This window comes from Microbacterium sp. GCS4 (assembly GCF_001262495.1).
GTDB lineage: Bacteria > Actinomycetota > Actinomycetes > Actinomycetales > Microbacteriaceae > Microbacterium.
This window is the reverse complement of the sequence record NZ_LGYE01000004.1, coordinates 1-224,939: the sequence shown is the minus strand read 5'-3', so window position 1 is coordinate 224,939 and position 224,939 is coordinate 1. Positions and strand designations below refer to the sequence as shown.

Genomic DNA, 224,939 nt, shown 5'->3' with positions numbered 1-224,939 from the left:
CGGCGCCTCCGACCTCTGGCGGAGTCGCGCCACCAGCATCTCCGACTCGACGGCCCGCGCGGTGGCGTCGACCAGGAGCCGGGCCTGCGTCGTGACGACCTCCTCGCCGCCGGTGATGTCGATCACTCCGACGACGCGCTGGGTCTCGGGATCCCGCACCGGGGCGGCGGTGCACGACCAGGGATGCACGAGCCGGTTGTAGTGCTCCGCGCCGCGGATCTGCACCGACTGCCCGAGGGTCAGCGCGGTGCCGGGAGCGCTCGTACCGACGGCATCCTCGGCCCAGTTCGCCCCCGCGATGAAGCCCATCCCCTCGGTGAGGGACTGGAGCTGGCGGTCGCCCTCGATCCACAGCAGCCGTCCGGCCTGGTCGCCGACCGCGATGACGACTCCGGATTCCTCCGGCGACCCGGGCAGCAGGAGCGCCCGGATCATGTCCATCGCCGAGGCGAGCGGATGCGTGCGGCGGTACTCCTCGAGCTCCTCGCTCATGAGGTCGATCGGCGGCGCGCCCTCGGGGCCGACCCGTCCCCGCCAGGACCGCACCCACGACTCGCGCACGAGCGGTCGCACGGACTGCAGCCGCTTGTCGTCGAGATTGCCGGCGAGGAGCTCCTCGTGCGCGCGCTCGATGAGGAGTCGGGAGGCTTCAGGACCCTCGCGCGACACCTGCCACGACGCGACCACGGCGTCTCCGATCGTCGTTGGTGGAGCGTGTCCCCAGTGTAGGAGCCGGATACCGTTCGCGATAGGCGCTGCGAGCGGATGTCGGCGACTCAGGCGCGCGCGGCCCACCAGTCGCGGAGGCGCTGCTCGGCGGCATCCGTGCCGATGACGCCCTCGTCGAGGCGCAGGTCGAGCAGGAAGCGGTATGCCTCGCCGACCTCGCGGCCGGGGGCGATGCCGAGCACCTGCTGGATGCGGTTGCCGTCGAGCTCCGGGCGGATCGAGTCGAGTTCCTCCTTCTCGCGCAGGGCGGTGATGCGCGACTCGATGTCGTCGTAGGCGGCGGCCAACCGCTGCGCCTTGCGCTTGTTGCGCGTGGTCACGTCGGCGCGGGTGAGGATGTGCAGCCGCTCGAGCTCGTCTCCGGCATCCCGCACATAACGGCGCACCGCCGAATCGGTCCACGCGCCCTCGCTGTAGCCGAAGAACCGCAGATGCAGCTCGATCAGCGTCGCGACCGCATCCGTCGTGGCGGTGTCGAAGCGCAGCGCCTGCATCCGCTTGCGAGCCATGCGGCAGCCGACCACGTCGTGATGGTGGAAAGTGACGGCCCCGCCGTCCTCGAGCTTGCGGGTGCGCGGCTTGCCGATGTCGTGCAGCAGCGCGGCCAGGCGCAGGGCGACGTCGGGCTTCTCGCCGGGATGCCGCGACCGCTCGAGCTCGATGGCCTGGCGCAGCACGGTCAGCGAGTGCTCGTAGACGTCTTTGTGATGGTGGTGCTCGTCGACCTCGAGGCGCAACGCGCTGACCTCGGGCAGGAACTCGTCGATCAGGCCGGTGTCGACCAGCACACGGATGCCGCGCACCGGGTCGTCGGTCTGCAGGAGCCGCACCAGCTCGGACTGCACGCGCTCCGGACTCACGATCCCGAGGGTCTCCCGCAGCTGTGCGATCGCGTCGGTCGTGGCGTCCTCGATGCGGAACCCGAGCTGCGCGCTGAAGCGCGCGGCGCGCAGCATCCGCAGCGGATCGTCGCCGAATGACACCGCAGGATCGGCCGGGGTCTGCAGCACGCCCGCGACGAGGTCCTCCACGCCGCCGGTCGGGTCGATGAGCTTCACCGCGGGCACCTGCAGCGCCATCGCGTTCACCCGGAAGTCGCGGCGCACGAGGTCGGCGTCGATCGTGTCGCCGAACTCGACCGTGGGCTTGCGCGTCACACCGTCGTAGCTGTCGGCCCGGTAGGTCGTGATCTCGACCTGCTCGCCCTGCACCCGCGCGCCGATCGTGCCGAACGCGCGGCCGATGTCCCACTGCGCAGTCGACACCGGCTTCACGATGCGCAGGATGTCGTCGGGCAGCGCGTTCGTGGTGAAGTCGAGGTCGTTCGTGGCGCGGCCGAGCAGGGCGTCGCGCACGGGACCGCCGACGACGGCGAGGTCGAACCCCGCGGCCTGGAAGGCGTCGGCGAGGGTGCGGACGACCGGATTCTCGGCGAGCGCGCCGAGTCGGGCGAGGCCGTCGGCCATGTTGAGCATGGGTTCCAGCGTACCCGGGGGCGTGTTCGCTTCCGATCTCCGGGCACAGTTTCGGATGCCGGGGGCGGCGCGCCGCGGCATCCATCTCCCCGCCCCGCGTGTCGGGTGCGACCTCCGAAGCTATGCCCGTCAGTGGCCGCCCCACAGGGGTGCGACCACGGCACGACCGTCCTAGGATCGGGCACGTGACGGCAGACGACGAGAAGGCCCCCCGCGACACCTCACGGCGCGGCTTCCTGAAGATGGGCGGCGCTGCGCTCGCGGGCGCCGTCGTGGGCGGGGCAGGCGGCGCGGCGATCGGCGCCTCGGTCGCCGGGAACCAGCGGGACGGGTTCGCCGCCGAGCCCGATCCGTTCTCGGCACTCACTCCGCGCAGCGAACCCGGCTTCGACCATCTCGTCGTCGTGATGGGCGAGAACCGGTCATTCGACAACCTGCTCGGCTACCTCTACACGCCGGAGACGCTGCCCAAAGGCGAGACCTTCGAAGGTCTGGCGTTCGGGGCCCACAGCAACACGGCGTCCGACGGCACCGTGGTCGACGCGCACGTGTACACGGGCGACACCGACCGCATCATGAGCTACCCCGACCCCGACCCGGGTGAGGAGTACCCGCACGTCAACACGCAGATCTTCGGGACGGTCGACCCGAAGGGCAACGCCGACCTGTTCGCCGAGCAGATGACCGCGCCGTTCAACGCGCCGACGCACGGTGAGAAGGCGACGATGTCGGGGTTCCTCGAGGACTACATCATCAACTTCCGCCGGCTGCGCAAAGGCGAGCCGCCGGCCGCCGCGGAAGCCGCGCACATCATGGGCTCCTTCTCGCCCGAGATGCTGCCCGTGCTGTCGACCCTCGCCTCGGAGTTCGCGGTGTTCGACCACTGGTTCGCCGGCGTCCCCTCCCAGACCTTCTGCAACCGTTCGTTCTTCCACGCCTCGACCTCGCACGGCTTCGTGACCAACCAGGGGGGTGCCGGCTTCGGCAAGTGGCTCTCGGCCCCCGCCGCGCCGACGGTGTTCAACCGGCTCGAAGACAAGAAGGTCAGTTGGAAGATCTACATCGACAAGCTCCAGCTCGTGTCCTACACCGGGATGCTGCACACAGCCGTGCTGGAGAAGTACTGGCGCACCGAGCACTTCGGCTTCATGGAGGACTTCTACGCCGAGGCGAAGGCCGGCACCCTGCCCGCCTACGCGTTCATCGAGCCGCGGATGGTCTACGACCACAACGACTTCCACCCGCCGTTCGGGTCGCCGCGGGAGGGCGAGGTCGACGGTCGCGAGGTGTTCGACAGTGCGATCTCCGACGTCCGCGCGGGCGACCGGCTGATCCACGACGTGTACGAGGCGGTGCGCACGAGCGCCTCGCCGAAGGGATCGAACGCGGTCAATACGCTGCTGCTCATCACGTTCGACGAGCACGGCGGCACCTACGACCACGTGCCCCCACCCGCCGCGACCAAGCCCACCAAGGACACGGGTCCGGGCGAGATGGACTTCACATTCGACCGGCTCGGATGCCGCGTGCCGGCCATCGCGGTATCGGCCTACACGCGGCGCAACACGATCATCCACGACGAGATGCACCACGGCTCGGTCATCGCGACGCTCTCCCGACTGCACGGTCTGCAGCCGCTGAACGACCGGGACCAGTCCGCGAACACGCTCGACAACGTCGTGAACCTCGACAAGCCCCGGCATCCGGCCGACTGGCCTGTCACGACCCCGGCCTACACTCCCCCGAACCCCGAGGAGCAGAAGCCGCAGGACGGCGTCGAGGCGCAGATGAAGCCGCTCACGCCGCCCGCCCGCGGGCTCCTCGGCCTGCTGATCGCGAAGTACGGACGACCCGACGAGCCCGAGCCGCAGACGTTCGCCGACGCCTACCGTCTGCTGCACGAGCACGGGGAGGAGCTGTTCGGTCCTCCGAAGGGCTCCTGACGACGCCCGGGCACGATTTCGGATGGCGGGGGCGACACGCCGCCCAGCATCCGTTCGTCGCGGCGTGTCGGGCGCGTGCTCCGAAGTTGTGCTCGCGGATGCCAGAGCGAGATGCAGTGAGCTGAGTCAGTCGTCCTCGCGGCGAGCGCGGCGTCGCGACACCGCGAAGAGGATCGCGCCGAGCACGAGCACACCCGCACCGGCGCCGGCCCACACGAACGTGTCGGGGCTGAGACCCGTCGCCGGGAGCCGTCCGCCGTTCGCGCCGCCGGTTCCCGACCCGCCGCCGGTTCCGGGAGTCCCGGGAGTGCCCGGCGTGCCCGGATCGACCGGCGGGACCTCGTCGACCGCGAGGGTGAAGTCCTGTTCAACGACGACCTCGCCCGCGGCCGTGATCACGACCGTGCGGGTGGCCGAGCCCACGATCGTCGTCCCCGCGGGAGGCGTGATCGTGAGCGTGTACGTGCCGGGTGCCAGGTCGCCGAGACTGTAACCCCCACCGGCATCCGTCGTGAGCTGCTGAGTGCCCGCGCCCGTATCGACCGTGATGACCGCCCCGCTGACGGGGTCGCCGTCGTCGGTGAGGACGGTGCCGGAGAACGCGCCGAAACGCGCGAGTTCGAAGTCGACATCGGCCACATCGACCGTCGAGACGGTCTCGCTGCGCGTGGTCGCATCCACGGCGGAGTAGCCGGCCGGGATGCTCATGGTGATCTCGTAGGCCCCCGACGGCAGCCGCGGGAACGAGTAGTCGCCGTTCGCGTCGGTGACGGCCGTGAGAGCGGGCTCACCCGGGGCGGTCGCCGTGACGGTGACCCCGGACACGCCGCCGCCGTTCGCGAGCACCGTTCCGCTCAGGGTCGGGTTCTCGACGAGCGTGAAGCCGACGTCTTCGATCGGATCCTCGCTGCCCGGAGGCACGACGACAGGCTGGAGCGGGCTCGTGGTCGAGTACCCCGGCGGAGGCGTGACGACGACGCTGTGCGGACCGACCGCGACGGTGTCGAAGATGTAGAAGCCGTTCGCGTCGGTCGTCGTGGTCTGCGTCCCGTCGACGGAGACCGTGACACCCGCGATCGGGTTCCCGTCGCCGTCGACCACCTGTCCCGACACCGCGACGGGCACGATCGGCCGCACCTGGAAGTCGGCAACCGCGTCATCGGTCGTGAGGTCGACCTCCTGCGTCGGCGATCCGACCGCGATCGTGCCGTCCGGTGGCGTCACGCGGGCCGTGTAGCCGGGTGCGGCGACGACGCCGGGGAACGTATACGTCCCGTCGGGGAGGGTCGTCGTGGTCGCGACGACCGCGCCGTTCGCGTCGGTGAGGGTGACCGTCACGCCCGCCTGCGGCACCGCGCCGGGGTCGGTCACGATGCCCGTGACGTCGCGCGCGATCGAGGCGAACCAGGTCTGGTAGACGGGGAATCCCGCACGACGCGTGAAGACGAACGACAGTGAGCTGATCGATGCGTTCGGCTCGAACCAGGCCGAGGACCCGTTCGTGTCGGCCGCCGCCGCGTTGCCGGTGAGGGTCAGGGTCGCGGGATCCCAGGCGGGGACGTCGGCCGCGTCTCCCGTGCACGAGGGCTTTCCGGTCACCCCGGGCGCGCAGTAGTTGAAGCCGCCCTGGAACCCGAGCTCCGCGGCGGTGAGCGCCTGGCCGTTCGGCCCGACCGCCTGGATGCGCACGGAGTCGGCGTCGATGTCGCCGAGCACGAAGGCCCACCCGGCGCTCGGCGTTGCCGTGGCGAAGGAGTAGGTCGTGGTCGAGGGACTCGTCGCGTTGTCGGCTCGTGGTCGGAGGTTGAGGTACGACTGCCCGACGCTCGACCCGTACTTCGCGCCGACGGGCGTTCCCTCGGCCAGCCACACCGATGCGCCCGAGATCACGCCGACCTGGCCGGCACGGGAGTCGCTGGTCACGGAGGCGGTGAGGTCGGGCGTCGAGGCGGTCCGCACCGACGACGTGTAGGCGCCGCCCGTGCCGACGAGCGGCTGCCATGTGGCCCACGTCGTGGTCGTGGCTGCGGCCGCCGGGATCGCCCCGACGAGCACCAGCCCGAGGGCGACGGCTCCCGCCAGGATCCCGCGCGTTCTCGATCCTGTCGCTGTTGCTCGTGTCTTCGGTGCTGCTGTCCTCGACGCACGCATGCAGCCAGAGTACCGGCATACCGGTTGAGTGGGGAGGGGTGGGCGGAGCCGACGTCGTCCGCGCTGCTCGTGTCAGGTGCGAGCGAGAGCCGTGATGTCCGCGCCGAACTCCGCGATCATCGCGCTCGACGTGGACGGAGTCGTCTCAGCGATCGCGTGGCGGTAGAGATCCCGATCGAGCACCTCGGGCGCTCGCCGACCATCGCGCGATCGCACCGCCGTCTCGAATGCCGCCTGCGATGCACGGCGCGCGGCGAACTCGATGTCGGCGGGTGAGAAGCCCTCCGACATGTCGGCGAGCTCCCTCGCATCGACGGGTACACCAGGCGGGAGATAGCGCGCCCAGATCGCGCATCGCGCATCGGCGTCGGGCAGTCCGATGGGGATGATGTAGTCGAATCGGCCATGGCGGAGGAAAGCGCGATCGAGCGAACGGATGAAGTTGGTGGCGCAGAGCAGCAGCCGGCCGTCACGCTGCTTGAACGCCGGGATGCATTTCAGGAGCTCGTTGGTCACCGCCTGGTTCGGTGAGGGCGGATCGCCACTGCGGTGCGAGGCGATCTCCTCGACCTCGTCGATGAAGACCACCGCATGCGCCATCTCTCCGATGTCGACGAACGCCTGCCGCAGAGACGCCGCGAGTCCCGCGGGCTCGGCTGCGAGTCGGGAGGGCCGGAGCTCGATGAACGGCCACCCCAGTTGCGAGGCGATCGCGCGCGCGAAGGTCGTCTTGCCCGTGCCCGGCGGACCGAAGAGAACCGCCGCACGCGGTGCGACCACCCCGAACTCCGAGGCGAGGCCAGCCTGCGCGAGGGGCAGCACCAGCCGCGTATCGATCAGCTCTTTCTCCCGGTGCATCCCCGCGAGCGCGTCCCAGAGGCCGTGATCGAGCATCTGCCCGCCGAGCCTGTTGAGGATGTCGAGCTCGTGCGGATTGACCGTGAGGTGCCGTTCGAGATGCACCATCTCGGTCGCGTTCGTGAACCCGCTGTTGTGGAACGCCAGCAACCGATCCTCTGTCGCAGGGACGAGCACCGTGATCGTGGTGGCCCCGCGTTCGAGCGCGCGCTTCTCGAGGGCCGCCAGTAGAGCGCTGCCCACTCCACGGTGACGGTGATCCTTGTCCTGGGCGAAGAGCAGCACCTCCGCTGTATCGCGTTCCACGCGAGCGACCACGGCGCCGATCACCCGGCCCGACGCCACCGCCACGACACCGAGCCCGGACTCGCACGCCGCGACCACGTCGGCGAGCCGATGCACCGTGTCCTGGTGCGGAGCGGTCCACTCGTTCCAGAGCTGGACGATGCGGTCCAGATCCTCCGGTCGGTAGTTTCGCGTCCGCGGTGCACCGGCGTCCGGCTCCGTCGTCGCGGCGTCCATGATGCGCCCCGTCACGCCGTGCGGATGAGCTTCTTGTTGACGAACTCGTCGGCTCCGAGGAAGCCGAGCTCACGGCCGATCCCGCTGCGCTTCACACCGCCGAACGGCAGCTCGGGGCTGTCCGCGAGCACCAGGTTGACGTAGACCATGCCCGCGTCGATCCGATCGGCCACGCGTGCCGCCTGCTCCGGGTCGGTCGTGAAGAGGTAGGAGCCGAGACCGAACGGGGTGCCGTTGGCGATGCGGATCGCATCCTCCTCGTCCACCGCGCGATGCACGACAGCGACGGGACCGAAGAACTCCTCGCTCCACGCCGCCATGCCCTCGGTCACCCCGGTCAGGACGGTGGGGGCGAAGAACGCGCCGTCACGACCGCCGCCGAGCACCACCTGCGCCCCCTGCTCCTTCGCCGCGACGACCTGACGTTCGAGCGCCTCGGCCGCCTCGACCGACGACAGCGGCCCGAGCACGGCATCCTCCGACCTCGGGTCGACGGCCGGGTGCGCGGCCATCCCCGCGACGAACTTCTCGAGGAACTCGTCGTACAGGTCCGCGGCGACGATGAAACGCTTAGCGCCGTTGCAGGACTGACCGCTGTTGTCGAGTCGCGCGTCGACTGCGGACTGCACGGTCGCGTCGAGGTCGGTCGTCGAGAGCAGGATGAACGGGTCGGACCCGCCGAGCTCGAGCACCACCTTCTTGAGATGGCGGCCGGCCACCTCGGCCACGCTCGCGCCGGCACGCTCGGATCCCGTGAGGGAGACGCCCTGGACGCGGGGGTCCGCAATGATCGCCGCGGCCTGATCGTTCGAGATGTACAGGTTGGTGTACGCGCCGTCCGGGTGTGCGCTGTGCGCGGGTGTCGTCGGTGGTCATGTCGTACACGTTAGCACACTGTACTAGCACAGTGTGCGGGCACGGTGTACCAGTACGCTGTGCCGAGCCTCTAGACTCGTTCCGGGAGGTCGGACATGGGCACACGCGAGCGCATCCTCGAGGCGACGACGGAGATGATCCGCGAGGGAGCCGAACGATTGAGCGTGCGTGCGGTCGCGGCCCGCGCGGGGATCGGCGCGAGCACGCTGCGCCACTACTTCCCCACGCAACGCGACCTGCTGAACGCCTCCCTGACCGCGACCTACGACGAGGCGATGCCCGACGAGCGGATCCGAGACACCTCGGTGCCGCCGCGCGAGCGCCTGCGTGAATGCCTGCAGCGTCTGCTCGAGCCCTTCGGTGGTCCCGACGCCGCGCGCGACGTCTGGCTCAGCATCTTCGAGGCGTTCGCCGGCCCCGACGCCACCCCCGAGGCTCGCGCCGGCTACGAGGTGCTCGAGGCGCAGGCGGCCCGCCGCGTCGGCGCGTGGCTCGCGATCCTCGAGGACGAGGGGGTGCTCGCGCCGGGCGACACGGATCGCCGCACGCACCTGCTGCTCACCGTCGTCGACGGTCTCTCGATCGCACGGGCTCTGCCCCGACGTAGCACGCACCTGGAGGACGAGGCCGCAACCCTCGCCCGGACGGTCGACGCCGTGTTCGACGTGCCGTTCCCCGCACGCGCGACCCCCTGACCCGGGGTTCACCGGAGACGACGAAGGGGCGGATGCCGCGGCATCCGCCCCTTCTGTCCGTCCGCTAGACCGGGTCGCCCTGCACGGGCCCCTCGGTGTTGGGCTTCCAGCCGAGAGCCGGCGCGACGTGCTCGGCGAAGGCCTCCAGCACGTGAAGGTTGTACTCCGGGCCGAGCTGGTTCGGGATCGTGAGCAGCAGCGTGTCGGCGGCCATGACGGCCTCGTCGGCGCGCAGCTGCTGGATCAGCACGTCGGGCTCGGCCGCGTAGGTCTTGCCGAACGTCGAACGGAATCCGTCGATCACGCCGACCTGGTCGGCGTTCTCCTCGCTGCGCAGCCCGAAGTAGGCGCGGTCCATGTCGGACACGAGCGGGAAGACGCTGCGGCTGACCGAGACGCGCGGGCGGCCGGTGTGACCGGCCTCCTTGTATGCCGAGCGGAACAGCTCGATCTGCTCGCGCTGCAGCTCGTGGAACGGCTGACCCGTCGCCTCGGTGACGAGCGTCGAGCTCATCATGTTGAGCCCCTTGCGCCCGGTCTCCTCGGCCGTCGCACGCGACCCCGATCCCCACCAGATGTGGTCGCGCAGGGTCGGCGACTGCGGCTCGATCTGCAGGTAGCGTCCCGCACCGACCATGCGGGGGTCTCCGGGGGCGAGCCCCTCGCCGTCGATCGCACGCAGGAACAGGTCGAACTTCTCGCGGGCGAGCACGCTGCCCCGCTCCGGGTCCTCCTCGTCGCGGAAGCCGAAGGTCTCGTAGCCGCGCAGAGCCGTCTCGGGTGAACCACGGCTCACGCCCAGAGCGATGCGACCGTCGGCGATGAGGTCGAGCGCCGCGGCCTCTTCGGCGAACTGGAACGGGTTCTCGTAGCGCATGTCGATCACGCCGGTGCCGACCTCGATGCGCTCGGTGCGTGCGGCCATGGCCGACAGCAGCGGCATCGGCGACGCCGCCTGGCGCGCCCAGTGGTGCACCCGCACGGAGGCGCCGTTCACGCCGAGCTCGTCTGCACCTTCGGCGATCTCGATGGTCTGCTTCAGCATGTCGCCCGCGGTGCGGGTCGCCGAGCCGGGCACGTCTGCGTAGTGCCCGAAGGAGAGGAATCCGAAAGCCTTCATGATGTATGCGAACGCATGGATGCCGTCGGCTATTCCGCCGGCAGGAGGAACCCGTCCACGACGAGCGCTCGGATCCGCGGCTCCAGGTCTGCCCAGAGGTCGGCGAACGGCACCTCGAACAGGTCGGCGAGCGCCGCCGCGATCTGCATCACCGTGAGCTCCCCGTCGCACGCGCCCACGAACGCGGCGAGCGCGGAGTCCACCGAGACCGTGCGAGCGAATCCGCCTCCCTGACGCAGCTCGATGATGCTGGGGTCGTCGTTTCCGGGAAGCAGATGCCGCGCCTCGGTCACGTCGGCGGACGTCACGAGCGAGATCGGGAGCCCGTCCGCGAGGAGGTCGTGCGACGCGAGGCCGGCGCGCAGCGCCCCGCCGACGTTCGACACCGGCTGGGTCACCGATTCCAGGCGCCGCAACGATGCCGCACCGATCGGGCGCCGGATGAGGATGTACCCGAACCCGATGGCCGTCACGCCACGGTCGGCGAAATCGTCGAGCCAGGCCGTGAGCAACGGAGTGAACGCCGCGTCGCGCGGAGTCGTGCCGCCGTCGCGGATCCACAGCTCCGCGTAGCCGAGAGGGGTGAGCTCCTCGCGCTGCACGACCCAGAGGTCGAGATCGGCCGGCACCCACGACGCCAGCCGATCGAGACCCGCCCGTAGCGCGAGCTCCGCCTGACCCCCGCGCGACTCCCAGTTGCCCAGCAGCTGTGCCACGCCGCCGACCGTGAGGAAGGAAGGCACCGTCGTCACGAACTGCTCGACCAGGGCATCCCCGATGAGGCCGCCGTCGCGGTACTCGTACTCGGGCACCCCCTCGACGCGGGGCGTGATGACGAACGGCGGATTCGACACGATCAGGTCGAACGCCTCACCCGCCACCGGCTCGAACATGCTCCCCCGGCGGAACTCGATGTTCCCGACGCCGTTCAGCTGCGCGTTCAGCTCGGCGTAGGCGAGGGCGCGGGCCGAGATGTCCGTCGCGACGACGGATCCCGCGTGGCGCGCGACGAGCAGCGCCTGGATGCCGCATCCCGTGCCCAGATCCAGAGCGCGCTCGACCTCAACGGGCATGATGATCTCCGCGAGAGTGCGCGAAGCCCCTCCCACCCCCAGCACGTGGTCGGCGGGAAGAGCGCCGTCGAGCGCCACCTCGTCGAGGTCGCTCGCGATCCACCACTCGCCCATGCCGTCGGCGTCGACGAAGGACTGCGGGCGCACCAGGGCGGTCGGTACGACGTCGTCCCCTTCGGCACGTGCGAGACCGAGGCGAACGAGACCGTCGGCTCCCACTCGCGGGAGCGCCCGAGCCACGGCATCCGTCGGCTGCCGCATCCCCAGCACCAGCAGGCGACCGAGGGTCGCCAGGATGCCGTCGTCCCCACGCGTCGCGCGGAGGATCGGCTCGCGCATACCGCGAGCAAGCGCGTCGTCGGCCTCCTCGCCCCACAGGCGTCGGAGCGGCTCGGAGCGGAGGTCCGCGGCGTCGAGATCGGCGGCGAGAGCCGTGCTCAGGGTCTGATCGGGTACGGGCGCGGGGGTGTCGGACACGGCCGTCACTCTACGCGCCTTCAGGGTTCTCCTTCGCGTGGACGCCTAGAATCGCAAGGTCACCACTCACGGGCGGCCCGGACTCCCGGCGCCCGAGGAAGACCTCCATGACCGCGAGCATCCCCGAGAACGGCCTGCGCGCGCGCCTTCTCCGCCTGGCGCGCCGCTCCGTCGTCGTCGCCACGGTGCTCGGACTCTGCGCCGCGGGCGCCGCAGGAGCCACGACCGCCACGGCGGCGACCGACGCGGACGATCCCTCCGTCGAACTCACCGTCTCCGCCGGGACACGCGGCACCGTCGCACCCGGCAGTGCCACCACAGCCTCCCTGACCGTGCAGAACGGCTCTGACGTACCTCTGTCGTCCGGACGGATCACGGTCGAGCTCGGCGGCACTCCCCTGGGCGACGAGGCCGCACTGTCGGCCTGGCTGGACGACGCCGACACCGCCGGTACCGCCGACACCTTCGCGCAGATCGGCACGGACACCACCTCCCCGGTCGAGCCCGACGCCACCGTCGCCTCGACCCTGCTGATCCCCGCCGAAGCTCTCGCGGGCCTCACGCCGGGTGTGTACCCCCTGCGCGCGACCCTCTCGGGAGTGACCGACGACGCGGACGAGGATCCCGTCGTCTCGACCTCTGTGCTCGTCGTGTCCGAACCCGCGGCGGGCCCCATCGCGATCGTGGTCCCGATCACCGCGACGCCCGCGGACGGCGCACTGCTGTCCGCAGAGGAGCTCACGACGCTCACCGCGGCCGACGGTGCGCTCACCGCAGCGCTCGACGGTGTCTCGGGCACCTCGGCTGTGCTCGCGATCGACCCCGCGATCCCCGCAGCGATCCGCGTGCTCGGGTCCGCGGCCCCCGAACCCGCGACCGCATGGCTTCGTCGATTGGACGCCCTCCCCAATGAGCGTTTCGCCCTGCAGTTCGGTGACGCCGACCTCACGGCGCAGTCGCAGGCCGGACTCCCGGCCCCGCTGAGTCCGACGACCCTCGCGCCGTTCCTCGACCCGAGCCGCTTCACCGCGACACCGGCGACGCCCACACCCGACGCCTCCGGCGCGCCGGCGCCGACCCCCGCTCCGACGGACGGCCCAGTGCTGCCCGATGACGACGCGTTGACGACCGTCGACGGTGCCACCGCCGGCGTCATCTGGCCGCGCAGCTCCCTCACGGACGCCGATCTCGCGACCTTCGCGAGCTATTTCGGCGACTCGACGGTCACGATCCTCTCGTCCTCGTCCACCAGCGGATCCATCGGCGGACATTCGACGATCGACGGGCACGACGTCCTCGTGACGGATGCCGCCGCCTCCGGCGCCCTGTCCCGCGCCGCGAGCGAGAACGACTCCGCCGCGCGTCAGGCGCTCCTGGCGGAGGCGAGCGCGCATCTGTCGCTCTCGGGGCGAGCGAGCACCGAGGCTCCCGTCCTGGTGGGTCTGTCCCGCGATGAGACGCGCTCGTCGGACGCCCTGAAGGAGACGATCAGCGCGGTCGACACCCTGGGCTTCGGGCTCACCGGCATCCTCTCGGCGCAGCCCGCCGTGACGACTCTGACCTCAGAGGCCGACACCGAGCGCGCAGCCGACCTGCAGCGGATGCTCGCCGGTGAGCCCGTGCTCGGAGACTTCGCGACACTCCTCGACGACCCGCAGCTGCTCCTGAGCCCGAAGCGCATCCAGATCATGCGCGCCTCGGGCGTCGGCCTGGGCGACACCGCCCATGACGAGGCCGTCGAGGCCGTGGAGGACGCCACGGCCTCGACGCTGAACGCCGTCGACATCCCACCCGGCAGCACCATCCAGCTCCTCTCGGCGAATGCCGACCTGCCGTTCGCGGTGCGCAACGACCTCCCCTGGCCCGTGAACGTGCGACTCTCGGTGTCGCCGAGCGACCCCCGGCTCGAGGTCGAGTCCCCGCAGGAGGCCACCGTGCAGGCCGGCACGACGCAACGCATCAAGGTTCCCGTCTCGGCCCGCGTCGGCAGCGGCGAGGTGAACCTGCGCCTGCAGCTCTCCAGCCCGACCGGGGTCACGATCGGCCAGGTCGAGAGCGTCCGGGTGTCCGTCCGCGCCGAGTGGGAGACGATCGGCCTCGTGGTGTTCGGCGGTCTCATCGTGCTGCTCCTCGGACTCGGGACGATCCGCACGGTCGTGCGGCGACGTCGCGAGCGCGAGACCTCCGAGGCAACGGATCAGGATGCCGTGGACTCGTCGCCCGCCGCGGAGGAGCACTCGTGAGCGGTCTGGGGCGCGCGAGCGCCATCATCGGCGCGGGGACCCTGATCTCGCGGGTGACCGGTCTCGTCCGCACCATCGTCCTCGTCGGCGTGATCGGCTCGGTCGCCGCCGGTGCCGCGGACTCGTTCGCGATCGCGAACCAGCTCCCCAACAGCGTCTTCTCTCTGATCTCTGTGGGAGTCCTGACGGCGGTCATCATCCCGCAGATCGTCAAGGCCACAGCGGATGCCGACGGTGGCAACGCCTTCATCTCCAAGCTGTTCACGCTCGGCACCGTCGTACTGGTCGCCGTCGCCGCGGTCGCCACGATCGCCTCGCCCTGGCTCGTGCAGCTGTTCTCGAGTGAGAAGGCGACGCCGGAGTTCCTCGCCCTCGCGACCGCCTTCGCCTACTGGTGCATGCCGCAGATCCTCTTCTACGGCCTCTACGCGCTGCTGGGCGAGGCGCTCAACGCCCGCCGCATCTTCGGGCCGTTCACGTGGGCCCCGGTCGTCAACAACATCGTCTCGATCATCGGGTTCCTCATCATCGGGGCGCTCTTCGGCGCACCGCTCATGCGGATCGAGCAATGGACACCGGGCATGATCGCCGCGCTCGGCGGCACCGCCACGCTCGGCATCGTCGTGCAGGCCGTCGTCCTGCTGGTCTTCTGGCGGCGCACGGGTCTCGCCCTGCGCCCGGACTTCCGCTGGCGGGGAGTCGGCCTGGGTAACGTCGGAAAGCTCGCCGGCTGGACCTTCCTCATGGCGGTCGCAAGCCTCGTCGCCGGGCTCGTGCAGACACGCATCCTCACCGAAGCATCGGACCTGGCAGCCTCCGTCGCAACCTTCCAGTACGCCTGGCTCATCTTCATGCTCCCGTACTCGATCATCGTGCTGTCGATCGGGACCCCGTACTTCACGCAGATCAGCGAGCACGCGGCCGCCGGGCGGGACGACGAAGTGCGGGCCGACATCGCGCGCAGCATCCGCACCCTCCTGTTCTTCATCGTCGCGGCGGTCGCGGCCGTCGTCGCCGCCGCCATCCCGGCCTCCCGCATCTTCACGAACGCCGCCTCGGATGCCGAGGACGCGGCGCTCGTGCTCGTGTGCTTCCTCGTCTGCCTGATCCCGCTCACCGTGCTGTTCATCGTGCAGCGCACGTTCTACGCCTACGGCGACACGCGCACGCCCTTCTGGTTCACCTTGTTCCAGAGCGTGCTCGTGGTGGTGAGCGCCCTCGCCGCGCAGTGGATGCTCGCCGCCGATGTGATCGGGATCACCTCTCTCGCGGCCACGATCGCGCTCGGCCAGTCGATCGCGAGCACCATCCAGGTCGTGGTGGCGACGTGGCTGCTGCACCGCAAGATCGGCGGACTGCAGATCCGGTCCTGGCTCTCGGCCGTGGCGCGCTTCGCGATCGCCGGCATTCCCGCCGGATTCGCCGGCTGGGGCGTGTTCCTGCTCCTCGGCGGTACGGAGGGTTGGACCACCGCCGACAAGCTGCAGGGAGCGATCGGCACCTGCATCATCGGCGCGGCCGTGGTCGTCGTCTACCTGCTGATCCTCGCCCTGCTGCGCTCCCCCGAGCTCAAGGTCGCCGGGTCCCTGCTGCGCCGGTTCCTGCCGGGACGCTGAGCCCTCTCGCGCGGGAATGCCGCGCGGTTACCATGGGTTGAACCAGTCGAGCGTCTTCCGACGTCTCAGCAACGCTTCGATCACGGAGAGCACATGCGTCAGGTCATCATCATCGGCTCCGGCCCCGCCGGATTCACCGCCGCCATCTACGCGGCGCGCGCGAACCTCAAGCCGCTGCTCATCGCGAGCTCGGTCGAGGTCGGCGGCGAGCTGATGAACACCACCGAGGTCGAGAACTACCCCGGCTTCCCCGAGGGCATCCAGGGCCCCGAGCTCATGGCGAAGTTCCAGGAGCAGGCCGAGAAGTTCGGCACGGAGGTCGTCTACGACGACGTCACCGAGCTCGACGTCGCCGGCCCCGTCAAGAGGGTCACCCTCGGCAGCGGCACCGTGCACGAGGCGCAGTCGCTCATCTACGCGACCGGCTCCGCCTACCGCAAGCTCGGCATCGAGGGCGAAGAGCGCCTCTCGGGCTACGGCGTCTCCTGGTGCGCCACCTGCGACGGCTTCTTCTTCCGCGAGAAGACCATCGCGGTCGTCGGCGGCGGCGACTCGGCGATGGAAGAGGCGACGTTCCTCACGCGCTTCGCCGACAAGGTCTATGTGATCCACCGCAAGGACACCCTGCGCGCGTCGAAGATCATGCAGGAGCGCGCGTTCGCGAACGAGAAGATCGAGTTCGTGTGGAACAGTGAGGTCGCCGAAGTCCTCGGCGGCGACACCGTGACGGGCGTGAAGCTCACGTCCACGGTCGACGGTTCGCAGCGTGACCTCGCCCTCGACGGCCTGTTCATCGCGATCGGCAACGACCCGCGCACGCACCTCGTGCACGACAAGCTCGACCTCACGGCCGAGGGCACGATCTGGGTCGACGGCCGCTCGTCGAAGACCTCGGTGCCCGGTGTCTTCGCGGCCGGCGACGTGATCGACCCCACCTACCGTCAGGCCATCACGGCTGCCGGCTCCGGTACGGTCGCGGCTCTGGATGCCGAGCACTTCCTCGCGGATTTCGATGACGCCTCGGTCGAGGTCCCGGCCGCCGAGGCCGCGGAGATCATCACCGCCTGAGCGGCGGGGAACAGTTTCACCTCGCCCGCTGTTGTAGCAGGCGAACCTCGAATCAAGGAGAACTACTGATGAGTGCAAAGACTACGAGCCAGGCGACCTGGGAGCAGGACGTCCTTCAGGCCGAGGGTCCCGTGCTGGTGGACTTCTGGGCCGAGTGGTGCGGCCCGTGTCGTATGGTCGCCCCGGTGCTCGACCAGATCCAGGCCGACAACCCCGACAAGATCACCATCGTCAAGCTGAACGTGGACGAGAACCCGCAGCTCGCGATGCAGTACCAGATCACCTCGATTCCCGCGATGAAGGTGTTCCAGGGCGGAGAGGTCAAGACGACCATCATCGGCGCCAAGCCGAAGCACGCCCTCGAGCAGGATCTCGCCGCCTACATCGGCTGATCCCCCAGATCGCACGAAGGGCCGTCACCCCCACGGGTGACGGCCCTTCGTCATTCGCGCTTGTCCGAGACGGGGACGGAGGACAGCCCGCGCGCTGCGCGAGCCTGGTCGACGAGTTCCTGGACGATCGGGGTCTTGGCGTCGTTGTACGACGCGGTTCCGCGCGCAGCGGCCGCCACCGCATCGCACTTCGCATGCGCGTAGCGCGCAGCATCCTCAGGATGCGTCCGCAGCCAGTCGCGCAGGAGCCGCTGGTTCACGGCATCCCAGTGCTCCGCCTCGAAGAAGTGCGCGATCGCCGTGCGGATGCCGTCGCTCTCCCGCACCATCACAGGGTGCGTGCGCACACCACTGCCGACAGCCCACCCGGCGCGCTCGAGCGCGGGCCGATGCGTCTCGAACTCGCCGTGATCGGAGACGCGGACCGCGAGGTCGATGATCGGCTTGGCCCGCAGACCGGGCACCGCGGTCGACCCGATGTGCTCGATGACCCACTCCGGATCCGCCACCGCACGGATGCCGTCGGCCAGCTCCGCGAAACGCTCAGGCCACGCCGAGTCGTAGGCCACCAGCATCCGCGGCATGCGTCAGGAGGCGTCGGCGATCGTCGGATCCCAGCGGCGATGACGCTGCTTCTCGTCGAGCAGACCCCACACCGCCGGTGTGAGCTCCGGATACTCCAGCGCGATCTGGCGCAGCACGCGGTAGTGCCGGGCCTCATTCGGACGCACACCGTCGTTCGCGGTGATGTTGTCGGCACGGAGCAGGTAGACGACCAGCTCGTCGACGCTCGGGAGCTCCTCCATGAAGTCCCACGGATCCTCGCCGCCCAGCAGGCGCTCCTGGATCAGCACCGCGAGCTCGTCCGACGCCTCGGCGCGCAGCACTTCGAGGCTGGCACGGCGGGGAACGGACTCGGTCATGCTTCCAGCCTACGTCGGCTTCGGGCGTCCCCGGCGCTGCACGGTGAGTTCGTCGGACATCTCCTCCAACTCCTTGCCCTTGGTCTCCGGCACCTTGAAGTACACGAAGAAGAACGACAGCAGCGCGAAGAACGCGTAGAAACCGTAGGCGAAGGTGAGTCCGATCTCGGCGAAGACGGGGAACGTCGTCGAGATGAAGAAATTCGCCGCCCACTGCGCCGCGGCCGCGACCGCCAGTGCTCCGGCGCGGATCGAGTTCGGGAAGATCTCGCCCAGCAGCACCCACACCAGCGGACCCCAGGTCGCACCGAAGAACACCACGAAGCCGTTCGCACAGATCAGGGCCACGGTCGCCCAGGGGTCGGGCAGCGTGGCGGTCCCCTCGGCGTTGAGAGTGCCGAAGGAGAACGCGAGCGCCATGAGTCCGAGCGTGACCGTCATGCCCACCGAACCGACCAGCAGCATGATGCGCCGACCGACCTTGTCGACCAGCAGAATCGCGATGATCGTCACGACGATGTTCGTCACGGACGTGATCACGGAGGTCAGCAGTGCGCTCGACTCGTCGAAGCCCACCGACTGCCACAGAGTCGTCGAGTAGTAGAAGATCACGTTGATGCCCACGAATTGCTGGAACACCGAGAGCAGGATCCCGACCCACACGATCGGTTTGAGGCCGAGCCTGCTGCCGCGGAGGTCGCGCAGGGACTCGCTCTTCTCCGTGTCGATCGTTCCGGTGATCTCCGTGATCTTCGCCTTGACGTCGACCGTGCCGGTGACGGTCTGCAGCACCTCGGAGGCCTTCTCGATGTCGCCCTTCCTCACCAGATACCTCGGCGACTCGGGCAGCCGCAGCGACACGAGCCCGTAGACCAGAGCCGGGATCGCCGCGACCATGAACATCCAGCGCCAGGCAGTGAGGCCCCACAGGGGCTGATCCGCCTCGCCGGCGATACCGGCCAGCAGCGCGTCCGACAGGAGGGCCGCGAAGATACCCGTCACGATCGCGAGCTGCTGCAGCGATCCGAGTCTGCCGCGGATCGCTGCCGGTGAGACCTCCGCGATGTAGGCCGGTGCAATCACCGACGCCGCACCCACGCCGAGCCCGCCGATCACGCGCCAGATGATGAGATCGACGACGCTGAACGCGAGTCCGGAGCCGATCGCGGAGATGAAGAACATCGCCGCGGCCACCACCATGACGGGGATTCGTCCGCGTCTGTTCGCGATCGGGCCGGCGAACCAGGCTCCGACGGCGCAGCCGATCAGCGCCGAGGAGACCGCGAAGCCCTTGAGCCCGACGCCCAGATCGAAGCCCGACACGGTGCCCGCGAGAGCATCCACCGCCCCGTTGATGACCGCGGTGTCGAAGCCGAAGAGGAATCCTCCCAGCGCGGCCGCGATGCTCACGGCGATCACCTTGCGCCGGATGCCTTCGGCATTCTGTGCTGTGGACATTGTCGACCCCCTCGTCACGATGGAGCGAGTCTAGGGGACGAGTGCCCTCAGCGGGCGGTCATTCACGCCGAGCCGTAGCTCGACTCCCCCAGTTCCTCGAGAATGCGATTGAGATCCTGGATGGACGCGAAATCGATGGTGACCTGGCCTTTGCGAGCGCCCAGCGAGATCTTCACGCGGGTGTTGAGGCGATCCCCGAGATTGCCGGCGACCTCGTCGAGGTAGGCGCGACGAGCACCGGGGGTCGGCTTGGCGCTGCGTCCGGGAGCCGAGGGAGTGCTCTTCGCGGCCTCCTCCGTGGCGCGGACCGAGAGGTCCTCGTTCACGACCTTGTCAGCGAGACGCTGCATGGCCTCGGGGGAATCGAGACTGAGGATCGCTCGGGCGTGACCCGCGGTCAGCACTCCGGCCGCCACCCTCTGCTGCACGGGTACCGGCAGCTTCAGGAGGCGGATCGTGTTGCTGATCTGCGGACGCGATCGGCCGATTCTGGTCGCGAGCTCTTCCTGAGTGATCCCGAAGTCCTCGAGCAGCTGCTGATAGGCGGATGCCTCCTCGAGCGGGTTCAGCTCCGAGCGGTGGAGGTTCTCGAGCAGGGCGTCACGCAGCAGGTCTTCGTCCGCGGTGTCGCGGACGATCGCCGGGATCGCGTCGAGGCCGGCCTCGCGGGCCGCACGGGTGCGCCGCTCCCCCATGATGAGCTCGTAGTCGCCCTCGCCGTTCTTGCGGACGACGACCGGCTGCAGCACGCCGAACTCGCGGACGCTGTGCACGAGTTCAGCGAGATCCTCCGGGTTGAAGTGCGTGCGAGGCTGACGCGGATTCGGCACGATCTTCTGCGGATCGACCTGGATCAGATGGATGCCGGGGACCGTCTCGAGGTCCGGTGCGTCGACGACCTCTGGTGCGGGCTGCTCCGTAGGACGGATGCTCGTGCCGGGGAAGAACACGTCGACAGGACGCTCTGCCTGATCGGCGGTGGGGATGAGTGCGCCGATGCCGCGGCCCAATCCGGTGCGCTTGGCCATCATTTCTCCTTGCTCTGCGACGCAGCACGCGACGCGATCTCGACAGCGGCTTCGCGATACGCGATCGCACCGGCAGACTGCCCATCGTAGGCGATCACGGTCTGTCCGAAGCTCGGGGCCTCCGACACGCGGACCGACCGAGGTATCACGGTCTCCAGCACCTGCGTCGGGAAGTGACTGCGCACCTCGTCGGCCACCTGCTGGGCGAGCCGTGTGCGTCCGTCGTACATCGTCAACAGGATCGTCGACAGGTGCAGACCTGGGTTGAGGTGCTTCTGGATCATCTGGATGCTGCCGAGCAGCTGACTCAGACCCTCGAGGGCGTAGTACTCGCACTGGATCGGGATGAACACCTCGGATGCTGCGGTGAAGGCGTTGATCGTCAGCAGGCCCAGCGACGGCGGGCAGTCGATGATGACGAAGTCCATCGGGTGGTCCTCGAGGTAGTCGAGGAGTGCGCGACGGAGGCGGTGTTCACGCGCCACCTGTGCGACGAGTTCGATCTCAGCCCCGGCGAGGTGGATCGTGCTCGGTGCGCAGAAGAGGTTCTCGTTCTCGGGGCTCGGCTGCACGATCTCTGCGAGGGGGAACTCCTCGATGAGGACGTCGTACACGCTCGGAGTATCGGCGTTGTGCGGCACTCCCAGAGCTGTCGAAGCGTTGCCCTGAGGGTCGAGATCGATCACGAGGACCTTGGCCCCGAGTCCTGCGAGAGCTGAGGCGACGTTGACGGCGCTCGTCGTCTTGCCGACACCGCCCTTCTGGTTCGACACCGTCAGGATCCTGGTCTCCCCCGTGAACTCCATGCGTACGCCTTCGAGTGCGCGGCGGCGAGCGGAGAGGTCGGCGAGTTCCCGCGCGAGCGGCGTATCCATCCCGAAAGCGTCCTTCGGTGATGCCTGTTCGGACTGTTTCACGTGAAACATCCACTCCTTTCGGGACCGTCTTCCACTCTAATCGCTATCCCCGACGTGTCAGAGTCTCGGTGCATCGTCGGCGACGGCGACCCGGTCGGTGGGTGGGAGGTGGCGGCGTGCGTCATCGATTCCACCCGTGTGACCGGCGAAGCACTCGCGTTCCACCGGCTGGGCTCCGGGCGGGACAGCGGCGACAAGCTCCTCCCCCGGTGGGCACCTCTGTCGGACCGCATCTCGACACCCGCTTCACCCGCGTGCCGTGGTGAGGAGTCCTGCTCCGGGACCGGCCACCGATGGCGACATGCGAAGAGGGAGGTTGCCTACCCGTGGTCTCGTCGCAGTCGCGTTACAACCTCGGCGCAGTCTCGTCGCAGCGTCGGGCGACCATCGCGGTCACGCAAGCGAGCCGTTCTCGCGGCTCGCTCTTCGATGGCGGTCCCTGCTGAACTCGTCACACGAGTGCCCCGACCCATATTCATCCCTCCCGGAGAATCTCAGGGTTGACCCTGACCCATCAGGCTTCCGGTGCGCCTGCTCTCGCGCTGACGACGCCCCCTAATGTCTCGGCAGCGTCGATTCAAGGGGAAGCCCCTCACGACACCACCGCGCTCACGGGCACCCTCGAGTGTGACGCGCATCAGGGCCTCGCAGTCGCGCGTTTCTCTGCGTTGACGATGTTTTACGTGAAACGCGCGAACCCATGGTGACACCTGTTGCCCTATGCTCCGCTCGCTTCGAGTGGTGGAGCGGCCGGGCGGCGTTTGCAGTGACGGTGAATCTCGCCGGAACTGCATGCCTGCCGACGGGGACTGGCACTCCGGATCGGCATGGCTCCGAACTCATTGGCGCGATGTGTTTCACGTGAAACGCACCGCACCGCGGCTGTATATATCCTCCTGGACCCAGTTCGATACAGATGCTGACGTAGCCGGCAGGGTGGCGTCCGCGGCGACGAGGTGCCTCCGCCGGAACTGCACGCCCGCCAATGTGCTCTGACACGCCCGATCGGCATCGCGCCGAACCTACTGGCGCGATGTGTTCCAGGTGAAACACTCTGAACCCGCGGCACATCCGTCCGCCTCGACCCAGCTCGATCTGGGTGGTCTCGTCGCCTGCCGTGGGGCATTCGCGGAGACGAAGAGCTTCGGCTGGAAGTTCATGCCCGCCGATGTGCACGTGAACTCCGTATCGGCATCCCGCCGAGCCTATTGACCGGAGATGTTTCACGTGAAACACAGTGAACCCGCGGCACATCTGCCTTTCTCGACCCAGCTCGATCTGGGTGGTGGCGTCGCCAGCAGCGGGGCGCTCGGAAAGACGAGGGGCCTCCGCCGCAGTTGCATGCCCGCCAGTGTGGACTGGCCCTCCGGATCGGCATCGCGCCGAACTAGCGATGTGCGATGTTTCACGTGAAACACACCGACCCCCATGCCAACATCTGTTCGCCTGAACCCAGTTCGATTCGGGTGGTGGCTTAGCCGGCTGGCTGGCGTCGCAGTGTCGAGCTTCTCCGCCGAAACTGCGTACCCGCCGATGAGGACTGCGTTCCGGATCTGGATCGCGCCGAATCTATTGGTGTGAGGTGTTTCACGTGAAACACAGTGAGCCACGGAGAGAACTGTGTGCCTGGACCCAGTTTGATTCCAGCGGTCTAGTACCCGGCAGGTGGCGTTCACGGTGACGAGATACTTTCACCGGAGTTAGATGCTCGCCGACACGGACCACACTCCAGCCCGGCACGACCCAGAACCCCTTGGTGCGAGATGTTTCACGTGAAACGGCGGGGAACCGCGAGGAGATCGACGATCTCGTCCACGGTGGTCTCGAGAGGCTGAGTAGTCTCGATCACCTCCGTTGCCGTCGCTCGAAGCAGGGGTTCCACGGTGTGGGTGTACTCCAGAATCTCCTCTCGCTCGGCCGCCGATGATCCATACGGGTTCGTCCGGCGAGACGTGACGCGCTCGATCAACACCGACGGGGGCGCGGTGAGCAGCACGACGTGATCGAACATGTCGTACAGCATCCCCTGATTCTCGACGGTTCCCGCCACCACGATGTCGTCGTTCTCACGCAGCAGTCTGCCAACCGCTTCCAGGTCCCAGGTCCCGTCCGCGCTCTTCCAGTCGCCGTAGTCCGTGTCCACCGCGACGATCCCCCGCTGAGCGATCCCCTCGACCACCGTCGACTTGCCGACCCCGGACATCCCGGTGATGAGTACCCGTCCCATCCCCTCACGCTACCCATGTTTCACGTGAAACATGCGCAGCATCTCCCCGCAACGTTTCACGTGAAACATCCACCCCCAGCGTCCAACCGCACGTCGATGCCCTACCCCACGGTCACCCGCAGTCGTCGAGCGAAGCGATCACGCTACCCCTCGTCATCCGCAGCAATCGATCGATGCATCGTTCCGCACCGGGATCTTCGGGATCACAGGAACGGTCGGGTGGAGGGGTGTCCTCGGGAAGGAGCATCGGGAGGGGCCCGCGAAGCGGGAGGGTCCCCGCTCTGCTCTTTCCCGAGGAGCACCCCGCAACCCGACACACACAGAAACCAGCGCGAGCACCGCACACAGGAAACCGCACCAGCACCGGCAGAACTCAGCCCGACACTGCCGACAAGCTCAGGACCGAACGAAAGCCCGAACCACTCGTGTGACCTCGGCGTCGGGAAGAACTCCCTCACCGAGCACCTCGACGCGGACATCGGACAGCCGGAACTTCTTGATCTGCTTCTGCGCCGCGTCGATTTCCTTGGCGGCGTTGATGCCCTTCAGGAGTACCAGCTCTCCTCCGTCGCGCGCGAGCGGCGCGGTCCAGGGCAGCAATGTCCGGAGCGCACTCACGGCTCGAGCGGTGACCACATCGAAGCCTTGCGGCCGGTGCACCTCCTCCGCGCGGGCGCGCAGGACGTCGACGTTGTCGAGTCCGAGAGCCTCGACCTGTTCCGTGAGCCAGGTGACGCGTCGCTCCATGGGCTCGATGAGCGTGAAATGCACGTCTGGGCGGGCGATTCCCAGCACGATCCCCGGCAGCCCTGCCCCGGACCCGATGTCAGCGACCGTTCCATGGAACAGCGGTGCGGCGAGCACGCTGTTGAGAATATGTCTGGTCCAGAGGCGCGGAAGCTCCAGGGGGCCGATCAGCCCGCGCTCCTCACCCTGGTCTGCTAGTGCGGCCGTGAAGGCGCGCGCGAGTTCGATGCGGTCGCCGAACAGCTGCACCGCGGTGGCGGGCTCGGTCTCGACGATCGTCATGCAGACTTCTCAGCGCGATGTTTCACGTGAAACGTCAGTGACGGCGCAGCACGGTGTGGCGGTCGGCGCCCTCACCGTAGGACTCGGAGACGAGACCGTGCTCGGCGGCGATGTCGTGGACGAGCTTCCGCTCGTAGCTGGACATCGCGGGGAGCGAGGCCTGCGATGCACCGTCGTCGAGCTTCGTCGCCGCCGCGCTCACCAGCGTCTCGAGCTGGCGGCGCCGGGCATCGCGCGAGCCACCGATGTCGAGGATGAGGCGAGAGAACGAGCCGGTCTTGTTCTGCACGGCAAGACGGGTGAGCTCCTGCAGTGCCTGGACCGTATCGGGCGCTGAGAGCAGGGACAGACCGTCGCCCTCGGCCTCCACCGACACATACGCCCGTCCCTGCCGGACATCCAGGTTCAGATCGCCGTCGATGTCGGCGATGTCGAGCAGCTCTTCCAGGTAGTCCGCGGCGACGTCGCCCTCGTTCTCGAGGTCGGCCACCGACGGCTCGACGGTCTCGGTCAGGTTGTCGGTCATGCGCCGCTCCCCTTCTTCTTGGCACGCTTCTTGCCTACGGGCTGCTGACGCTTCGGTGCTGCGGCCTTGGCCTTCTCGACCTCGTCCAGCATCCGCTGCTGCTCCGCCTCATAGACCGCCATCGAGACGACCTTGCCGGAGGAGTCGATTGCCTTGCCCTTGCGTGCGAGTCGCTCTTCACGAGCCTTCGCCGCCTCGGAACCGGGGGTCGGCATCTCACGGATGACGAGGAACTGCTGACCCATCGTCCACAGGTTCGAGATGAACCAGTAGATGACGACGCCGAGCGGGAAGAACACACCGGAGAAGATGAAGCCCAGCGGCAGCACGTAGAGCATGATCTTCTGCATCTGGTACGCCTGGCCGGTCTTGGCCTCGGGCGACAGGTTCTTGGAGATGATCTGCAGCTGCGTGAAGAACTGCGAGGCGATCATGAGGACGACCAGGACCACGAGGATCACGATCGCAACGGTGTTCCCCGCGTCGAACGCGTTGCCGAGGTTCTCGTGCAGGGACGCGACACCGAACAGCTGCGCGTCGTAGAACTCCTTGGTGAGCTCCGGAGTGAGGAGCCCGACGCCGCCGATCTCGAGCTTGGCGTGCTTGCTGACATCGTTGAGCACGCTGAACAGCGCGAAGAAGATCGGCATCTGCACGAGGAGCGGGAGGCAGCTCGACATCGGCGTCGTGCCGTGCTTCTTGTACAGGGCCATGGTCTCGCGACTCATCGCCTCACGGCTGAGCTGATCCTTCTTGCCCTTGTACTTCTCCTGAACTTTTCGCAGTTCAGGAGCAATTTCCATCATCTTCCGCTGGCTTTTGATCTGCTTCACGAAGAGCGGGATCAGCGCAGCGCGCACCACGACCACGAGGCCGACGATCGAGAGCACCCAGGTGAGGCCGGATGCCGCGGGCAGACCGACGGCGGTCAGCAGCCAGTGCCACGCGACGAGCACCATCTCGACGAGCCACTTGAGCGGCCACAGGATGGTCCCGAGCAGGTCGAACCCGCCGGACGCCGGCTCCGGCGACGGGGTGGTGCTGGCGAGCAGGAGATCTAGACCCACCGGTCAGTCCTTTCGGGAGGGGACGACGAAACCGTGAGCGGTCAGGTCGTAGCGGAAGTGTTCGTGCGGACGGACGTCATCGACGCCGCCGTGGCTCCAGGGATTGCAACGGAGGATGCGCCAGGCCGAAAGGGCTGCCCCTTTCACGGCGCCGTGCTGTTGCACCGCCCCTACAGCGTAAGCCGAACAGGACGGGTAGTAGGCGCACACGTCTCCGTACATCGGAGAGATCACCCGCCGGTAGCCGGCCAGGAACCCGAGAACGAGATTGCGCGGTACGAGGGGGATGCTGCGGAGCACGTCCCTCGAGTCGAGATGCGCCGTCCCGATCGACGAGGCCGGCAGGGCGGTCATGCTCGCACCTGCGCGAGACGACCGAGGCAGCGGTTGACGTCGGCGCTGAGCTCGGAATAGCTCGCGGTCGCGGACGCAGGAAGGGCACGGATGACGACATCCGTGCCCTCAGGCACCCGCGAGAGCGCCTCCGCGCAGACGGCTTTGAGCCGCCGACGCACGGTGTTGCGCACCACCGCGGTGCCCACCTGCTTGCTGATGATGAATCCGAACCTCGCGGCTCTGCTCTCACCCGTCGTCAGCATGGACGTGACAACCCGGGCTCCGCCACACCGCGATCCGCGTCGAACGACCAGTCGATAGTCGCTCCCGCGGGTCAGCCGGAACGGGCGGGCGAGCACAGCGGTTTACGCGGAGAGCTCGGTGCGGCCCTTCGCGCGGCGGGCCGAGAGGATGGCGCGGCCGGCGCGGGTACGCATGCGGGCGCGGAAGCCGTGCTTCTTGGCGCGACGACGGTTGTTGGGCTGGAAGGTGCGCTTGCTCATGGAATCACTCCGGGAATGGTGTCACCGGGATCTGTGCGTCCGGAGACAGAGGGAACTGCCGTACAGGCATAAGTCAACCGACTAAGGGTACGTCGCGACGGCGCACAGAGCAAATCTGCGCGCTGATCCGGTGCTCGCCCGCGGAGATCCGCACAGCCATTATCCACAACCCCGTCCTCGTGCGCGGGCGCAACACGCGCGCGGTATTCCAAGGCCAGGTTGCCGTTCCCGGCGGCGATGACTACCGTGGCATCCGAAGTTATCCACAGGGAGGCCGCATCCGACGACGCCCCCCGCGATCCCCTCCCGGAGCGTCATGTCCTCACCAGCCCAGCCCGACGTCCCGATCTGGACCACGGTGCAGGAGCTGCTGGAGGCCGACGATCGCGTGACACCTCAACTGCAGGGCTTCCTCAGTCTGGCCGTGCCCGCGGGCGTGATGGCGGCGACTCTTTATCTCGAAGTGCCGAACGATCTCACTGCAGCGCAGATCAACAAGCGGCTGCGACTTCCGATCATGGAGGCGCTCTCTCATATCGGCGAGGAGGTGACCTCCTACCGGGTGGTGGTCAACCACGAGCTCGCCGACCAGCCGACGGCTCCGATCGCCGTAGCCGACTTCGGCCGCCAGGAGCAGGTGCGGATCGAGTCCCCCATGGAGCAGGCTCCCGCGCCGATGCGCCACGAGTCGCGTCTCAACCCGAAGTACACCTTCGACAACTTCGTGATCGGGCAGTCCAACCGCTTCGCGCACGCCGCGGCGGTCGCGGTGGCCGAGGCGCCGGCCAAGGCGTACAACCCTCTCTTCATCTACGGGGACTCCGGTCTCGGGAAGACGCACCTCCTGCACGCGATCGGCGACTATGCGCAGTCCCTCTACGCCGGCGTCAAGGTCCGGTACGTCTCGAGCGAGGAGTTCACGAACGACTTCATCAACTCGATCGCGAACAACCGCGGCGCTGCCTTCCAGGCTCGCTACCGCGAGGTCGACATCCTTCTGATCGACGACATCCAGTTCCTGCAGGGACGTGCGGAGACGCAGGAGGCCTTCTTCCACACGTTCAACACGCTGCACGACCACAACAAGCAGGTCGTGATCACGAGCGATGTCGCTCCGAAGCTGCTCACCGGCTTCGAGGACCGCATGCGCAGCCGTTTCGAGTGGGGTCTCATCACCGACGTGCAGGCGCCCGACCTCGAGACCCGCATCGCGATCCTCCGCAAGAAGGCTCAGAGCGAGTCGCTGCACATCCCCGACGAGGTGCTCGAGTACATCGCGACCGTCGTCTCGTCGAACATCCGCGAGCTCGAGGGCGCGCTGATCCGCGTGTCGGCGTTCGCGAGCCTCAACCGGTCGCCGCTCGACATCTCCCTGGCGCAGACGGTGCTGCGGGACATCGTCGACACGGCCGAGGACAACATCATCTCGCCGACCGACATCATCACGGCGACCGCACAGTACTTCAAGCTGACGGTCGACGACCTGTACGGGTCGTCACGCTCGCAGCAGATCGCGACCGCCCGGCAGATCGCGATGTACCTGTGCCGCGAGCGCACGAACCTGTCGCTGCCCAAGATCGGTCAGCTGTTCGGCAACCGCGACCACACCACCGTCATGTACGCCTACAAGAAGATCAGCGAGCTCATGAAGGAGCGTCGATCGATCTACAACCAGGTGACGGAGATCACCACGCAGCTCGGTCGCCGCTGAGCAGCGTCTTCACTCCGGAAAAAGGGGGTGCGGCGTCCGACAGGACCCTGCACCCCCTTTCTGTCGCGTGTGCGTGCCGTTCGCGGCATCCGATCGATGCCTCTTTGCACATGTGGATAACTTGTGGATGATCGACCTCCACATCGGGACGGATGTGGGGGAAACGGCTCGACCTGTGGATAACCGTGAATGGACGATTCACGCGAGGGATGCCGTACACCCGCGGATTCCTCAGGGATTCCACAACTGACAATCGTGTAGTTCCCTACTCGCGACTGCTTTCCACCGACTTATCCACAGTATCCACAGGTGTTAACACCGTTAAGGAGTTAAGTCAGATCAGGGGCGATCCGATCACCAGACGGTGGGGAAAGTCGACCGACGCGGTGGAATGGACCGGGCGTAGGGATCAGAGCGACTGTGGGGCTAGCATGGGAAGCCCTGCACTGGCAGGACCGATCACGACGCGTCACAGAACGACGACAAGGGAGCACCCGTGAGGTTTCAGGTCAACCGCGATGTCTTCAGCGAGGCTGTGTCCTTCGTCGTCAAGCTGCTTCCGCAGCGCAATCCGCAGCCGATCCTCGCAGGCGTCCTGATCGAGGCCGACGGATCGGGGCTCACGCTCTCCGCCTTCGACTACGAGGCATCCGCTCGCACGACGATCGAGGCGACGGTGGAGACGCCGGGCACGATCCTGGTGCACGGTCGTCTGCTGTCGGATATCGCGAGCCGTCTCCCGAACGCTCCGATCGAGATCGCCGTCGAGGAGGACGGCGGCATCGCGGTCACCTGCGGGTCCGCACGGTTCACGCTCGCGGCCATGCCGGTCGAGGAATATCCGTCGATCCCCGAGGTCTCCGGTTCGTCGGGCGTGGTCCCCGCCGACGAGTTCGGCACCGCGATCTCGCAGGTCGGCTTCGCGGCATCCCGCGATGACGTGACCCCCGTGCTCACCGGTGTGCAGCTGGAGGTCACGGGTCAGAGCCTGAGCCTCGTCGCCACCGACCGCTACCGGGTCTCGCTCCGCGACGTGCCGTGGGACGGCGAAGCCGTCGAGACCACAGCGCTCGTTCCCGCACGCACCCTGCTCGAGGTCGGCAAGACCTTCGGTCACGCCGGCACGATCCAGATCGCGTTCTCCGGTGCCGGCGACCGCGAGATCATCGCTTTCACCGCGGGCAACAAGACCGTGACGTCGCTGCTGATCAAGGGCAACTTCCCCCCGGTCCGCCGCCTGTTCCCGGAGCAGACCGACCACTATGCGGTCGTCAACACGGCGGATCTCGTCGAGGCCGTGCGGCGTGTGGCCCTGGTGCTCGATCGCGCCGCACCGCTGCGGTTCACGTTCTCGTCCGACGGCGTCACCATGGACGCATCCGGCAGCGAGCACGCCCGCGCCTCCGAGTCGGTCGACGCGATCCTCTCGGGCGGCGACGAGGTCACGCTCGGCTTGAACCCGCAGTACCTCATCGAGGCTCTCGGCGCGGTGAAGAGCGAGTTCGTGCGCGTGACGTTCACCTCGAGCGACAACGCCAACAAGCTCAGCCCCGTCCTCATAACGAGTCAGACCTCGGTCGACCAGGCCGGTCTGGACTCGTTCAAGTACCTGCTGCAGCCCAACCTGCTGCTGCGCTGACGCGCATCCCTCGACGGCCCGACGCTCGCCTCGAGCGCTGTCGGACCCCGAAGGTAGGCTGATCCCGTGATCGTGGAACACCTGAGCCTGGTTGATTTCCGCAATTACGCGACCGCCGAGCTCGCGCTCCACCGCGGTCCGAACGTCCTGGTGGGACGCAACGGACAGGGCAAGACCAACCTCGCGGAGGCCGTCGTCTTCCTCGCGACGCTCGGCTCGCACCGGGTGTCCTCGGATGCGCCGATGGTGCGCGACGGTCAGGAGTTCGCGATCATCCGTGCTCGCCTGTCCCACGGAGAACGCAAAGTCCTCATCGAGGTGCAGCTCAATCGGCAGGGATCGAACAAGGCCCGGATCAACGGATCGCCGTCGAAGACCAGCGAGCTGCCGCGCTATGCGCACGTCGTGCTCTTCGCACCCGAGGATCTCCAGATCGTGCGGGGGGATCCGTCGTCGCGGCGCCGTTTCGCGGACCAGCTGCTGATCCAGCGCACCCCGCGTCTCTCGGCCGTGCTCGCCGACTACGATCGCGTCCTCAAGCAGCGCACCGCCCTGCTCAAGTCGGCTAGGGCGCGCGGCATCCGCGGCGAGGGGCTGAGCACGCTCGATGTGTGGGACGACAAGCTCGTAGCTCTCGGGTCGGAGATCATCGCCGCGCGTCAGCGCCTGGCCGCCGACCTGCAGCAGCCGGTCGCGGACGCCTACGCCGCGATCGCCGGCGCCGACCATCAGCCGCAGCTCGAGTGGGCCCTGTCCGTGCGCGGCGGTGACCCGGAAGAGGGCGAGGCCGCGACGGCCGACTCTACGGGCGACATCGCCGAGATGTTCCGGGCATCCCTCCTCGCGAAGCGCACGCAGGAGCTCGAACGCGGACTCACCCTCACCGGTCCGCACCGCGATGATCTGGTCCTCCGTGTCCGCGGTCTTCCCGTCAAGGGCTACGCCTCGCACGGCGAGTCGTGGTCCGTCGCGCTCGCTCTGCGTCTCGCGTCCGCGGAACTGCTGCGCAGCGAATCCCCGGCCGGCGATCCGGTGCTGATCCTCGACGACGTGTTCGCCGAGCTCGATGCCGACCGTCGTCAGCGACTCGCGACGCTCACCGCGGGATACGAGCAGGTGGTGGTCACCGCTGCGGTGGAGGAGGATATCCCCGAGGTGCTGCACGCTCACGTGGTGCGGATCTCGGCGGGGACCATCAGTGACGAACGGGAGGCGGCGGATGACTGACGTCGCGAGCACCGCCGCCCCGTCCCCCGAGACTCCGGAGACCGTTGCGACGTATCTGCGTCTGCGCGGTCTCCAGCCCAGCTCGAAGAACTGGAAGCGCAAGCGTCGTCTCGTCACCGACGACGACAACGCCCCTTTCACGCCGGGCCGCGATCCGGGATCTCTGGGTGCCGTGCTCGACAAGCTGAGCAAGGATGCCGGATGGCAGACGACCTTGGCCCGCGAGGACCTCGTCCGGCAGTGGGCCGACCTCGCAGGTGCCGACACCGCGAAGCACTCGGAGCCGGTGTCGCTCGAGCGCGGCCTGCTGACCGTGAAGTGCGATTCGACCGCATGGGCGAAGAACCTCCAGTACATGCGGGCGACCATCATGACCGAGATCGGGCGACGCTATCCGGATGCGGGTGTCGAGAACCTCCGCTTCATCGGACCGGACGTACCCTCCTGGAAATGGGGTCCCAGAGTCGTCTCAGGGCGGGGCCCACGCGATACCTACGGGTAGGACACCACGCAAGGGGTCCGACACGCTCAGAGGGCCGCAGACGGCCTTTGAGCCGCATATCGACTCGAAACCCCGCTAGACTGGGAGTTCGTGATATCGATGTGGAGAAACCTCTCTGATGACGCCTGAATCCCCCGCTGACGAGCCGGAATCGAACACCGGAGGCACCCCCGAGAACGGGGAGCCCACCGCCCCCCAGGCTCAGCAGCCCGGCGAGTACGGCGCCGACTCGATCCAGATCCTCGAGGGTCTCGAAGCCGTCCGCAAACGCCCCGGCATGTACATCGGCTCCACGGGACCTCGAGGTCTGCACCACCTGGTGTACGAGATCGTCGACAACTCGGTCGACGAGGCTCTCGCCGGATATGCCGACACCATCCTCGTCACGCTCCTCGCCGACGGCGGCGTGCGCGTGATCGACAACGGCCGCGGCATCCCCGTCGACCCGCACTCCTCAGATCCGTCCAAGTCGACCGTCGAGGTCGTGCTCACGATCCTGCACGCCGGCGGCAAGTTCGGCGGCGGTGCCTACGCCGTCTCCGGTGGTCTGCACGGCGTCGGCTCTTCGGTCGTGAACGCGCTCTCCACGCGCTTCGAGGTCGAGGTCAAGCAGAAGGGCTTCGTCTGGCGGCACAGCTTCGCGAACGGCGGAGTCCCGCAGCAGAAGCTCGAGAAAGGCGAGGCCGCCGACACCACCGGCACGGCGATCACGTTCTGGCCCGACGCGGAGATCTTCCAGGAGACCGTCGAGTTCGACTACGACACGCTCCGCACGCGGTTCCAGCAGATGGCCTTCCTGAACAAGGGGCTGCGCATCGAACTGGCGGACGAGCGCTCCACCTCCGCCTACGAGGTCGAGGTCGACGGTCAGACCGTCACGAAGCAGCCCGGTGACGTGTTCTTCTACGAGCGCGGTCTCGTGGACTACGTCGAGTACCTCAACAAGGTGCGGCATGCCGAGGTCGTGAACGAGGAGATCATCGCGTTCGAGTCCGAGGACACCCAGCGCAAGATCTCCCTCGAGGTCGCGATGCAGTGGACCACCTCCTACACCGAGAACGTGTTCACGTACGCGAACACGATCAACACGCACGAGGGCGGCACGCACGAGGAGGGCTTCCGCGCGGCGCTGACCACGCTGGTAAACCGCTACGCCCGCGCCAACAACCTCCTCAAGGAGAAGGACGACAACCTCTCCGGCGACGATGTGCGCGAGGGTCTCACGGCGGTCATCTCGATCAAGCTCGGAGAGCCGCAGTTCGAGGGCCAGACCAAGACCAAGCTCGGCAACACCGAGGCCAAGGCGTTCGTGCAGAAGGTCGTCGGAGATCAGCTCGGCGACTGGTTCGAGCGCAATCCCGCCCAGGCGAAGAACGTGATCCGCAAGGCGATCGACGCTGCGACGGCGCGCATGGCCGCGCGCAAGGCGCGGGAGACCGCCCGCCGCAAGAGCGTGTTCGAGTCGGCGGCGATGCCCGACAAGCTCAAGGACTGCACGAGCAAGGACCCCTCGATCAGCGAGATCTTCCTCGTCGAGGGTGACTCGGCCGGCGGCTCGGCGGTCCAGGGTCGCGATCCGCACACGCAGGCGATCCTGGCGCTCCGCGGCAAGATCCTCAACGTGGAGCGCGCTCGCCTCGACAAGGCGCTCGGCAACAAGGAAGTCCAGGCGATGATCCAGGCCTTCGGCACCGGCATCGGCGAGGACTTCGACATCGAGAAGGCGCGCTATCACAAGATCGTGCTGATGGCGGATGCCGACGTCGACGGTCAGCACATCACGACGCTGCTGCTGACGATGCTGTTCCGCTACATGCGCGGACTCATCGAGGCCGGCTTCGTGTATCTCGCGATGCCACCGCTGTACCGCCTCAAGTGGACCAACCAGCCGCACGAGTACGTGTTCAGCGATGCCGAGCGCGACGCGCTGCTCAAGCACGGCCTCGAGAACGGCAAGCGCATCCCGAAGGATGCCGGAATCCAGCGCTACAAGGGTCTCGGCGAGATGAACGCCAAGGAGCTGTGGGAGACCACGATGGATCACACGACGCGCACGCTGCGTCAGGTGACGATCGAGGACGCCGCGGCCGCCGACGAGATCTTCAGCGTGCTGATGGGCGAGGACGTGGAGTCGCGCCGCAGCTTCATCCAGCGCAACGCCAAGGACGTCCGCTTCCTCGACATCTGAGCGCGTTTCGACTCGCTTCGCTCGCTCAACGACCGGAAACTGAAGAGAACACATGACTGACGAAGAACGCCCCGACCTCAACGAGGGCCACGACCACGGCAAGATCGACCAGGTCGACCTGCAGTCGGAGATGCAGCGCAGCTACCTCGACTACGCCATGGCCGTGATCGTGGGCCGCGCGCTCCCCGATGTCCGCGATGGGCTCAAGCCCGTGCACCGCCGCGTCATCTACGGCATGTACGACGGCGGGTTCCGTCCCGACAAGTCGTTCTCCAAGTGTGCGCGCGTGGTCGGCGAGGTCATGGGCCAGTACCACCCGCACGGCGACTCGGCGATCTACGACGCCCTCGTCCGCCTGGTGCAGCCGTGGTCGCTGCGCTATCCCCTCGCCCTCGGTCAGGGCAACTTCGGCTCGCCCGGCAACATGGGTGCCGCGGCCCCGCGGTACACCGAGACCAAGATGGCCCCGCTCGCGCTCGAGATGGTGCGGGACATCGAAGAGGACACGGTCGACTTCACCGACAACTACGACGGTCAGACGCAGGAGCCGACCGTCCTCCCTGCTCGTTTCCCGAACCTGCTCGTCAACGGCTCGGTCGGCATCGCGGTCGGCATGGCGACGAACATCCCGCCGCACAACCTCCGCGAGGTCTCGGCTGCGGCGCTCTGGGCGCTCGACAACCCGGGTCTCTCCCGCGAGGAGCTGCTCGAGGGGCTGATCCAGCGCATCCCGGGTCCGGACTTCCCGACCGGCGCGCAGATCCTGGGCACCAAGGGCGTGCACGAGGCGTACCGCACGGGTCGCGGGTCCATCACGATGCGCGCGGTCGTCAACGTCGAGGAGATCCAGGGCCGCACGTGCCTCGTGATCACTGAGCTCCCGTACCAGGTCAACCCCGACAACGTCGCGGTGAAGATCGGCGACCTCGCGCGCGACGGCAAGATCACGGGCATCGCGGACATCCGCGACGAGTCCTCGGACCGCACGGGTCAGCGTCTCGTCGTCGTCCTCAAGCGGGATGCCGTCGCGAAGGTCGTGCTCAACAACCTGTACAAGCACACGCAGCTGCAGGAGAACTTCGGCGCGAACATGCTCGCGATCGTCGACGGCGTGCCCCGCACGCTCGGCATCGACGGGTTCATCACGAACTGGATCACCCACCAGCTCGAGGTCATCGTCCGCCGCACGCGCTTCCGCCTCGCGAAGGCCGAGCGTCGCATGCACACCCTCGAGGGGTACCTGAAGGCGCTCGACGCGCTCGACGAGGTCATCGCGCTCATCCGTCGTTCGCCCACGGTCGACGATGCACGCGAGGGTCTCATCAAGCTCCTCGACGTCGACGCCGACCAGGCCGACGAGATCCTCGCCCTCCAGCTGCGTCGCCTCGCGGCGCTCGAGCGGCAGAAGATCCTCGAGGAGGCCGAGGAGCTCCGCGGCAAGATCGAGGAGTTCAAGGCGATCATCGCCGACGAGGGCCTGCAGCGCGACATCATCCGCGAGGAGCTCACGGGCATCGTCGACCGCTTCGGCGACGAGCGCCGGACGCACATCCTGCACGGCTTCGACGGCGACGTGTCGATGGAAGACCTCATCGCCGAAGAGGAGATGGTCGTCACCGTCACGCGAGAGGGCTACATCAAGCGCACGCGCAGTGACAACTACCGCTCGCAGCACCGCGGAGGCAAGGGTGTGAAGGGCGCGCAGCTCCGCGCCGACGACATCGTCGAGCACTTCTTCGTCACGACCACCCACCACTGGCTGCTGTTCTTCACCGACAAGGGCCGGGTCTACCGCTCGAAGACCTACGAGGTCCCCGAGGCCGGCCGGGATGCGAAGGGCACGCACGTCGCGAACCTGCTCGCGCTGCAGCCGGACGAGAAGATCGCGCAGATCCTCGACATCCGCGACTACGAGGTGGCCGACTACCTCGTGCTCGCGACCCGTGACGGACTCGTCAAGAAGACCGCGCTGTCGAGCTATGACACGAACCGTCAGGGCGGCGTGATCGCCATCCGTCTGAACGACGAGGACGAGCTGGTCTCCGCGCTCATGGTCGATGCGGAGGACGACATCCTCCTCATCAGCCGCAAGGGCATGTCGGTGCGGTTCAGCGCCACCGACGAGGCGCTGCGGCCGATGGGCCGCGCGACCGCGGGCGTGAAGGGCATGAAGTTCCGCGAGGGCGACAGCCTGCTCTCGGCCTCGGTCGCAGCTCTCGGTCAGTACGTGTTCGTGGTCACCGACGGAGGCTACGCCAAGCGCACCGCGATCGAGGAGTACCGAGTCCAGGGACGCGGCGGATTCGGCATCAAGGTCGCGAAACTCAACGACGATCGGGGCACTCTCGCGGGTGGTCTCATGGTCTCGGAGGACGACGAGGTCTTGGTGGTTCTGTCCAGCGGCAAGGTGGTACGCTCTGCCGTGGCCGAGGTGCCCGCCAAGGGCCGCGACACGATGGGAGTGGTGTTCGCGCGGACGACGGAAGCCGACCGCATCCTCGCCATCGCCCGCAACGGTGAGCGGGGCCTTGCCGAGGACGACGAATCGGCCGAGGCGGAGGTGGACTCCCCCACCATCTCCCCCGAGACGACAGAGAACCCTGAGGACACAGACGCATGAGCACAGTAGCCGACAAGCTGGCGAAGAAGTCGACGCGTAAGACCGGTGGCAAGCAGGTCCGCCTGCGCCTGGTCTACGTGGACTTCTGGTCGGCCGTGAAGCTCTCGTTCCTCGGCGCCGTCGCGCTGGCGATCGTGACCATGGTGTCGTTCTTCCTCATCTACCTCGTGCTGCAGGCGACCGGCATCCTGGCGCAGGCCGACGACTTCATCGGCACGGTCACCGACAACGCGGTGCAGATCTCCGAGATCGCGGGACTCCCGCAGGTCATGGCGTTCGCGGCCGTCGTGTCGATCCTGAACCTGATCGTCTTCACGGTGCTCGGCGCCGTGGTCGCGGGCATCTACAACGTCGCCGTCAAGGTGACGGGTGGACTGCTCGTCGGCTTCATGTCGAACTGACGCTCTCGCGTTCGTGGGCGTGATCCAGTAGAGTCACCAGTGCAGACCCCCTCCGTCTACGCGGATCAAGGGGGTCTCGCTGTGTCTCTCGTCAGATCTCTTGCGGTAGGCGATCGGGATCTCTTTCGCTAAGTACCGACTCGTACCACCGCCATGCGAATTCGTTGCCCGGATGCCGTTCGATCGAGGCATACGCACTCCAGGCGACGAGATCGGCCATCTGCGCGAACTGCGACTTTCGTGAGTCGATGTGGATAGCGTCTTCGAGTACGCGTCGGTGATCCAATCGAAGTTCCCGATGCGCCCGTCGGTAAGTCGGATCGGAACCGTCGCCGTCCATGAAGATGATCCCCAAGGCATCCTGTGCGTCGAGTTCGACTTCGAAGCGGGCGACGAGTTCCGCGTACACGGAACTGCGCGTGTCGGCGAGATCCTCGGGAGCGCCCTGGCGAAAGACCGAACCGACCCGGAGACCCTCGCTACTGCGGATCGCCTCGAGGCAGTCGCCGGCGACCTCACGACCGAGGTCCTTCCAGAGCTCCACTCCTTCACGTCTGTGCGAAGAGGGGAACCGACTTGAGATACGACCGCGTCCGTTCACATAGTCCGTCGTGTGCAACTCCTGGGACACGGGGACTCCGAGGGTGCGCCACAGACGCTTACGCGACTCCAGCCACGTTCGCAGCACGATCGACCAGTGATCGGGGCTGAACTCGACCCACCCGAAGACCACCAAGCCCGATTGAGGGCGTCCGGAATCATCGACGTAGATCATGCGTTCGAGGGCAGGCATCGCTCCATTGTCGAGGGCATTCCGCGGACGTCATGCGGCATTCCGAAGTACAGCGTTCTCGGGGTAGGGAAAACCCGAAGCGGGGTCTCGGGATGCCTCGGTGTCGGCGTCATCGGGCCGCCCGTACCTTGGAACCATGACCACACAGACTGCCGTGCCGCAGCGGGCGAAGCCGACCAAGCCGCCGCTGCGCCTCTTCCTCACCATCCTGCATCTCGCGGGTGTCGGCGTGATCGGCGGCGTCATCTTCGGAGCGCTGACCGGACTGCTCGGAACAGGCCTCGGCCTCCTGTTCGCCGCCGGAGTCGGGATCGTCCTCCTCATCGGCCTGATCTACGCGCTGTTCGGCGTCGGCTGGTTCGAGGTCGCCCGGGTGAGCGGCCTGTACCGCACTCCGATCGCTCCGCTGCGGTGGCGTCCCCGCGACCGTCCGGGCTTCTCGGGCTGGGTGCGCGCTCTCGGGCGTCAGGCGATCGACGGACGCATGTGGCGGGCGATTGCCAACTTCGCGATCTCCGCCGTGCTCGGCTGGGTCGTGCTGCGACTGGCCTGGGGACTCGTCTGGTCGATCGCGATCTGCTTCGCGCCGATCGTCGGTTCCGAGGCCGTGATGGGCCCGTTCGGCGGCGGCGGTATCACCGCTCCCTGGGCGCCGCTCGTCGGGATCCTCGGTATCGCCGCCTGCATCGTCGGCATGATCGGACTCGCCGCGCTGCACCGGGTGCTGTCGCTGTCGATCGTGATCCGCTCGAAGGAGGCGGAGCTCACCGAGCGCGTGCGCACCAGCACCGCCCAGCGCGAAGGGGCGGTCCGCGCTGCGGACGTCGAGCGCACACGCATCGAGCGCGACCTGCATGACGGCGTCCAGCCGCGACTCGTCTCGGTCGGCATGACCCTGGGGCTCGCGCAGCAGAAGATCGACAACGACCCGGATGCCGCGAAGGAGCTGATCGCCGAGGCCCACACGTCGACCAAGGCGGCCATCACCGAACTGCGGCAGCTGGCCCGCGGCATCCACGCCTCGGTGCTCGACGACCGCGGGCTCGACGCCGCGCTGTCGGCGCTCGCAGGGCGTTCGCACATCCCCGTGAGCCTCGACGTCCGCATGGACGGACGCTGCAGCCGTGAGGCGGAGGCCGCCGTGTACTTCTCGATCGCGGAGTCGCTGACGAACGCGGCCAAGCACTCGCGGGCCAGCGAGACACGGGTGACTGTGCGACTCCGCGAGGGCGGCGTGCTGTGGGCGAGGGTCGAGGACAACGGCATGGGCGGTGCGCAGGTGCAGCCCGGCGGCGGTCTCGACGGCATCGCGAACCGGATCCTCGCCGCGGGCGGGACGTTCCGGCTCGACAGCCCGATCGGCGGTCCCACCAGCCTGGAGGTGAACGTGCCATGCGCATCCTGATCTGCCCGCTTCTCGACCAGAACCGCACCGTCGACACTGAGGGAGTTCTGCCATGCGCATCCTGATCTGCGAGGACTCCGTCCTCCTCCGCGAAGGGCTCGTGCGTCTGCTCGGAGACGCCGGCCACACCGTGGTCGCCGCTCTCCCCGACACCCACGGACTCGCCGAGGCCGTGCGGAACGATGCCCCGGAGCTCTGCATCCTCGATGTCCGACTACCTCCGACCTTCACGGACGAGGGGATCCGCGCGGCGCTCGAGCTGCGTGCCACGGATCCGGCACTCCCGCTGCTCGTGCTCTCGCAGTATGTCGAGGAACGCTACGCCTCGGATCTCATCGCTGCGCAGGGAGGTCCGCTCGGATATCTGCTCAAGGACCGGGTCGCCGACGTCGCGGAGTTCCTCGCCTCGGTGCAGCGCATTTCCGAGGGAGCCACAGTGCTCGACCCCGAGGTCGTGGCTCAGCTGCTGACCCGCCGCAACCGCGACGACCGCATGATGCGCCTCACCGAACGGGAGCGCACCGTGCTCTCCCTGATCGCGGAGGGCAAGTCCAACCAGGCGATCGCCGGCCTGCTCTTCCTCTCCGAGGCGAGTGTCGAGAAGCACATCACCGCCATCTTCCAGAAACTCGGGTTCGAGCCCGACGAGTCGGGCAACCGACGCGTGCTCGCCGCCCTCGCCCACATCGAGAACACCGGCGGACCCACTCCGCCCACCGGCCAGACAGGAGCCGCACGATGAGCACCGAACAGAACAGCACCCCGGACCAGGGCGCCACGAACGACAGCGGGCATACCCCGCTCACCCCGCCTCCGGCGTCGGCACCGGTCTCGGCGTCCTCGCAGACTCCGCCCGCGGATCCCGCCCCCGCCGAACTCCCGCCCACGGGTGATCGTACAGAGAAGCGCGGACCGGGCGTCACGGCGGTGCTCGTGAGTACGGCCGTGATCGGCGGGCTCGCGCTGCTGGGATCCGGCGGCACCGCTGCATTCGCCGCGACCGGCACGCTCCTGGCGGCATCGGACGAGCGGAGCGACTCGGTGCAGACCGTCGATGCCGAGGGACTCACGGGCATCGATCTCGACGTGGATGCCGGGAACATGCGCATCGAGTTCGGCGACGTCGATGAGGCGGAGCTCTCAGTGACGAACGGGCGCAGTCCCGGGTGGACGCTCGAACGACAGGGGGACGAGGTCGTGGTCCGCAGCCCCGAGTTCCGCTGGGGCTGGTGGTTCGGCGGATGGTTCGGCGATGAGGAGTCCGCTGTGCTCACGCTCCCCGAGGGGTTGCGAGAGGAGGCGCTGGACGCGACGCTCACCCTCGATGCGGGGAGCCTCGACGTGGTCGGCGACTTCGGGGCGCTCGACGTGACCGTCAACGCCGGTGCGCTGGATGTCGAGGGCGCGGCCACGAGTCTCGCGATCGACATGAGCGCCGGTCGCGCCGACGTCGTGCTCGACGGGGTGGACGATGCGGACCTGGGCGTTTCGGCCGGAGACATGAACGTCGAGCTGACGGGTACGGCGCCCGGCCGCACCGCGGTCGAGGTCAGCGCCGGATCGGTCGATCTCACCGTCCCCGACACCTCGTACGCCATCACCCAGGAGGTGAGCGCAGGGTCGCTCGACGCGCGCATCGACGAGTCGTCGACCAGCTCGCGGACCATCGAGGTCACGCTCTCGGCGGGCAGCGTCAGCATCAGACCCGGCCGGTGATCATCGTCGAGGGTGGGACTCCTCCGGGGTCCCACCCTCGATTGGGTATTTCCGAGATTCTCCGGTAAAGTCTTGGAGGTTGACGGGGCTATAGCTCAGGCGGTTAGAGCGCTTCACTGATAATGAAGAGGTCCCAGGTTCAAGTCCTGGTAGCCCCACCCTGTAACTCAAGAAGTACCCTTACGGGGCCTTAGCTCAGTTGGTAGAGCGCCTGCTTTGCAAGCAGGATGTCAGGAGTTCGAATCTCCTAGGCTCCACACTTCACAAGTCCCCTGGTCAGACGGCATTTTCCGCCATCAGATCAGGGGACTTTTCCGTTGCCAGGATGGCCGCTCGTGCCATCCCCGTGCCAGTAACGCTCCGAGTTGGGCTCCCTCCGAGCACGTCGAGGCCCTCCGCCAGCGCCGCGTCGCGCTCCTCTGCCGCGTGCTGGTAGATGAGCGCCGCCCGTGCTGTGGAGTGTCCGGCGCGTGCCATGAGTTCGCGCGTCGTCGCTCCGTTCTGCGCCGCCATCGTGAGGCCCGCGTGGCGCACGTCGTGAGGGTGGAACTGTCCGAGCCCGACTCTCCGCGCCGCCCTCCTCCACGCCTGCCCGAGCGCGTGGTTCGTGATCGGCTCTCCATCGGAGCGCAGGAACATGGGCGCACGCGCGAAGCCCTTCGACGCGGCCAGGTGGGCCTCGACCTCAGCGGCGATGCGCGGCGGCAACTTCACCCGGCGCACGTTCCCCGTCTTGGTCTTGGTGGTCACCGGCTTGCCGTTCACGAGCGTCGTCTGCCGCTCCACCTTCAGCACGCCGTCCGCGTAGTCGCCACGCTGGAGCGCCACGAGTTCACCGAGGCGCAGGTGAGCGCCGAACATCACGCGGATGGGGAGCGCCCACTGCTCCGGCATCTCCTCCACGATCACGCCGAGCATGTCGGGCGTGAGGAGAGGTCGCTCCGGGTGCTTCACCGATCCTGCCCCGCCGATCTGGCACGGGTTCGAGCCGATCAGCCCATCCTTCACTGCCGTGGCGAGGATGGAGCGGAGGAGGGTATAGCCCTGGCGGAGCCGGGATTCGCCGGTCTGCGCGACGGGTGCGGGCGGGGCCGGTAGGCCCCGCTTCTTCGCGGCGGCGATGGCACGGGCGTGGGATGCCGCGGCGCGCTTCCGCCCGGCGTCGGCCAACTCCTTCCGGCTCCGGGTGTACCAGGTGCGCACGTCGGAGGGGGAGATGGCGGAGAGCGCCCGGTCATGGAAGGGGAGGAGGAGCCCGGCCAGGAGGTCCTCGTTATTCGCCTTGGTCTTGGGGGCGAACTGTCCCCGCGTCCCACCGTTCGCGATCCACTCACGGGCGTAGTCACCGAACGGGGTGAGCCCGGCGCGGTGATCCCTGTAGGTGCCACGCATCCGGTCGGCGCGGACTCCGGCGATGTGGTCCTGCGCCTCGCGCTTCGTCGCGAACGTCGTGGGGGCGGTCATGGCGCGCCCAGCGGGGTCGGGATATCTCGCCTGCCATCGTCCGCTCGGCAACTTCCTGACGCTCCCGAACGCCTGCCTATTTGTCTTCTGTTTTCGCTCGCTCATCTGCGACTCCTTCGTGGTTGTGGTGTCAATGTATCACCAGAGTCAGGGTGACAGTGTGTCACCTTTTCGCAGGTCAGACGTTGAATCCGTTCTCCCACAATACCGCCTAGTGGCACGCGAATCGTGTAGAGTCTCATGCAACCGGGAGGGATGAGACAGGCGAGAGCCACCCTCACCCCGAACGCCAGGGAAGGACCTTGGGACCGCATTCACAACGCGACCCAGGGAGGGTCCTCATGGCAACACCGGAACTCGACAAGACCGCCCAGCGGGCATCGCTTCTCGCGGCACTCCGCACATTCCCCGTGCCGACGATCAGCGTGCGACAGTTCGCGCTCCTCCGCGGCGTCTCGCTCCCCACCGCCTACGCGCTCATCAACAGCGGCGAGGTCGCGGTTCAGAAGGACGGCCGCAAGGTGTCCGTGCTCGTGGCCCCCTGCCTGGAGCAGATGGGCTTCTCGCTCACCCCGCCCAACGGGCTCAACGGCGAGATGCTCAACGAGGCCGCGGTGCATTCGGCCTACGCCCCGGCCATCGGGGAGCGTGGCATCGACTACGCCCTCGGGCTCTGACTCGGGCGGGTAGAACCATGACCGACACACAGCACGCAGAGCCGACGCCGGGGCCGTTCGCCTCGATGCTCGCCGCGCTCGACCGCTTCGACGCCCACCTGGCCGAGTTCCAGGAGGCCGCGCGTGAGGAGGTCGCCGCATGACGGCCGGATGGGTGCGCGCACACCACTGGTTCACACGGGAGGCCGTGCCCGCGCTGGGGCTCACCCCGCCACAGATCGCGGTGTACACCGTGCTCCGTGACCGTGCCGATGAGGACGGCGTGACGTTCCCAGGGCAGGACCTCATCGCGCGTGAGTCGGGCCAATCACCGCGTGCCGTGCGCCTCGCGCTGAAGCGCCTCATCGAGGTCGGGCTCGTGCAGGTCCTCTCACGTGGGACCCGGCAGGGGAACCGCTACCGGGTGGGCGCGCGTCCCCTCCTCCCTATTCCGGCACGAGATGCCGCAATGCATGAGGGGGCCGAGGAGATTGAGGCATCTCGTGCCTCCGATTCCGGCACGACGTGCCTCCCGATTGAGGCACCAGGTGCCTACGAAGTAGACCCAGGGAAGAAGAACCAAGAAGTAGACCCATCTCGTAACAGCGCTTCGACGCGCTGGAGGCTGACGGATGCTCAGCGTCGGAACGTGCTCGATGCACTCCGTGCTGTCGATGCTCGATGCGACTCCATCGACGTGAACGGCTTCGGAGAGGTCGAACTCGCGTACCTCGACGCCCTCTCCGCAGAGGAGCGCCGGGAGCGCATCCGCGCATGGAGCGGCCTCCGGTCGCGGGCCCTGACCGAGGCCGGGGATGACCTCGTGGAGGATGACCGGCTCCACGACCTGCTGTTCGCACACGGCTACGTGTGGGATGCGGCACGAGATGCCGGAATGCCGACGTGGCCGACGCGCCTACCCGGCACCCCCGAAGCCTGGACCATCACCCGAGAGGAGAGCGCATGAGCGCCCGGACCACCTTCCCCACCGACTTCGCGGTCACGATCCCGATGCGCCTCTGGGCTCGCGCCCGTGGGATGCATCCCCGGTCCCGCTGGCTGGAGGAGCAGACGGCACGGTTCGTCGCCTACTACTTCGACGGCCCCGAGGCATCCGCCGACTGGCCCGCCGAGTGGGCCGCGTGGATGCTCCGCGCATGGTCCCAGCACACCCACCTGTTCAACCCCCGCGGCTACTGCATTTGCGGCACTCGCATGACCCGAGAGGAGGCGCGATGAGCGCCAACACCACTGACACCGCCGACCTCGCCGCCGAGTACCTCCTCGGTGAGCGTCCCGCACCGAAGGGCGCACCGCGACGGATCGCCACGGCCACCCGGAAGCAGAAGGCGCTCACGATGCGCCGCGCCGGGATCGCTGTGGAGGCCATCGCCGCACACCTGAAGGTGCATCCCTCGACGGTCTACGCCTGGCTGAAGGATGCCATCGCCGCGATCCCGCGTGAGGAGGCCGACGAACTGCGCCTCCTCGAACTCGACCGGCTCGATGCGATCTTCCGCGGCCACTTCGCCGCCGCCGTGAACGGTGACGTTCGCTCCGCGGAGACGTGCCTGAAGATCATGGAGCGCCGCGCACGCCTCCTCAACCTCGACGCCGCGCACACTGCGGGCCTGGACCAGGTGGGGACCCTCCTCGACCGCCTCGTGTTCGGAACCGAGGGCTGACCGATGGTCTATTCACCCCCGCGGCCCCGTGGCCTCGCCGACATTCTCGCCCGGCGCAATGCGGCCCACGACGCCTACCACGCGACCGTGCGCACGCTCCCCACCGCCCAGCGTGAGCCCATCGAGGCCTACGTCTCCGCGCTCATGGCGGAAGCCGCCGCCCGGCGCGTGCAGGCCCGTGACGAAGGGAGAGCGCGATGACCGCACGCACCTACGGCAGTGTTCACGAAGCACTTCGCCGGGAGCGGGGCTCCGCGGTAGGCAAGCCCTGCGCGGCCCCCGGCTGTGGTCGTCCCGCCAACGGGTGGGGACTCACGACACGACCGACCTCCTTCAGCGCGAAGGCTGGCTCGGCGCTCGGATACTCCACGGACCTCGACGCCTACGCCCCCCTCTGCGCATCTCACAACGCCCAGCGTGACCACGGCGGCGACTGGCACTCCTGCCCCCGCGGCCACGTCCGCCTCGTGTGGGGCACCACGAACGGCGGACACTGCCGCGGATGCCGCCGCGAGTGGAGCCGCGAGTACAACGCACGACAGAAGTCCCGCCGCCTGGCGGGGTCCACGCCCACACCGGGCACCATCACCGAACAGAACGGAGGCCAGTCGTGACCGACACGGCCAGCAACATCACTCTCGTCACCACCGCGCGCCGCGACCTCCTCGCGACGGCACTCCTCCAGGACCAGCACCTGACGCCGGAGGGCCTCCGTGCTCGCCAGCGCCGGGAACTGGACGCGATCCGGGCACGCCTCACCGCCGCCATGCCCGCCGAGCCCACCACGCCCGACCGTCAGCCCATCCTCGACGCGCTCGCGCCGAAGGGTGCCGACGACATCGCGCTCCAGGCTCACCAGTGGGCGAAGGTCCGCGCGCTCCTCGACGCCGGGCGTGACCTCCCGAGCATCATCGCGGACGCCGACCGCGTGCGGCTCGCCGCCATCCTCGACGCGCTGGAGACGATGCCCGAGGTCCTGGAGGACTCCCGCCCCGAGGAGGTCGTGGACTTCATCCGCGGCGCGGTGTGGGAGCGTCTCGTGCAGGTGGACCCCGCCGCCGAGCGCATCGCCGCCATCGAGCGCACGAACCGGCCCGCCATCGCGTGGCGCACGATCCTGGAGGGCCTCGCCGCCACGGGTGAGATTCCGTTCGACGGGCTCGTGCTCCTCCGTGAGGCCGACGCCGCCGCGTTCGACCTCCTCATGGATGGCGACGCGCTCGCCGCTCCCGCCCCGGAGTCGGGCTCGATCCCCCGCCTGGTGGAGTCGCTGGAGAGCGTCCCCGCCTGACCCATGCACACCGCAACCACGGAGGGGCGGGCTGGCGCACACACGCTGGCCCGCCCCTCACTCGTGCACCGAGAGAGCCGCCCTGAGGTCCGCTCCGCACCGGGCTACTGGCACGAGGCTGGCACGAACGCGCGCGCTCACGGTCGCTTGTCATGGCCCGACGACGGGCCTCGTGCCGTCCACGACTGAGGATGCGGCAGGCCCGCGGGTTGTCAGCGGCGGGCGCGGACTGTCTGCTTATGAAGCAGGCGAGCGGGCGCTGGAGCACCCCCGCGAACGCCGAGGGGCGGGCTGACCTGAGAGAAAGCCCACCCCTCGAACTCTGTGTGCGGCGCTCTCCGCTCGTCTGAGCGCCTCTGAGGGCCTTCAGGCCCTCTCACCCCACCCCACGCCCGTTCGTCGCTCTGTGCGAGCCTCACGGCGTCCTGGAGGGTCTGAGTGTCCTACTTACCTCCGAATGGCGAACGCGGAGAGCCGAGAGCCTCGAACAGGGCCTCCTCGGAGGACAGGGACTGGTTCTCGGCCGCGTGGTAGTGGAACGTGTCTCCGGCCCCCTCGCTCACCGGGTAGCGCGCGATGAACTCCGCCGCCGTGTCGGGCACGTGCGCCATGTCCGTCATCGCCGTCTCCACGCTGGGCGTCATCTGGTCGAGGCCCTGCACGAAGCCCTCACCGACCCAGACGCCCATCTGCCGCATGACCTTCGAGGGGGATGCGATCCCGAAGATGCCCGCCACCGTGTCGATGATCCCGCCGAACGTGTCCTCGAACCATGCCGAGACGCTCGACCAGATCGACTTCAGACCGTTCCACAGGCCCTGGATGATGTCCCGTCCGATGTTGTAGAGCCACGTTCCCGCACCGGAGAGGAGCCCACCGATGGCACCGGGGATGCCCTGGAAGAACGAGACGACGTTCGTCCACACGTCCGAGATGATCTGACCCACCCGGCTCCAGACGGCGTTCCAGCCGTTCACGAACCCGGAGGCGACCGACATTACCCAGGCCACGTAGCCCTGGAAGATGCCCTGCACGAACCCGATGAACCCGTTCCACACGTCCGAGATGAACTGCCCGACCCCGGACCAGAGCCCGTTCCACCAGGCCGCGAGAGCGTCACCGATGATCTGGAGCCCGAGCACGAAGTTCGACCACGTGTCGGAGATGAAGCCGACGAAGCCCTCCCACACGCTCGTCACCCACGCACCGAACCCGGCCCAGAGTTCGTTCCACCAGGCCGCGATGCCCTCCGTGACCTCCGTGAGCCACGACACGAACCCGCCCCACACTTCGCTGATCCACGCGACCACGGCATCCCAGTTCGCGACGAGGAGCACGAGGGCGGCGATCACCGCGCCGATGGCGAGCACGATCCACGTGATGGGGTTGGCGAGGATGGCCGCGTTCGCCGCCCACTGCGCCACCGTGTAGACACCCCACGCGACCGCCATCGCACCGACCGCCGCCGCCACCGCGCCGAGCAGGGCCGGGTTCTCCGCCGCCCAGTCGAGGAGGGGCACGAGCGCCGGGAGGAGTTGCCCCGCCACCGTGGTCACGACGCCCTCGAACGAGCGCGTGACCTGATCCCACTTCGCCGCCACCGAGTCCCCGGCCGTGTCCGACATCGCCTGCATCGAGCCCGACACGTCACCGAGCCCGCCCTCCATGTCGGAGAGGCCCTGGAGGAACGCGGGAATCTCACCCGTGTTCAGGTCCTCTAGCGGGGTCCCGAACAGCGACACCGCCGCCGCCGACTGCGCCACCGGGTCCTGCATCCCCAGGAGCCCGTCCACAATCTGCTGGAACGCCTCACGGGAGGAGTCCCCACCCGCGAGGAACTTCGCCGCCATCTCCTCGGCGTTCAGCCCGAGCCCCTCCAGCACGGGCCCGTTCTTCGCCATGTCCTGCATCTGGAGCCCGAACTCCTTCACGGCATCACCGGTCTTGTCGATCCCGTACATGCCCTTCTCGCTGGCGGTGACGAGAGCGCTCATCGCCTCCTCGCCGGAGAGCCCGATCTGCGCGAAGAACGGCCCGTACTCATCCACGGCGTCCATCACGTCCTCACGCACAGCCGCGGGCACCCGCTGGAGGGACGCGGTGAGGAGGTCCAGGCCCTCCTCCGCCGACGACGCGAGCCCGGTGGAGAGCATCTGCCCCACCACCTGCGAGATGCGGTCAGCCTCGATGCCGAACGAGTCGGAGAGCATCTGCACCCCGGACACGATCCCTTCGAGTTCATCCACGGACGCCTCACGCATCCCACGGATCGAGGAGATGACGCCCGCGGTCGTCTCCTGCACCCCGGCCATCGACTCACCGAACCCGGCCTTGTACGCGGCCGCCGCCGCATCACCAGCACGCCGGGACTCCTCCTCGGTCAGGCCGAGTTGCGCCGCGACCTTCTGGTTGCCCGCCTCCACGTTCACCGCATTCACGAACGCCGCCCCGAATGCCGCCGCCGCCGCTGTGGCCGCGAGCGCACCCGCCGCCGCCATCCAGCCGGGCATCTTCGCGCCCGCGCCCTTCGCGCTCTCCTCGAACTTGCTCGTGTCGAGTTCCAGGTATCCGACGAGTGTGCCGATGTCCATAGCCATGCGGGGGTGCCGCCTCTCTCAGGTCAGGTCGGCGGCGCGCGTCCGCGCCAGCCGTGGCGCGGCACTCTACGGACCCGGCGGCGACGCCACGCCGTGGCCCGGCCATGATGCAAGAGGCGTTATCTCCGCGTGATGTGCCCCCAACGGGGAAACCGGCCGATGTTGCAAGAGGCAGGAACCACGGACCGATGTTCGGACTCGCCCACCATGTCGATCAGGCGACTGTCGGAGGGGGCCCGGTAATCTCGTGAGAGAGGAAAGGGCAGGTGGCCATGGCGTTCACGTCGGTAGAGATTTGCGCGGGCGCTGGCGGTCAAGCCCTGGGGCTGGAGCAGGCAGGATTCGAGCATCTCGCCGCCGTCGAGATTGACCCGAACGCCTGCAACACCCTCCGGGCCAACCGCCCCGAGTGGAACGTGGTCGAGGGTGATGTGGTCCGGTGGATCAAGGACCACGCGCACGAGTACGAGGGCGTGGACCTCGTGGCAGGCGGCGTCCCATGCCCCCCGTTCTCCAAGGCCGGGAAGCAACTCGGAGCCGCGGATGAACGCGACCTGTTCCCCGCGATGCTCGACCTCGTGAAGATCACGCGCCCCAAGGCCGTGATGATCGAGAACGTCCGCGGGCTCCTCGACCCCGTGTTCGATGACTACCGCGCGAAGGTCACCCGCCGTCTCCGCTCCATGGGCTACGCCGCACAGTGGAGGCTCCTCCAGGCCGCGGACTACGGCGTCGCTCAACTCCGTCCCCGCGTGATCGCCGTCGCTGTGCGCACGGACCTCCGCGCCCCCGCGTTCGACTACCCCACCCCCCGCCCCGAGGACGCGCCCACGGTCGGGCGTCTCCTCCACGACCTCATGGCCTCGAACGGCTGGGAGGGCGCGGACGCATGGGCTCAGGGTGCCGCCCAGATCGCCCCGACGCTCGTGGGCGGATCGAAGAAGCACGGCGGACCCGACCTCGGCCCGACGCGAGCCCGCAAGGCGTGGGCGAATCTCGGGGTGAACGGCTCCTCCATCGCAGACACCGCACCGGAGCCGGGGTTCGAGGGGATGCCGCGCCTCACCGTTCAGATGGCGGCGCGCGTCCAGGGGTTCCCCGACGAGTGGCACATCACCGGCCGCAAGACTGCCGCCTACCGTCAGGTCGGGAACGCTTTCCCTCCTCCCGTCGCGAAGGCTGTGGGGGAGCAGATCGCCAGCGTGCTCGAAGCCGCCACGAGCGCGTCGGTCGCCGCATGACGGCGGACGATCAGAGCCAGGCCCTTCTCGCCCAGGCGCGCCGCGACTTCCACGCCTCACTTCTCGCGAGTGGGGTGCTCACGGTCAACGACCGCGGGGTGGCGAGCAACGCGGACAGTAGCCAGCGGTCGAGCATCGCCTACGCGGGCCGGATCGCACAGGACCTCCTGGTGGAAACCATCGGGGAGCGCCTCGCCGGGCAGACATCGGGCGGGGAGTTCGAGACGGCGTGCGCCGACTTCGTGCGGGCCACGTTCACGCGCCTGGGGATGCTCCGGCCGGGAGACTGGACGGTCACGAAGGTGGCTGGGCGTCGGAGCATCGAGTACATCGCGGCCTACGACCAGTACGCGCATCTCATGGACCTCGACGTGGCGGTGCGTGCGAACCCGGAACTCCGCGCGGTGCTCGGCAACGCCTACGTCATCGCCCCGGACATCGTGGTCGTGCGCCATCCCGTGGAGGATGAACTCATCAACGCCGAGGAGTTCATCGTGGATGAGTCGGTCGCCCGCCTGGCCTCGATCCGCCGAGTGAACCAGCCTCGCGGCATCCTCCACGCGGTCATCAGTTGCAAGTGGACCCTTCGCTCGGATCGTGCGCAGAATGCGCGCTCGGAGTCCCTCAACCTCATCCGGAACCGGAAGGGGCGGCTCCCTCACATCGCCGTCGTCACCGCCGAGCCGTCACCATCGCGGCTGGCATCTCTCGCGCTCGGCACCGGGGACATCGACACCCTGTACCATTTCGCCCTGCCTGAACTCATCGAGGCCGTCCACGCGGAGGACAACGACGAGGCTATCTCCATGCTCGACACGATGGTGAGCGGCAACCGCCTGAAGGACATCGCTGACCTCCCCCTCGACCTCGCCACCTGATGGTCGATTGGGTCTATGACGAGTTGGTGCTCGCCGCCGACCTCGTGAGCCGGAACGGGTGGACCGGTGTGCGCGCCGCCTCACCCGAGGCCCAGGCCCTCTCCACGCTCCTACGACGCGGCCAACTCCACGACGGGGAAGAACTCCCCGCGAACTTCCGGAGCCCGTCGAGCATCCAGCGAAAGACCTACGACCTATCCACCGCTGACGAGCACTACGAGGGCAGGCCCACGCGGGGCGGGCGTCTGGACGCTCCCGTCATTGCCGCATTCCGTGCGGCCACCGCAGAGATGCAGGCGCGCGCGGCGGCGATCCGCGCCGCTCTCGACGCGGGCGAGACTCTGCCTGCGACCGACGATGAGGACGAGCCGGAGGCCCGCGAGGGCGGCATCTTGGAGCACATCGCCCGCCGCCGTGAGCGTGACCGTGGCCTCCGCACCCGGAAGATTCGCGCCGTGCTGGACGCTGGCGGCACCACCGCATGCGAGGTCTGCGGCTTCGACTTCGGCCTCACCTATGGGGAGCGTGGGGAGGGCTACGTCGAGGTTCACCACGTGCGCCCGCTCCACGTGACTGGGGCGACGGTGACCCGTCTCGATGACCTCGCGCTCCTCTGCGCCAACTGCCATCGCATGTGCCATCGGGGCCAGTGGATCACGCCCGAGGACGTGCGCGCCCTGCTCGATCACGGCTGACCGCGCGGCCCGTTGACGGGCGTCTCCGCGGCGACGCATCCACTCACGGCAGGTCGCTCGTGGGGCCTCTCGTTCGTGCCAGATTCGTGCCATTACGGGGTTGTTCGTGCCATATCTGGGTTGTGTCTGGTTGTACGAACGAGGGCCCGGCTCCGCATGAATCTGCGGGAATCCGGGCCCTTGGTGGAGGCGGTAGCCCTGCTTTGCAAGCAGGATGTCAGGAGTTCGAATCTCCTAGGCTCCACACTGTGTTGAGACAGTTCGAGAAGGCCCCGCCCTGTGCGGGGCCTTCTCGTTTCTCCCCCGGTCGAGGTCTCACTGCGGTGCGCGCCGGATGCGCACGGGGCCCTTCACGTCCGCGAGACGCACGGGTTCGCCCTTCTGCGTGACCACGACGTCGCCCCGATCGGCCAGCTCCCCCGTGACGCGGCGCACGTCGTCCATGCGCGCCCGCCATGAGTCGCCGCCGATCGTGCGCGCCACGTCGCTCGGGCAGATCGACGACTCCGCACGCTTGCGGGTGAGGGCGCGGATCGCGGCGGCGATGCGGTCGTCGAAGCCCGAGCCGACCGCTTCCTCCCACCAGGGGTGACCGCGCTCGCCGAGAGCGGTCTTCGCATCGTTCACGCGTGCGCGGGCATCCGACTCCCCGGCTTTCACCGCTCGGCGCGCGGCCATCAGCTCGTCGACGAGCTCCTGTCGGAAGGACTCGGGGATCGACGGGTCGGTCGCGCGCCACTTCCGACCGTCGATCACGACATGATGGCCGTCGTCGGTGGGCGTGGGCTGCTCAGCAGACATGCGAGCAGTCTGCGTCACGTGGGCGGGGTCGACGAGGGGCTTGACCTCTCCACATGCCGACGCCCCTGCTGGGCGTCCACGCCCCGGCTGAGCGACGTCGTTCAGTAGGGGCGTCGGCTACCAGATGGGGCGTCGGCGAAACGGCTCAGTAGCCCGCCGCGAAGCGCTCACGCGTCTCGGCATCCGCGGTGTAGACGACGAGCTGGATGTCTGTCTGGTCCGACGGCCGCATCTGGTGGTGCTCGAACACGAGACGCCCGAGGGTCGGATGCTGGAACACGCGCTCGCGGGACTCGAAGCCCCCGACGCCGTGGCTCTCCCAGCGCTCACGGAACTCCGGGCTCTCCTCGCGCAGTCGCCCGATCAGGTCGCGGTAGCGAGGGTCGCCGAGCCGCGGTCCGGCCTCGGCGCGGAACTCGGCGAGGAACCGGCGGCTGGTGTCGTCCCAGTCGTCGAGCAGTGAGCGCACCGCGGGGTCGGTGAAGATCAGGCGCAGCAGGTTGCGCTGCTCGGGCGGGGTCGTGGCGACGTTGGGGTACAGCCGTTCGTACGCTCGGTTCCAGCCCGCGATGCCCCAGTCGGGCGCGAGCGCGTAGGCGGGATGCTCGTCGAGGGCGTCGAGGAACCGCTGCACGTGCGGGGGCGCGGTCTCGACCGGCTCCCCTCCCCCGGGGCGCTGCGGGGCGAAGCCCGCGAGTGTGAGCGCGTAGTCGTGCTCGGCCACCGTGAGGTGCAGCGCCGTGGCGACGGCATCCAGCACCTGTCGCGACGGATTGATGTCGCGCCCCTGCTCGAGCCAGGTGTACCAGGTGACGCTCACGCCGGAGAGGAACGAGACCTCTTCGCGCCGGAGGCCGACCGTGCGGCCGCGCCCGGCCGGCGGGAGGCCGTAGGTGACGCGGTCGAGCTGCTCGCGACGCGCACGCAGGAATGCGCCCAGCTCCGCGCGTTTCTGCTCATCCGAGGTCACCACACAAACCTAGTACTCCCACTACTAGTGTCAGCGGCGTCTTCCCCCACCGCGCGCGCGAGGCCACAGTGGAACGATGCCGACTCCTCTCCGCTCCCGTACCGTGACCCACGGCCGCAACGCCGCCGGCGCCCGCGCCCTCTTCCGCGCCGCGGGCGTCAACGCCGCCGACTTCGGCAAGCCGATGGTCGCGGTCGCGAACAGCTTCACCGAGTTCGTCCCCGGTCACACGCACCTGCAGCCCGTCGGCCGCATCGTGTCCGACGCGATCAGCGCGGCCGGCGGCATCCCCCGCGAGTTCAACACCATCGCGGTCGACGACGGCATCGCGATGGGCCACGGCGGGATGCTGTACTCCCTCCCCTCGCGCGACCTCATCGCGGACTCGGTCGAGTACATGGTGAACGCGCATCAGGCGGACGCGCTCGTGTGCATCTCGAACTGCGACAAGATCACGCCCGGCATGCTCATGGCCGCGCTGCGTCTCAACATCCCGACCGTGTTCGTGTCGGGTGGTCCCATGGAGTCCGGGCGGGCGACGCTCGTCGATGGAAGCGTCCGCACCCTCGATCTCGTCGACGCGATCTCCGAGGCCGCGAACGACACGGTGTCGGACGCCGACATCCAGCGCATCGAGGAGAACGCGTGTCCGACGTGCGGGTCGTGCTCGGGCATGTTCACCGCGAACTCCATGAACTGCCTGGTCGAGGCGCTCGGCCTCGCGCTCCCCGGCAACGGCTCGGTGCTCGCGACGCACACCGCGCGCCGCGCGCTGTACGAGCGGGCGGGCGAGGTGGCGGTCGAGATCACCAAGCGTTTCTACGACGAGGACGACGCCTCGGTGCTGCCGCGCGCCGTCGCGAGCTACAACGCCTTCGAGAACGCCATGGCGCTCGACATCGCGATGGGCGGATCGACCAACACGATCCTGCACCTGCTCGCCGCGGCGCACGAGGCCGGCGTCGCGTTCGGTCTCGACGAGATCGACGCCGTGTCGCGTCGCGTTCCCTGCCTCGCGAAGATCGCGCCGAACCCGGCCTACGGCCGCATGTACTACATGGAGGACGTGCATCGCGCGGGCGGCATCCCCGCGATCCTCGGCGAGCTGCGCCGCGCCGGCGCCCTCAACGACGACGTCTCGTCGATCCACTCCCCGTCGCTCGCCTCGTGGCTCGACGCCTGGGACATCCGCGGCGGCTCCGTCTCGGAGGAGGCGGAGGACCTCTGGTACGCGGCCCCGGGCGGCGTGCGCTCGTCGAGCGCGTTCTCGCAGTCCGAGCGCTGGCTCGAGCTCGACACGGATGCCGAGAACGGATGCATCCGCGACGCCGCGCACGCCTACTCGGCCGACGGCGGGCTCGCGGTGCTCCGCGGCAACATCGCCGTCGACGGCGCGGTCGTGAAGACGGCGGGCGTAGACCCGTCGATCCTCGTGTTCTCCGGCCCAGCGGTGGTGTGCGAGTCGCAGGAGGAGGCCGTCGCGAAGATCCTCGGCAAGAAGGTGCAGCCGGGTGACGTCGTCGTGATCCGCTACGAAGGCCCGAAGGGTGGGCCGGGTATGCAGGAGATGCTCCACCCCACCTCGTTCCTCAAGGGTCGCGGCCTCGGCAAGGTGTGCGCCCTCATCACGGACGGCCGCTTCTCGGGCGGGACCTCCGGGCTGTCGATCGGGCATGTCTCGCCGGAGGCGGCGTCCGGCGGCGTGATCGCGCTCGTCGAGGACGGCGACATCATCTCGATCGACATCCCGACGCGCGACCTCACGCTGCAGGTCGACGAGGCCGAGCTCGAGCGCCGCCGTGTCGCGCTGCTCGAGAACGGCGGCTTTCGCCCGAAGGACCGTCAGCGACCGGTGTCGCTCGCGCTGCGCTCGTACGCGACCATGGCGACCTCGGCAGACCGCGGTGCGGTCCGCGATGTCGAGGCGGTCGAGCGCGCACTCCGCGAGCAGGAGCTGCGCGCGGCATCCGCCCTGGTCTGAGAGCGCGCCGGTTCCCCTGAGGTCGACGTCGGCCTGATCCCTGAACGGTCATACAGTCATCCACACCTGTGGATGAATCTGTTAACAACTCTGACCAGGGATTCAGGCAATTCCCAGACTCGTGGATGCGCTTCCATAGGTGCTTCGTAGGAAGTGAGGCCGGGCGTGTCCTGCCATCCGACCCCCGAGGATGCAACCCCCTCTCGATCCCGGTGCGTCCGGCGTACCGTGCCGGGCATGAGCGAAGCGAAGACGATGATCAGAACTGAGGTGACCATCGACGGAGCCAGCTTCCTCCTCTCTCAGGACCAGGACGTGGGGGACCTGCGCCGTCGGATCGAGAACGCCGTGGAGACGGCCGGCACGTTCGTCGACATGACCGTGGTGGGCAACCGATCGGTGAGCGTGCTCGTCACGCCGCGCACGCACGTCACGATCAGCGTCGCGACCGTGGCGTACGACTCCCGCGACACCGGCGACCTCGAGTTCCCCTACGGGGGGTACTACGACCTCGTGTGAACAACTCGTGCGCCCCGGATGTCAGAGCGGTGCGAGGGAGGATGCCGCGTCGTGCAGACAGGCGACGAAGGCCGCGGTGAGCGCGTCGTCGTCGGGCCGCATCCGCCGTGCCGCCACCAGCCGCGTCGTCGGCGAACCCGCCAGCGGCACCACGGCGATCGAGGGCGGCGCGAGCTGGCGCACGGACTCGGGCAGGATGCTGCCGCCCACGCCGGCCGCGACGAAACCGAGTGCGGTCTCCTGATGCGCGACCTCCTCGACGATCTGGACCCCGCCGCCGTCCTGTCCGAGCACCTCGCGCACCCGGTCGACGAATCCGGGCATGAGTGCGCGCGGGTAGGCGATCATCGGCACCGACGCGGCTTCCGACACAGAGACCTCGGCGCGTCGGGCGAGCGGGTGGCCGACGGGGAGGCAGAGCACCAGGCGCTCCTCGAACACGACCTCCGTGAGCAGGCGCGACGGCGACGAGCCGGCATCCGGGAATTCGTCGCGCACGATCCCGACGTCGATCGACCCGTCGCGCAGCCGGTCGAGCTGCTCACCCGAGGTGAGCGGTAGAAGAGTCAGGTTCACGCGATCGCGGCGGGCCCGGAACAGACGCACGACCTCGGGGAGCACGGTGTAGTTCGCCGAGCTCACGAATCCCGCTGTGAGCTGTCCGGCGAGACCGTCGACGTAGTCGCGCATCTCGGCGCGCACGGCATCCACCTCGTCGAGTATCCGACGGGCGCGGGCCTGCAGATGACGTCCGGCCGGGGTGAGTGACACCCGGCGGGTGCTGCGCTCGAACAGGGGGAGGCCGACCTCGCGTTCCAAACGCCCGACCTGCACGCTCAGCGGGGGCTGCGACATGTGCAGGCGCTGCGCCGCGCGGCCGAAGTGGAGCTCGTCGGCGACCGCCATGAAGTAGCGCAGCTGACGGAGTTCCATGACGGCACGATACGTGCCCGGTATTACCGCGGCGTTACGGGCGCATTGCGAGCGAAACGCTATCAATTCGCGGCGAAAAACGTATTTGACCAGGGGTTGTCGCGCGGGTTGTCTGGTCTCATGCACGCCGCGCTGTTCCACGTCCGCACCCGACGATCCCGCGCGGGTGCGGAGTACCAGCGCCTCCTCGATGCGCTCAACGCCTCAGCGGTCTCGGCTGTTCAGGACATGGGATGGACCGCGTCGCTGCACGCGGCCGCATCCGACCCCGAGCACTCCCTGCGTCGGGCGTCTCGCGAGGCCGATATGGTGGTGCTGTTGGACGGGGACGACATCGACCCGTCCCTCTACGGACAGGGCGATCACCGACCCACCCGCACGCCCTACGAGCGTCGCGCCGACCGCATGCAGATCGCCGTGATCATGGATGCGGTGAGCCAGCGCCGTCCTCTGCTGGGCATCTGCCGCGGGCATCAGCTGCTGAACGTCGCGCTGGGTGGGACGCTGCGCCAGCACGTGTCGGGGCATCGGGGTGGCGGGGCTGACCCCTTCGTCGCGACGGCGGTCCCCGGCGTCGCGACGCTCGCTCCCGGACTGCAGCCCCCTGCGCTGTGCATGCACCATCAGGCGGTCGACGAGCTGGGGCGTGGGCTGCACGCCGTGCTGCACTCCGACGATGGGGTGATCGAGGCCATCGCCCACGAGTCGCTGCCGTTCCTCGGGGTGCAATGGCATCCCGAGCACCCGGCCGTCGCGCGGGCGCAGCTGACCGGGCTCCTGCGCGCGGTGCACCGACGGGGAGCCGCGCGGGAGAACCAGCTCGTGCGGGTCAGCTCACGTCGCGCGTGATCGGAGCACGGGGCGGCAGCGCGTCGCGGCGGGTTGCGGCCAGTCGGAGGCGACCGGGCGCCTGACGGCGCTCGCCGCGGAGCGTGTGGTCTCGCGGGTCGCGATCTCGTCGGTCCATGCCGTCTCGATGGCGGATCTTGTTTCGCCCGAGGAGGCCGTCGCAGCCCTGGGCGGCGTCGACGGCGCGGAGGGTCTGGGATCAGCCGGTCGTCGATCGACGGGCGATCAGGCGCATGGGCACCGTGACCGTCTCGACGGGGCGGGTGCGATCGCCGAGGCGCGCGACCGCGAGGCGCGCGGCCTGGCGACCGAGGGCCTCGACGTCGCCCGAGACGACGCTGACGCCCAGCACCCGCGCCCATTCCGGGTCGTCGAAGCCGATCACGGCGGGAGCATGCGCTTTTCCCGCGACCTCTTCCATCACGCCGAGCAGGATGCGGTTGTTCCCGGCCACCACGGCCGTGGGCGGTGCGTCGAGGGCGAGCAGACCCCGCATGCAGGTCCGCGAGGAGGCCACGTCGTGCGCGTCCGTGCGCAGCAGGTCGCGCCAGTCGGAGTCGACCTCGTCGAGCACCTCCCCCATGCCGGCGAGGCGCTGTCGGTAGGTGGGCAGCCAGGCGTAGTCGCCGATGAACGCGATGCGGCGGTGCCCGGCGTCGATCAGATGCCGCGCGGCGAGGCGTCCGCCCTCGAGGTTGTCGAAGACCGCCGAATCGGCGGCGAGGTTCTCGGCCGGACGGTCGACGAACACGACGGGGATGCCGCGGGCCTGGAGCTGTGCGTAGCCGCTGTGGTCCGTCATGGCCGACACCGTGATGACGGCGGTGGTCTGTCGATCCGCGAGATCGCGGGCGACGAGCTGCTCGTGCTCCGCGGACTCTCGGGAGTTCGCGACGGAGAGGTGCATGCCCCGGGGGCGGATCTCGTCCTCGATGGCCTGTGCGAGGGCGGAGTAGAAGGGGTTGGTGACGTCGCCCGTGATGAGGCCGATCGAGTCGGCGAGGCGTCCGCTCGCGAGCAGGCTCGCCGCGGCGTTGCGCTGGTAGTCGAGCGCGGCCGCGGCCTCGAGAACGCTCGCGAGGGTCTTCTCGCTCACATAGGACTCTCCACCGAGAGCCCGCGACGCCGTCTTGAGGCTCACGCCGGCGCGGGCGGCGACCTGGGCGAGCGTGGGGCGCGCTGTGGTGGCGCCGACTTCTGGTCGAGACATGGATCCCCTTCGTGGCCCTCGCGGGCGGATAGCCCATTATGACGGGTGCGTCTTCGTGATCCGTCCTTCCCCGCGGCGACACCCCTGTGGTAGCGTCCTCAGCATATGACAGCGATGTCATAACCCAGACCACCACGACGCAGTGGAGTGAGAGGAACGACCATGAGGGTCCCCACCCCGAGGAACGCACGATCCACCCGACGATCCTGGGCAGCCGCCGGGGTCGCGGTGACCGTGGGCCTGGCCATGCTGACGCCGATGTCGGCGACCGCCGCCGGCGTCACCGCCTTCGCCTCGTCCTTCGAGACCGCCGACGCCGCCCCCGTGCTCACCGGCACCGGAGATGCGATCAACGTCACGGGCAGCCGCTTCGCACCGGGAAGCGTGCTCGGAGGAGTGACGGCCGTGACGGCATCCGCCCAGAACACCCCCGGCGAGGCCGCCGCCTTCGCGGCCGACGGCAACGCCGCGACCAAGTGGCTCGCCTTCGCGAACACGGGCTGGCTGCAGTACCAGCTCGCCGAGGCGCAGCCCATGAGCAGCTACACACTCACCTCCGGCAACGACGAGCCCGATCGCGACCCCAAGGACTTCCGCATCCAGGGTTCGAACGACGGCACGGACTGGGTGACCGTCGACGAGCGCAGCGGCGAGCTCTTCACCGGCCGGGGGCAGACGCGGTCGTTCACGCTCGCAGACCCCAGCGCCGAGTACCTCTACTACCGCCTGGAGGTGCTCGCCACGCGCACCCCCAGCAAGAACATCGTGCAGCTCGCCGGATGGGAGCCCATCGCCGTCGAGGGCGCGACGCCCGAGCCCGCCGACCTCATGCTGCAGATCGGCAGCGGTCCGACCAGCTCGGACACGGCGAAGACCGGGGTCGGCTTCACCGGCACCAAGGCCCTGCAGTATGTCGGCCGCCACCTCGACGCAGGCCCCGCCTCCTCGACCACGGTGCTGTACGACGACGTCGCGGTCGACGTCGCTGACGACAGCGAGCTCTCGTACCTCGTCTTCCCCGTGCTCGACGGCGAGCAGACGTACGCGGCCACCTTCGTCGCGGTCGACCTCACCTTCGACGACGGCACGCGACTTTCCACGAGCGGCGCGGTCGACTCCTACGGCTACGGCGCGAACGCCCGCCAGCAGGGCCAGGCCAACGTCCTCTGGCCGAACCAGTGGAACAAGGTCACCGTCGACCTCGGTGCCTTCGCCGGCCGTACCGTGAGCGACATCCTCTTCACCTACGACCACCCCGGATCCGATGTGAAGGGCATCGAGACGCCCACCGCAGCCACAGCCTTCAGCGGCTGGCTCGACGACGTCGAGATCGGCGCAGCTGCGCAGCTCGACACCACCGACGGCCTCGTGTCGTACGTCGACACGCGCCGCGGCACGAACTCCACCGGCGGATTCTCGCGCGGCAACAACCTGCCGGCGACCGCCTGGCCGAACGGCTTCAACTTCATCACCCCGATGACGAACGCCGACAACGTCGGCACGATCTACCAGTACCAGCGGGCCAACAACGCGCAGAACCTCCCCGCGCTGAACGGCATCGGATTCTCGCACCAGCCGAGCATCTGGATGGGCGACCGCAACCAGATCGCCGTGCTCCCGGCCGCGAACGGCAACCCCACCTCGTCGCTCAACGACCGCAAGCTCGCGTTCCACCACGAGAACGAGACCGCGCGGCCCGACATCTACAGCGTCGAGTTCGACAACGGCATCCAGACGTCGGTGACCGCCACCGACCACGGCGCGATCTACCGCTTCGAGTTCACAGGCGACACGAGCTCGATCCTCGTCGACCAGCTCGTGAACTCCTCCAAGCTGCAGATCAGCGGCGAGACGGTTTCGGGCTGGGTCGACGGCGGCTCCGGCTGGCCGGGACGCACGCGCATGTTCGTCTACGGCACGTTCGACCAGGCCCCCCTCACCGCGGGCGCGACCACGCAGGGCGACCGCAACGGCACCGCGCGCTACGCGGCCTTCGACACGAGCGGCGACAAGACCGTCGAGCTGCGACTGTCGTCGTCGTTCATCTCGCAGGACCAGGCGAAGAAGAACCACGACTTCGAGCTGCAGGGCGTCTCGTTCGAGGATGCGCACGCCGCGGTCCGCGAGGCCTGGAACGAGCGGCTCGGCGTCGTCCACGACGTCAAGGGCGCGACCGACACGCAGCTCGTCACGCTCTACTCGAGCCTGTACCGGCTGAACCTCTACCCGAACTCGCAGTTCGAGAACACGGGCTCTGAGGACAACCCCGTCTACCAGTACGCGAGCCCCGTCTCCGCGACCACCGGCGCCGCGAGCGACACCCGCACGAACGCGAAGATCGTCGACGGCAAGGTCTACGTGAACAACGGGTTCTGGGACACCTACCGCACGGCGTGGCCGCTGTACTCCCTGCTCTACCCGGACGTGACCGAAGAGCTCGTCGACGGCTTCGTGCAGCAGTACCGCGACGGCGGATGGGTCGCCCGGTGGTCCTCCCCCGGGTACGCCGACCTCATGACCGGCACCAGCTCCGACGTCGCCTTCGCCGACGCGTACCTCGCCGGGGCGCTCGACACCGACACCGCGCTCGAGGCGTATGACGCGGCCGTCAAGAACGCGACCGTGCTCCCGGCATCCAACGCCGTCGGTCGTAAGGGCCTCGCCCAGTCGATCTTCCTCGGGTACACCGAAGCCACGACGCACGAGAGCGCCTCCTGGGGGCTCGAGGGCTACATCAACGACTTCGGCATCGCCGAGATGGCGAAGAAGCTCTCCGAGGACCCGAACACCCCGGCCGACCGCGTCGAGCAGCTGAAGGAGGAGGCGACCTACTTCGAGGCGCGTGCCGAGCACTACGTCGAGATGTTCAACCCCGCAGCCGGCACCTTCACCTCGCGCAACGCCGACGGCTCCTGGACGTCGGGCGCCGAGTTCGACAAGAAGGCGTGGGGCGGTGCCTTCACTGAGGCGAGCGCCTGGACCTTCGGGTTCCACGCTCCGCACGACGTCGACGGCCTCGCGGCCCTCTACGGCGGGCGCCAGGAGCTGCTCGACGTCATGCACGACTTCCTCACCGTCCGGGAGAAGGCCGACTACTCCGGCATCCACGAGGCTCGGGAGGCTCGGGACGTGCGGCTCGGGATGCTGGGCATGTCGAACCAGATCGCGCACCACATCCCGTACGTGCTGGCCGAGGCCGGCGACCCCTCGGGAGCGCAGGCGCTGATCCGCGACATCCAGGACCGCCTCTTCGTGGGCTCCGACATCGGCCAGGGCTACCCGGGCGACGAGGACAACGGCGAGTTCTCGGCCTGGTACGTCTTCTCGGCCCTCGGCTTCTACCCGCTCGAGGTGGGTTCGGGCGACTACACGATCGGCACGCCGCTGTTCGACAGTGCGACGCTGTCGATCGGCGACACCGACCTCGTCATCAACGCCCCCGGAGCGTCGGAGGGTCGCGACTACGTCGCCGGCGTCAGCATCAACGGCACCGCGGTCGACGAGACGACCTTCGACGGCGACCTGGTGCGCGCCGGCGGAACGATCGACTTCACGATGAGCGAGACGCCCTCGACGTGGGGAGCGAAGGACCTGGGTGAGGAGCTCGAGGTCCCGACCACACTCGTGGACGCGACCAAGCCCGGTCGTGGCGCGCTCGCCGCCGCCGGCGGCACCCCCGTCGGCTCGCTCGTGGACGACAACATGAACTCGACCGTCACGTTCGCCGGCGACTCGGCCGAGCTGGTCTGGACCTCGCAGTCCGGCCCGGTGTCGATCGGGCAGTACACGCTCACGAGCGCGTCGAAAGCCGCGGCTCCGTCGAGCTGGACGCTGTCCGGATCGATGGACGGCACGACCTGGACCGAGTTCGACAGCCGTGAGGGCGAGACGTTCACGTGGGACTCGCAGACCCGGCCGTTCACGGCGCAGGGAGCGGGCGGTTACACGAGCGTCAAGCTCAGCCTGAAGAGCGCCGGTGCCCCGCTCGCGCTGTCCGAGGTGGAGCTGTTCGCCTCGGCCTCGGCGGCCGACGGACTCTCGATCGCCGCCGGTGCGCCGCAGCGCGTGGCCGTCGGCACGGAGTTCACGGGCTCTCTCGCCACGATCGTCGGCACCGAGACGGAGGCCGCGGGCTACGAGGTCACGGTCGACTACGGCGACGGCGGCGAGGCGGCGGACGTCGCCCTCACCCGCGACGAGCTGGGCGGCTGGAAGGTGAGCGCCCCGCACACCTTCACGGCTCCCGGCACGTACTCGGCGGTCGTCACGGTGCGGGACTCGAGCGGTGCGGCGGCTCAGGCCGCCGCCACGATCGAGGTGTTCCGCGACGAGACCCTGATCGGTTCGTTCAACAACGTCTGCATCGGCGATCTCGGGGTGACCGCGGCGAACTGCGACTCGCAGGGGCACGGCTACTTCCGCGACAAGGTCAACGCCGACGGTTTCGTGCAGGGGCAGACCCTGACCGTGCCCGGCACGACGCTGACCTATGACCTGCCTGCCATCCCGGCCGGCGCGCCCGACAACATCACGGGCGAGGGACAGACCGTCAAGGTGTCGCTGGGCGCCGGCGCGACGCAGTTGTCGTTCATCGGCACGGCCACCGAGAGCAACCGAGACTCGGATGCCGTGCTGCACTTCACCGACGGCAGCACCCAGACCGTGACGATCAGCTTCGGCGACTGGGTCGGAGCATCCGGCACTCCCTACAAGGGCAACACGGTGCTCACGATCTCGGAGGGCCGACTCTCCGGCACCGGAGCGGAGTCGAGCGTCAAGAACACGGCGATCTACGCCACGGCTCCGATCACCCTCGCGCTGGACGGCGAGGGGAAGCCGAAGGTCGTCGAGTCGCTCACGATGCCGAAGGAGTCCGGTTCGCTGAACGACGGACGCGTGCACGTCTTCGCTATCGCCTCGGACGGCGATCGGGCGGCGGCCGTGGATCTGGCCCTCACCCCCGGCGCGGTCGGCGAACAGGTCACCGGCGAGGAGTTCGACGCCACCCTCGCGACGGTCGTCGGCGGGATGGGCGAGACCACCGCGGTCGTCAACTGGGGCGACGGATCACCCGTCTCCGCGGTCGACGTGGAGGACGGCGCCGTCGCCGGCACCCACACGTACGCGAAGGCCGGCGCGTACACCGTGACGGTCACGGCGGATGACGGTGTGAAGTCGGCCGCGACGCAGCTGACCATCGCGGTCGCCGACCCGGTGCCGGTGTACGAGCCGACGATCCAGGCACCCGCGCAGGCGGCCCCCGGTGAGACGGTGACGATCACGGGTGAGGGCTTCGCCCCGGGCGAGAGCGTCGCGATCCGCATCGACGCCGAGCAGCCGGTGGTCGTGACCGCGGAGGACGACGGCACGATCAGCGGAGACGTCACGGTCCCCGCGGGCGCCGTGGACGGCGATCACCCGATCGTGGCACTCGGCGTCGTCTCGAAGGTCGAGGCCCGCGCCTCGCTCCTGATCGTCGGCGACCCGACGGCACCGAAGAACACCTCGGTCACTCTCTCGGCCGGATCGGACGACCCCGTGGCAGGAGAGGCGATCGCCCTGATCGCGACGGTCAAGCCCGCGGGCGCTGCCGGACAGGTGGAGTTCCTCGAGGGCGAGGTCGTCGTCGGCTCGGCGAACGTCTCCGCCGGGATCGCGACGGCAGACGTCACGATCCCGACCTCGGGCGCGCACACCTACACGGCGCGGTTCGTGCCCTCGGATCCGGACGCGTTCCGTCCGTCGACGTCGGCCCCGCTGACGATCGACGTGCGCAGCACGCCGGTGCTGCAGGCCGAGCTAGTGCTCGGAGTGTCGGTGGTCGTGCAGGGCGGATCGATCGAGATCTCGGGTCGCGGCTTCGCGGCCGGTGAGCTCATCACCATCACGCTGTTCTCCGATCCGATCCGCCTGGGTGAGGTCAAGGCCGACGGCAGCGGAGCGTTCCGCACGGTCGTCACGATCCCCGCGAACGCCCCGGTCGGTCAGCACACGCTGGTGGTCGAGGGCACGACATCCGGGCTCAGCGCCCAGGGAGCTCTCACGGTCACCGCCGCGGCGGCGACCGGTGACGGGCTGGCCGGGACGGGTGGCGCCGCGCCGATCGGGCTGATCGTGCTGATGCTGGGCCTGCTCGCGGCGGGTGGTGTGCTGCTCGTCCGGCGCCGCCGGACGATCCGCACGGAGGCCTGAGCCGCGGCATCCTGATCCGCCCCTTCCGGCCACCGGGAGGGGCGGTTCGGGATGCCGGATGCCGGATGCGGGACGCGGCCTCAGACCGAGGTCAGGCCGTGCGGGGCGACGTTCAGTCGCTCGCATCCGTCGGCCGTGAGCACGACGATGTCCTCGATGCGCGCGCCCCACTCCCCCGCGAAGTAGATCCCCGGCTCGATGCTGAACGCCATCCCCTCGCGCAGCACGAGGTCGTTGCCGGGCGCGATGTAGGGCTCCTCGTGCACTGACACCCCGATGCCGTGGCCCGTGCGATGCAGGAACGCGTCGCCGAGTCCGGCCTGCTCGAGCACGCTGCGGGCCGCAGCATCGACGTCGTGCGCGGTGACGCCGGGTCGCGCAGCATCCACCGCCGCCTGCTGTGCGCGCACGAGCACGGCGATGCGTTCGGCGGCCTGTGGGTCAGGAGTTCCGACGACATAGGTGCGCGTGCTGTCGGAGTTGTATCCGCTCGGGACCGCGCCGCCGATGTCGACGACCACCACGTCGCCGTCCTCGATCACGCGGTCCGAGACCTCGTGGTGCGGGTCGGCTCCGTTCGGGCCGGATCCGACGATCACGAACTCGACCGTGCGGTGCCCTTCCTCGACGATCGCGGCGGCGATGTCGGCGGCGACCTCGCGCTCGGTGCGTCCGGCGCGCAACCACTCCGGCACGCGGCGGTGCACGGCGTCGATGGCCGCTCCCGCCCTCCGGAGCTCGGCGATCTCCGCGGCGTCCTTGATCATGCGCCCCTCGCGGAGCACCGGGGTCGCGAGCTCGATCCGCACGCCCAGGCGTTCCCCCAACGGCACGACGTGCAGGGCCGGCAGTGCATCGGAGACGCCGACGCGCGCGGGCGAGCCGAGAGCCCCGGCGACCAGCGCGTACGGGTCCTCCCCGTCCACCCAGTCGGACACCGCGAGGCCGAGCTCGCCGACCGCGGTGCTGCGCACCTTGGCGAGCTCCATGCGCGGGACGACCACGGTCGGCGGGACGCTGGGGCCGAGCACGAGGGCGGTGAGACGCTCGATCGTGTCTCCCTCGACGCCCACGAGGTACTGCAGGTCGGGTCCGGGTCCGACGACGATCGCGTCGAGTCCCGCCGCGGCCGCCAGCGCGCTCGCGCGGTCGAGGCGGGCGGCGTACACGGAAGCGGGGAACGGCGGTGTGCTCACGGCATCCACGCTACTGCGACGGGGCCGTCGGCGACACGGTCCTGCGCCCCCGGAACCGATCGTGCCCTCCCGGAAGGTCGGGAGGGCACGATGTCGGAGCTGATCAGCGGGTGCCCACCGGCTCCCACAGAGCGAGGGCGGTGATCCAGGAGGGGTCGCCCCAGGCACGGTGCGACTGCACGGCCCGGTACACGACGCCCTCATGGCGGCGCAGGTCACCCCGGGTGTACGTGCCGACGGCCGTCCAGGCCGGGATCTCGGCGGCGGGCGTGGTGACGGACGGTGTCACGGGTGCGGGCGGTGTCGGCGCGGCAGCGGTCGTCGAGACGGTGAACACGGCGCTCGCCGCCTCGCCCGCCGCCGACACGGCGACGATCCGGTAGCGGTACGTCGTGCCCGCGGCGAGGCCCGAGTCCAGGTAACGCGCCGTGACCGAGGTTCCGACCGCGGAGTAGGCGATCCCGTCGGTGGAGCGCTCGATGCGGTACGAGGTCGCACCCGCCGGGCCCTTCCACATCAGGTCGACGCTCGACGCGGTGCGACCCATGGAGTGCACCCCGCTCGGCGTGCCGGGCGCGGTCGCCGTCGGGGGCGTCGTGACCGGCGGTGCGGTCGTGGGAGGGGCGATGACCGGCGGCGCGGTCACCGGCGGCACGGTCACCGGCGGGACGGTGACGGGAGGCACGGTGACGGGAGGCGTCGTCACCGGTGGGGTCGTGCCCGCTCCCCCGCCGCGGACGTCGATGTCGATCGTGTTGTAGAACGCGTTGGTGGTGTCGGCGATGTCCCACACCGCGTAGATGACGTGGTAGCCGGTGTGGGTCGACGGGATCGTGAGGGTGTGCACGGTGGGGACCGCCGGGATGTCCCCGCGTCCGTCGAAGGTCGCGAGCGGCTCGAGGTCCGCACGCTCCAGCTCGTCGTTCGGATCCCATCCGGGCTTCGTGATGAAGTACCGCCACTGGGCGGTGCGGTGGGCAGCCGTCAGCGACCACGCCACCTGCACGGGTCCCGCCTCGACGACGTTCTTCTGCCACCGCGTCGCGGTCTGCTCGTCGAGCGTGCCACCGAAGAGCCCGCCGGCCGAGGCGAGTCGTCCGTCGGCGGGGCCGCCCGCGGGGAATCCTTTCGGTGCCTCGAGGCTCTGCGGCTCGAACTGCACGGTTCCGCGATCCGCGTTCGCCGACCAGGCGGCGCGGGAGATCAGGGTCGAGGACGACCCTCCCACGTAGCCGTGGCCGAAGGCGGATGCGGGGGCGGTGAGGAGTCCGGTGGCGGTGATCGCGGCCACGGCGAGCGTGGTCGCTCCGAGTCGTCTGCGAGGTGTCATACCTCCAGTGATATCGGCTCGTATGCCGGGAACTCGTGGTATCCCGGCATACGTTCCTGACCCGCCGTCCGCCGCGCGATGAGACGGCTCAGCTCACCGCCAGGCGCAGGCGTTCCGCGAGGAACTTCCGGTTCGCCGCGTCGAGCGCGAGCACCGCGTACGCGGTCGGCCAGAGTGTGCCGTCGTCGAGGTTCGCCGGCTGCTCGAAGCCGAACGTGCCGTAGCGGGTCTTGAACTTGCTCGCGGGCTGGAAGAAGCACAGCACCTTGCCGTCCTTCGCCCACGCGGGCATGCCGTAGTACGTGCGCGGCATGAGCTCGGGCGCGACCTCCGACACGAGGGCGTTCAGCCCCTCCGCGATCTCGCGGTCGGTGTCGGACAGCTTCTCGAGCGACGCCTTGAGGTCGGCCTCGCCCTCTGCACGCACCTCCTCCGGGGTCTTCTTGGCGCGCGAGCGCGCCTTCTTCTTGTCGTCGGCTGCGGCCTTCATGGCCTCGCGCTCTTCGGCGCTGAAGCCGGTCTCCTTGTCGGCCATCTCTGGCTCCTCTCCTGGGGTTCTCGGTGATGACCTCACCCTAGGGATGCCGCCGCGGTCGGCGCTTCTCGATTCGTGATCGATTCCCACGACGCGGAACGGAGCGGGGCCGAGGCGACCCGGGGACATACCGGCCCGCGATCCATGCCCGTCCGGTTAGGGTGGGGAGATGGACATGCGTGTCGCGGCATACGCAGTCGTCACCGATGACGACGGGCGGCTGCTGCTGGCGCGCTGGATCGAGGGACGCCGGGTCGCGTGGACCATGCCCGGCGGCGGACTCGAACCGGGCGAGGATCCGCAGGCGGCGGTGCGCCGCGAGCTGCGCGAGGAGACCGGGTACACCGTCAAGGTCGGCGAGCTCCTCGGGATCCACTCGCGCGTGATCCCGGCATCCCAGCGAGTCAACGACTCCGATCAGCCGCTGCACACGCTCCGCATCGTGTACCGCGCGAGCGTCACGGGCGGTCGTCTGCAGTACGAGACCGATGGATCGACCGACATGGCGGCGTGGTACCCGCTGAAGTCCGTGGCCGAGCTGCAGCGCGTGAAGCTCGTCGACATCTCGCTGCGCATGGCCGGGCTGCTCTGAACGCGCTCGGCACAGGAAGCGAAGGCTGGCGTCAGCCCCGGGGCTCCTCGGGCACCGAGATGTCGGCCACGGTCGCCCCGTATGCGGCGATCAGGTCGTCGGCGTCGACGAACAGGCTGTACCCGTGCGCACCGGCCCCCATCGCGATCCGCTGACCGACGATGGTCTCGTCCGCGAAGACGGGCCAGTCGGTCGTGCTGCCGATGGGCACGATCGTCCCCCGCTCGTAGCCCGTGGCGGCGAGGGCCAGCTCGGCCTCGGGCAGACGGAGCTTGTTCACGCCGACGACCGCCCGCAGCTTGGCCCAGGAGATCGAACGCCCGCCGGGTACCAGCGCGAACAGGTAGGTGTCGTCGGATCGCTTGACGACGAGCGTCTTGACGATGCCGGACGGCGGCATGCCGAGGATCTCGGCCGCTTCGACCAGGCTGTTCGCCGCGGGACGCTCGCGGATCTCGATAGCGAGATCACGTGCGGCCGCGGCGTCCTTCACGCGCGCGTGCGGATCCGCCGACCCGGAGGCCGACGGATCGTGGGGCGCGGTCACGCGTCGGGAGCGGACAGCGGGTCGTCGGCGACCCACAGCTCGTCGTCGGCGCGAAGCGCCTGCCAGGCGGTGTACAGCACGCCGACGGCAGCGGCGACACCGAGGATCACGGCGATGACGGCGCCGGCGCCGGGACCCTTCTTCTCGGGCTGCACGGCCTTGCGGACCTTTTTCGTGGCCTTGTTCACGTTCTTCTCGAAGCCGTGGCGCTTGGCGTTCGCGACGTCCCACGCGGTGAGCGCGCTGCCGACGACGCCGCCGACGATCGGGACGACCTTGTCGTCGACCACGTGACGGCCGAGGCGAGCACCCTGGTCGAGCACGGGAGCGACGCGGCGGTTGTACGTGTCCTGCACGACGGGCGCGACCTGCTCACGTCCGAAGTGGCCGAGCTGACGGCCCGCCTCACGAGCGACATCGGCGGCGTGGCCGACGAGGATCTGCTGGTTCTCCCACAGCTGGTTGGCGTCGGACTGGAGCCGACGCAGTTCCTTCTTCCGCTTGCGGCTGATGCTCACGATGCTCTCCTGTCGATTGGAGTACGGGTTCACCATCTTGCCACGCCACCCTGGAAGGGGCGAGGGAATCGCCGAGCCCTTGCGCTGAGGGCGGATCGACGCTAGATCCCGGCCGATCCACACGAAGCTCTGAGAGAATGAGGGCATGGCTCATGCTTCTCACGTCGCAACCCTGCACACCAACCACGGTGACATCGTCATCAACCTCTTCGGCGACCACGCCCCGAAGACGGTCAAGAACTTCGTCGGCCTGGCCGACGGCACCCAGGAGTGGACCGACCCCGCCACCGGCAAGCCCGGCGAGGGACCGCTCTACAAGGACGTCATCTTCCACCGCATCATCCCCAACTTCATGATCCAGGGCGGCGACCCGCTCGGTCAGGGCGTCGGCGGTCCCGGCTACAACTTCAACGACGAGATCCACGGAGACCTGAACTTCAACGACCCGTACATCCTCGCCATGGCGAACGCCGGTCTGCGTCGCAACGCGATCACGGGTCAGGTCGAGGGCACCAACGGTTCGCAGTTCTTCATCACGACCGACCCGACCCCGTGGCTGCAGGGCAAGCACACGATCTTCGGCGAGGTCGCCGACGACGCGTCCAAGGCCGTCGTCGACGCGATCGCCGCGGTGCCGACCGCCGCGGGCGACCGTCCCATCGAGCCGGTCGTCCTGCAGTCGATCGACATCGTCGCCGCCTGAGCCTGAGGCTGGCCGATCCGGATGACCACGCCTGAGTTCGCGGACAACCGCGACAACTTCTGCTACCGGCATCCGGATCGGCAGAGCTTCGTGCTCTGCCAGCGGTGCCTGCGCACCATCTGCCCCGAGTGTCAGACCCAGGCCGCGGTCGGGGTCATCTGCCCCGAATGCATGGCCGCGGAGCGCAAGAACCGCACCCCCGCCCAGAAGAGGGCCGCGCGTCGCTGGGGCACGCGCCCGGCCATGGGCACCGCACGCAGCGGCAAGCCCGTCGTCACCTACGCGCTGCTGCTGGTGACCTCGATCATCGGCCTGCTGCAGATGGTGCCTGGCCTCGGCGACGCCATCACCGCACAGTTGCTGTTCGCGCCCCGCTACCTGTATCCCGACCTCTTCCTCCTGCCATTCGAGCCGTGGCGCATGCTCACCGCGGTCTTCGCGCACGGCGGCTTCATCCATCTCGGTCTGAACATGCTCGCCCTGTGGATGCTGGGGCAGAGTCTCGAGCCGATGCTCGGTCGCGTCCGTTTCCTGTCGCTTTACCTCATCAGCGGTCTCGGCGGTTCGGTGGCCGTCGCCCTCCTCGATCCGGGGACGGCGACGGTCGGCGCCTCCGGGGCGATCTTCGGGCTCATGGCCGCTCTGCTCATCATCGGGCGGCACATCGGGGCGAACGTCACCGGCATCCTCGTGATCCTCGGCATCAACTTCGTCTTCGGGTTCTTCGTTCCCGGCATCGCCTGGCAGGCGCACCTGGGTGGAGCCGTCGTGGGCGCAGTCGCGGCACTGATCCTCACGCGCACGCGGAGACGTGAGCAGCGCGCGGCGCAGATCGCGATGCTCGTGGGACTCACGCTGTTGCTCATCGCCGTCGTCGCGGTCGTCCCTCCCCTGCTGATCACCTCGGTCTACGCCTGATCAGCGGTTGTTAACAGGTTCGTTAACAGGTGTGAATAACATCCGTGTAATTCTCCCCAGGTGTGCACAACCCTGTGGATAACTCTGTGGTGACCTTGTGGACGACTGTGGGAAACATCCCGGGAGACAGCAGAAGGCCCCTCGCGATGCGAGGGGCCTTCGAGGCAGAGGGGGCGGCGTCTAGCGCCAGCGGGTGGTCATCAGGAACCCGATGAGGGCGATGCCCAGACCGATCGCGAGGTTCCAGTTGTCGAGACCGGGGATCGGGAACTGCATCCCGGAGATGTAGAACACGAGGATCCATGCGAGACCCAGCAGCATGAAGCCGATCATCACCGGCTTGAACCACACCGCGTTGGGTGCGGATTCGCCCTCGGTGCGCCGTGCGTCGGGCTCTTCGGTCTTGCGCTCTCGTGCCATTCCGACATTGTACCCATGAGAGGTATATGCGACGGAAAGCAGGCGTCGATCCGGGGCCGGTGCACAGGCCCGCGGGATAGGATCGCGCCATGACCGCATCCGTCGTCTCGGGGGAGCGACGTGGCCGAGGCCGCCGCCCTCGATCGCGCGCCACCGTCACCAGCGTCCTCGGTGAGCTCCTGCTGACCGCCGGCGTCCTGGTGCTGCTGTTCGTCGCCTGGCAGATGTGGATCGGCGACATCATCATCAGCGCGCAGAAGAACGACGAGGGCGCGCAGATGTCGCAGGAGCTCGCGGAGGCTCCTGTGCCCGAGCTCCCGCCGGTCGTGGAGACCGACGACGGCACCACCGTGTACGAGCCGGTGATCCCCGCGCCGCCCGCCGATGCGCAGTGGCTCGCCCAGATGCACATCCCCCGCTTCGGCTCCGAGTACAACGTCGGGATCTACGGCGGCACGAGCCGCGCCCGCACACTCGACAAGCTCGGCATCGGCGTCTACACGAACTCGAAGATGCCGGGCGAGGTCGGCAACTTCGCGATGGCCGGGCACCGCACCACCTGGGGCAAGCCGTTCAACCAGCTCGACAAGCTGCAGCTCGGCGACGCGATCGTTGTCGAGACGGCCGACGGCTGGTTCACCTACCGCTTCCGCACGCTCGAGTACGTCAAGCCGACACAGACCGACGTGCTGCTCGACGTGCCGCAGATGCCCGGGGTCGAGACCGGTGAGCGCTACATCACGCTCACGGCCTGCTCGCCGCTGTACTCGCTCGCCGAGCGCATCGTCGCATACGGCGTCTTCGAGAGCTTCCAGCCTCGCGCCGAGGGTCCGCCCCCGGCACTCACCGACCCACCGCCGCCGCCGGCCGCGCCGTCGATCTGACCGAAGGGAACGAGAAGGAACCATGTACGCCGCACTCTGGCGCATCCTGCCCGGCCCCTGGTGGCTCAAGCTGTTCATCCTGCTCGTGGTCGTCTCGGCCGTGCTCTACGGGCTGTTCTGGTACGTGTTCCCGTGGCTGAGTCCGATCATCGCCCCGGGCGAGGTCGACCTCGAATGACCCGCGTGCTCGTCGTGGACAACCACGACAGCTTCGTGCACACACTCGTCGGCTATCTGCGCGAGCTCGGCGCAGACGTCGCGATGATCGAGGCGGATGCCGTCGACGCGGCGATCCTGGAGGGGATGCTGCCGCAGTTCGACGCCCTTCTCGTCTCCCCGGGACCGGGCGCTCCCGCCGACGCCGGAGCCTCGATCGCGGCGGTGGGACTCGCGGCCCGGCTGGGGATGCCGCTGCTCGGCGTCTGCCTCGGACATCAGGCCATCGGCGCGGCCTTCGGCGCTCCCGTCACCGAGGCTCCGGAACTCATGCACGGCATGGTGTCGGAGGTCGCACACGACGGCTCGGCGCTGTTCGACGGCATCCCCTCACCGTTCGCGGTCGGTCGCTACCACTCTCTGGCCCTCGACGAGCAGCAGCTTCCCGAGGAGCTCATCGTGACCGCGCGGACCGCGACCGGCACCGTGATGGCGCTCGCTCACGCAGAGCTGTCGATCCTCGGCGTGCAGTTCCACCCGGAGAGCGTGCTCACCGACGGCGGATACCGGCTGCTCGCGAACTGGCTCTCGCTGTGCGGCGATCGCGACGCCGTGCCGCGCGCCGAGCGTCTGCATCCCCTGTCGCGCGGCTGAACCCGTGCCTGCGACGTTTCGCGTGCGGCGGATCAGCCCGCGGCCGCGCAGTACCGCAGCTCGACAGTCGAGCCGATCGGCACATCGCCCGGAGCGATCGACATCGCCGCGACCGTGGGCGGGTTGTTCGGGGTGCAGTCCGTGAGCTCGACCGGCGTCGCCACGAGCCCGATGCGCTCGAGCTCCGCGGTCGCCGCGGTGAGCGTCCACCCCGTGACGTCGGTGAGGGTCATGCGTCCGCTCGCGACGACCAGGTTGACCGCGGTCTTCGGGGCGACCTCGGCCTCTGCGGCCTCGCTGGCCTCCATCACCGTGTCGGCGGCGAGCCCCTTGTCGTTGCGTTGGATCACCGTGCCGAGCTGCAGTCCCGCCTGCGCGAGAGCCTCCTTCGCGGCATCCAGCGACAGCCCCTCGAGCGTGGGGACCACGACGGTCTCCTTGCCCGACGAGACGTAGACCGTGATGGTGTCACCCTCGGTGACCGCGGTGCCGGCCTCGGGATCCGTACGGATCACGTTGCCTTCGGCGATGTCGCTGCTCGACTCGAGCACGAGCTTCGACGCGAGATCGAGTTCGCCCAGGTCGTCCTGCGCCCTCTCGGCCGACACGTTCACGAGATCGGGGACGGTACGGGAGTCCGCCGGCACCTCGTCCGGGCGCATGCTGATCGTCCAGACCCAGAACAGCACCGACGCGAGCAGCACCGCCAGCAGCGCGACGCCGGCCCAGATCCATGCGACAGGGGGACCCGACTGCGTGCGGGCCATGGTCGTGTCGGTGCTGAGCTGACGGAGTGAGCGGGCCGTCTCCTGCGCCTGACGCGGGCTCGGACCGTACAGCTCGCTCGTCAGGGCGCCGATCTCCTTGCGGGTCGGGGTCGCGCCGGTGACCGCCGAGTCGAGCGCCGCGCGGAAGTGCGCGGCATCCGGGAATCGCTGGTACGGGTCCTTCGCGAGCGCGCGCAGCACGATGGGGTCGAGCGCGGGAGGGGCGTCCTCGTTGACCTCGGTGGGAGGCACGGGGGTCTCGCTCACGTGCTGGTAGGCGACGGCCACGGGAGATTCGCCGCGGAACGGCTGACGCCCGGTGAGCAGCTCGTAGAGCACCACGCCGGTCGAGTACAGGTCGGCGCGTGCGTCGACGGGCTCGCCCTTGGCCTGCTCGGGGGAGAAGTACGCGGCGGTGCCGATGATCTGGGTCGTCTCGGCCACCGTCGACGAGGAGTCCGACACCGCGCGCGCGATGCCGAAGTCCATGACCTTCACCTGGCCCTTGTCGGTCACCATGACGTTGCCCGGCTTGATGTCGCGGTGCACGACACCCGCACGGTGCGAGTAGTCCAGGGCTTCGAGGATGCCGTCGACGTAGCGGACCGCGTCCTCGACCGGGACCGGGCCGCGCGCGATGATGTCCTTCAGCAGCGTGCCGCCGATGAGCTCCATCACGATGTACGGCGGGTCGTTCGAGTCGTCGCCCGGAGCCGAGGGGTCGCCGGCGTCGTAGACGCGCACGATCGACGGGTGGGACATGCGCGACGCCGACTGCGCCTCGAGGCGGAAGCGGGTGCGGAACGCGGTGTCGCGGGCGAGCTCGGGGTCGAGGATCTTGATCGCGACGTCACGGCCCAGAGTCAGGTCGTAGCCGCGGTACACCTTCGCCATGCCGCCGTGCCCGATGAGCTCGCCGACGCGGTAGCGACCTGCGAGAACGCGTGGCTCTGTCGACACGTACTGACCCCCTGGAACGACCTGACCTGATGAGAACCTCAGCCTACGGCGTGGAACCCCTAATCGCCTGTGTCCTCGCCGCCGCCGTCACCGGCCGCGGGGAGGATCAGCACCGGCGCCATGGCGTCCGACTGCTGCGAGGGCATGTCGCTGCCGCAGAACACGCGGTACGTGGCGGTGATCGACTGGCCGGCCGTGCCCGGGATGATCTGCGTCGAAAGGACGCTCGGTCCGAAGCTGCGGATCGACTCGCCGGCGTTGCCGCCCGAGAACGTCGCGTTCGTGAGGGTGACCTCGAACGACGAGCGAGCGCCCGTCCCCGAGGGGCATTCGAAGCTCGGCCAGTTCAGCGTGACCGCCACGCCCGTGGTCGCCGTGCCGGCGATCGTCGGAGTACCGGTGGGCTTCCCGACCTGCGCCCTCTCCTTGTAGGTGGTGAGGACGATCGAGGTGCCCTCGGGCACGTTGCCGCCGGGCTGGACCGACTCGACGGTCCCGACCTGGTCGGCGTTCGGCGCCACCGTGTTCCCGACGACGCACTCGGCCTGGAGGCCGGCGTTGGTCGCGGCGCTGCGGGCGGCCTCGCACTGCATCCCCACGAGCCCGAGCCCGTCGACGTCGACCATCTCGGCGGTCGGGGTCGGGGTGGGGGTGGGGGTCGGAGTGGGGGACGCGCTGGTCGTGGTCGGCTTGGGCGTCGGATCAGCGTCGCCGCCCGGGTTCGTGAGAGCCCAGATGGTGCCGACCAGCACGATCACCAGCAGCGCGATCAGCGCGATGAGCGGCCACGTCCAACGGCTGCGCTTCTTCTTCTCGGTCGCGTCCTCGGCGGCTTCCTCGGTCGCGAGCTGCGCCGTGGTCGGCAGCACGCGCGTGGCGCCGTCGTCGCCGGAGGCCGTGAGCAGACGCGTCGCGTCGTCGCCGGCCACCCCGCCGTTCGCGATGGCGGGAACGGCGATCGCGGCGGAGTTCAGGTCGCCGCGGCGCAGCGCCTGCGCCGCGCGGGCGACGGTCGCCGCGGACGACGGTCGATCGGCCGGCTTCTTGGCGATCATCGCCATCACGAGGTTCTGCACCGGGATCGGCACGGTCGGCGGCAGCGGCGGGGGCTGCTCGTTGATCTGAGCCATCGCGATCGCGACCTGCGACTCGCCCGTGAAGGGACGCTTGCCTGCAAGGCACTCGTAGGCGACGATCCCGAGCGAGTACGTGTCGGTCGCGGGGGACGCCGGGTGACCGGAGGCCTGCTCGGGCGACAGGTACTGCACCGTGCCCATGACCTGACCGGTGGCGGTCAGAGGAACCTGGTCGGCGATGCGCGCGATGCCGAAGTCGGTGATCTTGACGCGGCCGTCGGGAGTGATCAGCAGGTTGCCCGGCTTGATGTCGCGATGCACCAGACCGGCGGCGTGCGCGGCCTGGAGCGCCGAAGCCGTCTGGGCCACGATGTCGAGCGTCTTGTCGGCGCTCAGTGAGCCGTCGCGCTCGAGGATCGTCGAGAGCGCCTCGCCGGGCACGAGCTCCATGACGAGGTAGGCGCTGCCGTTCTCCTCGCCGTAGTCGAACACGCTGGCGATGCCCTCGTGGTTCACGAGCGCCGCGTGCCGTGCCTCCGCACGGAAACGCTCGAGGAACCCGGGGTCCCCCATGTACTCGTCCTTGAGGATCTTGATCGCGACGGTGCGTCCGATGACGTGATCCGTCGCCTCCCACACCTCGCCCATGCCGCCGATCGCGATTCGCGACTGCAGCTCGTAGCGACCACCGAACGACACACCCTGCGTCGGTCTCATCTGCCCAGCACCGCCTCTATGACCTTCTTCGCAATCGGAGCGGCGATGGTGTCGCCGGATCCCGATTGCCCTTTTCCTCCGCCGTCTTCGACGAGGACCGCTACTGCGACCTGCGGGTCGTCCGCGGGTGCGAAACCGGTGAACCACAGCGTGTACGGCTTGCTGCCGTTCTCCGTGGTGCCGGTCTTTCCCGCCACATCGACCCCGTCTATTCTTGCACCCTGAGCAGCGCCCGTTGAGACGCTCGCGACCATGGATGCCGTCACCTGATCGGCGACCGTCGCGTCGAGCGCGCGACCGAACTCGGTGTCGTCGTATGAGCGGATCACCGACAGGTCGTTGCCGATCACCGTGTCGACGAGCCGCGGGTTCATCACGACGCCGTCGTTCGCGATCCCGGCCGACAGCATCGCGATCTGCAGGGGAGTGGCCGTGACCTGGCCCTGGCCGAATCCGCTGAGCGCGGTCTGCGGGTCGTTCAGCCCCCGGGGGTAGCTCGACGGAGTCGACTCGAGGGGTGTCGAGAAACTCTGGTTGAACCCGAACTTCTCGGCCATCTCGCGGATCGCGTCGTCGCCGAGCTGCACCGCGAGCTCCGCCATCGGGATGTTGCAGCTGAGGCGGATCGCCTCGGCGATCGTGACCGTGTCGCCGGGCCCGCACGTGCCGCCCCAGGCGTTCGCCACGGTGTTGTCGGATTGCGGCAGCTGATAGCGCGCCGGGTTGGGCAGCGTCGAGTCGGGCGTGTAGTCGCCGGACTCGTAGGCGGCCGCCGCGACGATGAGCTTGAACGTCGAGCCGGGAGGGTTCAGGTCTCCCGCGATCGCGCGGTTCGACAGGGGCTTCAGGGGGTCGGCGACGAGCTGGTCGTAGGCCGCGTTCGCGGCATCCGCGTCGTGGGTGGCCAGGGTGTTCGTGTCGAACCCGGGCGTGGACACCATCGCGAGGATGCGGCCGGTGCTCGGCTCGATCGCGACGACCGCGCCCTGGAGGCCCTGGAGCGCGTCGTAGGCCGCCTGCTGCGCCGCCGTGTCGAGCGAGAGCTCGACGCCGAAGCCGGTCTGCGGCTGGCCGGAGAGGATGCGCTCGATCTCGGCGAAGAACGCTGTGGAGCCCGTGCCCGAGAGGTCGGCGTTGAGGGCGCGCTCGATGCCGGTTGCCGACTGCAGGGCGGGGTTGAAGTACCCGGTCACGGGCTCCCACATCGCGCCGTCGGTGTAGACGCGCTGGAACTGATACCGGTCGGACGACGGTGTGGACGACACGATCGGGACGCCGTCGACGATGATCGACCCGCGCTGGATCTCGTAGCTGTCGTACAGCGTGCGGCGGTTGTTCTGGTTCTGCGCGAGGCTGTCGGCCTCGACGACCTGGATCCAGCTGGTCGCGGCGAACAGCGAGATGAACATGAACAGCATCACGATGCTGAGACGGCGGAGCTCTTTGGTCATGCGACGCCCCTCCCATCGTTGCGCGCGTGAACGTCCACCCGGTCGTTGAGCGAGCGAAGCGAGCCGAAACGCGTCGACATCACGGACATCAGCCGATCACCGCCCTCGGCTGGCTGCGGACGCCGTCGGAGATGCGCAGCAGGATCGCGACGATGAGCCAGTTGGCCACGAGCGAGGAGCCTCCGGCGGCGAGGAACGGGGTCGTGAGACCGGTCAGGGGGATGATCCGCGTCACGCCGCCGACCATGATGAACACCTGCAGGGCGATCGTGAACGCGAGCCCCGTCGCGAGCAGCTTGCCGAAGTCGTCCTGACCGGCGAGGCCGATGCGGATGCCGCGGCTGATGAACACCATGTACAGGCAGAGCACGGCGAACAGGCCGATCAGGCCGATCTCCTCGCCGAGGCTCGTGATGATGTAGTCGCTGTGCGCGAGCGGCGTCACGTCGGGGCGCCCCTGTCCCCATCCGGTGCCGAGCAGGCCGCCGTGCGCGAGACCGAACAGGCCCTGCATCGGCTGGAAGCCGGCGCCGGCGGGGTCGACCTTGTCGGGGTCGAACAGGAACAGCCAGTTCGTGAAGCGACCCTGCACGTAGCTGAGGATCTGCGTCGCCACCGCGACCCCGGCCGCGACGAGCGCGAGGCCGATCAGCACCCAGCTGGTCTTGCCCGTCGCGACGTACAGCATCGCGACGAACATGCCGAAGATGAGGGTTCCGGTGCCGAGGTCGCGCTGGATCACGATGATGCCGAGCGAGATCGCCCACACCACGAGGACGGGGCCCAGCTCGCGCATGCGCGGCCAGGTGATGCCGAGGAACCGCGTGCCGACGGACGTCAGGCTCTCGCGCGTGCGCACCAGGTACCCGGCGAAGAAGATCGCGAGGCAGATCTTGGCGAGCTCACCGGGCTGGAAGGCGAACATGCCGCCGAGGGAGACCCACACCTGGGCGTTCGCGTCGGGGATGCGCAGGCCCGGGACGAACGGCAGAAGCAGGAGCAGGATGCCGGAGAGGCCGAAGATGTACGTGTACCGGAACAGCACGCGGTAGTTGCGCAGCATGATCACCATGGTGATCGCGCCGGCGAGGGAGATGGCCGTCCACGCCAGCTGCTTGGTCGAGTAGGCGTCCCAGCCGGTGAGGGCCTTGGCGATGTCGATGCGGTAGATCATCGAGATGCCGAGACCCGTGAGCAGGGTGGCGATCGGCAGCACGAACGGGTCGGCGTTCGAGGCGACGATCCGCAGCACGAAGTGCAGGGCGAACGCCAGCACGGCGAGGCCGCCGCCGATCGCGAGGATCATGGGGTCGATCAGGCCGAGGGCGCCGAGCTGGGTCAGCGCCAGGGCCGAGCCGCTGATCACGACCGCGAACAGCAGCAGCCAGAACTCGCGGTTGCGCTGGGTCTGCGGCAGACGCAGCGTCCGCAGCGCCTTGATGACGGTGGTGTCGGCCTGGACGTCGCTGCTCATCCTGCACCCTCCGTCTCGGTCGGGGTCGGCACGGGGGTGGGCAGCGGCGTCTCGCCGGTGACGCGGTCGGCGCCCGCCTGCAGGCGCGCGACGATGGCCTGCGCGTCGGAGAGCGACCGCGCGGTGATCGTGCGCTCGACGGAGTCGCGCTGATACGGCGGGAGGTTCGCGAGCAGGATGTCGGTGTCCTCGATGGGAGTCGACAGTGTGATCGGCCCGATGTTCTGCTGCACGCCCTGGTAGATCACCACGCTGTCCTCATCGGCTCCGACGAAGTAGCGCGTCTGCGTCCAGCTGTAGGCGGCGAACGCCGCGAAGGCGAGCATCGCGAGCACCACCAGCATCCCGGCGATCCAGCCGAGACGGCGGCGCTTGGCGCGACGGCGGTCCTCCTCGATGAGCTCCTCGAGGTATTCCGAGGAGGGCTCGAAGTGGCTGGGGTCGTTCGCGGCCTGGCGCACCGGGTGCAGCCAGCTGCTGCGCGGGGCTCGCACGGGAGGGACCGTGATGTTCGCGGGGTTCGACGCCGAGCCGACGATCGTCGCGGTGCCGGAGTGCATGGCGTGCTGACCGCCCACGTCGACCAGCACGATCGTGACGTTGTCGGGCGCGCCGCCGTCGAGGGCCTGCTTGAGGAGGTTGTCGGCCGTGCGGCCCGGCGCGAGACCGAGGCGCATCGCCTTGAGGATGTGGTCCTCGTCGACGACGCCGGAGAGCCCGTCGGAGCACAGCAGCCAGCGGTCGCCGGGCTGCGTGTGCATCACGAACATGTCGAGCTCGGGGTCGGAGTCCATGTCGCTGAGCACGCGCATCAGCACGGAGCGCCGCGGGTGGTACCGCGCCTCTTCGGGGGTGATGCGTCCCGAGTCGACCAGACGCTGCACGAAGGTGTGGTCGGCCGTGATCTGGGTGAGCGCGTCGTCGCGATAGAGGTAGATGCGCGAGTCGCCGATGTGCCCGATCACCGCGAAGTCGTCGACCATGATGATCGCGCTCAGCGTGGTGCCGAGTCCCGCGAGCTCCGGGCGGTCCTTCGCGGCGCGGATCAGGTCGCCTGCGGCCGTGGTCGCGGCGGCCTGCAGCGAGGCCTGTGCGTCCTCGGTCGACGTGTAGGGCTGATCGAGCGGCTGCATGCGTGAGATCGCGATGCTCGAGGCGACGTCGCCGCCCGCGTGGCCGCCCATGCCGTCGGCGACGACGAACAGGTTGGCCCCGGAGTACCCGGAGTCCTGGTTGTTGGAGCGGACCTTCCCGGTGTGGGAGATCGCGACGCTCGAGCCTTCGAAGACCATGCCCGGGTCAGGCTCGCAGCTCGAAGGTCGTGGCGCCCACCTTGATGGGAACGCCGAGTCCGAGGGCGACGGGACCGCCCGTGACGCGGTTGCCGGCGACGAACGTGCCGTTGGTCGAGTCGAGGTCCTGGATCGCCCAGGCGTCGCCGCGCAGCAGCAGGCGCGCATGGTGGCTGGACGTGTAGTCGTCGCGGATCACCAGGGCCGACTCGCTGGAGCGGCCGATCGTGAGGATGTCGGTGCCGAGGGGCAGTTCGAGTCCGGCCTTCGGCCCCGAGGTGATCACGAGGCGCTTGGCGGTCGCGATCGTCGCCGGTCCCGTGCTCGCCTTCGACGATGCGGGGCGCTTCGCGGGGGCCGGGGGAGTGGTGGGGGATGCGGCAGCGGCGTCGCCTTCGGCGGGGAGCTTGCGCACCTTCATGCCGAACAGGTCGGCGCGCAGCGAGTACACGACGCCGAACACGAAGAACCACAGCAGCACCAGGAAGCCGATGCGCATGAGGAGGAGGACGAGCTCACTGGGGGTCGTCATCAGATCGCTCCGAACGCGCGGGTCGCGTCGTCGTCGCGCGGACGCGGGGGGCGCGAGGGCGTGGCGACGGGGACGATGCGGAAGATCAGATCGGTGCGGCCGATCGTGAGGGTGGTGTCGGTGGGGAGGCCGGCCTCGCGCACCTTCGCGCCGTTGACCTTCGTCCCGTTCGTGGAGCCCAGGTCGCGCATCATGGCGCGCTCGCCGTCCCAGAGGATCTCGACGTGCTTGCGGCTCGATCCGGCATCCGCGATCGTGATGTCGGCGTCCGTGCCGCGGCCGATCACGGTGCGCGCACGCGTGAGCGGGTGGCGGCGACCGTCGACGTCGATCACGGCCTGCCAGTTCACACGGCCCTCGACCGTGCCCGAGCTCACGCGCACGGTCCCGGTCGCGATGTCGTCGGCTTCCAGCGCGATCGCCAGCGGGCCGGCGAAGCTGTACCCCTGCGACTTCGCGTGCTTCGTGAGGAGCGCGTGCAGCTCGTCGGTCAGCGCACCGCCGAGTCCCTGCATCCGCTCGTAGTCGTCGGCGCTGAGGCGCACGACGTAGTTGTTGGGCGCGATGATGCGGTCGCGGCTCACGACGGCCGCCTTCGTGTCGGCTTCACGTCGGAGCGCCGAAGCGATCTCCACAGGCTGGATGCCGCTGCGGAAGGTCTTCGCGAAGGCGCTGTTCACAGCGCGCTCGAGACCCTTCTCAAAGCTGTCAAGTAGTCCCACTGGGCTCCTCTGGCATGCCAACTGGTGGGTACATCGTAGCCAGGTGACCTGGGTGATCGCCCGCCCGAGGCTCTTCGTCGGCTTATTTCCGTGCGGATCCGGGGCCGGTCGGGCCGCCGTCGCCGCGGTTTTCGGGTGGCTCGAACGCGTGATAGCCTTGGGAAGTTGAGTTCTTCGGAACGAGACGACTCGCGCGAGTGGCGGAATGGTAGACGCGCTGGCTTCAGGTGCCAGTGTCCTTATGGACGTGGGGGTTCAAGTCCCCCCTCGCGCACAGCGGGCCGTGTTAGGAAATACAGGCCAATCTGTTAGCAAATTGGAAGCCCCGGTCAGAGCAACTTCTGACCGGGGCTTTCGTTGACTCAGCTCGTGGGTGATTCCAGCCCTGCCGGCGAAGGCCGCGTTCCGTGGCGCGCTTGGGCTCGTTTCAGGTCCCGTCGGTCCAGGTAGGTGACGTGAAATCGAGCTCGATGAGATCCAATGTAAATCGCCTGAGCTCGCTGACGATGTCTTCCACATCCCGCCAAGATGGACCGTCGCCGTGTGAGAGCCGGCTCCGCAAGTCGTATACGCGGTCGAAGAACTTGGTGGCCGTGGTCCCTCCGTACTCGCGGGGTTCTAGTCGTTGGATCAACCGCTTCGCGCCCGCTCGGATCGAGTCGTTTCGGAGTCCTCGCACGCGGCTCGCGAGCGCTGCTCGTCGCTCAGGATCTCGCACGACCTCCGACTTCTCCACTTGTTGAGTAAGGAGCGCGATGAGTTCTCGCTCACTGTCAGAGACCTTGGTGGGGACCACCAGCGCTTCGATGGCTGACACCAGTGTGAGCAGCAGCGAATCTGATCCCTGAGCACGGCTCGTCTGATTGAGCAGGTCGAATGCCAGGTGTGCATGGTGCGACGGCACGGCGTCGCGGAGGGCATCGGCGAAGCGGTCCACGATGTTCGTCGGCGGGCTGAGCACATCCATTTCGGCGCTGATTGTGAAGGTGACGAGTTCTTCTCCAGACAGGTGGACCTGGACACCGGCGCGCTCGTTGATGACGCGGACGTTCTGGGGGACGGTGTCGTTCACGGCGACCAAGGCATGCTCGCTCAGAGCGCTGAACGACTGACGTTCCATGAAATCGACCGACAAGCCCGCGCGCAGTGACGCGAGGCGGAGCACGGCGCACAGCTCTGTGGCCCGTGCCTCTGCGGCAAAGTACGTCGCGTAGCCAGAGCCTGGAAAGTCGCTCGCGTCGCGTTCTTGAGGGGTCCGGACGCTTGGATCCAGACGCGTTCCTCAGGTGACTCGACGAGCACGAGCGTGTCGTCGTCGGTGTCAGGTCGAGCGCCTCCAATGGTCACAGGCACGCGGAAGGAGTACATGTGGGGATCGTACTGTCACGCTCCGCGGGCGTTGCCGGCGGTCGTGCGAGGAGACCTACTCGGATTCGGGCCGTATGAAGAGCGTGTTCGTCGGAGACTCGGCAATCAGAACGGGGACGCGGCGTTGCACCAGGTGTATGTCCTCGCTCGTGGCCTGCTCTCGGGACCGGCCCGCCTGCCACTCGAAGGTGACGTGAGGGCCTGGGAGGTCGAGTCGGATGTCATCACCATGGTTCGCGCTCGATGCCAGTGGCTCGGAGCCTAGGTCGCAAAACCACCAGAAGTGACGGCAGTCGGTGCTTCGCGAATCCGCTGCAGGCTTCTCAGGGCTGTCAAACACGTGAGCCTCGTCTTGCCGTGATTTCGGTCACGGCAAGACGAGGCTCGCTTGTTTCAGTCGACGACGACCGACGTCCCGTCCCGTGTGGAGTCCAGGTTGTAGACGACGACTGCGCTGACTGCATACGTTGCCAGTGACAGGCACAGCACGACGGCTGCTGCGGCCAGGATGAACACGTTAGGTCGACCCGGGCGACGGAACAGTTTGACGACCACAACGACGAGGAGCGCGATCTGCGCGACCACGATCCACGGGAACGCCAGCGACAAGACAACGAGGGCCACCGCGAGAGCGAGGAGCCACCATTGGGTCGCGGTCTTGGCGGCGGCCGTGTCTACGCGATTCGTCATGTCAGGAAGTCTTTCAGAAGTTCCCCAACGTAGCTGTGTACCGACCAGGGTTGCCGCTATGCGTCTTGATGACATGCTGCTTCGCGAAGGAGATCGGCGAGCCCTTGATCACGACGCTCATGTTGAAGATCACCTCGCACGCACCGACGCCTCCAGCCGTGATGTAGTTCGAGGCGGACGATGAACCAGTGAGTCCGAAGCCAGACCAGGCTCCCTTGCACGTGAGTACACGGGTGACCTTCGTGGCGTTGGCTTCATACTTGAAATCGGTCGTGAACGACCCGACGTTCACGTTGAGGACGCTCGCAGTCACCGTGTCCTTCGCCTGATAGGTCTTGAGTGCCGCCGCGGACGCTCGAGCCTGGACCTGAGGAGCAGCCTCCAGCTCCCGGACGGTCGTGGAGCTCTCGAAGTTCAGCACCGACCCCGGCTCTGATTCGACCTGGAAAGGAACGACTCCTGCTCGCTCGGGGACAGTGCGTCGAACTTGAGCTGAAGTTCATCCTTGACTGCGGGGTCGACACCCAGCGACGCAGTGAACTCGGAGAACTCCTCGTCTGCAGTGGCGTCCGTCGAAGCCATCGCTCCGCCGGCGCTTCCGAGCAACATCGCAGCCGAGATGGCGACCACAACCGCGGCACGAGAGACCTTCTGATACTTCATTTACTGCTCCTTCATTGTGAACAACGGACTCGACAGCGTCGAGCACTCACCTCGTCAAGCACCCGCTGCTTCAAGGCGCTCGTGAGGTGGTGCCCTGCAGAACAGCGGAACGCAAGCTCCCGAGAGGTCCTGGGGTAACCGATCTCGGGAGCTCGCGCTGGTGCCCGAACAGCCGGCCCCTATCCGTCCCGGTGGTTCGCAGCCACCCCGGAATCCGGCTGTCCGCGACCACGGTAGACGTGGCCGGCCGATGCGATCCAGGTGCGGGATGCCCGTCGATGCCTCAGGCCCGATGCGCCGCATCCCTGTGCCCGAGCGGTCTGCGCGGCCACCGCGGCGCCTCGTGCGGCCACCGGATCCGTCTCGTTCTCTGGAGTCGCGGCTCGAGGGAACCGATCGCCCCCATGCGGACATTACGTGATGTGAGGACCATTGACTTCGATGCGACGAGAGAGCGGTGCCTCGTGCTCATCGACCTTCACTATCGTGACGGTCGAGTCGGGCCGACGTGGCTGGCACGCGAGCTGTTCATCTCCCGGCGGCAGCTGGACAGGGCGTTCGCGGGCCACCCGAGCGTCGCGGAGATGCTGGCGCGGCGTCGCCTCCGGCAGGTCGTGCTCATCGCTGCGCACAACCCCGCCATCCCGATGTCGGAGATCGCGATGCGCTGCGGGTACGGCACGTACGAGACTTTCCGCGCCCACTGTCACCGGTACCTGCGGTGCAGTCCGCGAGCGGCGCGTGACCGTGGTCTCGTTCGGCGCACCCTCGCCACGGCTGCCTGAGCGGGCCTCGTCGCCCGCTCCGGGGCGGCTACCGGCCCGCTTACACTGGAGGTGGACGGTCGAGGGGACCGTGTCGCGCGAGGTGAGGCAGTGGCTGAGGACCGAGAATCGAGGACGCCGGGCGACGGTGAGCTCCTCTTCCGGCTGTCGCGCGGCGACGAACCCGCCTATCGGCTTCTTCACGACCGTCATCAGGCGCCCGTGTTCCGTCTGTCTCTGGTGCTGATGCGTACCTCGTGGGATGCGGAGGAAGTCGCCGCGACCGCGTTCTTCGAGCTGTGGCGCAAGCGCGACAAGGTCCGTCTCGTCGACGGCTCGGTTCTTCCGTGGCTCCTGGCGACCACGTCGTTCGCCGCGAAGAACAGCCTGCGTTCCCGCCGCCGGTATCAACGGCTCCTCAGCCGGATCCCGCATGAGAGAGACGTGCCCGATCACGCGGACGAGGTCGCCCGGGCGATGGATTCGATGAAGATCACGGAGGGGGTGCGCGAGGCGCTTCTGCAGCTGAACCCTCGCGATGCCGGCGTCGTGGTCCTCTGCGTCATCCACGAGCTGCCGGCGACCGAGGCGGCGGTGGTCCTCGGCATTCCCGTCGGGACCGTGAAGTCGCGACTGTCGCGGGTGAAGACGAAGCTGCGCAGCGAGCTGCAGGAGTACGCTCCCACCGCAGAGGAGGCACACGCATGACGGAGCAGTCCGGCGGCATGCCGCATCGTCGAGAGGTGCAGGACCTCCTCATCGAGCAGATGCGCCGGGACCTCTCGCGCCCGCCGTGGTGGAAGACCCTGTGGGGCCGATTGACCATTGCGGGCGGCGTTCTCGTCGTCGCGGGTGCCGGCGTCGCGGGTGTCGTGCTGCTCGATCAGCGTCCGGTGAGCGACACCAGCGTCGTGCAGTGCCTCGAAGGCCCCTACCGAAACCCGGACGGATCGCTGTCGGGCGCCGGAGTGAGCATCGCCACCCCCGATGGCGTCCTGCCGATCGAGGACGCCGAGGCCGTGTGCATCCAGATGTGGGAGTCCGGCGCGTTCGCCGAGACCGATCCGACCTCGGCGACCTCTGCCCCGGGGACCGCCCCGTCCGAATTCACGATGTGCGTCACGGATCAGGGCGAGGCGGCCGTCGTCCCGGGCAGGATCGAATGCTCGACCCTTCGACTTCACCCGTTCCAGGAGTGAGGCCGGAGCCGGCTCACCCGAAGGTTCCCGCGGGACGGTAGACGATGGATGACGTGCGTGCGGCCATCGACCCGAGCGACGAGCAGTACGGGGCGCAGGTCAGCACGGTTCCGGTGTAGCTGGTGCCGTCGTACTGCGAGGACCAGCAGTTGTTGAAACCCTCCGCGGACCGCACGTTGTTGTCCCACCCGGCGCTGAGGCTCGGGAACCCGAACGTCACGCCGTAGCATCCGCTGCCGGCGCCCCAGTGGAGGCGGACGGACCCGGTCCGGGACGTCCCCGTCCAGATCTTGCCCACGGTGACGGTCGATGCGGCCGCGGCACGCGCGTCGGTACGTGCGGAGGCGTTGTCCGGGTAGAGCTGCTCGTAGTCGCCGGGCGCTCCGTCCTCGATGAACTGCTCGGCCTCCTCGACCGAGTCGAAGCAGGACACGACCGTGGGGATGTCATCCGGGACGGGCTGGCCGTCGGCGACGGGCACACCGCCGATCGTGCATGCCGCCGGCGGATCGGGTTCCACGGAGGCGGACGAGGTCGTGGGAGTGGCGAGGGCGAGGACGGCGACGAGGGCCGCAGACGTCGACAGGAATCGTGTGAACAAGAGAAGCTCCTCCGATAGGGGTGGGATTCGCTTCGGTATGTCCACGCCCGATCCGGGGGTTCCTGTCCGGGAGATGCCGCACGCCGCAGATCCGCGTCGTCACGCGGATCGTGCGCGGTGGGGCTGACTCAAACTCTGCAGTCGAGACGGTGGCGCTCTCTCGCGTGTGCGGGACGTCGAGCGGGAGGAGCGAGACGCGTCCGAGAGACTGGACGCATGGACCACGAGCGCGCGAGGATGCCGCCGTCCTCGCGGCGACTCAACGGCGGCGACACGGTTCGGCTCTCGCTGCGGCCCCAGCGCGACGAGGATGCCGGAGTGTTCCGCCGCTTATGGACCGAGCGGGATCCGCGGGTGCCGCGGCATCGGCAGCTCACGTCGGACGGGCATCCCACCGTCGAGGAGATCGCCGAGAGCATCCGGGCAGGCGCGGAGCCGGGGCTGCTCACGGTCGTGGCGACGGGCTCGGGCGAGGTGGTCGGCTACTGCGGGATCGTCTTCCACGGGAGCGGTGAGCCGGACGAACCGGAGATCGCCTTCGAACTGCTGCGCGCGGTCCACGGTCGCGGTTATGCGACGGAAGCGGCGGCCGCCGTGCTCGCCGAGGCACGACGCGCCGGACACCCGCGGCTCTGGGCGACGGTCTGGGACTGGAACACCCCGTCGCTGCGCGTCCTCGAGAAGCTCGGCTTCGTCGACTCGGGCGCTGCGAACCCGGTCACCCCGCATGGTCGGACCACCCTCCTGGTGTCCGGGGGGCTGAGAGGCGCATCGCGCGCTTGTTCTTCACTGGTGGCACAAGTTGTGATAGACAGATGACACAACTCAGGGAGGCCATCGTGTCATCAGCAGTGATGTGGACGCCGAGTGAGATCGTGGGCGCGGCCTTCTCGATCCCGCTCACATCGTTCGTCGTCGCGATCTTCGTCGCGCTGGTCCTCGAAGCCTGGCGGTCGCGTCCCCGCGGGGGAGCGGGCGACCGCAGTGCCGCGCCCGCGACGATCGACCGCACCGGCGTGGTCGGCGTGCGCCATCGTCCAGAACTCATCGTCGTCGTCGTCATCGCCGCGGCCGTCGTGTGCACCCACCTGCTCGACTTCGTGCTGCGCTCTTACGTGCTGAACATGTCGGGGTCGACCGCATCGCTGCGCTTCGCGCTCCCCGTGATCGTCGCATCCGTGGGGCTGGCCGGTCTCGCTGCGCTCGTGGTCGCGAGAGGATCCGCGGCGTCCGTCGTGCCGGTGACTCCCTCCGTGCGGCGGACCTGGCTGACCTTCAGCCGTCGAAGAGATCTCGTCGCCGCCGCCCTCGCCGCCACCGTGCTCGCCGCCACGACCGTCGCCGCAGGACTGGCCTCGTCGACGGACCCGCAGGGGCAGCACATCTGGCTCGTCGTCCCCGTGCCGAACGTCGATGCCGTCGACCCGCTCCGACTCCACTTCTACGGGTGGACGTACGGAGTGCCCGTGCTGATCGCGCTCGCCGCGCTGCTCATGTCCCTCGCGGCGCTCCTGCGCGTCAACGCAGCCCGGCCGTTCCTGTCCCCGGAGACGGTCGCGGCCGAACGCCTCGCTCGTCGGAGCATCGCGTCGACGACTGCACGCGTCGCCGCGGCGTCTCTCGCCCTCGCGCTCGCCGGGGCCTGGCGACTCATCGCCTCGACCGGATCCGTCACGGGCCTCGTCATCACGGGACAGAACGACGGGCACCCCTACGAATCCGCGTGGCGGTATGCCGAGCTCGCCGCAGCGGCGGGGTGGGCCGCGCCGGTGATGGAGATCGTCGCCTACGCGACGCTGCTCGTCGTGGTCATCGGCATGCCGCGGAGACTGCCCTTGTCCGCGCGGACGACTGATCGCTCCGACGCGGTCGGGGCGAGGCGATGACACCGGTGACGACCGGGGAGATGCCGGAGGAGGGTGTCAGCGCCCGCGATATCTACGCACTGTTCCGTGGTCTGATCGTCTCGGGTCGGCTCGGCGCGAACGAGCGGCTTCCCACGGTCCGGCAGACGGCGACGGATCTCGGCGTCGCTCCCGGCACGGCGGCGAAGGCGTACAAGATGCTCGAGCAGGAGGGACTCGTCGTGAGCCGCACCGCGGCGGGGACCCGAGTCGCTGCATCGGCGGCGGTCCTCCCGCTGCCGGTCCTGAGGCGCGTGCGCGATCTCGTGGACGAGGCGACGGCAGCGGGCTCGTCCGCCGACGATGTCGTCGACGTGCTCCGGGCGCTGTGGCCGACGGCATCCGCGGTGCCGACCGCGATGCGGGTCGACTGACGGGCCTATCCACCCCGCCCTCAGGCGCGGTTCCACGGCGGCGAGGGGTACTCGCTCGGTGGCTCCGGCCATCCCACCGCGAGGATGCAGAGAGCGAGGACGCCCACGATGCTCACGACCGCGAGGACAATGGAGGCCGCTCGGATCGCTCGCGAGGGTTCGTACTCACCACCCCGCATGACCGCGAACGAACCGCCGAGCAGGCCCAGCCAGGCGATCAGCAGGATCACGGCGAAGCCGACGCCGATGCCGCTCTCGGAGTCGTCCCAGTAGCTGCGGGCGATGAAGCCGCCGTCCCATCCCACTCCGGCGAGGCTCAGCCACCCGGCGCCGAGGACTCCGCACACGGTCGCGATGAGCCACAGGACGACACCACCCACCAGACGCATGGTCCGAGAGTAACGAACGGCCGAAGAGGATCCTCGAGCGAGATTTCTTGACGAATCGGACGCCCACCCGTATCTTGGTGCCAAGACGTTTTGGCAAAACGTCTTGGCACTGAGGGTCTGCATTCTCATCCACAAGCGAATGGAGTCGAAGTGAAGAAGCTTCGCACACGAGCGACGGGGCGTGCTCGGCACGTCGGCGTCGCGCTGGCCGCGCTCTCCGCGGCGGCAGTCGCCCTCAGCGGTTGCGGTGCTGGCGGCGCTGCAACCACCGCGGGCGCCGATGGACTGACCATAGTCGTCGAGGGCGGGGGCAAGGCGGAACTGCAGCCCATCGCCGACCTCTACACCGAGGAGACCGGCACTGAGATCACCCTGGTCGAGCTGCCATACGCGGGGCTCTACGACCGGATCTCCTCGGAACTCAAGTCCGGAACCCCATCGTTCGACATCGCCGCGCTCGACGCCATCTGGCTCACCTCGTTCGGGCCAGGGCTCGCGCCACTGGACGACATCGCCGGCGACGAGGTCAAAGCCGATCTCTTCGACGGGCTCGTGAGCGAGGCGACCGTCGACGGGAAGTTCGTCGGGATGCCCGTCTGGACGAACTCGGAAGTGCTCTTCTACCGGACCGACCTCTTCGAGGACCCCACGAACAAGGCCGAGTTCGAAGCGGCCTACGGATACCCGCTCACACCGCCGACGACCTGGGAACAGTACCGCGACGCCGCGGAGTTCTTCACACAGGACACCGACGGCGACGGGAAGGTCGATCTGTACGGCACCGATGTGAAGGGCGCCGTCGAGACGGAATGGCTCGCCACGGTGTCGCAGGCGGGCGAGGAGCAGATGGTGCTCGACCCCGAGTCCGGGGAGGTCACGATCGACAATGCCGCGCACCAGGAGGCGCTCGACTTCTACGTGAGCCTGCTGCCGTTCGCCCCGCCGGGAGCGGCGCAGCTCGACTGGGCCGGCGCACAGAACCTCTTCTACCAGGGCAACCTCGCCATGATGCGGTTCTGGGGTCACGCGTATCGCCAGACCCCCGACGACTCTCCCGTCAAGGACGCGATCGGCGTCGCGCTGATGATCGGCGGCCCCGGCGGAGTCGCCGGAGTGCCGGGCGCCTGGTACCTCTCGGTGCCCGCGAGCGGCACGAAGCAGGATGCCGCGATGGAGTTCATCGCGTTCGCCTACGAGCACAACGACCTCGCCGCCGATACCTCGCTCGGACTCGTCGCACGCAAGAGCGCGTTCGAGAGCAAGGACGGCGTGGCCGGATTCGAGAACTACCCGGCGCTGGTGAGCACACTCGAGGCACCGCAGAGCCTCCCGCGACCGAAGACCGAGAAGTGGCAGGAGATCGTCGACTCCGTGCTCATCCCGACCCTGCAGAAGGCGGTGGAGCCGAACGCCGACACGGCCGCGCTGCTGTCCGACGCGCGATCGCAGATCGAATCGATCATCGAGTAGGACCCCGGCTCCGTGCACTCGACATCCCTCCGCACTGCCGCTGGGGTGGCTTCGGCCGCCCCAGCGCAGTCCACCCCGCCCCGTCGGCTCGGTCGACGGGAACGCGGCGACAGACGGTTCGCGTTGCTGCTCATGCTGCCCGCGGCGCTGTTCCTCGCGGCCTTCGTGCTCTGGCCGCTGATCAGCTTCGTCGTCGACAGCTTCTTCGACATCTCCCCGTTCGCCGGCGCCGGACGCACGTTCGTCGGATTCGACAACTACGTCGCGGCCTTCGCCTCCGACGCTTTCGCCTCCGCGTCGGTGCGCACGATCCTGTACACGGTTTTCGTCGTGGCCATGGAGCTCGTCCTCGGCCTGGCGGTCGCGTTGCTCTTCACCGCACTCGGCCAGCGCTCGACGGTCTTCCGCACGGTGTTCATGTACCCGCTCATGATCGCCCCCGTCGTCGCGGGTCTGCTGTGGCGCTTCCTCCTCATCGACAACTTCGGAATCGTCAACGAGCTGCTGACCCGATGGGGGATCCTCTCGAGCCCGGATCAGATCCAGTGGCTCAGCGATCCGAATCTGGCGCTGTTCTCCGTCGCCGTCCCCGACATCTGGCTCACGACGTCGTTCATCACGCTCGTGCTCTTCGCCGGCCTCCAGAACATCCCCGGTGACGTGATCGAGGCGGCGCGGCTCGACGGGGCGCGATATCCGCGGATGCTGTTCAGCATCATCATCCCGCTGCTGCGACCCGTCATCGCCGTCGCGCTCATCGTGCGCGGGATCGATGCCGCTCGCGCGTTCGACGTCATCCTCATCCAGACCGACGGCGGGCCGCAGGGGAGCACGACGACGCTCAGCCTCCTCGTGTACCGGACCATGACGCGGTTCGGGGATCCCGGGCTTGCGAGCGCCATGGGCACGATCTATCTCCTGGCGATGCTCGCCGTGTCGATCGTGGCGATCCTGCTGATCTGGCGACCGGGGGCGGGTGCACGATGAACCCTCTCGAGACCCGCGGGCGCAGCCGCATCCTGCTGTGGGTGCTGCTCGCCGTCACCCTCGTCCTCTACGGCTTCCCGTTCCTCTACCTCCTGCTCACGTCGTTCAAGACACCGCTCGAGGCCATCGCCGTACCGCCCGAGGTCTTCCCGTCGGTGTGGACGCTCGACAACTACATCTCGGCACTGACCCGTCAGGGCGTCGACGCCGCGCTCGTGAACAGCGTCGTGACCGCGCTCCTGTCGACGGCGCTCAGTCTCGTCCTGGCGGTCCCGGCCGCGTACGCGATCACCCGATTCCGCACCCCGTCCGGGCGGGTGTTCATCCTCGCCGCGCTGGTGACCCGGATGGTCCCGACCATCGCCGTGGGTGCACCTCTGATCGAGGTGATGCGCGGTCTCGGACTCACCGACACGTCGTTCGGTCTGGCGATCGCCCACACCACGATCTCGCTGCCACTGTCGATCTGGCTCATGGCGAGCTTCTTCGAGGCTGTTCCGGACGAGCTGAGCGAGGCGGCGCAGGTCGACGGATGCAACCGGCTCCAGGCGATGACCCGTGTCGTGCTGCCGGTGGTCTCTGGAGGACTGGCGGTCACCGCGATCTTCGCGTTCCTCGCGTCCTGGAACGAGTTCCTGTTCTCGCTCCTGCTGACATCGGTGCGTGCGCAGACGACCCCCGTGGTGATCGCGAACTTCCAGAGTCAGTTCGGTCTCGACTGGGGCGGGATGACGGCGCTTGCCGCCGTGTACTCCGTGCCGGTCATCATCCTCACCCTCTTCCTCCAGCGTCACATCGTGGCCGGACTCACCCTCGGCGCTGTCAAGGGCTGAGGGGGAAGGAGACAGCATGTCGAGCAGCAACGCCTACGACGTCACGACGTGGCCCCACGGCGATCCCGTCGACGACATCGGCGCGGTCATCAACGACATCGTCGCCGACGTGCGCGCGCGGCAGTCGCGCGACGACCTGACCGACGGGGGCCGACCGGGCGCCGTCATCCGCATCCCTCCCGGTGACTACCGCCTGCGCACCCAGGTCGTGATCGACGTGAGCTTCCTGCGCATCGAGGGGGCAGGCCACGGATTCACCTCGTCGAGCATCCGCTTCAACGTCCCCTCCACCGAGGTCCCCGACCTCCACGAGCTCTGGCCGGGAGGGAGTCGTATCCTCCACGACCTCCCGGTGGCCCACGGCGCCGCCGAGGGCGAGGGCGCCGCATTCCGAGTGGCCCGCACCGGGAGCCCGCGGATCAGCTCGGTCGAGTTCGTCGACTTCTGCATCGACGGGCTGCACTTCACGGGGGAGGGCCCCGACGGGAACCCGGAGAACTCGTACCGGAACGGCAGGACGGGCATCCTCGTGGACGATGCGAACGACTCGTTCCGGGTCATCGGGATGGGCCTCGTCTACCTCGAGCACGGTCTCACGATCCGCCGGGCCGATGCACTCTCCGTGCACGGCAACTTCATCGCCGAGTGCGGCAACGCGATCGAGCTGCGGGACTGGGGGCAGGCGTCGAAGGTCACTGACAACCTCGTCGGCGCCGGACCCTGGGGGCACTCGATCTACGCCGAGCGTCACGGTGGTTTGCTGGTCACCGCGAACAACGTCTTCCCCCGGGGCGCGAGCAGCGTGCACCTCGACGGGGTGACGCGGTCGAGCGTCACGAGCAACCGCCTGCACACGTTCTACCCGGGGGCCGTGCGGCTCACGGGCGGCAGCTCGGAGAACCTCGTCGGCGCGAATCACATCCTCCGCGACCACGAGCCGTGGGCTCCGTTCCAGGGCGTCCACAACGATCTGGACGACCTGCAGGGCCTGCTCCTCATCGAGGGGAATGACAACACAGTCTCCGGGAACCACTTCTCGGAGATCGTCGACACCCGAGAAGTGCGGCCCGCCGGTGCCGTTCCCGTCATCATCCGGGTGGCCGGTGGGAGCGGCAATCACATCGCGAACAACCATGTGGTGGCGAAGGACGTGCGATCCTCGTCGAGCGACGACTGCTTCGAGGCGCAGGTCGGTGCACTCCTCGGCACCCCCGAAGAGGGCAGGCTGGAGGTCGTGACGGTGCTGGTCGACGCCGACGCGGTCGCCAACACCGTCCTCGATTCCGGGACGGACGATGAGGTCGTGCTCGACAGGACGCGGAACGCGTTCCGCGCGACCCCGGCGGTGCCGACGCCCGGCCCGGGGCAATCGACGAGGAGAGCAGAGAAGTGAAGAGCAAGCGAGTCACCATCAGGCAGGTCGCCGCCGAAGCGGGCGTCTCGATCACCACGGTCTCCCACGTGCTGAACGACGTCCCCGGTCTGCGGGTGAACCCGGTGACGCGACAACGTATCGAGGAGGTGGCGGCACGGCTCGGCTACGTGCCCAACGGGCTCGCCCAGTCGCTGCGCACCCAGCGGTCGAACACGATCGGACTCATCGGCGACGAGATCGTGACCACACCGTTCGCCGGGAAACTGATCCTGGGCGCCCAGGAGGTCGCACTCGCGCGGAATGCCGTGCTGTTCGTGGTCTCCACCGGGTATGAGCGCGCCGTCGAGGACCGCGAGATCGAGGAGCTGCTCCGACGACAAGTCGACGGCATCCTGTACGCGTCGATGTTCCACCGAGAGCTCGCCCTGCCGCAGCAGCTGTCCTCGGTGCCGACGGTGCTGCTGAACGCCGAGTCGACGGATTCGCGCGTGCCCTGGGTCGCCCCCGACGAGGTCGCCGGCGGGAGGGATGCGGCCCGAACCCTCATCGACGCAGGGCACCGTCGGCTGGCATTCGTCAACAACATCGATGACATCCCCGCTTCCTCCGGACGGTTGGCGGGCTTCCGGTCGGAGATGGCGCAGGCGGGCCTGGATCCCGACGATCTGCTGGTCACGACCGCTGAGACGGATCCCGCCGGCGGATACGCGGCCACTCTGCCCCTGCTGTCGAGCCCGCAGCGGCCGACCGCGGTGTTCTGCTTCAACGACCGACTCGCCATGGGCGCGTACCGCGCGGCCGCCGAGCTCGGCCTGCGCGTGCCCGACGACGTGTCCATCATGGGCTTCGACAACCAGGAGTATGTCGCCGACGGCATATATCCCGGACTCACCACGATCGAGCTCCCTCACTACGACATGGGTGTATGGGCGGCCGAAAGGCTGTTCGCCGACATCGACGGGGCGGCGGCCGAGACGCCGAGTGTCCTCCTCCGCGGACCGGTGGTACACCGCGGCTCGGTCGCGCCTCCTCCCCGGACCCCCTGACCGCGGGGGGCTCGTCCGTTCCGCAGACTCGCGGCGAGCTCCTCGCTCCTTCTCGCGCAGAAAGAGAGAACCATGCGCCCCGCCCTCCACTTCACGCCGCGCAGCGGCTGGATCAACGACCCGCACGGCATCACGGCCAGGGACGACGGATACGACGTCTTCTACCAGTACGTCCCCGGTGAGACGACGTGGGCGCCGAACTGCCATTGGGGTCACGCGAGCGGGCCCGACCTGCTGTCGTTGCGTGAGCTGCCCGTGGCGATCGCTCCGGGCGACGGCGACGACGGCATCTGGACCGGGGCGATCGTGCGCGACGGCGACGCCGCACGGGCGTTCTACACCGCGACCACCGTGCCCGACTTCGGTATCGGGCGGATCCGGGTGGCCTACGCCGAGGACGACTGGTCGACCTGGTCGAAGGGCGACGTCGTGGTCGAGGCGCCCGCCGATCTCGACCTGATCGCATACCGCGATCCTTTCGTCCGCCGCGACGGAGACCTCTGGCGCATGTTCGTGGGCGCTGCCGGTCGTGACGGTACGGCCATGGCCCTCTCGTACACCTCGGGCGATCTCGATGCGTGGGACTACGAGGGTGTCGCGCTGGAGCGGAACACCGCAGAACTCGACCCGGTGTGGATGGGCGCGCTGTGGGAATGCCCGCAGATGTTCGACCTCGACGGTCACTCGGTGATGATCTCGTCGGTGTGGGACGCCGACGTGCTGCACTACGCGGGCTTCGCGCTCGGCTCCCTCGACGGCGGACGCTTCGCCGCGGAGAGCTGGGGTCGCCTCACCTGGGGCCCGAGTCTGTACGCGCCGTCCCTGTTCACCGACGCGGACGGCCGCCACGCGCTGACGTTCTGGCTGCGAGGAGTGGGCGGCGCGGACTGGACCGGGGCGCACAGCATCCCGTACCGCCCGACGCTCGTCGACGGCCGCCTCGTGGTCGAGCCGCACCCCGACGTACTCGACCATCGTGTCCCGTCGTGGGGCGACGGAGTGGTGGACGGCCTCGCCGCGGACATCGAGTGGTCCGCCGCGGACGGAGTCCTCACGATCGCGTCGGGGTCGGCTCCGACGATCACCTTCACCCGCACAGGAGACGAGGTCGTCGCTGAGACGCCGGCGTCGCGCTCAGTGTTCCCGGCGATCGGCGCGATGAGGATCGTCGTGGACGGCCCGATCGTCGAGGTGTCATCGGTGGGAGGGGCGTTCTCGACGGGCGTGGCTCCGGCGGGACCGGATATGCGTGTACGCGCCACGGCTGGCGACCTGTCGGTGTTCGGACTCGCATGACGGCACCGAGGATCCTCGTCGTCGGCGAGGCGCTCATCGACATCGTGGACGGCGTCGAGCACGTCGGAGGATCGCCCGCGAACGTCGCGCTGGGCCTGGGACGCCTCGGGGCAGACGTGCGCGTGCTCACCGCTCTGGCGGATGATGAGCGGGGCAGCCGTATCGCAGCACACCTTGATGCGGCTGGAGCACTCGTTCTTCCGCAGTCATTCCTGCTGGACCGCACGTCGACGGCGACGGCGACCCTCGGCGACGGCGGAGGCGCGGTCTACGAGTTCGACATCGAGTGGCGCGTGCCCGATGGGCCGGCCCCCGACTGCGACCTGATGCACGTCGGGTCGATCGCATGCTTCCTCGAGCCCGGCGCCTCGCGAGTGCGTGAGATGGTCGAGAGCGTGGCCGCTCGGGTCGGCCGCGTCACCTTCGATCCGAACATCCGCCCCGCTCTCATCGACGGATCGCGGATGCGGGAGCGGGTCGAGCGGATCGCGGGTCTCGCGTCCGCGGTGAAGCTCAGCGACGAGGACGCGGCCCTGATCTACCCGGGGCTTGCGGTGGGAGCTGTTCTCGACGAGCTTCTCGCTCTCGGGGTCGCCGTCGCTGTTGTCACTAGGGGCGCCGAAGGCGCCGTGCTCGCCTCTCAAACGGCACGGGTCGAGGTGCCGGCGGTCGTCACGCACGTCGTCGACACGGTGGGTGCGGGAGACTCGTTCATGGCGACGCTCGTGTCCGGGCTGTCGGAGACGGCGGACTGGGACCTCTCCGGCGATGCCCTGAGCCGCCTCGGGGCGCGATGTGCTGCGGCCGCAGGCATCACTGTCGGCAGAGCGGGGGCGGACCTCCCCGATCTCGCCGAGCTCGAATCGGTGCGCGCCTGACACCGGGTGCGGTCGAACGACCCGGATGCTCGCCGCATCCGCCCCGCATCCCCCCCGTCCGAGGCAGACTGGGAGGACGTGCCCCGCGATCTCAGGAGACGGAATGACCGACCAGCCCCGCCCCGCACCCGCCCAGGCCGTCCTCACGGTTGAAGACGTCGAGCAGGTGAGCCCCGAGCTGATCCGCATCACGGCGGGCGGTGACGGCTACGACGACTTCCGCGACAACGTGTTCACCGACAAGTACGTCAAGATCCTGTTCGCCGACCCCGAGCACGGGCTCACCCCGCCGTTCGACCTCGCCCGGCTGCGGGAGGAGAGCCCCGAGAAGCTCCCGACCCGCCGCACCTACACGATCCGGTCGTCGGATGCCGCGCGCCGGCGTCTCGTGATCGACTTCGTCGTGCACGGTGACGAGGGCGTCGCGGGACCGTGGGCTCGTCGCGCCCAGCCGGGCGACGTGCTCGTGCTGAGCGGCGCGGGCGGCGGGTATGCGCCGGATCCTGCGGCCCCGTGGCATCTGCTCGTCGGTGACCACACGGCCGTGCCGGCGATTTCCTCGGCGATCGAGGCCATGCCCCCGGATGCCGTGGGTCATGTGCTCGTCACGGTCGCCGACCCTGCCGACCGCATCCTCCCCGACCTCCCCGACGGCGTGCGTCTGCGCTGGACCGACACCGATGAGGAGCTGCTTTCGGTGCTCGCGGGCCTGCACTGGGCCGATGGCCACCCCGCGGTCTTCGCGCACGGTGAGCGCGGCACGATCAAGGAGGTGCGTGCCCTGCTCAAGCAGCGTGAGGTGCCCCGCGAATCGCTGTCGATCTCCGCCTACTGGGCGCGCGGCCGCGCCGAGGACCAGTTCCAGGCGGAGAAGCGCGAGCCGATCGGCCAGATCGAGTAGCGGCGTCAGGGCGCAGTGCCGGCGGTCTCGGGCAGCGCCCAGGCCGTCACCGTGACCGACGACCCGGCGACGATGTCGGTCTCGATCGGCTTGGAGCCGCGGGTCTCCCCGGGGAGCACCGCGTTCCAGATCGTCTTCGCGACGAGGGCGCCCTGTGTGGAGTTCGCGTCCCAGCCGATCCATGCGACGGCGGACGAGCCGGCGGGGATCTCGATGCGGACGGGTCCGGGATCGACGGCCATGAACGACGACCCCGGCGTGACATCGACGTCGAGCAGATGACCGTTCTGGTCGCCGAAGGCGACGTCCGGGTAGCCCTCGATCACGCACGGCTCCTCCGAGAAGTTCATCAGCTCGAGACGGAGGCCCCGGTGCCCTGTCGCGCCGTCGGGGTCGCCGATGAGGGCCATCGCCCGATCCGGTGTGCAGCCGTCGATCCCCGTGACCCCGGAACCGTCGACGCGCTCGGGCACGGGTTCACCGGCGGCCTGAGGGTCGATCGGGGCGGAGCCGTCGGCGGGTGGTGGTTCGGCTGCTGCGGCCTCGGCGCGGACCTGCGCCTGGGTCGCGGCGTCGCCGGCGACGTAGACCGCGCCGAGCAGGGCGAGTGACGCGATCGCCGCGACGACGGTGATCGCTGCGCCGGCAGGGCGGGGAGCAGGGGTCGCGGCATCGGGGGCCGTGCGGTCGAGGCGCCAGGCGACCAGACCGGCGATCCATCCGTAGAGGAGGCCCCAGTACGCGCCTGTCGCCGCACGGGAGCCGAGATCGAGCGCCCACGAGGCCCAGCCGGAGGTGAACAGGTTGCCGAAGACGAGCACGACGTCGATCGTGAGTCCCACCGCTGCCCCGGCGGCCACGGCCGCGATCCAGGCGAAGAAGAACGACGAGCGCGAGCGCCCGAGGCGCAGGATCGCCGCATGCACGACGGCCACGGCCACAGCTCCGGCGACCGGCACCACGACGGGCCACGGCGCCGCCCATGACCAGAGGAACGGCGTCGGCGTGGGCAGGACCGCCTGCTCGACCCGCGCGAGAGGCGTGAGGGATCCGATAGCCGCGATCAGCACGACCAGGAGCCACAGTCCGCCGACGGTGGCGCTGACGATCCAGGGTCTCCTCGGCGCGCTCACGTCAGCGAGCGTAGCCTCGGACCGATGCGAGCTCTGGGACATCTAGTCGATGTCCCAGAGGCGGTAGCCCATGACCCCGGCCGGGATGAAGTCGAGGGGATGCAGGAGCTCCGTCTCGATCCCGACGATGCGACCCGTGTCGGTCGAGATGAGCACGGTCTCGGCGTGATCCGGTCTCTGCGGATCCTCGACCCGCAGCCCCACGACGTCTCTGCCGAGGCGGTCGCGGGTCTCGCCGAGCACCCGGATGCCGTCCGCCTCGGCGAGCAGGTCGATCAGCGTCGCCTGCTGCGCATCGGTGAGGGTCCAGGCATCGAGCACCCTGCTGATCGCGGTGAGCAGCTCACCCGAGGGCGACGACTCGTCGGCGCCGAAGGCGCGCAGCACCGGCCAGAGGTCGTCGGGCGTCGAACCCGAGAGCGTCAGCAGCGCGGCCGGCGCGTTGAACTGCTCGGGCGTCTGCAGGAAGGAGGCGATCACCTCACCGGGTGCATACGGGCTCTCGGCGACGCCGTCGGGGCGATCGTCGTCGCTCCAGAGCGACTCCCCGGCGACGATCGTGACCGCGCCGCTGCCGTCGGCGGCCCACTCGAGGGTCGTCTCCTGCGGCACGATCTCGATCTTCTCCGAGCCCATGTCGATGTTCCACCCCCAGCCGAGCGTGCGCACCCGGCGCTCCTGCTCGGGACCGTCGTCGTCGGCGAGAGCCGCCTGGGCGTCCGCGACGACATCTGCGAGCGGCTGAGGATTGCCGTAGATCAGAGGCGGGGGAGTGAGGGCGATGGCCTGCTGCGTCGGAGCGAGCACGAGCACCGATGCCACCACCACGGCGACGATCGACGCGACGGCGACCGTGAACCCGGCCCACGCCCGGCGGCGACCCGCCTCGGGGACGCCGGCGGAGACGGGGACCCCGCGCACGATCCGCTCGCGCACGGCGAGGTCTTCCGCCCGCAGGTCGGCGAACTGCTCGCGAGGCGCGGGGTTCACGGAGCGGAGCAGGCGATCCAGCTCGTCGTCAGGGATCACGACTCCCCTCCCGTCGCATCGAGGTGCCGCCGCAGCTTGGCCCGAGCCCTGGTCAGCGTCGTCCAGACGGACGCCTGGCTGCAGCGCAGCACCTCGGCGACCTCGCCCGCGGTCAGGTCGTCCCAGTAGGTGAGCACGACCACGTGACGTTCGCGCGCGTTCAGCGACCCGAGGGCGTCACGGAGAGCGAGCGACTCGAGAGGATCCACCCCCGCGGATGGATGCTGCAGTCCGCGCGTCAGCGCATCGAGCGCCCGGTCCTTGGAGCGGGCGCGGCGATTCGCATCCCTGACCTTGTTGGCGGCTGTGCGCAGGAACCACGTGAGACCCATGGGGCGCGCGGGGTCGAGCTTCTTCCACGCGATCACGAACACCTCGGCGGTCAGCTCGTCGACCTCATCGGCGTCGTCGAGGAAGCAGGCCAGGTGCCGTCGCACACGCGGCCAGTTCTCGTCGAACACCCGCCGGTAGACGACCGCCTTGTGCTCGGCGGGGGAGCGGTGCACGACCGGCGACACCGAGACGTGCTCCGGAAAGGATGAGCGTCCGTCGACGGCGAAGGCGATGCGCACGGTGGCGAAGACGTCACGCCAACCTCGCATTCCCACCACTCCCTCCACCGCCGTCTCCAGGCTACCCAGGAGCACCGGCGGGTCGCGGACGGTGATGCTCGTGCGCTCCCCCCGAAGCGCACGAGCCACCCCCCGGCATCCCAGTATCCGTCCCTCGTCAGCGTGTGCGCCCGTCGCCTCTTTGCAGCTGGAGCGCATTCCTGACACACGTCTTCGTCGACTGCCGAGGTGTCCTCGTGCTCGCGGCTGGGACCGCTCTTGCGCGGCACGTGCAAATGCCCCATGCTGGCGCCATGCGCACGGGAGAGGACGACGGATGGCTGTGATCTCTCGAGGATTCGGAGGGCGACGGCGCGAGAGTGATCCTGCGCTGCCCCCGGGGCAGTACCTCACCGCCGATTTCCCTGTGCTCTCCGCCGGGCCCACCCCGCGGATAGCGACATCCGAGTGGAGCTTCAGCATCCGCGACGAGGGCGGCGCGCTGACCTCGTGGACCTGGGATGAGCTGCACGCGCTGCCTCTCGAGGAAGTGCACACCGACATCCACTGCGTCACCCGCTGGTCGAAGCTCGGCACGAACTGGCGCGGGGTGTCGCTCGACACCCTGCTGGCCGACATCGACACGAGTGCGTCGTCTGCGATGGCCCACTCCTACGGCGGGTACACCACGAACATCCCGCTCGAAGACCTGCTGGGCGGACAGGCGTGGATCGTCTCGGAGTTCGAGGGCGAGTCGCTCGACCCCGAGCACGGGGGACCGGCGAGGCTCATCGTGCCGCACCTCTACTTCTGGAAGAGCGCCAAGTGGGTCAGGGGCCTCACCCTCATGGACGAGGACGCCCCCGGATTCTGGGAGCAGAACGGCTACAACGTGCACGGCGACCCCTGGACCGAGGAGCGCTATTGGTGATCGTCGCCGGATGGCGCCCGGCGCGCGTGATCGGCGTCACGGAGCAGACGGCGTCGGCGCGCAGCATTCTTCTGGACGTCACCGATTGGCCGGGAAACGATCCGGGGCAGCACGTCGACGTGCGGCTGACCGCCGAGGACGGCTACCAGGCCGTCCGCTCGTACTCGCTCGCATCGTCGGGCGATGCGACGGTCATCGAGCTCGGCGTCGACGAGATCCCCACCGGCGAGGTATCGCCGTATCTGGTGCGCGACATGGCCGTCGGCGACGAGCTCGAGGTCAAGGGACCACTCGGTCAGTACTTCGTCTGGCGCACCGATCAGGAAGGGCCGGTGCAGTTGATCGCCGGAGGATCCGGCATCGTCCCGCTCGTCGCGATGGTCCGTGCGGCGACCGCCGCGGGCGTCGCGTCGTCTATGCGCCTGCTGTACTCCGTGCGCAGTGCGGACGATGCGATGTTCGGCGCGGAACTGGCCGCCGACGACGCGGGGGTCGACGTGCGCTGGGCGTATACCCGATCGGCTCCGGCCGGCTGGAACGGCCGGGCGGGCAGGCTCGACGCGGATGCCGTCGCCGAAGCCGTCTGGCCGGCGGAACGCCGTCCGCTCGTCTTCGTCTGCGGACCGACAGGGTTCGTCGAGCACGTGTCGAGCATCCTCGTGCAGCTCGGCCATGATCCCGAGCGCGTGCGCACCGAGAGGTTCGGAGGCAGCTGATGAGTGCAGACCACCCCGCCACCACGGTGGACGGCAATGCGATCGCCGGTCAGGTGCTCGACATCCTCGGCATCGACGTCACCGCGCTCCGCGGCGCCTGCGACGGATGCGGCGGGGACGCGAGCCTGGCCGAAGCCGTCGTGGAGATCGACGACAGCGCCGCGATCGTGCGCTGCCGCACGTGCACGCGCACCCTGTTCACGGTGCTGCGCTCGGGGGAGCCGCCGCGGCTCGTCTTCGGGAGCCTCGGGTCGCTCAGCGGCTGAGCGGGCGTCAGCGCGCGGGGTCCCCTGTCGGCGGCTGTCGCGAGGGGACGGTCGGCAGCACGATCGGCGATGTCGCGAGCGTCTCCAGCGCATCGCGGAAGAGCACACGGTAGTCCTTGTCGTGGTCCCCCTTCCACTGCTCGTCGACGCGGTAGAAGATGTCGAGCGCGATTCCCGCGGAGATCTGCACGGCGGCGTCGTGCGGGGGTAGGCCCATGCGTTCGGCGAGCGCGGCCTCGAAGTCCGCGCGACTGTCGAGGAAGATGTCCCAGAGACGCGCACGCGGCACTGCGGACGCGTCGATGATGCGCCGCATGTCCGGAATTCTGCGGGACGGGTCGGAGAACTGGTCGGCGAGGTCGAGGAGAGCGCCGGTGAGCGCTTCGGCCGGGGTATCCTCATCCGGGCGAGCCCGCAGGTAGTGACCGAAGTCGAGCACCTCGGAGAACGGCTCGAGGATCAGGAGCTCTTTGCTCGGGAAATAGCGGTACAGAGTCGAGGTGCCGATCTCGGCCGCCTCTGCGATCTGCTCCATCGTCGTCTCGTCGTAGCCGTGCTCGATGAATGCCGACACGGCGACCTCTGCGATCTGTCGACGTGTACGCGCGGCCTTCATCTCCCGGAGTCCCACAGCCCGAGTCTAGATCGGCGCGCGCTGATCCTTGACATCAGATAGGTGTTCATCCATATTGGTAGTCACTTCCACTTTGGAGTCTCTCTCACGCACATTGGAGTGCCATGACCACCCCCCTCGACACCGCAGTCGACGCCACGACTCCCCGGCCGGCCACCCGACTTCCCCGTCTGATCGCGGCGATGTTCTCCTCGAACGTCGGCGCCCTCATCGCCCTTCTGACACCTCTGCAACTGCTGCTCACCCTGCAGACCACCCGCATCGCCGGAGCCGACGCGGCAGCGGCATTCGGCTTCATCACGGGGATCGGCGCCCTCTTCGCGCTCATCGCCAACCCGCTCGCAGGTCGCATCAGCGACCGCACCGCGGCCCGATTCGGTCGGCGCCGCACCTGGATCCTCACCGGCGCGATCGGAGGCTCGCTCGCGGTCTTCGCGTTCGCCTTCACCACGGAGATCTGGCAGGTCGCGCTGATCTGGTGCCTCACGCAGACCCTCTTCAACTTCCAGCAGGCCGCGACCAACGCGCTGCTGGCCGACCAGGTCCCCACGCACCGCCGAGGCACGGTCTCGGGCTTCGTGGGTCTGGCGGGCGCGGTGGGTCCACTCGCAGGGATCGCCGCGGTCAGCTCACTCACCGATCCGATCGCGCAGTGGGGAACGGTCGCCGCGATCTCCATCGTGCTCGGAATCGTCGCCGTCTTCCTCCTGAAGGATCCACAGCACACTCCCGCGGCCGACCAGGCGGGGCTGAACCTCAAGCAACTCCTGCTGTCCTTCTGGCTGAACCCTCGGAAGCACCCGGCGTTCGGCTGGGCGTGGCTCGTGCGGTTCCTCCTCACCTGCGCGTACGCGAGCGGTACGTACAACGCCTTCTTCCTCATGGACCGATTCGGCATCTCACCCGAAGCCGTCGGAGGGAACGTCCTCGTCCTGTCGCTGATCTCGGTGGGACTGCTGGCCGTCACGAGCGTCGTCGCCGGACCGATCTCCGACCGCGTGCGCCGGCAGAAGCCGTTCGTGATCGCCGCCGGCATCCTCGCCGCCGCCGCCCTCGTGCTGCAGGGGTTCGCGCCCACCATCGAGGTCGTGTACCTGGCCGTCGCGATCCTCGGGTTCGCCACCGGCCTGTTCTTCTCGATCGACAGCGCCATGTGCGTACGCATGCTGCCGAGCGCGGAGAACGCGGGCAAGGACTTCGCGATCATCAATATGGCGAACACCCTCCCGCAGTCGTTCGTCCCGTTCGTCGCGCCGCTGCTGCTCGGTCTCGGCGGCTTCAGCGCCCTGTACGTCACGCTCGCCGTCATCGGCATCGTCGGCGCCCTCCTCGTGCTGCGTCTGCCCGAGATCGGCCGTGAAGGCGACCCGCGATGGGCGCTGATCACCCGGGACACCGCCGCCGCCTCACAGCCCTCCTGACCACCCACCACCCGAAGAGGAGATCCTCATGACCACTCTCGCTATGTCGTCGTACAGCGTGCGCGAGCACCTGGGACCCATCGAGTTCAGCTTCACAGACCCGGAGGGGGCGACCCAGAGCTTCTCGTTCCCTTTCCAGAGCCTCACCACGCTCGGCGACTTCCCGGCCAGGGCGAAGGACGCGTTCGGCGTCGAGGAGATCGAGACCGTCGCGTTCCAGTTCCGCGGCGGTATCGAGGATCCGGAGATCGACGCGTTCGCCGAGGGACTCGCCGCATCGGGGGTGCGACTCCTGAACGTCGCGATCGATGCAGGAGACCTCCTCGAGACGGACGACGCGAAGCGCGCAGCCGATGTCGAGGAGCTCGAGCGCTGGATCGCGCGGTTCGCCGCCCTCGGGTCGCGCTTCGTCCGCGTCAACCCGGGGTCGCCGTTCAGCCCCCACCACGGCGAGCAGCCGCCCGCTCACCTCGTGGAGGCGCTGGCCCGCCTCGGCGACTTCGCAGCTCAGCAGGGCTCGCGTCTCCTCGTCGAGAACCACGGGGGACCGAGCAGTGATCCGACCTGGATGCTGAGCCTGCTCGACGCCGTCGGGGCCGATCGCCTCGGTCTGCTCCTCGACCTCGGCAACTTCGACGCCCTGATGCAGCCGGTGATGGCACTCATGTTCGCGCCCGCGGGATCCGCGGAGGTCGACCCCGTCGCTCTGCTGGAGAACGTCGATCTCGCTCCCGTGTACGCGGGCATCGAGAAGCTCGCGCCGCGCGCAGAACTCGTGCACGTCAAGGCGCACCACGTCGACGACACCGGCGCCGTGCACCCGATCGATCTCGACCGGGCCATCGGCATCCTCCGTTCGCACGGATACGACGGGCCGCTCACGGTCGAGTACGAGGGCACGGGCGGAGATCCGTGGGCGAAGAGCGCCCGCGTCCTCGCCGTGGCCCGGGACGCGGCGGAGGTGCACGCGTGACCGCCGCACGCGACGCCGTCGACGTCCTCATCATCGGGAGCGGCCCCGCGGGGTCGATGTACGCCCGCACGATCGGCGAGAAGGTGCCGAATGCGCGGATCCTCATGGTCGAGCTCGGCCCCGACCTCCCCGGGGTGCGCGGCAACCATACGCAGAACCTGACCGACGAGGAACGCGCAGCGGTGCAGCTGCTCACGCAGGGGCCCGACGCGGGTGTCGAGCGTGCCGCAGCGCTGCAGGACATCGCGGAGGGACTCGACCCGAGCCTCGAATTCCGTCAGACGATCCTGCCCGGACTGCACTTCGTCGACCCGCGCCCGACGCTGCGCACCGGTGAGGTGGGATTGCCGGCAGCGAGCATGTCCACGGGCGTCGGCGGGATGGGCGTCCATTGGGGGACGTCCACCCCGCGCCCGCATCAGTCGGAGCGCATCGGGTTCATCCCCGACGACGAGATGGATGCCGCGCTCGCCCACGCCGAGGATGTGCTCGGGGTCACCGTGCAGAACCCCCCGGGCACCGGACTCGCCGCCGAGATCTACCACACGATGGCCCGCGAGTTCGACGGCCCGGGGCTCACGCCCGTCGGGTTCATGCCCAGCGCGACGCACTGGGAGGGGGACCGACTCGTGTTCTCCGGCACCGGCGTCATCCTGGGCGACATCGAGAGCTCGGTCCCCGGGTTCGAGCTGCGCTCTGAGACCCTCGCCCGTCGTGTCGTCGTCGAAGGCGGCGTGGCGGTGGGCGTGGAGTTGGAGGACCGCAGGACCGGCGAGGTGTACACGGTCAGCGCCGCGCGCGTCGTGGTGTGCGCGGACGGGCTGCGCACACCACAGGTCCTCTTCGCCTCCGGCATCCGTCCTCGGGCCCTGGGGCATCATCTCAACGAGCACTATCAGATGGCCTCTTTCGTGATGCTCTCCGACGACTTCGATCCCTCGCGGTTCGAGCGCGACCCGAAGTCGCTCGGGTACGTGCTGATCCCCTTCTCGGATGAGCGTCCGATGCAGGGCGGCGTCATGGCGCTGGCGGACTCGCCCTACGCCCTCGGGATCGGCGACGACGCCGCGTCGCAGCGCCTGGGGATCCTCGCGTGGTACGCCGCGAAAGATGTCCGCTTCGACGACGCGGTGGAGTTCAGCGACACCGAGACCGACCACTACGGGATGCCCCGGATGTCGATCCGGTACTCCCGCACGGAGCGGGACCTGGAGACGATCGAGGAGATGCGCGCGAACTCGATCCGTTCGGCGGGCCTGATCGGCACGCTCACGGAAGAGCCGACGCTCGCGGCCGGCGGCTCCTCGCTGCACTATCAGGGCACGGTGCGGATGGGCGAGACGGACGACGGGTTGTCCGTCTGCGACGAGCGGCTTCGCGTGTGGGGCGTCGACAACCTGTACGTCGGGGGCAACGGGGTCATCCCCACGGCCACCGCTGCCAATCCCACGCTCACGACCGTCGCCCTCGCCTGGCGTGCGGCGACCGCGCTCGCCGAGTCGCTCGCCGAGGAGTTCGCGGGAGAGCCGGCCGGCGCCCGCTGAGCGCGACGACAAGAGACAGGTGGGGCGTCGGATGCCGGCGCCTCACCCGCCACCGAGGAGAGCACCCATGGAAGCACCCGTCCGCGCCGCGATCATCGGCACAGGGATGATCGCGGCGGTGCACGCGAGGGCCGTGCACGGCGCCGGAGGTCGCGTGGTCGGCTTTCTCGGATCACGCCGAGGGCGCGCCGCCGCGCTCGCCGACGAGTGGGACGCCGTCGAGTTCCCCGACCTCGACGCGCTCCTGCGATCGGGCGTCGATGTCGTCCACGTGTGCTCGCCCAACAGCACGCACGTCGACTACGCCGAGGCTGCGCTGCGGGCGGGTCTGCACGTCGTCTGCGAGAAACCGCTCGCCACCACGCTCGCCGACGCGGAGAGACTGGCGGCGCTCGCCGCGGACACCGGACTCGTGGCCACCGTCCCGTTCGTCTACCGCTACCACCCGATCGTGCGTGAACTGCGCGCCCGGCGGATGACCGGGGACTTCGGAGAGTGGAATGCTCTGCACGGCTCGTACACGCAGGACTGGATGCTGTCACCGGATGCCGCCAACTGGCGCGTGGACGGCGCCGCAGGGGGTGCGTCCCGCGCGTTCGCCGACATCGGCTCGCACTGGTGCGACCTCGTCGAGTACGTCAGCGGCGAGCGTCTCCGGTCGGCGAGCGCGCTCTTCTCGATCGCCGTGCGGGAGCGTCCGACCGGGTCGACGGCGGCGTTCGGCGGCGCAGCCGTCGGTGACCGGCGTCCCGTGACCACCGAGGACGTCGCCATGGCGACGTTCGTCACCGAGTCGGGGACGCCCGCGAACGTCGTCGTCTCGCAGGTGGCCGCGGGCCGTCGTAATCGCCTGTGGTTCGAGCTCGACGGCGCGCACGCTTCGGCGGTGTTCGATCAGGAGCAGCCGGAGGTCGCCTGGCTCGGCCTGCAGGACGGCGCTCGCGTGATCTCGCGTGCCACGGCGCCGATGTCGTCCGAGCACGCGCGCCTCGCCTACCTCCCCCCGGGCCACGCGCAGGGGTATCAGGACTGCTTCACGGCCTTCGTCCGCGACACCTTCTCCGCCGTCCGCGGAGGCACCCCCGAGGGGCTTCCGAGCTTCGCGGACGGTCTGCGCGCGACGCGCATCGTCGACGCCGTCGCCCGTTCGGCGGCATCCCGCAGCTGGACCGACATCGAAGGAGACGTGCGATGAGCACTCCCGTCACCCTGTTCACCGGGCAGTGGGCCGACCTGCCCCTCGACGAGGTCGCAGGGCACGCGGCCCGCTGGGGCTACGACGGCCTCGAGATCGCCTGCTCGGGCGAGCACCTCGACGTCGTGCGACTCGTGCACGACGACGCGTACCTGCGCGAGCGTCGTGACCTGCTCGACCGCCACGGGCTCGGCGTGTGGGCGATCTCCCACCATCTCGCGGGCCAAGCGGTGTGCGACGATCCGATCGACTTCCGCCATCGCGCGATCCTCTCCTCGCGCGTGTGGGGCGACGGCGAGGCCGAAGGCGTGCGACGGCGAGCGGCCGAGGAACTGAAGATGACGGCGCGGGCGGCCCGGAGGCTCGGCGTCGACACCGTGGTCGGCTTCACGGGATCGAGCATCTGGCCGTACCTTGCGATGTTCCCGCCCGTACCCGAGGCCGTCATCGATGCGGGATATGAGGACTTCGCCGATCGGTGGAACCCCATCCTCGACGTGTTCGACGCCGAAGGCGTGCGGTTCGCGCACGAGGTCCACCCGTCCGAGATCGCCTACGATCACCACACGACGCTGCGGGCGCTCGAGGCCATCGACCACCGCGACGCGTTCGGTCTCAACTGGGACCCGAGCCACATGATGTGGCAGAACATCGACCCGGTCTCGTTCCTCACCGACTTCGCCGACCGCATCTACCACGTCGACTGCAAGGACACCCGCGTGCGGACGCCGAACGGGCGCTACGGGGTGCTGGGATCGCATCTTCCCTGGGGTGATCCACAGCGAGGATGGGACTTCGTCTCCACAGGACACGGCGACGTGCCGTGGGAGGACTGCTTCCGCACACTGCGGGCGATCGGCTACGACGGCCCGATCTCGATCGAGTGGGAGGACAGCGGGATGGATCGCCTGCGCGGCGCCCCCGATGCGCTCGCCTTCGTCCGTGCGCTGCTCTGGGACGCTCCGACAGCGTCCTTCGACGCAGCGTTCTCCGCGCAGGACTGACCCAGGGCCGGCCGGGGCTCGCGGCCGTCGGCCGACCTCAGGGCGCCGAGGTCAGGGCGCGCAGAGGTCGGTGTCGGCGCTGCGGCTGACCGCGTCGACGGGACGCGACGGCGCTGGAGACTCCTGCGCCTGCATCCTCAGCGACCGGTAGTCGGCGCCGAGCAGCAGCTGCACGCCGTCGACGTCGCCGACCTGCACCTCGACCGCGATGCCGAGCTCGCGGGCCAGGCTGCGCGCGGTCTCCTGCGCGTCGGGGGTGTCGGCGGCGGCGATCACGGTCTGCGTCGCGGCGGTCTGCGCGTTCGCGAGACCCGAGACGACATATCCGAAGGCCTGCGCCTCCTCAGACACCTGCCCGGCGAGTCCCGCGACATCGGCGCCGTTCACGATCTGCACCGGGGTGGTGCGGATCGTCGTGTCCGGCTGCTCGGCATCCGTGCCGTCGGCGTCTGCGGTGAACACGAGCGGCACATCGTCGCGCAGCGCGCGGAACACGACGTCGGCGTCGGGCGTCGGCACGACGCGGTTGCGGTCGCCCGGCGCCTCGGTCGTCGGCATGGTGACGAAGGTCACGGCGCTCGTCGGCACGTTCGCGACGCGCGCCGCGAGAGCGCCGAGGTCGGTGAGCGATCCGAGCCCCGGGTCGACGGTCATCGACGACGTGATCGCGTCGAGGAACGCGAACAGCCGGTCCGGGCGCACGAGCACGTTCGATTTCGTCGCCTTCTGCACGACGGCCGACAGCACCATCTGCTGGTGTCCGAGCCGGGCGATGTCGCTCTCCTCCGCGAGCGCGTGACGCGTGCGCGCCAGAGCGAGCGCCTGCGCACCGTCGATCGACTGCGGTCCGGCCGGAAGGTCGAGGCGGGCATGGCCGTCCTGCAGAGCCTCGGGCAGGCACACGTCGATGCCGCCCAGTGCGTCGACCACTCCGATGAAGCCCTCGAAGTCCATCGCGATGAAGTGGTCGATGCGCACGCCCGAGAGCTGCTCGACCGCCGCGACAGAACAGGCCGGCCCGTACTGCAGGGCCGAGTTCAGCATGCCGCGGCCGCCCCCGTATGCGCCGCGCCCGGTGTCGTCGCACGCCGGGAGGTCGACGAGCGTGTCACGGGGCAACTGCACCGCGTCGATGCGCGTGCTGTCGCTCGAGATGTGCGCGAGCACCATCGCGTCACTGCGTTCGCTGCCGTCGTCCTCGCCGAAGTCCGTCGTCGACAGCGCTCGCGCGTCGGACCCCAGCAGCAGCACGTTGAGCTCGCCGGTCGGCAACGCCTCGTCGTCGTTCGACCCCGAGTCGGCGAGCGGCGCCGTCGTCACGTTGCCCTGCAGCTGTGCGTACGCGATCGCCCCCGTCGCGATCAGCGCCGCCACGAGTCCCCCGGCGACCAGCGCGACGGTGCGGCGGCGACGGCGGCGCCGGGATGCCGCGGGTATCGCGGACGTCTCGGGGGTCGGGCGGTCGTCGTGCGGGAGGGAGTCGGGTCGTCTCACCGTCCTACGACACCATGCTCACCTGTGGACGTCGCTGCGGCGGACGGCGCGCCTTCGGACCGGTGCCGCGGCGGGCGGCCGAACGACGGCACCCGTCGGTCGACGAGGAGCATGAGTGCGGTGAGCACGAGAGCGAGCAGCATCACGATGGCCGCGCCGCCCGCCGCCGCCCAGAAGCCGACGCGGGGGACGTCGAGGAACGGGTAGGGATACCACCCCGTGAGGGCGCCCGCGATGAACGTGCCGGCGATCCACGCCACCGGCCAGAGGAACGTCCACGCGGTGGTCCGCGCATTCCACAGGCGCCGCGGGCCGAGCACGAGCCACAGTGCGAGGAAGGCGATCGGGATGACGTTGTGGAAGATCGTCGTGACGACGGACGCGAGTCCGCGCAGTTCGATCGACGGATCGAGGATGAAGCTGAAGGCGATGCCGGTCACGGCGATGCTGAGCACGGCATCCTGCACCACGACGCGCCCGACGAGGCGGCGGGGGCCGCCGAGAGCCAGCAGCAGCGACGCCGCCAGCACGAAGAGGTTGCTCTGGATCGTGAAGAAGCTGAACAGGCGCACGAAGCGGATGCCCAGGGGTGCGGCGTCCCCCGCCTCGCCGGAGTTGGCGTCCGCTCCACCGGTGAACAGGAGGAAGAACTGCAGGCCGAAGCCGACGAGTCCGATCAGTGCGAGCGCGGCGAACCAGGGTTCCGGGCGGAGGAGGCGACGTTCCGTCATGAGGACAGTGTGGCCCACCCGCGCCCTCGGTGCGCGCGCGAGGGTGGCGCGACGCTGAACTCGCGCCACCCTCGGTCGACGGGTCGCTCAGTTGAACTCGAGCGGGTGCGTGCCCACGCGGCCGGAGCCGTCGAGCGGGTCGATGCCGTCGATCCCGGCGATCTCGGCGTCGCTCAGCTCGAAGCCGAACACGTCGAAGTTCTGCTCCATGCGCTCCTTGCGCGTGGACTTCGGGAACACGATGATCCCCTTCTGCAGGTGCCAGCGGATGACGGCCTGCGCCGGCGTCACACCGTGCGCCTCGGCGGCCGCCACGACGGCGGAGTTCTCGAACAGCGGGTACTTGCCCTGGCCGAGCGGGCCCCACGACTCGATCCTCGTGCCGTTCTTCTCGGCCCAGGCGAGCACGTCGCGCTGCTGGTACGCCGGGTGCAGCTCGATCTGATCGACGGCGGGCACGACGCCGGTCTCGGCGACGAGTCGGTCGAGGTGCTCGGGCAGGTGGTTCGAGACGCCGATCGAGCGCGAGAGGCCCGCGTCGCAGATCTCGATGAGCTTGGTCCACGCGTTGACGTAGGTGTCCTTCTCCGGCGTGGGCCAGTGCGTGAGGTACAGGTCGACGAACTCGAGGCCGAGCTTGTCGAGGCTCTCGCGGATCGCGTCGTGCGGCTGCTCGCCGGACTGGCGGTCGTTCCAGAGCTTCGTGGTGATGAAGAGCTCGTCGCGGGGGATGCCGCTCTTCGCGATCGCGGCGCCGACACCCTCCTCGTTCTTGTAGATAGCGGCGGTGTCGATGTGCCGGTAGCCGACCTCGAGCGCCTCGGAGACGGCCTTCTCCGCCTCATCGGCGGGCACGAGGAAGACGCCGAAACCCAGCTGGGGGATGAGGTGACCGGAGTTCAGGGCGATGGTGGGAACAGTCATGTCTCCAGCCTAGGAGTGCCGCGGATGCAGGGGCTCGGAATGACCAGGATCAGTCGTCGACCCGCACCTCGACGATGTTGCCCCGCATCGTGAGCTTCATGGCCGTGCCGGTCGGGAAGCGCTCGCGCAGCGCATCCGGGTAGCCGTCGTCGATGACGAACTGGACCGTGGCGGGGAAGCCGCCCGCGGGGCAGCCCATCGAGAAGCCGCCGAACCCGGTGTCGATCGTGGCGGATCTGAGGCCCTTGGTCGACACGGCGAGGAGGCAGCCGTCTTCCGGGCCCGCAGGGCCGATGAAGGCCGTGCTGCGCACGAACGTGAGGCCGTAGTAATCCTCGAAGATCACGGAGCCCTGCGCGCGCTCGCCGAGTATGTCGCTCCACTTCGCGTCGGGGTCGACGGGTACTGTCGCGACGACTCCCGGTTCGACTGGGCGTGCGAACGAGGTCGCTGCGGTGGTGACGCCGACGGTCAGCAGGAGCGCCGCGGCCGCGGCGACGAACCAGGCGACGCGGGGACGCGGAGAGAAACGGTCGCGCAGGGTGCGCGGCGGGGCGACGCTGGACTCGTCGTGGACCTCCGCAGGAGGCAGGGGCTCGGCCTGCGTGGGAGTCGGCACGGAGTCGTCTGCGGTGGCGGGGGGGGACGCGATCGATGAGCGGCGCGTCGACGGGAGCGGGGGGAACGGCCTCGGTGGCCGGTGCCGGCTGTCGTCGGGACTCCAGGTCGGCGAGGCGCTGCTGCGCGGCAGGATCCGCGTCGATGTCGGCCTGCCGTCCGTAGGCGCGGGACTGGAGGGCCCGCAGCTCGGCATCCGTGTCTCTCATCGCTCCCCCGTTCCGCGGTCGACGATCCCGGCGGCGACGGCCGCGTCCCGGAACGCGCTCGCGAGGTCGGCGAGCGTCGATCCGGCGTTCAGCCCGCTGGGATTCGGCAGCACCCGCAGTTCGGCGCCGCCCAGAGTCTCGTCCTGCACGCCCTGCTGCGCCTTCCGACGCCCGAAACCGGTGCGGTATGCGCCGATGCCGAGCACCGCGACCACGGCGAGGTCGTGCTCTGCGACGAGCGCGCGCAGGTCGTCGACGCCCGCCACCAGCTCCTCCGGCGCGAGTTCGTCGGCGGCGCGGGTCGCCCGCTGCACGAGCGTGCTCACACCGACGCCGCGCGTCAGGATGTGCTCGCGATCGGCGGGAGTGACCCCGTCGTACGCGTCGACGACGCGGTCGAGGATGCCGGCGGCATGCAGCGCCTTCCAGAACCGATTGCTGCGATGAGCGAAGGGTGCCGCCACCTCTGCCGACCGCAGTCCGGGGTTGATGCCGACGAACAGGAGCCGAGTCCGCTCGTCGATGAGCGGCGGCATGACGAGGGCGGGGCGCGGTTCGGGCACACTCGGACTCTACGCCCGCCGGCGGGGCGGCAGAATGTGGGGAGCGCCCACGGACCGGAAGGATCGACGACGATGACCGACGACGCATGGCTCGCCCGCCTCGAGGAGGAGCACTCGCATCTGACGCTCGACCGATTCGACAGGGCCGACGCGTGGGCGCTCGGTCGCGCCATCGCCGAGAGGGGGCTGGCCGAGTCGGCGCCGATCGCCGTCGACATCCGCACGGGATCGGGGATCTTCTTCCACGCGTCGTTGCCCGGCGCCACGGCCGACAACGACTCCTGGGTCGACAAGAAGTCGGCGACCGCGCTGCGCTTCGAGACCAGCACGGCGCTGCTCGAGGCCCGCGTCGCCGCGGGGGGACGCGATCCGAGGGAACCAGGATGGCTGGATTCCGCGATCTACGCGGTCGCCGGCGGATCCGTGCCGGTGCGCGTGCGCGGCGTCGGCGTCGTGGCGGTGGCGACGGTGTCCGGTCTGCCCTCGTCCGAGGATCACACCCTCGTGGCCGACGCGCTCCGCGCCCTCGCGGACGCGCAACGCTCCTGATCCCGACGCCCCCATCGACTCGGGGCCGTCGAGACCTCTCCCTTGCACCGAGACCCTGGGCGGCTGATGTCAGGAGGGTGCGCTCAGAACCCCTCGGGCTCGCGCGGCGTGTAGGCGCCCTCCAGCTCGGCGAGCTCGCGCTCCTCCAAGCGGATGCCGGCCGCGGCCACCGCATCCTCGATGTGACCCGCGCGCGTGGCCCCCACGATCGGAGCGGTCACCGCGGACTGCTGCGCGACCCACGCCAGGGCGATCTGCGCCCGGGAGACTCCGCGTCCATGCGCGACCCGGGCGACGGCGTCGACGATCGCGCGGTTGGACTCCTCCTCGCGCTGATAGAGCGTCGAGCCGAAGGCGTCCGTCTTGGTGCGGTCGGTGGTCTGGTCCCAGTCGCGCGTGAGCTTGCCTCGCGCGAGCGGCGACCAGGGCAGCACTCCGACGCCGGAGTCGAGGCAGTACGGGTGCATCTCCCGCTCCTCCTCGCGCTGCAGGAGGTTGTACTGGTCCTGCATCGACACGAACGGGGTCCAGCCGTTCTGCACGGCGACGTGCTGTGCGGTGGCGAACTGCCACGTCCACATCGACGACGCGCCGATGTAGCGCGCCTTGCCCGAGCGCACGACGTCGTGCAGCGCCTCCATGGTCTCCTCGATGGGCGTCTCGGGGTCCCAGCGGTGGATCTGGTAGAGGTCGACGTGATCGGTGCCGAGGCGTCGCAGGCTCGCGTCGATGCCCGACAGGATGTGCGCGCGGCTGAGACCCGCCTGGTTGGCGCCGGCACCCATGCGCCCGTGCACCTTCGTCGCTATGACGATCTCGTCACGGTTCGCGAAGTCGTTCAGCGCGCGGCCGACGATCTCCTCGCTCGTGCCGTCGGAGTAGACGTCCGCCGTGTCGAAGGTCGTGATCCCGGCCTCGAGCGCCTGCCGGATCAGCGGCCGGCTCGTCTCCTCGTCGAGCGACCACGGGTGCGTGCCGCGGTCGGGGGCGCCGAAGCTCATGCATCCGAGCACGATCTTCGAGATCTTCAGGCCGGAACGGCCGAGCCTCACGCTGTCATCTGCCTCGAGCATCCGTCATCCTCCCGTAGCGGTGTCCGTTCGATGCTCTCATGCACGGTGGCGAGGGTGCGGATCGGCTTCCTCAGAGACGGTCGAAAGCGTCCTGGATGGCGACCGCCGCCGCGCCGCGCGCCCAGGCCGTGAAGCCTCCCTCGTCGACGTGGAGGCGAACCGCGGAGGCGCGCGGATCGCGACCTTCGGTGATGGCGGAGCGCACCTCGTCTTCGGCGACCGTGAACAGCCGCATGCCCTCCCCGGCGAGCACGATGTCGGCGTGCAGCGTGAGGTTGGCTGCGAGTGCGATCAGCCGGCCGAGAGCGCGAGCGCTCGCGCCGACGATGGCGGAGGCCGCGGGGTCTCCGGCGGCGGCGAGATCGAGCACCTCGTCGTAGTCGACGGGTCGTTGCAGTGCGGTCGTCGCCTGGGCAGCGATGGAACCCGAGGTCAGCATCGCCTGAGAGCATCCGCGATGCCCCTCCTGACACAGCGGTCCGTGAGGTTCGAGCGGGATGTGCCCGCCGAGGCCGATGCCGGCGTCCATAGTGCGGACCACCTCGCCGTGCGCGATGAGTCCGTAGCCGACGCCCGCGCCGATCGTGATCACGGCGAAGCCGTCCAGCCCGCGCCCGACGCCGAACCAGCGCTCCGCCTCCGCGAGGGCGAGGATGTCGTTCTCCAACCGCACCGGCAGGCCGGTCGCGTCCGCGACGAGGTCGCCGATCGGCACGGACTCCCAATCGAGGAACGGGGCGTACGTCGCGATGCCGCCGTCGGTCTGGCCGCCGATGCTGATCCCGATCCCGACGAGCGGGGCGACGGAGGTCGCGAGCCTTTCTCGACCGGCGACGATCGCCGCGACGATCGCCGACGGCTCATGCGAGGAGAGGGGCACGACGATCTCGTCGAGCAGTCGGGCGCGCACATCGGTGAGCACGACGTGCGCGTCGTCGGCGGTCAGCTTCACACCGAGGAAGGAGCCGAGCGAGGGCGACACGTCGAGGGGTCGCGAGGGGCGACCCACGCCGTCGACGACGTCGTCGAGCTCGATGAGGATCCCGCGGTCGACATAGGGCTTGGTGAGGCGGGTGAGGCTCGCGGGCGAGAGGCCCAGTCGCACGGCGAGTGCCGACCGGGAGATCGGTCCGTGAGTCAGGACAGTGCGCGCCACGGCGGCGTCGGTGCCGGTGTTCATATCCCTCCCTATTGGTTCCATCCTGGCAGATATCCAGGGTCACCGTCGCCGGAAAGGCCCCCTTGACCCTTCTTTTATTTCCGTGCTAAAACTAATTCATGCATTCCAACGATGTGAGCACAGCGGCCACCCGCGCCGACGGCGACCGGACCCGCGAGGTCCTGCACCTGCGCCGCGGCGGCACCAGCGTCGTGATCGACCTGGCCTCACCGCCCGTGATCGTGCACTGGGGGGAGGACCTCGGCGACGCCTCCTCCGCGACACTCGACGCCCTCGCGCTCGCCGCCACGCCGCAGCGCGTCTCCGGGGGTCTCGACGTCACCCCCGTGCTCTCACTCCTGCCGACCCCCGGTCACGGCTGGCTCGGCACGCCGGGCCTCGAAGGACACCGGTCGGGCACCGGAGTCTCCGCACGCTGGCAGCTCGCCGCCGTCGATGCGACGGGAGACACCGCCCGCATCTCCCTCGTCGACGACGAGAGTCGGCTCGCCGCCACCGTCGAGCTGTCGGTCGGCGTATCCGGTCTCTTCCGCCAGCGCCTCACGCTCCGCAACAGCGGCTCCAGCGACTACACGGTGCAGCGACTCACCGCGGCGTTCCCGCTGCCGTGGGACGCCGCCGAGATCCTCGACACCACCGGGAGGCACCTGCGCGAGCGCTCGCCGCAGCGGCACGACGCCACCTTCGGCACCTACGTGCGCGAATCACGCCGAGGTCGTCCCGGCGCCGACGCCTCGCTGCTCCTCACCGCCGGACGACCCGCATTCGGGTTCGAGCGGGGCCGGGTCCACGGCATCCACGTCGCGTGGAGCGGCAGCCACACCATGCTCGCCGAGCGCGTCCCCACCGGAGAGGCCTTCCTCGCAGGAGGGGAGCTCTACGGTCCGGGCGAGATCGTGCTCGCCCCCGGTGAGGCCGTGACGACCCCGTGGGTCGTCGGCTCGTGGGGCGACGGGCTCAACGAACTGTCCTGGCGCTTCCACGACGAGCTGCGCTCCCGTCCGCAGCATCCTCGCCGCCCCCGGCCCGTCACACTCAACACCTGGGAGGCCGTGTACTTCGACCACGACCTCGACCGCCTGACGGCTCTCGCCGACGCCGCCGCCGAGGTGGGCGTGGAGCGCTTCGTGCTCGACGACGGCTGGTTCCTCGGCCGCCGCGACGACACCGCGGGGCTCGGCGACTGGCACGTCGACACCTCCGTGTGGCCTCGGGGCCTGCACCCGCTCGTCGACCACGTACGCGGGCTCGGCATGGAGTTCGGGCTGTGGGTCGAGCCCGAGATGGTGAACCCTGACAGCGATATCGCCCGCGAGAACCCGGACTGGATCCTCCGTTCCCGGGTCGACCTCCCGGCGGTCGCCCGGCAGCAGCAGGTGCTCGACCTCTCGCACCCCGACGCCTACGCCTACATCGTCGCCCGCCTGCACGCCCTGCTCGACGAGTACCCGATCGCCTACCTGAAGTGGGACCACAACCGCGATCTCGTCGACGCCGGCGGCGGTCCCGGCGCGGGCTCGCACGTGCACGCGCACACCCTCGCGGTGTACCGGCTCATCGACGAGCTCAAGGCCCAGCATCCCGGTCTCGAGATCGAGAGCTGCGCCTCGGGAGGAGCGCGCGTCGACCTCGGGATACTCGACCGCACCGATCGCATCTGGACCAGCGACTGCATCGACCCGCTCGAACGTCTCGACATCCAGCGCTACACCGGTCTGCTGGTGCCGCCGGAACTCATGGGCGCCCACATCACCAGCGACGTCGTGCACTCCACCGGCCGCACCGCCGACCTGGACCTCAGCGCGGGGATCGCCGCGCTCTCGCACTTCGGCATCGAACGAGACATCAGCACCGAGACGGATGCCGACCGCGAGCGTATCCGCGCGTGGGTGGCGTTCGTCAAGCGGGTACGGCCGCTCGTCGCCACGGGACGCGTCGTGCACGTCGACGGCGCGGATGCCGGGATCGACGTGCGCGGCGTGGTCGCCACCGATGCGACGAACGCCGTGTTCACCGTGACGCAGGCGGCCACGTCCGTCGCCTACCCGGCGGGGCGCGTGCGCCTCCCCGGACTCGACGCCGACCGCCGCTACCGGCTGCGCGTGAGCGCACCCGCGGGCGGTGTCTCCGACGCCGGTCAGTCCCCGCTCCTGTGGGCGCAGGGCGACGGCATCGTGCTCACCGGCCGGCAGCTCGCCGTGACCGGCATCCGTCCGCCCGTGCAGCACCCGGGGCGGCTCACCCTTCTCGAACTCACCGAGGAGTCCTGAACTCTCAGGACTCCCACCGGGGCGGCCCGTCCGCCCACTCGCGCAAGGAGGCGCACATGAGATCCATCCATCCGGTCCGCGGTGCCGTGGCGGTCGTCGCCGTCGCCGCACTCGTCGGGACGCTGGGAGGCTGTTCCGCGACCGCCGACTCCGGCGTCACCACGCTGAACTTCTTCCAGTTCAAAGGTGAGGCCCGCGAGGACTTCGACGCGATCATCGAGAAGTTCGAGGCCGAGAACCCCGACATCCGCGTCGTGCAGAACCAGGTGGCCGACGCCGACACGATCATCCGCACCCTGCTCGTGAAGGACAAGGCCCCCGACGTCATCACCCTGAACGGCAGCGGCAACTTCGGGCGGCTCGCGCAGGCCGGCGTCTTCTACGACTTCTCCGACGAACCCGTGCTCGACACGATCAACCCCGCGGTGCAGGACATCCTCGCCGACCTCGGCAACAAGCAGGGCGAGGTCAACAGCCTCGGCTACGTCAACAACGCGAACGGCATCATCTACAACGCCGACATCTTCGCCGAGCAGGGCATCGAGGTGCCCGAGACCTGGGTCGAGCTCATCGCCGCCTGCGAGCAACTGCAGGATGCCGGCATCCAGCCGATCTACGCCACGCTCGCCGACTCCTGGACCTCGGTGCCCTCGTTCAACGGGCTCGGCGCCTACGCGGTGCAGGACGGGTTCTTCGACGAGATGCGCTCCGAGGGAGAGGACGTCGGTCCCGACTCGCCCGTGTCGTTCGAGCAGGACTTCCAGCAGCCGCTCGACCGCGAGCTGCAGCTGTACTCCTACGCGCAGGACGGCTACCGCGGTGCGACCTACGACGACGGCAACGGGGCGTTCGCGCGCGGTGAGGCCGCGATGCTGCTGCAGGGCATCTGGGCCGTCAACGGCATCAAGCAGGTGAACCCCGACATCAACGCGGCGATCTTCCCGTACCCGACAGACTCGGCTGAGGACCGCCTGATCGTGTCGGGTGTCGACGTCACGGTCACGATGGGGCGCGACACCCCGCACCGCGAGGAGGCGCTGCGCTTCATCGACTTCCTGTTTCGCCCCGACATCATCGAGGAGTTCGCCGCCTCGCAGAACATGATCCCCTCGGTCGAAGGCGCTCAGCTCAGCGACGACCTCTCGTTGCAGTCGGTCAAGCCGTTCTTCGACGACGGACGGATCACCGGCTTCCTCGACCACCAGATCCCACCCGGCATCCCGCTCGCCGAATTCGTGCAGGAGTCGATCTTCACCGGCGATGCGGACGCGACGCTCGCCACCCTCGACAACGAGTGGCGCAAGATCGCCGCTCGCACGATCCCCGTGACGGAGGACTGACATGAGCACTCTCACCGAAGCGGTCCGCTCATCGACCTCGGGCGGCGGACGTCGGCCCCGCGCGGTGCGCACGCGCACCACCTCGCGCCGCGCCCTGTCGGCGTACTACTGGATGATCTGGCCGTGCGTGATCGCGTTCGCGGCGTTCCACACCGTCCCGATGCTCGTGGGCGTGTTCTTCAGCTTCACGAACTACGCGGGGTACGGCGACTGGAACTTCGTCGGCATCTCCAACTACCTCAATCTGTTCAAGGACGACCGGGTGTGGGGGGCCTACGGGTTCTCGTTCCTGTTCGCGATCGCGGCCACCGTTCTCACGAACGCCATCTCCCTCGCGATCGCGATGGGGCTGAACGCCAAGATCAAGGCTCGCAACTTCTTCCGCGGCGTCTACTTCGTGCCGTACGTGCTCGCGATGCTCGTGATCGGCTACGTGTTCCAGTACCTCTTCACGAACTCGCTGCCGAAGCTGTTCCCCGGCATCCCGCTCCTGGCCGACAACATCCTGTCGAATCCCGACTGGGCGTGGACCGCGATCGTCGCGCTCGCCGTGTGGCAGGGATGCGCGTTCACGATCATCATCTACCTGTCGGGTCTCCAGACGATCCCGTCGGAGCTGTACGAAGCCGCCTCGCTGGACGGCGCCTCGACCTGGCGGCAGTTCTGGTCGATCACCTTCCCGCTGATCAGCGCGTTCTTCACGATCAACGTCGTGCTGAGCCTCAAGGGCTACCTGCAGGTCTTCGACCCGATCGTGGCCCTCACCAACGGCGGCCCCGGCACGTCGACCGAATCGGTCACGATGCTCATCTTCAAGGGCGGCTACGCGGGCGGCGAGTTCGCCTACCAGACGGCCAACGCGGTGATCTTCTTCATCGTGATCACGGTCGTCTCCCTCCTGCAGTTCCGAGTCCTCCAGCGCCGAGAGGCGGATGCCTGATGTCCACCACGACCACACCGCAGATCGCCCCGTCGACGGCCGCGATCGTCGTCCCCTCCCGTCGCCGCCGCCGCTCGGCCGTCGACGACGGAGACACCCGCCGCACCAACTGGTGGGCCACCGCGGTCATCGCCGTGTGCGCGCTGACCGTGCTGATCCCGCTCTACCTCGCCGTCGTCGTCGCGCTGAAGAGCCCCGACCAGCTCGTCGGCGGTACCGGCTTCGAATGGCCGAACCCCGTGCGCTGGGAGAACTTCGCCGAGGCCTGGGAGCGCACGCAGTTCCCGCAGGCCCTCATGAACACGGCCCTCATCACGGTCGGGTCGGTCGTGTTCACGATGTTCACGAGCTCGATCGCCGCGTACGCCCTGGCCCGCAACATGCACCGCCCCTTCTTCAAGGGGGTGTTCTACTATCTGCTCGCCGCCCTGTTCATCCCGTTCCCGATCATCATGCTGCCGCTCGTCAAGCAGACAGCCCTGCTCGGACTCGACAACCAGGTCGGCGTGATCATCCTGTACACGATCTATGGGCTGTCGCTGAACGTCTTCATCTACTCGGCGTACATCCGCTCGATCCCGATCGAGCTCGAGGAGGCGGCGCGCATGGACGGCGCCTCGACCTGGCGGGTGTTCTGGCAGGTGATCTTCCCGCTCCTCACCCCGATGAACGCCACGGTCGGAATCCTCACCTGCGTGTGGGCGTGGAACGACTTCATCCTGCCGCTCGTGGTGCTGACCGACCCCGGGGCGCGCACCCTGCCCCTCGCGCAGTACGTGCTGCAGGGTCAGTACAACACCGACTACACGGTCGCGTTCGCGTCGTACCTCATGGCGATGGCGCCGCTGCTGATCGTGTACATCTTCTCGCAGCGCTGGGTGATCTCCGGCGTCACCCGGGGATCGATCAAGTAGCGGGCTACCGGGGCGCAGGGCGGCTGTCAACCGCCCTGCGCTCGTCGCGGAGTCGCGGGACGATGGAGCCTCGAACCGATCGAGGAGGACACCATGTCGAACATCGATGCATTCGCGAACAGCTTCGAGCCGGAGATGCAGGGCGTCCCGCGCGTGGACGAGCCCGACGAGACGTTCCCCACCGACACCGCGCAGCCCGAGACGCAGGGCGACGAGCCGCTGGACGCCGAACTCGGCGACGACGGCCAAGGCGATCTCGCTCCCGAGGACGAGGGTGCACAGCACAGCGGCGAAGCCCCGGCGGATCTCCGGGACGGCACGGAATGACTCGGGCCGACTGCGTCCCCGGGGACGAGCCGGATGCTGAGGAGAGCATCGCCGCGCATCTCGCGGAGCGGGGCGGCGACGATGCCGATGCGCTCGGCGACGTGCCCGCGGGTGGTGCCGGCGCAGACTCCGGCGGCGGCAGCGCGGTGCGCGTCGACCCGGCATCCGAGTCCGAGGTGAAGGACGAGTCGGTGCACAACGACGAACCGGGGATCGGAACCCGTCGTTCCTGAGGCTGTGTGGACGCGGTCAGGCCTTGGAGCCTGTGAGCGCGAGTGTTCCGCCGAGTCCGATCATCATGACGCCGCCGACACCGGACATCGTCGAGACGCGTCGGGGGGAACGCCCGAACCATCCGCGCGCCGTGCCCGCCGCGAACGCCCATGCGCTGTCGCACGCCAGGGCGAGGACCTGGAACGTGAACCCCAGGATCAAGAGCTGTGCCCAGACGGCACCCGCGTGCGGGGCGGCGAACTGGGGGAGCACGGCGACGAAGAACGCGATGGTTTTCGGGTTCGACACCCCCACGATGAATCCCTGCCGGAGCAGTGTCCACGCCGATGCGCGGGCGACGGGAGTACCCCGGGTGTGATCGTTGCGGTGGCGGATCGCCTGGATCCCGAGGTAGACCAGGTAGATCGCGCCCGCGATCTTGATGATCGTGAACGCCACGACCGACGACGCGACGATCGCGCCGACACCGAACGCGACAGCGAGAACCGCCGGCACCGTGCCGAGGGTGTTGCCGAGAACGCTGAGGAGTCCCGCCCGACGGCCGAGAGTGATCGATCGGCCGATCACGAAGAGAACGCTGGGGCCTGGGATGACGATGAGCAGCACCGAGGCGACGGCGAAGGCCAGCAGGTTCTCGATCGGGAGCATGAGGGAACGCTACTCCACTCCGGACGTAGGATGACCCGGTGACAGACGCACTGGACGACGGCCCCTTCTTCCACGGCACCAAGGCTGATCTGCAGCCCGGCGAGCTTCTGACCGCGGGCTTCCGGTCGAACTACCGACCGGAGATCGTCATGAACCACATCTACTTCACGGCGCTCCGTGACGGGGCCGGCCTCGCGGCCGAGCTCGCTCCCGGCGATCGGGAGCCCCGTGTCTACGAGGTCGAGCCGATCGGCGACTTCGAGAACGATCCGAACGTGACCGACAAGAAGTTCCCCGGCAACCCGACCCGGTCGTACCGCAGCGCCGAGCCGCTGCGGGTCGTCCGCGAGGTTCTCGACTGGACCCGATTGTCGCCCGAGGCGCTCGCCGACTGGCGCGAGAAGCTCGCCGCCCTGCACTCCGACCCGCGCGCCGAGATCATCAACTGACGCGTTTCGTCTCGCTGCGCTCGCTCAACGACCGGGGCAGAGGTCGTTGAGCGAGGAGCGCAGCGACGAGACGAAACGCGTCAGCGGGCGCGGCGGGCGAGGACGCCGAGAACCCGATCGACCACGACGTACACGAATCCGACCGCGACGAGTGCGACCGTGAGCGCGGCGATCCATGTGAGCACGCCGCCGATCCCGAGGGAGTCGACGTCGAGGAACGGATACGGGTACCGGTCGCCGCCGACGAACTCGCCGCCGAGCGCGCCGTAGACCACAGACCAGGCGAGGTACGCGAACGGGATCAGCGTCCACAGCAGCGGGTCGACCCAGCGGAACGCGCCCTTGGGGACGAACAGCAGCCAGTCCGCGATCAGCAGGGCCGGCGTCACGATGTGGATGAGCGTGTCGGTGAGCGAGTAGATGTCGGTGTCACCCGCGTCGATCCGCGTCGGCACGAGCACGACCACGTAGATGAGCATCGTCACGGTGATCGCCATCATGACGGCACCGCCCCAGCGTGCGCTCGGGGTCGAGGTGCCTCGAGGGCCGGAGCTCCTCAGATCGCGCGCCGTGCGGAGGACGAGCAGCAGCATCCACACGAGACAGATCAGGTCGCTGACCATCGTGAAGTAGAGGAAGCTCGTCCACGACGGATCGCCGGTGAGGAGGTCGGCGTTGCGCACGACGCCGGTGAGGATGACGACGAGCGCGACGATCCGGTAGGCGAGCGCGAGCGGGCGCAGATTCACCGCCGCTCCGGAGAACAGGTCCGGGCGTTCGCGGGATGCTGGGATATCGATGGCCGTGGGTGGAGTGGCGACGGCTTTCGACATGCTTCGAGGCTACGCGCCTTCGCGTCGGTCCGTGCGCTCTGTGCGGACCCCTTGCGGACGGCAGCCTCTCTGACCAGAGCACGTCCCGCGCCGGTCAGCGTCGCACGGGATCGCCCGCGCCGCCCGCGAGGAAGCGGTCGAGGTCGCGACGCGTGGGCGCGGCCTCCCAGTCGCCGGGCACGAGGCAGGCCAGGGCGCCGCAGGCGTTCGCGCGTCGCAGCGTCTCGGCCGTGTCGAGTCCGTCGAGCAGACCGCTGAGGTACCCCGCGACGAACGCGTCTCCGGCTCCGACCGTGTCCAGGGGTTCGATGCGGAAACCGGGCGCTTCGACCACGGCGTCGGCCGTGACGACCGCGGCACCCGCAGGGCCGAGCTTCACGACGGTCGTGGCGCATCCGGCATCCCGCAACCGGGCCGCGGACTCGGCGGTGCTCGTGCCGGGGTAGAGGATCGCGAACTCCTCCTCGCCGCCGAACACGATGTCGGCGCGTTCCGCGATCGCGCGCAGGATCGGGCCGGCGGCCTCGGGCGCGGCGAGCTTGGAACGGTAGTTCACGTCGAAGGTCACGCGGACGCCGGCGTCACGCGCCCGGTCGATCGCGGCATGCACGGCGTCCGTCGCCGATGCCGAGAGCAGCGGGGTGATGCCCGTGACGTGCATCAGCTCGGCCGATTCGACCCAGTCCTCGGGCAGGTCGTCGGGGTGCAGTCGCGACCCGGCTGACCCTGCACGGTAGTAGTGCACGGCGGTGGATGTCGCGGAGGGGCGCTCCTTGACCATGAGTCCGGTCGAGGCTGCGGGGTCGACCACGGCGCGCACGTCGACGGCCTCCCCGCGGATCTCGCGGAGGACGCGCTCGCCGAGGGAGTCGTCGCCGACGCGACCCAGCCACGACGAGGCGTGGCCCAGGCGTGAGAGGCCGATCGCGACGTTGCTCTCCGCACCCCCGATGCCGAGCGCGAGCGTGTTCGCGTGCTTCAGCGAACCGATCTCGGTCGAGCGGACGAGCGCCATGGTCTCGCCCAGGGTCACCACCGCGGCGAGAGGCGAGCCGCTCACCGGGCGCAGACCTCGACGAAGGCGGCGGCGCGGTCGCGCAGGGCGCCGAGGTCGCCGCCCGAGAACGCGTCGCCGAGCAGCGGACCGCCGACGCTCACGGCCGCAGCGCCGGCCGCGAGCCAGGCCTCGGCGCCCGCGAGGTCGACGCCGCCGGACGGGACGACCTGGATGTCGGGGAAGGGCCCGCGGAGGTCCTTGAGGTATCCGGGGCCCACCTGGCCCGCGGGGAACACCTTGACCGCCGAGGCGCCGGCAGACCACGAGGCGGACAGCTCCGTGGGCGTGAGCCCCCCAGGGACGATCGGCACACCGGCATCCCGAGCCTGCGTCACGAACGAGCGGTCGGTGATGGGCGTGACGATGTACGCGGCTCCCGCGGCGATCGCCCCGCTCAGCTCCTCGGTGTCGGTGACGGTCCCCACGCCGAGGTCGACGACGTCGCCGAAGCGCTCGATCAGGCGCGGCAGGTGCGCGAGGGTGTCGGGCGTCGTCAGCGTGAGCTCGACGCTGCGGATGCCGGCATCCACGAGCACCTCGAGCACGGCGTCGTAGTCCGCGGCGCGCTGTGCGCGGGCGACGACGACGAGCCGCGACTCGAGCGTGCGCGCGGGAAGAGCCTCGCGGCCGGCCTCACCAGTCATGCACGGTCCCGTCGAGCAGACGGTTCACCGGCAGGTACGCCTTCGTGTACTCGTGGCCGGCCGCGGCCGTCTCGTCGAGCTCGACTCCCAGGCCCGGCGTCTCGCCCGGGTGCAGGAAGCCCTGGTCGAACGTGAAGGACGTCTGGAACACCTCGAGCGTCTGCTCGTTGTGCGGCATGTACTCCTGGATGCCGAAGTTGTGGATCGCCAGATCGAGGTGCAGCGCCGCGGCCATGCCGACCGGCGAGATGTCGGTCGGACCGTGGATGCCGGACTTGATGCCATACACCGCGGCGAAGTCGAGGAGCTTCTTCATGGCCGTGATGCCGCCCGTGTGAGTGACGGCCGAGCGCACGTAGTCGATCAGGCGCTCGGTGATGAGCGTCTGGTAGTCGAACACCGAGTTGAAGACCTCGCCGATCGCGAGCGGCGTGGTGGAGTGCTGACGCACCAGGCGCAGAGCCGTCTGGTCCTCGCCGGGGGTGCAGTCCTCCAGCCAGAACAGGTCGTAGGGCTCGATCTCCTTCGCGAAGCGCGCGGCCTCGATGGGCGACATGCGGTGGTGGCCGTCGTGCAGGATGCGGAGGTCGGTGCCGAAGTCCTCGCGGATCTGCGCGAAGATCCCGGGCATGTGGTTCAGGTAGTTGCGGGTGTCCCAGGTCTCCTCGCTGGGGCGCGCGCCCGAGCGCTTGGCGGGCTCATAGTCGTAGCGCACGCCGGGACCGGCGTTCGAGACCCCGTAGATCTGCCCGAGGCCGGGGACGCCGGTCTGCACGCGCACGGCCGTGTAGCCGAGCTCCTGATAGCCGGCGATCGCGTTCTTGAGCGCCGCGTAGTCGGTGCCCGAGGCGTGCGCGTAGACGCGGACGCCCTCGCGGCTCGCGCCTCCGAGCAGCTGGTACAACGGCATCCCGGCCTTCTTGGCCTTGATATCCCACAGCGCCATGTCCACCGCGGCGATCGCGGCCATGGTCACGGGGCCGCGACGCCAGTAGGGTCCGCGGTAGAGGTACTGCCAGGTGTCCTCGATGCGATCCTCGTCGCGGCCGACGAGCATCGACGCGACGTGGTCCTCCAGATAGGAGGCGACAGCGAGCTCACGGCCGTTGAGGGTCGCGTCTCCCCAGCCGACGATGCCGTCCGAGGTCGTGATCTTGAGCGTGACGAAGTTGCGTCCCGGGCTGGTGATGATGACGTCGACGAGCTCGATGGTCATGGTCTTCTCCTGGAGGTGATGAGGGCGGAGGTGGTGGGGGCGCGGCCGTTCGGGTCGGCCGCGCCCCGGTCGGGATGGGCGGTCTCGGTCAGACCGCGTCGCGCGGGTCGGTCAGGTCGCGACCGGCCACCTCGGGCATGATGATCGACGCCACGAGCGCGCAGAGCGTGAAGAAGCCGAGCATGATGATGATCGGGATGAACGAGCCGGTGGCGGCCGACACCCAGGCGGCGGCGATGACCGGACCGGCACCGGTCGCGACGATCGCGGCGATCTCGCGGGCCATAGCCGTGTACGTGTAGCGGTTGCGGGCGCCGAAGATCTCGGGGAGCGTGAGGTTCTCGAGCGAGGCGAAGCTCATGACCGCGAGGTTGTGCAGCACGACGTAGCCGACGAACACCTGCAGCGTGTCCTTGCTGCTGATCATGAGCATGGTCGGGACGATAACGATCAGGGCGATGACCGCCCACACCATGTACATGCGCTTGCGGCCGAAGCGGTCGCCGAGCCAGCCCGACAGCGGGACCGTGATGAACGCGACGAGCGAGGACACGATGACCGCGTTGACGCCGATGCTCTTGTCGAGCAGCAGCACGACCGTGATGTAGCTGATCAGGTAGGTCTGGATCATGCCCGAGTTGCCGGCCTGGCCGAAGCGCAGCAGCAGCGCGATGACGAACGCCTTGATGGGCTTGCGCTGCATCGCCTCGAGGGTGCGGATGTCGTTGGTCTCGGTCGCGAGCTGGATGGTCTCCTCGCGCGACAGGGCCTTGCCGTCGACGACGTCCTCGCGCTCCTCGAAGACCGGGGTCTCCTTGAGGTTGAAGCGCACCCAGATCGCGAACAGCATGATGACCGCGCTGGCGAGGAACGGGATGCGCCACGCCCACTCGATGACCTGGTCCTCGCTGTACGCGACGAGGAGGATCGCCCAGATGCCCGAGGCGAGCAGCGTGCCGCAGTTGGTGCCGAGGGCGACGAGCGAGGCGATGATGCCGCGGCGCTTGGCCGGGGCGTACTCGGCGAGCATGACGCCCGCGCCGGAGATCTCCGCACCCGCGCCGAAGCCCTGCGCGATGCGCAGCACGACGAGCAGGATCGGTGCGAGGACACCCACCTGCGAGTAGGTCGGCAGCACGCCGATCAGCGTGGTCGCGAGCCCCATCAGAAGGATCGTGTAGAACAGGACCTTCGTGCGTCCGGTCTTGTCGCCCATGCGGGCGAAGAAGAAGGCACCGACCGGGCGGGCCACGTAGCCGACGCCGTAGGTGGCCATCGCCGCGACCACGGCCACGGCGGGGTTCTCGGACGAGAAGAAGAGGTCGGCGAACACGAGTGCGGCTGCCAGCGAGTAGAGCTGGTAGTCCATGAACTCGAGCGCGGTGCCGAGCCAGCCGGAGATCGCGGCACGGACGAGGTCCTTCACCGACCTCTTCGCGGTGGGGTCGGCGGCCGTGGCCGTCGTCTGCTGTTCTGACATGGGAGGTACTCCTTCGGACCAGGAACGGGTGATGTGCGCGTCGGGCGCGCGTTCGGGTGTGACTAGAGGGACAGCAGGACCTTGGCCGAGGCCGAGGAGTCGCGGGCGAGCTCGAAGGCCGGGACGGCGTCGGATGCGGGGAGGACGTGGGAGATCACGGAGTCGAGGGCGTCGGACTCGGCCAGCAGCCTGATCGCGTCGTCGATCTCGGTGGAGAAGCGGAACGCCCCGCGGATCGTGAGCTCCTTCGCCAGCATCGGCGCGAGGTTCACGCCGATCTCGGCGTTCGCGAGCATCCCGACCTGCACGACCGTGCCCGCGCGTCGCGCGGCCCGGACGGCCTGGGTGAGGGCGACGCCCACCCCCGAGCACTCGAACACGACGTCGTAGGACTCGTCGTCGATCGTGTCGCGGCCGACGAGGGAGACCTCGGTCGCGCCGAGCGACTGCGCGCGGGCCAGCGGCTCCTCGCGGACATCGCTCGCCCCGACGACGGATGCTCCGGCGTGCACGGCTGCCGCGACGACGAGAAGTCCGATCGGGCCCGCGCCGATCACGAGCGCACGCTTCCCCGTGAGGTCGCCGGCGAGGCCCACGGCGTGGATCGCGACGGCCAGCGGTTCGGCGAGCGCCGCGCGCTCGAGCGGCAGGGACGCCGGGAGCACGCGGATCATGTGCTCCTCGACCAGGAGGAACTCGGATGCTCCGCCCTGACGGTGCGGATGCGCGGCCGCGCTGCCGAAGTAGTCGCCGCCGGGGCGCAGATGCGGACGGTCCTCGAGGCCGGGGACGGAGGGGCCGTAGCGCGCGGGGTGCACCGTGACCGGCGTGCCGGGGGCCAGACGACCCGACGGGTCGAGGTCGACGACGCCGGAGAGCTCATGACCGGGGGTCAGCGGCTCCTGGATCGTGTACTCGCCGTTCGCGCCGTGGAAGTAGTAGTGCAGGTCGGATCCGCAGATGCCGACGTAATTCACCCGGAGGCGGACCTCTCCGTCGCCGGGGGTCGGGACCTCGCGGTCCTCCCAGCGGATGTCCTCCTTGCCGTGGATGGCGAGAGCCTTCATGGCTGCATCTCCTTCGTGGGGGTCAGGGGCGAGCCGACCGCGGTCAGCGCGTCGTCGATCGCGGCATCCACACCCTGCCGCCGGATGGTGTCGGTCAGCGCGCCGACACGGTCGATGAAAGCATCCTGCTCTGCCAGCTCGGTGCCGAACAGGTGCAGCTCGCCCATCACGCGGCGGGCCAGTTCGCGGCCGTCGCGTGCGGTGGAGGCGAGAGCGGCGAGGCGCTCGCGCGCGGCATCCGTCATCGCGGCGGCGTGCAGACCGGGGTCGAAGCCGGGCAGCGGAGCGATGCACGACAGGTAGCCCGCGACCGTCAGCGCGATGAGGTGCGGCATCTCGCCGTGCGACAGCGCCAGGAGGGCCGGCTCGGGGATGCGCTGGCGCAGCTTGACGGATCCGTCGGTGCCGACCTGGCTCGTGCGGTGACCGAGCGCCGTATTCGCGAAGCGCTCGAACAGCTCGTCCTCGTAGGCGCGGACGTCGACGCCCGAGGGGAGCTCGATCGACGGCTCGTACTCGTCGCGCATGATCCCGCGGGCTGCGCGATGGATGCGGTCGATGCCGACGGCCGCGGGGATCGTGGCCGCACCGCTCAGCGCGCCGAGGTAGGCGATGAGCGAGTGGGTGCCGTTGAGCATCCGCACCTTCATCTGCTCGTAGCGGCCGACCTCGTCGGTGAACACGGCGCCGCCGGCTTCCCAGGCCGGACGACCGGCGGCGAAGGAGTCCTCGATCGCCCACATCGTGAACGGCTCGGCCGGAACGGGGATGTCGTCGCGCGCGCCGAGGAGCGACGCCACACGCGTGCGGAGCTCGGGGGTGGTCGCCGGGACGATGCGGTCGACCATGCTCGAGGGGAACGTCACGGAGCGGTCGAGGAAGGCGAGCGTCTCGGCGCCCTCGGTGCCGGGAAGCTCCTGCAGGAACTCGCGCACCAGCTTCTCGGTGTGCTTGCCGTTCGCGGCGAGGTTGTCGCAGCTGAGGATCGAGATCGGCGCGCCGTCCGCCGCACGGGCCTGGAGGCCGCGGGCGAGCTGCCCGATGGTCGAGCGGGGCGCGCCGCCGCGGAGGTCCGCCCGCACGGTCTCGTCGTCGAGGTCGAGACGCTGCGTGGCGGGGGAGTAGCTGTAGCCGTTCTCGGTCACCGTGAGGGTGACGATGCGGATGCCGGGGTCGGCGATCTGCGCCACGACGCGCTCGGGGCCGTCGGCCGCGACATAGGCGTCGGTGTGGACCCCGGGGACCGACAGGGAGGTGGTGTCGGGCGAGATCGTGGCGACCGTGTAGAGGAGTCCTTGCGCGTGCATCGCGTCGACGACGGTGCGCGAGCGGGAGGCGACGCCGACGATGCCCCAGTCCCCGCCGTCGGCCTGCAGTGCGGCGTATGTGTACACCGCCTGGTGCGCGCGGTGGAAGCTCCCGAGACCGAGGTGCAGGATGCATGCGCGCTGCGGCCGGGGGTGATCGGCGATGATCCTCATGTAAAGCAGTGTGTATGCGTTGTACAAAGTTGTCAAGCGGTCTTACATCGAGGCGCAGGACCATAGGATTGCACGAAAGACGGAGGGGCGGACGTGGCAGCGACACTGACGGACGTGGCACGACACGCGGGCGTGTCCATCGCGACCGCGTCGCGTGCGTTCGGTGAGCCCGACCGCCTTGCGCCCGCGACGCTCGACCGAGTCCTGGAAGCCGCGACCGAGCTCGGCTACGCCACACCTCAGAGCGCCTCGACGGCGACGCGCACCTTCGGCGTGATCCTGCCCGACGTCGCGAACCCCGTGTACGGAACGCTGCTCAAGGCCATCCAGGGGCAGGCCTGGCACGGTCGGCACCGCATCGTCGTGTTCGACGCCGATGAGGACCTCCGCCGGGAGCGCGAGCAGATCGAGCAGGCGCGCAAGCTCGACGGCATTCTCCTCTGCTCGCCGCGCCTCCCCGACGCCGACGTGCTCGAACTGGTCGGCGACACCCCCTGCGTCGTCGTCAACCGGCTCATCGACGGTGCGTCGTGCGTGGTCATGGACACCGAGCACGGCCCTGCGCAGGCCATCGAGCACCTCGCCGCGCTCGGCCACACGCACATCGCCTACGCCTCGGGTCCGCGGGGCTCCTGGGCCGACGTCCGCCGCGCCGACACCGTCGCCAGGGCCTGCGAGCGCCACGGCATCCGCCTCACCCGACTCAGCCACCAGGCCGCGTCGATCCAGGGCGGACGCGCGGCGGCCGCCCCTGCCGCAGCCAGCGGGGCGACTGCTGTGGTCGCCTACAACGACCTCGTCGCGCTGGGACTCGAGGCCGGGATGCTGGAGCTCGGCCGCCGCTGCCCCGCCGACATCAGCATCGTCGGGATCGACGACATCGATCTCGCGGGCGCCGTCACGCCCGCCCTCACGACCGTGCGGATGCCGATCGACCGCAGCGGAACCGTCGCCGTCGACCTGCTGCTGCAGCGGATCGCCGGCGAGACCATCGACGATGTGCCGCCGCTCGCCTCGCAGCTGATCGTGCGCGCTTCGACCGCCGCACCCGCCGCCTGACCAGCCGACGGAAGGACCGTCTGTTTCTGCCATACGGCAGAAACAGACGGCGCATTCCTGCCATACGGCAGAAATAGACGGGCGGGAGCGGATCAGGCGTCGGCGAGCGCGCGATCGACCGCGACCTCGACGTGCAGGGCCGTGGTCGGGAACACCGGCACCGGAGAGTCCGCGGCCGAGACGAGCAGCTCGATCTCGGTGCAGCCGAGGATGATCCCCTCCGCGCCCTGCGCCACGAGACGCTCGATCACTTCGGCGTAGCGCTGCCGCGACTCCTCCCGGATCTCGCCGTGCACGAGCTCGTCGTAGATCACGGCGTGCACGAGCGCCCGGTCGTCGGCGTCCGGCACCACGACCGACAGTCCGTGCGCCGAGAGACGCTCGCGGTAGAACGGCTGCTCCATCGTGAACGCGGTGCCGAGAAGGCCGACCCTCGTCACGCCCGCCGCCGCGACGGCCTCCGCGGCCACGTCGCCGATGTGCAGGAACGGTATGTCGACGGCATCCTGGATCTGCTCGGCGACCAGGTGCATGGTGTTGGTGCACAGCACGAGGATCTCCGCACCGGCCGCCTCCAGCGCTCGCGCCCGTGCCGCGAGGAGGTCTCCTGCGGCGGCCCAGTCGCCGCGCATCTGCATCGCCTCGATCTCCGCGAAGTCGACTGAGTCGAGCACGATGCGCGCGGAGTGGTATCCGCCGAGCCTCTCCTGCACACGCTCGTTCGCGAGGCGGTACCACTCGAGCGACGACTCCCAGCTCATCCCGCCGAGCACGCCGATCGTCTTCATGCGCGGTCCCCCGTGTTCCCATCCTGCGCCGTGCTCTCGCCGAACTGACGCTCCCAGTCGCGCAGTTCGCTGCGCCCGATGAGCGAGTCCAGCGACACCTGGAACAGCAGGCCCTTGCGGCCGTTGACCTGCTTGATGTTGTCGACGATCTGCGTCGTGACCGCTGCGAGGGCTTCGCGCACCTCCCCGATCCGCTCGTCCGGCGCATCCCACAGGTCAGGACGGGTGAGCAGGTCGAGGAGGTAGTCGGGTTCGAGCGCCGCGACCAGACGGGCGAGTTTGTCGGAGTACTCGGCCTCGGCCAGCACGCTCTGGTCCTCGCCCGCCCTGGCGTCGAGGCGGAGGAACAGCTGCTCGACGTGCGAGGCGAGGGTGTCGATTCCGGCGGCGGTCTCGCCCGCGATCGCGTTGCCGGAGACCGATGCGTAGGCCGGGCGCAGTTCACGGAGACGGTCGATGCGCAGACGGATGCCGGCGGGGATGGGGTCTGTGGAGGCAGCGGGAGTCGCTCGGCTTCGGCGGCGACGGATGATGAGACCGATCGCAGCGCACGCAGCCGCGAGGAGCACGACGCCGCCGATCAGACCCGGTACGAGCAGATCGGCGCCTCCCGTGCCGCTGCCCCCTCCCGGGGAGGTCGGCGTCTCGGCGGAGATCTCCTGCACGGTCTCGACCAGTGCGTCGGGGAGGGAGCCGGCCGACGCCTCGTTCTCGTTCGCGATGCGCAGCGCCACCTCTCCGTCGATCGCCGAGGAGTCCGCCTGCAGATCCGAGCCCACGGCGAGGATCACGGTGTCGTGATCGCCCGCGGACGTGAGGCGCTCGAGGATGTAGGTCTGATACGGGAGATTCCGCCCGGCTGCCTCGGGCAGCACGACGACCGCGATCGACCCGTCGGACGGGACCACGCTCGCGAGCTGATCCTGGAGTGCCGTGTGGCCTGCGACCTCGGAGTCGACGTACACGCTCTGGGTCGCGATCTGTTCCAGGGCGTCGTCGAGCCAGGGGTTGCCGGATGCGGTGACGGAGGGCATCGCGTCCTCAGAAGTTGTTGATCACGGACGCGAACACCAGGTCGATCCGCTCGGCGTCGGACGCGTCGAACATCTGCCCGCCGGTCGCGTCGGCGATGCGCTGCAGCGCGGACGTGTCGGCGCCCTCTCCATACGCGATAGGGAATATGCGCACGGGAGCATCGTCGCCGCCCTCCTTCGTGCTCTTGCCGATCTTCGCGATCAGCGAGTCGAGGGACATGCCCGAATCGGTGTCCTCCCCGTCGGAGAGCACGACGATCGCGTTGATGCGCCCGGGCTCGGCTCGCTCGCTCATGGCCTCGTAGGCGAGCAGGATCGAGTCGTACAGTGGGGTGCCGTTGCGCTGCGCATAGCGCAGATCGTCCAGCGAGGAGTCGAGCTTCTCACCGTCGGAGCCGAGGGCGGTCACATCGCGCAGCACCTCTATGCCTTCTCCGGCATCCGAGGAGATCCCCGTGGTGAAGGCCCACACGCCGATCTCGTCCGTGGACCGGAAGTGGTCCAGGGTCGTCTGCGCGCCCTCGATCGCGCCGTCGAGACGCGAGCGGCCGTCACCGATCGGATCGTCCATCGATCCGGAGATGTCGATGAGCTCGAGCACCGACGAGGGCTTGCGCACCTGCGTCCACTGGTCGATCGCCGTGGAGATCACGTCGACGTCCGGCTTCGGCAGGGTCACGGCGGGAAGCGCCGGATCCACGCCGAACTTCGCCGTGAAGAGGTCGCCGAGCGGCACCGACTCGTCGAGCGGGCGGAAGCCGTAGTCGGGGAGGATCTTCTGGGCGGCGGTGGTCTGCAGGAACGCCGCGAACGCCTCGCCGGCCGTGCGCTGCTCGGGCGTCACCCAGTCGGCGCCGAGCACCGTGACCGGGTTGTCCGACCACATCGAGCCGCCCGCGGGGTACACCGCCACCAGCTTCGTCTTCGGCGGGGTCAGGGTCTCCCCGGGCTGCACGGTGTGCGAGTCGGGGTTGCCCTGGTTGTAGTTGAGCAACGAGGTCTCCTCGAGCGCGACGGCCGAGACGTACGCCGACCCGTTCGAGCCGTTCTGCGTCTCGTCGTAGAGCGTCGAGAGCACGTTGCCGGTCGTGTCGCCGTAGTGGATCACGCACTCCTCGAACACGCGGGAGAAGTCGGCCGACGCATCGACGTCGGCCGCGGTGAGGCCCTCGCTCTTGCCCGTGGCCTCGTACGACTGCATGAGGATGGTCGACAGTCCGGTCGTCGACGTGTTCGGGTTGGTCTTCGAGATCTTGAACGCGCCCCAGATGTCCTTGCCGACGCTGCCCCAGCCGGCGGGGTCCTGGCAGAGGTTCTCGAGATCGGTGATGCTGATCGGGGTCTCCGGCCAGCCGAGCGCGGTCGCCATGGGCTCCGGCATCCCGAAGACGACGGGCGTGCGGGTGAAGGACACGGGCTCTCCGACGAGGTTCGCGGAGGCCGCTGCGGCGACGCGGTCGGTCCAGACCGTGGAGGCGGGCGACCACAGCGTGGGCCACAAGGCGCGGTCGTCGCTCGGCCAGTCCTCGCCCGAGGTGAGGAAGCGCGTCGCGTTGCCGGAGGAGACGTTGGTGGGACGCACGGTCGCGCACGTGTCGAGGTCGTCGTGCTCGGGGGAGTCCTTGAAGGCCTTCGCGAGCTCGTCGAGCATGTTGACCTTCTCGGACGAGGTCGCGACCGTGATGTGCGTGCAGCCGTCGTCGGGGAATGCCTGCCCGCCGCCGCCCTCTGAGCCGCCGTCTTCCCCTCCGGCCGTGCAGGCCGTGAGCACCAGCGCCACCGTCGCCGCGAGGGCGAGAGCCGCGGGCGTGCGTCGTGCGGGTGTGCGTCGTGCGGTGCGAGGCGCGCTCATGCGCCCAGAGTACCCGGTGGTCAGGCGTCGACGGACGACCCCTGCAGGGCGTGCACGACCGGCGCGAGCTCGGGCTGCGTGACGGCGTCGCCGAGAGTCCGTTCGAGCGTCTCGTCGTGGATCGGGTGCGCCCGGTCGTACAGTGCGCGACCGGCGGGGGTCAACTCCGTGTAGATGCCTCGGCGATCGTCGGCGCACAGGATGCGGGTGAGCAGGCCCCGGTCCTCGAGGCGTGTCACGAGTCGCGTCGTCGCACTCGGGCTGAGAGCGGCTGCGCGGGCGAGCTGCTGCATCCGCATGTGCCAGCCGTCCTGGCGGCTGAGGGCGTCGAGCACGGTGTACTCGACCACCGACAGGCCAACCGAAGCCCCGAGTGCGCGTTCGAGTTCGGCGTCGATGATGCCGTGCAGTGCGGCGAGGGTGCGCCAGCCGCGTGCGCGGATCTCGACGGCGTCGTCCGAGATGCCCATGGTGTCCTCCGATCGCGTGCGAACGCGGGTAGTTGCTTGCGCGGCATAGTTGCGTGTGCAATGATTATGCGTCGGACGCAATATCCCGCGTCTGCAACTACTTTAGCAGAGGACCACGGAACGCACCCATGCCACTCGGACTCATCGCACTCGCCATCGGGGCCTTCGGGATCGGACTCACGGAGTTCGTCATCATGGGCCTCCTGCCCGAGGTCGCCCACGACTTCGGGGTCGCCGAAGCCACGGCAGGCTGGCTCATCTCGGGCTACGCGCTGAGCGTCGTGGTGGGCGCACTCGGACTCACGGCCGCCACCACGCGACTGCCCCGCAAGCCCGTACTGCTCGGACTGCTCATCCTCTTCGTCCTCGGCAACGCGCTGACGGCCATCGCTCCCGACTACTCGGCCGCCATGGCCGGGCGCATCGTCGCCGCCCTCTGCCATGGAGCCTTCTTCGGCATCGGCTCCGTCGTCGCGGCAGAGCTCGTCGCCCCCGCGAAGAAGGCTCGCGCCATCGCCATCATGTTCACGGGCCTCACCGCCGCGAACGTCCTCGGCGTCCCCTTCGGCACCTTCATCGGCCAGCAGTACGGGTGGCGGGCGACGTTCTGGGTCATCTCCGGCATCGGCGTGCTCGCGTTCGCCGGCATCGCGGTGCTCGTTTCGGCACCACGCGGCTCCGCGGCGCACGTGAGCCTCCGCGGAGAGCTGAGCGCCTTCCGCTCCGGCCAGGTCTGGCTCTCGCTGATCGTCACGGCGCTCGCGTTCGGCGGCATGTTCGGCGCCTTCACCTACATCGCCTACACGCTCACCGGCGTCTCGGGCTTCGACGCCGCGGCCGTGCCCTGGCTCCTCGTGCTGTTCGGCGCCGGTCTCGTGATCGGCAACTGGGTCGGCGGACGCCTGGCCGACGGCGCACTCGACCGCACGCTCCTCCTCTTCATCGGGGCGCTGCTGGTCGTCTTGGTGCTCTTCGGGCTGCTCGCCTGGTCGCAGCCAGCGACCATCGCGATCCTCGTCGTCATGGGCGCATTCGGCTTCGGCACCGTGCCGGGACTCCAGACCCGCATCATGCACTACGCCGGCGGCGCCCCCACGCTCGCCTCCGGCGCGAACATCGGCGCCTTCAACGTGGGCAACGCCCTCGGCGCCTGGGCCGGAGGCCTCGGGATCTCGGCCGGTCTCGGCTACACCTCGCCGATCTGGATCGGCGCCGTGATCACGGCATCCGCTCTCGTCGTCATGGTGATCGCGGTCGTGACCGCGCGACGGCCCCTCTCGACGGCATCCGGCTCGCTGCGCACGGTCGTCGTCTGAGGGCTACTGCGCGCGCATGTACTCCTCGGCCGCCTGCACCTGGGCGGCAGAGGGGCGGATGCCCGTGTAGAGCACGAACTGCTCGAGGGCCTGAAGGGTCGCGACCTCGGCTCCCGTGATGACGACCTTGCCGGCTGCGCGCCCCGCACGGACCAGCGGGGTCTCGGCCGGAAGCGCGACGACGTCGAACACCACCGAAGCCGCGGTGATCTGCTCCTCGGCGAACGAGAGCCCATGCTCGTCCGCGCCGCCGGCCATGCCGATGGGGGTGATGTTGACGATGACGTCGGCGGTGGCATCCGCGGCATCCGCGACCCAGGAGAAGCCGTACAGGTCCGCGAGCGCGCGCCCGCGCTCCTCGTTGCGCGCGACGATCGTGACGCGGCGGAAGCCGGCGTCACGGAAGGCTGCGGCCGTCGCCTTCGCCATCCCGCCCGAGCCGCGAAGAAGGACCGTGGATGCCGGGTCGAGGGAGTTCCGTTCGATGAGCTGGGCGATCGCGCTGTAGTCCGTGTTGTAGGCCGTCAGCACGCCATCGTCGTTGACGATCGTGTTCACCGAGTCGATCGCGGTCGCCGAGGGGTCCATGCGATCGACGAGGGCGATCACGTCCTCCTTGAACGGCATGGAGATCGCGCACCCGCGGATGCCGAGGCCGCGTACCCCGGCGATCGCCTGGGCGAGGTCCGTGGGCGCGAACGCCTTGTAGATCCAGTTCAGTCCGAGCTCCTCATAGAGGAAGTTGTGGAAGCGCGTGCCGTTGTTGCTCGGCCGCGCGGACAGCGAGATGCACAGGGTCATGTCCTTGTTCAGCATGGTCACCGAACCAGGGTAGACCGCGTCACGTATCCGGATCGCCGTCGCCGCCAGACGTGGGAGCGGTCTCATACGACGCGCGCGGGCGTCAACCCCCTATGGCGGCAGCACCGCTCCTCCCCTATGGTGAGAGTGCGTGCACAGGGGATTGATCGTCTCCGTCCACCCCAGACGACGGACTGCCTTCCCCAGAGGCAAAGGCGATCCGTGCATGCGATTGGGCCCCCTCGAGTCGCTCAGTCCCCAATGCGCCACTCGAGGGGGCCGCTATCTTCTCGGAGATTTTCGACCTTTTTTCGCGTTTGTCCCCCAAATGGGGGACAGAACGCCCTCGGAGGGGTTAGGGTGGATCCTGACGCACCCTCCGGTCGTCTTCGGCCCTCATCGCTCCCCCCGCGGTGAGGGCCACACCATTTTCCGGGCTCCGCGCCGACGATCAGCGGATGACGCTCGTGCAACATTTGGGTTACGGGCTGAAACCAGGACTTCCGCTCAGCGCGTGCTCCACTAGCGTGGAGCACGTCGGGGCATCCTGCGTCGGCTTCTTTTTCAGCAGAACAGGCAGTAAATGGCTACTCAGGGCACGGTCAAGTGGTTCAACTCGGAGAAGGGCTTCGGCTTCATCTCCCCCGACGACGGCGGCGCTGACGTTTTCGCGCACTACTCCGCCATCCAGTCTTCCGGCTACCGCTCGCTGGAGGAAAACCAGCGAGTCGAGTTCGACGTGGCGCAGGGCCCCAAGGGCCTGCAGGCCGAGAACATCCGCCCGGTCTGAGACCGGTCGACTCGAGAACTCCCCGACCGGGGCCGCAGCGATCGCGGCATCCGGCGGGGAGTTCTGTGCTTTTCGCGGGGAGTGACCCGGGTCGGGGCATGGTCGTGCCACGCGGTCGCCGGGACGGCGAGGCTCGGCGGCGACCGCGGATCGCTCAGCCGAGCAGCAGCGTGCGCAGCTCGTCCGGCGTGCTCACACGGAACGCCGCGTCGTCGCCCTCGTGCGCGTCGCTGAAGCCCCAGTCCACGAACACGACGGGCACGCCATTCGCGGCACCGCCCTCGACGTCGTGGTGACGGTCGCCGATCAGCACCGGACGTGAGACGTCCGCTCCGCGCTCGGCCAGACGCCGCAGCGCCTCGGCGACGATGTCGGTCTTGGAGGCCAGAGTGGCCTCGTCCGGGGTGGCGCCGACCGTCGTGAGGAAGTACGGGCGCAACTCGAAGAAGTCGACGATCGCGTCGACCTGGATCTCCGGCTTGGAGCTCGCGGTGGCCTGCGGCACGCCGGCGTCATGCAGGTCGCGGATGATCGCGGGCACACCGGGGTACGTCGCGATGTCCGTCGTGTAGCCGTCGGCCTTGCCCAGCTCCCGATAGAAGGCGACGGCCTCGGTCGACTGCTCGGGTGTCATGCCCGCCTGAGCCTGGAACGAGTCGAACATGGGCGGCCCGATCCAGTGCGTCAGCTCCTCGCGGGTGGGAGCCGGACGGCCGAAGTGCGTGAGGGCGACGTTCAGCCGTCGGAGGATCCCGACGGAGGCGTCGACGATCGTGCCGTCGACGTCCCAGAGCACGCACGAGTAGGGGGAATGCACCATGCCCTCCAGCCTATGGGCACTTCCCCTGCACAGATTCCGCTCGCACGGGCTTATCCACGGATGCCGGGATGCCGGATCTCACACGGCTACGGTCGTGACATCTCCGCGGACGCGGAGCAGGATGGGGGCATGTTCGTGTCGATCGAGGTCATCACCACGCTGGCCAGCGCCTTCGCGGTCATCGCCGCGTCGCTCGCAGGATTCGCGTGGGTCGTGAAGCGCATGGATGATCGGTTCGCGCAGCAGGACGCCAGGATCGACGCGAAGTTCGCGGCGCAGGACGCGCGGATGGACGCTCGTTTCGCAGAGCAGGACGCCAGGATCGACGCCCGATTCGGGCAGGTCGACGCCCGATTCGCGGAGGTGCGCGGCGAGATCGCGGAGGTGCGTACCGAGGTCGCGGACCTCCGCGGGGAGGTCGTGGACGTAAAGATCTCCATCGCGCGGTTCGAAGGTCCGCCGCGGCGGTTGCTCACCCAGGTCTGAGAGAACTCGCGCTCAGAAGAGGCGCGGGATGCCCGACTCGATGCCCTTCATGTCGTCGTAGTCGAGGACGAGGCAGCGGATCCCACGGTCCTCGGCGAGCACGCGGGCCTGCGGCTTGATCTCCTGGGCGGCGAAGATTCCGGTGATCGGCGCGAGGTGCGGGTCGCGGCCGAGCAGTTCGAGGTAGCGCGTGAGCTGCTCGACGCCGTCGATGTCGCCGCGGCGCTTGACCTCGATCGCGATCGCCGCGCCCTCGGCATCCCGCACCAAGAGGTCCACGGGGCCGATCGCCGTCGGGTACTCGCGCCGCACGAGCGTGGTCCCCTCGCCGACGAGCTCCACCTGCTCCGCAAGGAGCCGCTGCAGGTCAGCCTCCACGCCGTCCTTCTGCAGGCCGGGGTCGACGCCGAGGTCATGGTTCGAGTCGTGGAGGATCTCGTAGATCTGCACGCGCAGCGCATCGCCGGTCTTCTTGTGCGTGACGCGCCACACCTCCGTGACGCCGGCACTGGCCTCCTCCTCCCCGGGCTCCTCGGGAGAGAGCGAGCAGGGAGGGCTCATCCAGTTCAACGGCTTGTAGCTGCCGCCGTCCGAGTGCACGAGCAGGCTGCCGTCGCCCTTGTGGACGAGCAGGCGCGTGGCGAGAGGAAGGTGGGCATTCAGCCGCCCGGAGTAATCGACGGAGCAGCGGGCGATGACGAGACGCACCCGACGAGCCTAACGGCATCCGTCGTCTGCGATGTCAGGCCGCGGCGACCGGCGTCTTCTCCTCCTCGCGCAGCGGGCGGGCGGCACCCGAGAACAGGCCGGACAGCACCGCGAGCACCACGAGGATGAAGAGCGTGTTCAGGAGCCCGATGTGCTCGCTGATGACGCCGAGCACCGGGGGGCCGCCGAGGAAGGAGATGTAGCCGATCGTGGCGGCCGCGCTGACGCGGGCCGCCGCCTTGGCCGGGTCGTCCGCCGCCGCCGACATGCCGAGTGGGAACCCGAGCGAGGCGCCGATGCCCCACAGCGCCGCCCCGAGGAACACGAGCGGGAGAGTGGGCGCGAGGATGAACAGCAGGATGCCGGCTGCCGCCGTGAGCGCGAGGACGCGCAGCACGATCACGCGGCCGAGGCGGTCGACGAGCGGTCCGCCGAAGACGCGGACCGCTGTCATCGCGACCGAGAACGTGGCGAGGGCCGCGGCTCCGAGCGCGGTGCCGCCGCCGTGATCCTCCGCGACGCCGAGAGCGAGCCAGTCGTTCGCGCCACCCTCGGCGAAGGACATGCCGAGCATCACGACTCCGATCGCGTAGGTGCGCGGCTCCCGCCAGGCCGAGAGCGCCACATGCATGCGCTCTCGCCAGTGGGGCTTGTCGACCTCGTCCGCGCCGCGGTCGAGGGCCTCCTCCCGGCGCGGCACGTTCGCGATGCTGACGATGCCGATGGCGAGGATCAGCACCGCGACTGCGAGAGTGTGACCGAACACGTCGATGCGCAGTTGGGCGGCGAGGGCGCCGGCTCCCGCGCCGATCACGGTTCCGAAGCTGAAGAAGGCGTGGAACAGGGGCAGGATCGTCTTGCCCGCGTGCTGCTCGATCGCGGTCGCCTCGACGTTCATCATCACGTCGATGCAGCCGTTGCCGAGCCCGAACAGCACGAGGCCGATCAGGACGACGGGGTAGGACCCGAAGACGTTCGCACCGATCCCGATCAGCGCGACACCCGAGGCGAAGGTGACGATCGACGTCATCATGCCGAGGCGCGCGCCGGTGCGCGCCATGATCGCGGGGCTCGACGAGATCCCGATGATCGAGGCGATGCCGGCACCGAGCAGCAGCATGCCGACCTGCGCCTTGTCGATCTCGAGCGCGATCTTGAGGTCGGGCACGCGGGACGCCCAGGTCGCGACCGACAGGCCGCTGGCGAGGAAGATCGCGAAGGTCGCGGTGCGCCATCGCACGTACTGCGATCGGGTGAGGGCGGTGTCCATCCGCCCAGCATATCGAATCGATTCGATCCTCGCGGTCGAGGTCGGGTTATCCTCGGAGTATGACGAGTCAGGAGCCCGCGCGTCGGGCCACCATCGCCGACGTCGCCCGTGAGGCGGGCGTGGCCACCTCGACGGCCTCCGTGGTTTTCAGCGGCAAGGCGAACGTCGCGCCAGCCACTCGCGAGCGGGTCCTCGCGGCGGCGGCCGAACTCGGCTACACCGGGCCCGACCCGCGCGCCGCCTCGCTCCGACGCGGACGCAGCGGGATCGTCGCCGTCGTGCTCGAGGGGCACTTGCGCGCCGCCTTCCTCGACCCAGTGACCACCGCCATGATGGACGGCCTGACCGACGGGCTCGCCGAATTGAGCGCGGGCATCCTGCTCATGCGCGACGAACCGGGCGACGACGGGTCGCCGCTGTCGAACGCGCCCGTCGACGCGGTCGTGCTGATCGGATGCTCGGGTCGCACCCGCGCGTCGCTCGACGTCGTCCGCGGCCGTGGCCTGCCGGTCGTGGTGATCGAGGGCGACGCGGGGGAGGGCATCCCGCGCATCACCCTCGACAACTCCGCGGCGGCGGCGGACGTCGCGCGACACCTGTACGACCTCGGGCACCGCGATGTCGCCCTCGTGACGCTCCCCCTCGACCAGGAGCGTGAGCGCGGCGCGGTGACCCCCGAGCGGATCGCGAAAGCGACGGTCGACGTCACGGTCGATCGCCTCGCCGGCATGCGAGAGGTCTTCCCCGATGCGCCGGCCGTGTCGGCGGGCGGCAGCCTGATCGACGAGGGGCTCGCGGTCGGACGGCTGCTCCTCGAGGATCCGGTGACACGCCCCACGGGGGTCCTCGCGCAGAGCGACCTGCTCGCGGTCGGGGTGATCCGCGCCGCCGAGGAGCTCGGGCTCCGCGTTCCGGAGGATCTCTCGGTCGCGGGCTTCGACGGCATCGACGCCGACGGCCTCGGCGATCTCGTGCTCACGACGAGCGTGCAGCCGGCCGTCGAGAAGGGCCGGGCGGCGGGCGAGCAGGTCGCACGGATGCTGCGGGGGGACGCCGGCGTCACACTGCACCTGACGTGCCGGTTCCGGCCGGGGACGACGACGGCCGCACCTGCGCGATGAGTCGCGCCCCACGACGCGACTAGGAGTGCGCGGGACCGAGGGGCAGAGGAGTCGACGCGAAGTCGAGGATCGTCCAGCGGCCGCACTCCACGATGCGGTCCGGCACCGCGGCCGCCGGCAGCTCCCACTGCACGGTCTGCGAATCCTGCAGCAGGAACGTCACCTCGCGCGCGTCGAAGTCGGTGCGGTTCACGAGCCAGGCGTAGCCGTCGAGCCGGTGATCGACCTGCACCAGCTGCGCGGGGTCCTTCAGATGGAGCTTCGGCAGCCGCACGGTCCAGAACTGCCCGGCGCCGATGCGCGGGGAGGCGTCGACCCAGTCGGTCACGCACGCGAGATCGGCATCCGGTCGCTCCGCGGCACCCGCGAGTCGAGGCACGCTCAGCCCGCCGGCGACGAGGACAGCGGCCGCGGCGACCGCTGCCGCCTGCCGCCGCAGTCGAGCCGGGATGCGGAGGGTCTGCGGGTGCGCCACGAGCGCGAGCACCGGGGCGAAGGCGAGCGGCTGCAGATAGCGCGCGGCGTGGGTGCCCAGCGCGATCGCGCCGATCAGCACGACGACCGGCAGGGCCCACGACGCGACGGCGATCAGTCGCGATGCGCTGTCGGCGGCTCGCACCGTGCGGACGACGCCGAGGGCGAGAAGAGCGACCACCACGAGCAGTGCGATCACCCCGAGGGGGTCCTGCAGACGGTCCGCGAAGAGCCTGCCGTAGTACTCGATCGATTCAGGCCACTGCCCCGGCTGCACGTAACCCGCACCCGTGTTCGCGATCCATGCCGACAGGGGAATACGCAGTGCGAAGCCGACCGCCACGCCCACGATCACGGTGACGACGAGGGCGAGTGAGCGTCGGCGAACGACGGCGCGCGATGCATCGACGAGGAGGATCGCGAGCAACGGGGCAGCGAGCCACGCTGCGTACAGGGGATTCGATGCCGTCGATACAGCGGCGATCCCGGCGAGCAGGACCGGGAGCAGGATGCGGTGGACGCTGCCGTCGCGCATCCGCCGGACCAGACCGATCGAGAGCACGACAGCGACCACCGTCGCCGAGTAGTACGTCGTCGTGAGCTGCAAGGAGGCGAGCTCGAGGGCGTCGCGTGACGCGGAGGTCTCGGTCATCGCGAGCAGGCCGAAGACCGCGACGGCCACGACAGACCACGCGACGGGAGCGCGTCCCTCGCGTCGGCTCCCGGCCGCGACGCGGAACGCGCCGTACAGCGCGAGCAGGTTCAGCACGGCACTCACCGCGAGCAGCGTGTCGACCCCCACCGGAAGGACCGCGTCGAGCGCCGTGAACACCGCAGCCTCCGGCAGGAACAGCACGCTCGACAGAACCAAGTCGAGCGGATCGCCGGCGAGCAGCGACCTCGAGAGCAGGGCGACGATCAGCGAGTCCCCATCGCGGAAGAGCAGCTCGGCCCGAGCCGAGGACGCGACGGCACCGGCCGCGGCGAGGGCGACCGCGAGTGCCAGCACCCATCCCGCCAGCTCCCGCACCCACGTCCGCGTCACGGGCCCACTCTGCCACGCGACCGCTCACACGACGACGTCGCCGCCCGCGCGAGGGATGTCGCGTCAGGAGACGCGCTGCGCGGCGAGGTCCCACACCTGTTCGAGGGGGGCCGTGCCCTCGGCGCCGTCGGCGTCACGGAACAGCTCCACGAACCGGCCGATGTCGGCCTGCCACGCACGATCGGCCGGATCGTCGGCCAGTGCGGCGACCGCGGCATCCCAGTCGTCGCATTCGACGAGGTGGAACAGCCGGTGGCCGGAGCGCCAGATCGTCCAGTCCCGGATGCCGATGCGCGCGAACGTGTCGGCGAGGGCATCCGGGATGCGCTCGTGGTTCGTGCGGTAGTCGTCGATCGCACCTTCGCGGATCTCGGAATGCAGGGCGATGCGCATGATGAGGCCTTTCGTCGGGGGCCACGGAGAGGGCCGATATCGACCGTACGGCCTAACGGGATCCTCACGGCAGGTAAACTGGTACTCGACACCCGCCCGCCTGTGCCGAGATCCCCCGGCCGACGAGCCCCGAGGAGCCGCTTATGCTGACGCTCCTCGCCGTGTTCCTCCTCGGGTCCCTCCTGATGCCCGTGCTGGTGCGCTGGCTGGGCGCGCAGGCGTTCGCGATCGCCGCCCTCATTCCCGCAGCGGCATTCGTCCACGCCCTCGTCATGACACCGCAGGTGCTCGAGGGCCCGGCGCCGTTCGCGTCGATCTCGTGGATCCCGCAACTCGGACTCAACCTGTCGATGCACATGGACGTCCTGGGGTGGGTGCTGACGCTCATCGTCACGGGCGTCGGGGCGCTCGTGCTGCTGTACTGCCGCTGGTACTTCCATGACGACTCGGCCGGGATCGGCCAGTTCTCCGCCGTGCTGCTGGCGTTCGCCGGAGCCATGTACGGCCTCGTCCTCACCGACGACATCGTGATGCTGGTGATGTTCTGGGAGGTGACGAGCATCCTCTCGTACCTCCTGATCGGCCACTATCGCCGTCGCGCCGCGAGCCGCCGTGCGGCGCTCCAGGCCCTGCTCGTCACGACGCTCGGCGGCCTCGTGATGTTCGTCGGCGTCGTGCTCCTCGTGGTCGACGCCGGGACGACGAGCATCCGAGAGATCCTCGAGCTCGCGCCGACGGGACCGATCGTGGATGCCGCGGTCGTGATGCTCCTGATCGGCGCCCTCAGCAAGTCCGCGATCTTCCCCTTCCACTTCTGGCTCCCCGGCGCCATGGCCGCACCGACGCCTGTGAGCGCCTACCTGCACGCGGCGGCCATGGTGAAGGCCGGCATCTACCTGATCGCCCGGTTCGCGCCGATCTTCGCCTTCACCGGTCCCTGGCGGCCGATCATCATCTCCCTCGGTGTGGTCACGATGCTGCTCGGCGGCATCCAGGCGCTCCGCGAGACCGACCTCAAGCGCATCCTGGCGTTCGGGACGGTGAGCCAGCTCGGCTTCTTCGCGATCGTCGTCGGCTACGGCACGCAGGCGAGCGCGCTCGCGGGTCTGGCGCTCGTGATCGGGCACGCGCTGTTCAAGTCCGCGCTGTTCCTCATCGTCGGCGTGATCGACCGTCAGCTGTCGACGCGAGACATCACCGAGTTGAGCGGCGTGGGTCGCCAGGCCCCCGTCATGGCGACCGCGGCCTTCATCTCGGTCGCGTCGATGGCCGGGATCGCTCCGACCATCGGCTTCGTCGCGAAGGAGTCCACGCTCACCGCGCTGCTCGACGACGCGATCGGCGGTTCTCCGTGGGGTCTCGTCGCGATCATCGGGGTCAGCCTGGGGTCTATTCTCACTGCGGCATATGGACTGCGCTTCCTCTGGGGTGCGTTCTGGTCGAAGCGCGATGCGATGGGCGATCGCATCCCCGACACGATCTGGCCGGATCCGCCGGTGGGCTTCCTGTCGGCCCCGATCATCCTCGCGGGCGTCACGATCGCCGCAGGCATCGGCGCTCCCGCCCTCGACAAGGCGCTGCAGGGGTACGCCCTCACCGCGACGCCGGGGCTCGACCATGAGGGAGCCGCGGTCGAGGGACCGGGTCACCTCGCGCTGTGGCACGGTCTCGAGCCGGCGCTCGGCATCTCGATCCTGTCGATCCTCCTCGGTGGCGCGGTCTTCCTGCTGACCCTCCGCACGGGCTGGGACCGCAAGTCCCGGCTGCTCCCGTTCACCGCCGCCGACGTCTACTACCTCGTGATGCGCGGCGTCGACCGCCTCTCGGTGCTCTCGACCTCGCTCACGCAGCGCGGTTCGCTGCCCGTCTACGTCGGCACGATCTTCGTGGTGTTCGTCGCCGCCGAGATCACCGCGCTCCTCGCGAGCGACGTCGACCGTTTTCAGCTCTCCGCGTGGCACACGCCCGTGCAGATCGTGGTCGCTCCGCTCATGGCGGCCGCCGGCGTCATGGCCGTCCGCGCGCAGAAGCGCTACACCGGCGTCGTGCTCGTCTCGATCACAGGCCTCGGCATGGTCGTGCTGTTCGCGACGAGCGGCGCTCCCGACCTCGCGCTCACGCAGATCCTCGTCGAGACCGTCACGATGGTGACGTTCGCGCTCGTGCTGCGGCGTCTGCCGGCGCGGATGGGCGAGCACAACGCATCCGTCGGACGCATCCCTCGGGCTCTCCTCGGCATCGGGGTGGGCCTGACGATGGCTCTCGTGGCGATCGTGGCGACGCAGTCGCGCGTCGCGGACCCGATCTCCGAGATGTTCCCGAAGCTCGCGTACGAGATCGGCCACGGCAAGAACGTCGTGAACGTCGCGCTCGTCGACCTCCGCGGGTGGGACACCATGGGCGAGCTCTCGGTGCTGGTGCTCGCAGCGACCGGCGTCGCATCCCTCGTGTTCGTCACGCACCGCGCCGACATGCTCGCGGCGACCAAGACGCTGCCCAAGACCCGTCGTCGCCGCACGCTCAGCCGTCCGCTCGTGGAGACGACCGAGGGCGTGCGGTTCCAGACGAACGAGAATCAGAGCAGCCCGCGCGCCTGGCTCGTCGGCGGTCAGAAGATGAAGCCCGAGAACAGGTCGATCCTGCTCGAGGTCATCGTGCGGGTGCTGTTCCACACGATCATCGTCGTGTCGATCTTCCTGCTCTTCGCGGGCCACAATCTGCCCGGCGGCGGTTTCGCCGGCGGCCTGGTCGCGGGCATGGCGCTCGTGATGCGCTACATCGCGGGCGGTCGCTGGGAGCTCGGCGCCGCGGCCCCGACCGACGCAGGACGACTTCTCGGCACCGGCCTCATCCTCGCGGTCGGCACCGCTATCGTGCCGCTGTTCTTCGGGATGGCGCCGCTCACCAGCACCTTCTGGGAGTGGGAGATCCCCGGCATCGGGCACATGGAGTTCGTGACATCGACGATCTTCGACATCGGCGTCTACCTCGTGGTGATCGGCCTCGTGCTCGACGTGCTCCGCAGCCTCGGAGCCGAGGTCGACCGGCAGACGCAGGAGTTGCGTGAGCGGGGGGTGAGCATCTGATGGATGTCTCGCTGACCCTGATCGTCATCATGGCCGTGCTGTTCGGATGCGGCGTGTACGCGATGCTCGAGCGCAGCCTCACGCGTGTGCTGATCGGTTTCCTGCTGCTCGGCAACGCGACGAACATCCTGCTGCTGATCGTGATGGGCGTTCCGGGCCGTGCGCCGTTCTACGGAGCGGAGGGCGATGTGAGCGATCCGCTGCCTCAGGCCCTGACGCTCACCGCGATCGTCATCACGTTCGCGGTGTCGGCCTTCCTGCTGGCGCTGATCTACCGCTCCTGGCAGCTCGGACAGGCGGACACGGTCGAGGACGACGAGGCCGACATCGCACTGCGCGAGCGCACGGATGCCGACGAGGACCTCATGGACGACGAGGCCGACATCGACGACGACGAGGCCACGACGGACTTCGTGGGCGTGCAGACGGCGCCGATCACGGTGCTGCACATGCGCGACCACCCGTCGATCCACGACGACGCCCCGGTCGACCGCGCATACGGCTCGTACACGGCCGATGCCGATGGCGCCGATGCAGAGCCGACGGATGCGGATGCCGCGGCCTCGATGCTCGCTCACGAGTCGGCGCCCCCCGACGAACCCGACGACGACCCGGCAGCGGACGGCGAGGACTTCCGCACGGATGTCGACGCCCACGCCTCGGACGCGCACGAGACCGACGCGGCGGACGCCGCACGCGACACGGCATCCGACACGGCATCCGACGACAGCGCACCCGAACACACCGACGACAACCCCGGGGAGGGCCGCTCATGAGCGCACTCGTCCCCCTGCTCGTCGGTCTCCCGCTGCTCGGCGCCGCCATCACGCTCGTGTTCGGCCGCAACGCGCGCCTGCAGGTGTTCGTCACGGTTGCGACGCTCGCGGCGGTGTCGGTCATCGCGGCCGTGCTGCTCGTCGTGGTGGACGCCGGGGCCCCTCTGGCGGTCTCGGTGGGCGGCTGGCCCGTGCCCTTCGGCATCGTGCTGTACGTCGACCGGCTCGCCGCGCTCCTGGTGCTGGTGTCGAGCATCGTGCTGGTCGCCGTCCTCCTCTTCTCGATCGGCCAGGGCGTCGCCGACGGTGCCGACGAGACACCGATCTCGATCTTCAATCCCTCGTATCTGATCCTCGCGGCCGGCATCTTCAACGCCTTCATCGCGGGCGACCTCTTCAACCTCTACGTCGGCTTCGAGATCCTGCTCGTCGCGTCGTATGTGCTCATCACGCTCGGCAGCACCGAGTCGCGCATCCGCACGGGCGCGGTCTACATCGTCGTCTCGCTCGTGTCGTCGATCCTCTTCCTCGCGTCGATCGCGATGATCTACGGCGCCCTCGGCACCGTGAACATGGCCCAGATCGCCGAGCGGATGACCGAGCTGCCGCAGGAGACGCAGCTGGTGCTGCACCTCATGCTCGTGGTGGCCTTCGGGATCAAGGCGGCCATCTTCCCCGTGTCGTTCTGGCTGCCCGACTCCTACCCGACGGCTCCGGCGCCGGTCACCGCGGTGTTCGCCGGATTGCTGACGAAGGTCGGCGTGTATGCGCTGATCCGCACCGAGACGCAACTGTTCGCGGACAACAGCATCGACACCCTGCTGCTCATCATCGCCCTCGCGACCATGATCGTCGGCGTGCTGGGTGCGGTCGCGCAGGCCGAGCTCAAACGCATCCTGTCGTTCACTCTCGTCAGCCACGTCGGGTACATGATCTTCGGCCTGGCGATCGCGACCCCCGCGGCCATCGGCGCGACGGTGTACTACATCGTGCACCACATCATCGTGCAGACGACGCTGTTCCTCGCGGTCGGACTCGTCGAGCGCCGGGCGGGCAGCACGTCGATACTGCGGGTGAAGGGTCTGCTCAAGGTGGCCCCGGTGATCGCGGTGCTGTACTTCATCCCCGCGATCAACCTGGGCGGGCTCCCCCCGTTCTCGGGCTTCATCGGCAAGTTCGCGCTGTTCGAGGCCGCGGCCTCGGTGGGGACACCGCTCATGATCGTGCTGATCGTCGGCGGCATCGTCACCTCTCTGCTGACGCTGTACGCGCTGATGCGGGCCTGGAACCTCGCGTTCTGGCGTGAGGAGGAGGACTCCACCGAGACCGAGGGACGCATCTCCTACCTCGGCAACGCACCGGCCGCGGACGAGCAGCAGGAGCGTCGCCGCATCCCCAGGATCATGACCGTCGCGACGGCGGGCATGGTCGGGGTCACGGTCGCGCTGACCGTGTTCGCGGGTCCGCTCTACGCGCTGTGCGACCGCATCGGCGAAGTTCTCCTCGAACCCGTCAACCTCGTGCAGCTGGAAGGCGAGGTGGACGGATGAGCCCCGACACCGGTCGTCATCTCTGGCGCGACCTCGGCGTGCAGCTGCCGTTCCTCGCGTGGCTCGTCGTGCTGTGGATGCTGCTGTGGAGCCAGTTCACGGTGCTGGCGTTCCTCACGGGGCTCGTCGTCGCGGTGTTCGTGACGCGTGTGTTCCGGCTGCCGACGGTCGAGCTCTCCGGCCGCGTGAACGTCTGGTACGCCGCGGTCTTCGTCGTGCAGTTCCTGTGGGCGATGGTGCGCGGCGCGATCGCGGTCACGCTGCAGGTGTACGACTTCCGGCGTCTCCCGGGCACGGCGATCATCGCGGTGCCGCTGCGCTACGCGGACGATCTCATGATGACCCACGTCTCGGTCGTGTCGTCGCTGATCCCGGGCTCGCTCATCGTCGAGGCCGACCGCGACCGGCAGGTCCTGTATCTCCACGTGATCGGCGTGCACTCGATGGAGGACGTCGAGAAGCAGCGCCAGGGGGTGCTGCGCTGGGAGCGGCGGATCGTGCGTGCGCTCGGCGCTCCGTCGCAGTACCGTGCCCTCAAGGCGGACGAGCGCGCGGCGAAGGGCGGTGTCCGATGAACCTCCTGCTTCTGGTGATCATGGTGGTGTTCGGGGTCGCCGCGATCCTCACGATCATCCGCATCGTGCGCGGTCCGTCGATCCTCGACCGCGCGGTGGCCTCCGACGTGCTGCTGACCGAGGTGCTGTGCGTGCTCGGCGCCGAGATGGCGATCAACGGGCACACGCGGACGATCCCCGTGATGCTCATCATCGCCGCGATCGGCGTGTTCGGTTCGATCGCGGTGGCCCGCTTCGTCGCGAGAAGGGACAACACGACGCCATGAACGTGTTCGAACTCGCTCTGCCGGACGCGGTCGTCGACACGACCGTGCTCGTCCTCATCCTGCTCGGCGCCCTGCTCTGCCTGTCGGCGGCCATCGGCATCCTGCGCTTCCGCGATGTGCCCTCGCGTCTGCATGCGGCGACGAAGCCGCAGGTCCTCGGACTCGTGCTGATCTGTCTCGCGATCGCGGTGTCGATGGGTACGGTCGGCGGCATCCTGGTCGGGCTGCTGCTCGTCGCCCCGATCGTGCTGATGCAGTTCGCGACGGCTCCCCTCTCCGCGCACATGGTCGGGCGGCAGGCGTACCGCAACGGCACGACCGACGAGCGCAGCCTCGTGGTCGACGAGCTGGCCGAGTCGAAGCAGACTCCGCCCGCTGCCGGCTGACCGCCCGAGGCTGACCGCTCAGAGGCCGTCGGTGAACCTCTGGATCAGCTCGGCCGCCGGCTCGGAATCGCTGATCAGCGTGCCGTGGCCGTGGTCGGGGATCACCTGCAGATCGGCGCCGGGGATCTCGTCGATGATCTCCTGGCACCAGCTCATCGGCGCAAGCGGATCGCTCTCCCCGCGCAGCACGAGCACGGGGGCGTCGATGCGGCGGAACGCCTTCTCCGGGGCGTGCGCGATCGTCGCACGCATCTTCCGGAACAGGTGCGGTCCGCCGCGGAGGTACTCGCGCGCTCCGCGCCAGATCACCAGCGGGCGCTCGCCGACGAGATCGGTCAGCAGGTAGCTGGCTTGAGCGGCGATGTTCCGGGCCGCCTTGTTCACGGTCGGCCCGGCGAGCACCACGCCCTCGACGAGCGCCGGATGCCGTGCGGCGAGCTCTGCGGCGATCTGGCTGCCCATGGAGTGGCCGATCACGACGACGGGTCCCTCGCCCACGTGACGCAGGTAGGCGGCGACGAGGTCGGCGTGACGTTCCATCGTGAGGGTGCGCTTCGGCTCGGGCGCCTCTCCGAAGCCGGGGAGGTCGACCGCGATCACGCGTCCACGCAGCCGCTGCACGACGTCGAGGTAGACGCTGCGCCCCATGCCGATGCCGTGCAGCAGCAGGAACGTGTGCGCGCCCTCGCCGAACGTCTCGGAGATCAGGGTGGCCCCGGCGTGCTCGAACTCGAGGAGCGTGACCGGGGTGCCCTTCGGGGCGAGGTAGGAGGATGCCACCTCACCACGCTAATCCAGCGCGCGGTGCGCGACCAATCGGCCGTGATGAGGGAGCGTGCCGCGGCATGTGAGGATGGAGGGTGACCTCGCACGACCCCGTATCCACCCCGACCAGAACCGGAGTGCGCGCACGGCTCGCGGCCGCTCTCGACGATCCTGTGCTGCGCGCCCTGGTTGCGGCGACGGCGGTGTCGCGCATCGGTCGCGGCGTGTTCTTCGCCGTGACGGTGCTGTTCTTCACGCAGATCATCGGGCTCTCGGGCGCTCAGGCCGCTGTCGTGCTCGCGATCTCGAGTGGGTGCGGTGTTCTCGGCTCGCTGCTCGGCGGGTGGCTGTCCGACCGCTGGAGTGCGCGGCGTCTCGCGTTCGCGTTCGAGGCGCTCGGCGGTGTGATGCTCGCGGCCTACGCGTTCGCGGGGGACTTCGTGTCGGCGCTGGTCCTCGCGAGCCTCAGCGGGTTCCTCGACTCGATGGGGCACTCGTCGCGGTCGGCGATCATCGCCCGCGGCTTCGTGCCCGAGCGTCGGGTGCATGCGCGCGCGGTGCTGCGCACCGTGACGAACGTCTCGATCGCGGCCGGGTCGGGTTTCGGCGCGATCGCGCTGGCGCTGGGCACCCCCGAGGCGTACCGGATCGTCATCGCGAGCGGCGGTCTCCTGTGCGCTCTGGGGTCGCTGCCCCTCCTCCGGCTGACCTCGTCGGTCGACGCCCCCAGCCGTGCGTCGATCCATGACGTGCGCACCGAGACCGGGTCGATCGACACGGATGCCGCATCCGCATCCCGCCGCGACTGGAACCGCCGCTCCCCGTGGCGCGACCCCCGGTACCTGCTGTTGAGCGGGCTCTCGGCCGTGTTCGGCATGCAGTTCGGCGTGGCGGAGTTCGGCGTGCCGCTGTGGATCACCGAGTACACCGAGGCCCCCGAGGTGGTGGTATCGGCGCTGCTGATCGTGAACACGACGCTCGTGGTCCTGTTCCAGGTGCGGGCGTCCCGGGGCACGCACGATCTGCGGGTCGCGGGCCGGGTCACCATGATCGCCGGATGGTTGATGGTCGGCGCGTGCCTGGTCTACGCGCTCGCCGCGGGGCTGCCGGCGTGGGTGGCGATCATCGTGCTCGTGGTCGCGATGGTAGCGCACACCTTCGCGGAGATCCTGTCGCAGGCGGGTGCGTGGGGTCTGAGCTTCGAGCTGGCCGACCCCGTGCGCGCCGGCGCATACCAGGGCGTCTTCGGCATGGGCTTCTCGCTCGGGGCGCTCGCGTCGCCGATCGTCGTCAACGCGACCGCGATCACCTACGGGCTCGCGGGCTGGGGGATGCTCGCCGCGATCTTCCTGGCGGCGGCGGTCGGCATCTGGATGATCGCGCGCCGCGCCGCGGCATCCGTCCGCACGGCGGCCTGAGCCACCGCATCCTCCCCGCTCAGCCGATGAGGCTGGGCTGCAGGTCGCGCAGCGTCCGGCGATGCGTCATGCGCGTGACGCCGATCGCGGCGAACACGAGCGCGCCGACGAGCCACAGGCCCAGCACCGCGAGGTCCCATCCAGCGCGGGCGAGGTCGCCCCCGTACATGAGCTGCCTCATGGCGTCGACCACGTACCCGAGCGGCAGCACGTGGTGCAGGGCCGCGAGAGGCGCGGGCAGCGTCTGCCACGGGAACGTGCCCCCGGCGGTGACGAGCTGCAGCACCATGAGCACCAGGCCGAGGAACTGTCCGACCGAGCCGAGCCACACGTTCAGGGCGAGGATGATCGCCGCGAACGTCGCCGACGCCGCGATCAGCACGCCCAGGGTGCCGATCGGGTTGTCGAACGTGAAGCCGAGGGTGATCGCGAGAATGCCCATGAGGCCGAGCATCTGCACTCCGCCGAGCGCCGCGGGCGTCAACCACCCCGCGAGCGTCACGCGGATCGGGGAGTGCAGCGCGGTGACCGCGCGACGCGAGATCGGCTTGACGATGAGGAACAGGGCGTAGATGCCGATCCACGCCGACAGCGCGGCGAAGAACGGAGCGAGACCCGCGCCGTAGTCCTCGGCCGACGCGACCTTGTCGCTCGACACCTTCACGGGATCGGCGATCGTATCGGCCTGCTGCGTGCGCAGCTCGGGGGTGGATACCGGGATCTGCGCGACACCATCGGCGAGGCCGTCGCGCAGCTCGGCGGTGCCGTTCGCGAGCGTGCCCAGTCCGTCGCGCAGCTGCGCAGCGCCGTCGTTCGCGGCAGCGGCGCCCGTCGCGACCGTGGCAGCCCCACTCGACAGCTGCGCGGCTCCGGAGGCCACGGCGGCCGCACCGTCGGCGAGCTGGTCGACCTTGCCCACGGCCGTCTGCACGGTCGTGTTCCCCTCCTGCAGTCGGGTCGCGAGCGGGTCGAGCGTCGTGAGCACCTGGTCGATCTCGTCCTGCGTGAGGCCGCGGTCGGCGAGCAGCGTCGCGATGTCGGTGCGCACCTGCGGCAGGGCGTTGGTCGCCTGCTGGACGGCGGCGCCCGCGCGATCGGCGACATCGGCGAGCTGTCGATTGCCGTCGCTCACCTGCTGCGCTCCGGAGGCGAGGGTGCTCGCGCCGGCGGCGAGCTGCGAGGTGCCCGCTGCGAGCTGGGAGGTGCCGTCGGCGAGCGTCGCACTGCCCGACGCGGCGGTGGTCGCGCCGTCGGCGAGCTGCGTCGCGCCGTCCACGGCCGTGACGAGGTTGTCGCGCACGTCGCTGAGTCCCGTGAGGAGGCGTTCCGCGGCCTGGCTGCCGACCATCTCGGCGACCGAGCTGCGGATCTTCTCCACGGCCTGGGTTCCCATGGACGACGCGAGGTAGTTGTTCGCATCGTTGGTCTCGAGGTCGATGCGCGCCTGATGCGGATCGTCGCCCGCGGCGGAGGTCAGGGCCGCGGAGAAGTCCGCGGGGATCGTCACCGTGAAGTCGACGGTGCCCGTGCGGAGGGCTTCCGCGGCCTCGTCGGCGGTCATCCGCTGCCAGTCGAAGGCGTTGCCGTCGATGAGGTTCTCGGCGACGTCCTCGCCGTAGTTCACGGTCTCGCCGGTTGCGGCATCCGTGCCGGTGGTCGGCTCGGGGGCGCCCTGGTCGTCGACGACCAGCGCCACCGGCACCTCGGGGAACTTCGCGTACGGGTCCTGGTTCGCCCAGAGGTACAGGCCGCCGTAGAGGATCGGCACACACACGAGGGCGATCAGGGCGATCACGCCCATGCGGCTCGCGGTGAGACGCCGCAGTTCGGCGGCGATCATGGCGGGGACCTTCATCGTGCATCCTCCTCTTCAGTCTCGTCTACCGCGGGTTCGGCGTCGTCCTCCCGACCGGTCGTTGAGCGAGCCGAAGGCGAGACGAAACGCGCCGTGTGCTCTGGGAGTCCGGATACCGGAGCTTCGGCGTCGTGCGCCGGGGGACGCGTGTCGTCTCGGTCGACGTCGTCGTCCTCGCTCGACGACCGGGGAGCGGTGGCGTCCTCGGCGTCACCGAGCGCCAGCGGCTCCACGGGACCGGAGGCGTTCACGGCGTCGAACTCGTGCATCCGCTCCAGTGCGACGGCGGCGGATCCGCCGACGATCACGAGCATGGCGTAGCCGCGGTCGGCGAACTCCATCGCGATGCGCCACCAGCCGTCGGGGCTGCCACCGTGCCGGTCGGGTGCCACGAGCACGATGCCTCGCGTGCCCTCGCGGAGCACCGCGAGCTCGCACAGGATGCGCACGCGGGCGGCGGGGTCGACCGTGCCGATCGGTGCACCGGCCAGTTCGCCGAATCCGAGCTGGTTCAACCACCGCCGGGCGTGGATCGGTGTGGCGCCGAGTCCGGCGAACATGAGCTCCTCGCCGACCACGCCCGCGAGCGCGATGTCCGGGTGGGGGTCGCTCACGTCGGGAGCGTCGACGAGCGCGACGGTGCGGCGCAGCATCCGGTTGTCGGCGGAGCCGTCGATCGTCACCCGACCCGTCTCGGGACGCATCCGGCCGCTCGCGATCAGTCCGAGGACCGTGGGACGCTGCTCGGTCTCTGCGAGGGCGAAGCGCACGGCGCCGGTGTGGAACTCGAGGCTCGTGGCGGGGAGCGCCTGGCCGCCGCGGCCCTTGCTCACGTCGTGCAGGGTGATCTTCATGAGGGGTCCTCCTCGGAGGCGACGATCTCGGGGTGCGCGGCGAGCAGCTCGTCGGCTTCGCGCCAGGACAGGCCGGCGATGCTGAGCAGAGTGCGCACGGCGAGGTCGGCCGCGCCGGTGCTGCCGGCGTCGGTGCGGGAGACCACGGTGCGCGCGACCTCCTCGATCAGGCGCGCGAGGGTCGGAGCGGGGATGTCGGTGCGGAAGTCGCCGCTCTCCTGGCCGCGGCGCGTGAGGTCGGCGACGGTGCGGCGCAGGGGCGCGAGGGCGTCGGCGGTGTGGGCGACGTGGGCGTCGTCGAGGGCGAGGGCCGCGGCGAACTGCACGTGTGCGGCCTCGTGCCAGAGTCGGGCGGCGAGGCGCGCGAGCGCCACGCGCGGGTCGGCGTCGGTGACGGAGGCGGCGATCGTGTTGAAACGCTGCGCTCCCGTGGAGATGAGTTCGCGGATCAGGGCGTCGCGGTCGTCGAAGTGCCCGTAGAGAGTGCGGCGGGACAGTCCGGCGCTGCGCGCGATGACGTCGATCGACGCGCGGGGGTCGAGGGCCAGGGTCGCGCGGGCGGCGTCGAGGATGCCGGCGCGGTTCTCGACCGAATCGCGGCGGGGTGCACGGGTGGTCATGTCTTCAGGATAGCTATCCTGCACAATGCTGTGCAAGATAATCGGACAACTCACAGGATATCGACGATCGGTGGCGGTTTCCTGTCGGCGGACGAGAACGCGAGCGCCGCACGACGAAGGGGGCGGATGCCGCAGCATCCGCCCCCTTCGTGCGATCGGGTCAGTCCGTGCCGGAATCGAACGCCGCGCCCTCGGAAGCCGTGTCGACGGCGTCCGCGAACTTCTCGTCGACGTCCTCGACCGCTCCGGTGATCTCCGAGGACTCGCCCGCCGTGACGCGGCCGACGAGCTCGCCGGTCGCGCCGCCGACGAGACCGAGGCCGGCGTACTGCTCGAGGCGGGCGCGCGAGTCGGCGATGTCGAGGTTGCGCATCGTGAGCTGGCCGATGCGGTCGACCGGTCCGAAGGCGGCGTCGCCGACGCGCTCCATCGACAGCTTCTCGGGACCGTACGACAGGTTCGGCGAGGTCGTGTCGAGGATGGTCCAGTCGTCGCCGCGACGAAGGCGGATCGTGACGGAACCGGAGATCGTGGAGCCGACCCAGCGCTGGATGGACTCGCGCAGCATGAGCGACTGCGGCTCGAGCCAGCGCCCCTCGTACATCAGGCGGCCGAGGCGGCGACCCTGCTCGTGGTAGGTGGCGAGGGTGTCCTCGTTGAGGATGCCGTTGACGAGGCGCTCGTAGGCGATGAAGAGCAGCGCCATGGCGGGGGCCTCGTAGATGCCGCGCGACTTGGCCTCGATGATGCGGTTCTCGATCTGGTCGCTCATGCCGAGGCCGTGGCGTCCGCCGATCGTGTTCGCCTCCATGACGAGAGCCACGGGGTCGGTGTACGAGGTGCCGTTGATGGCGACGGGGCGGCCGGCCTCGAACGTGACCGTGACGTCCTCGGATTCGATCGCGACGGACGGGTCCCAGAACTTCACGCCCATGATCGGGTCGACGGTCTCGAGCGAGACGTCGAGGTGCTCGAGGGTCTTCGCCTCGTGCGTCGCGCCCCAGATGTTCGCGTCGGTCGAGTACGCCTTCTCGACGGAGTCGCGGTAGGGGAAGTCGTGGGCGACGAGCCACTCGCTCATCTCCTTGCGACCGCCGAGCTCGGTGACGAAGTCGGCGTCGAGCCAGGGCTTATAGACGCGCAGGCGCGGGTTGGCGAGCAGACCGTAGCGGTAGAACCGCTCGATGTCGTTGCCCTTGTAGGTGGAGCCGTCGCCCCAGATGTCGACGCCGTCCTCCTTCATGGCGCGCACGAGCAGCGTGCCGGTGACGGCGCGGCCGAGGGGAGTGGTGTTGAAGTAGGTCTTGCCGCCGGAGCGGATGTGGAACGCGCCGCACGCGAGGGCCACGAAGCCCTCCTCGACCAGGGCGGTCTTGCAGTCGATCAGACGCGAGGCCTCGGCGCCGTACTCGAGCGCGCGGCCCGGGATCGACTCGATGTCGTCCTCGTCGTACTGCCCCAGGTCGCCCGTGTAGGTGAAAGGCACGGCGCCCTTGTCGCGCATCCACGCGACGGCGACGGAGGTGTCGAGTCCTCCGGAGAAGGCGATGCCGACGCGCTCGCCGACGGGCAGGGACTGGAGGACCTTGGACATGCCTTCCAGTCTATCGGCGGCGTGTCGCCTGTTTCGGACGCGGTCCGCCCTGGGTCACCACTGGCTGGGTCACCACTGGCTGGGTCGCGCGGAGGGAGGCGAGAACGCGAGGGGAGGACGTTTCGTCCGGCATCCTCCTACGCCGGCGTCATCTCCTGCGCCGAGACCGCCGCCGCCTCCGCCTCCGACGTGGCCAGCGTGCGACGCTGGTGCGCGGCGTAGCCGCCGCCCCACGCGGTCAGAGCCTCGACCAGAGGCATCGCGCCGCGGCCGAGGTCGCTCAGCCGGTACTCGACCTTGGGTGGCACCTGTCGATACACCGTGCGGATCAGCAGTCCGTCGTCTTCGAGCTCCCGCAGCTGACGGGTGAGCACGCGGGCGGTGGGCTCGTCGAGCAGTCGGCTGAGTTCTCCGAAGCGCAGCACCTCGTGATCGTCGAGCAGGCTGAGGATGCTGGGCTTCCAGGCTCCGCCGATCACCGCGATCGAGATCTCCGCATCGCAGGCATCGCCCCACTCGCGGATGATGCGCGCCGTCTTCTCCCTCATCGCAACCACCCCTCGTCTCGCCCATAGTATCCAGAATGCCAGTATGTAACAACAATGACCGTACTTGTCCGCGGGGTACTCAGCGCACGAGACTGAGTCCGTGACCTCCCCCGTGCCCGTCGCTCCGGCCCGACCACGCCCCTCGCGGCATCCGTGGCTCGCCATGGTCCCGCTGCTCCTCGGCATCCTGATCGGTGCTCTCGCGATCAGCAGCGTGTCCACCGCGCTGCCCGCCATCCGCGGCGATCTCACGCTCTCCGACAGCGGGGCCCTGTGGCTCGTCGACGTGTATGCGCTCTCGCTCGCAGCCACCCTGATCCTCGCCGCACGCATCGGCGACGCGTTCGGCCGCAAGCGCATCGTCCTACTCGGCCTCGCCGGCTTCGCGGCGCTCAACCTCATCGGAGGCCTCGCGCAGGACGGACTGCTGCTCATCGTGGTGCGGGCGCTGCTCGGCGTGGCCGAGGCGTTCGTCGTGGCCGGTGTCGTCGCGACGATCGGCGCGCACTATCAGGCGCGTCAGCGCGTGCTCGCCTACGGCCTCTGGACCGCGACGTTCGGCACCGGCAGCGCGCTCGGTCCCGTGCTGGGCGGGCTCGTCACCGAGGGGCCGGGATGGCGGTGGCTGCTCCTCGGCAGCGTCCCGCTCGCGGTTCTCGCCGGCGTGCTCGCGATCTGGCTGGTGCCCGACTCCCGCAGTTCGCGCCCGGCATCCTGGGACGTGCTCAGCATCGTGTCGTCGATCGTCGCCCTGGGAGCGCTGGTCTTCGCGCTGCACGAGGTGCTGGCAGCACCCGTTCCTGCGGCGGTCGCCGGAGTGGTCGCCGTCCTGACGCTCGTGTACTTCATCCGCCGACAGCGCCGGCTGCGCGATCCCCTCATCGACATGCGGCTCTTCGGCGTCGCGGGATTCAGCCCGGCGGTCGTGCGCATCGTGGCGGCGAGCGGCGTGTCCTCGGCATCCGTCCTGCTCGTGAGCCTGCACCTGCAGGACCTGCGCGGGTTCACGCCGGCGGAGGCGGGCATCGCGATCCTGCCGCAGGCCGTGGCGATCGCGCTCGGCGGCGTGATCGCTCCGCTGTTCCTGCGCTGGCTGACCTCGCCCGCGCTGACCGTGCTCGCGCTCGTGATGCAGGGCGTCGGACTCGCCTGGCTCGCGCTCGGCGCCGACCTCGTGGCGTTCCCGCTCGTGCTCGTCGGAGCCGGGTTCGGGGTGGCTGCGACGCTCGCGGCGACGACCTTGTTCGACGTCACGACAGAAGACGACGCCGGTCAGGTCGGAGCGATCCAGGAGGTGTCGTTCGCGCTGGGTGGAGGACTCGGCATCGCCCTTCTCGGCACCATCGCGACCGTCGTCGGCGCGGGCGGGTTCGCGGTGGCTCTCATCGTCGCGGCGGTCGCCGTGGTCGCCGCCGCGCTGCTGCCGCTCTGGCGCCGCTCAGCAGCGGATGCCGTCGCCGACGCCCCCTGACGTCAGCCTCCCGTTCACTGACGCCCGCACGCCCACCCCGCTCGCATCGAGACCCCGAAGCAAGGAGACTCCATGTCGCACTCCCGCACCACCGTCCACTGGGTCCACGCCCACCCTCAGGGGAGCTCGTTCAACGCGCGCCTGTTCCGCGACGGCGTCGATGCGCTGTCGAGGGACCACGACGTCGAGGTCACCGATCTGTACGCGCAGGGCTTCGATCCCGTGCTCGGCCCCTCCGACTTCGGGCAGCCGCACGGACGCGAAGGCAACCTCGTCGACCTGATGGGCGAGGCGTACGCCGCAGGGGACGTCCCCGCCGACGTGGTCGAGGAGCAGCGCAAACTCGCCGCCGCCGACCTCCTCGTGCTGCAGTTCCCGCTCTGGTGGTACGGGCCGCCGGCGATCCTCAAGGGGTGGTTCGACCGCGTCCTCACGAACGGTTTCGCCTACGGCCCGACGGACCCTGAGACCGGCCTGCCGCTGCGCTACGGGGAGGGTCTCCTCGCCGGTCGCCGTGCGCTCGTGATCGTGACCGCAGGGGAGGACGATCGGTCGATCGGCAGCCGCGGCATCAGCGGAGACATCGACTCGCTGCTGTTCCCGCTGACGCACGGCACGCTCTGGTACACGGGGATCGAGCCGCTCGACCTGCACGTCGTGCACGACGCCGACGGGCTCTCCGCCGAGGCGATCGAAGCGGAGAGCGCACGTCTGCTCGAGCGTCTCGCCGGGATCGACACGGAAGCCCCGAGCAGCCCGTACCGCCGCCTGCGCGACGGCGACTATCGGGGCACGCGTGCGCTGCGGGCGGATCTGCTGCCGGGGCGCACCGACCTCGGCATCCATCGGCTCGTGCGCGACTGAGCGTCAGCGATCCCGGCTGCCGCGACCGAGCATCTCGTCCAGCACGTTGCCGATCACGGTCGAGACGTTGTTCCGATAACCGTCGTGGGACAGCGCTCCGGTGAAGCAGATCGAGCCCACGCTGAAGACGGCTCCGCCTCCAGCTCGTTCGAGCCAGGTCATGTCCGACCGGACGTCCGCGCTCTCCGACCCGCCGAGTCCCGCGCGTGAGGCCATCACGTCCTCGCCGGCGAGCAGGTAGAAGTCGCTGTGACCCGTCGACGAAGCGAGCACGACGGTCTCCGCCGGACTGCCCCGGTCGGGGTCGAAGCGGTCGATCTCGTCGCCCGACGAACCGTCCATGATGAGGCCGAAGTCCCCGATCACCTCGTCCGTGACGCCCGCGAACACGAACTCCAGATCGCGCGGGAGATCCGCGGACCGCCGGTACCCCGGAGCCTTCGAATCCCACCCCTGCGCCGTCATCCCGACGCCGGTGAGGGCGTTGGGCCAGCGGCCCCGCAGCCGCCACAGCCCTCCGGGTTCGCCCGTGGTGCTGTGGAAGCCCTGCCCCGGAGGGGTCTCGGACGGCCGCGTCCCCACGGCGCCGCGGCGGATCTCGAGCAGGTGGGGTCGGTCCGCATCCTGGCTGGTGACCCAGTAGAACCCGTTGCCGCCGAGGTACATGAGCGATCCGCCCCGGTCGGCGTGCGCGTCGAGCGCATCGAGCATCCGCGCGCTCACGTACTCGGGGTGGCTGCCCGTGATGACGACGTCGTAGCCGTCGAGCAAGGCCGCGCCGTCCCGGTGCAGGTCATGATCGGTGACGACGTCGAACGCGCGTCCCTTCTCCATGAGCCAGTTCACGAGGTACAGGTCGGCGCTCAGGTGGCGCGGTGCGTCCTGCAGCCAGGCGCGGTAGTCGGGTCGGAGGTTGGGGATAGGTCGCAGGTGCGTCGAATAGCAGCAGGTGCTGCCGTCGGAGTGCAGGTCGTACATGCTCAGGCCCCACTCCGGATGCTCGGCGAGCTCGAGGTCGCGGTGCCCTGGGTGGATCGGATGATCGCTCATCTGGTCGCCCTCGAAGTCGAGGCGCGTCACCATGCGCTCGTTCGCATAGGCGACGTAGGTGAAGGTCGGCAGCAGCACGGCGATGCGCGCGTGCGGCCCTCCCGCGCGGGGACGCACCGCGAACGGGACGTGGTCGACGACGCCGTCCGCGCGGAGCTCGACCGCGTACACGCCGGACTCGAGATCGTCCGGCACCGCGAAGCTCAGGCTGGGCGGCCACGCCGCGTCGTCGAGGTCGTCGTCGTGGAAGTGGATCGCGCCGTACTGATCGGGCACCTTGGTGAAGTCGATCTCCTGGTGCCGCCAGGTCGATCCCGTCGCGGCCCGCAGCGGGGCGTTGATCACGATGCCGTGGCGTTCCTGACCGGAGGCGTCGGCGGCCTCCGCGCTGTCGATCCGCCGCTCGAACCGCCAATCGGCGACGGTCGAGCGCCCGCCCGAAGCATCCACGCGTTCGATCCGCGGGTTCTCGATCTTCCCGTTGAAGACGCGGTCGGGCGCCCACTGGGCAGCACTGCGCGGACAGGCGGCGGCGGCGATCACGACCGCCGCGGCGACAGCATCCGGGAGCACCGCCGGGGGCGTCGCCCCGGTCCAGGTCTCGCGGCGGTCGCGGAGCTCGGTGCACCGGAGCACCGCATGGAGGTCGTGGGAGACCTCGACGCGGAGCCGGTACCAGCTGCCCGCGCGCCACGGCACCGTGATCTCCGCAGCCTCGCCGTCGGCACCGCGCAGGCTCAGCGTCCCGTTCGCATCGACGACGACGGAGACGGCGACGGAGCCGTCGGTCGTGAGCAGGGACACGACGCCCTGCTCACGACCGGCATCCGGCAGCGTCGGCTGCATCGTCAAGGAGATGACGAGCCCCCCGAGCGGTTGCGCGCCGATCTCCGGCACCACGACGCACGACCCGAGGTGCACATCGCGCTCGCCGCCGGAGATCGACCGCGCTTCGAACGACGGCACCGGCAGGATCCGTCGGCCCGGCCCCTGAGGGTTCTCGTCGCCGTGACGCAGCCGCACCAGATCGACCTCCACCGCGGATGCCGTGGCGCTGACCATCAGGTCGACGACCTCCCCCGGTTCGGCGGAGAGAGTGTTCAGGTATCCGGTGAGCGTCATGTCTGCAATCCTTCGGGAAGGGGCCGGTCAGGGAGGGGTCAGTCGCACTCGGTCTTGTACCAGAGCTTCTGGCCCTCGGGGCTGTCGACGTCCTCGCTCGTGAGGATCTCGACCGGGGCGTCGACCGTCTGGTCGACCTCCTCGCCCTTCAGCTTCTTGGCGATCTGCTCGATCGCGAGCTCGCCCATGGCGTAGGGCTGCTGCGCGACCGTCGCCTGCAGCACGCCCTCCTGCAGCAGCTCGACGTTGGCGGCACCGGCATCCCAGCTGACCATCTTGACGTCGCCGACCACGCCGGCGTTGCGGAGAGCCACCGCGGCTCCCGTCGAATTGAGGAAGTTCGTCGTATAGATCGCCTTGAGATCGGGGTACTTCACGAGCGTGGAGGCGGCGTTCGCCTGGATCACGTCCGCCGAGATCTCGGGGTAGGAGATCGATACCACCTCGATGTCCGGGTAGTCCTTCAGCGCATCCTCGAAGCCCTTGATGCGGGCCTGGGTGATGGGGTTGGTGGCGAGAGAGCCGATCGCGGCGATCTGGCCCTCGCCTCCGATGAGCTCGGCGAGGTAGGCGGTGATCTCCTTCGCGCCCTCGTAGTGGTTCGATGCGACGAACGAGTCATACAGCGCGTCGTCGTCGAGCTGTGCGTCGACGTCGATCACCGTCACCCCGTCTTCGCGCGCGGTCTGGATCGGGATGCCGCCAGCCACCGGGTCCGCGGGCGTGTAGATGAGCGCGTCCGGTGCGCTGGTCAGCACGTTCTGCACGATCGTGGTCAGCTGCGCCTGGTTCTGGTTCTGCGGAGCCTGCAGCTCGCCGACATCCATGCCGAGCTTCGTGCCCGCGGCCTGGGCGCCGCACGCGACCTGCACGTAATACGGGTCACCGGACTGCGGGCCGGCGATGGCGATCGTGGCGCCGGTCACGGCATCGCCCTCTCCGCCTCCCGCTGCTCCGCCGTCATCGGCGGAACAGGCAGCGAGCGGACCCACCAGCAGAGTGGTGGCGGCGAGCGCGAGGAGGATTCGGCGACGCGGACGGACGGATCGAGCGTTCATGGGTACTCCTGTGTGTGGATGAGGGTGTGCAGGGTGGAGGTGAAGTGAGAGGACGTCAGCTCGAAGCCGAGCTGGATCTGCGGAGACTGCGCAGCCGGCGGAGCCGGTCGAGGTAGAGGGCGCCGACGAGCACGGCACCGGTCACGACCTGCTGCCAGAAGCTCTGCAGACCGGCGATCACGAGCCCGCTGGCGAGCACGACCGGGATGGCGTTGCCGAGGGCGGTGCCCGCGATGGTCCCGACGCCGCCGAAAAGGCTGGCCCCGCCGAGGATCGCAGCGGTCGCGGCGGTGAGGGCGTCGAGGGAGTGGCCGGAGATGTTGGTCGTGCCGTACACCGAGAGCGACAGCCAGCCGGCGAGCCCGGCGAGGAGTCCCGAAAGGCCGTAGATGACGGCGAGATGCCGTTTGACCGGGATGCCGGCGCGAACGGCGGCCTCCTTGTTCGAGCCGATCGCGTAGGTGTGTCGGCCGAATGCCGTCGCCTGCAGCGCGATGGCGGCGATGATCGCCACGATCGCGGCGACGAGCACCACCCACGGGATGCCGAGCAGGCGTCCGACGCCGAACTGCGACATAGCCGTCGGCATGCCGCTGAGGTCCTGTCCGCCGGTGAACACCTGGGCGAGGCCGAGCGCGGCGCCGAACATGCCGAGCGTGACGATGATGGGGTTGAGGTCGGCGTAGGCGACGAGAAGGCCGTTGATCCAGCCGAGGAGCAGGCCGCTCGCGATAGCGACGCCGAGCCCGAGGAGCGCCGTTGTCCATCCGTCCCCGCCGACGCGCTGCATGACGATCATGCTCACGACCCCCGAGAACACGAGGACGGAGCCCACCGACAGGTCGAAGCCGGCGGTGATGATGACGTAGGTCACCCCGACGGCGAGCACGAGCATGATCGAGCCCGCGAGGAACATGTTGCGCACATTCGCGGCGCTGAGGAAGGGCTGGCCGTTGACGATCGCGAAGACGACGATCAGCAGGATCAGCGCGCAGGTGACGACGAACAGCGGATGCTGCCAGGCACGCTCCACGCGGTCGCGCCAGGTCGGAGCTTCGGGGGTGGGGACGGGAGCTCCCAGGGTGTCGAGCGAGGTCATCGGTCTCCTCCGATATCGGTGCGGTCCGTGGAGGTCGACGGCGCCGTCCCTCCGGTCATGGTGGACACCAGGAGTTCGAGGCTCGCCTCCTGGCGGGTGTAGCTCGCGACCCGCTGACCGAGGCGCAGCACCTCGACGCGGTCGGCGACGCTGAGCACGTCGGACATGTTGTGGCTGATGAGCACGACGGCGAGCCCGCGGTCGGCGACTCGGCGCACCATGTCGAGCACGCCCTTCGTCTGCACGACGCCCAAGGCCGCCGTGGGCTCGTCGAGGATCACGACGGTGCGCGCCCAGCTCACGGCACGTGCGACCGCGACGCCCTGGCGCTGCCCGCCCGACATGTCGCTGACCGAGCCTCGGCGCGGGTCGGCGGTGACACCGAGCTGCGCGAACTCGCGCTGCGCGACAGCGGCCATGGATCGGTTGTCGAGGAAGCCGAGGGCGCCGAGCAGGCCCTTCCGTCGGGTCTCCCGACCGAGGAACATGTTCGCCACCGGGCCCATGTCGGGGGCGAGCGCGAGGTCCTGCCACACGGTCTCGATGCCCGCGGCCTGGGCGTCGGTCGGGCCGTTGGCGCGGAACGGTTCACCGCCGACGAAGACCTCGCCCGCGTCGGCGGTCAGCGCTCCGGACAGCACCTTGACGAGCGTGGACTTGCCGGCGCCGTTGTCGCCGATGAGGGCCGTGACCTCTCCCGCTCTGCAGTCGAAGTCGGCCCCGCGGAGCGCGTGGACGTGGCCGTAGGAGACGCGGATGCCGCGGGTGCTGAGGGCCGTGTCGAGCGGGACGGATGCCGTGTCGACCAGCCTTCCGGAGCCGCGGAGATCGGAGTTCATCGGGATGCTTCCTTTCTGACGTTCGCCCGCGATCGTCAGGACGTCGGTGTCATTCCGTTTCACAGTGGGGTGTGAACCGTTATCAGGGCAATGTAATGAAGTCACAGGAAATTGACAAGACTCCGGCTCTGGATTGTGAATCTGTTACATATCGGAAACATGCTGTGATAGATTCCCGTCTCGACGGGTCGCGAACCGACAGTGATCGTTCGTCTAGGAGGTGCGGATGAGCGCAACGACTCCCCAGCGCAGGCGTGCGGAGATCGAGAGTCTGATGGGCGACCGCGCCGAGGTCGACATCCAGAGCCTGGCCCTGCACTTCGGCGTCTCGGAGATGACGATCCGTCGTGATCTCGGCGCACTCGAGGAGGACGGCGTCGTCCGAAGGCTCGTCGGTGGTCGGGCACTGCTCCTCGACGCCAAGAGCCGCGAACCCGCCCTGTCGACGAGGTCGACCGCGGCATACGAGTCCAAGTCGCACATCGGGCGCGCCGTCGCCGACCTCCTCTCCGACGACGAGGTCGTCTTCATCGACGGCGGCAGCACCGCCCTCGCGGCGGCGCATGCCCTTCGCGGCTCCGGGCGCAGGCTCACCGTGCTGACTCGCAGTCTGCTGATAGCCGCAGAGCTCGCCGAGGAGCCGCACATCGAGATCTTCATGCTCGGGGGGCGCGTGAAGTCCTCCGAGATGCTCACGACGACGTCCACGATGTCCGACGACCTCCGCCACTTCAACGTCGACACCTACGTGATGGGGATCAGCGGCGTGCATCCCACCCGGGGGCTCACGGATTACGACCCGGATGAGAGCGCAGGGAAGCGGCTGGCGCTCGAGCGCGCGGATCGGGTGCTCCTGCTCGCGGATCACTCCAAGCTCGGTCGGGTGCTGATGTCGCGAGTCGCGGGCCTCGACGTGGTCAGCACCCTCGTCACCGACGCGGACGAGCAGAACGAGGTGCTCGCCGCATTGCCCCCGTCTGTATCCGTCGTGCGGGTGGAGCCGACGCCGTGACGTCGCGCCTGGCGGTGACCTCGGCAGTCGTGCGAAGTGAGTCGCCCCGGGAGGCCGCCGAGCTCTTCATCGCCGCGCCGCGCACCGGTTATGACGCGGCCCGTCTCTCGGTGTGAGGCGGACCGGGGTCGTGCGGGGCAGGACTCAGAGCAGAACGACGCCGACCTGCAGTGCCGCGTAGGTGTGCGCCGCACGCTGGTCGCACGTGAGCAGCGGGATGCCCGCGGACTTCGCGGCGAGGGCGACGAGGCCGTCGTAGACGGCTCCGCCCGCGATGCCGGCTGCGGAGAGCGTCTGCACGGCGCGCAGCGCTTCCCGAGGAGGGAGTGCCGACGACGCCGGGAACGCGGCGGCGATGAGACGCTCGGCACCTCGGGGAGTGACGCGGGCCGCACCCGGGAGTCGGGTCAGCACCGAGTACGTCTCGACCATCGCGTGTCCGGCGAGGCCGAGGGAGCGACCCCGGCACGTGTCGCTCACGCTGTCGTGCAGCGGGTTCTGCTCGTGCAGCAGCGCGATAGCGGCACTGGTGTCGAGCAGGAGGTCAGCGCTGATCGGCAAGGCGCAGCTCGCGGATCTCGTCGGGAGTGAGGGCCGGACCGCCTGTGATCACGAGGCGTCCGTCCTTCTCTACGACGTTGTCGGGAGCCTCGACCTCGATGCGCACCCCGGTGCCGTCGATGATCAGATCGACCGGACCCGGCAGCATTCCGAGTCTCTCTCGGATGCTGGCGGGGATCACGATCCGTCCTGCCTTGTCCATGGTTGCGTGCATGCCATCACGTTACCATTCGACTGGCACGTCATAGCGGGGACGAGAGAACGGGGAGCGGATGCCGTCGACATGGCGTGCCCGCCCGCAACTCGCCGACGCGACGACCGAGCCTCTGGGCTTTCCCTCACGAGCGGTGGCAGAGTGAGCGGGACGGAGGTGCACATGGGTCAGGCGGTGCTGTGGGGAGCGGTCGCGGCCGCGCCGCTGTTCGTGGGAGCCGTGCTCGCACTCCTGCGCACCTGGCCGCCCCGGTGGCTCGGCATCGTCCTCGGGTTCGGCGCCGGTGCGCTCATGGCGTCGATCGCGTTCGAGCTGTGGGAGGAGGGGCTCGCGCTCGCGGGTCCCATCCCGCTCGTCGTGGGCGTCGCGCTCGGAGCGCTGAGCTATTACGTCGCCGACCGTATCCTCGACGCCCGGGCCGCGAAGACGAAGGGCCCGGCAGGAGGGGGTCAGCTCGCGGTAGGAGCGCTGCTCGACGGCATCCCCGAGCAGCTCGTGCTCGGCATCGGTCTGGCATCCGGCGAGCCGGTGAGCGTCGCGCTCGTCGTAGCGATCCTGGTGTCCAACCTGCCCGAGTCGATCGGCTCGGCCGCCGATCTGCTGCAGGGCGGCATGGCGCGCTCGCGCGTGCTGCTGCTGTGGGCCGGGGTGACCGTGGTGTGCGCGGCGGCGACCGTCGCCGGCTTCGGCCTCGCGACCGTGACCGACGACAGCTTCCGCGCGGCGGCGAGCGGCTTCGCGGCGGGCGCGCTGCTCGTGATGCTGGTCGACTCGATGGTGCCCGAAGCGCAATCGAAGGCGAAAGAGTCGACCGGGCTCGCGACCGTGCTCGGCTTCGCGCTCGCCGCGGGCCTCGCGCTCGCGACCTGAGCCGCCCCGTCGGACCCGACATCCGGCGGTGCGCGCGCCGGGGATCGGCCGCATCCGGCGGGTTCCCGGCCGAGTCGGACGGCGGGATGCTGGGCACGACGTCGCACCCGCGCGACGATGGACACTGTGAACGAAGGAGTTCCCATGACCGACACGCTCACCCGCCCACCCTTCGATCCCGAGCTGGAGGCGGCCCTCGCGCTCGTCGGGGACCAGTTGCCCTCGACGCTCACCGCCGAGATGATCCCGCTGCTGCGGCAGACGCCGATCGCCGGCGACGACGAGGTGCGTCAGGTGCTCACCGACCGCGGCTTCGTGTGGCGCGACGAGACGATCCCCGGTCATGACGGCGACGAGATCGTCGTGACCGTGATCCACAGGGACGGCCGCACCGGCACCGGGCCCGGGTTCTTCCACACGCACGGCGGTGGCATGATCATCGGCAACCGCTGGCTGGGCGTGGTCGGATTCCTCGACTGGGCCGAGCGCTTCAACGGCGTCATCGTCACGGTCGAGTACCGTCTCGCACCCGAGTTCCCCGATCCCTATCCCGTCGAGGACTGCTACGCCGCCCTGCGCTGGACGGCCGAGCACGCCGACGATCTCGGCATCGACACGACCCGTCTGCTGATCGGCGGGGGCAGCGCGGGCGGCGGGCTGGCCGCCGGCACCGCCCTGCTCGCCCGGGACCGCCGCGGACCGGCGCTCGTCGGGCAGCTGCTCATCTACCCGATGCTCGACGACCGCGACGAGAGCGTCTCGACGCACCAGATCGACGGTGTCGGCGTGTGGGACCGCGGCTCCAACATCACCGGATGGACCGCACTGCTCGGCGACCGCAAGGGCACGGACGAGGTGTCGATCTACGCCGCCCCCGCGCGGGCCACCGACCTGACGGGACTCCCTCCCGCGTTCATCGACTGCGGCAGCGCCGAGGTGTTCCGCGACGAGGACGTCGCCTACGCCTCGCGGCTGTGGGAGGCCGGGGTGCAGGCCGAGCTCCACGTCTGGGCGGGCGGGTTCCACGGCTTCGACATGTTCGCACCCCATGCCGCCGTGGCGCAGGCGATGCTCGCGGCCCGCGACGACTGGGTGAACCGTCTGCTCGGATAGCAACCTCCGCGCACTAGGGGGTCGGGAGCTCGACCCCCTAGTGTGGAAGCCCCGCGCGATGGAGCCCGACATGCAAGATCTGCTGGGGCGGCTCACCGCCCTCGACCCGGATGCGAGCGAGACGCTCAAGGTCGTCGCGTACTTCGACGCCCTCGTCGCGCGATCGGTCGGCGTGGAGAGCATGCTGCGTGGCGCAGCCGTCCTGAGCGGCGCCACGGTCGGGCAGCGCGACGGCGCGCACATCATGCGCGTGAGCGCGGACGGTGTCCGCAGCGAACCGCGGGCCCCCGGCGAGGCGCACCTCCAGCGCGAGAGCGGCCCCGACGCCGTGGCCTGGATCGAACGCGAGGGCGATCCGCACACGAACGACGCCATGATCCTCGAGAGGCTGACGCTCGCGCTCGGCATCCTGCGCGCCCGGAGATCCGTGGGCCCGGAGAGCGCGGTCGAGCTCGTGATCAGCTCGTACACGAGGCCCGACGAACGCGCGGGTGCGCTCGCGCGGCTGCGCCTCGGGAGCGACGAGCTGCGGGTCGTCGCCTCGCCGCCGGACCCGGCGCCGGCGCCCCGGCATCCGTCCACGGTGGTCGCGACGCGACACGGCCTCACCCGGGCCACGATCGTCGGCGCGGATGCCGACCTGACGGCCGTGTGGGAGAGCGGCGTCTCCCCGCGCTGCGGGATCGGCACGACCGCCTCGGGTGACGGCCTGCCGGAGTCGTGGGAGGGGGCGCTCATCGCCGCGCGCCTGACGAGCGACCTGGAGCCCGTCGTCCGGGCGGAGGATCTCGGGGCCGCGCTGATCGTCGCGCAGGCGGCGGAGTCGGGACCCGTCCACCCCGATGCCGAAGCGCTCGGCCGGCTCGATGCGCGCAGCCTCGAGCTGCTCGACGCGGTCGCCGAGGAGCGCAGCGTGCGCGGCGCCGCCGCGCGTCTGGGGCGCCACCACTCCAGCGTGCAGGAGAAGCTCACGTCGCTGGTCGACGTGCTCGGCTACGACCCGCGCACATCGCGCGGTCACACGCGATACGCGCTGGCACGGATGCTGCTGACCCTCGCGTCCTGAGCCGCCGAGGACCGCCCCTCAGTAGCCCGGGTACTCCTTCAGCTTCTCCTCGAACTCGGCGCGGTCGGCGTCGCTGAGCACGGCGCTCGCGATCACGGCGATCTGCAGGCCCTCCAGCGGTTCGCCGGTGCGGGCGTTCTGCGCCTCGCGGGCGGTGCGGAAGTCGCCGGTGGGGTCGTTCGACAGGTCGTAGATGTTCGCGTAGAACCGCAGCGGATCGGGGTAGTTCTCGGTGTAGTACTCCCACGTGTGCTGCAGGCGCGGGTCCTCGTTCCCGTACAGCTTCGCCTTCATCGACGGGTCGAGGCTGGAGTACTCGTCGTTGAACGAGTAGAGGTATGCGAGGCCGTGCTCGGCCACAACGTCGTCGATCAGGGCCATGACCGCGAGCTTCTCGTCGTAGTCCTGGATCGGCGCGGTGGTCGCCCAACCCACCGAGGTGTACTCGACGAGCATCGACTCGCCGCCGTAGCCGTTGCGCTCCGGACGGAAGTCCTCGTCGCCGACCTGCACCCACTCGTACCCGAACTCGGCCGTGACCCGGGCGCGGATGTCGGCGAACAGCGCCTCGGCCTCGGCCTGCACCTGCTCGAGCGACTGCTGACGCAGGATCTGCTCCGGATCGGTGCCCTTGATGCCGGGGTAGGCCTCTTCGTGCTTCTGCTCCTCGGACTTCATGCCCTCGTAGGTGCCGGCGGCCGAGGTGCGCAGGGCGCTTACGCCGCCGATCGTCGCGACGTTCACGACGAGGGCGATCGCGAGGGCGATGGCCCCGAACGTGCGACCACGGCTCGTGACGAGCGCGCCGATCCCGGTCGCGACCACGACGAGCTGCAGGGCGATCATCGTGATCCCGTAGAGCGCATCCGTGGCGCCGACGGCGAGCGTGATCAGCAGGATCAGGGCGAACAGGATGCCGCCGATCAGCGCGATCCAGCCGAGGGCGTTCGCGCGCTTCCGCTCTCCGGGTTCGGACGTCGCGCTGCCGGTCGCCGCCGGCACGCCGGGCTGCTGCACGACGGTGACGCCGGAGGGGCGCCGTGCGCCCCGATAGCCGCCGGGCGGTGGCACGGGCGGGGCGCCCTCCGTGCCAGCGACGTAGCGTGCGCGCTGCTTCTCGTGGTCCATCACCATGGCCTGTCCGTCCCGGATCCGGGCTCGCCGCCGCCCTGCTGCTGGTCGCGCTCCTGCGTTCCCTGCTCGAGCTTGTCCTTGAGATCCTCGAGCTTGTCCTCCGAGGGCTGCGGCTCGTCCTGCGGCTGCTCCTCCTCCTCGGGAGGGGTCTGCTCCTCCTGCTGCTTCTGCTTCAGCCGATCCTCGAGGCCGTCCTTGCTCTCCTGCATGTCGCGGTTCGGGTCGGGGGACTGCTGCTGCGCCTCCTCGCTGCTGCACTCAGAGGGCATCTCCGTCGTGACGGTGAGCGCCTCGCCGTACAGCTGGGCCGCCGCGGTGCCGTCGCCGTCGGCGCGGGCCGCATCGCCCATCCACTCGATCACGAGTGCGAGGTTGATCCGTACGCTGCACACCTCGAGGCCGGTCGCGAGGTCGAGCGACTCCTCGAGCTTCGCGCGCGCCTCGGGCAGGCGTTCAGCGCCGGCGAGGGCGGTGCCGACGTTGAAGGGCGCCTTGTACGGCTCGAACCAGTTGAGGAACTCCTGACCGCGGGCGGCGGATTCCGAGCTCGAGAAGTCGTCGGCGACGTAGGCGCTGATCGACTGGTGGGCGAACGCGTACATGCTGAGCAGCTTGCCGACGAACAGCAGTGCGGCGAGGGTCAGGGGCAGCGTGCCGATCGCGATCCAGCGGCGGATGCGGCGGCGCCGCCGGTTCGATGCGAGCAGAGCGGATGCCGCCTCGGCGCGCATCTCGTCGGTCTCGGTCACGGTGGTCATGCGTCACCCCCGTCAGCCGGCGTCGTGCGGGGAGCGCGGAGGTGCCGCAGTCGCGCGATGAGCATGCTCGCCCGCAGCATCTCGACCGCCAGCAGGGCCGCGACCACGAGTGCCGCGATCCAGTACAGCTCGATCACATTCCCGACGCTGCCCGACTCGGCGTAGGCCGTGGTCGTGGACGGCGCCTCGGGCAGCACGAGCTCGGCCTCCGCACTCCGATGCTGGTACTCGACGCCCAGCTGCGAGGCGATCCGCTCGAGGTTCGTCTCGTCGATGACCGACAGCGCATTCGCGCCCTGGTACTGGATGTAGTCGCCCGGGGTGCCGTCGACCGCGCCGGTCGTGAGTCGCATGGGCCCGCCCTCGGCCGTGCCGTAGCCGAGCACGGCCCCGGCATCCGTGTATCTCGAGCTGCCGTCGAAGGGCTCGGGGGGCGAGTCGACCGTCTGCTCCCCGTCTCCGAAGTAGAAGACCATGCGAGATCGGTCGGGCTGCGTCTCCGCGGCGTTCGCGAGCGTGTCGGCGAGCAGCTGGTTCGCGATGCCGACCGAACTGCCCCGCGACTGGCTCGTGACCTCGGGGCGCAGCACGTCGAGCGACGAGATGAGCGCGGTGGTATCGGTCGTCAGCGGCAGGCGGAGATCGGCCGAGGCGGCGGAGGTGATGAGCGCGAAGCGCGCGCCGGGGTACTCGTCGACGATGGACTGCACGTCGGCGCGCACGCCGGCGAGACGCGGCTGACCGTCGCCCCAGTCCTCCGCCACGATGCTCGCCGTGGTGTCGACCACGAGCACGATGTCGGTGTCGGTCGCGAGCGTCTGCGTCGATCCGCCGGGGATCCCGGGGCGCAGCAGCATCACGAACACGGCGAGCAGCATGACGAGGCGCATCGCCCACAGGGCCTTGCCGCGGCCGGGCGCCTTCACGAGCGCGAGGACGCCGATCGCCGCAATCGGCGCGCACAGCAGCACGAGCAGGAACACGTTCAGGACCGGTTGGAGGATCACAGCTTCACCCTCCACAGCACCACGACGAACGACAGCATCCCGATCAGCAGCACGACGATCCAGAGATCGGGGGTGTCGGTCCACACGACCTGCGCCTGGCCCTGGAGCTCGGTGGCCTCCTGCTCCTGCACCTGCGTGACGATGTCGCTCACAGTCGTGGTGTCGCGCAGGCCGTAAGCCGCACCCCCCGTCGCCTCGGCCGCGCGGGCGAGCTCGGCGCTCACCTCGGCATCCTTGCCCTGCACCGGGTTGAGCGCGAAGACGCGCACGCCGACCGACTTCGCGTAGGCGGACGCCTCGTCGAGGGTGACGATCGAGGCGCCGTTGATCTCGTTGTCGGTCGCGAAGATGATCGAGCGCGACCGGTCGTCGTCGGGGTGATCGAAGGCCATGGTGCACGCCGCGAGACCGTCGCCGATGAGCGAGGCTCCGTTGCCGTTGAGCGTGCCGACCCAGTGCTCGGGGATCTCGTCGAGGTAGTCGAAGCTCTCACGGATGCTCTGCAGATGCCCGCGGATGAATCCGTAGTCGTCGGTGAGCGGGAAGATCTGCACGGGCGAGCTGTTGAAGATCGTCAGTCCGATGCGCTCGCCCTCGAAGTCGTCGAGCAGCTCCTCGAACACGGTGAGCACCTCGACGTCGACCTCGCTCATCGACCCGGAGACGTCGAGGCACAGCATGATGTCGCGGCTCGTGTTCACGGGCTGGATCGTCTGCGACGACATCGGCCGGGCGGCCACCACGCCTGCCGCGAGCATCGCCACCACGCCGATCGCGAGGATGCCGGAGAGCCCGAGGACGCGTCGGTTCAGGGCGCGACGGAAGGAGGGGAGGGCGCGCAGGCGCTCGGCGCGGGCGATGCGCGCGTGGTCGTGGACGTCTCCGCGGCCGCCGCCGCGCAGTCCGAGCAGCACGCCGACCACGATCGCCGCGACGAGGACGCCGGCGACGACGAGGATCAGCCATCCGTTCGCTAGTGCCACGAGCGCACCACCGTCCTGGCCGCCTCGGCACCCGCGAGCGGATCGATCGACGGCCCCTGCCGGAAGATGCTCGGGTAGTAGTGGCGGCTCATGGCGTCGATGAGCGCGGGGTGCACGCCGCGCGACACGAGGTCGTCGAGGGCCAGTACCGGGGCCTCCAGGCCGCTGTACTCGTTCACGAACGTGCGGACGACGCGGCTCAGCTCGAGGTTGGCGTTGCGCGCGGAGAGCGCCCGGCCGCGGTAGTCGTCCTCGATGCGCTGGATCGCCTCGAGGTACTCGACCCGCAGCTGCGACAGCACGTCGACGGTCTGCAGGGTCGGGATGTCGCCCGCACGGGTCAGCGTGAGGTCCCGCCGCGGGCGGGTGAGCGCGACCACCAGCCACGCGGCGGCGATGAGCAGCACCAGGATGCCGATCGCGAGCAGGATCCAGCCCCAGCCGTACTGCGCCGGCGGGTAGAGCTCGTCAGAGCCGGGCATGGGACCTCCGGTTCAGCAGCTGCAGCAGCTGTGCGACGGCGTCGTCCTGGTCGGCCAGTACTCCGTGGCTGATCTCCATGCGGGTGAGGAGCTCCGCGAGACGCGCGGCATCCGCCTCGGTCCGCGCCGTCAGTTCCTGCACGATGTCGGCGTCGCCCTGCACGAAGTCGGGCACCTCCCAGAGGCTGTCGACGTCGCGGCGGGAGATCGCGGTGCGATGGTCGAGCACGGGCTCGGCGTCGCGCACGGTGAGCCAGAGCACGTCGTGCTGCACGCGCAGCCGGCGCAGCATCCGCTCGGTCTCCTCGGTCACCGGCGCCTCGTCGGTCACGACCACGACGATCATGCGCCGCGAGATCGTGCGGGCGACGTACGAGAGGAGGGCGTCGCGGTCGCTCGGCGCCGTGCTCTCGTCGATCGCCCGGTCGATCGTCCGGAGGGCATGCTCGAGAGCGCCCTCGCTGCGTCCCGGTGCGCGTCGGCGCACACGGGCGGCGTCCCCGTACACGAGGCTGAAGTCGTCGCCGTGACGCAGGGCGAGCACACCGAGCACCCCGGTGCTGAGGATCGCGAGATCCTTCTTCGACTTCTCGTCGCGAGCCAGAGCACCCATCGACCGTCCCGTGTCGACCACGAACATCACGGTGTGCATGCGCATCGCCCGGTGTCGCTTGACGAGCGGTGTGCCGAGTCGGGCCGTCGCGCGCCAGTCGATGTCACGCACCTGATCGCCGTACTCGTACTTGCGCAGGTCCTCGAAGTCGAGGCTGCGCCCGTGCAGCAGCGACGCGTACGCGCCGTCGAGCGCGTGCAGCGACTTGCGCGACGAGTGGATGAAGAGCTTGCTCTTCACCTGCGTGATCAGGCTGGACATGGTCGGGTCGTCAGGGAGTGGGGACCGCGCCGAAGATCTGGTCGATGATCTCCTCGCTGCGGATGCCCTCGGCGTCGGCCTCGAAGGTCAGGAGCACGCGGTGGCGCAGCACGAGGTGGCGGAGGGCGCGGATGTCCTCGGGGAGCACGTGCGCGCGGCCGTTGAGCAGCGCGAGAGCGCGAGACGCCTGCAGGAAGGCGATGCTCGCACGCGGGCTCGCGCCGTACTTGATGTAGCGTGCGCGCTCCTCGCCGATGTACGGCGCGGGGTTCCGGGTGACGTAGGCGATCGACACGATGTAGTTGCGGATGGCCGGGTCGACGTAGATGCGCGAGGCGACGTCCTGCAGCATCCGCACGTCGTCGAGCGTGATGGCGCTCTCGACGTGCCGGTCCGGGTCGAGCACGCCCGAGTCGATGCGTCCGAGGATCTCGAACTCGTCGGCCGGGCTCGGGTACTCGACGATCTCCTTGAGCAGGAAGCGGTCCATCTGCGCCTCGGGCAGCTCGTAGGTGCCCTCCTGCTCGATGGGGTTCTGCGTCGCGATCACGAGGAACGGCTGCGGCAGGTGGTGCACCTCGCCGCCGATCGTGGTCTGGTGCTCCTGCATGGCCTCGAGCATCGCGCTCTGCGTCTTGGCGCTCGACCGGTTGATCTCGTCGAGCAGCACGAAGTTCGCGTGCACGGGGCCGAGCACGGTGCGGAACGACCCGGTCGCGGCGTCGTAGATCTGGTTTCCCGTGATGTCGCTGGGCAGCAGGTCGGGGGTGCACTGGATGCGCTTGAACTGCGCCTTCACGGTGTCGGCGAGCGTGCTCGCGGCTGTGGTCTTGGCGAGACCGGGCACGCTCTCGAGCAGGATGTGCCCTCCGGCGATGAGCGCGATGAGCAGGCTCATGCGCAGACGCTCCTGGCCGACCATCTTGGCCGAGTACGCGTCGGAGACGGTCTTCAGCACGGCGCTCGCGCGGCGCAGCTCGGCGTCGGTCGGTGCCTCGGACTTCGTGGATGCGGAGGGGGAGGCCGGCACGGAGCTCGCGGCGGCGTCGGCGCGCGTGGCCGGAGGCGCCGGGGGCGCGGCCGCGGCGGAAGGCGCGGGTGGCGGCGGCGGGGTCGATCCTGCGGAGGTTCCGGGCGCGTAGGGCTCGTTCATCGGTCTCCTCGTTCCACGGGGACACCACGACGATCCCCCGCGCACCAGCGTAACCGCATCCGCGGACGCTCTTCCGGGTGGCGGGTGGGGACTTCTCCCCATGCGCCGGCTGGACGCGGGCCGGGCTTTCAGAAGTCGTAGACGTCGCGGCGGTGCGCCACGCGCACCACGGTCACGAGAACCTGATCGTCGACCACTTCGTACAGCACGCGATAGTCCCCGATCCGCACCCGCCAGGCGTTGTCGAAGCCCGCGAGCTTCCGCGCGCCGGGCGGACCTGGCTCACGCTCGAGCTGGGAGATCCCCCCGAGGAGGCGCCGACGGATCTGCGCATCCAGCGTGCGGATCTCCTTGGCGGCCGCAGTCGTGAACTGGACGCGGTACACGCTCACGCGACGTCGGCGCGCAGCTCATCCAGCGATACCCGACCCCCGTCGTCGGCCTCGCGCGCCGCAGCGAACTCGGCGGCATCACGCGCCGCCTCGAGCTCCTCGAGCAGTTCGAGATCGTCGACACTGATGACCACCGCGGTGAGCTTGCCATGACGGGTGACGCCGACGCGTTCCGAGCCGTAGGCGACGCCGCCGAGGACGTCGGCGAGACGGTCGCGGAGATCCTTCGACGGCACACTGCGGCTGATCGTGTTCATGGCTTCAGATTACCACTTATGTACATAAGTGTCTGAAAGTACTAAAGAGCGGTGAGGGATGCTCCGCGCCGGCGTCCCACCCACACGACGAAGCAGGCGACGCCGATGATCGCGATCGCGATTCCGACGATGTACGCGGCGACGCCGAGGTAGCCGCCGGGAATGAAATGCGGGTTGAGGAAGGGGTACGGGTACCAGTACTCGGCACCCGTGGCGGGCGCGATCACGAAGTTCGCCCGGATCATCGTGTACACGGCCCACGCGAGGGGGAAGGCCGCGGTGATGAACACCGTGCCCCACGGCAGTGCCCGTCGCCGCGGTGCGAACAGCACGTCGATCAGGAGGATCAGCGGGAAGACCACGTGCAGCACCTCGTTGGACCACGGCACCGTGACGCCCTGGGGGAGCTCGTATCCGCGGAGGAGCGTGTTGTAGACGATGCCCGTCACGATCATGTAGGTGCTCGCGCACACGAGCAGGATCGCGAGCCAGGAGGGCTCCTGCTCGCGGTCGCGGCGATGGCGGATGCTCCAGACGGCCGCGATGATGAACGCCACCGCGGCGATCACGTTCGAATCGATCGTGAAGAAGCTCAGGAAGTTCCACCACACGGTCGGCAGATGGCTGCCCCACGGTGTCGGGTCGACGGCCGCGAGCTGCAGCGTCAGTGAGAGCTGCGCGACGACCGCCGCGAGTCCGAGCGCCGCCGCGGCGAGTCGTGCGTAGGGCCACCAGGTCTTCGTCTGCATGTTCGCCTCCGCGCACACTTTATCCATTTGTTGCGGTTTCCGACCTAGACCGGCATCCCGATATATCGCTAGGGTCGGAGCCATCGACGGCACGGCGCGGCGGAGGGGCCACATGAGCGACGGCACGGCAGAGCGGACGAACGAGGCGCGCGGCAGACGCTGGCGCGGGAGGGTCGGGCTCAGCATCCAGTCGAAGCTCCTGATCATGCTGCTGGCGGTGAGTCTCGCCTCCTCGGTCATCGTCGGCACGATCGGCTTCCTCAACGGCCGGCAGTCGCTGCACGACTCGGCCATCGACCAGCTCATCACGATCCGCTCCATGCGCGCGGCCGAGATCACGACGGCGCTCGACGCCGTCAAGCGCGATGCATCGCTGCATTCCCGCAACCTCAGCGCGCAGGCGCTGTCGACCTCGATCAACGAGGGCTTCGCCGAGCTGCAGCAGGAAGAGCCCGAGCCCGAGGATCGCGCGGCGCTCGAGACCTACTACTCCGACGTCTTCATCCCCGAACTCGAAGGTCGCACCGGCGATTCGTACGGGGACGAGGCATTCATCCCCGACTCCGTCGCCGGCCAGCATCTCCAGGCGCACTTCACGACCCAGAACCAGGACTTCGACGCGGACTACGACACACTTCTCGACGACAACGACCCGGGCGACGGGTCGAGCTACGCGGCCGCGTCCGAGCAGTACGGCGACTACTTCAGCCGACTCGTGCGCGAAGCCGGCTACGAGGACGCCCTGCTCATGAACCTCGACGGGGACATCGTGTTCTCCGCGTACAAGGGCGTCGAGCTCGGTAGCAATCTCATGTCCGGCCCCTACCGCGAGACGGCGTTGGCCTCGGCCTACGCCGAGGCGATCGCCACGAACTCGGTCAGCACCGTCGTCCTCACCGACTTCGAGCGCTGGATCCCCTCCCTGAACGTCCCGACGATGTGGGTCATCTCGCCGGTGGGCAACGACAGCCGCATCACCGGTGCCATGGCGTTCCAGGTGTCGATCGACACCATCAACGCCCTGACCACGGGCGACGAGGGGTGGAAGGAGCAGGGGCTCGGCGACACCGGCGAGGTCTACCTCGTCGGACGCGACGACCTCATGCGCAGCAGCTCGCGCATCCTCATCGAAGACCCGGAGGTCTACGAAAAGCGCGCCGTCAACGGCGGGATCGCTCCGAGCATCGTGAAACGCGCGGTCGAGGTCGACGGCACCGTGCTGCTGCAGCCCGTCGACACCCAGGCGGTCGAGGACGCGCAAGCGGGTGAGTCCGGCACGACGACCGGCCGCGACTACCTCGGCGGCGACAGCGTCACGGCGTACGCGCCGCTCGAGGTCGAAGGGCTCGACTGGGTCATCATCGCCCGGATCGACTCCGCCGAGGCGTTCGCTCCGGTGAGCGAGTTCACCCGCACCGTGCTGCTGTCGCTGCTCGGCATCCTGCTGGGCGTCTCGCTGCTGTCGCTGCTGCTCGCGCAGGTCTTCACGAGGCCCGTGCACCGGCTCGTCGGCGCCGTGCACCGCGTCGCCGCCGGGGACCTCGACGTGCAGGTGCCGCAGGGGTCGCGCGACGAGTTCGGCGACCTCGGCCACGCGTTCAACGACATGGCGTCGAGCCTGCGCATCAAGCAGGAGCTCATCGACGAGCAGCAGGTCGAGAACGAGAAGCTGCTGCACACGCTGATGCCCGAGAGCGTCGCCGCGAAGTACAAGAAGGGCGACGAGGCGATCTCCGAGGCGCACGAGAACGTGTCGGTCGTGTTCGCCGAGCTCATCGGCTTCGACGACTACGCGCGCGGCCTGTCGCCCGAGCAGGAGATCAGCCACCTGAACACCCTGATGCGCGGATTCGATGAGGCGGCCGAGAAGGCCGGCGTCGAGAAGGTGCGGACCCTGCGCGGCGGGTACCTCGCCTCCTCGGGTCTCGTGGTGCCGCGCGTCGACAACGTGCGGCGCAGCGTCGACTTCGCCAGGAACCTGCTCGGGGTCGTCGAGCGGTTCAACGCGCAGAACGGCACCTCGATCGGACTCCGCGCGGGTGTCGACAGCGGCACGGTCACGAGCGGTCTGGTCGCGCGCACCACGCTCGCCTACGATCTGTGGGGCGACGCCGTGAACCTCGCGTATCGGGTGCGTTCCGTCACGGGCGACCCCGGCGTGTACGTGAGCCAGACCGTCTACGACCGCACTCGCGAGATCTTCACGTACTCCGAGGCGGGCACGGTGGAGGCGCACGGCGGCACCGAGACCGTCTGGAAGGTGGCCTGACATGATCGAGGACGCGTTCCGCGACGGGTGGGGCTGGTGGGTCATCGCCCTCGCGGTCGGCGTACCCGTGCTGCTCGTCGTCCTCACCGAGCTGATCAACGGGCTGCGGCGTCGCAACAACCCGCTCGCTGGTCCGCTGCGTCTGCTGCGCAACGGCGTGATCCCGATCGGGGCGCTGTTCGCGCTGCTGGCCTTCGCGATCCAGTCGCCCGCCGATCAGGTGTGGACGCGGATCGTCGCGACGATCTTCGGCTTCCTCGTCATCCTCCTGTTGCTGTCGTCGTTCAACGTGGCGTTGTTCGCGAACGCGGCCGAGGGCTCCTGGCGCAAGCGCATCCCGACGATCTTCGTTGAGATCGCCCGCCTCGTGCTCGTGGCGCTCGGCCTCGCGCTCCTCTTCTCCTGGGTGTGGGATGCCGATGTCGGCGGCCTGTTCACGGCGCTCGGCGTCGGATCCATCGTGATCGGACTCGCGCTGCAGAACGCGGTGGGCGGCGTGATCTCGGGCCTCCTGCTGCTGTTCGAGCAGCCCTTCAAGATCGGCGACTTCCTCGATGCGGCCGGGGTGCGCGGCCGGGTGGTCGAGGTGAACTGGCGTGCGGTGCACATCGACACCGGCTCCGGCATCCAGATCGTGCCGAACTCGAGCCTTTCCGGCGCGTCGTTCACGAACCTGTCCGAACCCGAAGGGCCGTATTCGGCGGAGGCGTCGGTGAAGTTCGCGACGGACGATCCGCCGCACGAGGTGATCGCGCTGCTGGTCCAGATCGGCGACGGGCTGCCGATGCTCGCCTCCGGCGAGCGGACGAGCGCGAGCTACTCCGGAGCCGGCGCGTACGGCGTCTCGATCCCCGTGTCCGGACCCGCGGATGCCGGGCGCGCGCTCTCGATGTACCTGTCCTGGCTCTGGTATGCCGCGCGGCGTCGCGGATTCGCCCTCGACGGCGATGACAGTGATCCGATCGCCGAGCCCGCACGGCTCGTCGAGGCGCTCACCGCGATCTCGGGAACGCTGCACCTGCACGACGACGACCTCGAGGCGATGCTGCAGGGCTCGCATCTCGAGCGTTACGGCGTCGGTGAAGTCGTGCTCGCGAGCGGGGTCGTGCCCGACGAGGTGCGCGTGGTCGTCTCCGGGCGCGCGGTGCTGGCGCTCGAGGTCGACGGCGGCCGTGTGGAGTTCGCCGCGGCCGAGAAGGGCGACATCATCGGTCAGACGGCGCTCACGCGCGAACGCACGCAGGCGGTGACCGTGGCGGGCGAGATCCTCACCGTCGTCGTGCTGCCGCTCGCGACCGTCGACGAGCTGATCCGCACGCGGCCGCGTCTCGCGACCGAGATCGGCGAGTCTCTCGAGCTCAAGCGCAAACTGGCGGGCGAGATGCTGCAGAGCGTCGAGGCCCAGCGCGGAGCGCTGCGCCAGCGCGGGTCGATCAGTCCCCGCTGAGCGCCGTTCAGCGCGACCGGCGACCCCAGCGCAGGCGGGTGACGAGCACGCCGAGCAGGCACAGCGCCCCGCCGAGGAACATGAGCGGCGTCGGCACCTCGCCGAGGATCGCCCAGGACAGCAGGATCGCGATCGCGGGCACGACGTAGGTCGTCGCGGAGGTCTGGCCCGCGGTGCTGCGCTGCAGCACGTACGCCCAGGTCGTGAACGCGATGGCCGTGGGGAAGACGCCGAGGTAGATCACCCAGAGCGTCGAGTCGAGCGGAGCGGTCTGCACCGCGCCGATCAGGCTCCCCGTCCACGGGAGCAGAGCGACCGTGCCGGCGACGGCGCCGAGGAACGTGAGCGTGGTGGCGTCGGTCCCTGCGTTCAGCAGACGCTTCTGCAGCAGCGTGCACCCCGCGTACATGACCGCGGCGAGCAGAGCCAGCAGCAGCCCGGTGATGTCGGGGCCGGCATCCGTCGACGAGTTCATGCCGATCAGCACCACACCGAGGAACGCGATGGGCGCCCCCACGATCAGCGGCTTCGGGAAGCCCTCGCGCAGGAACAACCCGCTGAAGACCACCACCATGAGCGGAGCGAGGTTCACCACCATCGCGGCAGTGCCGGCGTCGAGCGTGCGCTCCGCCGCATTGAGGGCGAGGTTGTACACGCAGAACCACCCCACGCCCCACACCGCGATGAGCCACCAGTGCCTCCGCTCGGGAAGGCGGATTCCGTGCCGCAGCGCGATGACCGCCAGCACCGCGCTCCCCACGGCCATGCGCAGCAGAGCCAGTGATCCCGGGTCGAAGTGCGGCCCTGCCCCGCGGATGCCGATGAACGCCGAGGCCCACAGCACCACAGTCACCAGCGCGGCGAGGAGCACGATCGGCCCCTGGCGGCGCGACGGCGCGGCGATCGCGTCGCGCGTGCTCTCGGACTTCGGCATCCTCCGATCGTGGCACCGACCACCGACATTCACGATCGCACTGAGCGACAGCATCCGACGCTTTCCCGCCATGCCGCTCGGGGATGTTCGGGCACACGGCGATCGAGAGATGCGGCAGCGCCCTCAGGATTCCACAAGCTTTTTCTCAGGAGAACCCCAGAGTATCGGTTCTTGTTTGATTGCTATTCGTCCACATATAAGAGCAAATACTAATCTTCAGCTCGTCTATCAAGTGTCAAGTCGGCCGTTTGGGGGACAGACGACATCACAGGCGTTCGAATAAAGTCCCAGCTGTACCGCCGCAGACCCTCGGATGACGCGTGACGGTCCCGCTCGAATGGAGAGGTCTGCGTGCGTCGGATGACGCCATGACGATCGCGTCGCGCGCGGGACCCGCGCGTCGAGCACCCGCGGCAACGATGCCGCTGATCCCCGACACCTTGAGAAGAGTCTCGCGATGACCTCCCGATCGGTTCGACGACTTCACCTTGCCCCTGTGAGGCGCGTGCCTTTCGCGCTCGCCGCGATCCTGACGACCATCGCCGTGACGATCGGCCTCTTCCAGCCGATCGCGGCGTCGGCGGACCCGGTCTCGTCCGGGGTGCCCGAGGGTTTCGGCATCTACGAACCGGCGACGGACGCCGCCGGGGTGGTGCGCCTCTTCACGGAGGGCGGCCCGTCCGTGCAGGCGGCGGCGCGCGATGCGCTCGCCCAGGGTGAGGCCGCCGTCGACGAGTTCATCGCGAACGGGCAGGACGTCGCGATCGATCAGGACTACCGCATCGTCGCATTGCGATTGAGCATGTTCGGCGGGCGGGAGGTGCGCGCGCAGGCCGAGACCGCACTCGAGTCCACGGATCCTGCCGTCATCCGCGCGTTCGTCTCGGGCGGATGGCAGGACGCGTGGATCGTCGACGAGCGCTCCGAGGCGTACATCCTGGCCGGGACGGGCACGCCGACCGTCAGCCGCGAGGCCGAGAAGGCGCTGGACTCCGACGACCCGAACGCGGTCAGCGACTTCATCCGCACCGGACAGTTCGACGCACGCCACATCGACGATCGCTCTGCCGCGTACATCCTCGCGAGCACGGGGTCGCCGAGCGTGGCGCTTGCCGCCGAGGAAGCCCTCGACGCGATGCTCCCCGATGGCAGCGACGACGCGCAGGCGGTGACGGACTTCCTCCGCTACGGCCAGTTCGTGGCCGCGGCCCGGGATGCCGAGACGGCGTCGATCACGCAGCTCGCGCAGCAGGCCATCGACGCGAATGCGATCGCCCAGGAAGAGCGCCTGAAAGCCGACGAGGCGTCGGCGCAGGCCGTGCTCGCTGCGCGACTCGCGAAGGAGGCGACCGAGCGGGCCGCGGCCGAGGCCAACGCGGCACAGGGTGAAGCGCAGAAGGCGAACGCGGCCGCGGGCCGCGCGGCATCCCTCGCCTCTCAGGCCGCGGATGCTGCGGACACCGCCGTCCAGGCGGCGGCCGCGGCGCACCAGGCGATGAACGCCTCGATGAGTGCGGCCGGCACCGCGGCATCCGCCGCTGCGCGTGCCCAGCGAGCCGCCGCGAACGCGAACAGCGCTGCGGCATCGGCCGCCGGTCAAGAGAGCAACGCTGCGGCAGCGCGAACGGCAGCGGAGCAGGCGCGCGCGGCCGCCGGGGTCGCGAGCACGTCGTCCCGGGCGACGAACGAGGCGGACAAGGCATCGAGCGCCGCCACGAGAGCGTCGAATGCGGCCGGCGCGGCCGCCGGCTATTCGGGTGAAGCGGCTGGGTGGGCGACGGAGGCCTCTCAGGCGTCCGGCGTCTCCTCCGCGGCAGCGGCGAAGGCACGCGCGGCAGCAGGCAAGGCGAATGCGGCGAAGGACCGCGCCGCCACGGCCACAGCGCGTGTCGACCAGCTCGCGGCCCAGACCTCGCAGGTGGCGCAGGAGGCCCGTGATGCTGCGTCGCGCGCCGCCGACCACGCCAATGCGGCCGCGATCGAGGCCGACACGGCCGCCAACCAGGCGTCTGTCTCTCAGGGCGCAGCGACCCGGGCGACCGCCTCGGCCGCGAAGGCCGAGACCGCCGCGGAGGAGGCGACGAAGGCCGTCGACCTCGCCAAGCGCATCTTCGACCTCGCTCGGCAAGCCGACGCCGAACGTCTCGCGGCCGAAGAGGAATACGGGATGGAGCGCGCGCGCCAATCCGCCAAGGACGAAGCCGAGGCGCTCGCGCAGGAGGAGAAGGAACAGAAGAAGGCTGCGGATGCCGTCGCCGAGAGCAGCGACTTCCTCGAAGCGATCTCGCAGCCGGATGCCGACATCGACGAGCTTCTGCCGGAGGCGCGGTCCGCGCTCCTCGCGCTGATCACCACCGGCACCGCCTGGGTCGCGGCGGGCGCGGAGCAGGCGGTCATCGGGTCCGACGAGGCCGTCGTGGAGTACTTCACCGAGGGATACCCCGTCGCGCTGCAGCAGGACCAGTGGGATGAGGTCAAGGGATACCTGTACGGCTCGAACGAGCAGCTGCGCGTCGAGTCCTATGACATCCTCGAGAACGGCGAGGAGTACGTCGCCGAGTTCCTCGCCGTCGACGTGCCGCAGATCAAGGATCTCGACAACCGTCAGGCCGGCTACATCCTGGCGCAGAACGGCGGCGTCGAGGTCCAGCGACAGGCGAACATCGCCCTCGACGCCGACGACCCCGCGGTTCTCGCCGAGTTCATCGAGCACGGGCAGTACGACGCGCTCGCGATCGACCAGCGCGCCGAGGCGTTCATCCTGAGCGACCAGGGCGGCCCCGAGATGAAGGCCGCGGCCAACATCGCGCTCGAAGGATCGAACGCCGACCTCAAGGCCTTCCTCGAGCGCGGGCGCTACGAGGCCGAGAAGCGCGACAATGCGACCGCTGCGCATGTCGCCCAGATGCAGAGCATGCTGCATCTCGCGGACTCGCAGGCGTCGGCGTCGCGTGAGGCTGCCGCGAAGGCGGCACAGGCCGCGGCCGTCGCGCGGAACGCAGCCGCAGAGGCGCAGGCGAGCGCGGCCAAGGCGCAGCAGTACGCACAGCAGGCGCAGAACTGGGCCGCTCAGGCTGCGGATTCGGCGAACCAGGCCACGGCCTCCGAGAACCAGGCCAAGCAGTCGCAGCAGAGGGCCCACCAAGCCCTCACGCAGGCGATCGCCGACGCCAAGGTCGCCAACAGTAGCGCTGCCCGTGCGACAGCCTCCGCTCAGCAGGCGCAGGGATACGCGGCGGATGCAGCGGGCGCAGCCGCGCGAGCTGCGCAGTCGGCGACGAACGCGGGACTCTCCGCGGCCGCCGCCGCGCAGGCGGCCACCGAAGCGCAGAACATCGCGGCGATGATGCAGCGCGCCGAGGATGCGTCGAACAACTTCCCACCGCCCGCCGATCAGCGCGGCGAGCTCACGCAGGCGGAGATCGATGCGGCCTACGCCGCCGGCGGCGACGCCGAGGTGCAGAAGCTCAAGGACGCCTACGCGCTGACCCAGCCGAACGCCTTCATGGACATGATCATCAAGGAGGGCGGTCAGCTCCTCCTCGATGTTCTCGGTGTCACGGACATCATGAACTGCGTCACGAAGGGCGACTTCGGCGCCTGCGTGATGTCGATCATCGGCTTCGCGCCGTGGGGCAAGGTCGCCAAGCTGCTCGGCTCCATCCCGCTGATCTTCAAGATCGCCACGAAGGTCATGGGCTTCGCCGACAAGGTGAAGGACGCGTTCTCGCTCCTCCGCAAAAACGATGGCCGCGTCGACGACATCATCGCCGCCGCGTGCAGTACCAGTCGATCTGCGAAGGACTGCACTCCCTTCGAACCTGACGATCTGACCTACGTCAAGAGCGATCCCGCCCATATCAAGGGCAAGAAAGGTGAGATTGCCGCGGGGATTCCCATCACCACAGAGAAGAAGAGGTTTTCGAAAACTGACTACCCAGAACTAAAATCGGACCGTATACCCGAAGACCGGACGCCGACCTCGATCATCGAAGTGAAGAACGTCAACACGCAGTACCTGACTCCCCAACTCGTTGACTACATCTATCTGGTCAGGGCGACGAAGCGTACGGAGTTCGTTCTCATCGTGCGACCGGACACGCATCTGACGAACGGCCTCCTGAAGGAATTCTGCACTAAAGCTCCTCCTGGCGTACAAGCGATCAATTTCATCATCAAGTTCCTCCCCGAGACGGTCGGGGGAGAAGTGAGCGACAACATGGCGCCAGGCATCTGCGAAGCCTGGAGAAACAAGAATGGCGGGAGTTCCGGCTGATGTCGTACGACATTGACGTTTTCGGAACCATGGCGCTGACTTCGCGCGAGCTGGCAAAGCTGGTGGCATCGTTGCCAGAGCTGAAACCGAGGAGACACTGGCCCTCTGGCCAGCTCACCTCCGTCGTGAACGCAGACACCGGCGACACGTGTCTCACAATCGATGGGCCGTTGCGGGTAGGACCTGAAGATCTCGTCGAAGGGATTGAGATCGTCGATGCGACCGTCATGTACTCCGTCCATGCAGTGCGCACGTCCTCAGAGCTCGAAGTGAGGGAGGGCACTGTTGCCGAGCCCGCCAACATCGCCTACGCAATTCGATTCGCTAATCGGTTGGCAGAAGCAATCAACGGAAAGGCCGTGGACCTTCAGAGGCATGAGTCGGCGAGTAGCGATCGCGTGTCAGAAACCCTGAGGCAATCGAACGAGGAAAATCGGTGGGTCCATATGTTGTGGTATCGGCTCCCTGGGGAATCCTCGGCTTCGAAGAACTTCGCGGCGACCTATCTCGCGGTTGCCCGACGCGTCCTCCCCTCCGCCGTTCCGATGCGCTTCGGAACACACGAGCCCTGGCAGGGACGTTTCCCGCGCGATGACGATGCACGCTTCGCGGCGATCTACGGGGAAGACTGCCGAGCGTCTGACCTCAAGCTTGAAAGTGCGAACTTCGAGATGGGGTTGATCAGCGCGTGGGGGAGTGTCCGAGGACGTAAGCTCCAAACGGCCCACATCGTTTTCTCGCTCTCGAAACTTGAACAGAATGGCGACGTCGCGAAGGTTAGGTACTTCGTCGAGGAGTTCGCGCGCGAATCAGGGTGCTTCTTCGCCTCAGCGGAGGTGAGTGACGACCTTTTCGATCCGACGTACCCGGTCATCTTCGATGGAGGATGGGGTGGTGTTCCCGCAACGCCGCTCTGGATTACGTGGTACAACGCCGAGTACGCGGACGTGGTGCGTCCCTTCGTTCGAGGAGGCAATCTGCATGAGCAAAAAGGCAATCTTCTCCACGACTGGAGTGAAGAGCCGGTCGATGCCATCGACATCGCGACGATCGCCGGAGAAACGGTGAGGATTCCCTACGAGATCACGGGTATCGCCGATGAGGGTCGCTCCCCTGTCTCCCCTGCTCCCCTGCTCCCCGCATTGTTGCGCAAGGCCGATTTCTAGCTTCGCAAATTCCGGTTCGGCGCGCGCGCCGCTTTCCATCGCTTCAAGACGTCAGTCAGAAGCTCGTCATGAAAGGCCTTCATGTCATCGTCTCGTTTCCGTTCCCGTGTGGGTGTTGCTGCCGCGGTGGGTGGGTTGTTGTCCGCGCTGTTGGTGGGTGGTTCTGTTGCGCCGGCGGTGGCTGATGATGCGCCGGGGTTCCTGGTGGAGTCCGGGGTGCATCCTGATGCGGCGGCTTTGGGTGCGGCGAATGGTCTGGTGTTGAAGGACGGCAACGGTGGGTTGCGGTTGGCGGCGTCGTGTTCGACGGCGTCGACGGCGAATCAGGTGCGGGTCGAGTACTCGTTGAACGGGCGCCCGGCGAGGGTGTGTTTCGATGTGGTGTTCCGTCCCGCGGTGCTGAACTTGGAGATCGATAGCTCGTTCGGTGTGAAGGCGGGCAAGCAGCCGCTGGAGGTGTTCTTCGAGATCAACGGTGTCGAGGACACGTTGGATCTGGCTCCGACGCGTTCGGGCACGGTCGATGAGGACCGTACGGGTCAGTCGACGATCGTGACGTTGGATGTGAAGGCGGATGCGGCGGATGTGCCGGTCACGGATGCGGCGTTCCCGCGCACCGCGATCGGACAGGTGCGCTCCGGTCTCGGGTCGTGCACGGGCACCCTGGTGGATCGGTCGTGGGTGCTGACGGTGGCGAGCTGCCTCGCCGCCGACCCGGCCACGGTAGCCGCGGGTGCCCCGGCCGCCCCGGTGCGGGTGCTGTTCGGTGCGGACATCGCGAACGACAAGACCACCGGCGGCACCGGTGCAGGGTCGAAGGTCACCCAGGTGCAGCCTGCCGCGGCGGGTGCGGATGCGGTGATGCTGAAGCTCGAGACCCCAATCGACACGATCACCCCGATCGCTCCCGCGACGGCGGCGCCCACGGTGGGCGAGAACCTCGCGTTCACCGGGTACGGCCGCACGGCCTCCGCGTGGGTGCCCCTCGCCGCACACAGCTATACCTACCCGGTCACTGCTGTCGGCGGTTCTCTCACGGCATCCGCCACCGGCGCTTCCCTCTGCCTCGGTGATGGCGGTGCTCCCGGCATCCGCACCGTGAACGGCACCTCCACGCTGGCTGTGATCGCGTCCACGTCCTCGCAGGCCGGATGCGTCGGCTTCGGCATCCCCGTCGGCACCGCGTCGGTGACCTCCACCCGGGTCGACACGATCGCCCCCTGGATCGCCACCACCATCCAGAACGGCCTGAACACGACCGCTGTCTCGGCAGCCGACAAGGCCCTCGCACAGCAGATCATCGACCGCGGCCGTGTGACCGCCGCCGCCCCGGTGCTGTCGCAGCTCCAGGGGTATGCGAGTGGCGTGAAGCGCGCCAACATCGTGAGCGGCGAGGTGCGCGACTGCACGATCGACTCCTCTCTGCTGGGCGCGCTCAAGAAGGTCGTCGTCGACGACGGGTTTTCGATCACGATCTCGTCGCTCAACGAGTACTGCCTGGGAACCGCGACCACTGCGACTGACTACCACTCGCGGAACGGCGGCGGCCACGCCGTGAAGATCACGATGGTGAACGGGGTAGCGGCGACCGGTGCGACGGTCCACGACCTCGCGCTCCGCACCGCGATGTTCGCTGCTCTGCCGGCACCCGCAGGGATCGGACAGCTCGACTGCCGACCGCGAGCTGCAGCGCCGGCGGGTTGGGCGCAGTTCGCGAGCGCCTGCACGCACGACTACTTCGAGTACCGTGGCGGGGTCGTCGCACAGACCCCGGTCACGGCGCCGTCGTTCGATGTGGACGGCGACACGTACGCCGACGTCCTGGGCATCTCGACGACGAACCAGCTGAACATCTACTCCGGAGCGAAGACCGGCGGATGGCTGACGCGAACGCTCGGAAGCACCGGGTGGGACGCGACCGCCACGATCGTGCACGGCGACTACAACTCCGACGGCAAGGGCGACTTCGTCACGGTCGAGAACGACGGCACGGTGTGGTTCCACGAAGGCGACGGAGCCCGAGGCTTCACGAAGTCGCTCATCGGATCGAACTGGCCGGGCACGACGTATCTGACCGGCGGTGTCGACTTCACCGGAGACGGGCGGGCCGACATGATCGGACGCGGCACGAACGGGAACATCTTCCTCTACGCCGGCACCGGTGCGGGAACCTTCATAGCGGGCGTGCACTTCAATGCCGGGTGGGGACACATGACCGCGCTCCTCGCCGGCGACTTCAGCGGCGACGGCAAGGGTGACCTGGTCGCGCGCGACACCGCCGGGATCCTGTGGCTGTTCCGCGGAGACGGTGTCAACCTCACCCCCGCGATTCAGGTCGGCAACGGCTGGAACATCATGAGCGTCATCACCGGTGGCGTCGACTACAACGGCGACGGCAAGGCCGACATCCTCGGCCGCACGACCGCGGGTCAGTTCTGGCTCTACGCCGGCACCGGATCCGGGTTCCAGGCACCGACCAACCCCGACAGCGGGTGGAACATGCACCGTCTCCTCACCTGACCGACGGCGTCACGACGCCCGCACACACTTCTCGTATCCAGGCAAGAAAGGCCTTCATGTTCTCGTCTCGTTTCCGTTCCCGTGTGGGTGTTGCTGCTGCGGTGGGTGGGTTGTTGTCCGCGCTGTTGGTGGGTGGTTCTGTTGCGCCGGCGGTGGCTGATGATGCGCCGGGGTTTCTGGTGGAGTCCGGGGTGCATCCTGATGCGGCGGCTCTGGGTGCGGCGAACGGTCTGGTGCTGAAGGACGGCAACGGTGGGTTGCGGTTGGCGGCGTCGTGTTCGACGGCGTCGACGGCGAATCAGGTGCGGGTCGAGCGGGTGCTCGATGGTCGCACCAACCGGATCTGTTTCGATGTGGTGTTCCGTCCCGCGGTGCTGAATCTGGAGATCGATAGCTCGTTCGGTGTGAAGGCGGGCAAGCAGCCGCTGGAGGTGTTCTTCGAGATCAACGGTGTCGAGGACACGTTGGATTTGGCTCCGACGCGTTCGGGCACGGTCGATGAGGACCGTACGGGTCAGTCGACGATCGTGACGTTGGATGTGAAGGCGGATGCGGCGGATGTGCCGGTCACGGATGCGGCGTTCCCGCGCACCGCGATCGGCCAGGTGCGATCCGCCCTGGGTGCGTGCACGGGCACCCTGGTGGATCGGTCGTGGGTGCTGACGGCGGCGAGCTGCCTGGCCGCCGACCCGGCGACTCTGGTTGCGGGTGCTCCGGTGGCCCCGGTGCGGGTGCTGTTCGGTGCGGACATCGCGAACGACAAGACCACCGGCGGGACCGGTGCGGGTTCGAAGGTCACCCAGGTGCAGCCGGCAGGGTCGGGTGCGGATGCGGTCATGCTGAAGCTCGAGACCCCGATCGACACGATCACCCCGATCGCACCCGCGACGACTGCCCCCACGGTGGGCGAGAACCTGGTGTTCACGGGGTACGGGCGCACGGCCTCCGTGTGGGTGCCGCTCGCGGCGCACACGTACACCTACCCGGTCACCGACGTCGCGTCGGCGACGGCCACGGCATCGGCGACCGGCGCCGCCCTGTGTCTCGGTGATGGCGGCGCCCCCGGCATCCGCACCGTGAACGGCACGCAGACCCTGGCCGCGATCGCGTCCACGTCCTCGCAGGCCGGATGCCTGGGTTCCGGCATCCCTGCGGGCACCGCCTCGGTGACCTCCACCCGCGTCGACACGATCGCCCCCTGGATCGCCCAGACCGTCCAGCGCGCGCTGAACACGACTCCCGTGTCTGCCGCCGACAAGGCCCTCGCCCAGCAGATCACGGCGACCGGTCGCGTCACGGAGCCGGGCGGCCAGCTCCAGGCTTACGCCGAGGGCTTCAAGCGCGGCAACCTGGTCGACGGCACGATCCGCGACTGCACGATCGATCCGATGATCCTCGCGGCGCTCAAGAAGGTCGTCGTCGATGACGGATTCTCGATCACGATCTCGTCGCTCAACGAGAACTGCACGACCGCGGCTCCGTCGACGACGAGCTATCACGCGAAGGACGGCGGTGGTCACGCGGTCGACATCAGTGTCGTCAACGGCGTCGCCTCCACCGGGGACACGGCCGAGGACCGCGCGCTCATCACCGCGATGTTCACCGCACTCCCCGCGCCCGCCGGCCTCGGCCAGGTCAGCTGCCGCGGGCCGCTGACCGTGCCGAATGGGTGGGCGCAGACGATCGACGACTGCACCCACACCCACTTCGAGTACCACGGGACGCCGCTGACCCCGTCGAAGCCGTCATTCGACCTGAACAGCGACGGCAAGGCCGACATCGTCGGCATCACCTCGACCAACGCGCTCAACATCTACCAGGGCAACGGCAACGGCGGATGGGCCGCGCAGTCCACCGTGAGCACCGGGTGGGCCGATGCCAAGGTCATCATCCACGGCGACTACAACGGCGACGGCAAGGGCGACATGATGGTGGTGAACACCGACGGCACCCTCTGGTTCCATCAGGGCGACGGGGCGCTGAAGTTCCCCACCAAGTCCCTGGTGGCTCGCGGGTGGGACACGAAGTCGCTCATCACCGGCGGCGTGGACTTCAACGGCGACAAGAAGGCCGATCTCGTCGCGCGCGAATCCGATGGGAACCTTTACGCGTACCCGGGCATCGGGAACGGAACGTTCGGTCCGAAGATCCAGATCGGCAACGGCTGGGGCGGGATCAACCGCGTGCTCGCCGGCGACTGGACCGGAGACGGCAAGGGCGACATCCTCGCCACGACTCCCGCGGGTGCGCTGATCCTCTACCCGGGCAACGGGTCGACGCTGACCAGCGGCCCGCAGGTAGGTCAGGGGTGGGCAGGCATCACGGCGATCACCGGGGGCGTGGACTACGGGCTCGACGGCAAGGCCGACCTGTTCGGACGGACCGCGGACGGCGGGCTGTACGTGTACCCGGGGCTCGGGGCCAGCGGCTTCGGCGCTGCCACTCGCGTCGGCAACGGCTGGGACTCGCTGCGCCTGTTCAGCTGACACCTCCGGTCGCAGTTCGTGCCGCTGAACGAGTCATCGGGCGGCACGAACTGCGACCGCAACTCATCACCCACCTCCGAAACGGCCCCGAAACCACGCTTCGGTAGGATGGGATCGCCCGAAGAGGGCCAGCTCATCAGCCGGTGCAAACCCGGCGTCAGCAAGGGGGACACCCATGCCAGGAATCGTGATCGTCGGCGTCCAGTGGGGCGATGAAGGCAAGGGGAAGGCCACCGACCTGCTCGGCGAGCGCACCGACTGGGTCGTGAAGTTCAACGGCGGCAACAACGCCGGACACACGGTCGTCGTCGGCAACGAGAAGTACGCGCTGCACCTGCTGCCCTCCGGCATCCTGTCGCCCGGCGTCACCCCGGTCATCGGCAACGGCGTCGTGATCGACCTGGAGGTGCTGTTCCACGAGCTCGAGGCGCTCGGCGCCCGCGGCATCGACGTCTCGCGCCTCAAAGTGTCGGCGAACGCGCACATCATCACGGCCTACCACCGCACGCTCGACAAGGTCACGGAGCGCTTCCTCGGCAAGCGCAACATCGGCACGACCGGCCGCGGCATCGGGCCGGCGTACGCCGACAAGATCAACCGCGTCGGCATCCGCGTGCAGGATCTGTTCGACGAGAACATCCTGCGCCAGAAGGTCGAGGGCGCCCTCGACCAGAAGAACCACCTGCTCGTGAAGGTCTTCAACCGCCGTGCGGTGACGGTCGACGAGATCGTCGAGGAGCTGCTGTCGTACGCCGAGCGGCTGCGACCCATGGTCGCCGACACGGGCTACCTGATCGCCGAGGCGCTCGACCGCGGCGAGGTCGTCGTGTTCGAGGGCGGCCAGGCCACCATGCTCGACATCGACCACGGCACCTACCCCTTCGTGACCTCCTCGACCGCGACGGCCGCGGGCGCGGCATCCGGTTCGGGCGTCGGACCCGGCGCACTGGACCGCATCGTCGGCATCGTCAAGGCGTACACGACTCGCGTCGGCTCCGGCCCGTTCCCGACCGAGCTGTTCGACGAGCAGGGCGACTGGCTGCGTTCGCGCGGCTTCGAGTTCGGCACCACGACCGGTCGTCCGCGCCGCGTCGGCTGGTACGACGCCCCGATCACCCGCTACGCGACGCGCGTCAACGGCATCACCGACCTCGTGCTCACCAAGCTCGACATCCTCACGGGGCTCGAGCAGATCCCGGTGTGCGTGGCGTACGACGTCGATGGCGAGCGCTTCGATGAGGTGCCTGTCAACCAGACCGACTTCCACCACGCGACGCCGGTGCTCGAGTACTTCCCGGGCTGGACCGAGGACATCTCGACGGCCCGCACGTTCGACGATCTGCCGAAGAACGCACAGGACTACGTGCTGGCGCTCGAGGGGATGAGCAACACGCGCATCTCGGTCATCGGCGTCGGCCCCGAGCGCGACCAGGTGGTCGTGCGCACCGACCTGCTCGACTGACGCACCCGCCCGTCTATTTGCGTCATATGCGCATCGGCGGGCGGGCATTCGTGCCAAACGGCAGAAATAGACGGGTGGGGAGCGGGACATGACACGGTTCTGGCTGGGCGGCTACGGTGCCGCCATGGAGGGTTCCGCCGACGGCATCGGCCTGCTGGCGGGGGACGAGCAGACGCCCACGAAGCTCTCGTACCGCGGCGCGGTCACGCAGACCCCCTCGCCCTCGTGGCTCGCGCAGCATCCGACCCTGAACGTGGTCTACGCGGCTCTCGAGGGGGATGCCGCGGTGCAGGCGTTCCGTCGCACCGGCGAATCGACGCTGCAGCCTGTCGGCGACCCGGTCGAAGCGGGCGACTCGGTGTGCCACGTCACGGTCGCGCCGAGCGGCGGATATCTCGTGGCGAGTTGCTACGGCGACGGACGCGTCGTGCGGATCGGCATCGCCTCCGACGGGTCGCTCGTGCCGGATGCCGCGAACAAGGCCGCCGAGCTCCGGGCGGCCCTGCTCGGCGAAGCCGTCGAGACCTCGACACCGGCGGGAGTCGCGGCTGCGGCATCCGATCCCTACGCCGGTGCGCTGACCGCGACGGGCGCGGAGCGCGTCTCGCACGCACACGCGTCCGCGTTCCTGCCCGACGGGCGCATCGCGACGACCGACCTGGGATTCGACCTCGTGCGGTTCTGGCGTGCGACCCCGTCCGGGCTCGTGCTCGACCACGAGGTGGCCCTGCCGCAGGGCACGGGACCGCGGCACATGGTCGTGCACCCCAGCGGCCACCTGCACGTCGTCACGGAGTACTCGTGCGAGGTGTTCACGCTCGCCGCAGGCCCGGACGGCATCTGGCGTGTCGTGTCGTCGGTGCTGTCGAGTCCGATCGCCGAGGTCGGCGTCGACTTCCCTGCGGAGCTGGCGCGCACGCGCGACGGCCAGTTCCTGTACACGGCGTTGCGCGGCAGCAACACGGTCGCGACGCTGCGGGTGCGCGGCGCGGGCGAGACACTCGAACCCGTGGCGCTCGCCGACTCCGGGGTCGACTGGCCGCGGCATCACCTCGTGCACGAGGGCAAGCTCCTCGTGGCGGGGCAGCGCTCCGACACGATCACGCTGCTGGATCTCGACGAGCGCACGGGCGCGGTGCTCGGCATCCGGCATGAGGCGCAGGTGCCCACGCCCACGCACTTCCTGCCGGTGCGCTGAGCGCGGAGCGTCGGGGATATCGCACACCGTCGGCCGGAGGGATGCTGCGCTTGACCTCAAGGTAACTTGAGGTTCTACGGTCGAGATCATGACTCTCGACACGGGGACCACCCCGACCATGCGGGCTCCCGGGATCCTGAGCCGCGGCTACCTCTGGATCACGATCGGCGCGTGCGCGCTCGTCTTCCTCGGGGCTTTCGAGTCGCTCGCGGTCACGACCGTGATGCCGGCCGTCAGCGCCGACCTCGACGGCGAACGGCTCTACGCGCTCGCCTTCGCGGGGCCCCTCGCGACCGGGGTGATCGGCATGGTCGTCGCGGGCACCTGGGCCGACCGCCGCGGACCCGTCGCCCCGCTGTTCGCCGCGGTGGCCCTGTTCGTCGTGGGACTGCTCGTCGCGGGACTCGCCCCGAGCATGGAGATGCTCGTCGCCGGTCGCTTCGCCCAGGGACTCGGGAACGGCGGCCTCATGGTCGCGCTGTACGTGGTCGTGGCCCGTGTGTACCCGACCGCACTGCATCCGGCGATCTTCGCGGGCTTCGCGGCCGCCTGGGTCGTGCCCTCTCTCGTCGGGCCGACCGTCGCGGGAGCGGTGACGGAGCTGTGGAGCTGGCACTGGGTGTTCCTCGGCGTCGTGCTGCTCGTGATCCCGGCCCTGCTCATGGTCGTGCCGGCGCTCCGCGGACTCGTGGGCGCGGGGGACCCGGCCACGCCGTGGGCCTTGGGGCGTCTGGGCTGGTCGGTGCTCGCAGCCGCCGCCGTGCTGGGTCTGAGCCTCGCGGGGGACATCCCGGGCGCGGGACCCGTCCTCGCCGCGGCGGCCGTGGTCGTGGCGCTCGTCGCGGTGCGTCCGCTGCTGCCGACGGGGGCGCTGCGGGCGCGACGCGGCCTCCCCTCCGTGATCCTCGTGCGCGGACTCGGCGCCGCCGGATTCTTCGGAGCGCAGGTGTACGTTCCGTACCTGCTCACCGACCGCTACGACCTGTCGCCGACCGTCGCGGGCCTCGCCCTCACGGGAGGCGCACTGTCCTGGTCCGCCGCGGCGACCGTGCAAGGACGGATGGGCGCGCGGCTGCCGAGCGTCGCATCCGTGCGCCTCGGCACGGCGCTCGTCGCGACAGGTGTGATCGGCGCGCTCGCGGCTGTGCTCGTCACTGCACCGCTCGCGGTGATCGTCGCTGCATGGATCCTCGCCGGTGCAGGCATGGGCCTCATGAGCCCGCGCACGAGCGCCCTCACCCTGGAGATGTCGGCGCCCGAGGCGCACGGTTTCAACAGCTCGGCCATGACCGTCGCCGACTCCTTCGGCAGCGCCCTCGCGCTCGCCGTGACCGGGGTGCTGTTCGCCTCGGCATCCGTCGCCGACCCGTTCGCCGCGGTGTTCGCGCTCGCCGCCGTGATCTCACTCGCGGCCGCCGTGCTCGCCCCTCGGGTCGCGCCGCCCGAGTGACACCGGCCGGTGCCGGTGACCGTTTATCTCCGGGGGCTGGACACCCACGACATGCCGGATCCGACCCGCCCGGAACAACTGACCCGTGACTCGGTGTTGCTTCTGAGCAAGACTGGGCGGCGGATGCGACCGTCGACGGAGAGGTGACCCCATGGCTGCGGAGAAGAACGACGAATACGACCTGATCGTCCTGGGCGGAGGGGCGGTGGGCGAGAACATCGCCGACCGAGCCGTGCAGGGCGGGCTGAGCGCCATCATCGTCGAGAGCGAACTCGTCGGCGGCGAATGCTCCTACTGGGCGTGCATGCCGTCGAAGGCGCTGCTCCGACCGGCGCAGGCGCTGCGCGCGGCGCAGAAGGTGGGAGGGGCGGCACAGGCCGTGACCGGCGCCCTCGACGTACGAGCGGTGTTCGACCGCCGCGACTCGTTCACGAGCAACTGGTCCGACGACGGGCAGGTGAAATGGCTCGACTCGGCCGGCATCGATCTCGCGCGCGGCCACGGTCGGCTCACCGGCGAGCGCGAGGTGACGGTGACGGATGCCGACGGCGGAACGCGTGTGATCAGGGCACGTCATGCGGTCGCGATCAGCACGGGGTCGGATGCCGTCATCCCGCCGATCCCCGGGCTGGCCGATGCCGAGCCGTGGACGAGCCGCGAGGCCACGAGCGCCGAGGAGCTGCCCGAGTCCCTCGCCGTGATCGGCGGCGGCGTCGTCGCGGTCGAGATGGCGACCGTGTACGCCTCGCTCGGGTCCACGGTCACCGTGATCGCGCGCGGCGATCTGCTCGGCTCGCTCGAGCCGTTCGCGGGGGAGCGCGTCTCGAAGGGCCTGGCCGAGATCGGCGTCGACGTGCGCACCGGCACCGGCACGACGAGGGTGTCGCGCGGCGACGACGGCGTCACGATCGAGCTGTCCGACGGGTCGTCCGTCACGGCGTCCGAGGTCCTGGTGGCGACGGGGCGCCGGCCGCGGAGCGGCGATGTCGGCCTCGAGGTCGCGGGGCTCGAACCCGGCCGTTGGATCGACGTCGACGACACCCTTCGCGTCCCCGGTTCGGAGTGGCTCTACGCCGTCGGCGACGTCAACGGGCGCGTGCTCCTCACGCACCAGGGCAAGTACCAGGCGCGCGCAGCCGGAGACGTGATCGTGGCGCGTGCGAAGGGGGATGCCGTGGACGACGCCCCGTGGGGGCGGCACGTCGCGACCGCCGACCACTCCGCGGCTCCTCAGGTGACCTTCTCGTACCCCGAGGTCGCCTCGGTCGGACTCACAGAGGCGCAGGCGCGCGAGGCGGGGCATGAGGTCGCGGTGGTCGACTACGACCTCGGGTCGGTCGCGGGTGCGAGCGTCTACGAGGACGGCTTCGAGGGCCAGGCGCGACTCGTGATCGACAGCGCGCGCGATGTCGTGCTGGGAGCGACTTTCGTCGGGCCCGAGGTCGCCGAGCTGGTGCAGGCGGCCTCGATCGCGGTCGCCGGGGAGGTGCCGATCGCGCGGCTGTGGCACGCCGTGCCCGCGTATCCGACGGTCAGCGAGATCTGGCTGCGGCTCCTGGAGGGCTACGGACGACAGTCGGCCTGAGCATCCTGTGCTCGCAGGCAATCCACTGCGGGCATCGTGACGAACAGATCGGGAATTGTTTCGCACATTGACGACCCTTCGCGCAAGAGCGGGACGGATGTCGCACACCTCTTATACGCTCGAACCCACATCCGAGGAGGCAGGACCATGAAGGCTGTACTCGCAGGAACCGTCATCGCCGAAGCAGACGAGAGCGACCTCGCCCGCATCGAGGGGAACTGGTACTTCCCGCCGGCGTCGATCACCGAGGGGGTGCTCGTCGAGAGCCCGACCCCGTACACGTGCCCGTGGAAGGGTGCGGCGCAGTACTACTCGGTCCAGGCGGGTGACGCGCTGCACACCGACTACGCCTGGTCGTACCCGACCCCGTATCCCTCGGCGTTCGACCGCGTCGGCAAGGATTTCTCCGGCTTCGTCGCCTTCGATCCCCGCGTGCAGATCGAGGCATGACCACCGTATGGCGGCGCCACGGCGCCGATGTCCGACTCGTCGATCGACCGACTGGAGCACAGCCATGATCGAATTCCGCAACGTCACGAAGAAGTTCCCCGGCGGCGCCGTCGCCGTGAACGACTTCAGTCTGGTCCTGCCATCGCGGAAGACGACCGTCTTCGTCGGGTCGTCGGGATGCGGCAAGACCACCCTGCTCCGCATGATCAACCGCATGGTGGAGCCGACCTCGGGAGAGGTCGAGATCGACGGAGAGAGCGTCCTCGCGGGCGATCCCGTCGCACTGCGCCGCAGCATCGGCTACGTGATGCAGAACTCCGGGCTCATGCCGCACTTCACGGTGATCGAGAACGTCGCCACGGTGCTCCGCCTCAACGGCGTCAAGAAGGCGCAGGCGCACCAGCGCTCCCGCGAGCTGCTCGATACGGTGGGTCTCGACCAGGCGCTCGCCGACCGGTACCCGAGCCAGCTCTCGGGAGGGCAGCAGCAGCGCGTGGGGGTCGCCCGCGGCCTCGCGGCCGACCCGAACATCCTCCTCATGGACGAGCCCTTCGGCGCGGTCGACCCGATCGTGCGGGCCGACCTGCAGCAGGAGACGCTGCGGCTGCAGCACGAGCTCGACAAGACGGTCGTGTTCGTGACGCACGACATCGACGAGGCGTTCCTGCTGGGAGACCAGGTCGTCATCCTCGACAAGGGCGCGCGCATCGTCCAGGTGGGCAGCCCCAGCGAGATCATCGAGAACCCGGCCGACGATTTCGTGGCGACGTTCATCGGCGCGGACCGCGGCCGTCGGGCGCTGCACCTCAAGACGACGCCGCACGGCACCGTGGTCGTCGACTCCGAGGGGCGCACCCAGGGTGCGATCGTCGCCGAGGCCGAGAAGGCCGACGGGCCGCTCTCCGGTCCGGACACGGCTGCACTCGATGCCGTGCAGGGCGGTCACCCGTGAACTGGGTCGGCGACAACCTCGGGCTGATCCTCGACCTGACGCTGGTGCACCTGCGCCAGAGCATCATCCCCATCGTGATCGGGTTCGTCCTGTCGCTGCCACTGGGCTGGATCGCCTGGCGGTTCCGGCTCGTGCGCGGGCCGATCATCGTGCTGACGGGGCTGCTCTACACGATCCCCTCGCTCGCGCTGCTGATCCTGCTGCCGGCGACGCTCGGCTACTCGGCGATCAGCGAGTCGAACCTCGTGATCGCCCTCACGATCTATGCGATCGCGATCCTCGTCCGTGCGGTGTCGGACGGCCTCGACTCCGTCGACGACGACGTTCGCCAGGCCGCCACAGCGACGGGATTCGCCGCGTTCCGGCGGTTCTGGGCCGTGGAGTTCCCGCTCGCGGGTCCGGTGATCCTCGCCGGCCTTCGCGTCACCGCCGTCAGCACCATCTCTCTCGCGACGGTCGGCACGCTGATCGGCGTGACGAATCTCGGCTACCTGTTCACGAACGGGCTCGAGCGCCGCATCATCGCCGAGGTCGTCGCGGGTGTGATCGCGGTGGTGGTCATCGCACTGATCATCGACCTGATCCTGCTGCTGCTGGGGCGCGCGCTGATGCCGTGGACCCGAGCCGCGAAGAAGTCGACCGCAGCCCGTGCCATCGCCGTGGGAGCTCCCGCATGAACCTCTTCGCCGAAGCCTTCGCCTGGATGTTCGCGCCCGAGCAGTGGACGGGCAACTACGCCCTGCCGAAGCTCCTCGGCCAGCACCTCCTGCTCACCGCGATCTCCGTCTTGATCGCCGCGGCGATCGCCCTGCCGGTCGGGTGGCTCATCGGCCACACCGGCAAGGGACGCGAGATCGCGGTCGCGGTCTCCGGTGCCGCACGAGCGATCCCGGCCTTCGGCCTGCTGATCCTGCTGGTGCTCCTCCTCGGCGTGCTGCGGATCCCCGAGGCGGCCGTGATCACGTTCGTCCTGCTCGCGATCCCCTCGCTCCTCGCCGGCGCCTACACGGGTCTCGAGGCCATCGACCGCCGCGTGATCGACGCCGCGAAGTCGATGGGCATGACGGGATGGCAGGTGTTCTGGAAGGTCGAGGTCCCTCTCGGCCTGCCGCTGCTCGTCGGCGGCATCCGTTCCGCCCTTCTGCAGGTGATCGCGACCGTGACGATCGCGGCGTACGTGAACCTCGGCGGACTCGGGTACCCGATCATCCAGGGCATCCCGCTGCGACGGTTCGACCAGGTGCTCGCGGGCGCGCTCCTCGTCGCGGTGGTCGCACTGATCGTCGACCTGCTCCTCGCCGCCGCGCAGCACGCCGCGGTCCCGGCCGGCCTCCGCGCCGGCCGGCCCGCGGGTCGCCGCGCCCGTGCCGACGCCTCCACGACGGCATCCGCTCCCGCCACCGCCTGAGCGGGCCATCCCACCACCAGACTTTTCGTCACACAGCAGCAGTTCCAGAGAAGAGGAATCCCATGTTCACATCACGAGGCAAGCGCTCCGTCTTCGCCGTCGGCCTGGTGGCCGCGGCAGCCCTCGCCCTGTCGGCCTGCGGATCGAGCAACCCGCTCGACGAGCCGACCGACTCCGGTGAGGGCTCGGGCAACGGCGACACGATCGTCGTCGGCTCGCAGGCGTACTACTCCAACGAGATCATCGCCGAGATCTACGCGCAGGCGCTCGAGGCCGCCGGCTTCGACGTCGAGAAGAAGCTCAACATCGGTCAGCGCGACGCATACATGCCCGATGTCGAGTCCGGTGCGATCAACGTCTTCCCCGAGTACACGGGCAGCCTGCTCGAGTACCTGTCCGACGACGAGGTCACCGTCACGAGCCCGGAGGACGTCTACACGGCCCTGGGCGACGCTCTTCCCGACGGCCTGACGGCCCTCGACTTCGCCGAGGCCACCGACCAGGACTCCTACACGGTGCTGAAGAGCTTCGCCGAGGAGAACGACCTGAAGACGATCGGCGACCTGAAGAACGTCACCACCCAGGTCACGATCGGCGCTTCGCCCGAGTTCGAGCAGCGTCCGTACAGCCCGGCTCGTGCCAAGGAGGTCTACGGTGTCGACCTGGCGTTCTCGGCCACCGGCCAGACCACGCTGGAGTCGCTGCTCGCCGGCGCCATCCAGGTCGCGGACATCTACACCGCCGACCCGGCGTTCGAGACCGAGGACATCGTGGCCCTGGAGGACCCCGAGAACCTCATCATCTCGTCGAACGTCGTGCCGATCGTGTCGAGCGACATCGCCGACGAGGTCTCCGACGTGCTGAACGCGATCAGCGCCAAGCTCACGGGTGAGGAGCTCGTCGCCCTCAACGTGCAGAGCACGGTCGACCAGAAGTCTTCGGCCGACATCGCCAAGCAGTGGCTGACCGACAACGACCTCCTCTGAGTCGTCGTCTCACATGAAGCGCCCGGGGCCTCGGCCCCGGGCGCTTCTGCGTGCAGCGATCCGAGAGTTGTCCACAGCCCTCATTCGGAGTGGCTCCGAACTCGGTACCGTCGCGTCGAAGGCAACCGCTGAGGGGAGGATTCGATGGACGGTCGTCGGCACTCGCTCATTCCGATCATCGCGACCGCTGCGGTCTCGCTCATGATCGGTGCGCTGATTCGAGGGGCGCTTCCTCCGTTCGTTCTCGATGACCCGTTCTGGCGAGCGTTCTGGTCAGGCCCTCCCATGGCTGGACTCCTCGCCGTGGTCGCGGCGACGGTCGCGTTCTATCCGGCCTATCGATCCACCCGAATCGCCCGCGAGAACTCCGCCCGCGAGCAATGGTGGAAGCGTGCGGAATGGGCGCTCGGTCGCGCTGCATCGAATCGTCAGATCGACAGAGAGGTCGCTAACGACGCGCTCGCGGCGCTGGTGAAGGATGCGACGGAGACCGAAGCGCAGATGATTCTTCGCACGATTGCAAACCTTCAGAGCTCAGGTGCCATGGACACGAGGGGCACCGCGACGGACAATGGGCGGAGGAGGTGGATGCCGTGGTGACGAAGGTGAAGAGCGGACTGCAACGCAGGATCGACTCCGGGCGCGCTGAACCCATCAGCGATCGTGAGCGGGCCCAGCTTCAAGAGATCCGGGAGATCTACATCCGGCGGTTCGGCAGCGATCCATTCGGGGATCAGGGTGCGAGCACCGACGAGCGGCAGATCGGCTAGACCCGAGCATCCTGCCGGGGAACCCACACCTGCTTGATGATGATCAGGATGGATGCCGCGACGGGGACCGCCACGAGGGCGCCGAGGAGTCCGAGCAGCGTGCCGCCGGCCAGGGCACCGATGACCACCAGCGATCCGGGGATCGAGATCGCCTTGTTCATGACCCGCGGGGTGATGACGTAGGCCTCGACCTGCATGTAGACCAGGTAGACGATCGCGAAGACGAGGGCCCCGATCGGATTCGTGAACAGGGCGAGACCCGTCCCGATGATCCAGAACATCACCGACCCGACCAGCGGGATCAGCGTGATGCAGAAGGCGACGGTCGCCATGAGGGGCGGGAACGGCAGTCCCAGGAACAGATACAGGAGGAAGGCGAGGATCGCGTTGAAGAACGCGAGCACCACCATCCCCATGACGTAGCCGCCCACCGAGTCGGTGATCTGGTCGGTGATGTCGCCGGCGCGAGCCCGGTCGCGCGCGGGAGCGAGGCGCAGCAGTCCGGTCTTGATGGCCGGCAGCGTCGCGACGAAATACAGGGTCAGCACGAGCACCACGATCGCGCCGGAGATGCCCGTCGCGATCGACGCGCCGATCTGCAGCGCGCCTCCGCCGATCGCGGCGATGTTGCCGGGGTCGGTGAGGAACTTCTGCACGTCGGCGACGAGGTCTTCGAACTGGTCGCCGAACTGCGCCTCGAGCGTCGCGTAGATGTCGCTGCGCGTGAACTCCTGGATCATCCCGGGCACGGAGCGCACGAAGCTCGCGATCTGCTCGATCACGATCGGCACGATCATCCAGAGGATGAGTCCCACGACGACGATGAGCGCGAGGATCACCACCACGACGGAGATCGCTCGCGAGAGCCCGCGACGCTCGAGGAACCGGACGGCGGGGTCCAGCCCGAGGGCGGCGAACAGGGCGAGTGCGATGTAGATGAGCACGGTCGACAGGCTCGTGAGCGCGAGGCCCAGCACGAGCGCGGCGAGTCCACCGAGGGTCACGAGGAACCCGAACACGAAGGGGCGGTCGATGCGCGTCCAGAACGACCGGCTCGGCGTCATGGGCTCGACCACGGTGCGGGCGGCGGCGACGGCATGGTGTTCGCCGGTGGTCGGTGCGACATCGACGGGCGCGGACGTCGCCGCGACCGATGTCGGGGGAGCGGATGCGGGTGCCGCGGGCGTCTCGGGCGCGGGCTGCTCTTCTTCGCTCATGTGCTCACGATAGCGGGCGGGCAGCCTCGGTCCCCCGTCGTCGCGCGTCATCCGGCGGGTCGGTGGGGCCCCGGTGTCCGTAGAGTAGGGGCATGACCGCCGCCGACGATCCCCGGGCTGAACTGCTCCGCCTCCGCGCCAGCATCGACAACATCGACGCCGCGCTCATCTTCATGCTCGCGGAGCGCTTCCGCGCCACGCAACAGGTGGGCCACCTGAAGGCCGAGCACGACATGCCGGCATCCGACCCCGGCCGCGAAGAGCAGCAGGTCGCGCGTCTGCGCGCGCTCGCCGAAGAGGCGCACCTCGATCCGGAGTTCGCCGAGAAGTGGTTCAACTTCGTCGTCGCCGAGGTCATCCGCCACCACACGGAGGCCGCCGAGGGGCGCTGACCCCTGGCTCGCGCCCGCCTTCGCGCCCGCTTACTTCACGCTGCCTGCGGTGAGTCCGCCGACGAGGCGCTTCTCGATGAGCATGAAGAGGATGACGACGGGCAGGATCGCGACGATCGAGACGCCGAACACGTACTGCCAGCTCGTCTCGTACTGACCCACGAACTTCGTCAGCGCGACGGACAGGGGCTGGTTCTTGTCGGTGGAGAGGATGACGAGCGACGCGGCGAACTCGTTCCAGCACGCGACGAACGTGAAGACGATCGCGGTGACGATGCCGGGCCAGACGAGCGGCAGGTTGATCTTGAAGAGGACGGTGAGACGTCCGGCGCCGTCGATCTGGGCGGCTTCGTCGACCTCCTTGGGGATGCCGGCGAAGAACGAGTGCATGATCCACACGGCGAACGACAGGTTGAAGGCGGCGTTGATGAAGATCATCGCGGCCCACGTGTCACCGAGGCCGAGGGTCGTGAACTGGCGGAACAGGCCCGAGGTGAGCACGGCGGGTTGCAGCATCTGCGTCACGATCACGAGGAACAGGAACACCATGCGCCCGGGGAACTTGAAGCGGGCCGTATAGTAGGCGGCCGGCAGCGACACGAGCAGCACGAGCAGGGTCGCGAAGACCGCGATCACTATGGTCGAGATGAGGTTGTACGGCAGCGGCGTCTCGGGCGTCGACCACATCGTGAAGTAGTTCTCCCAGTGCCATTCGACGGGGAGGTAGGTGGGGTCGACGGAGCGGATCTGCGACTTGGTCTTCACGGACCCGAAGAACATGATGAGGTACGGCAGCACGAAGATCGCGAGCACGAGGAACCCGGCGGCGGTGCGCAGGATGACGCGGGGGAGGGTGACCTGGTCGGCGGTGTACCGGCGCTTGCGGCCGGGCAGACGCGGGGCGGGGGTGGTGCCGGCGGTGGTGACGAGGGCGGTCTCGGTCAGGGTCACGGTCAGACCTCCTTCATGGGCTTGACGGCCTTGACGTAGATCGCGACGATCACGATCACGATGAGGAAGGCCACGACGGACAGGGCGCTGGCGACGTCGACCTTCTTCTGCAGCTCGATGTATTTGAAGATCATCGTCATGATCGTGTCGGCGTCGTAGCCGGGGATGGAGCCGGTCATGACCTTGAGGATCGGGAGGGAGTTGAAGACGTTGATGATGTTGATGAGGATCGCGACGGCGAGGGCGCTGCGCAGCTGAGGCAGGATGATCGTCCAGTAGGTGCGGGCGGGACCGGCGCCGTCCATCTTCGCGGCCTCGATCGCGTCGGCCGGGACGGTCTGGAGCCCGGCGAGGATCGTGTAGGTCGTGAACGGCAGGGACACGAAGATCGCGATGACGATGGACCAGGTGAACGCGGTGGCGGGGTTCTTGGTCCACCCGTAGCCGACGGCGTCGTCTGTGAGGCCGATGTCGTAGAGGAACTTGTTGAACACTCCGAAGTACGGCTCGAGGCTGTAGTAGAACACCATCGTGGTCATGACCACGGACGACGCCCATGGGACGATCACGGCCATGCGGACGATCTGGCGTCCGGGAAACGCCTTGTTGAGGATCTGCGCGAGGCCGAGGGAGATCGCGACGGTGAAGAACACCACGGCCACGACCCACACGATCGTGCGGCCGAGGATGGGCCAGAACTCGGCGAACCCGAACACGGTCGCGAAGTTGTCGAACCCGACCGAGCCCTTGTCGAGGCCCGACAGGGAGATGTCGCGGGTGGAGTTGAAGAACATCACCCCGGCGGGGAACAGCACCACGCCGATGATGAGCACGAGCGCCGGAGCGATCCACGGCAGAGCCTGCAGCAGGTCCTTGACGCCGGGCTTGCGCGGCGCGGGGTCCGACCCGGCTCCTCTCGCTCGGGACCCGGTGGCGCGGGGACGGCCGGTGGCCGCCCCCGCGGGGTTCGAGGATGCTGTGGTCTGGCTCATGGGATTCTCGAACCTCTCCGTGATGGGTGTCTGCGGGTGCGCGGCTCAGCCCGCGTCGACCTGCGCCTGGATCTCGGTCAGCACGTCCTGCGCCGACTTCGACTGCAGCTGTCCGAACAGCGACTTGAATGCACCGTCGGCGGCCGACCACTTCGGGTTCGTCGACGGGTAGAACTGCGCGTCCGGGAGCACGTCGAGGAACGGCTTCAGCTTCTCGTCACCGCCGAGCTTCTCGGCGCCGGACTTGGTGACGGGCAGGAAGCCCTCAGCCTGCACCCACGGAACGTAGACGTCGGCCGAGTAGTAGTAGTCGAAGAACTTGGTGATGGCGTCCTTCTTGTCGTCGTCGTTCTGGAAGGCCATGAGCTGGTCCATGACGCCGAGCGTGAACGCGGAGCCGTCCTTCGTCGGGATCGGCACGATCGAGTAGTCGAGGTCGGGGTTGCCCTCCTCGATCTGCCCCACCGTCGGCGGCAGACCCACCTGCATCCCGATCTTGCCCTGGATGAAGATGTCCATGAGGGGCGAGCGCTGCGTCGAGCCGGGGTCGGCCTGCGTCGCACCGGCGTCGATCATCTTCTTGATCTGCTCCGCGCCCGCGAGGTTCTCCGGGGTGTCGATCGTGATCTCGGACGCGTCGCCGAACGATCCGCCGCCGCCCCACAGCCACACGGCCGCCTCGGCCTGGGCCTCCTCCGAGCCGAGCGGCATGCCGTAACCGGCGACACCGCCCCCGAGAGCCGACACCTTGGTCGCGGCGTCCAGCAGCTCGTCCCAGGTCTTCGGAGCCTCGGTGACACCGGCCTGCTCGAGCAGCGCGTTGTTCACGAAAAGCGCGCGGGCGGATGCGATCAGCGGAAGCGCATATGCAGTGCCGTCGACCTCGGCGTTCGCGATGAACGAGTCCTGGAAGTCGGAGTAGGTGTCCTCGGACACGACATCCTTCGCCGGGTACAGCAGCTCGTCGCCGACGAAGCCGGCGAAGGGGCCGCCGTTGTAGATGTCCGGTGCCTCGCCGGCCTGGATCTTCGTCGAGACGACCTTCTCGAGGTTGTCCCAGGACTGCACTTCCAGCTTGACGTCGATGTCGGGGTTCTCCTTCTCGAACCCGGCGATCACGTCCTCCCACAGACCCTTGGTCGCGTCGGAGTAGCTGGGGACGAGCATGTCGAGCGTGGTCTTGCCGTCGGCGTCGCCGCCGTCGCCTCCCGAGCCGCCGCTGAAGCCGCACGAGGCGAGTGTGAGTGTGGCGGTGGCCGCGAGGGCGACCGCGCCGAACCGCAGTGACTTCTTTATGTGTTGCTTTCCTCACTGTTGGTGATGGTGATCGGGAGGGCAGTGCACGGTGTCGCGAACGGTTGTACGCGACGATGCGTAGAACGAGAATGATTATTTGTCAGGCCCATGAACTAATCAAGAGGTTTCTCGACGGTGTTCTGGAATCCGGTGATTGAACGTCATACTATGATCGATAATGATGTATTTCAATCAAAAAAGTGCATCAATAGATTCGAAAGCAATACGAAAGGCGAAGCCATGACCGCAACCTCTGCCGGCGCGCACATGCGTGACGAGCTCACCTCGCAGCCCGAGACCTGGGCGAAGGCCGCTGATCTGCGCGAGCAGCAGGCTCTGCTCCCCGTCGCCGGAGCACGCGTGGCGGTGGTGGGATGCGGCACCTCCTGGTTCATGGGACAGGCGTATGCCGGGCTGCGCGAGACAGCCGGCCTCGGCGAGACCGACGCGTTCGCCGCCTCCGAGTCGTTCGTCGACCGCGGCTACGACGCCGTCATCGCGCTGAGCCGATCCGGCACCACGACGGAGGTGCTGGAGATCGCCGAACGCCTCAAGGGACGCTCCCGCGTGATCGGTGTCATCGGCGACGAGACCTCGCCGCTGGTCGACATGGTCGACGACGCCGTGCTCCTCCCGTTCGCCGACGAGAAGTCGGTCGTGCAGACGCGCTTCGCCACGACAGCGCTCGCACTGTTCCGTGCGTCACTCGGCGAGGATCTGACCCGAGCCATCGACGACGCCTCCGCCGTGCTCGCCGCGGACGACGATCCCGCCCTGGGGGATGCGGAGCAGTACACGTTCCTGGGCCGCGGATGGACCGTCGGCCTGGCGCACGAGGCCGCGCTCAAGATGCGCGAGTCCTCGCAGTCGTGGACCGAGTCGTACGCCTCGATGGAGTACCGGCACGGTCCGATCGCGATCGCTGCACCCGGACGCATCACCTGGCAGTTCGGGGACGCCCCCGAGGGTCTCGCGACCCAGGTCGAGGCGACGGGAGCGCGGTTCGTGCAGCATCCGATCGATCCCCTGGCGGATCTCGTGCGCGTGCACCGCGTCGCCCTCGACCGAGCCCTGGCGCGCGGTCTCGATCCCGACCAGCCGCGCAACCTCACGCGATCCGTCATCCTGGATGCATGACGCCAGCCTCTCTCGGAGAAGTCGATGAGCACAGCTGAGAGCGAGGGAGCGCGCGCCGTCGGCGTGCAGTCTCTCGGCGAGGGGCCCGCCGTCCTGGCGTTCGACGTGGGCGGGACGGACATCAAGTCGGCCCTGTTCGCACCCGACGGGACCGCGCTCGACCTGCGTCGCACGCCGACCCCGGTCGTCGAGGGCGATCGCACGGCGACGGTCATCGACCGTCTCGGCGACCTCGCCCGCGAGCTCACGTCCAGGCACCCCGACGTCGTGCCGCGTGCGGTCGGGCTCGTGGTCCCCGGCATCGTGGACGCGGATGCCGGACTCGGCGTCTTCGCGAGCAACCTGGGCTGGCGCGACGCGCCGATCCGCGACCTGGCTGCGCAGAGACTCGGGCTGCCGGTCGCGTTCGACCACGACGTGCGCGCGGCCAGCTGGGCCGAGCACCGCCTCGGTGGCGCCCGGGCCTACTCGGACTCGGTCGTGCTGGTGATCGGCACGGGGATCGCCGGCGCGCTCATCCTCGGCGGCGAGCCGTACACGGCAGGCGGGTACGCGGGCGAGATCGGGCACTCGCCGATCGCCGATGGGCCGGTCTGCCCGTGCGGCGCCCGCGGCTGCCTCGAGGCCGTGGCCTCGGCCGGGGCGATCGTCCGCCGCTACCTCGACGCCACCGGCGACGTGCCGGACGGAGCCAAGGACGTGATCGCGCGCGCCACGGCGGGCGATCCCATCGCGGCGGAGATCTGGAACTCGGCCCTCGACGCACTCGCCCTGTCGCTCGCCCAGCTCACCGCGGTCGTCGCGCCGCAGGCGATCGTGATCGGCGGAGGGCTCTCGCGTGCGGGCGGGGCGCTGTTCGACGAGCTGCGCGCGCGACTCGCGGAGCGGCTGAGCTTCCACCGCATCCCCGACCTCGTCCCCGCCGAGCTCTCCGGCAACGCCGGGATACTCGGGGCGGCGCTGCGCGCGAGGGAGCTCGCATGATCCTCACCGTCACCCCGAACCCGGCGCTCGACCTCACCTGGCGCGTGGATCGACTGACCCCCGGTGCCACGCACCGCGCGGATGCCGGAGCAGCGCGCGCCGGCGGCAAGGGCATCAACGTCGCCAGGGTCGCGCACGCGCATGACGCTTCGGTGCTCGCCCTCGCCACGGCGGGCGGCCGCACCGGAATCGCGCTCGCGGCCGATCTCGGTGCGAGCGGCGTCCCGCATCGGCTGGTGCAGGTCGCGGCGCCGACCAGGCAGACCGTCGCGATCGTCGACGAGGAGCTCGGCGACACCACCATCGTCAACGAGCGGGGTACGAACCCCACGGATGCCGAATGGGCGGCGCTGTTCGGAGAAGTCGTCGACGCGCTGCCGAGCGCCCGGGTGCTCGTGATCTCCGGCAGCCTCCCTCCCGGGGCGCCCGACACTTTCGTGCCGCTGCTGATCGGCACGGCACGCGACGCCGGCATCCCCGCGATCGTCGACACCTCCGGCCCGGCACTGCTCCGCGCGGCGGAGGCGGGAGCGGCCGTCCTCAAGCCCAACGCCGCCGAACTCGTCGAGGCGACGGGCATCGACGACCCCGTCGCCGGGGCCCGCGCCCTGATCGCTCTCGGCGCCGAGCTGGTGCTGCTGTCGCGTGGCGCCGAGGGCATGCTCGCGGTCACTGCCGACGCGGTGCGGCAGGCCCGACTCGACGCCCCGCTCGCGGGAAATCCCACGGGCGCTGGCGATGCCGCTGTCGCCGCCTGCGCCGTGCTGTACGCGCAAGGACTGCGCGACCCCGAGACCGTGCTGCGCCGCGCCACCGCCTGGTCGGCCGCCGCCGTGCCGATGCCGCTGGCCGGCGAGATCTCCGACGACTGGGCGGCGCTCGAAGCACGCCTCGTCGTCACCGCCATCCCCCGAGAGGAAGAACTGTGACACTCGTGTCCGCCCGCGAACTCGTGACGGACGCCGCCTCCCGCGGCACCGGCATCGGCGCGTTCAACGTGATCCACCTGGAGACCGCAGAGGGGCTCGTGCGCGCCGCCGAAGCCGCGCAGCTGCCGGTCGTGCTCCAGATCTCGCAGAACTGCGCCGACTACCACGGAGGCCTCGAGCCGATCGCCTTGGCCACGCTCGCGGTGGCGCGGCGCGCGGCGACGCCCGTGGCGGTGCATCTCGACCACGCCGAGCGCCCGGAGCTCGTCGACGAGGCGATCGCGCTCGGCTTCGGCTCGGTCATGTTCGACGGGGGTGCGCTGCCCTACGACGAGAACGTCGCGCTCACGGCTGCGGTCGTGGAGCGGGCGCACGCAGCCGGCGTATACGTCGAGGGAGAGCTCGGCGAAGTCGGAGGCAAGGACGGGGCTCATGCCCCCGGGGTGCGGACCGATCCCGCGGAGGCACGCGCCTTCGTCGCGGCGACCGGCGTCGACGCCCTCGCGGTCGCGGTGGGTTCCTCGCACGCGATGACCGATCGCACGGCATCCCTCGACCTCGACCTGATCGCTCGACTGCACGAGGCGCTCGACGTTCCGCTCGTGCTGCACGGGTCCTCGGGCGTGCCCGACGAGGTCATCGCGCGGGCCGTGCGCGCGGGCATGACGAAGATCAATGTGTCGACGCACCTCAACGGCCACTTCACGCGCGCCGTCCGCGGGGTGCTCGAGGCGGATGCCGCGCTCGTCGACTCGCGCAAGTACCTCGCTCCGGCGAGGGACGCGCTCGCGCACGAGGCTGCGCGCCTCCTGCGGCTCTTCGCGTTCGCACCCGTCACGGCAGGATAGAGCCATGAAGCGCGCCGCCCGTCTGAACGCGATCCTCGACCTGCTCGCCGCCGACGGCGAGGTCGGAGTCGACGACCTCGTGGCGCGATTCGGCGCCTCCCCCGCGACGACACGGCGCGACCTCGATTCGCTCGCCGAGCAGCGCCTGCTCACCCGGACGCACGGGGGCGCGGTCGCGCAGACCGTCGCCTACGAGCTGCCGATCCGCTACAAGAGCCACCTGCGCACGCAGCAGAAGGAGAGCATCGCGCAGGCCGCCGCGGCTCTCGTGAACCCCGGCATGGTGGTGGGGCTCAGCGGAGGCACCACGACCACCGCGATCGCCGCGGCCCTCGCGGCGCGCGACGACCTCGGCTCGGGGTCGGGATCGGGATCGGGATCGGGCATCACAGTCGTCACGAACGCCGTGAACATCGCGGCCCAGCTCGCGACCCGCCCCGACATCAAGGTGGTCGTGACGGGCGGGGTGATCCACTCCCGCAGCTACGAGCTCGTCGGGCCCTTCGTCGAGCAGCTGCTGCGCGGCATCCGTCTCGACATCGCGTTCATCGGCGTGAACGGCATGGATGCCGACGCCGGGGCGACCACGCAGGACGAGCGCGAGGCGGCCGTGAATCGGATGATGGCCGCGCGCGCGGGGCGAGCCGTGGTCGTGACCGACAGCAGCAAGCTTGGCCGTGCGGCGTTCGCCGCCGTCGGCGGTGCGGAGCTGTTCCCCGTGGTCCTCACCGACGACGGGGCGACGCCCGCCGATCTCGCGGCCCTGCGCGCTGCGGGCTACGAGGTCGTCGCCGCAGGCTGATCCGCGGCCCGTCCCGCGGGATCCGCCCGAGGCGACTCCTGGTGGGGATGTCGCGACCCCTCGCGACATCCCCGGAGTAGATGGTGGCCGTGTCGTTCCCCGCACTCCCCAGTGCACGAGGTGTCCCCAGTTCCGACCGCGCCTCCCTCGTGCTCCGTGTCCGAAGCCCTTCGCGTGGCACCTTCTGCAGATCAGGAGCGGGGGCGGGCTGTTCTGATACATCGAGTGGAGAAAAGTCTCAGAGCCCGTCGCCATGGCACTGGAACGGGGCGCGGAGCCCGGTCGACTCGGATGCCGAGGCCAGGGCGACCGCGGGCGCGACGCCCACCGCGAGACGTGCGTGCACCGCGCCGAGCAGTTCGCATGCGACGTCGTCGGCGACGACCACCGGCGCCGCGATCACGCACCGCGTCCCCGCGTGCAGCCAGACGCGCGTCATGCCCAGGGCCTCTTCCCCCCACCGCACGGACGAACGGCCCAGCTCGCACGCCGACAGCACCACGGTCTCGGGAACGCGCGGGATCAGATCGACGTCGTACCCGAACAGCGTGCCGTCGACGAGCTCGAATCCCGAGAACAGCGGATTGTCGACCGCGTGGCGGCCGTGCGCGGCGATGTGCAGCACGTCGGCGTCGGCGGCGAGGTGGATCACGTCGGAGACCCGCGCCGCGTCGCCCGTGAGCACCGTGGCATCCGTCCACGCGCTCGCCGCGGTGTGCACCTCCTCGTCGGCACGCACCACCCTCGGACCTGCCGCGAATCCGGCCCGGCGCATTGTCGTCGTCGCCCGCGGGGCCGGCCTGCCATCCCGGGTGTCGTCGCCGAGCCAGCGCGACACCGAGGTGGCGATCGTGAACGGGACGCTCGCCGTGCCGGGGAGCATCGCCCACGGGATGCCGCCGAGGATGCCGGGCACGGTGAGTGCGAGCCGCTCGGCGCCGTGCGCCGCGGCGAGGACCGGCCGCAAGAGCTCGACGTCGAGCACCTGCATCCGCTCGTCCAGCGATCGCGCGACGATACCGGCCATCGGGCCGCCGTGCGTGAGCGCGGCGACGTCGAGATCGGCCCGGAGCCCATCCAGTGCGGTGCGGATGCGAGGCCACGACAGCTCGACGACGGTCGCGCCGCCCGCCGTCACCACGGTGCAGAGCAGGTCGACGCCGGTGAACACGTAGGCGAGCACCGCCGTGCCGGGCGAGAGGCGTTCGCGCGTCGCCGTGAGATCGAGTCGATCGCGGCTGGAGCCTGCGCGGGTCGTCGACCACTGCCGGTCGCGCACCCGATCGCGCAGCACCCGCACCCGCGCATCGGCGGTCCAGTCGGAGCCCGCGAGATCGGCGCGCAGCATCCGCAGCTCGGCGAGGTCCGCCGCGAGCTCCGCATCGCGCGGCGGCCGCACGGGCGCGACCTGCTGGCTCAGGTGCCGTGCCCGCTCCGACCATTCGAACAGGATGCGCGGGTCGCGCGAGCGCGCCGCCGCCGCGAGCCCCGCGAACATGAGCTCGGTGCCGTGCATCGCGACGGAGGCCTGCAGATCGAGCGCACCGAACGACTGCTGCCAGGATGTGAGCAGGTCGAGTCCCGCGGCCGCGGCCCGCCGCGCGTCGGCGTCGCGTCCGGCGGCGGAGGCGCGGACGGCGCGCACCTCCTGGGCGCGGAGTCGCAGCGGCGTGGGGGCGTCGGCGGCGAGCCGCGGCATCCGCTTCCCGTCGGCCAGTCGGGCGGTCAGCGTCAGCGCGGTGGCCTCGGTCGCGAAGCCGCCGCGAGCGAGTGCCGCGCTCGTGCGCGCGAACCGACCGTGATCGATGGAGCTGCCGGGACGAGCGCGCAGCCGCGCCTCGAGCCGCACGGCCTCGGCTCGCGCCGCCCAGCCCTCGCTGCCGAGGGCGGTGAACCGCCGTGCGGCGGTGGTCGCCGAGCGCTCGGCCGCTGCCGGGTCGTGGCGCAGGAGGGAGCGCGCCAGGTGGAACTCCGCCTCGCCCCGGGACTGCCGCATGCGCTGTGCGCCGAACTGCGTCGCGACCTTGCCGAGCAGTTCCTCGGCCTCGGTGGTCAGTCCTGCGTCGCGGAGCACCTCGGCGCGGTCGAGGTCGCTGATCGCGACGGCGAGGGCGCTCGTGGCCGCGAACGTCGGGCGCGACGCGGTCATGTGGCCGAGCGCCGTGACGAGGTCGCCTCCGAGCAGGGCCGCGTAGCCGAGGTTGTGGCGTGCCTCGGCCAGCGGCTCCTCGTCGCCGAGGGCGTCGTATACAGCGATGGCGGCGCGGAGGTCGGACTCGCACTGCGGGAGGTCGTGCCGTTGCATCCCGACCATGGAGCGGCTCATCAGGAGGTTCGCCCGCTCGACGGAGTTCTCGTCGAGGGCGTCGATCGCGCGGGTGAGGAAGTCCTCGGCCTCGTCGAGTCGCCCTCCGTGCATGAGCAGCGTGCCGAGCTGGCCGTTCAGCACGGCGAGGGTCTCGGCGCGCAGGCCCGTCCTGGCGAGGGCGGCCCGCGACAGCCGCTCGGCCTCGGCCGGTTCGCCGGTCTGCGCGAGGACGTACGCCAGCGTGCCGTCGATGCGCGCGCGGAGGTCGTCATCGGAGGCGCGGGCGGATGCCGTGGCGAGCGCGCGCCGCGCCTGTCCGAACCGCCGGGAGTTGGCCGCCGCGACGCCGCGCTGATGCAGTTCGAGCGCGGTCAGAGGCATCCTCCCAGAATGCCGGTATGCGCGTGCGGGCGGAAGTGCGCCGAGTCAGTCCCGCGGTGCCGGCAGTCCTTTCAGGACCGCGTCGACTGCCGTCGCCGCCGCCTTCATCGTGACTCCGTCGGGCGGCACGGCCCCGAGCTGTGCGGCGATCCGTCCTGCGACATACGGTGCCGCGAACGACGTGCCGCTCCAGATCGCGAAGCCGCCCCGATAGTCGTCCGGGTCGATCGTCTCGCGGTGCAGCCCGTCGACGTCGGCCCGCGTGGACGCCTGCTCGCCACCCACGAACCCGGGCGACGTGCTGACGACCGCCGCGCCCGGCGCGTAGACGCGCACCCACGGTCCGACGTTCGAGAACAACGCGACCGAGCGGGCGGAGGGGTTGAGGGCGCCGACGGAGACCAGCGGCGCGTCCTTGTCGGGAACGATGCCGTTGTCCGCTCCCGGCCACGGCCACAGGGATGCCGGGAACGACGGCCGGTCGATCGCATCGTTGCCCGCGGAGCACACCACCACGCATCCGAGCTCACGGGCCTTCGCGAGCAGGGCGGTGAGCGTCGTGCTGAACAGGCCGTCCTCGGGGGTCTCGTGGTAGTAGCCGAGCGAGAGGTTCAGCACGTCGATCGGATGCCCGGTCGAGGGGTCCGCGCGGTGGCGACGCAGCAGCTCCACGACCTGCGCGACCGTCGTGAGGAATGTGCTCTCGTCGATCACCCCGAGGGCTCCGGCCATCCGCACGGACAGGATGTCGGCGTCCGGCGCCGCCTGGCGGATGATGCCCGCGATGAACGTGCCGTGTCCGGCGACGGCGTCGATTTCGCCGTCCAGCTGCCCGTACAGGTCGGGGTAGCGCTCCGGATCGGCGTCGTCGGTGAGCCCGATCGGCACGCCGTCGAGCTCGACCTGACGCGTGACGATGTCATCGGGGAGCCAGTCGTGCACGCCGCATCCGGTGTCGAGCACCGCGACGACGGGCCTGCGGCCGCGCTTCGGCGCCGGTCCGCGCTGCGGCGCCGGCCCCACCCAGGTCACCGGCTGCCGGGCTCCGCGGCCCGGCTCGAGGTAATCGTCGCTCCCGCCGGAGCCTCCGCCGCGCACCGGGTTCGTGCGACTGAACGGGTTCGTGCGGCTGAAGGGGTTGGTGCGGCTGAACGGGTTGAGCCCGACGGGGTCGATCGACACCACGTGCTCCAGGCTGGTCCGCGGCATGGTCGAACGGGTGCTCCGTCGCGCACGCTGAAGCACCCGCCAGGCGTCGGGCGCCACGGGAGACTCGCCGCGCACGGCCTCATCCGGTGTGAGCAGTCGCGCGCGCAGGAAACCGGGCACTCCCGGCAGCAGCGGAGCCGCGTTCAGACGCGTCGCCTCGGACTCGATGTCGAGTTCCCACCCGAAGGATGCGGCGGCGTCGCGCAGCGCCTTCACTTCGCCGTCGTAGGCCTCGTGGTCGTCGTCCCGGTCGAACGTGATCAGCAGGCGCTCGGGCAGGTATGCGGTGGGGAAGGCGCGGACGCCCTCCACCGGCTCCACGTTCGGATCCAGAGCCGTCCCTCGACGGATCGATCCCTCCGCTCTGTCCTGCCAGCTCCATCCCCTCGGCTGTTCCATCGTCGGTCCCCTCCGCGGGCGTCCCCGCATCTTCTGCGGGTCGCCCCGCGTCCATGCGGACGTCGTCCGCGGTGTGTGTGCGGGAATCCCCGCTCTGTGTGCGGGAATCCCCGCTCCGTGTGCGGGGAGACCCGCGATCGATCACAACTCGAACTGCGGAGTCGCCAGAACGCGCGCCTCGCCGCCGACCGTGGTGGTCAGCCGCACGCTCGTGAACCCGTCTGGCACGTCGTCGAAGGCGAAGCGTCCGGTCTCGCTCGGCGACGTGGTACGGATGCGGTCCCCCTGGCGCAGCTCGATCTCGGCGGCCGCCGTGTCGACCCAGCCGTCGATGCGATGTCGGCCGTTCGCCGTACCGGTGACGTGCAGGAGGATGCTGGTGGTGCCGTCGCTGAACTGGAGGGTAAGCGCGTCGGCATCGCCGCGCACCGCACCGAGCGGCTGTTCGACGAGCGTCAGCAGGGCGTACTCCTCGGAGAGTCCCTCTGCGGCGACGGCCGCGATCATCCGGTCGATCAGGCTCGCCGGCATGGGATCGACGTCCCTCCACAGCGACCGCAGCTGCGCGAACAGCTCGGCGTCCTCGCGGTCGGGCGTGCTCACGACGCACCCGCCGGTGCTGATCCGTCCAGTAGGGCGCGCAGCTTGGCGAGACAGCGCTGCCGGGTCGGGCCGATGCTGCCGACCGGCATCCCGAGCTCGCTGGCGAGGCGAGCATAGTCGGGGCGCTCCTCGAAGGCGATCACGCGAAGCAGTCGCTGACAGCGGTCCGCGAGACGCTGCACGGCCGACCAGAGCGCGCGGCTCTGTTCGCCGGTCGCGGCGCGATCCTCGGCCGACTCCTGCCGCGGCAGCAGGACGTCGAGCGTGTCGGTCTCGGTCGTCTCGACCCTGCGTCCGGCCTTGCCCGCGCGCCAGGCTTCGCGTCGCGCCGTGGTCGTGAGCCAGGCCGAGACGGCGCGCGGCTCGGTGATCGACCGGTGCCCGCGGACGAGCTGCATCCAGGTCGTCTGGATCACGTCCTCGGTGAGCGTGCGCTCGAGGCCGTAGGCGCGCACGACATGCCAGAGGACAGGCGTCATGAGCCGCACGAGGTCGTCCATCGCGCGGCTGTCGCCGTCCTGCCATGCCTCGAAGAAGTCGGCGGCGCGTCGCCAGCGCGCCGCACCGTCGTCCGGTGCAGGATCGAGGGCGGCGCCGTCGGGTGCGCCGTCGATCATGAGTCTTATTGTGAGCACACCCATCAGGAGCACGGCAAGGCTTTTCTGATACATGGACGGCGTCGAAATCCGTTGGTCGTCACCGCCGCTAGCGTGGGAGGCGTGACTCTTCTCGCCGTCGTCCTGTTCCTCAACGCCGCGTTCAATGCGCTCGTGTGGCCGCGCTTCTACATCCGCGTCGCCAAGGACCCCAGGGCGAGGGATGCCGCGGGTAAGCCGACCGCGTTCCTCACGGTGCACATCGTGCTGATCTCGATCGCCCTGGTGCTCGCGCTCCTGTCGCTGCTCGTGGGCATCGCGGCGCTGACCGGGGCGCTGTAGTCGCCGTTCAGTCCTCGGCAGATTTCCCGGTGCCGCAGAGGATCAGGATGCGTCGCAGGTGCATGGCGCTGAGCACGCCAGGGCCCATCGTGCGACGAGCCTCGATCGTGCGGTCGTCGACCGTCTCGAGCAGCAGTCGGACGGCCCGGGCCGCATCGGCGCGCACGCGATGCGCCTCGGCCGAATCGGGCTCGCGCTGCGCGATGACGTCGGCGACCGCATGGCAGGCGGCGGCGAGCGGCCCGGGGAGGGCGGGGTCGAGGCGCAGGGCTCCCGGGCGATCCCAGATCGTGTCGGCGGTGGCGTCGGAGATGTCGCGGATGAGGTGGGCGATCCGGTCGAGGGACGCCAGCTCGGCGTGGACGTGCTGCGTCTCGCCGCGTCCGCCGCGCGCGCGGACGTTGCCGCGGCGGCTGTCGTCGGCGTCGGCGAGGGCGGCGCGCAGCCCGCTGGTGGTCTCGGCGAGCGATGCGGCGTCATCCGCCCACTGCTGATGCTCGGGTGGCCAGGATTCGGTCACGGCGTTCCCGATGTCGTGCAGGTGGGTGCTGAGCTGGTCGCGGAAGGTGTCCACGCGCGCGGCGGCGGCGAGCGTGAGCGGTGCGGGAGCGATCACGATGTTGACGAGCAGCCCGATCGTGACGCCGACCGCCGTCTGCGTCAGGTAGCCGAGGGAGTAGTCGTCGGCGTTCTGGCCTCCGATGATGAGGACGAACAGCGCGGCCATCGGCACGTACTCCTTGCCGGCGCCGAACCAGTTCGTCCCCGACAGCAGGACGCCGACACCGACGACCACCGGGATCGTCCACCACGTCGGGCCGACGGTGATGACGACGATCGTCGCGAGACCGATGCCGGTCGCGAGGCCCAGGAGGGTCTGGACACTGGAGCGCATCGAGCCCATGAGTGTCGGGTACATGCTCACGAGTGCGCCGAGCGGCGCGTAGTACGGGTACTCCTGGGTAACGCCCGGCATGTGCGGGGCGACGACCCAGGCGAGTCCGACCGCGAGCGTGGTCTTCGCCACGAGCAGGAGCCGGGCGGGACGCACGGCGTCATGCAGGGAGGCCACGATCGCCGGGCGCTGCGGGCGGATGCGCGAGCGGATGTTCGTCACGGGGTCCTCTCTGCCGACCTCCCCGGAGGAAAGGCTACGGTCGGCGGCCCGATCGCTCGACGGGGTTGTCTCAGGCGCGGGCGCGCGGTAGAAGCCTGGATCGACGTCTGCGTCGTCCGGATGCTCGGGCGAGGTGCTGTGTGACCGCCGGGCGAGGTCGTGATCGGATCTCGGGATGCTCTAGGCGGGGCGTTCCCAGGCCGAGAGGAGCAGCTTGACCCCGAGTGCCCCGAGCAGGACGGCCGCTGCTCGGTCGACTCCGGCCTTGGTCCGCTCGTAGACCCTTCTGAATACGGCGATCGACAGTCCTGCGGCCACGGCCGAGTACCATCCCGTCTCGACGACGAGGACTCCGCAGATCAGTGCGACGGCCAGCCCGAGAGTCGGTTCCGCGGGCAGGAGCGAGGCGAAGACGCTCGCGTAGACGATCGCGGTCTTCGGGTTGCTGAGCTGAACGGCGAACCCGCGGAGGAATGCACGGTGCAGTCGATGGCCTCCGACTTGCCGCCGCGTTCCTGCGGGCACCTGGGGGAGAGGGATGCGCGCTCCGCGCCAGATCTTGACGGCGGTCCAGAGGAGGTAGGCGGCGCCGAGGATCTTCGCGGCCACGAAGAGCGGTTCGACCGCCATGAGAGTGGCGATGAGGCCGCACAGGGCGAGGACGGCGAACGCGAGCCCGCCGGCTCCGACGCCGACCGCAGTGGCCACGCCTTCCCGACGCGAGGCCCCCAGAGACGTCTGGGCGACCAGGACGAAGCTCGGTCCCGGGCTCATGGCCCCGAGCAGCAGCGCGCCGGAGGCGGCGAGGACGATCGTGATCTCGTTCATCTCGTCACTCCCGTCGTCGCCGGTCCCGGCTCGTCCCCTGGTCGCCCGTCCTCAGGGTGTCGCCTCAGGGCTTGGTGATGGTGAGGTCGTCCCAGGTGAACACGGTGGCGGGGAGGGTGGATGCTCCCGAGACGGTGTTCATGAGTCCGACGGTGCCGGCGGTCT

The 224,939-nt window shown here is 69.2% G+C and carries 214 protein-coding genes, 4 tRNA genes and 3 pseudogenes (1 of these 221 running past the window's edge); 114 read left to right on the top strand and 107 right to left on the bottom strand.

What is annotated here, in order from left to right; all coding sequences use genetic code 11:
- Together AKH00_RS15060 and AKH00_RS15055 are read right to left on the bottom strand one after the other, a co-directional pair.
- On the bottom strand, positions 1-687 hold the 5' portion of the coding sequence (locus tag AKH00_RS15060; RefSeq protein ID WP_050723566.1) for a GAF domain-containing protein. It extends 636 nt beyond the left edge of the window; 687 of the gene's 1,323 nt are visible here — the first part of the coding sequence; it begins with the start codon at positions 685-687; its stop codon lies off the left edge, out of view.
- 89 nt (positions 688-776) lie between these two features.
- Positions 777-2,204, bottom strand: a complete 1,428-nt coding sequence (locus AKH00_RS15055) for a CCA tRNA nucleotidyltransferase (RefSeq protein WP_050723565.1) — start codon at positions 2,202-2,204, stop codon at positions 777-779.
- Positions 2,205-2,389: 185 nt separating this feature from the next.
- Between AKH00_RS15055 and AKH00_RS15050 the strand changes: the two genes are divergently transcribed.
- Positions 2,390-4,147 (top strand): alkaline phosphatase family protein, encoded by a 1,758-nt coding sequence (locus tag AKH00_RS15050; protein WP_152926217.1) that lies wholly within the window; start codon positions 2,390-2,392, stop codon positions 4,145-4,147.
- Between the two features lie 126 nt (positions 4,148-4,273).
- Here AKH00_RS15050 and AKH00_RS15045 read toward each other — a convergent pair whose 3' ends face one another.
- The 3 genes and pseudogenes from AKH00_RS15045 to AKH00_RS15035 form a co-directional block, all read right to left on the bottom strand.
- Positions 4,274-6,298 (bottom strand): MSCRAMM family protein, encoded by a 2,025-nt coding sequence (locus AKH00_RS15045; protein ID WP_082297671.1) that lies wholly within the window; start codon positions 6,296-6,298, stop codon positions 4,274-4,276.
- A 72-nt stretch (positions 6,299-6,370) separates the two neighbouring features.
- Positions 6,371-7,678 (bottom strand): ATP-binding protein, encoded by a 1,308-nt coding sequence (locus tag AKH00_RS15040; protein WP_050723654.1) that lies wholly within the window; start codon positions 7,676-7,678, stop codon positions 6,371-6,373.
- Positions 7,679-7,689: 11 nt separating this feature from the next.
- Positions 7,690-8,520 (bottom strand): annotated as a pseudogene (locus tag AKH00_RS15035) (aldehyde dehydrogenase family protein); the annotation flags it as partial.
- A gap of 129 nt (positions 8,521-8,649) precedes the next feature.
- On the opposite strand from AKH00_RS15035, the gene AKH00_RS15030 reads away from it, so the two are divergent.
- Positions 8,650-9,249, top strand: coding sequence for a TetR/AcrR family transcriptional regulator (locus AKH00_RS15030; protein WP_050723564.1), 600 nt, complete (start codon positions 8,650-8,652; stop codon positions 9,247-9,249).
- Positions 9,250-9,313: 64 nt separating this feature from the next.
- Here the strand turns inward: AKH00_RS15030 and AKH00_RS15025 are convergent, their stop codons facing one another.
- Both AKH00_RS15025 and AKH00_RS15020 read right to left on the bottom strand, forming a co-directional pair.
- Complete coding sequence (locus AKH00_RS15025) at positions 9,314-10,369, bottom strand: LLM class flavin-dependent oxidoreductase (RefSeq protein ID WP_050723563.1); 1,056 nt, start codon at positions 10,367-10,369, stop codon at positions 9,314-9,316.
- Positions 10,370-10,398: 29 nt separating this feature from the next.
- Positions 10,399-11,928, bottom strand: coding sequence for a DUF7059 domain-containing protein (locus AKH00_RS15020; protein WP_152926216.1), 1,530 nt, complete (start codon positions 11,926-11,928; stop codon positions 10,399-10,401).
- A 98-nt stretch (positions 11,929-12,026) separates the two neighbouring features.
- Between AKH00_RS15020 and AKH00_RS15015 the strand changes: the two genes are divergently transcribed.
- The 4 genes from AKH00_RS15015 to trxA all read left to right on the top strand — a co-directional run bounded on the left by AKH00_RS15015 (position 12,027) and on the right by trxA (position 17,238).
- A complete protein-coding gene (locus tag AKH00_RS15015) occupies positions 12,027-14,162 on the top strand; it encodes a DUF6049 family protein (RefSeq protein ID WP_050723562.1) in 2,136 nt (711 codons plus the stop codon).
- A complete protein-coding gene (murJ, locus tag AKH00_RS15010) occupies positions 14,159-15,778 on the top strand; it encodes a murein biosynthesis integral membrane protein MurJ (RefSeq protein WP_050723561.1) in 1,620 nt (539 codons plus the stop codon). The genes AKH00_RS15015 and murJ overlap by 4 nt, the downstream gene beginning before the upstream one ends.
- Positions 15,779-15,871: 93 nt before the next feature.
- Entirely contained in the window at positions 15,872-16,846 is a 975-nt protein-coding gene (trxB, locus tag AKH00_RS15005; RefSeq protein WP_050723560.1) for a thioredoxin-disulfide reductase, read from the top strand.
- Positions 16,847-16,914: 68 nt separating this feature from the next.
- Positions 16,915-17,238 carry a thioredoxin gene (gene trxA / locus AKH00_RS15000; RefSeq protein ID WP_050723559.1) on the top strand — a complete coding sequence of 108 codons (324 nt, stop codon included), beginning with the start codon at positions 16,915-16,917 and terminating at the stop codon, positions 17,236-17,238.
- Between the two features lie 50 nt (positions 17,239-17,288).
- Here the strand turns inward: trxA and AKH00_RS14995 are convergent, their stop codons facing one another.
- The 12 genes from AKH00_RS14995 to rpmH form a co-directional block, all read right to left on the bottom strand.
- Complete coding sequence (locus tag AKH00_RS14995) at positions 17,289-17,822, bottom strand: GrpB family protein (RefSeq protein WP_082297669.1); 534 nt, start codon at positions 17,820-17,822, stop codon at positions 17,289-17,291.
- A gap of 3 nt (positions 17,823-17,825) precedes the next feature.
- Positions 17,826-18,161, bottom strand: coding sequence for a hypothetical protein (locus AKH00_RS14990; protein WP_050723557.1), 336 nt, complete (start codon positions 18,159-18,161; stop codon positions 17,826-17,828).
- Positions 18,162-18,170: 9 nt separating this feature from the next.
- A complete protein-coding gene (locus tag AKH00_RS14985) occupies positions 18,171-19,619 on the bottom strand; it encodes a sugar porter family MFS transporter (protein WP_082297668.1) in 1,449 nt (482 codons plus the stop codon).
- 62 nt (positions 19,620-19,681) lie between these two features.
- Positions 19,682-20,647 (bottom strand): ParB/RepB/Spo0J family partition protein, encoded by a 966-nt coding sequence (locus AKH00_RS14980; protein ID WP_082297667.1) that lies wholly within the window; start codon positions 20,645-20,647, stop codon positions 19,682-19,684.
- Positions 20,647-21,522, bottom strand: coding sequence for a ParA family protein (locus tag AKH00_RS14975; RefSeq protein ID WP_235556798.1), 876 nt, complete (start codon positions 21,520-21,522; stop codon positions 20,647-20,649). The genes AKH00_RS14980 and AKH00_RS14975 overlap by 1 nt, the downstream gene beginning before the upstream one ends.
- Before the next feature lie 1,810 nt (positions 21,523-23,332).
- On the bottom strand, positions 23,333-23,791 hold the full coding sequence (locus AKH00_RS14970) for an AAA family ATPase (protein WP_200903872.1): 459 nt from the start codon (positions 23,789-23,791) through the stop codon (positions 23,333-23,335).
- A gap of 396 nt (positions 23,792-24,187) precedes the next feature.
- Positions 24,188-24,820 carry a 16S rRNA (guanine(527)-N(7))-methyltransferase RsmG gene (gene rsmG, locus AKH00_RS14965; protein WP_050723554.1) on the bottom strand — a complete coding sequence of 211 codons (633 nt, stop codon included), beginning with the start codon at positions 24,818-24,820 and terminating at the stop codon, positions 24,188-24,190.
- A 34-nt stretch (positions 24,821-24,854) separates the two neighbouring features.
- The gene (locus AKH00_RS14960) at positions 24,855-25,346 is read right to left on the bottom strand and encodes a Jag family protein (protein WP_050723553.1); all 492 of its coding nucleotides are present in this window, start codon (positions 25,344-25,346) and stop codon (positions 24,855-24,857) included.
- Complete coding sequence (gene yidC / locus AKH00_RS14955; RefSeq protein WP_050723552.1) at positions 25,343-26,413, bottom strand: membrane protein insertase YidC; 1,071 nt, start codon at positions 26,411-26,413, stop codon at positions 25,343-25,345. The genes AKH00_RS14960 and yidC overlap by 4 nt, the downstream gene beginning before the upstream one ends.
- Before the next feature lie 3 nt (positions 26,414-26,416).
- Entirely contained in the window at positions 26,417-26,767 is a 351-nt protein-coding gene (yidD, locus tag AKH00_RS14950; RefSeq protein ID WP_050723551.1) for a membrane protein insertion efficiency factor YidD, read from the bottom strand.
- A complete protein-coding gene (gene rnpA, locus AKH00_RS14945) occupies positions 26,764-27,108 on the bottom strand; it encodes a ribonuclease P protein component (RefSeq protein WP_082297666.1) in 345 nt (114 codons plus the stop codon). Before rnpA ends, yidD begins: the two co-directional genes overlap by 4 nt.
- Before the next feature lie 6 nt (positions 27,109-27,114).
- Positions 27,115-27,252, bottom strand: coding sequence for a 50S ribosomal protein L34 (rpmH, locus tag AKH00_RS14940; protein WP_022879826.1), 138 nt, complete (start codon positions 27,250-27,252; stop codon positions 27,115-27,117).
- Positions 27,253-27,568: 316 nt separating this feature from the next.
- On the opposite strand from rpmH, the gene dnaA reads away from it, so the two are divergent.
- The 7 genes from dnaA (at position 27,569) to AKH00_RS14905 (ending at position 37,540) form a co-directional block, all read left to right on the top strand.
- On the top strand, positions 27,569-28,963 hold the full coding sequence (gene dnaA / locus AKH00_RS14935) for a chromosomal replication initiator protein DnaA (RefSeq protein ID WP_050723549.1): 1,395 nt from the start codon (positions 27,569-27,571) through the stop codon (positions 28,961-28,963).
- A 496-nt stretch (positions 28,964-29,459) separates the two neighbouring features.
- Positions 29,460-30,602, top strand: coding sequence for a DNA polymerase III subunit beta (gene dnaN, locus AKH00_RS14930; protein WP_050723548.1), 1,143 nt, complete (start codon positions 29,460-29,462; stop codon positions 30,600-30,602).
- Between the two features lie 66 nt (positions 30,603-30,668).
- Positions 30,669-31,829, top strand: a complete 1,161-nt coding sequence (recF, locus tag AKH00_RS14925) for a DNA replication/repair protein RecF (RefSeq protein WP_050723547.1) — start codon at positions 30,669-30,671, stop codon at positions 31,827-31,829.
- Positions 31,822-32,331, top strand: coding sequence for a DUF721 domain-containing protein (locus tag AKH00_RS14920; RefSeq protein WP_050723546.1), 510 nt, complete (start codon positions 31,822-31,824; stop codon positions 32,329-32,331). The genes recF and AKH00_RS14920 overlap by 8 nt, the downstream gene beginning before the upstream one ends.
- 118 nt (positions 32,332-32,449) lie before the next feature.
- The gene (gene gyrB / locus AKH00_RS14915) at positions 32,450-34,519 is read left to right on the top strand and encodes a DNA topoisomerase (ATP-hydrolyzing) subunit B (RefSeq protein ID WP_082297665.1); all 2,070 of its coding nucleotides are present in this window, start codon (positions 32,450-32,452) and stop codon (positions 34,517-34,519) included.
- Between the two features lie 52 nt (positions 34,520-34,571).
- Complete coding sequence (gyrA, locus tag AKH00_RS14910) at positions 34,572-37,139, top strand: DNA gyrase subunit A (RefSeq protein ID WP_050723545.1); 2,568 nt, start codon at positions 34,572-34,574, stop codon at positions 37,137-37,139.
- On the top strand, positions 37,136-37,540 hold the full coding sequence (locus AKH00_RS14905) for a DUF3566 domain-containing protein (protein WP_050723544.1): 405 nt from the start codon (positions 37,136-37,138) through the stop codon (positions 37,538-37,540). Before gyrA ends, AKH00_RS14905 begins: the two co-directional genes overlap by 4 nt.
- A 91-nt stretch (positions 37,541-37,631) precedes the next feature.
- Here the strand turns inward: AKH00_RS14905 and AKH00_RS17710 are convergent, their stop codons facing one another.
- Positions 37,632-38,333: a DUF3800 domain-containing protein gene (locus AKH00_RS17710; RefSeq protein ID WP_082297664.1), complete on the bottom strand. Its 702-nt coding sequence runs from the start codon at positions 38,331-38,333 to the stop codon at positions 37,632-37,634.
- Between the two features lie 136 nt (positions 38,334-38,469).
- Between AKH00_RS17710 and AKH00_RS14895 the strand changes: the two genes are divergently transcribed.
- The 5 genes from AKH00_RS14895 to AKH00_RS14875 all read left to right on the top strand — a co-directional run bounded on the left by AKH00_RS14895 (position 38,470) and on the right by AKH00_RS14875 (position 41,711).
- The gene (locus tag AKH00_RS14895; protein WP_050723543.1) at positions 38,470-39,738 is read left to right on the top strand and encodes a sensor histidine kinase; all 1,269 of its coding nucleotides are present in this window, start codon (positions 38,470-38,472) and stop codon (positions 39,736-39,738) included.
- 52 nt (positions 39,739-39,790) lie between these two features.
- Entirely contained in the window at positions 39,791-40,480 is a 690-nt protein-coding gene (locus AKH00_RS14890) for a LuxR C-terminal-related transcriptional regulator (RefSeq protein WP_050723542.1), read from the top strand.
- Entirely contained in the window at positions 40,477-41,454 is a 978-nt protein-coding gene (locus tag AKH00_RS14885) for a DUF4097 family beta strand repeat-containing protein (protein ID WP_235556797.1), read from the top strand. Before AKH00_RS14890 ends, AKH00_RS14885 begins: the two co-directional genes overlap by 4 nt.
- An 84-nt stretch (positions 41,455-41,538) precedes the next feature.
- Positions 41,539-41,612 (top strand) — tRNA-Ile (locus AKH00_RS14880).
- Positions 41,613-41,638: 26 nt separating this feature from the next.
- Positions 41,639-41,711, top strand: a tRNA-Ala gene (locus tag AKH00_RS14875).
- A 19-nt stretch (positions 41,712-41,730) separates the two neighbouring features.
- Here AKH00_RS14875 and AKH00_RS14870 read toward each other — a convergent pair.
- Positions 41,731-42,918: a site-specific integrase gene (locus AKH00_RS14870; RefSeq protein WP_050723541.1), complete on the bottom strand. Its 1,188-nt coding sequence runs from the start codon at positions 42,916-42,918 to the stop codon at positions 41,731-41,733.
- Between the two features lie 341 nt (positions 42,919-43,259).
- Here AKH00_RS14870 and AKH00_RS14865 point away from each other — a divergent pair, with 341 nt between their 5' ends.
- From AKH00_RS14865 to AKH00_RS14840, 9 genes and pseudogenes are all read left to right on the top strand, one after another.
- The gene (locus AKH00_RS14865) at positions 43,260-43,595 is read left to right on the top strand and encodes a hypothetical protein (protein ID WP_050723540.1); all 336 of its coding nucleotides are present in this window, start codon (positions 43,260-43,262) and stop codon (positions 43,593-43,595) included.
- Positions 43,596-43,612: 17 nt separating this feature from the next.
- The gene (locus AKH00_RS18425; protein ID WP_268768116.1) at positions 43,613-43,738 is read left to right on the top strand and encodes a hypothetical protein; all 126 of its coding nucleotides are present in this window, start codon (positions 43,613-43,615) and stop codon (positions 43,736-43,738) included.
- Positions 43,735-43,944, top strand: a pseudogene (locus AKH00_RS18505) (helix-turn-helix domain-containing protein); the annotation flags it as partial. The gene AKH00_RS18425 and the pseudogene AKH00_RS18505, both read left to right, overlap by 4 nt.
- 279 nt (positions 43,945-44,223) lie before the next feature.
- Positions 44,224-44,541, top strand: a complete 318-nt coding sequence (locus AKH00_RS18340; RefSeq protein WP_050723539.1) for a hypothetical protein — start codon at positions 44,224-44,226, stop codon at positions 44,539-44,541.
- Positions 44,538-44,813, top strand: coding sequence for a hypothetical protein (locus AKH00_RS18030; protein ID WP_050723538.1), 276 nt, complete (start codon positions 44,538-44,540; stop codon positions 44,811-44,813). Before AKH00_RS18340 ends, AKH00_RS18030 begins: the two co-directional genes overlap by 4 nt.
- Positions 44,810-45,259, top strand: a complete 450-nt coding sequence (locus tag AKH00_RS18025) for a helix-turn-helix domain-containing protein (RefSeq protein WP_050723537.1) — start codon at positions 44,810-44,812, stop codon at positions 45,257-45,259. The genes AKH00_RS18030 and AKH00_RS18025 overlap by 4 nt, the downstream gene beginning before the upstream one ends.
- A 3-nt stretch (positions 45,260-45,262) precedes the next feature.
- Entirely contained in the window at positions 45,263-45,460 is a 198-nt protein-coding gene (locus AKH00_RS14845; RefSeq protein WP_050723536.1) for a hypothetical protein, read from the top strand.
- Complete coding sequence (locus AKH00_RS17885; protein ID WP_152926214.1) at positions 45,457-45,873, top strand: hypothetical protein; 417 nt, start codon at positions 45,457-45,459, stop codon at positions 45,871-45,873. Before AKH00_RS14845 ends, AKH00_RS17885 begins: the two co-directional genes overlap by 4 nt.
- Positions 45,870-46,550 (top strand): hypothetical protein, encoded by a 681-nt coding sequence (locus AKH00_RS14840; protein WP_050723535.1) that lies wholly within the window; start codon positions 45,870-45,872, stop codon positions 46,548-46,550. The genes AKH00_RS17885 and AKH00_RS14840 overlap by 4 nt, the downstream gene beginning before the upstream one ends.
- A gap of 443 nt (positions 46,551-46,993) precedes the next feature.
- Here AKH00_RS14840 and AKH00_RS18020 read toward each other — a convergent pair whose 3' ends face one another.
- The gene (locus tag AKH00_RS18020) at positions 46,994-49,147 is read right to left on the bottom strand and encodes a hypothetical protein (RefSeq protein WP_161804405.1); all 2,154 of its coding nucleotides are present in this window, start codon (positions 49,145-49,147) and stop codon (positions 46,994-46,996) included.
- 272 nt (positions 49,148-49,419) lie between these two features.
- Here AKH00_RS18020 and AKH00_RS14830 point away from each other — a divergent pair, with 272 nt between their 5' ends.
- The 4 genes from AKH00_RS14830 (at position 49,420) to AKH00_RS14815 (ending at position 52,205) form a co-directional block, all read left to right on the top strand.
- A complete protein-coding gene (locus AKH00_RS14830) occupies positions 49,420-50,388 on the top strand; it encodes a DNA cytosine methyltransferase (protein WP_050723533.1) in 969 nt (322 codons plus the stop codon).
- Positions 50,385-51,266, top strand: a complete 882-nt coding sequence (locus tag AKH00_RS14825) for an NgoMIV family type II restriction endonuclease (RefSeq protein WP_050723532.1) — start codon at positions 50,385-50,387, stop codon at positions 51,264-51,266. The genes AKH00_RS14830 and AKH00_RS14825 overlap by 4 nt, the downstream gene beginning before the upstream one ends.
- Before the next feature lie 26 nt (positions 51,267-51,292).
- Positions 51,293-51,961: an HNH endonuclease gene (locus AKH00_RS14820; protein WP_161804404.1), complete on the top strand. Its 669-nt coding sequence runs from the start codon at positions 51,293-51,295 to the stop codon at positions 51,959-51,961.
- A 174-nt stretch (positions 51,962-52,135) separates the two neighbouring features.
- Positions 52,136-52,205, top strand: a tRNA-Ser gene (locus tag AKH00_RS14815).
- Between the two features lie 71 nt (positions 52,206-52,276).
- Here AKH00_RS14815 and AKH00_RS14810 read toward each other — a convergent pair.
- Together AKH00_RS14810 and AKH00_RS14805 are read right to left on the bottom strand one after the other, a co-directional pair.
- A complete protein-coding gene (locus AKH00_RS14810) occupies positions 52,277-52,762 on the bottom strand; it encodes a DUF3253 domain-containing protein (RefSeq protein ID WP_050723648.1) in 486 nt (161 codons plus the stop codon).
- Between the two features lie 145 nt (positions 52,763-52,907).
- Positions 52,908-53,732: a helix-turn-helix transcriptional regulator gene (locus tag AKH00_RS14805; protein ID WP_050723647.1), complete on the bottom strand. Its 825-nt coding sequence runs from the start codon at positions 53,730-53,732 to the stop codon at positions 52,908-52,910.
- A gap of 76 nt (positions 53,733-53,808) precedes the next feature.
- Between AKH00_RS14805 and ilvD the strand changes: the two genes are divergently transcribed.
- Both ilvD and AKH00_RS14795 read left to right on the top strand, forming a co-directional pair.
- Positions 53,809-55,713 carry a dihydroxy-acid dehydratase gene (ilvD, locus tag AKH00_RS14800; protein ID WP_050723530.1) on the top strand — a complete coding sequence of 635 codons (1,905 nt, stop codon included), beginning with the start codon at positions 53,809-53,811 and terminating at the stop codon, positions 55,711-55,713.
- 237 nt (positions 55,714-55,950) lie between these two features.
- Entirely contained in the window at positions 55,951-56,232 is a 282-nt protein-coding gene (locus AKH00_RS14795) for a hypothetical protein (RefSeq protein WP_050723529.1), read from the top strand.
- A gap of 21 nt (positions 56,233-56,253) precedes the next feature.
- Here AKH00_RS14795 and AKH00_RS14790 read toward each other — a convergent pair whose 3' ends face one another.
- A complete protein-coding gene (locus AKH00_RS14790; protein WP_050723528.1) occupies positions 56,254-57,165 on the bottom strand; it encodes a LysR family transcriptional regulator in 912 nt (303 codons plus the stop codon).
- Between the two features lie 120 nt (positions 57,166-57,285).
- Between AKH00_RS14790 and AKH00_RS14785 the strand changes: the two genes are divergently transcribed.
- Positions 57,286-58,014 (top strand): gamma-glutamyl-gamma-aminobutyrate hydrolase family protein, encoded by a 729-nt coding sequence (locus AKH00_RS14785; RefSeq protein ID WP_050723527.1) that lies wholly within the window; start codon positions 57,286-57,288, stop codon positions 58,012-58,014.
- A 199-nt stretch (positions 58,015-58,213) separates the two neighbouring features.
- Here AKH00_RS14785 and AKH00_RS14780 read toward each other — a convergent pair whose 3' ends face one another.
- Positions 58,214-59,224: a LacI family DNA-binding transcriptional regulator gene (locus AKH00_RS14780; RefSeq protein WP_050723526.1), complete on the bottom strand. Its 1,011-nt coding sequence runs from the start codon at positions 59,222-59,224 to the stop codon at positions 58,214-58,216.
- 162 nt (positions 59,225-59,386) lie between these two features.
- On the opposite strand from AKH00_RS14780, the gene AKH00_RS14775 reads away from it, so the two are divergent.
- Entirely contained in the window at positions 59,387-65,416 is a 6,030-nt protein-coding gene (locus AKH00_RS14775; protein ID WP_082297659.1) for a GH92 family glycosyl hydrolase, read from the top strand.
- Positions 65,417-65,496: 80 nt separating this feature from the next.
- On the opposite strand, the gene AKH00_RS14770 is transcribed toward AKH00_RS14775, so the two are convergent.
- From AKH00_RS14770 to AKH00_RS14760, 3 genes are all read right to left on the bottom strand, one after another.
- A complete protein-coding gene (locus AKH00_RS14770; RefSeq protein ID WP_082297658.1) occupies positions 65,497-66,612 on the bottom strand; it encodes a M24 family metallopeptidase in 1,116 nt (371 codons plus the stop codon).
- Between the two features lie 103 nt (positions 66,613-66,715).
- Positions 66,716-67,942 (bottom strand): lytic polysaccharide monooxygenase, encoded by a 1,227-nt coding sequence (locus AKH00_RS14765; RefSeq protein WP_050723523.1) that lies wholly within the window; start codon positions 67,940-67,942, stop codon positions 66,716-66,718.
- 88 nt (positions 67,943-68,030) lie between these two features.
- Positions 68,031-68,477 (bottom strand): hypothetical protein, encoded by a 447-nt coding sequence (locus AKH00_RS14760; RefSeq protein WP_050723522.1) that lies wholly within the window; start codon positions 68,475-68,477, stop codon positions 68,031-68,033.
- A gap of 169 nt (positions 68,478-68,646) precedes the next feature.
- On the opposite strand from AKH00_RS14760, the gene AKH00_RS14755 reads away from it, so the two are divergent.
- Entirely contained in the window at positions 68,647-69,069 is a 423-nt protein-coding gene (locus AKH00_RS14755; protein WP_050723521.1) for an NUDIX hydrolase, read from the top strand.
- Positions 69,070-69,100: 31 nt separating this feature from the next.
- Here the strand turns inward: AKH00_RS14755 and AKH00_RS14750 are convergent, their stop codons facing one another.
- Positions 69,101-69,562 (bottom strand): aminoacyl-tRNA deacylase, encoded by a 462-nt coding sequence (locus tag AKH00_RS14750; RefSeq protein WP_200903876.1) that lies wholly within the window; start codon positions 69,560-69,562, stop codon positions 69,101-69,103.
- 50 nt (positions 69,563-69,612) lie between these two features.
- The gene (locus AKH00_RS14745; protein WP_327037280.1) at positions 69,613-70,281 is read right to left on the bottom strand and encodes a DNA helicase; all 669 of its coding nucleotides are present in this window, start codon (positions 70,279-70,281) and stop codon (positions 69,613-69,615) included.
- Between AKH00_RS14745 and AKH00_RS14740 the strand changes: the two genes are divergently transcribed.
- Complete coding sequence (locus tag AKH00_RS14740) at positions 70,280-70,837, top strand: peptidylprolyl isomerase (protein WP_050723520.1); 558 nt, start codon at positions 70,280-70,282, stop codon at positions 70,835-70,837. The genes AKH00_RS14745 and AKH00_RS14740 overlap by 2 nt on opposite strands.
- Before the next feature lie 21 nt (positions 70,838-70,858).
- Complete coding sequence (locus tag AKH00_RS14735; protein ID WP_050723519.1) at positions 70,859-71,755, top strand: rhomboid family intramembrane serine protease; 897 nt, start codon at positions 70,859-70,861, stop codon at positions 71,753-71,755.
- Positions 71,756-71,935: 180 nt separating this feature from the next.
- Here AKH00_RS14735 and AKH00_RS14730 read toward each other — a convergent pair whose 3' ends face one another.
- On the bottom strand, positions 71,936-72,175 hold the full coding sequence (locus AKH00_RS14730) for a cell division protein CrgA (protein WP_050723518.1): 240 nt from the start codon (positions 72,173-72,175) through the stop codon (positions 71,936-71,938).
- A gap of 89 nt (positions 72,176-72,264) precedes the next feature.
- On the opposite strand from AKH00_RS14730, the gene AKH00_RS14725 reads away from it, so the two are divergent.
- Genes AKH00_RS14725 through AKH00_RS14720 form a run of 3 tightly spaced genes read left to right on the top strand, consistent with a single transcriptional unit; the run spans position 72,265 to position 73,869 of the window.
- Positions 72,265-73,059 (top strand): class E sortase, encoded by a 795-nt coding sequence (locus tag AKH00_RS14725; protein ID WP_050723517.1) that lies wholly within the window; start codon positions 72,265-72,267, stop codon positions 73,057-73,059.
- A gap of 22 nt (positions 73,060-73,081) precedes the next feature.
- Complete coding sequence (locus AKH00_RS18190) at positions 73,082-73,237, top strand: hypothetical protein (protein ID WP_200903870.1); 156 nt, start codon at positions 73,082-73,084, stop codon at positions 73,235-73,237.
- Positions 73,234-73,869 carry an anthranilate synthase component II gene (locus AKH00_RS14720; RefSeq protein ID WP_050723516.1) on the top strand — a complete coding sequence of 212 codons (636 nt, stop codon included), beginning with the start codon at positions 73,234-73,236 and terminating at the stop codon, positions 73,867-73,869. The genes AKH00_RS18190 and AKH00_RS14720 overlap by 4 nt, the downstream gene beginning before the upstream one ends.
- Positions 73,870-73,901: 32 nt before the next feature.
- Here the strand turns inward: AKH00_RS14720 and pknB are convergent, their stop codons facing one another.
- From pknB to AKH00_RS14685, 7 genes are all read right to left on the bottom strand, one after another.
- A complete protein-coding gene (pknB, locus tag AKH00_RS14715) occupies positions 73,902-75,596 on the bottom strand; it encodes a Stk1 family PASTA domain-containing Ser/Thr kinase (RefSeq protein ID WP_050723515.1) in 1,695 nt (564 codons plus the stop codon).
- A gap of 59 nt (positions 75,597-75,655) precedes the next feature.
- Positions 75,656-77,389, bottom strand: a complete 1,734-nt coding sequence (locus AKH00_RS14710) for a protein kinase domain-containing protein (protein ID WP_082297657.1) — start codon at positions 77,387-77,389, stop codon at positions 75,656-75,658.
- A complete protein-coding gene (locus tag AKH00_RS14705; RefSeq protein ID WP_050723513.1) occupies positions 77,386-78,840 on the bottom strand; it encodes a peptidoglycan D,D-transpeptidase FtsI family protein in 1,455 nt (484 codons plus the stop codon). The genes AKH00_RS14710 and AKH00_RS14705 overlap by 4 nt, the downstream gene beginning before the upstream one ends.
- 88 nt (positions 78,841-78,928) lie before the next feature.
- Positions 78,929-80,314, bottom strand: coding sequence for an FtsW/RodA/SpoVE family cell cycle protein (locus AKH00_RS14700; RefSeq protein ID WP_050723512.1), 1,386 nt, complete (start codon positions 80,312-80,314; stop codon positions 78,929-78,931).
- The gene (locus AKH00_RS14695; protein ID WP_050723511.1) at positions 80,311-81,606 is read right to left on the bottom strand and encodes a PP2C family protein-serine/threonine phosphatase; all 1,296 of its coding nucleotides are present in this window, start codon (positions 81,604-81,606) and stop codon (positions 80,311-80,313) included. The genes AKH00_RS14700 and AKH00_RS14695 overlap by 4 nt, the downstream gene beginning before the upstream one ends.
- A 7-nt stretch (positions 81,607-81,613) precedes the next feature.
- Positions 81,614-82,138: an FHA domain-containing protein FhaB/FipA gene (locus tag AKH00_RS14690; protein ID WP_050723510.1), complete on the bottom strand. Its 525-nt coding sequence runs from the start codon at positions 82,136-82,138 to the stop codon at positions 81,614-81,616.
- Positions 82,138-82,860 (bottom strand): FhaA domain-containing protein, encoded by a 723-nt coding sequence (locus tag AKH00_RS14685; protein WP_050723509.1) that lies wholly within the window; start codon positions 82,858-82,860, stop codon positions 82,138-82,140. The genes AKH00_RS14690 and AKH00_RS14685 overlap by 1 nt, the downstream gene beginning before the upstream one ends.
- Before the next feature lie 191 nt (positions 82,861-83,051).
- Between AKH00_RS14685 and AKH00_RS14680 the strand changes: the two genes are divergently transcribed.
- A tRNA-Leu gene (locus AKH00_RS14680) sits at positions 83,052-83,134 on the top strand.
- A gap of 153 nt (positions 83,135-83,287) precedes the next feature.
- Here AKH00_RS14680 and AKH00_RS14675 read toward each other — a convergent pair.
- The 4 genes from AKH00_RS14675 to AKH00_RS14660 all read right to left on the bottom strand — a co-directional run bounded on the left by AKH00_RS14675 (position 83,288) and on the right by AKH00_RS14660 (position 85,581).
- A complete protein-coding gene (locus AKH00_RS14675; RefSeq protein ID WP_050723508.1) occupies positions 83,288-84,025 on the bottom strand; it encodes a hypothetical protein in 738 nt (245 codons plus the stop codon).
- Positions 84,026-84,621: 596 nt separating this feature from the next.
- Positions 84,622-84,918 (bottom strand): hypothetical protein, encoded by a 297-nt coding sequence (locus tag AKH00_RS14670; protein WP_050723507.1) that lies wholly within the window; start codon positions 84,916-84,918, stop codon positions 84,622-84,624.
- Between the two features lie 13 nt (positions 84,919-84,931).
- Complete coding sequence (locus tag AKH00_RS14665) at positions 84,932-85,339, bottom strand: hypothetical protein (RefSeq protein WP_050723506.1); 408 nt, start codon at positions 85,337-85,339, stop codon at positions 84,932-84,934.
- Positions 85,333-85,581 carry a hypothetical protein gene (locus AKH00_RS14660; RefSeq protein ID WP_050723505.1) on the bottom strand — a complete coding sequence of 83 codons (249 nt, stop codon included), beginning with the start codon at positions 85,579-85,581 and terminating at the stop codon, positions 85,333-85,335. The genes AKH00_RS14665 and AKH00_RS14660 overlap by 7 nt, the downstream gene beginning before the upstream one ends.
- Positions 85,582-86,045: 464 nt before the next feature.
- On the opposite strand from AKH00_RS14660, the gene AKH00_RS18015 reads away from it, so the two are divergent.
- From AKH00_RS18015 to AKH00_RS14645, 3 genes are all read left to right on the top strand, one after another.
- Positions 86,046-86,366 (top strand): helix-turn-helix domain-containing protein, encoded by a 321-nt coding sequence (locus AKH00_RS18015; protein ID WP_161804403.1) that lies wholly within the window; start codon positions 86,046-86,048, stop codon positions 86,364-86,366.
- Positions 86,367-86,456: 90 nt separating this feature from the next.
- Positions 86,457-87,053 carry an RNA polymerase sigma factor gene (locus tag AKH00_RS14650; RefSeq protein WP_050723503.1) on the top strand — a complete coding sequence of 199 codons (597 nt, stop codon included), beginning with the start codon at positions 86,457-86,459 and terminating at the stop codon, positions 87,051-87,053.
- Complete coding sequence (locus AKH00_RS14645; protein WP_050723502.1) at positions 87,050-87,544, top strand: hypothetical protein; 495 nt, start codon at positions 87,050-87,052, stop codon at positions 87,542-87,544. Before AKH00_RS14650 ends, AKH00_RS14645 begins: the two co-directional genes overlap by 4 nt.
- Positions 87,545-87,557: 13 nt before the next feature.
- Here AKH00_RS14645 and AKH00_RS14640 read toward each other — a convergent pair whose 3' ends face one another.
- On the bottom strand, positions 87,558-88,145 hold the full coding sequence (locus tag AKH00_RS14640) for a hypothetical protein (protein ID WP_050723501.1): 588 nt from the start codon (positions 88,143-88,145) through the stop codon (positions 87,558-87,560).
- A 216-nt stretch (positions 88,146-88,361) separates the two neighbouring features.
- Between AKH00_RS14640 and AKH00_RS14635 the strand changes: the two genes are divergently transcribed.
- From AKH00_RS14635 to AKH00_RS14625, 3 genes are read left to right on the top strand one after another with little or no spacing between them, the layout of a single operon-like run.
- Complete coding sequence (locus AKH00_RS14635; RefSeq protein WP_235556796.1) at positions 88,362-88,964, top strand: GNAT family N-acetyltransferase; 603 nt, start codon at positions 88,362-88,364, stop codon at positions 88,962-88,964.
- 20 nt (positions 88,965-88,984) lie between these two features.
- Entirely contained in the window at positions 88,985-90,031 is a 1,047-nt protein-coding gene (locus AKH00_RS14630) for a hypothetical protein (RefSeq protein WP_152926213.1), read from the top strand.
- Complete coding sequence (locus tag AKH00_RS14625) at positions 90,028-90,423, top strand: GntR family transcriptional regulator (protein WP_050723499.1); 396 nt, start codon at positions 90,028-90,030, stop codon at positions 90,421-90,423. The genes AKH00_RS14630 and AKH00_RS14625 overlap by 4 nt, the downstream gene beginning before the upstream one ends.
- A gap of 20 nt (positions 90,424-90,443) precedes the next feature.
- On the opposite strand, the gene AKH00_RS14620 is transcribed toward AKH00_RS14625, so the two are convergent.
- Positions 90,444-90,812: a hypothetical protein gene (locus tag AKH00_RS14620; RefSeq protein WP_050723498.1), complete on the bottom strand. Its 369-nt coding sequence runs from the start codon at positions 90,810-90,812 to the stop codon at positions 90,444-90,446.
- Positions 90,813-90,962: 150 nt separating this feature from the next.
- Between AKH00_RS14620 and AKH00_RS14615 the strand changes: the two genes are divergently transcribed.
- From AKH00_RS14615 to AKH00_RS14580, 8 genes are all read left to right on the top strand, one after another.
- On the top strand, positions 90,963-92,282 hold the full coding sequence (locus tag AKH00_RS14615; protein ID WP_082297655.1) for an extracellular solute-binding protein: 1,320 nt from the start codon (positions 90,963-90,965) through the stop codon (positions 92,280-92,282).
- Between the two features lie 132 nt (positions 92,283-92,414).
- On the top strand, positions 92,415-93,269 hold the full coding sequence (locus AKH00_RS14610) for a carbohydrate ABC transporter permease (protein WP_050723497.1): 855 nt from the start codon (positions 92,415-92,417) through the stop codon (positions 93,267-93,269).
- Complete coding sequence (locus tag AKH00_RS14605) at positions 93,266-94,102, top strand: carbohydrate ABC transporter permease (RefSeq protein WP_050723496.1); 837 nt, start codon at positions 93,266-93,268, stop codon at positions 94,100-94,102. The genes AKH00_RS14610 and AKH00_RS14605 overlap by 4 nt, the downstream gene beginning before the upstream one ends.
- A gap of 16 nt (positions 94,103-94,118) precedes the next feature.
- On the top strand, positions 94,119-95,495 hold the full coding sequence (locus tag AKH00_RS14600; protein ID WP_050723495.1) for a NosD domain-containing protein: 1,377 nt from the start codon (positions 94,119-94,121) through the stop codon (positions 95,493-95,495).
- Entirely contained in the window at positions 95,492-96,523 is a 1,032-nt protein-coding gene (locus AKH00_RS14595) for a LacI family DNA-binding transcriptional regulator (protein WP_050723494.1), read from the top strand. The genes AKH00_RS14600 and AKH00_RS14595 overlap by 4 nt, the downstream gene beginning before the upstream one ends.
- Positions 96,524-96,595: 72 nt before the next feature.
- The gene (locus tag AKH00_RS14590) at positions 96,596-97,819 is read left to right on the top strand and encodes a glycoside hydrolase family 32 protein (protein ID WP_050723493.1); all 1,224 of its coding nucleotides are present in this window, start codon (positions 96,596-96,598) and stop codon (positions 97,817-97,819) included.
- On the top strand, positions 97,816-98,697 hold the full coding sequence (locus tag AKH00_RS14585; RefSeq protein WP_050723492.1) for a PfkB family carbohydrate kinase: 882 nt from the start codon (positions 97,816-97,818) through the stop codon (positions 98,695-98,697). The genes AKH00_RS14590 and AKH00_RS14585 overlap by 4 nt, the downstream gene beginning before the upstream one ends.
- A 103-nt stretch (positions 98,698-98,800) precedes the next feature.
- Complete coding sequence (locus AKH00_RS14580) at positions 98,801-99,598, top strand: siderophore-interacting protein (RefSeq protein WP_050723491.1); 798 nt, start codon at positions 98,801-98,803, stop codon at positions 99,596-99,598.
- A gap of 5 nt (positions 99,599-99,603) precedes the next feature.
- On the opposite strand, the gene AKH00_RS14575 is transcribed toward AKH00_RS14580, so the two are convergent.
- The 3 genes from AKH00_RS14575 to AKH00_RS14565 are packed head-to-tail and all read right to left on the bottom strand — an operon-like array spanning position 99,604 to position 102,461.
- Positions 99,604-100,731, bottom strand: a complete 1,128-nt coding sequence (locus tag AKH00_RS14575; protein ID WP_152926212.1) for a DUF4232 domain-containing protein — start codon at positions 100,729-100,731, stop codon at positions 99,604-99,606.
- 42 nt (positions 100,732-100,773) lie between these two features.
- On the bottom strand, positions 100,774-101,760 hold the full coding sequence (locus AKH00_RS14570) for a hypothetical protein (protein ID WP_050723489.1): 987 nt from the start codon (positions 101,758-101,760) through the stop codon (positions 100,774-100,776).
- Positions 101,757-102,461, bottom strand: a complete 705-nt coding sequence (locus tag AKH00_RS14565; RefSeq protein ID WP_050723488.1) for an RNA polymerase sigma factor — start codon at positions 102,459-102,461, stop codon at positions 101,757-101,759. The genes AKH00_RS14570 and AKH00_RS14565 overlap by 4 nt, the downstream gene beginning before the upstream one ends.
- A 187-nt stretch (positions 102,462-102,648) precedes the next feature.
- Here AKH00_RS14565 and AKH00_RS14560 point away from each other — a divergent pair, with 187 nt between their 5' ends.
- From AKH00_RS14560 to AKH00_RS14550, 3 genes are read left to right on the top strand one after another with little or no spacing between them, the layout of a single operon-like run.
- Positions 102,649-103,242, top strand: coding sequence for a sulfite oxidase-like oxidoreductase (locus AKH00_RS14560; protein WP_050723487.1), 594 nt, complete (start codon positions 102,649-102,651; stop codon positions 103,240-103,242).
- Complete coding sequence (locus AKH00_RS14555; protein ID WP_152926225.1) at positions 103,239-103,958, top strand: ferredoxin reductase; 720 nt, start codon at positions 103,239-103,241, stop codon at positions 103,956-103,958. The genes AKH00_RS14560 and AKH00_RS14555 overlap by 4 nt, the downstream gene beginning before the upstream one ends.
- Positions 103,958-104,224 (top strand): DUF6510 family protein, encoded by a 267-nt coding sequence (locus tag AKH00_RS14550; protein WP_050723486.1) that lies wholly within the window; start codon positions 103,958-103,960, stop codon positions 104,222-104,224. Before AKH00_RS14555 ends, AKH00_RS14550 begins: the two co-directional genes overlap by 1 nt.
- A gap of 7 nt (positions 104,225-104,231) precedes the next feature.
- On the opposite strand, the gene AKH00_RS14545 is transcribed toward AKH00_RS14550, so the two are convergent.
- A complete protein-coding gene (locus tag AKH00_RS14545; protein WP_050723485.1) occupies positions 104,232-104,855 on the bottom strand; it encodes a TetR/AcrR family transcriptional regulator in 624 nt (207 codons plus the stop codon).
- A 107-nt stretch (positions 104,856-104,962) separates the two neighbouring features.
- On the opposite strand from AKH00_RS14545, the gene AKH00_RS14540 reads away from it, so the two are divergent.
- From AKH00_RS14540 to AKH00_RS14520, 5 genes are all read left to right on the top strand, one after another.
- Positions 104,963-106,279, top strand: a complete 1,317-nt coding sequence (locus tag AKH00_RS14540; RefSeq protein ID WP_050723484.1) for an MFS transporter — start codon at positions 104,963-104,965, stop codon at positions 106,277-106,279.
- Positions 106,280-106,307: 28 nt separating this feature from the next.
- A complete protein-coding gene (locus AKH00_RS14535; protein ID WP_082297653.1) occupies positions 106,308-107,252 on the top strand; it encodes a sugar phosphate isomerase/epimerase family protein in 945 nt (314 codons plus the stop codon).
- On the top strand, positions 107,249-108,796 hold the full coding sequence (locus AKH00_RS14530; protein ID WP_050723641.1) for a GMC oxidoreductase: 1,548 nt from the start codon (positions 107,249-107,251) through the stop codon (positions 108,794-108,796). The genes AKH00_RS14535 and AKH00_RS14530 overlap by 4 nt, the downstream gene beginning before the upstream one ends.
- 67 nt (positions 108,797-108,863) lie before the next feature.
- The gene (locus tag AKH00_RS14525; RefSeq protein ID WP_050723482.1) at positions 108,864-109,991 is read left to right on the top strand and encodes a Gfo/Idh/MocA family protein; all 1,128 of its coding nucleotides are present in this window, start codon (positions 108,864-108,866) and stop codon (positions 109,989-109,991) included.
- Positions 109,988-110,995 (top strand): sugar phosphate isomerase/epimerase family protein, encoded by a 1,008-nt coding sequence (locus tag AKH00_RS14520; protein ID WP_050723481.1) that lies wholly within the window; start codon positions 109,988-109,990, stop codon positions 110,993-110,995. Before AKH00_RS14525 ends, AKH00_RS14520 begins: the two co-directional genes overlap by 4 nt.
- Positions 110,996-111,046: 51 nt before the next feature.
- Here AKH00_RS14520 and AKH00_RS14515 read toward each other — a convergent pair whose 3' ends face one another.
- From AKH00_RS14515 to AKH00_RS14495, 5 genes are all read right to left on the bottom strand, one after another.
- Entirely contained in the window at positions 111,047-112,489 is a 1,443-nt protein-coding gene (locus AKH00_RS14515; protein WP_152926211.1) for an LCP family protein, read from the bottom strand.
- Positions 112,486-113,220, bottom strand: coding sequence for a Pr6Pr family membrane protein (locus AKH00_RS14510; protein WP_050723480.1), 735 nt, complete (start codon positions 113,218-113,220; stop codon positions 112,486-112,488). Before AKH00_RS14510 ends, AKH00_RS14515 begins: the two co-directional genes overlap by 4 nt.
- A gap of 87 nt (positions 113,221-113,307) precedes the next feature.
- The gene (locus AKH00_RS14505; protein WP_050723479.1) at positions 113,308-114,144 is read right to left on the bottom strand and encodes an aldo/keto reductase; all 837 of its coding nucleotides are present in this window, start codon (positions 114,142-114,144) and stop codon (positions 113,308-113,310) included.
- Positions 114,145-114,193: 49 nt separating this feature from the next.
- The gene (locus tag AKH00_RS14500; protein WP_050723478.1) at positions 114,194-114,763 is read right to left on the bottom strand and encodes a hypothetical protein; all 570 of its coding nucleotides are present in this window, start codon (positions 114,761-114,763) and stop codon (positions 114,194-114,196) included.
- Positions 114,764-114,967: 204 nt separating this feature from the next.
- Positions 114,968-115,534 carry a mismatch-specific DNA-glycosylase gene (locus tag AKH00_RS14495; RefSeq protein ID WP_235556795.1) on the bottom strand — a complete coding sequence of 189 codons (567 nt, stop codon included), beginning with the start codon at positions 115,532-115,534 and terminating at the stop codon, positions 114,968-114,970.
- Positions 115,535-115,606: 72 nt separating this feature from the next.
- Here AKH00_RS14495 and AKH00_RS14490 point away from each other — a divergent pair, with 72 nt between their 5' ends.
- Complete coding sequence (locus tag AKH00_RS14490; RefSeq protein ID WP_050723476.1) at positions 115,607-116,083, top strand: heme-binding protein; 477 nt, start codon at positions 115,607-115,609, stop codon at positions 116,081-116,083.
- An 83-nt stretch (positions 116,084-116,166) separates the two neighbouring features.
- Here the strand turns inward: AKH00_RS14490 and AKH00_RS14485 are convergent, their stop codons facing one another.
- Positions 116,167-117,156: an aldo/keto reductase gene (locus AKH00_RS14485; protein ID WP_050723475.1), complete on the bottom strand. Its 990-nt coding sequence runs from the start codon at positions 117,154-117,156 to the stop codon at positions 116,167-116,169.
- A 70-nt stretch (positions 117,157-117,226) separates the two neighbouring features.
- Positions 117,227-118,336 carry an ROK family transcriptional regulator gene (locus AKH00_RS14480; RefSeq protein ID WP_050723474.1) on the bottom strand — a complete coding sequence of 370 codons (1,110 nt, stop codon included), beginning with the start codon at positions 118,334-118,336 and terminating at the stop codon, positions 117,227-117,229.
- Positions 118,337-118,434: 98 nt separating this feature from the next.
- Between AKH00_RS14480 and AKH00_RS14475 the strand changes: the two genes are divergently transcribed.
- The 6 genes from AKH00_RS14475 to AKH00_RS14450 all read left to right on the top strand — a co-directional run bounded on the left by AKH00_RS14475 (position 118,435) and on the right by AKH00_RS14450 (position 124,360).
- On the top strand, positions 118,435-120,606 hold the full coding sequence (locus AKH00_RS14475) for an alpha-galactosidase (RefSeq protein ID WP_050723473.1): 2,172 nt from the start codon (positions 118,435-118,437) through the stop codon (positions 120,604-120,606).
- 56 nt (positions 120,607-120,662) lie between these two features.
- A complete protein-coding gene (locus AKH00_RS14470) occupies positions 120,663-121,946 on the top strand; it encodes an ABC transporter substrate-binding protein (protein WP_050723472.1) in 1,284 nt (427 codons plus the stop codon).
- A 1-nt stretch (position 121,947) separates the two neighbouring features.
- A complete protein-coding gene (locus AKH00_RS14465) occupies positions 121,948-122,886 on the top strand; it encodes a carbohydrate ABC transporter permease (protein ID WP_082297652.1) in 939 nt (312 codons plus the stop codon).
- Positions 122,886-123,800, top strand: coding sequence for a carbohydrate ABC transporter permease (locus AKH00_RS14460; protein ID WP_050723471.1), 915 nt, complete (start codon positions 122,886-122,888; stop codon positions 123,798-123,800). Before AKH00_RS14465 ends, AKH00_RS14460 begins: the two co-directional genes overlap by 1 nt.
- 93 nt (positions 123,801-123,893) lie before the next feature.
- Positions 123,894-124,127, top strand: coding sequence for a hypothetical protein (locus tag AKH00_RS14455; protein ID WP_050723470.1), 234 nt, complete (start codon positions 123,894-123,896; stop codon positions 124,125-124,127).
- A complete protein-coding gene (locus AKH00_RS14450; protein WP_050723469.1) occupies positions 124,124-124,360 on the top strand; it encodes a hypothetical protein in 237 nt (78 codons plus the stop codon). The genes AKH00_RS14455 and AKH00_RS14450 overlap by 4 nt, the downstream gene beginning before the upstream one ends.
- 16 nt (positions 124,361-124,376) lie before the next feature.
- On the opposite strand, the gene AKH00_RS14445 is transcribed toward AKH00_RS14450, so the two are convergent.
- A complete protein-coding gene (locus AKH00_RS14445) occupies positions 124,377-125,009 on the bottom strand; it encodes a LysE family translocator (RefSeq protein ID WP_050723468.1) in 633 nt (210 codons plus the stop codon).
- A gap of 38 nt (positions 125,010-125,047) precedes the next feature.
- Here AKH00_RS14445 and arr point away from each other — a divergent pair, with 38 nt between their 5' ends.
- On the top strand, positions 125,048-125,458 hold the full coding sequence (gene arr, locus AKH00_RS14440) for an NAD(+)--rifampin ADP-ribosyltransferase (RefSeq protein ID WP_050723467.1): 411 nt from the start codon (positions 125,048-125,050) through the stop codon (positions 125,456-125,458).
- A gap of 80 nt (positions 125,459-125,538) precedes the next feature.
- Here arr and AKH00_RS14435 read toward each other — a convergent pair whose 3' ends face one another.
- From AKH00_RS14435 to AKH00_RS14405, 7 genes are all read right to left on the bottom strand, one after another.
- A complete protein-coding gene (locus AKH00_RS14435) occupies positions 125,539-126,291 on the bottom strand; it encodes a Pr6Pr family membrane protein (RefSeq protein WP_050723466.1) in 753 nt (250 codons plus the stop codon).
- A 94-nt stretch (positions 126,292-126,385) separates the two neighbouring features.
- Complete coding sequence (locus AKH00_RS14430) at positions 126,386-127,351, bottom strand: sugar kinase (protein ID WP_235556794.1); 966 nt, start codon at positions 127,349-127,351, stop codon at positions 126,386-126,388.
- Positions 127,348-127,992 carry a bifunctional 4-hydroxy-2-oxoglutarate aldolase/2-dehydro-3-deoxy-phosphogluconate aldolase gene (locus AKH00_RS14425; RefSeq protein ID WP_050723465.1) on the bottom strand — a complete coding sequence of 215 codons (645 nt, stop codon included), beginning with the start codon at positions 127,990-127,992 and terminating at the stop codon, positions 127,348-127,350. The genes AKH00_RS14430 and AKH00_RS14425 overlap by 4 nt, the downstream gene beginning before the upstream one ends.
- Complete coding sequence (manD, locus tag AKH00_RS14420; protein WP_050723464.1) at positions 127,982-129,208, bottom strand: D-mannonate dehydratase ManD; 1,227 nt, start codon at positions 129,206-129,208, stop codon at positions 127,982-127,984. The genes AKH00_RS14425 and manD overlap by 11 nt, the downstream gene beginning before the upstream one ends.
- 88 nt (positions 129,209-129,296) lie before the next feature.
- Positions 129,297-130,688: an MFS transporter gene (locus AKH00_RS14415; protein ID WP_050723463.1), complete on the bottom strand. Its 1,392-nt coding sequence runs from the start codon at positions 130,686-130,688 to the stop codon at positions 129,297-129,299.
- A gap of 62 nt (positions 130,689-130,750) precedes the next feature.
- The gene (locus tag AKH00_RS14410; RefSeq protein ID WP_050723462.1) at positions 130,751-131,755 is read right to left on the bottom strand and encodes an L-idonate 5-dehydrogenase; all 1,005 of its coding nucleotides are present in this window, start codon (positions 131,753-131,755) and stop codon (positions 130,751-130,753) included.
- The gene (locus tag AKH00_RS14405; protein ID WP_050723461.1) at positions 131,752-133,236 is read right to left on the bottom strand and encodes a mannitol dehydrogenase family protein; all 1,485 of its coding nucleotides are present in this window, start codon (positions 133,234-133,236) and stop codon (positions 131,752-131,754) included. Before AKH00_RS14405 ends, AKH00_RS14410 begins: the two co-directional genes overlap by 4 nt.
- Before the next feature lie 93 nt (positions 133,237-133,329).
- Between AKH00_RS14405 and AKH00_RS14400 the strand changes: the two genes are divergently transcribed.
- Positions 133,330-134,295, top strand: coding sequence for a LacI family DNA-binding transcriptional regulator (locus tag AKH00_RS14400; protein WP_050723460.1), 966 nt, complete (start codon positions 133,330-133,332; stop codon positions 134,293-134,295).
- Between the two features lie 92 nt (positions 134,296-134,387).
- Here the strand turns inward: AKH00_RS14400 and AKH00_RS14395 are convergent, their stop codons facing one another.
- Genes AKH00_RS14395 through AKH00_RS14380 form a run of 4 tightly spaced genes read right to left on the bottom strand, consistent with a single transcriptional unit; the run spans position 134,388 to position 138,439 of the window.
- Positions 134,388-135,083 (bottom strand): aspartate/glutamate racemase family protein, encoded by a 696-nt coding sequence (locus tag AKH00_RS14395; protein ID WP_050723459.1) that lies wholly within the window; start codon positions 135,081-135,083, stop codon positions 134,388-134,390.
- Entirely contained in the window at positions 135,080-136,117 is a 1,038-nt protein-coding gene (locus AKH00_RS14390) for a hypothetical protein (protein ID WP_050723458.1), read from the bottom strand. The genes AKH00_RS14395 and AKH00_RS14390 overlap by 4 nt, the downstream gene beginning before the upstream one ends.
- A gap of 7 nt (positions 136,118-136,124) precedes the next feature.
- Positions 136,125-137,969: a substrate-binding and vWA domain-containing protein gene (locus AKH00_RS14385; RefSeq protein ID WP_050723457.1), complete on the bottom strand. Its 1,845-nt coding sequence runs from the start codon at positions 137,967-137,969 to the stop codon at positions 136,125-136,127.
- 20 nt (positions 137,970-137,989) lie between these two features.
- Entirely contained in the window at positions 137,990-138,439 is a 450-nt protein-coding gene (locus AKH00_RS14380; protein ID WP_050723456.1) for a MarR family winged helix-turn-helix transcriptional regulator, read from the bottom strand.
- A gap of 128 nt (positions 138,440-138,567) precedes the next feature.
- On the opposite strand from AKH00_RS14380, the gene AKH00_RS14375 reads away from it, so the two are divergent.
- Positions 138,568-139,755: an MFS transporter gene (locus AKH00_RS14375; protein ID WP_050723455.1), complete on the top strand. Its 1,188-nt coding sequence runs from the start codon at positions 138,568-138,570 to the stop codon at positions 139,753-139,755.
- A gap of 3 nt (positions 139,756-139,758) precedes the next feature.
- Here AKH00_RS14375 and AKH00_RS14370 read toward each other — a convergent pair whose 3' ends face one another.
- On the bottom strand, positions 139,759-140,577 hold the full coding sequence (locus AKH00_RS14370; protein WP_200903869.1) for a shikimate 5-dehydrogenase: 819 nt from the start codon (positions 140,575-140,577) through the stop codon (positions 139,759-139,761).
- 562 nt (positions 140,578-141,139) lie between these two features.
- On the opposite strand from AKH00_RS14370, the gene AKH00_RS14365 reads away from it, so the two are divergent.
- On the top strand, positions 141,140-141,346 hold the full coding sequence (locus AKH00_RS14365; RefSeq protein WP_050723454.1) for a cold-shock protein: 207 nt from the start codon (positions 141,140-141,142) through the stop codon (positions 141,344-141,346).
- 154 nt (positions 141,347-141,500) lie between these two features.
- Here the strand turns inward: AKH00_RS14365 and AKH00_RS14360 are convergent, their stop codons facing one another.
- A complete protein-coding gene (locus AKH00_RS14360) occupies positions 141,501-142,166 on the bottom strand; it encodes an HAD hydrolase-like protein (RefSeq protein WP_050723453.1) in 666 nt (221 codons plus the stop codon).
- A gap of 129 nt (positions 142,167-142,295) precedes the next feature.
- On the opposite strand from AKH00_RS14360, the gene AKH00_RS18420 reads away from it, so the two are divergent.
- A complete protein-coding gene (locus AKH00_RS18420; protein WP_050723452.1) occupies positions 142,296-142,652 on the top strand; it encodes a hypothetical protein in 357 nt (118 codons plus the stop codon).
- 12 nt (positions 142,653-142,664) lie between these two features.
- Here the strand turns inward: AKH00_RS18420 and nucS are convergent, their stop codons facing one another.
- Together nucS and AKH00_RS14345 are read right to left on the bottom strand one after the other, a co-directional pair.
- Entirely contained in the window at positions 142,665-143,360 is a 696-nt protein-coding gene (gene nucS / locus AKH00_RS14350; protein WP_050723451.1) for an endonuclease NucS, read from the bottom strand.
- Between the two features lie 34 nt (positions 143,361-143,394).
- Positions 143,395-144,630, bottom strand: a complete 1,236-nt coding sequence (locus AKH00_RS14345; RefSeq protein ID WP_050723450.1) for an MFS transporter — start codon at positions 144,628-144,630, stop codon at positions 143,395-143,397.
- A gap of 59 nt (positions 144,631-144,689) precedes the next feature.
- Here AKH00_RS14345 and AKH00_RS14340 point away from each other — a divergent pair, with 59 nt between their 5' ends.
- Entirely contained in the window at positions 144,690-145,751 is a 1,062-nt protein-coding gene (locus AKH00_RS14340) for a LacI family DNA-binding transcriptional regulator (protein ID WP_050723449.1), read from the top strand.
- A gap of 19 nt (positions 145,752-145,770) precedes the next feature.
- Here the strand turns inward: AKH00_RS14340 and AKH00_RS14335 are convergent, their stop codons facing one another.
- Together AKH00_RS14335 and AKH00_RS14330 are read right to left on the bottom strand one after the other, a co-directional pair.
- Positions 145,771-147,270, bottom strand: a complete 1,500-nt coding sequence (locus AKH00_RS14335; protein WP_050723448.1) for a hypothetical protein — start codon at positions 147,268-147,270, stop codon at positions 145,771-145,773.
- Between the two features lie 63 nt (positions 147,271-147,333).
- Positions 147,334-147,663 carry an L-rhamnose mutarotase gene (locus AKH00_RS14330; RefSeq protein WP_050723447.1) on the bottom strand — a complete coding sequence of 110 codons (330 nt, stop codon included), beginning with the start codon at positions 147,661-147,663 and terminating at the stop codon, positions 147,334-147,336.
- A 143-nt stretch (positions 147,664-147,806) separates the two neighbouring features.
- Between AKH00_RS14330 and AKH00_RS14325 the strand changes: the two genes are divergently transcribed.
- The 6 genes and pseudogenes from AKH00_RS14325 (at position 147,807) to mnhG (ending at position 154,302) form a co-directional block, all read left to right on the top strand.
- A complete protein-coding gene (locus tag AKH00_RS14325) occupies positions 147,807-150,749 on the top strand; it encodes a Na+/H+ antiporter subunit A (RefSeq protein WP_050723446.1) in 2,943 nt (980 codons plus the stop codon).
- Positions 150,749-151,252: pseudogene (locus tag AKH00_RS14320) on the top strand (Na(+)/H(+) antiporter subunit C); the annotation flags it as partial. The gene AKH00_RS14325 and the pseudogene AKH00_RS14320, both read left to right, overlap by 1 nt.
- Before the next feature lie 269 nt (positions 151,253-151,521).
- The gene (locus tag AKH00_RS14315; protein ID WP_050723445.1) at positions 151,522-153,075 is read left to right on the top strand and encodes a Na+/H+ antiporter subunit D; all 1,554 of its coding nucleotides are present in this window, start codon (positions 151,522-151,524) and stop codon (positions 153,073-153,075) included.
- Entirely contained in the window at positions 153,072-153,650 is a 579-nt protein-coding gene (locus tag AKH00_RS14310; protein WP_050723444.1) for a Na+/H+ antiporter subunit E, read from the top strand. The genes AKH00_RS14315 and AKH00_RS14310 overlap by 4 nt, the downstream gene beginning before the upstream one ends.
- Positions 153,647-153,916, top strand: a complete 270-nt coding sequence (locus AKH00_RS14305; protein WP_050723443.1) for a monovalent cation/H+ antiporter complex subunit F — start codon at positions 153,647-153,649, stop codon at positions 153,914-153,916. Before AKH00_RS14310 ends, AKH00_RS14305 begins: the two co-directional genes overlap by 4 nt.
- A complete protein-coding gene (gene mnhG, locus AKH00_RS14300; protein WP_050723442.1) occupies positions 153,913-154,302 on the top strand; it encodes a monovalent cation/H(+) antiporter subunit G in 390 nt (129 codons plus the stop codon). Before AKH00_RS14305 ends, mnhG begins: the two co-directional genes overlap by 4 nt.
- Before the next feature lie 18 nt (positions 154,303-154,320).
- Here mnhG and AKH00_RS14295 read toward each other — a convergent pair whose 3' ends face one another.
- Positions 154,321-155,082, bottom strand: coding sequence for an alpha/beta fold hydrolase (locus AKH00_RS14295; RefSeq protein WP_050723441.1), 762 nt, complete (start codon positions 155,080-155,082; stop codon positions 154,321-154,323).
- Positions 155,083-155,162: 80 nt separating this feature from the next.
- On the opposite strand from AKH00_RS14295, the gene AKH00_RS14290 reads away from it, so the two are divergent.
- The gene (locus AKH00_RS14290; protein ID WP_082297650.1) at positions 155,163-156,485 is read left to right on the top strand and encodes an MFS transporter; all 1,323 of its coding nucleotides are present in this window, start codon (positions 155,163-155,165) and stop codon (positions 156,483-156,485) included.
- Positions 156,486-156,504: 19 nt separating this feature from the next.
- Here the strand turns inward: AKH00_RS14290 and AKH00_RS14285 are convergent, their stop codons facing one another.
- The 5 genes from AKH00_RS14285 to AKH00_RS14265 all read right to left on the bottom strand — a co-directional run bounded on the left by AKH00_RS14285 (position 156,505) and on the right by AKH00_RS14265 (position 161,956).
- Positions 156,505-158,340, bottom strand: coding sequence for a YhgE/Pip family protein (locus AKH00_RS14285; RefSeq protein WP_050723440.1), 1,836 nt, complete (start codon positions 158,338-158,340; stop codon positions 156,505-156,507).
- Positions 158,337-159,194 (bottom strand): hypothetical protein, encoded by an 858-nt coding sequence (locus AKH00_RS14280; RefSeq protein ID WP_200903868.1) that lies wholly within the window; start codon positions 159,192-159,194, stop codon positions 158,337-158,339. The genes AKH00_RS14285 and AKH00_RS14280 overlap by 4 nt, the downstream gene beginning before the upstream one ends.
- The gene (locus AKH00_RS14275; protein ID WP_050723439.1) at positions 159,191-159,814 is read right to left on the bottom strand and encodes a TetR/AcrR family transcriptional regulator; all 624 of its coding nucleotides are present in this window, start codon (positions 159,812-159,814) and stop codon (positions 159,191-159,193) included. The genes AKH00_RS14280 and AKH00_RS14275 overlap by 4 nt, the downstream gene beginning before the upstream one ends.
- 160 nt (positions 159,815-159,974) lie before the next feature.
- The gene (gene argG / locus AKH00_RS14270) at positions 159,975-161,408 is read right to left on the bottom strand and encodes an argininosuccinate synthase (protein ID WP_050723438.1); all 1,434 of its coding nucleotides are present in this window, start codon (positions 161,406-161,408) and stop codon (positions 159,975-159,977) included.
- Positions 161,409-161,545: 137 nt separating this feature from the next.
- Positions 161,546-161,956: a winged helix-turn-helix transcriptional regulator gene (locus AKH00_RS14265; protein WP_050723437.1), complete on the bottom strand. Its 411-nt coding sequence runs from the start codon at positions 161,954-161,956 to the stop codon at positions 161,546-161,548.
- Between the two features lie 100 nt (positions 161,957-162,056).
- On the opposite strand from AKH00_RS14265, the gene AKH00_RS14260 reads away from it, so the two are divergent.
- Together AKH00_RS14260 and AKH00_RS14255 are read left to right on the top strand one after the other, a co-directional pair.
- On the top strand, positions 162,057-163,427 hold the full coding sequence (locus AKH00_RS14260) for an MFS transporter (protein ID WP_152926210.1): 1,371 nt from the start codon (positions 162,057-162,059) through the stop codon (positions 163,425-163,427).
- Positions 163,428-163,499: 72 nt separating this feature from the next.
- Positions 163,500-164,291 (top strand): NAD(P)H-dependent oxidoreductase, encoded by a 792-nt coding sequence (locus AKH00_RS14255; protein WP_050723435.1) that lies wholly within the window; start codon positions 163,500-163,502, stop codon positions 164,289-164,291.
- A gap of 3 nt (positions 164,292-164,294) precedes the next feature.
- Here AKH00_RS14255 and AKH00_RS14250 read toward each other — a convergent pair whose 3' ends face one another.
- The 4 genes from AKH00_RS14250 to AKH00_RS14235 are packed head-to-tail and all read right to left on the bottom strand — an operon-like array spanning position 164,295 to position 169,459.
- The gene (locus AKH00_RS14250; protein ID WP_050723434.1) at positions 164,295-166,463 is read right to left on the bottom strand and encodes a N,N-dimethylformamidase beta subunit family domain-containing protein; all 2,169 of its coding nucleotides are present in this window, start codon (positions 166,461-166,463) and stop codon (positions 164,295-164,297) included.
- 38 nt (positions 166,464-166,501) lie between these two features.
- Positions 166,502-167,521, bottom strand: coding sequence for a substrate-binding domain-containing protein (locus tag AKH00_RS14245; RefSeq protein WP_050723433.1), 1,020 nt, complete (start codon positions 167,519-167,521; stop codon positions 166,502-166,504).
- Between the two features lie 55 nt (positions 167,522-167,576).
- A complete protein-coding gene (locus AKH00_RS14240) occupies positions 167,577-168,620 on the bottom strand; it encodes an ABC transporter permease (protein ID WP_050723432.1) in 1,044 nt (347 codons plus the stop codon).
- Positions 168,617-169,459 carry an ATP-binding cassette domain-containing protein gene (locus AKH00_RS14235; protein ID WP_082297677.1) on the bottom strand — a complete coding sequence of 281 codons (843 nt, stop codon included), beginning with the start codon at positions 169,457-169,459 and terminating at the stop codon, positions 168,617-168,619. Before AKH00_RS14235 ends, AKH00_RS14240 begins: the two co-directional genes overlap by 4 nt.
- A gap of 226 nt (positions 169,460-169,685) precedes the next feature.
- Here AKH00_RS14235 and AKH00_RS14230 point away from each other — a divergent pair, with 226 nt between their 5' ends.
- The gene (locus AKH00_RS14230; RefSeq protein ID WP_082297649.1) at positions 169,686-170,471 is read left to right on the top strand and encodes a DeoR/GlpR family DNA-binding transcription regulator; all 786 of its coding nucleotides are present in this window, start codon (positions 169,686-169,688) and stop codon (positions 170,469-170,471) included.
- A 144-nt stretch (positions 170,472-170,615) separates the two neighbouring features.
- Here AKH00_RS14230 and AKH00_RS14225 read toward each other — a convergent pair whose 3' ends face one another.
- Together AKH00_RS14225 and AKH00_RS14220 are read right to left on the bottom strand one after the other, a co-directional pair.
- On the bottom strand, positions 170,616-171,032 hold the full coding sequence (locus AKH00_RS14225) for a PIN domain-containing protein (protein WP_050723430.1): 417 nt from the start codon (positions 171,030-171,032) through the stop codon (positions 170,616-170,618).
- Positions 171,016-171,246, bottom strand: a complete 231-nt coding sequence (locus AKH00_RS14220) for an AbrB/MazE/SpoVT family DNA-binding domain-containing protein (RefSeq protein ID WP_235556793.1) — start codon at positions 171,244-171,246, stop codon at positions 171,016-171,018. The genes AKH00_RS14225 and AKH00_RS14220 overlap by 17 nt, the downstream gene beginning before the upstream one ends.
- Positions 171,247-171,387: 141 nt before the next feature.
- Here AKH00_RS14220 and AKH00_RS14215 point away from each other — a divergent pair, with 141 nt between their 5' ends.
- The 3 genes from AKH00_RS14215 (at position 171,388) to AKH00_RS14205 (ending at position 174,295) form a co-directional block, all read left to right on the top strand.
- Positions 171,388-172,116, top strand: coding sequence for a ZIP family metal transporter (locus AKH00_RS14215; RefSeq protein WP_235556792.1), 729 nt, complete (start codon positions 171,388-171,390; stop codon positions 172,114-172,116).
- A gap of 144 nt (positions 172,117-172,260) precedes the next feature.
- The gene (locus AKH00_RS14210; protein WP_050723428.1) at positions 172,261-173,229 is read left to right on the top strand and encodes an alpha/beta hydrolase; all 969 of its coding nucleotides are present in this window, start codon (positions 172,261-172,263) and stop codon (positions 173,227-173,229) included.
- 70 nt (positions 173,230-173,299) lie between these two features.
- Entirely contained in the window at positions 173,300-174,295 is a 996-nt protein-coding gene (locus AKH00_RS14205) for a hypothetical protein (RefSeq protein ID WP_235556791.1), read from the top strand.
- An 18-nt stretch (positions 174,296-174,313) separates the two neighbouring features.
- Here AKH00_RS14205 and AKH00_RS14200 read toward each other — a convergent pair whose 3' ends face one another.
- The 10 genes from AKH00_RS14200 to AKH00_RS14155 all read right to left on the bottom strand — a co-directional run bounded on the left by AKH00_RS14200 (position 174,314) and on the right by AKH00_RS14155 (position 182,084).
- The gene (locus tag AKH00_RS14200) at positions 174,314-175,429 is read right to left on the bottom strand and encodes a hypothetical protein (protein ID WP_050723426.1); all 1,116 of its coding nucleotides are present in this window, start codon (positions 175,427-175,429) and stop codon (positions 174,314-174,316) included.
- The gene (locus AKH00_RS14195) at positions 175,423-176,187 is read right to left on the bottom strand and encodes a hypothetical protein (protein WP_050723425.1); all 765 of its coding nucleotides are present in this window, start codon (positions 176,185-176,187) and stop codon (positions 175,423-175,425) included. Before AKH00_RS14195 ends, AKH00_RS14200 begins: the two co-directional genes overlap by 7 nt.
- On the bottom strand, positions 176,184-177,194 hold the full coding sequence (locus AKH00_RS14190) for a VWA domain-containing protein (protein ID WP_050723424.1): 1,011 nt from the start codon (positions 177,192-177,194) through the stop codon (positions 176,184-176,186). Before AKH00_RS14190 ends, AKH00_RS14195 begins: the two co-directional genes overlap by 4 nt.
- Positions 177,191-178,177 carry a vWA domain-containing protein gene (locus tag AKH00_RS14185; RefSeq protein WP_235556790.1) on the bottom strand — a complete coding sequence of 329 codons (987 nt, stop codon included), beginning with the start codon at positions 178,175-178,177 and terminating at the stop codon, positions 177,191-177,193. Before AKH00_RS14185 ends, AKH00_RS14190 begins: the two co-directional genes overlap by 4 nt.
- Positions 178,168-178,659: a hypothetical protein gene (locus AKH00_RS14180; protein WP_050723423.1), complete on the bottom strand. Its 492-nt coding sequence runs from the start codon at positions 178,657-178,659 to the stop codon at positions 178,168-178,170. Before AKH00_RS14180 ends, AKH00_RS14185 begins: the two co-directional genes overlap by 10 nt.
- A complete protein-coding gene (locus AKH00_RS14175; RefSeq protein WP_050723422.1) occupies positions 178,646-179,533 on the bottom strand; it encodes a DUF58 domain-containing protein in 888 nt (295 codons plus the stop codon). Before AKH00_RS14175 ends, AKH00_RS14180 begins: the two co-directional genes overlap by 14 nt.
- A gap of 10 nt (positions 179,534-179,543) precedes the next feature.
- The gene (locus AKH00_RS14170; protein WP_235556789.1) at positions 179,544-180,686 is read right to left on the bottom strand and encodes an AAA family ATPase; all 1,143 of its coding nucleotides are present in this window, start codon (positions 180,684-180,686) and stop codon (positions 179,544-179,546) included.
- 128 nt (positions 180,687-180,814) lie between these two features.
- Positions 180,815-181,078 carry a type II toxin-antitoxin system RelE family toxin gene (locus AKH00_RS14165; protein WP_200903867.1) on the bottom strand — a complete coding sequence of 88 codons (264 nt, stop codon included), beginning with the start codon at positions 181,076-181,078 and terminating at the stop codon, positions 180,815-180,817.
- Complete coding sequence (locus AKH00_RS14160; RefSeq protein ID WP_050723420.1) at positions 181,075-181,335, bottom strand: type II toxin-antitoxin system prevent-host-death family antitoxin; 261 nt, start codon at positions 181,333-181,335, stop codon at positions 181,075-181,077. Before AKH00_RS14160 ends, AKH00_RS14165 begins: the two co-directional genes overlap by 4 nt.
- Positions 181,336-181,376: 41 nt before the next feature.
- Positions 181,377-182,084, bottom strand: coding sequence for a Pr6Pr family membrane protein (locus AKH00_RS14155; RefSeq protein WP_050723632.1), 708 nt, complete (start codon positions 182,082-182,084; stop codon positions 181,377-181,379).
- A 112-nt stretch (positions 182,085-182,196) separates the two neighbouring features.
- On the opposite strand from AKH00_RS14155, the gene AKH00_RS14150 reads away from it, so the two are divergent.
- Together AKH00_RS14150 and AKH00_RS14145 are read left to right on the top strand one after the other, a co-directional pair.
- A complete protein-coding gene (locus tag AKH00_RS14150; protein WP_161804402.1) occupies positions 182,197-184,353 on the top strand; it encodes an adenylate/guanylate cyclase domain-containing protein in 2,157 nt (718 codons plus the stop codon).
- Between the two features lies 1 nt (position 184,354).
- Entirely contained in the window at positions 184,355-185,800 is a 1,446-nt protein-coding gene (locus tag AKH00_RS14145; protein WP_082297647.1) for a mechanosensitive ion channel domain-containing protein, read from the top strand.
- 7 nt (positions 185,801-185,807) lie between these two features.
- On the opposite strand, the gene AKH00_RS14140 is transcribed toward AKH00_RS14145, so the two are convergent.
- Positions 185,808-186,734 carry a DMT family transporter gene (locus AKH00_RS14140; protein ID WP_050723419.1) on the bottom strand — a complete coding sequence of 309 codons (927 nt, stop codon included), beginning with the start codon at positions 186,732-186,734 and terminating at the stop codon, positions 185,808-185,810.
- A 496-nt stretch (positions 186,735-187,230) separates the two neighbouring features.
- Between AKH00_RS14140 and AKH00_RS14135 the strand changes: the two genes are divergently transcribed.
- The 15 genes from AKH00_RS14135 (at position 187,231) to AKH00_RS18010 (ending at position 207,443) form a co-directional block, all read left to right on the top strand.
- On the top strand, positions 187,231-191,010 hold the full coding sequence (locus AKH00_RS14135; RefSeq protein WP_161804401.1) for a putative toxin: 3,780 nt from the start codon (positions 187,231-187,233) through the stop codon (positions 191,008-191,010).
- On the top strand, positions 191,010-192,176 hold the full coding sequence (locus AKH00_RS14130) for a hypothetical protein (RefSeq protein WP_050723417.1): 1,167 nt from the start codon (positions 191,010-191,012) through the stop codon (positions 192,174-192,176). Before AKH00_RS14135 ends, AKH00_RS14130 begins: the two co-directional genes overlap by 1 nt.
- 396 nt (positions 192,177-192,572) lie before the next feature.
- Positions 192,573-194,696, top strand: coding sequence for an FG-GAP-like repeat-containing protein (locus tag AKH00_RS14125; protein WP_161804400.1), 2,124 nt, complete (start codon positions 192,573-192,575; stop codon positions 194,694-194,696).
- A gap of 191 nt (positions 194,697-194,887) precedes the next feature.
- Complete coding sequence (locus AKH00_RS14120) at positions 194,888-197,182, top strand: FG-GAP-like repeat-containing protein (protein WP_050723415.1); 2,295 nt, start codon at positions 194,888-194,890, stop codon at positions 197,180-197,182.
- A 175-nt stretch (positions 197,183-197,357) separates the two neighbouring features.
- Positions 197,358-198,644, top strand: a complete 1,287-nt coding sequence (locus tag AKH00_RS14115; RefSeq protein WP_050723414.1) for an adenylosuccinate synthase — start codon at positions 197,358-197,360, stop codon at positions 198,642-198,644.
- 88 nt (positions 198,645-198,732) lie between these two features.
- Entirely contained in the window at positions 198,733-199,842 is a 1,110-nt protein-coding gene (locus tag AKH00_RS14110; protein WP_050723413.1) for a lactonase family protein, read from the top strand.
- An 88-nt stretch (positions 199,843-199,930) separates the two neighbouring features.
- Entirely contained in the window at positions 199,931-201,292 is a 1,362-nt protein-coding gene (locus tag AKH00_RS14105; RefSeq protein ID WP_050723412.1) for an MFS transporter, read from the top strand.
- 151 nt (positions 201,293-201,443) lie between these two features.
- Positions 201,444-202,877: a dihydrolipoyl dehydrogenase family protein gene (locus AKH00_RS14100; RefSeq protein ID WP_050723411.1), complete on the top strand. Its 1,434-nt coding sequence runs from the start codon at positions 201,444-201,446 to the stop codon at positions 202,875-202,877.
- Positions 202,878-203,024: 147 nt separating this feature from the next.
- Positions 203,025-203,327 (top strand): DUF427 domain-containing protein, encoded by a 303-nt coding sequence (locus AKH00_RS14095; protein WP_050723410.1) that lies wholly within the window; start codon positions 203,025-203,027, stop codon positions 203,325-203,327.
- Between the two features lie 64 nt (positions 203,328-203,391).
- Positions 203,392-204,279: an ABC transporter ATP-binding protein gene (locus AKH00_RS14090; protein WP_050723409.1), complete on the top strand. Its 888-nt coding sequence runs from the start codon at positions 203,392-203,394 to the stop codon at positions 204,277-204,279.
- Positions 204,276-204,956, top strand: coding sequence for an ABC transporter permease (locus AKH00_RS14085; protein ID WP_050723408.1), 681 nt, complete (start codon positions 204,276-204,278; stop codon positions 204,954-204,956). Before AKH00_RS14090 ends, AKH00_RS14085 begins: the two co-directional genes overlap by 4 nt.
- Positions 204,953-205,687, top strand: coding sequence for an ABC transporter permease (locus AKH00_RS14080; protein WP_050723407.1), 735 nt, complete (start codon positions 204,953-204,955; stop codon positions 205,685-205,687). The genes AKH00_RS14085 and AKH00_RS14080 overlap by 4 nt, the downstream gene beginning before the upstream one ends.
- 62 nt (positions 205,688-205,749) lie before the next feature.
- Complete coding sequence (locus tag AKH00_RS14075; protein WP_050723406.1) at positions 205,750-206,673, top strand: ABC transporter substrate-binding protein; 924 nt, start codon at positions 205,750-205,752, stop codon at positions 206,671-206,673.
- A 144-nt stretch (positions 206,674-206,817) separates the two neighbouring features.
- Positions 206,818-207,273, top strand: coding sequence for a hypothetical protein (locus AKH00_RS14070; RefSeq protein WP_050723405.1), 456 nt, complete (start codon positions 206,818-206,820; stop codon positions 207,271-207,273).
- Positions 207,270-207,443 (top strand): hypothetical protein, encoded by a 174-nt coding sequence (locus tag AKH00_RS18010; protein ID WP_161804399.1) that lies wholly within the window; start codon positions 207,270-207,272, stop codon positions 207,441-207,443. The genes AKH00_RS14070 and AKH00_RS18010 overlap by 4 nt, the downstream gene beginning before the upstream one ends.
- Here AKH00_RS18010 and AKH00_RS14065 read toward each other — a convergent pair.
- On the bottom strand, positions 207,440-208,660 hold the full coding sequence (locus AKH00_RS14065; RefSeq protein WP_050723630.1) for an AI-2E family transporter: 1,221 nt from the start codon (positions 208,658-208,660) through the stop codon (positions 207,440-207,442). The genes AKH00_RS18010 and AKH00_RS14065 overlap by 4 nt on opposite strands.
- Positions 208,661-208,752: 92 nt before the next feature.
- Here AKH00_RS14065 and AKH00_RS14060 point away from each other — a divergent pair, with 92 nt between their 5' ends.
- Complete coding sequence (locus tag AKH00_RS14060) at positions 208,753-209,052, top strand: chorismate mutase (protein WP_050723404.1); 300 nt, start codon at positions 208,753-208,755, stop codon at positions 209,050-209,052.
- Between the two features lie 30 nt (positions 209,053-209,082).
- Here the strand turns inward: AKH00_RS14060 and AKH00_RS14055 are convergent, their stop codons facing one another.
- Genes AKH00_RS14055 through AKH00_RS14045 form a run of 3 tightly spaced genes read right to left on the bottom strand, consistent with a single transcriptional unit; the run spans position 209,083 to position 212,162 of the window.
- A complete protein-coding gene (locus AKH00_RS14055; protein ID WP_200903866.1) occupies positions 209,083-210,003 on the bottom strand; it encodes a carbohydrate ABC transporter permease in 921 nt (306 codons plus the stop codon).
- 2 nt (positions 210,004-210,005) lie between these two features.
- Positions 210,006-210,995 carry a carbohydrate ABC transporter permease gene (locus AKH00_RS14050; RefSeq protein WP_082297644.1) on the bottom strand — a complete coding sequence of 330 codons (990 nt, stop codon included), beginning with the start codon at positions 210,993-210,995 and terminating at the stop codon, positions 210,006-210,008.
- A gap of 45 nt (positions 210,996-211,040) precedes the next feature.
- Positions 211,041-212,162 carry an extracellular solute-binding protein gene (locus AKH00_RS14045; protein WP_235556788.1) on the bottom strand — a complete coding sequence of 374 codons (1,122 nt, stop codon included), beginning with the start codon at positions 212,160-212,162 and terminating at the stop codon, positions 211,041-211,043.
- A 369-nt stretch (positions 212,163-212,531) separates the two neighbouring features.
- Here AKH00_RS14045 and AKH00_RS14040 point away from each other — a divergent pair, with 369 nt between their 5' ends.
- Genes AKH00_RS14040 through AKH00_RS14020 form a run of 5 tightly spaced genes read left to right on the top strand, consistent with a single transcriptional unit; the run spans position 212,532 to position 216,991 of the window.
- Positions 212,532-213,428 (top strand): SIS domain-containing protein, encoded by an 897-nt coding sequence (locus tag AKH00_RS14040; RefSeq protein ID WP_050723402.1) that lies wholly within the window; start codon positions 212,532-212,534, stop codon positions 213,426-213,428.
- 24 nt (positions 213,429-213,452) lie between these two features.
- The gene (locus AKH00_RS14035) at positions 213,453-214,412 is read left to right on the top strand and encodes an ROK family protein (RefSeq protein ID WP_082297643.1); all 960 of its coding nucleotides are present in this window, start codon (positions 213,453-213,455) and stop codon (positions 214,410-214,412) included.
- Positions 214,409-215,341 (top strand): 1-phosphofructokinase family hexose kinase, encoded by a 933-nt coding sequence (locus AKH00_RS14030; protein WP_050723401.1) that lies wholly within the window; start codon positions 214,409-214,411, stop codon positions 215,339-215,341. Before AKH00_RS14035 ends, AKH00_RS14030 begins: the two co-directional genes overlap by 4 nt.
- Entirely contained in the window at positions 215,338-216,189 is an 852-nt protein-coding gene (locus tag AKH00_RS14025) for a class II fructose-bisphosphate aldolase (RefSeq protein ID WP_050723400.1), read from the top strand. Before AKH00_RS14030 ends, AKH00_RS14025 begins: the two co-directional genes overlap by 4 nt.
- Before the next feature lie 4 nt (positions 216,190-216,193).
- Positions 216,194-216,991 carry a DeoR/GlpR family DNA-binding transcription regulator gene (locus AKH00_RS14020; RefSeq protein WP_050723399.1) on the top strand — a complete coding sequence of 266 codons (798 nt, stop codon included), beginning with the start codon at positions 216,194-216,196 and terminating at the stop codon, positions 216,989-216,991.
- Between the two features lie 238 nt (positions 216,992-217,229).
- Here the strand turns inward: AKH00_RS14020 and AKH00_RS14015 are convergent, their stop codons facing one another.
- The 4 genes from AKH00_RS14015 to AKH00_RS14000 form a co-directional block, all read right to left on the bottom strand.
- A complete protein-coding gene (locus AKH00_RS14015; protein WP_050723398.1) occupies positions 217,230-219,680 on the bottom strand; it encodes a CHAT domain-containing protein in 2,451 nt (816 codons plus the stop codon).
- Between the two features lie 45 nt (positions 219,681-219,725).
- Entirely contained in the window at positions 219,726-221,288 is a 1,563-nt protein-coding gene (locus tag AKH00_RS14010) for a S8 family peptidase (RefSeq protein WP_050723397.1), read from the bottom strand.
- A gap of 141 nt (positions 221,289-221,429) precedes the next feature.
- Entirely contained in the window at positions 221,430-221,891 is a 462-nt protein-coding gene (locus AKH00_RS14005) for a hypothetical protein (protein WP_050723396.1), read from the bottom strand.
- Positions 221,888-222,562: an RNA polymerase sigma factor gene (locus tag AKH00_RS14000; protein ID WP_235556787.1), complete on the bottom strand. Its 675-nt coding sequence runs from the start codon at positions 222,560-222,562 to the stop codon at positions 221,888-221,890. Before AKH00_RS14000 ends, AKH00_RS14005 begins: the two co-directional genes overlap by 4 nt.
- A 48-nt stretch (positions 222,563-222,610) precedes the next feature.
- Between AKH00_RS14000 and AKH00_RS13995 the strand changes: the two genes are divergently transcribed.
- Positions 222,611-222,829 carry an SCO4848 family membrane protein gene (locus AKH00_RS13995; protein WP_050723626.1) on the top strand — a complete coding sequence of 73 codons (219 nt, stop codon included), beginning with the start codon at positions 222,611-222,613 and terminating at the stop codon, positions 222,827-222,829.
- 7 nt (positions 222,830-222,836) lie between these two features.
- On the opposite strand, the gene AKH00_RS13990 is transcribed toward AKH00_RS13995, so the two are convergent.
- Positions 222,837-223,946 (bottom strand): FUSC family protein, encoded by a 1,110-nt coding sequence (locus AKH00_RS13990; protein WP_050723394.1) that lies wholly within the window; start codon positions 223,944-223,946, stop codon positions 222,837-222,839.
- A 180-nt stretch (positions 223,947-224,126) separates the two neighbouring features.
- A complete protein-coding gene (locus AKH00_RS13985) occupies positions 224,127-224,774 on the bottom strand; it encodes a LysE family translocator (protein WP_050723393.1) in 648 nt (215 codons plus the stop codon).
- Positions 224,775-224,939: the final 165 nt, after the last annotated feature.

What these genes read in the sequence shown, in the direction of transcription:
- AKH00_RS15055 (WP_050723565.1), bottom strand. Translation starts at nt 2,204, where the DNA reads ATGCTCAACATGGCCGACGGCCTCGCCCGACTCGGCGCGCTCGCCGAG.
- AKH00_RS15045 (WP_082297671.1), bottom strand. Translation starts at nt 6,298, where the DNA reads ATGCGTGCGTCGAGGACAGCAGCACCGAAGACACGAGCAACAGCGACA.
- AKH00_RS15040 (WP_050723654.1), bottom strand. Translation starts at nt 7,678, where the DNA reads ATGGACGCCGCGACGACGGAGCCGGACGCCGGTGCACCGCGGACGCGA.
- AKH00_RS15030 (WP_050723564.1), top strand. Translation starts at nt 8,650, where the DNA reads ATGGGCACACGCGAGCGCATCCTCGAGGCGACGACGGAGATGATCCGC.
- AKH00_RS15025 (WP_050723563.1), bottom strand. Translation starts at nt 10,369, where the DNA reads ATGAAGGCTTTCGGATTCCTCTCCTTCGGGCACTACGCAGACGTGCCC.
- AKH00_RS15015 (WP_050723562.1), top strand. Translation starts at nt 12,027, where the DNA reads ATGACCGCGAGCATCCCCGAGAACGGCCTGCGCGCGCGCCTTCTCCGC.
- trxB (WP_050723560.1), top strand. Translation starts at nt 15,872, where the DNA reads ATGCGTCAGGTCATCATCATCGGCTCCGGCCCCGCCGGATTCACCGCC.
- trxA (WP_050723559.1), top strand. Translation starts at nt 16,915, where the DNA reads ATGAGTGCAAAGACTACGAGCCAGGCGACCTGGGAGCAGGACGTCCTT.
- AKH00_RS14995 (WP_082297669.1), bottom strand. Translation starts at nt 17,822, where the DNA reads ATGCCGCGGATGCTGGTGGCCTACGACTCGGCGTGGCCTGAGCGTTTC.
- AKH00_RS14990 (WP_050723557.1), bottom strand. Translation starts at nt 18,161, where the DNA reads ATGACCGAGTCCGTTCCCCGCCGTGCCAGCCTCGAAGTGCTGCGCGCC.
- AKH00_RS14985 (WP_082297668.1), bottom strand. Translation starts at nt 19,619, where the DNA reads ATGTCCACAGCACAGAATGCCGAAGGCATCCGGCGCAAGGTGATCGCC.
- AKH00_RS14980 (WP_082297667.1), bottom strand. Translation starts at nt 20,647, where the DNA reads ATGGCCAAGCGCACCGGATTGGGCCGCGGCATCGGCGCACTCATCCCC.
- AKH00_RS14975 (WP_235556798.1), bottom strand. Translation starts at nt 21,522, where the DNA reads ATGGATACGCCGCTCGCGCGGGAACTCGCCGACCTCTCCGCTCGCCGC.
- AKH00_RS14970 (WP_200903872.1), bottom strand. Translation starts at nt 23,791, where the DNA reads ATGGGACGGGTACTCATCACCGGGATGTCCGGGGTCGGCAAGTCGACG.
- rsmG (WP_050723554.1), bottom strand. Translation starts at nt 24,820, where the DNA reads ATGACGATCGTCGAGACCGAGCCCGCCACCGCGGTGCAGCTGTTCGGC.
- AKH00_RS14960 (WP_050723553.1), bottom strand. Translation starts at nt 25,346, where the DNA reads ATGACCGACAACCTGACCGAGACCGTCGAGCCGTCGGTGGCCGACCTC.
- yidD (WP_050723551.1), bottom strand. Translation starts at nt 26,767, where the DNA reads ATGACCGCCCTGCCGGCCTCGTCGATCGGGACGGCGCATCTCGACTCG.
- rpmH (WP_022879826.1), bottom strand. Translation starts at nt 27,252, where the DNA reads ATGAGCAAGCGCACCTTCCAGCCCAACAACCGTCGTCGCGCCAAGAAG.
- dnaA (WP_050723549.1), top strand. Translation starts at nt 27,569, where the DNA reads ATGTCCTCACCAGCCCAGCCCGACGTCCCGATCTGGACCACGGTGCAG.
- AKH00_RS14920 (WP_050723546.1), top strand. Translation starts at nt 31,822, where the DNA reads ATGACTGACGTCGCGAGCACCGCCGCCCCGTCCCCCGAGACTCCGGAG.
- gyrB (WP_082297665.1), top strand. Translation starts at nt 32,450, where the DNA reads ATGACGCCTGAATCCCCCGCTGACGAGCCGGAATCGAACACCGGAGGC.
- gyrA (WP_050723545.1), top strand. Translation starts at nt 34,572, where the DNA reads ATGACTGACGAAGAACGCCCCGACCTCAACGAGGGCCACGACCACGGC.
- AKH00_RS14905 (WP_050723544.1), top strand. Translation starts at nt 37,136, where the DNA reads ATGAGCACAGTAGCCGACAAGCTGGCGAAGAAGTCGACGCGTAAGACC.
- AKH00_RS17710 (WP_082297664.1), bottom strand. Translation starts at nt 38,333, where the DNA reads ATGCCTGCCCTCGAACGCATGATCTACGTCGATGATTCCGGACGCCCT.
- AKH00_RS14895 (WP_050723543.1), top strand. Translation starts at nt 38,470, where the DNA reads ATGACCACACAGACTGCCGTGCCGCAGCGGGCGAAGCCGACCAAGCCG.
- AKH00_RS14890 (WP_050723542.1), top strand. Translation starts at nt 39,791, where the DNA reads ATGCGCATCCTGATCTGCGAGGACTCCGTCCTCCTCCGCGAAGGGCTC.
- AKH00_RS14885 (WP_235556797.1), top strand. Translation starts at nt 40,477, where the DNA reads ATGAGCACCGAACAGAACAGCACCCCGGACCAGGGCGCCACGAACGAC.
- AKH00_RS14870 (WP_050723541.1), bottom strand. Translation starts at nt 42,918, where the DNA reads ATGACCGCCCCCACGACGTTCGCGACGAAGCGCGAGGCGCAGGACCAC.
- AKH00_RS14865 (WP_050723540.1), top strand. Translation starts at nt 43,260, where the DNA reads ATGGCAACACCGGAACTCGACAAGACCGCCCAGCGGGCATCGCTTCTC.
- AKH00_RS18425 (WP_268768116.1), top strand. Translation starts at nt 43,613, where the DNA reads ATGACCGACACACAGCACGCAGAGCCGACGCCGGGGCCGTTCGCCTCG.
- AKH00_RS18030 (WP_050723538.1), top strand. Translation starts at nt 44,538, where the DNA reads ATGAGCGCCCGGACCACCTTCCCCACCGACTTCGCGGTCACGATCCCG.
- AKH00_RS18025 (WP_050723537.1), top strand. Translation starts at nt 44,810, where the DNA reads ATGAGCGCCAACACCACTGACACCGCCGACCTCGCCGCCGAGTACCTC.
- AKH00_RS14845 (WP_050723536.1), top strand. Translation starts at nt 45,263, where the DNA reads ATGGTCTATTCACCCCCGCGGCCCCGTGGCCTCGCCGACATTCTCGCC.
- AKH00_RS17885 (WP_152926214.1), top strand. Translation starts at nt 45,457, where the DNA reads ATGACCGCACGCACCTACGGCAGTGTTCACGAAGCACTTCGCCGGGAG.
- AKH00_RS18020 (WP_161804405.1), bottom strand. Translation starts at nt 49,147, where the DNA reads ATGGCTATGGACATCGGCACACTCGTCGGATACCTGGAACTCGACACG.
- AKH00_RS14830 (WP_050723533.1), top strand. Translation starts at nt 49,420, where the DNA reads ATGGCGTTCACGTCGGTAGAGATTTGCGCGGGCGCTGGCGGTCAAGCC.
- AKH00_RS14825 (WP_050723532.1), top strand. Translation starts at nt 50,385, where the DNA reads ATGACGGCGGACGATCAGAGCCAGGCCCTTCTCGCCCAGGCGCGCCGC.
- AKH00_RS14810 (WP_050723648.1), bottom strand. Translation starts at nt 52,762, where the DNA reads ATGTCTGCTGAGCAGCCCACGCCCACCGACGACGGCCATCATGTCGTG.
- ilvD (WP_050723530.1), top strand. Translation starts at nt 53,809, where the DNA reads ATGCCGACTCCTCTCCGCTCCCGTACCGTGACCCACGGCCGCAACGCC.
- AKH00_RS14795 (WP_050723529.1), top strand. Translation starts at nt 55,951, where the DNA reads ATGAGCGAAGCGAAGACGATGATCAGAACTGAGGTGACCATCGACGGA.
- AKH00_RS14790 (WP_050723528.1), bottom strand. Translation starts at nt 57,165, where the DNA reads ATGGAACTCCGTCAGCTGCGCTACTTCATGGCGGTCGCCGACGAGCTC.
- AKH00_RS14785 (WP_050723527.1), top strand. Translation starts at nt 57,286, where the DNA reads ATGCACGCCGCGCTGTTCCACGTCCGCACCCGACGATCCCGCGCGGGT.
- AKH00_RS14780 (WP_050723526.1), bottom strand. Translation starts at nt 59,224, where the DNA reads ATGTCTCGACCAGAAGTCGGCGCCACCACAGCGCGCCCCACGCTCGCC.
- AKH00_RS14775 (WP_082297659.1), top strand. Translation starts at nt 59,387, where the DNA reads ATGAGGGTCCCCACCCCGAGGAACGCACGATCCACCCGACGATCCTGG.
- AKH00_RS14765 (WP_050723523.1), bottom strand. Translation starts at nt 67,942, where the DNA reads ATGACACCTCGCAGACGACTCGGAGCGACCACGCTCGCCGTGGCCGCG.
- AKH00_RS14760 (WP_050723522.1), bottom strand. Translation starts at nt 68,477, where the DNA reads ATGGCCGACAAGGAGACCGGCTTCAGCGCCGAAGAGCGCGAGGCCATG.
- AKH00_RS14755 (WP_050723521.1), top strand. Translation starts at nt 68,647, where the DNA reads ATGGACATGCGTGTCGCGGCATACGCAGTCGTCACCGATGACGACGGG.
- AKH00_RS14740 (WP_050723520.1), top strand. Translation starts at nt 70,280, where the DNA reads ATGGCTCATGCTTCTCACGTCGCAACCCTGCACACCAACCACGGTGAC.
- AKH00_RS14745 (WP_327037280.1), bottom strand. Translation starts at nt 70,281, where the DNA reads ATGCCCTCATTCTCTCAGAGCTTCGTGTGGATCGGCCGGGATCTAGCG.
- AKH00_RS14735 (WP_050723519.1), top strand. Translation starts at nt 70,859, where the DNA reads ATGACCACGCCTGAGTTCGCGGACAACCGCGACAACTTCTGCTACCGG.
- AKH00_RS14730 (WP_050723518.1), bottom strand. Translation starts at nt 72,175, where the DNA reads ATGGCACGAGAGCGCAAGACCGAAGAGCCCGACGCACGGCGCACCGAG.
- AKH00_RS14725 (WP_050723517.1), top strand. Translation starts at nt 72,265, where the DNA reads ATGACCGCATCCGTCGTCTCGGGGGAGCGACGTGGCCGAGGCCGCCGC.
- AKH00_RS18190 (WP_200903870.1), top strand. Translation starts at nt 73,082, where the DNA reads ATGTACGCCGCACTCTGGCGCATCCTGCCCGGCCCCTGGTGGCTCAAG.
- AKH00_RS14720 (WP_050723516.1), top strand. Translation starts at nt 73,234, where the DNA reads ATGACCCGCGTGCTCGTCGTGGACAACCACGACAGCTTCGTGCACACA.
- AKH00_RS14710 (WP_082297657.1), bottom strand. Translation starts at nt 77,389, where the DNA reads ATGAGACCGACGCAGGGTGTGTCGTTCGGTGGTCGCTACGAGCTGCAG.
- AKH00_RS14705 (WP_050723513.1), bottom strand. Translation starts at nt 78,840, where the DNA reads ATGACCAAAGAGCTCCGCCGTCTCAGCATCGTGATGCTGTTCATGTTC.
- AKH00_RS14700 (WP_050723512.1), bottom strand. Translation starts at nt 80,314, where the DNA reads ATGAGCAGCGACGTCCAGGCCGACACCACCGTCATCAAGGCGCTGCGG.
- AKH00_RS14695 (WP_050723511.1), bottom strand. Translation starts at nt 81,606, where the DNA reads ATGGTCTTCGAAGGCTCGAGCGTCGCGATCTCCCACACCGGGAAGGTC.
- AKH00_RS14690 (WP_050723510.1), bottom strand. Translation starts at nt 82,138, where the DNA reads ATGACGACCCCCAGTGAGCTCGTCCTCCTCCTCATGCGCATCGGCTTC.
- AKH00_RS14670 (WP_050723507.1), bottom strand. Translation starts at nt 84,918, where the DNA reads ATGACGAATCGCGTAGACACGGCCGCCGCCAAGACCGCGACCCAATGG.
- AKH00_RS14660 (WP_050723505.1), bottom strand. Translation starts at nt 85,581, where the DNA reads ATGAAGTATCAGAAGGTCTCTCGTGCCGCGGTTGTGGTCGCCATCTCG.
- AKH00_RS14645 (WP_050723502.1), top strand. Translation starts at nt 87,050, where the DNA reads ATGACGGAGCAGTCCGGCGGCATGCCGCATCGTCGAGAGGTGCAGGAC.
- AKH00_RS14635 (WP_235556796.1), top strand. Translation starts at nt 88,362, where the DNA reads ATGGACCACGAGCGCGCGAGGATGCCGCCGTCCTCGCGGCGACTCAAC.
- AKH00_RS14625 (WP_050723499.1), top strand. Translation starts at nt 90,028, where the DNA reads ATGACACCGGTGACGACCGGGGAGATGCCGGAGGAGGGTGTCAGCGCC.
- AKH00_RS14620 (WP_050723498.1), bottom strand. Translation starts at nt 90,812, where the DNA reads ATGCGTCTGGTGGGTGGTGTCGTCCTGTGGCTCATCGCGACCGTGTGC.
- AKH00_RS14610 (WP_050723497.1), top strand. Translation starts at nt 92,415, where the DNA reads ATGCTGCCCGCGGCGCTGTTCCTCGCGGCCTTCGTGCTCTGGCCGCTG.
- AKH00_RS14605 (WP_050723496.1), top strand. Translation starts at nt 93,266, where the DNA reads ATGAACCCTCTCGAGACCCGCGGGCGCAGCCGCATCCTGCTGTGGGTG.
- AKH00_RS14600 (WP_050723495.1), top strand. Translation starts at nt 94,119, where the DNA reads ATGTCGAGCAGCAACGCCTACGACGTCACGACGTGGCCCCACGGCGAT.
- AKH00_RS14590 (WP_050723493.1), top strand. Translation starts at nt 96,596, where the DNA reads ATGCGCCCCGCCCTCCACTTCACGCCGCGCAGCGGCTGGATCAACGAC.
- AKH00_RS14585 (WP_050723492.1), top strand. Translation starts at nt 97,816, where the DNA reads ATGACGGCACCGAGGATCCTCGTCGTCGGCGAGGCGCTCATCGACATC.
- AKH00_RS14580 (WP_050723491.1), top strand. Translation starts at nt 98,801, where the DNA reads ATGACCGACCAGCCCCGCCCCGCACCCGCCCAGGCCGTCCTCACGGTT.
- AKH00_RS14560 (WP_050723487.1), top strand. Translation starts at nt 102,649, where the DNA reads ATGGCTGTGATCTCTCGAGGATTCGGAGGGCGACGGCGCGAGAGTGAT.
- AKH00_RS14550 (WP_050723486.1), top strand. Translation starts at nt 103,958, where the DNA reads ATGAGTGCAGACCACCCCGCCACCACGGTGGACGGCAATGCGATCGCC.
- AKH00_RS14540 (WP_050723484.1), top strand. Translation starts at nt 104,963, where the DNA reads ATGACCACCCCCCTCGACACCGCAGTCGACGCCACGACTCCCCGGCCG.
- AKH00_RS14535 (WP_082297653.1), top strand. Translation starts at nt 106,308, where the DNA reads ATGACCACTCTCGCTATGTCGTCGTACAGCGTGCGCGAGCACCTGGGA.
- AKH00_RS14525 (WP_050723482.1), top strand. Translation starts at nt 108,864, where the DNA reads ATGGAAGCACCCGTCCGCGCCGCGATCATCGGCACAGGGATGATCGCG.
- AKH00_RS14520 (WP_050723481.1), top strand. Translation starts at nt 109,988, where the DNA reads ATGAGCACTCCCGTCACCCTGTTCACCGGGCAGTGGGCCGACCTGCCC.
- AKH00_RS14510 (WP_050723480.1), bottom strand. Translation starts at nt 113,220, where the DNA reads ATGACGGAACGTCGCCTCCTCCGCCCGGAACCCTGGTTCGCCGCGCTC.
- AKH00_RS14505 (WP_050723479.1), bottom strand. Translation starts at nt 114,144, where the DNA reads ATGACTGTTCCCACCATCGCCCTGAACTCCGGTCACCTCATCCCCCAG.
- AKH00_RS14490 (WP_050723476.1), top strand. Translation starts at nt 115,607, where the DNA reads ATGACCGACGACGCATGGCTCGCCCGCCTCGAGGAGGAGCACTCGCAT.
- AKH00_RS14485 (WP_050723475.1), bottom strand. Translation starts at nt 117,156, where the DNA reads ATGCTCGAGGCAGATGACAGCGTGAGGCTCGGCCGTTCCGGCCTGAAG.
- AKH00_RS14480 (WP_050723474.1), bottom strand. Translation starts at nt 118,336, where the DNA reads ATGAACACCGGCACCGACGCCGCCGTGGCGCGCACTGTCCTGACTCAC.
- AKH00_RS14475 (WP_050723473.1), top strand. Translation starts at nt 118,435, where the DNA reads ATGCATTCCAACGATGTGAGCACAGCGGCCACCCGCGCCGACGGCGAC.
- AKH00_RS14470 (WP_050723472.1), top strand. Translation starts at nt 120,663, where the DNA reads ATGAGATCCATCCATCCGGTCCGCGGTGCCGTGGCGGTCGTCGCCGTC.
- AKH00_RS14465 (WP_082297652.1), top strand. Translation starts at nt 121,948, where the DNA reads ATGAGCACTCTCACCGAAGCGGTCCGCTCATCGACCTCGGGCGGCGGA.
- AKH00_RS14460 (WP_050723471.1), top strand. Translation starts at nt 122,886, where the DNA reads ATGTCCACCACGACCACACCGCAGATCGCCCCGTCGACGGCCGCGATC.
- AKH00_RS14455 (WP_050723470.1), top strand. Translation starts at nt 123,894, where the DNA reads ATGTCGAACATCGATGCATTCGCGAACAGCTTCGAGCCGGAGATGCAG.
- AKH00_RS14450 (WP_050723469.1), top strand. Translation starts at nt 124,124, where the DNA reads ATGACTCGGGCCGACTGCGTCCCCGGGGACGAGCCGGATGCTGAGGAG.
- AKH00_RS14445 (WP_050723468.1), bottom strand. Translation starts at nt 125,009, where the DNA reads ATGCTCCCGATCGAGAACCTGCTGGCCTTCGCCGTCGCCTCGGTGCTG.
- AKH00_RS14435 (WP_050723466.1), bottom strand. Translation starts at nt 126,291, where the DNA reads ATGTCGAAAGCCGTCGCCACTCCACCCACGGCCATCGATATCCCAGCA.
- AKH00_RS14425 (WP_050723465.1), bottom strand. Translation starts at nt 127,992, where the DNA reads ATGACTGGTGAGGCCGGCCGCGAGGCTCTTCCCGCGCGCACGCTCGAG.
- manD (WP_050723464.1), bottom strand. Translation starts at nt 129,208, where the DNA reads ATGACCATCGAGCTCGTCGACGTCATCATCACCAGCCCGGGACGCAAC.
- AKH00_RS14415 (WP_050723463.1), bottom strand. Translation starts at nt 130,688, where the DNA reads ATGTCAGAACAGCAGACGACGGCCACGGCCGCCGACCCCACCGCGAAG.
- AKH00_RS14410 (WP_050723462.1), bottom strand. Translation starts at nt 131,755, where the DNA reads ATGAAGGCTCTCGCCATCCACGGCAAGGAGGACATCCGCTGGGAGGAC.
- AKH00_RS14405 (WP_050723461.1), bottom strand. Translation starts at nt 133,236, where the DNA reads ATGAGGATCATCGCCGATCACCCCCGGCCGCAGCGCGCATGCATCCTG.
- AKH00_RS14395 (WP_050723459.1), bottom strand. Translation starts at nt 135,083, where the DNA reads ATGAAGACGATCGGCGTGCTCGGCGGGATGAGCTGGGAGTCGTCGCTC.
- AKH00_RS14390 (WP_050723458.1), bottom strand. Translation starts at nt 136,117, where the DNA reads ATGCCCTCCGTCACCGCATCCGGCAACCCCTGGCTCGACGACGCCCTG.
- AKH00_RS14385 (WP_050723457.1), bottom strand. Translation starts at nt 137,969, where the DNA reads ATGAGCGCGCCTCGCACCGCACGACGCACACCCGCACGACGCACGCCC.
- AKH00_RS14380 (WP_050723456.1), bottom strand. Translation starts at nt 138,439, where the DNA reads ATGGGCATCTCGGACGACGCCGTCGAGATCCGCGCACGCGGCTGGCGC.
- AKH00_RS14375 (WP_050723455.1), top strand. Translation starts at nt 138,568, where the DNA reads ATGCCACTCGGACTCATCGCACTCGCCATCGGGGCCTTCGGGATCGGA.
- AKH00_RS14365 (WP_050723454.1), top strand. Translation starts at nt 141,140, where the DNA reads ATGGCTACTCAGGGCACGGTCAAGTGGTTCAACTCGGAGAAGGGCTTC.
- AKH00_RS14360 (WP_050723453.1), bottom strand. Translation starts at nt 142,166, where the DNA reads ATGGTGCATTCCCCCTACTCGTGCGTGCTCTGGGACGTCGACGGCACG.
- AKH00_RS18420 (WP_050723452.1), top strand. Translation starts at nt 142,296, where the DNA reads ATGTTCGTGTCGATCGAGGTCATCACCACGCTGGCCAGCGCCTTCGCG.
- AKH00_RS14345 (WP_050723450.1), bottom strand. Translation starts at nt 144,630, where the DNA reads ATGGACACCGCCCTCACCCGATCGCAGTACGTGCGATGGCGCACCGCG.
- AKH00_RS14340 (WP_050723449.1), top strand. Translation starts at nt 144,690, where the DNA reads ATGACGAGTCAGGAGCCCGCGCGTCGGGCCACCATCGCCGACGTCGCC.
- AKH00_RS14330 (WP_050723447.1), bottom strand. Translation starts at nt 147,663, where the DNA reads ATGCGCATCGCCCTGCATTCCGAGATCCGCGAAGGTGCGATCGACGAC.
- AKH00_RS14325 (WP_050723446.1), top strand. Translation starts at nt 147,807, where the DNA reads ATGCTGACGCTCCTCGCCGTGTTCCTCCTCGGGTCCCTCCTGATGCCC.
- AKH00_RS14315 (WP_050723445.1), top strand. Translation starts at nt 151,522, where the DNA reads ATGAGCGCACTCGTCCCCCTGCTCGTCGGTCTCCCGCTGCTCGGCGCC.
- AKH00_RS14310 (WP_050723444.1), top strand. Translation starts at nt 153,072, where the DNA reads ATGAGCCCCGACACCGGTCGTCATCTCTGGCGCGACCTCGGCGTGCAG.
- AKH00_RS14305 (WP_050723443.1), top strand. Translation starts at nt 153,647, where the DNA reads ATGAACCTCCTGCTTCTGGTGATCATGGTGGTGTTCGGGGTCGCCGCG.
- mnhG (WP_050723442.1), top strand. Translation starts at nt 153,913, where the DNA reads ATGAACGTGTTCGAACTCGCTCTGCCGGACGCGGTCGTCGACACGACC.
- AKH00_RS14285 (WP_050723440.1), bottom strand. Translation starts at nt 158,340, where the DNA reads ATGAAGGTCCCCGCCATGATCGCCGCCGAACTGCGGCGTCTCACCGCG.
- AKH00_RS14280 (WP_200903868.1), bottom strand. Translation starts at nt 159,194, where the DNA reads ATGAAGATCACCCTGCACGACGTGAGCAAGGGCCGCGGCGGCCAGGCG.
- AKH00_RS14275 (WP_050723439.1), bottom strand. Translation starts at nt 159,814, where the DNA reads ATGACCACCCGTGCACCCCGCCGCGATTCGGTCGAGAACCGCGCCGGC.
- argG (WP_050723438.1), bottom strand. Translation starts at nt 161,408, where the DNA reads ATGTCCAAGGTCCTCCAGTCCCTGCCCGTCGGCGAGCGCGTCGGCATC.
- AKH00_RS14265 (WP_050723437.1), bottom strand. Translation starts at nt 161,956, where the DNA reads ATGAGGGAGAAGACGGCGCGCATCATCCGCGAGTGGGGCGATGCCTGC.
- AKH00_RS14255 (WP_050723435.1), top strand. Translation starts at nt 163,500, where the DNA reads ATGTCGCACTCCCGCACCACCGTCCACTGGGTCCACGCCCACCCTCAG.
- AKH00_RS14250 (WP_050723434.1), bottom strand. Translation starts at nt 166,463, where the DNA reads ATGACGCTCACCGGATACCTGAACACTCTCTCCGCCGAACCGGGGGAG.
- AKH00_RS14245 (WP_050723433.1), bottom strand. Translation starts at nt 167,521, where the DNA reads ATGAACGCTCGATCCGTCCGTCCGCGTCGCCGAATCCTCCTCGCGCTC.
- AKH00_RS14240 (WP_050723432.1), bottom strand. Translation starts at nt 168,620, where the DNA reads ATGACCTCGCTCGACACCCTGGGAGCTCCCGTCCCCACCCCCGAAGCT.
- AKH00_RS14235 (WP_082297677.1), bottom strand. Translation starts at nt 169,459, where the DNA reads ATGAACTCCGATCTCCGCGGCTCCGGAAGGCTGGTCGACACGGCATCC.
- AKH00_RS14230 (WP_082297649.1), top strand. Translation starts at nt 169,686, where the DNA reads ATGAGCGCAACGACTCCCCAGCGCAGGCGTGCGGAGATCGAGAGTCTG.
- AKH00_RS14220 (WP_235556793.1), bottom strand. Translation starts at nt 171,246, where the DNA reads ATGCACGCAACCATGGACAAGGCAGGACGGATCGTGATCCCCGCCAGC.
- AKH00_RS14210 (WP_050723428.1), top strand. Translation starts at nt 172,261, where the DNA reads ATGACCGACACGCTCACCCGCCCACCCTTCGATCCCGAGCTGGAGGCG.
- AKH00_RS14205 (WP_235556791.1), top strand. Translation starts at nt 173,300, where the DNA reads ATGCAAGATCTGCTGGGGCGGCTCACCGCCCTCGACCCGGATGCGAGC.
- AKH00_RS14200 (WP_050723426.1), bottom strand. Translation starts at nt 175,429, where the DNA reads ATGGTGATGGACCACGAGAAGCAGCGCGCACGCTACGTCGCTGGCACG.
- AKH00_RS14195 (WP_050723425.1), bottom strand. Translation starts at nt 176,187, where the DNA reads ATGACCACCGTGACCGAGACCGACGAGATGCGCGCCGAGGCGGCATCC.
- AKH00_RS14180 (WP_050723423.1), bottom strand. Translation starts at nt 178,659, where the DNA reads ATGCCCGGCTCTGACGAGCTCTACCCGCCGGCGCAGTACGGCTGGGGC.
- AKH00_RS14175 (WP_050723422.1), bottom strand. Translation starts at nt 179,533, where the DNA reads ATGTCCAGCCTGATCACGCAGGTGAAGAGCAAGCTCTTCATCCACTCG.
- AKH00_RS14170 (WP_235556789.1), bottom strand. Translation starts at nt 180,686, where the DNA reads ATGAACGAGCCCTACGCGCCCGGAACCTCCGCAGGATCGACCCCGCCG.
- AKH00_RS14160 (WP_050723420.1), bottom strand. Translation starts at nt 181,335, where the DNA reads ATGAACACGATCAGCCGCAGTGTGCCGTCGAAGGATCTCCGCGACCGT.
- AKH00_RS14155 (WP_050723632.1), bottom strand. Translation starts at nt 182,084, where the DNA reads ATGCAGACGAAGACCTGGTGGCCCTACGCACGACTCGCCGCGGCGGCG.
- AKH00_RS14150 (WP_161804402.1), top strand. Translation starts at nt 182,197, where the DNA reads ATGAGCGACGGCACGGCAGAGCGGACGAACGAGGCGCGCGGCAGACGC.
- AKH00_RS14145 (WP_082297647.1), top strand. Translation starts at nt 184,355, where the DNA reads ATGATCGAGGACGCGTTCCGCGACGGGTGGGGCTGGTGGGTCATCGCC.
- AKH00_RS14140 (WP_050723419.1), bottom strand. Translation starts at nt 186,734, where the DNA reads ATGCCGAAGTCCGAGAGCACGCGCGACGCGATCGCCGCGCCGTCGCGC.
- AKH00_RS14130 (WP_050723417.1), top strand. Translation starts at nt 191,010, where the DNA reads ATGTCGTACGACATTGACGTTTTCGGAACCATGGCGCTGACTTCGCGC.
- AKH00_RS14115 (WP_050723414.1), top strand. Translation starts at nt 197,358, where the DNA reads ATGCCAGGAATCGTGATCGTCGGCGTCCAGTGGGGCGATGAAGGCAAG.
- AKH00_RS14110 (WP_050723413.1), top strand. Translation starts at nt 198,733, where the DNA reads ATGACACGGTTCTGGCTGGGCGGCTACGGTGCCGCCATGGAGGGTTCC.
- AKH00_RS14105 (WP_050723412.1), top strand. Translation starts at nt 199,931, where the DNA reads ATGACTCTCGACACGGGGACCACCCCGACCATGCGGGCTCCCGGGATC.
- AKH00_RS14100 (WP_050723411.1), top strand. Translation starts at nt 201,444, where the DNA reads ATGGCTGCGGAGAAGAACGACGAATACGACCTGATCGTCCTGGGCGGA.
- AKH00_RS14095 (WP_050723410.1), top strand. Translation starts at nt 203,025, where the DNA reads ATGAAGGCTGTACTCGCAGGAACCGTCATCGCCGAAGCAGACGAGAGC.
- AKH00_RS14090 (WP_050723409.1), top strand. Translation starts at nt 203,392, where the DNA reads ATGATCGAATTCCGCAACGTCACGAAGAAGTTCCCCGGCGGCGCCGTC.
- AKH00_RS14080 (WP_050723407.1), top strand. Translation starts at nt 204,953, where the DNA reads ATGAACCTCTTCGCCGAAGCCTTCGCCTGGATGTTCGCGCCCGAGCAG.
- AKH00_RS14075 (WP_050723406.1), top strand. Translation starts at nt 205,750, where the DNA reads ATGTTCACATCACGAGGCAAGCGCTCCGTCTTCGCCGTCGGCCTGGTG.
- AKH00_RS14070 (WP_050723405.1), top strand. Translation starts at nt 206,818, where the DNA reads ATGGACGGTCGTCGGCACTCGCTCATTCCGATCATCGCGACCGCTGCG.
- AKH00_RS14065 (WP_050723630.1), bottom strand. Translation starts at nt 208,660, where the DNA reads ATGAGCGAAGAAGAGCAGCCCGCGCCCGAGACGCCCGCGGCACCCGCA.
- AKH00_RS14060 (WP_050723404.1), top strand. Translation starts at nt 208,753, where the DNA reads ATGACCGCCGCCGACGATCCCCGGGCTGAACTGCTCCGCCTCCGCGCC.
- AKH00_RS14050 (WP_082297644.1), bottom strand. Translation starts at nt 210,995, where the DNA reads ATGAGCCAGACCACAGCATCCTCGAACCCCGCGGGGGCGGCCACCGGC.
- AKH00_RS14045 (WP_235556788.1), bottom strand. Translation starts at nt 212,162, where the DNA reads ATGCTCGTCCCCAGCTACTCCGACGCGACCAAGGGTCTGTGGGAGGAC.
- AKH00_RS14040 (WP_050723402.1), top strand. Translation starts at nt 212,532, where the DNA reads ATGACCGCAACCTCTGCCGGCGCGCACATGCGTGACGAGCTCACCTCG.
- AKH00_RS14035 (WP_082297643.1), top strand. Translation starts at nt 213,453, where the DNA reads ATGAGCACAGCTGAGAGCGAGGGAGCGCGCGCCGTCGGCGTGCAGTCT.
- AKH00_RS14030 (WP_050723401.1), top strand. Translation starts at nt 214,409, where the DNA reads ATGATCCTCACCGTCACCCCGAACCCGGCGCTCGACCTCACCTGGCGC.
- AKH00_RS14020 (WP_050723399.1), top strand. Translation starts at nt 216,194, where the DNA reads ATGAAGCGCGCCGCCCGTCTGAACGCGATCCTCGACCTGCTCGCCGCC.
- AKH00_RS14015 (WP_050723398.1), bottom strand. Translation starts at nt 219,680, where the DNA reads ATGCCTCTGACCGCGCTCGAACTGCATCAGCGCGGCGTCGCGGCGGCC.
- AKH00_RS14010 (WP_050723397.1), bottom strand. Translation starts at nt 221,288, where the DNA reads ATGGAACAGCCGAGGGGATGGAGCTGGCAGGACAGAGCGGAGGGATCG.
- AKH00_RS14000 (WP_235556787.1), bottom strand. Translation starts at nt 222,562, where the DNA reads ATGTATCAGAAAAGCCTTGCCGTGCTCCTGATGGGTGTGCTCACAATA.
- AKH00_RS13985 (WP_050723393.1), bottom strand. Translation starts at nt 224,774, where the DNA reads ATGAACGAGATCACGATCGTCCTCGCCGCCTCCGGCGCGCTGCTGCTC.